This is a genomic window from Maribacter spongiicola (assembly GCF_004364165.1).
In the GTDB taxonomy this organism is placed as follows: domain Bacteria; phylum Bacteroidota; class Bacteroidia; order Flavobacteriales; family Flavobacteriaceae; genus Maribacter; species Maribacter spongiicola.
The window spans coordinates 288358-460902 of record NZ_SOAY01000010.1 but is presented as its reverse complement, the minus strand read 5'-3'; the positions used below and the strand labels follow the sequence as shown (position 1 = coordinate 460902).

Here is a 172545-nt window from a genome sequence, read left to right as displayed (position 1 = left end):
CCGACAATTTTACAGTAGTACTCGGTTTGCAACCAGCTACCGACGTGGTTATCGACCTCGCTTCAAATAATACAGCAGAAGCCGTCACAACACCCACTTTCCTAACATTTACCAACGCAAACTGGAATATTCCACAGACCGTTACCGTCACTGGGCAGGATGATACCGTTTTAGATGGAACACAGAACTACCTGATTAACCTCTCCATTAACGATGCTGTAAGTGATGATGCGTATGATACCGTTGCAGACCAGACCGTAACGGGTACCAATACCGATGATGACAACCCAATTACAAGTCCAAACCTAAATCAAGAAGATATAAGTATCATAATAACAAATGCTACTTGCGCAGATGTTAATAATGGAGAAATTTTATTAGAAACTTCATCGGATTTTGTTTTTCGAGTTAGTTTAAATAGTGTAGGTCAAAATAACACAATTTCATTAAATACACCATTAAGAATAAGTCAATTATCGAAAGGAGCTTATACTGTATGTTTAACATTAGATGAATTTCCTAATTGGGAACAATGTTATAGCACATCTATTACAAATTTTGAAGATTTAATAGCGGAAGTTTTAGAAATAGACTCAACTAATCAATTTGCTCAAATTTCTTTACAAGGAAGCCTTTCCTATGAGGTTAATGTTAATGAAAATAATTATGACTATCAATTTTCTAGCACCTCTAAAAACACGGTAAAGGTACCTCTAGCTTCAGGTGAAAATACCATAATAATTAAAGGTGATTCTGATTGTCAAGGAATTTTTAGTCAAGAATTAATTGTAGGTGAAATTAAATATTATCCGAACCCTGTTAAAAGTGTAATATCAATTAACGGGATATCAGGAGAGAATGCGACCTATTCAATTTTCGATAGTAGTGGAAGCTTGGTTTTAAGTGATAATAGTAAGAATCAGGAATTTCTAATTCGTATCAACTTAGAAAGTCTAAGCAAAGGATGGTACTTTTTAATAATTACAAATGAAATTGGACAATATAATTTTAAAATTTTAAAAGAATAATAATGAAAAAATTAATTCTGATTTTAAAAATGTTCATCTTACTTATGATTTCATGCAAAGGTGAATTTAAAGAAACTGAAGAACAGGGCCAAGTAGATTTAACGTTTCCAGCAAATGCTCAAGTATGCCCTGATGGTGAACAAGTAGGCAATGATAAGATAGAACTAAAATTATTATGGGATTCTGATACAAATTTTTCTAAATATAGAATTACTATAGATAGGGATCCTAGTTTTAAAAGTACAAATAAATTAACTGGTTTAGTTAGCGCAAAAAAAGACACTATCATGAGATTAGATAGAGGAACCCTTTATTATTGGTTCGTTTCTGGCCTAAGAGGGAAAGAAGTTATTCCAAGTAAAGAGGTATGGTCATTTTATACTCTAGGAAATGCTACAAATAATCATATTCCTTATCCTGCAGAAATTCAAATTAACGCTTCGAATGAAAATATTACTATATCTTGGATAGGAAGAGATGAAGATAGTGATGATACTTTAATCTATGATGTCTTACTTTCTACAGAAAATCCTCCTTTAACTATAGTTTTAGAAAATTCTGAACTAACAGAGATAACAGAAAATTTTACGACCGGGGTAACTTACTATGTTCAGGTAATAACCAAAGATCAAGAAGGAAGTTCTTCAAGTTCACAAATTATAAGTTTTATTCCTTAAAATTAATTAAGGATGAAAATTTATAAAAAGTACATAAAACCATTATCGCTCTTGTTCTTAGTGTTTTATCAAACAGTGAAATCGCAAAATTTATTTAATAAAAAAACGATTTTAGAGTTAAAACTAGAATACAACAACAAACAAGTAAAAAAAAATACTGACAAAAAAAGCCTAGTATATTCAGATCTTATTTTTCAACAAGAATCTAATTGGGATACCATTCCTATTTTCTTAAACGCTCGTGGAAATTTCAGAAGAGCAAATTGTTATTTCCCACCTCTGAAACTGAATATTAAAAAATCATTTTCGAACAATACTCTTTTTGAAGGGCATAAAAAATTAAAAATTGTTCTTCCTTGCTTATTACAATGTAGAGCAAATGATGATGTTTTAAAAGAATATTTAGCATATAAAATATATGAACTTGTTTCAAACGAACATTTTAGAACCCGCTTAGCCAATATTGAATATTTAGATACTCGTGGAGAAAAGGCAGAAATTCACCCTTTAGCAGTCTTTGTACCTGAAAATTTACGTAAGGCAACTATTTACGAAGGTGAAGAAGCTTTTGCTGCTAAAAAACCTAAAACACATTTCTTAAAAGCAATTTTAATTGAGGATGATAAAGTAGTAGCCAAAAGAAACAATGCAAAAGTCTTAGACCGCTTTGTACACCCATTAAATCAGGCTGAAATACCCTCTATCACCAATGCTTTTTTTCAATTTATGATTGGTAACACCGATTTTTCCACCGCATATCAACATAATCAAAAATTAATTTTTCAAGCTGGCAGAACTATTCCTTTACCATACGACTTTGATATGTCTGGCTTTGTAAATTCTAGCTATGCTGTTGTGTCTAACATTCAAAATACAACATTAGATATTACTGATGTAAAGCAACGATTGTACAGAGGTTTTAAAAGAGATGAAGAACTATTGCAAAAGGTTAGACAGTCATTCATAGAAAAAGAATCTTCAATTCTTGAACTTTTTGAAGAACATCAATTATTATTTGAAGATAAAAAGACCTGTATTGAGGCAAAAAAATACATTCAAAGCTTTTTCATAATTCTAAAAAACGATACTAAATTCAAACAAGAGATAATAGCCAAATCACGAGAAAAATAAAGTAGGCTTAATTTAAATATGACTTAAATTTAGTTTTAGTGTTTAGCCAACGTACCAAGTGTTTATAGAATTTAATAAACCCGGCACTAAAGACCGTAACAACAATAATTGGAGTAGAATTTAAAACAATCCCTGCTTTGAACAGCAGTAAAGTTACCCAAACTAATAGTATAGTAAACACAAATAAAACTGTTTTTCTAACCGTTCGATAACTAATTTTTAGCTTTTTATTTAACCAAATAAAATAAATACTCGCTAAAAAACTAAATAGAAACGTAAGTATTAAAATCCAAAAGGTTTGTATTTTATGCATAAAACTATTTGAAATTATCATAGCAATAATATTTGCATGAATTACTACCCCAAACATATCGGGAATACTTTTACCCGATGTTATTGAATTTAATGGCGTAAAATGTTTGTCTTCTATATCATAGACATTACCTGTAGGAGCTCCTAAATAACCAAATAAAACGATTTTTTCTTTTACAATACTCTTATCATTAAGTGCCATAAAATCATCTATTGACATATTTAAAAAATGATTGAGATTACCTTGATAATTTATAACTCTAGAACCTTCTAATTTTTTATCTAATTTATATGTATCCCATAATCTCTCCGGTAAGTATTCTCTAGCCAGTATAACCGAAAAAGATTCGTGTTTCCCTTTAAAAACATATTTCTCACTATCAAAATCACGTATGACAGAGTTTTGGTTCTCGAAATTAAAATTTACAAACCCTGGTTTATTTTTAAAAGTAAAAAAAGGGTGGTTTGATATTAAGTTTTGTTCTGTAATAACTAATGAGTTTATAACCCTTTTATCGTTTAAATTAAAAGCTAGTAAAGTATCTTCAGCAGTCTTTTTAAAGTCTTTCAAAATAATATCAAAACCGACTACTTTAGGTTTAGCTTTTAACAGTTCTTTTAGAGCCACGCCTATTTCCTCACGACTTTTATGTTCAACATTTATGAGTACTATATTTGGATTTACTTTTTGGTTTTCATTTAAACGTTCGGAGTAGTATACATCTAAAAAACTAAAGTCTTGAAGTGCCTTAGTTAAAGGATTAAAAAAGGAAATATTTAAAAACAAAAAAGACAATAAATAACATACTATTAAAGACAGTATCGTATTTATCAATCCATCCCTGAACAATATCCATTTCCTTAACTTCTTTTTCTTTTTCCTTTTTTTATTTTTTGCCATTAATAGAAGTATTAGTTCTCACAGAATTTATAATCTAAACAAATGGCAGTCTTTATATCCTCATCAGAAAAACCCAGTAACTGCAATGCAAGCGTTAATGTCTCCATTTCTTTTTTTAAAGCCAAATAAGAATCTTTATTCAAAAGCTCAAAGTTGTTAAACTTAACTTCACTAAAATTAGGGTATGGTTCTTTAGTAACAGCCCACTTATAGTCACGACCATTTTTCAAAATAAAATTATCTCTATATAACTTAATCTCATTTCCAGTAAGACCTATTTTAAAAATATGGTTTGTTTCAACTTCTTGTAAATGAAAATACACCTTGGTGCTATCTGTATTATTTTTCCATTTAAAGAATATTTCAGGCACATATTTTTTAATACTATCCTTTGGTGATAACAATTTGATATTGCGGTCTTCCCTATAAACTACTCCTGGTCGCTGCCTTGTTTTTTGTTGATTTGTAAATTGTTTCCACACATAAGAAAAATATTTCTTTGTAAACGAATCTGCTTCCTCTTGCTTCTTATAATTTTTTAAAGAATTATAAGCATATGAATTTGCTTGTTTTAGCTCAAATAGCTCCCCTACCTCATTGATTAAAAATACAGTGTCCTTTTTATGTAGTAACAGGACATCAGAAGTACCAATTACACTACCCCGTAAAACCGGAGCATCTATATTTAAAAATGGTTTTCCCGATTTTTTAAATACATAATAACTATTCTGTGCCATGCAAATATTAAATCCTAAAAAGAATAAAAGAATGCAGGTTACTAATTGTGATAAAAAAATCCTTCCCATTTAAACCTTTTAAATAAATAATGTGCTAGTTTTTTATAATACCCTATTAAACCCATACTAAAAACAACTACTGCTGTTATGGAGGTTATTTTAAATAAAATTCCCTTCTTAAAGAACAGCAACGATATCCATATAAATAAAGTGGCAAACATTAATTGAACTAAATTTAGCCTTAATACGTAGCTAGCCAACATTTTCTTACTTATGTAAATGAAATAAGCTAAAGATATAAACGTAAGCATAACAGTCAATATAGTCAAAACCCAATTGGGCACAACTTGTATATATGTATTACTGATAAGCATTTGCACAATATTCGCATGTATTACAAGACCGAAAGCATCTGGAGGAGACTTACCTACAAATTTTGCATTCATTGGTGTGTAATGTTTGTCTTCTATATCAAATGTGTAGGTCATTTCATTTCCTAAATATCCTACCAGAACAATTTTGTCTTGTATAAATGGAATTAACCTTTCTCCAATTATATCTTTACTTTCCAATATTAAAAACTCTTCTCTTTTTCCAGAATAATTTATAGGTCTCTCCTTTTCAAAATAACTCTCTTTTTCTATAAACCAATTATTACCCTTATATTTTTTAGCAACCATAACAGGAAAAGAAACCAATGTTTTGGTATCTGATTTTTTAACGCCTTGAAAATCCCTAATTACGACAGCATCCGTATCAAAATTAAAATTAGCATACCCTTTATTATTATTAATTGTATGAATAGAACTATCTGTATAAACTTCACTTTTATTAACTATGGAATACGCAAAGATTAAAGACTCATCATCTAATTTACTGGCTAAATAATTATCCCAAATTGGATCCTCAGTTTCTTTAAAAATTACGTCTAAACCTATAACCTTTGGTCCAGATTTTTTGAGGGCATCTATAACCTCCGCAATTTGCTTTCTATTAAGTCTATCAATATTAACTAATATTATATCGTCATTTAATGCAAAATGATCTTCATTTAGTCTTTCGGAATAGTATAAATCCAAATAACTGAAATCTTTAAAGGCATTTTTAAAGGGACTAAAAAAACTTAAATTAAGTCCAATGAGTAATACAATACCTAACACTATAAATGAAAAAAGCATGCAAAAGAAAGTTTCTTTCAAAAGTGGTATCTGTTGCCAAATTTTTGACTTAATTAAAGGACGGGTGGCTAATTTATACAAACCTTAGTTTAGATTGACGTTAAAAAGCGCTTCATCAATTTTAGGATTCAATAAAATTTCCGATATTACACGCGTCTGACTAATTAATTTAGGAGTTTGCCCATCCTTGGTAATCTTTGTGTTGGTTTTAAATTCATGTGGAAACAAATAGTTATTTACCATGCTATAATTCTTTACGGAGGTTTCAGTTTCTAAAATAATAGTTGATAATATTTTTTGCTTTTTTAATTTTCTCTCAATTGTTTTATTGGAAATAAAATAAAGTAACCCTGAGTCTACATTATAATAATATTTTTCATTTGTTAAAATTTCAACAGTTTTACTTGACTTTGAATTTTCAATTAGTTTAGAGTTTATCTCTAATTCAAAACAAGGAATTCCATCTATTGTTCTTATAGTATTAAAACTAATAGTATCGCTATGCTTCACTTTCACTAATTCTTGAATTAAATTAGCAAAAGGTGATTTAATATTTGGAAGAATCTCTATTTTAGAATGATTCACATATGGACTGTTCATGTAAGGGTATATACCTTGTTCCCATTTAGACTTTTGAGCCTTACTTTTTTTATAAAAGTTTGTATTATTCTTAATTAAGTATTGAGTTCCGTCGGTTAAGCTAGTTTTTAAAAAGCCTTTACTTCCTACACCTATACATTTGAAAGTTCCATATCCGTAAATAATATCAATGAATTCCTTTCCAATATTTTTTGCGTCAATTTCCTCATCCAAAATAAGTTGCTCAGTATAACTGTAAGTATGAATTTTAGTATTACTACTAAACCCTACTGATTTTATGAATTTATCCTGAACCTGACCAGCAGTTATTTCTTCTTCTTTAGTAAACTTATCTAAACCTTTTTGTCCACTTCTCCAGCCTCTTTCAATACTAGCTAGACGCTCATTTTTTGGCGGATGAGTTTTACTACGAGTCTTAGGATCTTTCAATGTTTGTATTGCACTTTGTGCATCTAATAAACTGGCGCCCATTTTTCTTAGAACAAATCCAGACCAATTATCTGCTAATAATTCATATTCATATTTGCTACCATCATTATTTAAAGAATGATTATTTAAATGGTGACCTATTTCATGCGCTAAAATAGATATCGCAGCCCACTTATTTTTAGCTGAAAAATTAATATTATCAAAAAACTTTGGGTCATAAACCACATATCTTCTTACTCTACCGTCATCACCTGTTTTCATTTTGGCAACCGCATTGTTTTTATATTCAGAACTAGCTTGTAAAACAAAATTCTGAGGTAATCCAATCTGTGCAACAATGTCTTTTGCCGCCTTCTCGATTTCTAAATTCTGCCTATTTATTTCAATGGTTTTTGTGCCTCCCGTATCTTCAACCACCACATCTTGGTAACTTTGAGAAAATGAGAAATTAACGTATAATATCACTAAATAAAACAACAAAAGTCTATGCATCTATTCTATAGTTTTTTCATGAATTCTGACATCTCTCTAGTAAGATGTACTATTTTCTGTCCTTCTAAATTAATAAACCCTATTCTTTCAAAATTACTGTCAATTAATAAGGTAAGTCTTCCTGTATCACTTTTTAATAAATACTGTTTTTTAGGTTCGAAGTTTTTATCCTTTGGTAACGAATTCCAGTCATAAGAAGCATCGCTTTTTAAGCGTATTAATAGCTTATTCCTTTTAGATTGACTAAGAGTATCACTTAGAAATAGCTTATTAGAATACTCATCTTTTGTGCCTTCTATTAATTGTTGTTTTATGTCATAGGCAATAATCATATTCGTATTTAAAAGAGTATTGAAATTTTTATCTTCAAGTACTGACGATATGTAATCACTTTCAATTTTTGCTTCAACCTGTCCAGCTCCCTTTTTTAGCTTTTTCTGGCAATTACAGGAGATAATAAACAAAAAACTGATAATAATTACTTTAAATTTTGGCATATTTAAGACCTTTTAATATCTAAAATCATCATGGCCATAGAACCTTTTTCAAACTCCGCTTTAAATCCCATCTTTTCCTCATTCATTTCTATATTGTCTTTAGAAATTAGCTTATCATTAAAAATAAGGTAGAGTTTGTCTAGCATTTCTCCATCCATATCCTCCATTTGTTTTTTAACAGCTGCTAAGTCTATTTTGTCTAATGAGAAGATAACAATAGTAAAATCTGAATCAACTTCCTTATTAAGACGAAAAAATTGCCTTTTTCCAGATTTTAATGAGGGAATGATAACTTCCTCTTTATTAGAATTTATATAAGGACTTATACCATCCTTAATACCATTCTCATCAGGAAATAATAATGACCCCTCATTATCAGAATCCCAACCTAATACATAAACGTAAGCAGGTTGGTCTACTTTAGTATTAATCCTATACCAAGTCTCAATTGGATAACTCTCTTTAGTGGAATAGTCTCCAATACTTTCCTCATCCTCCTCCACAACAACATCTTGAAAACCAAATACAGAACCTTCATAAGTACCGGTTCCTTTACTAACTTCCATTAAACTACCATCTTTTAATATTAATTCAAGTTCTCCTGCAAGCATCTTTTTCTCTGCAGGCTTGGCTGTAAACGGAATCATTTCAAAAGCATAACGTGTATAATTTGGAAAATCACTATATCTAATCCACATATATCCATTATTTCCCCAAGAAGGACCCCAACTATTAATTACCTCAAAAGAACCGCCGTACTTGTCATCATCGAACCCAACAACACACATAGCATGACCACCATCTGAGCCTAAATTATCTGGCTCAAAAACATTTTTAGCACTAAAAAATGAATCTTCCACCATAAAACCAATGATAACAGGATTACCATTAATCAAAGATCGCTTTACATTATCAACTTTTTCTGCTTCTGGCTCATCAGCCCCAAAAAGTCTTGTAAAATCTTTAATTTTATGTTTTTCAGCTAATTTTAATAAATCATCAGAAATATCAGTTTCGCACATGACATTAAAATCCTTATAATATGGCACACCTTTTTCTACCATAGTTTCCATCGCTTTTCCTATAAAAGCACCTCCCTGACAATTATAATCGCCTTCTACATTTGCATTTAAATACGTAAAAACTGGTGAAAATGAATTTTCGTTAATTTTAACTGAGTCCAATTCATTATTTAATCTCGCATTAATTATTGTTCGACCATAATAAGCACTTGCCCAACCAACACAAGTTCCATAAGTACCTTGGTTTTTAATCATAGGCGCAAATTGTTTTATCGATGCATTAGTTGTTTCGGTTACAACATCTTGAAAAGCGACATTCTGTGCTTTTATTGGAGTTTTCATATAAGCGTCATCATCAAATAACAACCCTGTTCTTGGTTTGTCTTGACTGATTGCTACGTAACTTACTAGAATTGAAATAAAAAGAAGTATTCTCATATTTTTAAGTTGTTGTGTTCAATGAACAATTTAACATTTTATATGAAAACCTAACATACCTAATACTAGGTATTTATCAAAAAAATAAGGAAATAACCTAATTAAACGATAATAAAGCAACTAAACATAATAAAAATCCAAATCTAAGGGTTAAATCACCAACGTTTTATTGATCTCTTTTCTCAAGTAATAGCCAGTAACAATGGTCGCAAGTACATCTGCAATGGGGAAGGAAATCCACACGCCTAATTCGCCAAGGTAATTAGGTAGTATTAAAATTAAAGGAATAAAGAAAAAGCCTTGTCGACATAAGGTCAATAACAATGCTGGTACAGCTTTACCTATTGCTTGAAAGTAAGCGGCACCAATAAGCTGAAGTGCAATAATGGGAGTAGCAGCAAATACCCAACGCATGGCAGATGGTGTATTCTCTAAAACAAAAGCATTAGTGGCAAGTTCCAATGCACTCATGTCTGGCTTATTACTCAAAAAGAGTCCTGCTATTTCTGCCGGAAAAATCATGAGTCCCGCGAAAACAATCGTCGCCAAAATTGCAGCAAATTTTATAGCGGTATATATAGACTCCTTTACCCTATGATATTTTTGGGCACCGTAATTAAAACCTGCAATTGGCAAGAAGCCTTGCGTAACGCCGAATACAGGAAAAAGGGCAAACATCAACATCCTACCAATTATGGCATATACGGCCACCATAGCTTCGCCTCCTAAATCAAAAAGAATATTGTTCATCAGTAAATAAATGATACTTACTACCGCCTGACGAGATAGTGTTACTACACCTAGCGAGCTAATTTCTTTTATAATCGAAAAGTCTATTCTGAAATACTGGGCACTCAGTTTTAATTCAGAATTTTTAGACCGAAAAAAGTATAAGATATAACTAAAACAAAGAAAATAACTGATTGTAGTTGCCCAGGCAGCACCTGCCATTCCATAGTCTAAAACGTTGATCAGCACATAATCTAAAACCAGATTACCAATTGACGGAATAATCATCGCTATCATAGCAAACTTAGGCTTGCCTTCTGCTCTAATTACCGTATTACCCATCATATTAAGTGCCAAAAACGGCACACCATACAAAACGATAACATAGTAGATTTTAGCGAGCTCGAATATAGAGCCTTTTCCACCAAAAGCTGGTATTAGAGTATCTACGAAAGTTAACCCCACTGCCACCATAATGACAGTAATCAATATGGTAAATGAAATTTGATTACCAAATGTCCGCAGTGCTTTTTCTTTAGTATTAGCTCCTAAAGCACGAGAAATAATACTCGCACCACCAATACCGATTGCCATACCTAAAGCACCAATAAAAAAGGAAATGGGCAGCACAACATTAATTGCGGCAATGGCAATAGAACCGATCCAATTACCCACAAAAATAGAATCTACCAGAACATTCAAAGACATTACCAGTATGCCTATACTAGCAGGTAGCGCTTGTTTTATAAGCAAACTCGAAATTGATTCCGTGCCCAGTTGTTCTGCGGAAACGTTTGCCATTAGTGTGGTTTTGAATTAGTATACCATCTTAGATGATAATGTTAAACTGTAATTTCTTTATTTTGCTGAATTGCCTTTGCAATATGGTCCCATAGGTTAATGCGCTGTTGCAATGCTTTTTCCGAGCATTCCAAAACTTCATGCCATTTAGAATCACTTTCTCCGCACAATTCTTGTATCATTTTCAGCGAAAGCGGACCGTGTTCATCCCCATCCAATTCAATATGCCTTCTTAAATAATATTCCAATTTAGGGTATGCATCTTCCCCAGCCTGTTCTACAATTTTCAAGAACATATCTGGTATTAAATCTTCCCTGCCAAAAGTAAATGCAGCAGCAATTTTATGAGGCTCTTGTGTTTGTATCGTTTCAAAAGTGAATGTTAAGAAGGACCTTACAGCTTCGTTCAAATCAGAATTTTCAATAGTTTGTAAAACACTATCCAAATCACCAATTCCGTTCAAAAACTTCTTTATTTTACTAGTATCTGCACCAACTTCGACCATGGCATCTAAATACATTTCGTAATGACTTTTTAAAACTCCGAGCTCATTAACATCTGTTTCTTCTTCCAAAACAATCTCATTAATAAACCGAGCGGTATTTGTGTTCTTCACCGGCTTCCAAGGCAATGAAGTAGAAGTTAAGTTAATCTGCAGGGCTTTTAAAAGCGACATAAAATCCCATACGGCATACACATGACTTTCCATGAATATTTGAATATCAGATACTGATTTCAGTTCCGAATAAAGTGCATGATTTCTTAATTTCTCTCTTAACGGTTGTAATATAATTTCTATTTCTTCGATTTTCATAGCAGTGATTTTCTAAGAATTTTGATATTATTAGGTACTAGGTACTACATCTAGTTTATCTGTAGCATGCCAATCATTGACCCACTTCGCCATTACGTTTACCCAAGTGTCGTTATCGTTCATACATGGAATATGCTTGTATTCTTCACCACCGGCTTCCATAAACTGCTCTTTACCTTCCATTGCAATTTCTTCCAATGTTTCTAAACAATCACTTACAAATGCAGGGGTAATAACAGCCAACTTTTTCTTGCCTTCTTTAGCTAGCCTTTCAAACTCATAATCAGTATACGGTTTTAACCATGGATCACCTGCCAAACGCGATTGAAACGAAGAACTCACTTGCTCTTCTTTTAATCCTAAATACGCCTTAACCATTTCGGTAGTATCATATACTTGATGTCTGTAACATGTATTATGCGCAACAGAATTTACTTTACAACAAGTGCCGTCAATTTTACAATGAAAACTGGTAGGATCACTTTTACGAATATGACGCTCAGGAATACCGTGGTATGAAAATAGAATATGATCATAATCAAAACCTTCTAATCCGTCTTTTATACTTTCCGAAAGTGCTTTAATAAACTCCGGATGCTTATAAAAAGCAGGTAACGTCGTTATTTTCATTTCAGGAAAGCCTGCTTTTTGCTCTTCCAACACTTTTACAACTACCGTCTCAAAACTAGACATCGCATAATGTGGATATAACGGAACTAAAAGTACATCGTCAACACCTTTATCTTTTAACTCTTGCATTGCCTTTTTAATAGACATGGTGCCGTAACGCATACCTAAAGCCACTGGCATTTCGGTCTGTGTTTTCAATTTATTGGAGAAACGCTCAGAGATAACAATTAACGGAGAACCTTCTTCCCACCAAATTTTAGCATACGCCTTCGCAGATTTCTTTGGTCTAGTCTGCAAAATTATTCCTCTTACTAGAATAGTTCTTAACCATTTAGGAGCATCAATTACACGCTCATCCATTAAAAATTCATCTAAATAGGGCTTAACATCTTTTGCGGTAGGACTCTCTGGCGAACCCAAATTGACCAATAATACTCCTTTCATAGCGTATGTGTTTGTTATTCGATTGCAAAAATAACACATGCAAATCGATGATAATTTAATTTCGGGCAATAGTTTTTCTATACTCTCATAAAGCAATCTAATAACTAGTCAATAAATTTTTAGTCCTATTAAATTTTAGTAAGTTGTATTTAATTAAAAACCACTAAACATTTGAAAATGAATACATTTTTTGATACTATACCTAGAAGTGAACTTTATTTATTTTTAGTATCTATTGCAGCCATTCTTTTCGCTTATTGGTTAATATCCTATTTTCTTCGAAAATTTGGTAAAGATCCTAAATACCTCTTGCCCGAAGGTACTTTTAGAAAACTAAGTTGGCCTATCTTTTTTATTTTCATATCAATACTCATTCGTTCAGAAGCGCTACGAAAATTATTGCATTTAAACGAACATGAATATTTCTTCAAAAAAACAAGCACCATTTTATTTATTTTCTCGGTTACTTGGCTACTGTTAAATCTTTTAAAAATCATTAAAAAAATTATCGTTAGTAACTATGATGTTCATGTAGAAAATAATTTAAGAGCCCGTAAAATCTACACCCAGTTCAATATTTTAGAACGCATTTTTATGTTCACTATTATTTTATTGGCAATTGGGGCAGTTTTAATGAGTTTTGAAAGTATACGAGAATTAGGCGTAAGTATCTTTGCCTCGGCCGGTGTTGCTGGAATTATTATTGGTTTCTCAGCTCAAAAAATGATTGGTACCGTATTGGCAGGTATTCAAATTGCCATTGCGCAACCTATTAAAATAGACGATGTTGTTATCGTTGAAGGAGAATGGGGCCGCATTGAAGAAATTACATTGACCTATGTTGTGGTGAAAATTTGGGATAAAAGAAGACTGATTGTACCTACGCCCTACTTTATTGAAAAACCTTTTCAAAACTGGACCAAAACATCATCTGATATTCTAGGAACCGTGTTTTTATATACCGATTACAATGTCTCTTTTGATGCACTACGAGAAGAGTTGACCAAAATACTAGAAAGCACAGACCTTTGGGATAAAGAGGTTAATGTACTACAAGTAACGGAGAGCAAGCAAAACAGTGTAGAAATAAGAGCATTAATGAGCGCGAAAGATTCACCAACAGCTTGGGATTTACGTGTGCTTGTTCGCGAAAAACTAATTACATTCTTACAGCAAAATTACCCAGAAAGCATTGCGAGGAATAGAGTTCTGTTGGAAAAATCTACTGATGAGAAGAACAATACCTAATTTAGCTTTATGAAACATACATTTCTATTTCTTTTTCTCTTTGGATGCATTACAGTTCAAGCCCAACAAATCACCTGTTCTCCAAAAGACAAGAGCGCTGTTGAGAGTAAACTAGTTGAAATAGTCGGCATGTATAATGGTGATATCGGGGAAACTATGGTGAGCGTTGGTAAAACGTTTATGAAGACTCCATATGTTGCTAAAACATTAGAAATTGGTGATACCGAAACATTGGTCGTAAATCTTCAAGGGTTAGATTGTACCACATTTGTTGAAAATGTATTGGACCTTTCTAAACTTTTAAGAGAAAATGACCTTTCATTTGATGCTTTCGTTAAAAACCTAGAGGTAATTAGATATAAAGACGGTAAACTAAATGGTTACGCATCGCGATTACATTACTTTTCTGAGTGGATTGCGAACAATGCAGAGAAAGGACTTCTTAAAGATATTACCGGTGAAATTGGTGGTACAGAAATTACAAAAGATATTGATTTCATGAGTACTCATAGAGATTTGTATCCTTTTCTTTCCGATGATGCTAATTTCTCAAAAATTAAAGCTTCTGAAAACTATTTAAACAATCAGGCTATTTGTGTACTTGCTCAAGATAAGATTGCCGAAAACGAACATTTAATCCAATCTGGAGACATCATAGCATTGGCCACTTCTATAAACGGATTAGATGTTACCCATACCGGTATCGCTACACGAGAAAAAGATGGTAGAATCCATTTACTACATGCTTCGACCGGATCAATGGAAGTTGAAATTTCTAAAAAACCGCTCGCAGAATATTTAAAAGGCATAAAGAGCAACACAGGTATAATGGTTGCAAGACCATTATAATTTTCTAACTACCTGCTAACGCCAAAAGGTATTTTTTAGGTGTGGTATTATACTTCTTCTTAAAAGCCGCAATAAAATGACTAGAGGTACTATACCCTACTTTGAGTCCAATTTCATTGACATTATACTGACCGGTTTCTAAAAGACGCTTAGCATATTCCATTTTATGGTCAAATAAAAAGCTATAGACCGAATCGCCATAAATTTGCTTAAAACCTTCTTTCAGGCGTTTTAAACTCAGGCCTATTTCTCTTGATAAATCAGCCAATGTTGGCGGCTCTGCCATATTCGCCAAAATAATTTCCTTAGCTTTTTTAATCTTTTTTACATTTTCCTCATCTGCTAAATACGGGCATTGTTCAATATCTGCATTCGGACTCCTATTAAAATACAAGGCTATTAATTCGTAAATTTTACCTTTTACATAAAGAGATTTTATAGAGGGATGTAGATTATAGTTCACGATCTGACTCAAAATAACTGCTATTGAAGGTGAAAACGGTTCTTGAGAATAATACTTCTTTTCTTTATTATCTGAACTTAAAAACGGAATATAATCTGCTTCTGCAGTAAATAAGGAATGAAACTTTCTTAAGGTCATTACTACAGACACTAAAGAAGATTTTGGATCTAACTTTAAATTCAACGGTAGGTCTAACTGCGTATTATACAGCAACAAAGAATTCTCTTCGCGAACATCTAAACTATAATTGCCTTGATTGAAGTTATACGTACCACTTCCCTTTAAACAAAAGTGAAATTGGATAAATCGTTTATTAATTTCGCGGGTATAGTGTACTGCTACATCTTCTTCATTCTGAAATTTAAGCACATAAAATCCGTCTTCAATTAAAACTTCGTCGTACGACCCTTGAGCGTTACTTTCTATCTCCATATTCTTAAATTATTTTTATATCTATTTAGAAAGCATCTAAATAAAATAGGCTTAATTCGTTGAAACCATCATAAAATTATGGTTAATAAACTGATATTTATCATATTTTGACCAAAAATTCGGCAGGCGACATTAATTGTACCTCTAGCGTTGTTTTTATTGAATAGATGCTCCTACTTTTGTATCCGCTTTATGAAGGACTATCACATTTCTAAACACAACTCCTTTTACACTATTGGCCTTAATTACAAAAAGGCTGATGCTGAAGCCCGTGGTAAATTTAGCTTAGACGAAGTTGCTGTAAAAGCACTTTTAATAGAAGCCAAAAACCAGGGGATAGATGGGTTGTTAGCGACATCGACCTGTAACCGTACCGAGTTACATGGTTTTGCACAACATCCTTTTCAACTTATAAAATTATTATGTGACCACTCAAACGGAACCGTTGAGGCTTTTCAAGAGGTGGCGTATGTATACAAAAATAAAGAAGCTATCAATCACCTATTCAGAGTAGGTACAGGGTTAGATAGCCAAATATTAGGCGATTTTGAAATCATCAGTCAGTTAAAGCAAAGTTTTAAGCGTTCTAAAGAATTGGGTATTGCCAATCCGTTTATCGAAAGACTTTGTAACAGCATTATACAGGCGAGCAAGCGTATTAAAAATGAAACTGAAATTTCATCTGGTGCCACTTCGGTAGCATTTGCGTCTGTACAATACATTTTGCGTAATGTTGAAAATGTATCCGAGAAGAATATTCTTTTATTCGGAACCGGAAAAATTGGTCGCAATACGTGCGAGAATTTAATAAAGCACACTAAAAATCCGCATATCACCCTAATCAACAGAACTAAAGGTAAAGCTGAGCAAATAGCAGGCAAGTTCAACCTAAAGGTGAAAGATTATGGCGATTTACAATCAGAAATAAGAACTTCTGATATATTGGTAGTTGCAACAGGTGCACAAAAACCTACGATTACCAAAGAATTAATCTATACGAACAAACCATTATTGATATTAGATCTTTCCGTACCAAAAAACGTCGATGATTCTATTTCAGAAATGGATAATGTTACGGTAATTCATTTAGATCATTTATCTCAAATGACCGATGAAACCTTAGAGCGCAGAAAGCAATTTATTCCAGATGCAGAGGCTATAAACGAAGAGGTGAAAAATGATTTTAACCAATGGTTAGAAACTAGAAAATTTGCCCCAGTAATTAAGGCTCTAAAGCAGAAATTGAAAACTATTAAGGACGAAGAGTTAGACTACCAATCTAAAAAAACGGTCGATTTTAATTCGCACCAAGCTGATGTGGTTACCAATCGCATCATTCAAAAAATAACCAAACAATTTGCAAATCATCTAAAAGATGACACGGTAGATTCCAATTCAAGTTTAGAATTTATCCAAAAAGTATTTCAATTAGAATTGGACGAAAAATGAGTAAAGTAATACGATTAGGCACACGCGATAGCGAATTAGCCCTATGGCAAGCAAATACCGTAAAAAAACAACTTCAAGCATTAGGTCATAAAGTAAAATTAGTCCCTGTAAAATCTACAGGAGACTTAATACTTGACAAACCCCTATACGAATTAGGAATTACGGGTGTGTTTACCAAAACACTAGATGTTGCCATGATCAATGGTGATATTGATATTGCCGTACATTCTATGAAAGATGTACCTACTGCCTTGCCAGAAGGTATTGTAAAAGCTGCGGTTTTAAAACGCGGTAATTACATGGACATTATGGCGTTTAAAGACAATGAAGAGTTTTTAGGATCTCGCGAAGGTGTAATTGCTACCGGTAGTTTACGCAGACAGGCACAATGGCTAAATAGATACCCAACACATACGGTTGTCGATTTAAGAGGAAATGTCAATAGACGTTTAGAAAAACTGTACGAAAATGACTGGAATGGTGCCATTTTCGCCGCTGCCGGATTAGAACGTATTGGTTTAGAACCAGAAAACACCATCGGACTTACCTGGATGTTACCTGCACCTGCACAAGGTGCTATTATGGTAGTTGCTATGGAAGATGATGAAGAAATTCGTGAAGCATGTGCGCAACTTAACCATGAAGAAACGGATACCTGTGTTACTCTTGAAAGAGAATTTCTTAGGGAATTAGAAGGTGGGTGTAGTGCACCTATCGGAGCATTATCTTATATCAACAAAGAAAATATTGTTACCTTAAAAGGTGTTTTATTGAATGTTGACGGAAGCAAAAAACTGGAAGCAGAATTGACCGCACCACTTGGTAAGCATCAAAATTTAGGTATTGACTGCGCTAAAAGTATTTTAGCACGAGGTGGCAAACGATTAATGACCGAACTGGCAAATGCCGGATTAGAGGTCAACGTTTTTTCAACCAAAAAATTGACTCCGCCACAACAGTTATTATTAAACATATCTGTGAATGCCGATTCAGATGATTTTATAAAAATTAATCCGAATCGTATTTCTCCCATTATCTTAAAACAGCCACATAAAAATGTTGTTTTCACCAGTAAAAATGCTGTAGAAGCAGTATTGGCAAGTAGAGATGTTGCTGAGTTAGACTTTGAAAACATCTATTGTGTTGGTAGAAAAACACGTAGATTAATAAAAAACACATTTGGTAAGGTGACACATTATGAAAATAATGCAAAAGATTTAGCCAACCATTTAGTGGAGTTTATTGATGGTACCGAGGTTACCTATTTTCATGGTAATTTAAGTTTAGAAGAGCTACCAAGCATCTTAGAGGAAAATAACATTGAGGTAAACGCTGTAGAAGCTTACAGAACCAAACTTTCAGGTAAAGCAATACCAAAAAGTGCAAAAGGGATTATGTTTTTTAGTCCGTCGAACGTAGAAAGCTATTTAAAAGAGAATTCTACAGACAGAGTTGCGTATTGCATTGGCGAAACCACTGCAAAAGCTGCCAGAGAACATTTCAAGGAAGTAAAAGTTGCCAAAATACCTACTGTAGAAAGTGTTATTGAGTTGGTGAATGCGGATTATAGAGACTAGCTGTTGGCTGTTGGCTGTTGGCTGTTGGCTAAAAAATTAAAAATTAACGTCTTTGCGAGCATAGCGAAGCAATCTGTTTCTTAGGAACACCAAACAAACAGATTGCTTCGGAGCGAAAAGGCTCCTCGCAATGACGAACAATAAAAAATATGGGTTTAAAAAACGACTTATTTCTAAAAGCCTTAAAAGGTGAAACGGTAGAAAGACCACCAGTGTGGATGATGCGTCAAGCAGGTAGATATTTACCTGAATTTATGGCCATCAAAGAAAAGTATGACTTCTTTACTAGATGTCAGACTCCAGAATTGGCATCAGAAATTACGGTTCAACCAATTCGTAGATATGGTATGGATGCCGCTATATTATTCAGTGATATTTTGGTGATCCCACAGGCTATGAATATTCATGTGGAAATGAAGCCGAATTTTGGTCCGTATTTACCGAACCCTATTCGTAATCAGAAAGATTTAGATAGCGTAATTGTACCAGATGTTCACGAAACATTAGGGTACGTAATGGAAGCTATAAAAGCAACTAAAGAAAAATTGAACGATGAAGTTCCGTTAATCGGTTTTGCAGGTTCTCCTTGGACCATTTTATGCTACTGTGTACAAGGTCAAGGTAGCAAAACGTTCGATAAGGCTAAAGAATTATGCTTTACACAACCGGTTGTTGCACACGAATTACTTCAGAAAATTACAGATACTACCATTGCATACTTAAAAGCAAAAGTTGCTGCAGGTGTAAATGCCGTACAAGTTTTTGATTCTTGGGGCGGTATGTTATCGCCTACCGATTATCAAGAATTCTCATGGCAATACATTCAGCAAATTATCGATGCTTTAAAAGACGAAGCTCCGGTTATTGTTTTTGGAAAAGGTTGTTGGTTCGCTTTAGGTGATATGGCAAAATCTGGCGCTTCTGCCTTAGGTGTCGACTGGACATGCTCTGCTAGGAACGCACGCTATTTAAGTGGTGGTAAAATTACGTTACAAGGTAACTTTGACCCATCTCGTTTGTTGTCTCCACCATCTGAAATCAAGAAGATGGTACACCAAATGATCAATGAATTTGGTAAAGATAGCTACGTGGTCAATTTAGGTCACGGTATACTACCAAATGTACCAGTTGAAAATGCCAAAGCATTTATTGATGCAGTAAAAGAATACAAACAAGACTAACCCTAACAGGTTTGAACGAATTAAAATAGCCGATATAATAATCGCATAATGAATTCATTTCAACTACCAGATTTCGAAATAAATCCGATTTCAGAGAGCGATGGATGGCGTTTATGCGATTTTATATCTGCCAATGCAGACCATATAAAAAGATACTTCCCCAAAACGGTAGCTGCAAATCTTAATCCGACCCTATCCACTATTTTTGTACTTGAAAAAGTATCAGATTTTCTATCTGGTAAAGAGTATCTCTTCACACTTAAAGAACCAGAAAAAAGAAAAATTATAGGGCTGGTTTATTTAAAAGAACTCAAACGAGCAGCAGAAGAAGCTGAAATTGCCTATTGCATATCCTACGACCTCAACAATAAAGGTTTTGCCACACATGCAGTTAAAACCATTTCAGAATGGGGCTTTAATCATCAACACTTACAGCAACTTAGAATCATTGCTCATAAATCTAACCTTGGTAGTATTAAGGTAGCTGAAAATTGTGGCTATATTTGGAAAGAGACACTATTGAAAGAACACACTCCGCCTAACGAAGACCCGTTAGATATGGAACTTTATGTTTTAAAAAAATAGCTTACCATTATTTCTTATCGAATGAATTTTTAATCAATTGACAACTAACTTCTTACACTACAAGTTTTATCTTATTTTTTTGTAATATTGAACTTACACTAAATAATTCAAAATGATTAAAAAACTATTCATTGGCTATCTATTCATAGCTTGTTCTGCGATTTCATTTGCCCAAATGTCTAAAGTAACATCTGTTGAAGGTATTACCGAATACAAAATGGACAATGGTCTAAAAGTGTTATTATTTCCAGATAATTCCGCTCAAACCATTACAGTTAACATCACTTATTTGGTGGGTTCTAGACACGAAGGCTATGGCGAAAAAGGTATGGCTCATCTCTTAGAACATATGGTTTTTAAAGGTACTCCTAACCACCCAGACATTCCAAAAGAGTTATCTTCTCATGGAGCAAGACCAAATGGTACCACATGGTATGATCGCACTAATTACTTTGAAACTTTTAATGCGACCGACGAAAATCTAGATTGGGCCTTAGATTTGGAAGCCGATCGTATGATGAATTCGTACGTCGCTAAAAAAGATTTAGAATCTGAATTTTCTGTAGTTCGAAATGAATTTGAAAGCGGTGAGAATGATCCAACTGGTGTTTTACTTGAAAAAGTAATCAATGCAGCTTACCTATGGCATAATTACGGAAACTCAACTATAGGAAACCGCAGTGATATAGAGAGAGTACCTATTGAAAATTTAAAAGCATTTTATTCAAAATTTTACAGACCTGACAATGCCGTATTAATGGTGACCGGTAAATTTGAAGTAGACAAAACATTGGATAAGATATCAGAAAAATTTGGCGATCTTAAAAACCCTAGTACTGCTATTTTAATGTCATACACTGAAGAACCTGCTCAAGATGGAGAAAAAAATGTAAGCGTAAGTCGTGTAGGCGATTTACAATTGGTAAGTGCTTTATATCATACACCTGCAGGATCTGACCCTGATTTCGCAGCAAAGTCAGTAGTAGAAAACATATTGACTGATGAACCTTCAGGAAGAATCTACAAAGCATTAGTAGAAACTCAAAAAGCATCCTCTTTATGGTCATTTTCCCCATTTACAAAAGAACCAGGTTTCTTATACATAAATGTTGATGTACCCTCTGAAAAAAATGCAGATGAAGTAGAAACTATTTTACGATCCACATTGGACAATTTAAAGGATAATCCAATTACAGCAGAGGAATTAGAAAGAGCTAAATCTAATATCTTAAAACAAATTGACGAAGTCTTTAGAAATTCGGCGTATTTAGGCACTTATATGAGCGAATTTATTGGTGCTGGTGACTGGAGATTGGCATTTTTACAACGAGATAGAGTAGAAAATATGACTCTGGAAGAAGCTAATGCTGCAATGACCAAGTACCTTATCCCTACCAATAGAACTACGGGAAGATTCTATCCTACGAAAAATCCTGAAAGAGTTACTTTACCTCATAATACAGACATAAATGCACTGGTAAAGGATTATAAGGGTAAGGAAGCTATGAGCACTGGAGAAGCTTTTGATGTAGCTTATGATGCCATTCAAAATAGTATAATTGGTGGTAGCCTTTCTAATGGTGTAAACTATGCATTCATCGAAAAGAATAATAGAGGTAACACTGTTACATTGAGCTTTAGTGGAAGAAATGGTGATGTAAAATCTTTAATGAATAAAGGTATGATTCCGCGTTTTACTGCCAATATGTTGAACAAGGGTACAACAACAAAATCACGCCAACAAATTGAAGATGAATTAAGCAAACTTAAGAGTTCCATAAATTTTAGAGGTGTTAATGGAAATATTTATGCAAATATTTCATCTACAGAGAAAGATTTAATGCCGACTCTAGTTCTAATGGAAGATATATTGATGAATCCAATATTTGATACGGCAGAACTCGAAAAACTGAAAACTGAAGAACTAGCATACCTAGAGAGTAATAAAACTGAACCACAGTTTTTAGCATCCCAAAAATTAGCACAAATCAATAATACATACCCTGTAGGCCATCCATTGTACGCAATGAGTATTGAGGAGCAAGAAGCTGCAATTAAAAAATTGACAGTTGATGATTTAAAATCTTTTTATGCTGATTATTATGGTTTAGGATATTCCATTTTAGTTGGTATAGGAAATGTACCATCTGAAGAAGTAAAGACTTTTATGGAAGAAAAATTCGGAAGCTTTAAAAGCAAAAATGCTTACTCATATATTTCAAATCCTTACAAACCAGTTAAGGAGATCAATGAAAGCCTAATAACACCAGATAAGCAGAATGCAATGACATTAGGTGGTTTCAGCATTAAAATCAGTGATAGTCATGAAGATTATGCTGCCTTGGAAATTGCTTCTTCGATCCTAGGTGGTGGATTTTTAAATTCACGTATTGCAGATCGTTTACGACAAAAAGATGGTGTAAGTTATGGTGCTGGCGCAGGTTTTCAAGCTGATGGCAACAAAGATGACCAGAATTCTCAGATGTATTTATATGCAATTTATGCACCCGAAAATTTTGACAAAGTACAATTAGGTTTTAAGGAAGAAATTGCAAGATTTATTAAAGATGGTATTACAGAAGAAGAATTAGGAAATGCCATCAATGGCTGGATCCAATCTCAAAATGTTTCGAGGGCAAAAGATAATGAGCTAAGCAGTTTAATAAACAATAACATATTTTATAATCGCACATTAGATTTTCAAAAATCTATAGAAGATAATGTAAGTAAATTAACAGTTGCCAAAGTTAATGCAGCAATTAAAAAATATATAGGTCCGTACGAAAAATGGTCTGTAGTAAATGCAGGAGATTTTAAAAATTAAATTTCTTTTTAAATAGATTACAAAGCGGGCAACTTTCTAAGTGCCCGCTTTTTTATTGCCCTATACTAATTCAATACCTTCTTAATAAATCGTAATTTTGTAATCCATTATGATTATGATATTTCTAATCTCATGAAAGATAAATTTTACGCTTACATAGAACAACTTCAAGATACGATTACTTCTAAATTAGAAGAAGTAGACGGTACAGCCACTTTTAAAGAAGATATTTGGGTACGCCCAGAAGGTGGTGGCGGTCGTACTAGAGTAATTGAAAACGGAGCTGTTTTTGAAAAAGGTGGCGTAAATATATCTGGTGTACATGGCGAGCTTCCGGATAGTATGAAGGCATATTTTGGAGTAGAAGATGCTAATTTTTTCGCCTGCGGATTAAGTTTGGTACTGCATCCAAAGAATCCTATGGTGCCAACAGTTCACGCAAACTGGCGTTATTTTGAAATGTATGGTAAAGACGGCGAAATTGTAGATCAATGGTTTGGTGGCGGTCAAGATTTGACTCCCTATTATTTATTTGACGAAGATGCCGTTCATTTTCATGAAGTTTGTAAAACTGCCTGCGACAAACACAATGCTATATTCTACGACACCTACAAAAAACGTTGCGACGAATATTTCTGGAATACCCATAGAAACGAAGCACGCGGACTAGGCGGTCTATTTTTTGACTATTGCAAAGCAACTCCGGAGATGGATATGCAAGACTGGTACAACTTTGTAACCGAAGTAGGCAATAGCTTTTTAGATTGTTATGTACCAATCGTTATAAAAAGAAAAGACCTGGAATACACTAAGGAACAAAGAGATTGGCAAGAGATTAGAAGAGGCAGATATGTTGAGTTCAACTTAGTTCATGATAAAGGAACCCTGTTCGGTTTAAAGACTAACGGAAGAATAGAAAGTATATTAATGAGCTTGCCACCACATGTACAATGGGTCTATGACCATCACCCAGAAAAGGGCAGTGAAGAAGAGCGTTTAATTGATGTATTGACGAAACCGAAAGAATGGGTGTAAGAATCATTCTATTTTGGATTGTGCTATGCCATACGCAAGTAAGTATTGCTCAAAATTCACTTTACAAAGAAGCTTTTCCTGATAAGGTAACTGTTCGGCTGTCTTTACAGACCACCTCCAATAGTTTTACGCTTAGAGACAAGATAACTCGTGCTAAAACAGAGTTTATACCCAATGATAAAAGTTACTTAGGGCTGTCGGTGCTATTTCGTTTTTTAGAGGTTGATTTTGGCTACGCACCTAACTTTCTCGCCGAGAATAAAGATAACGGAGATTCTAAATTGATCACCTTCAATATTCGAACATTTTTCGGTCAATACATGCAGACCTTGGATATCTACAAGCAAAAGGGATTTTTCACTAGAACCTCTGAATTTACCTTACCAGTAGATGATTTAAAAACCTTTAAAATAGGAGGTACCTCTAGTTATATTTTTAATCCTGATTTCTCGTTTCGTGCTATCGGATTTCAGAACGAATGGCAGAAACAAAGTGTCGGTAGTTTTATTCCTAGCATATCGTACTACTATACCAAGTTTAAACTAGAAGATCCTATAATCGATAATCAATTAGAGAAATCTTTAAAGGTTGCTATTGGTCCGGGCTATTATTACAACTGGGTTTTTGATGAAAATTACCTCGTTTCTGCTGGTGCCACTGGCGGATTGGGTTTCAACTATTCTAGCACAGATGGAAATTCTTCGTTTAATGGTTTGGCACAACTAATTTTTAGAATGACCGGCGGCTATAATTCAGAAAATTTCTTTAGTGGCGTAAATATCAACACGCACCTATTGAGTCACACATCTGATGAAAATTTCATTTTAGACGACTCTATCAGTTTTCTTGAGTTCTATGTAGGATACCGATTTGATGCGCCCAAGAAATGGATTCAAAAAGCTGACGAGATTAGTCGTAAATTCGGACTAGAATAACCAACGTCAGAGCAATCAATTGATGCATTCATTTTATAATAACTATAATTTTATAGTTAAGACTCGCATCTTTATCATCTAGATTATCGAATAAATCTCAATTCTATGAAGCAAAAAATATTTCAAATAGACGCCTTCACCTCTAAGCTATTTGGCGGCAATCCAGCAGCAGTTTGTATTTTAGAATCTTGGTTAGAAAACGATTTAATGCAACAGATAGCTGCGGAAAATAATTTGGCAGAAACGGCTTTTGCAGTGCAGCATAATGATCATTATGAACTTCGTTGGTTTACCCCTGAAATAGAAGTAGACCTTTGCGGTCATGCTACCCTTGCTACTGCCTTCGTGCTCTATAAACACTACGGTTACAATGAAAATACGCTTCGGTTTATTTCACCAAAAAGTGGAGAGTTATTAGTTCAAAAAAGTGAGTCGGGATTATTAACCATGGATTTCCCTACGGATGACGTAATACCAGTTTCAGAACAAATCAACTTATCAAAAGCCATAGGAAAACAACCGTTGGAAACGTTTAAAGGCAAGACCGACTATATGCTTATTTATGAATCTCAGGAGGAAATCGAGAACATAAAACCTAATTTCCATTTATTGAATGAATTGGATTGTAGAGGTGTCATTGTTTCTGCAAAAGGCAACGATGTAGATTTTGTCTCGCGATTTTTTGCTCCGCAATGTGGCATTCCAGAAGATCCGGTTACGGGTTCTGCGCACACTACTTTGACTCCGTATTGGTCAAAAAAGTTGAATAAGAAAATATTGACCGCCAAGCAACTATCTGAACGTGGTGGCGATATACAATGCGAATATCTTGGGGACCGTGTAAAAATATCGGGTAATGGCGTTTGCTATTTGATAGGTGAGATAGCAATATAGCTCATTGATCACCTTTTTACTTCCACGTTATCGCTTTTTTCGAAACCTCTTCAAATTGATATTTTAAGTGCGAAAATCGTGCTTTAAGTAATTCTTTTCTACCCTTTACTGTTCTGGTGAATAAAATTTTAGAACCATCCACATGTTTGTTCCAATATTCTTTGAACCTTAATGCTTCGGTTTTATTCTTTCCGATATCCTTTGGTACCACATAATAATTTTTAATACCGAGTTTTCTCTTTATAAAATTAACATTGACCAACAAATATCTAGGGTTGTCAATGGGCGCAATAACTTCCTCCAACAAAGAAATAAATATATTACAATCATGCTGGCTTGCATCTTGTAAATAAATAGAAAAAGTTCCCTTCAAATTCTGTTCGGCAACAATTTTTGCATTATTAGATTCAAAATTCAAGTTCTTTTCATCTATCAGATAGTGTAATATTGCGGTTCCTATTTTCTTAGTTTTCTTGTATTGATTACCGAATAAAAAATAAAGTTTTAAAGCTTTAAACGTTTTAGGTCCAAAGCCCAGAATAAGGGCGGCACAGAATATATAAATAACCTGCACTACCCCTTTATTTAAAACCGCACCAAAATTCTTAAGTAAAAATTCAGGAATAAAAAAGGAAACACCTAAGACGACCTCAAGCATTACATACTTACCGGCATTTAGGGCATTTAATTTTTTTGTTCTGGCAAATGACGTTTCATTGGTATAAGGAATCTTCAGTTCACGTACCAAAACATTTCCTTTAGCAATAGCTGCTGCCCATCTATCCCTAAAAACATTTTTCTGTTGAGCACTAGAGAGCATATCTTTGTTAATCGTTGCTAAATCTAAGGTTTCAGACCACTCTTCAGGTAATACCAATCGGTCTATTCCATTAGAAATATATATCTCGTCACGCATAGAAACACCGTTAAAAGCCTCAAACCGTTGCTGAAGTTTTTCCATATCCTTACCTCCGTTAATAGCGGTAGGGTCTAAACAGGCAAGATGCCAAATGGCACCTGTTTTATCTGGGTTATCTGCATCTACCCTAATAGCGCGACCCCTCATTTGGTTAGAAGAAACAAAAGAACCCACATAAGATGCAAGTATCAATGTATTAATACAAGGAGCATCCCAACCTTCACCTAAAAAAGCTTTTGTACCAATAAGTGTTGTCATTATACCTATTTTAAAAAGCTGGGTAATAGCTTCCGCAATTTTATTCTTTAAAGCATCTGGAACTGGAATGAATATATATCCTGCCGAACCCTCTATAGGTTCTACACCCAATTGGACTATTGCCAGTATTTCCTTTAAATGTGATAATGCATTCTCATGTACAATTACCAAAGAACCCGTTAACACAGCTAATGAGCTATTAGTAGGTTGCTTGGCAAGTATATATTTAAAAATAGGCACAACCCCTAATTTGTTTATAGTTTTAGTATCATTCCCTTCAAAATTTAAAAACTCCTTTCGAATAAAATCGGTTAAAATAACGGTTCTGGCACCTTCTTGTAAACTAACATTGGTATGCTCAACAATTTTAAAAATACTTTCTAACTTACTTGGGCTATTAGACAGGTTACGGTACAAGCCTTCATCTCCTACACAATTGACCCGCTTGTTATCTAGCACCCCAATTCGTTTCAATTCTTTTTCCAAAGGCAGTAGAATATCCTCAAAAGCAATAAAATATTCCCGTTGATCTACTAATAAATGCTGTAACAAAACTTCTGACCATTCATAGGTAAAACTTGGAAAGGTTACATCGTTATTGACAAAGCCTAGTATTTTTAGATTATTTTCATTAACCGCATAGCCGCAAGAATTCAAATAAATAATTATTGAAGAAAAGAAGCTTGGGTACTGATAAATGTAATCCAAAGATTTTTTAGGGTTTACATAGAAATCTTGGGTAATCAATTTTTCTTGCAAGGCTGTATTTGCAAGAAGCTTATTGGTAAAATTCAATATCTGTTCGCGATAACTAACGATATATTTAATTTGTGCCGCTTCTGGTTTAGAGAAGTATATAAAATCTTGATGCGGACAAAGATTTCCGTTTTTAATAAGATCAGGCACGGCGATTTCGTCATCGATTGGACCACACAGACTAAAATAGCGATTGATTTCTGTTCCCGTACTGTCGTATGGCGGTGTTGCCGTTAGCGAAACCACGGTCAACCCTTCTATTGCCTTTAAGTGAAACAAACAATACCACCATTCATTTTTTAAATGATGTGCCTCATCCAATACCAACGTTTCAATTTGATGTTCTTTTATATACGCTAACAGCTGCTCTTTAGCATTCTCACCAAATGATTTGGAAAATGAAAATAACGATTGGTATGTAGAAAAAGTAATCTGGTCAGGAGATTTAATATCTAATGAATAAGCGTCAAATTCACCATTGACCGTAAAAAACTCTAATAATCTAGAACGCCATTGATTTCTAATGGTCAATGTTGGTGACAACACCAAAGTCGGCTTACCTATTCGTTTTAAAATTTCTAGACCCAATATCGTTTTTCCCGAACCAGGTGGTGCAATAACATGTAAATGTTCATCTTTTATATGCTCTTGAAAACCATCTAAAAATTTCTGCTGATAGATTCGCCAGGTATATTTAAATTTTAGATTATCACTTAATTTTTGCAATACAACATGGATGATTTGATACTTGTATTAAACATGAAAACGACGAAAATAGTACAATAAAAAAGTAAAAACCTGTCCGCTTTATGACAATTGCCATTAACGAACAGGTATAATATAAAAAATTACTCTTCTACCGTTTCTAGATTATCATCAGAATTACGATCGATCAACTTGTTATATGGATCAATACCCGCTTTTAAAGGTTTTTCGTCAGTGATGATAGTAAATGTATTATCACCTGCAGAAAGCCACTTTAATTCAAAGTAAAACGGGTTCTTAATAGTTACCCCATCGTCACCAGTAATATCTTCGCCAAAGAGTCCAATATCTACTAGGTTCTTCTTATCATCAATCAGTTTTTCTTTACCGGTATCATCATAATAAATCTTCTTAGAATTGACTGTGAATGTGGTTTCCCATTTGCCATTATCTAGCTTTTTGGTTTTAGCATCCATCACACGATTTTCATAAAGAACAATCTCTTTAAAACCATCATCAACCTTATATTTCAAAGAATCTGGAGTAACATTATAAATAGCTTTGTAAAAATCTTCAGAAGTAGCATATACTCCTTTTTCAAAATACTTGTATTCATTCAAAAATGTTTTCAATCCTGCATTTATAACATCTTCACCGATAACATCTTGCAAATCATACATAATCATGGATCCTTTTTGATACCAAATATGCTGACCGGTTTCAACATCCATTAACGAACGTTCTGGTTTAAAACTGAATGATCTTCTAGATAAGTAGGTATCTAAAGAAGGCTTTAAAAATCCTTTGATTCCATTTTCACCATATTCGTGCTTTAAAGCCATTAATGATACATATTCTGCCAAAGTTTCCGAAACAATATTTGCTCCTCTTGTTTTACTTGGCGTAACGACATGAGCCCACCATTGGTGAGCAACTTCATGTGCTGTTACTCTAAAAGCATAATTAAAGTCTTGTTCGTTAGAAAAATCTGCTACGAAGCCAAAATCTTCTGAATACGGAATTGTAGTAGCAAAAGATTGTGCAAATGTCGTGTGCGCCGGAAACTCAATTATTCTGATTACAGAATATGGATACTCATAAAAGTTCTTAGAATTATAATCTAACGATACTTTAACACCTTTAATAAAAGAAGCTAAATTTCTCTTATGTTTCGGTGAATGATACACTTCTATAGTCACTTTCTTTCCACTCGGTGCAGTCCAAACATCCTTTTCAATATCGTAGGATGCAGATACAAAATTGAAAAAGTAATCAGATTTATCTTCCATTTTATAATTAAAATAGCTTCTATCATCTTTATCCCATTTTTTAACCAAAACCCCTGGTGCGACAGCTGTTTGCCCTTTTGAAGTACTAATAGTTGCTTCAAAATCCATATAATTACTATCCTCATTAAATAAATTCTTTTTTAAAGCAATGCTATCTGTTCTTGGCGGATAAAGAAAGTCTAATTTCTCCAACCCATATTTCTCACGAGCACCATTTTCTGTCAAAGCAATATCATAATGAAAGCTTGGAAAAATACCATCATTAAAGAAAGAACCATTATTTAATACTGCAGTTTCCATACCCATAGAAAACCCATGTGTTCTTGCCTTAGTTTCAATAACAAGATTAGCGGTGTCTTTTGGCTGCAAAGGTTTTGGTAGTTTGTAAATAAACAAACGATACAATGAGTCGCTTAAAAACGGATTTAACTCCTGGTCATTGTAAACCACCTTGGTAATCTTGCTATCATATGTAGGAAACTTTATTTCCATTAGCACTGTATCAATTGGTTGATCTGAAGGATTAACAACTGTAAACAATCCTTTTGCATCTACACCACGTGTATCTGTAAAAATATTTATTTCAGCTTTTAAATCAATTACTTGAATATGGGGCTTATCAATATACTTGCCATAAGCCTTTTCAGCATCAGCAGAAAGCTTTTCACTAAAATCACTGTCTTCCATATGGTTCAGCACTTTTATATTATAAAAGCTGTAGGCACCTACAGAAATAAAAGCAAATAAAAAGAATAAGGTATAGGCAACAGTTTTACCCTTAAACCTATTCTTAGCCAATTTTAAACGCTCTTTTGCCGAAGAATAAAAACCTCTACTCCAAAATATTTTACCAATAGCAGCCAATGTGCACGTAAAAAGAATCCAATACAAGTTCAACCAAAACTTACCGGTTAAATAATGTCCGAATCCATTTAAATCACTTATAAAACCGGGGGTAGTCTCTCCAAAAGCTAAAAGTGGGTTATTGGTTTTTAAGACTAAACTCACTAAAAGTGGTAAACCTACATATATGATAATTACAATAAAGTGACCTAGAAATTTATTATTTACCAACACATGAATAAAAAAGGCCAGAAGTAAAGTAGCCACATAAGAAGGAAAAAGAGACGTGAAATTATAAGTAAGGTACATCCCCAATTCATAATCAAAATAACCATTACCTGTTTGATATAGAATACCAACTAGTATATTAATTAAGGTTAGTAACACGGAAACCCCGATTAATGAAATTATTTTTGAAAGATATAATGTAGAATTACTTACCGGTAACGCATCATAAAATTCAAAAGTCTTATTACTTCGTGTACGATGTACCGCTTCACCAGAATAAATTATTAGAATAATTATGGAAAATAAAGCTATCCCTCCAGAAATATAAGAAACCATATACCTTGTAAGCGGTAATGATGGTGTACCATTATACTGATTAGATTGATAGGTAATAAAACCAGCTACTATAACCCCTAAAACAATTAGCACAAGAAATACAGGTTCTTTAACGATAGACAAGAATTCTATTTTACTTAAAGACCATAAATTTTGTCGTTGTGCCTTTTTACTGAATTCTTGAACAACACTAATTGTTTCTGAAGATGCTATGATATCATTGTCTTCTTTTACATTCTTCTTTTTCTTAGAGGATAAAAATCCTTTATACGAAAATTTAAAAAGCGTGAAGACAAATAATAATATCCCCAAAGTCAACCATAACAAACGATTAAGCATAAACTTACCGGCTAATGCCAGTTGAGTAGTATTTAACTCGTCTACAGACCAGTACTTTGTTAAAAAACTATAAGCAGATTGCCCAAAAGGGTCAACATAAATACTAAGCCATTCGGTATCTAGGCTAGATAGTAATTGCCCCGATATCGTTGTACCGATAAATATTAAAATACCTCCTAAATATAAGATGGGCATTCTTTTAAAAAATGTCATCAGGCAGAAGAAAAGACTGCCTATGAAAAAGGAATTAAAAACTAATAGATATAAAAATGGAAAAAAGTAAGACCAAAAGTTAAAATCGGTATAGGTACCATAATCAGGTCTATCTAACAAAGCGCCAAGGACATACCCAAACATGGCACCAAACATAGCACCAATGTTCATTATGGTGACTATAGCGAAGCTACCCAAAAAACGACCCAATATGTAGTTCTTTTCAGAAACAGGAAAAGTAAAATAAGTCTGTGCAGTTTTATGTTCTTCATCTCTATACACGGGTACACCCATAATAGCAGCATAAAAGAACAAGGCAATTATACTTAACACCGCCAAAAGACCTGCTATATTATTCGGACTATTCGTGAATTCTGCAGTTACAGATTCATCAAATACTGCAAGTAAGCAAGGTATTAGAAACATGATAAATATGTAGATATAAGTGACCGGTCGTCGAAGCCTATATTTTAGCTCAAATAAGAATATTTCTTTCATATTAAACAGTTTGAGGTTGGTTAATACTATAGAAATAAAAGTCTTCTAAGTTATTGGCAACTTTCTCAAATCCTTCACCAGGCACACCTTCCGCGAAAACATTTACATAGAGGTTACCACTACGTAAATAAGTGGATAACACGTTATATTTTGATTGGTACAGTTCTGTTTCATCTTTGGCAATACTTTTACGGTATACTTTGCCATTCAATGTGTTAGACAACTCTAACGGATGCCCCTGAACCACAACACTACCTTCATTAAAAACTGCCATGTTGGTGCATAAATTAATAACATCATCTACAATATGTGTTGATAGTATTACTACGGCATCTTCACCAAGCTCACTTAATAGATTATGAAAACGATTACGTTCTAAAGGATCAAGACCAGCAGTTGGCTCATCTACAATAATTAGTTTAGGGTTGCCGATCAATGCCTGCGCTATACCAAAACGTTGTCTCATACCACCTGAGTAATCACCCAAGTTTCGTTTACGAAATTTGTACAAATTTACCTTATTCAATAAATCGGCTACATATGCTTTACGATCTGTTTTACTTTGTATCCCTTTTATTTTTGCAATATGATTTAGCATCATTTCTGCAGATACTTTTGGGTAAACTCCAAAATCTTGTGGTAAATACCCTAAAACCTTTCTAAGTTCATCGGGCTCGGTAAAAACGTTAATATCATTGAATTCAATATCACCGCTATCTGCCTGTTGTAATGTGGCAATAGTTCTCATTAAAGAGGATTTGCCTGCCCCATTTGGACCAAGTAAGCCGAACATACCGGTACCAATTTCTAGATTAACATTGTTTAAGGCTTTTGTACCATTTGGGTACGTTTTATTCAAATTTGTAATCGAAAGCATATTCTTTAAGGTTTGATGGTTAGCATTCAGTTTATTTATAAGTATTCAAAATTTTAGAAAAGTTACATTTTTTGTAGTTTCTTCCGCAAACAAAGTGTAATTAATAACTTACAAGCAAGTAAAAGCATTCCATATTTATAAAAACCAGGAAGCCAAAATAAATACAACAACTTAGCTATTAGATAATTAAAAAATATAAACATAGCGCTAGCTTAAAATGTGAGGTTTTATGGAAAGTTTTTCTTATTAGTTAGAGCTATTCAGATAATTTATTGATCTGAATAGCTCTATTAGATGACTTGTTTAGAAGTTTACAAGCTGTTTAAATACCCAACTACTTCTGTTGCTCCAGAGACTTTAGCATAATCTAAGGCTGTTGCACCAATTTTAGATTCTTTTGAGGTACTTGCACCCTCTGCTACTAGTATTTTTACAATATCTAATTGGTTGTATCGAGCGGCATACATTAAAGCTGTCATTTTAGCTCCGGTTTTAGATTCTTGCTCAATATCTACGCCGTAGGCGATAAAATTTTTGACAACCGCTACATCATCTTCAACAATGGCCAATACCATTGGCGATACATTGGTAATACTTGTTCTGTTAATTTTTGCGATTCTATTTCCAGAATCTGTATTGGCACTTACGGTGCTGAATACTGAACTAACTAAAATTGCGAATGCGATAACTGATTTTCTCATGATTTAAATTTTAAAGGTTAAAATGTTTGTTTTACTGAATTCAAAAATGCCCGAACTGCTATTAAATTGTCAGCTAAATACGATCGTAAAATTTTAAAAGCTGAACGGATATCTTTTCGTAAAGAAAGGGCTGTTTCTCACTTTAAAACAAGTCATGCCGCCCTAAATTTATAAAAATAGGGTGCTTGAACAGTTTATGATTATTTGATTATCAGTTATTTATTTTAAATGAAGCGGTAAAACATGAATTTCTATCAACCCTGTTTGAAAAGTGGCATTTAACCCTTTTTATTGATATTTTTTATAAAAGTAGAAGGTGACAAACCGGTGCTCTGCTTAAAGTATTTGGAGAATGAATCGGCACTTTTGTATCCTATTTCTTCTGCTATAGCTTTTACCGAATATGAACGTAATTGCTTATTTGTTTTCAACTCATTAATGATATAATCAATTCTTATATCATTCACAAAAGCAGAAAATGTAGTATCCAAATTATTGTTAATGATCGTAGAAAGGTAAGAAGTATTGGTTTTTAATTTCTTTGCTGTATTATGCAAGGTTGTCTTTTGTTTTAGAAAAAAGCCTTGTTCTTCTAGTTCTTTAATTTGATGAATTAATGCCTCGACCTTTTCATCTTTTATTTCAGTAGTATTCGTGCATGGTTCAAGTGAAGTTTTAAGCGGTGTTTTGTTCTCTGTTCTTTGCATTAATGCATCAAACTTTTTCTTTTCCCTTTTTTGTTTCCATAGCACAAAACCTATGAAGCACATAACTATTGCCCCCAAGGCAATCCATAGGTAATTTAATGTACTCTTATAATCGTTGGCTGCATTGGCGTTCTCTATTTGAATACGCTGCTTGTCAATATCGTAAAGATTATCTAGCGTATTAAATTTAAACGAATTATAGGTTTCTAACGCTTGGTAATATTTTTGCTCATATTCTTTTCTTAAATCATCTTCGCCCTTCTTTTTATAAATATCTATATATAATTTATAGAAGTCTGGAGAAATATATTTTTGTTCCTTTAAAAACATTGGTCGACTCTTAATCAAATTTAAATTGTTCAATGCGCTATCTACTTCGCCCAAGGCTATATGGGCTTTACTTTTATTGATAATCGTCGGAGAGTCATAATCTTTGAGCCTGGCAAAATACCAATTATTAAAAGCTCTATACTTATCAATAGCCTTAGAGTAATCTCTTTCATTAAAACTTATATTAGCTTCATTTTTTATAAGAAAATAATGTTCCGCAGAAGTTTCAGGATAATCTTTAATAGTTTGTTTGTAAAAGTCTCTGTAATAATATGTGGAGTCTTTAATTCCCAGTTCATTATATAAATTTGACATATCTAAAAACTGATTATAGTACACTGGATCCCATCTTTTTTTTAAAAAATCTCCCTTTGTTTTTACAATCTTGAGTTTTATGTCTAGTGCATCTCGGTACTTGCCAATTATCTCATAAAACCATGCCATTTCAATTTCAGATAGAATAGCCAAATACTCATAATTACTATCATTAATTAATTGAGCTAAAGATTTAAATAGTTCAAAAGATTTATCGTATTCATAATTCTGTCCATATGCACTAGCCAAATAATAATTAGAAAGTACTGTTTCATAAGCAAAACCATTTTCTTTAGCCATATTATGTGAGATATGGCAGTTTATGATAGCTTCATCATATAAACCTTCAGCAATTTGAAAATCAATTAAAACAAGATATATAGCTACTTGCTCTTTTACATTATAGGTATCAATATTCTTATGTATTTTATATATGCCCGATAATGTTTGCTCACTTGTCTCATAAATTTCACTATAGAATTTTTGAAGATTAGTTAATAAACTATCTGATATACCCTCTAAATCTTGTTCAGTTTGTGCTTTCCCTAAAAAACAAAAGAGCATTAAAAAAATGGAGATGAACTTTAAGTTCTTTCTTAACATAAGATATTTACAGCTTTGGAAACTCATTTAACTATCCTTATTCAATTTTTAAATGTTTTTAGAAGCACCTTATACTCAAATAAGAATTCGGCTACAAATTATAGCTTTAATTTGAAAACAACGCCTTTTAACAAGCTTCTCTTATTTACACAAAAGAACTTAATATAATTTTCTAATGAGCGCCGAAATCTGAGACAACTTATTTCTCCTTTACCTTCTAATGGAGAAAGCAAGTGAAAGAACCCATATATACTTTCATTAGGCATTAAGTATCTTTTAACCGTTGCCCCATAAAAATAAGTACTAACCACTGTAGCTATTATTCAAATTCACGTATTTTTGTACAACTACAAGATACATATGCTTTGACGACGTAACGTCTACACTTTACAGCGGAAAAGCACTAAAGCGTTTGCATAAAAATATTCAGTTATGGCAAAAAAGGGCAAGGCTAAAAATACGGTGAACAAAGCAAAGCATGCCAAGCTAATGGATAGGAAGAAGAACAAATTAAAAAAAGAAGCGGCTCTGAGAAAAGAACGTTTAAAAAGCATTATCAAAAAAAGTCAGGAATCTGAATAAATATTGAAATAAAATTAGCATTATGTACCCACTTATTAGAAATAGAAGACTTAGAAGTTCAGAAGCCATACGTAGTTTGGTGAGGGAAACCATTATTACACCAAGCGATTTTTTAGTTCCGCTTTTTGTAGTGGAGGGTAAAGGCATTAAAGAAGAAATACCTTCTATGCCCAATTATTACCGTCTAAGTCTAGATAATCTTGAAAAAGAAGTGAAAGAACTTTGGCGTATGGGTCTATGCTCGGTTCTTTTATTTGTTAAAGTGCCAGACAACTTAAAGGATAATATCGGTTCTGAGGCATTGAATGAAAACGGATTAATGCAATTGGCGATTAAAACGGTTAAAAATGCTTGCCCGGAAATGTTGGTGATGACAGATGTTGCCCTTGACCCTTATTCTTCTTATGGGCATGATGGCATTGTTGCTGACGGACAAATTCTGAATGATGAAAGTGTAGAAGTTCTGGCAGAAATGAGCGTTTCTCATGCCAAAGCCGGTGCCGATTTTGTTGCACCAAGTGATATGATGGACGGGCGTATTCTCAGCATTCGCGAAGCTCTAGAAGATGAAGGCTATACCAATACCGGTATTATGGCATACAGCGCTAAATATGCAAGCGCACTTTATGGACCATTTAGAGATGCACTTGATTCTGCCCCTGTTGACATTAAAAACGTACCTAAGGATAAAAAAACCTATCAAATGGATTCTGCCAATAGGTCTGAAGCTATTAAAGAAACATTAATGGATATTGAAGAAGGCGCAGATATCGTTATGGTAAAACCAGGATTGTGCTACCTTGATATTGTTCGTGATATTAAGAATGAAGTCGATGTGCCCGTTGCCGTTTACCAAGTTTCTGGCGAGTACGCAATGATAAAAGCTGCTGCCGAAAAAGGATGGCTAGACCATGATGCCGTAATGATGGAGCAGTTATTGGCAATCAAAAGAGCAGGAGCCAATATTATTGCAAGCTACTTTGCAAAAGATGCCGTAAAATTAATGGGTTAAAAGCAGGATTGAATTCAGTGAATGAATAAATTATTTTTTATACTATTTGGTTTATTAAGTGGTATTCTTGCTTCGCAAGAACGGGCGACCAAAACTTTACTGCTTCCGGTTGGTTCTAGTTTGCAGGCATCTTCATTGGCTGCTTATGAGCTGGATTCTACTTTTGTATATCGTAAAGTAGATAGTATTGTAACAACTGGTATAAAAAATAATGCATTCCCAGGTGCTCAGGTATTAATCGCAAAAGAAGGGAATATCATTTTTCATGAAGCATACGGATTTCACACCTATGATAGCATTCAAAATGTTGCCCTAAATGACATTTATGACCTGGCATCGGTAACCAAAATTTTAGGTCCGCTGCCTGCTATTATGAAATTAGTCGATGAAGAAAAGCTAGATTTAGATGTTCCGTTCAGTACGTATTGGAAACCTTGGCGAAGTCAGAAAGATAAAGCAACTATTACGCTTCGCGAGATATTGACGCATCAAGCCGGTCTAGAACCTTACATTGTATTTCTCAGCAAAACTTTAAAAAATAACGGTCGGTTTAAAAAGAGATTCATCCGCAGTAAACCAAATAACAGATTTAGTAACGAAGCTTTTGAAGGTATCTATGTTAAAAATAGATTTAACCGAAAAATGTACCGCATTATAAATCGTTCTGAAGTATCCGCAGAGAAAAAATACAAATATTCGGGACTCACATTTCTCATTTTTCCGGAGCTGATTACTCAAATAACCGGTGTTCCGTATGCAGAATATATGGAAAAAGAATTTTACAAACCACTTGGTATGAAAACCTTCGGTTTTCTGCCGAGCACCAAAAAATTCCCTAACAAAATTGTTCCTACAGAAGTCGATACTATTTACAGACATACGCTAACCCAAGGTTGGGTGCATGACGAAAATGCTTCTTTATTAGGTGGCATTTCTGGTAACGCAGGTTTGTTCGGTACTGCAGATGATTTGGCGATCATCATGCAAATGTTCATGCAAAATGGGCTTTATGCCGGCAAACAATACATCGCTAAAAATACTATTAAAGAATTTACTAAAGTTCAATATCCCGATAACGATAATAGAAGAGGTTTAGGTTTTGACAAACCCTATTTAAAGAACAACACCTTTAAAATTGCCGATGCCTACCCTGCTCCAGAAGTTGGTGCATCAAGTTTTGGTCATAGTGGTTTTACGGGCACATTTCTTTGGGCAGATCCAGAGCATCAAATGGTGTATATTTTTCTATCGAATAGAGTGTATCCTACGAGAGAAAATCGCAATATTTACGAGCTGAATATCCGCTCATCCATCCAACAAATATTTTATCAGGCATTTGATAATGTAAAAGAGCACAAACCTTAGCATTATTATTAATATCTTCGATTTATAAAACAACCCCATGGGACTACTACTTTTTTACGCGTTCATTTCTATTTTCTTCTCCTTTCTGTGTTCTATACTAGAAGCAGTACTGTTGAGTATTACCCCTACTTTCATCAATGTAAAATTGAAAGAAGGCCATGCGTATGCAAAAACATTAGAAGCACTTAAAAAAGATGTCGATCAACCTTTAATTGCCATTTTAACTATCAATACCATTGCCCACACGGTTGGTGCAATTTTGGTAGGTGTGCAAGCAAAAGTTGCCTATGCCGAATTATACGGTAGCGAAACCAAATCATTTTTAGGCATAACCTTTACAGAAGATTTAATGGTTGGTGTGGTTTCTACCATTATGACCATTCTTATTTTGGTAGCGTCAGAGATTATACCAAAAACTATTGGTGCTACGTACTGGAAACAATTGGCTAATTTCTCTACCAAGGCTTTGAACATTATGGTTTTGGGCTTAAAATATACGGGCTTGTTATGGTTGCTACGTTTGTTTACCAAAATGGTAGGCGGTGGCAAACACCATGGTAGCGTATTAAGTCGCGAAGATTTTCATGCTATGACCGATATGGCACATGAAGAAGGTGTTTTTGAGAAGTCTGAATCTACCATCATTAAAAACTTGTTGAAGTTCGATGAAGTATTGGTGAAAGATATTATGACGCCAAGAGCGGTTATGAAAGTAGCGTCTGACGAGAAAACGATAGCCGATTTCTTTGCTGACAACCCTAAATTGCGTTTTTCTAGAATACCTGTGTATACTGATAATATGGATAATGTTACCGGTTTTGTTTTAAAGGATAATGTGCTAGAAGAAATGATCAACCAGAACGGAGATATTCCGTTGAAAGATATAAAACGTGAAATTCTAGTAACACGTAGAAGTACGCCGATCCCAACCTTATTCGAAATATTCATTGAAAAACGTGAGGCAATTGCCCTTGTAGTTGACGAATATGGTTCTGTAAGTGGTATTGTAACGATGGAAGATGTTATTGAGACCCTTCTTGGGCTCGAAATTATGGATGAGAGCGACAATGTTGCCGATTTACAGAGTCTTGCTCGTAAAAACTGGGAAAAACGCGCTCAGGCAACGGGAGTAATCGAAAAGCCTACGTCACCAGACGAATAATTATTATGTAATACTATGGAGGAGGATATAGCATATATAAGTACGCCATTAGGGGTTGCTAAAATTATTGGTGATGTTGATGGTCTTACCGCTATAACCGTATTGAATTCTGATGAGCCACTTACCGATGTTATACCGGAATCTTTAGAAGATGCCGTTTATCAATTGAATGAATATTTTGAAGGGATAAGAACCGAGTTCAATTTAAAACTAAACCCACATGGAACCGACTTTCAGAAGAAGGTTTGGGTAGAATTACAAAACATACCCTACGGAAAATCTAGATCCTATTTAGAGCTTGCAAAGTTATTGGGCGATCCCAATGCAACTAGAGCAGCCGCTTCTGCAAATGCCCGAAATCCGTTATGGATCGTAGTGCCTTGCCATAGAGTTATTGGTACCGATGGTTCACTTACTGGTTACGCTGGCGGGTTGCACAGAAAACAATGGTTATTGAACCATGAAAGCCCCGTAAAACAGCAAAGTTTGTTCTAAAACAGCTCGTTTATTTCACCAAAAAACAAACTACTTGGTTTGTTAACTGCTCAAAACAACCCCTCAACTTCTTACACCTTGTATTTTATCGATAAAATTGCGATTGCTGTCGTTACTTTCCAGAACTCTCAACTCTTTTTACAAGTAAAAAACAGACTGGTTGGTTCCATTATTTATTTTACAAGAATTAATAATGAACTACGATTTGATTCTATAACATTATGATTATGTAAAATTTCATCTTTTGGGAATAAAATTTCAGCCTGTTCATAAGAATTTTTGTATTTTAAAATCCTAAAAATCAACCGTCCATGAAATATCTTCTAGTTTTTTATTTAATTGCTAATTTAGTTTTTATTCAAACGACGGAAGCTCAAAGAGGAACACAAAGAAATCAATCAAGTGCCATTTCCCAATTCCATCCAGTTTCTCAATCTAAATTAGAAAAAACCATAAATAAATTAGGAATTGAATTGGGGCTAACATTAGACCAAGCTAAAAAGTTAATAGAAAAAGATGGTGGCGAAGTAGTTTGGTTAGGTAGTCCAGACCCTAATTTTACAAGAACAAAAAAAGAACTTCAACGTGGAATTAGCTCTTATTTTAGATATGCTGCGCACTCTACAAAAGGTAAACAAAAAAGCACTACTTCTCTTCAAACTAAACCCTATTCAAATGAAGATATTGTAATATTTATAGATGTCTATCCAATTTCAAAAGAAGATTTTAAAGACCCTAATAATCTTATAATTCAGCGTTTAGAAACTGCCGTCACTTTTCAGCCAACTTATCACCAAATGACTCGATTTAATATAAAACCTGTTCAAATATCATATAATGATTTTAATGAAATAATGGAAAAACAAGGTCACTCACTCTTACAGGTAGGTCCATCACTTGTTTACAAAAAAGGAGGGATAAGCATAGATGCTGGGGATATGACAGCTTCTCGTTCAACATGGAAAAATAATACCTCTAAGCAATCACCCTGCAGTAAATTAAGTAGTATGTCCAATAAATTTGCTGAAACTACTGCAGATATGTTAAGTGGAATGAAAGAATCTGGCCCAGATGGCTATGCGGTAATCAATTATGAACCAATGAGTGTATATGTGGATAAATATCAAGGCGAAGGAACTTTTGAAGGTTTGAAAGATTGTGGTAGTGTAACCGTTTTAGAAATTACTCAGATTGCAAATCCTGAAAATATTGATAAACCGTTATTAAATATGGTCAGTTTTAATTATCAAAGCGCTGACATTCTAGCTGATGCATTTGAAAGCTTTTATAATACTCTCTATATTGATTAAATAATTCTTTGTTTTCCAAAAAAAAGTGGTTATTGAACCATGAAAGCCCCGTGAAACAGCAAAGTTTGTTCTAAAACTGCCTATTTATTTGACCAAAAAACAAACTGCTTGGTTTGTTCAATGCTTAAAACATCCATTTAACTCCGTACACCTTGTATTTAATCGATACAATTGCGATTGATGTCGTTACTTTCCAGAACTCTCAACTCTTTTTCTAAGTAAAAAACAGACTAGTTGGTTGGTTCGCTGTTTATAGTCATTTCTTACGTAGTCTTAAATAATTTATAGTGATTATGGTTTACCGTAATGGAATCTGAGATGTTAATTGTAGGTTTATTCTTTAGTGGTATATTAGCTAGGTACCCTTTAATCGCCAAAACAGGAAGTTAACGTACCCTGGTAGGTTTACATGCACGTTATGCCTCACCAAAAACAAACCTTGTAGCCACATAAATAAAGAGAATGGATTTTGAAATACTTATAAATAACACTTTCACAGATATTAATACTGACGCTACTTTAAATCCAATTGCAAATAAGAGTGTGATAAGTATGATAAATAATTTTGAAGCAGCAGAATGGAGGTACAATCATTTTCAGAATTTCATTTGGGACAATATTGCTGAAACCTCATTATCACACAGAGAAAGAGAAAGTCTTGTTAATAATCATCATTCATTATTGACCTATGCAGCAAAAAACTTAAGACTTTCTGACAAATCAGGTGACATAAGTAAAGGAAGTGAAATTGCGGAAATTGTTCTATATGCTATAATGAAGCATCATTTCAAAGCGTTACCAGTTGTTCCAAAAATATTTTACAAGCAAAATGCACAAGACAATGCTAAAGGAGCTGATAGCGTTCATATAATTATCGAAAACGATACAGATTTTTCAATATGGTTTGGTGAAGCCAAATTTTATAACAGTATTGAGGATGCAAGAATTCCTGAAATAATTACATCTGTAGCAAATTCATTATTAACTGGAAAACTAAAAAAAGAAAACAGCATTATTACGAATCTACCAGATATTGATTCCTTAATTGGTGATGAGACATTAAGAAATTCGATTAAATCAGCACTATCCCCAAGAGAATCTATCGATTTGATAAAACCAAAATTACATATTCCAATATTACTATTACACGAATGTGAAATAACAAAAAATCAAAGTGCAATTTCTGATGAATATAAAAATGAATTGATTGATTACCATAAAAACAGAGCTGAATCATTTTTTAAAAAGCAATTGAATAAAATTGGAGGTATACCACACTATTCGCAAATCAAGTTCCATTTGATTTTATTTCCTGTCCCACTCAAAAAAACCATTGTAGATAAGTTTGTTTCAATGGCTGACTTTTATAAAAATTCTTAAGCAATGGAAATATTTGATACTTGCCATATAATTAATGAATACTTAATTGGAAATAAAGATGTTCAAGCAAGAAATGAATTGATTAAACTTTTGGATTACCACGAAAGAAACGAAATTGTATATTCTCCATTAGTTAACCATTTAATTCGCGAAACAGGTTTATATCCTTATCTCAAAGCAGACACTGCCAATTGGGAAGATAGATTTGTATATGAAATATTCAAAGTTGATATAGGGGGTAAACAAGCTACATTACATAGAGAACAGTCATCATTATTAAAACGATTAGTTAATGGAGAAAACATTGCTGTAAGTGCTCCGACAAGCTTTGGGAAAAGCTTCGTTATTGATGCCTTTATTTCCATCAAAAATCCAGATAATGTAGTAATAATTGTGCCTACAATAGCTTTAACAGACGAAACACGTAGACGTTTGTACAAGAAATTCGCACATAGTTACAAAATTATTACAACCACTGAAGTTGAGCTTGCTGATAGAAACATTTTCATTTTTCCGCAAGAAAGGGCAATGAACTACGTGAATAAAATCGACAGTATAGATATATTAATAATTGATGAATTCTATAAAGCAAGTTCTTTTTACGATAAATCAAGGTCTCCATCTCTGTTAAAAGCAATTATTAAATTAGGGGTTAAATCAAAACAAAAATATTTTCTAGCTCCTAACATAACTTCGATCGGCGATAATATATTCACTCAAGATATGATTTTTGAGGATAAATTAGGATTTAGTACAGTTTATCTTGAACGATTTGAACCATACAAAGAAATTGAAGGAGACAAAATTGAAAAAGAACTTCAAAAAGGTGAAATACTCCTAAAAATTCTTGACGAAACTAAAACCAAATCACTTATTTATGCAGCGTCATATCCGCAAATCGACAAAGTTTCAAATCTCTTAAATGAAAACCTCCCAATTTCCGACAAACCCTTATTAATAGAATTTGCTAATTGGCTCACTAAAAATTATGGAGCTAATTGGAAATTAACCAATTTAGTTAAAAGGGGTGTTGGTATTCATAACGGACAATTGCACCGTTCTATAAGTCAAATTCAAGTAAAACTATTTGAGGAACAAGAAGGATTAAGCAATATTATTTCTACTTCATCAATAATAGAAGGTGTAAATACATCTGCTGAAAACGTTATAATTTGGCGAAATCGTAAAAGTGGAGGCAACAGTCTTTTAGACAGTTTTACCTATAAAAATATTATCGGTAGAGGTGGTAGAATGTTTAAGTATTTTATTGGTAAAATTTACTTGCTCGAACCACCACCACAAGAGGGAACAACACAACTTGATATTCCTTTTCCAGACACAATTTTAGGAGACTTAGACGAAAACATTTACAGTTCAAGTTTAGATAATGAGCAAATCGCCAAAATCGTAACTTTTAAAAACGAAATGTACGATATCCTTGGAAAGGCAACGTACGATAGACTTTTAAAAGAAAATATATTCCAATCTAATAATTCAGAGTTTATTAAGGAGACAGCAAGACAAATGAAATCCAATCCAGAAGATTGGAATGGACTTTCGTATCTAAATTCTAATGAACCTGAATCTTGGGGCAGACTACTATGGAAAATAATTAGTTTGCAACCAGGTGAATGGGGTGATGGACCTTATGGTATTCAACACAAAAAGTTTGTAGAGTTTGTTAAAGTATTAGTTGAGAATTGGGGAAGTACAATTCCTGAACTTTTAGATGAACTGGACGAGTTTGATATTGACATTGAGCAATTTTTCAAGTTGGAAAGAACAGCTGCATTTAATCTATCTTCCTTGATAAGTGATATAAACATCCTTCAAAAAGAAATAATTGATAACGGTACTGATGTTGCTCCTTTTGTTTCTAGGGTTTCTCACGCTTTCTTACCATCAGTTGTTTATCAACTTGAAGAATATGGTATGCCACGAATGATTTCAAGAAAACTACATCAGAAAAGTGTAATAAACTTCTTAGACGATAATTTGAATATTCATAACACCATTGAAATCTTTCATAAAATTGGTAAGGAAGAAATTAAGTCTTTTGAATATTTTGACAGTTTTGATAAATACATAATAGACTATTTTTATGATGGAATTACAATAAACAACGAGTGAAAAACGTAAAAGGTTAAGGCATAACAAATAACTAAGGTAAAAAACAAACAAATTCTTCTTTTGCCTAAACTTATAGCATACCAACTAAATGAAAAACCTCCTAATCCTATTAACCATTCTACCCTTTCTAGCCTTTTCGCAAGAAACTAACGACTGTGATGAAAAAACGATGCCTACTGGGCAAATTATATTAATAGCAGAATTGAAGGAGAAAACCCCAGGTAAGAACATTTTCCCTGCCTGCCGGCAGGCAGGTTTCGCTCAATAACTGCCGTATCTACATAATCATCCTTTTGGTTCTCTTGGGGCGTTACAATAATGCGATGTACTGAGCCTGCCGAAGTGTGCTTGCATACCCAGATGAATATGCCTTCGTATACGGTTCCTGCTTGGTTTATCCTGAGCATAGCCGAAGGGTCAGTACCGAGTTTTGTAGTCTCGCTTTCTTCAGATGTAACTTCTCAGTTACCACCCTTGCGACTTACTAATGCTTCCAGATGTTAACCCAGCGCATAAGGGACTTGCACCATTAAGTAAACATTTAAGTTGACTTTTTTTATAATTTGTAAACATTTAAGTTGACTTTTTTATAATTTTGTAAACATAAACATTTACATTATTGGTGTTTTGTAGACTTAATTATTTACAAAAAATGAGAAATAAGCGAAAACTTTTAATCGAACAATTGGACCAAAAGCTACAACCATTCTCTGAAAGCAGAAAAGTCCTGGTCCCAGAACGTGGATGGATAAATACTATTAGAACTGCCCTAAATATGACCATGGCCCAACTTGGTACCAAACTAAATATTACAAGACAAGGCGTAAAAAGAATTGAGGATAGTGAGGCCAATGGCACGATAACACTTAATTCCTTAAAAGATGTCGCCAAGGCTCTGGATTTAAAATTGGTATATGCACTGATCCCAAAAAATGAGACCATAGACGATTTAATACAGAAAAAAGCAGATAAACTGGCCCAAAAAATAGTAATACGGGCCAATCAAAATATGAAATTAGAGGATCAAGGAATTGGAGATGACAAGATAGCCAAAACTATAAAGGAACTTGCTAGTGAAATTAAACGAGAAATGAGAAAGTCATTATGGGATTAGAATTCGTTTACAAAGATGGACAAACACCTTTAGAAGAAGAAGAAGAAGAAGAAGAAGAAAAGGATGGTCATAAAATAAAATTGATTACAACTCAAGGAGAGTTAGATGAATTTGAGCAACTGAACATAGAAAAAGCTGTCGAATGGACTATTCGCACAAATTTGAAACCTGAAAATATTTTGACAGAAAAGTTTATTAAAGACTTACATAAAAAAATGTATGCTGATGTATGGAAATGGGCTGGTGAATTTAGAAGAACTGAAAAAAACATCGGAATTCCATGGACAAAAATTAGGCTTGAATTAAAAAATTTACTGGACGACACCGAATATTGGACGGAAAACAAAACCTTTTCACCAGAAGAAATAGCAATTAGATTCAAACATCGAATAGTATCTATTCATTGTTTCCCAAATGGAAATGGAAGACATTCAAGAATGATGGCGGACATAATTATGGAATCAATATTTAGAAATGAAATATTTTCGTGGCATCAGTCTAATATGGTAAAAGCTAACGAAATTAGAAAAGAGTATATTAATGCATTGCAAGAAGCTGACAATGGAAATGTTAAACCATTAATTGAATTTGCAAAAAATTGAAGCCAACAAAGAACTGAGGTATAAACAAACAAATTCTTCTTCAGCCAACAAAATACTTTATCTTTCTAATCAAATGAAAAACCTCCTACTCCTACTAACCATTCTACCCTTTCTAGCATTTTCGCAAATAGCTGAAATACCAAAAATTGACTTTAAATTGAATGCAGAAGAAGTAAACAAGTATGTTGAATTATTTGGCTTGAATGATGCAGACGCATTGGTGGTTCGCCTAGCCTACTCTAGACTGCCACATATAGAACCAGAATCATATTATATCGTTTACTTCAACAACGGTAAGGTAAGGCGCTACGAAATTAATGAGTCCGCCCAATCAATGGCTTCCCCTAAAATAAAGAGGATACGTCTTAAGAAAAAAAAGTATTCAGAGTATTGGGCGTTTTTGAATCTCTGTACTACCGAAGGAAAATTTGATATAGATCAAAATCAATTAGCGACCTTAGGAGAAAAAGCGAACTCATGGAGAAATGCCATAAGTGGTGGACAAACCTATACTTTCGGTTTATACCAAGGCGAAAATTATACAAAATATAAGAGCTTTTTACCATCAATGTTCACGGATGAAGAATATCCGGGATATGAAGATAAACGTAAGTTAATCTATGTAATGGAAGGCTTTAGAATCCTCTCTGAAGACTAATGCATGTTTGTTCCTTTTTAAAACTATGAAGTTATCTAATTCGTTGCATAAAACTGCTCTGCAAACAGTGTTCATTAAACCATGAGAGCCCGTCTAAACAGCAAAGTTTGTTCTAAAACAGCTACTTTTTCAACTAAAAAACAAACCACTTGGTTTGTTAAGTGCTCAAAACACCCATTTACCCTAACACTCCTTGCATTTTGTCGATACAATTGCGATTGCCGACGCTATTCTCAGTGATTTACTGCGTATTTCATCAGTAAAAAAAGACTAGTTGGTTGGTTTGTTGTTTTCAACCATTTCTATTGAATTAGATTTTTATGATTGTGATTTTCCTGCGGAAAGCGATACTTAATTGTAGGTTTATTCTTTAGTGGTATATTAGTGATTCGATCAAATGAACAATTACATATACTTATAGATATTTGGGTATATGTGTAATTGTGCAGAAATACGATTGTTGCATGCCATTAAAAAATGATAGATATAATTTCTAAATACACAAGTTTTCCCTTGGGTTTAATTAAGTCTGACTTGTCGACAATAAAAGAAGACATTCATAGACTCTATGAATTGAATAAAGCAAATGCAGACTGGGAGATCAAATCCGAAAAACTGGACATAGAAATTGTTGCTTCTCCACCCGAGATTCCAGCTGGAGGTGCTCACTTCCCTAAGTTTGTAATTTGGACACCAAATAATCTTGACGGATGGGTTGCTTTCTTTGCTAATTATCAAGACGGACTTCATACTACAAAATGGAATTTGGCAAAGAGATATGATAGATTAGTAATAGATTTAACATTCTCAAATAAGAATTTAGCAGTATATCCTGCCTACTTATTCCAATACTACGGAGGATCAGATATTGAACGTATCATTTATTCAATGAATGATGGTGGACCTTGGAAATTCTATGAAACAGGTCAAGTCCAAGATTTTGAGAACTTAGAGCATTACTCTAAAAGAATTAAAAACAAACGAATGAATAATGACATCATTCTTGAATATCTATCGAAAATTGGTATTTCTATTGACAATAGTTTTTTTCATAGTGAAATGGATGCTATCTATTTTGAAAGAACAAAATGGTAAAACGGGATACAACACGGTATATAGCAAATAGGGCGTTCGGAAGTTTACGAAAGTTCAGTACTATTTAACACCGCAAATCGTTGATTTGGCTTATAAGAATAAATAAATTAAAAATAAAATACAACACTTTGGCTCAGTGCAAACTTGAAAATTTATCGCTTTCTACCGCCCTACTTGCCATCAACAAAACCGTAATAGAACACTTAAGAAAAGCCATGAAATTAATAGAAAAAGACATAGAAGATTGGATTAAACCTTATGCAACTATTGTAGGTGGACAAAAGGAATATGATTTAAAATTGCGTGAACAAAATCCATCTAAATTTTTCCTTCAATTAACCTTGCCAAATAATTTTCAAGAATATGCAATTGCTTTTCACTCATTTTGGATAAATAATAAAATTCCAAACGATAAAATTGTAGTTAGGGAATTGTCTGACGAAGAATTTCCTGAAGATAACTTTTCTCGCGTGACTTGGAAAGATTTTCACGATAGAAAATATCAAGAATTTGATTTGAATAAAGCTATTATGGACAGTATTAAACATACTCATTCTTATGATAAGCAATTTAACAACGAATTGTATCCTGTCGAAGGATTAATGGATAAAGAACATTTAATTAGTTTAGTAGAAGTAGTATTAGAATTATATGGAAATCAAGAAATTGAACTGTTCTATACTTTTCTAGCAACAAAAAACTGGGAAAAGGATTTGATTTACAGTGGTAGAATAAATGAACTTCCGAAAATATTTGAAATAGATAATTTGAGACTAACACCAAGTTTGATTTACCCAAAAGAGAAAAATTGGGTTGTGAATACCGATCTTGACTTAGCATTCACTACAATGGGAGGAGAAACCAAATTTATAACAGAACTAGTGAATAGAAATATTCATGAAATTGTCAAAATAGCACTATAAAAATGTGAGACAATAACATCAATGAGTAATGCGGATTTTAGTTTTAAAGCCAATGGTTTGTTTATATTTATGTGTCCGAAAATCTTTAGGCTTTTGCTCTGATGAAAAAATTAAAGCAAAACAATAAGGTTTAGTTACGTCGGCAGACCTGCCTGCCGGCAGGCAGGCGGAAACGAAAAGTCTCCTTATACTAAATACTAGGACTATCTAAACCGATTGCAACAAGCTAAACAATTTATAATTTATTAATTCATCTTAATGAATACAAACAATTTAAACTCAATTAAAGCATTTAAATATGGGATGCTTGAAATCGGATTATTATTAATTGTAATAGCTCTTATTTTCATTTTAAATCCATCTAAATTTTATGCAGTTTCAATTGTCATTGGTTTTCTTTTATTTATAATTGGCTTTATAAGTATTGTAGGGTGCATCATATCACTTAAAGGGATTAAAGAGCCAAACACCGCTAAAAAAATTATCGGAATTATTATTAATTTCGGAGCCTTAGCACTATTTCTATCATTAATATTCGCTAATATTTATGATCTATATCGAGTGTTAATAATGTAAACTTAAAAAGCTATTTAGTAACTAAGCCTAAAACAAATACAGACTTTACTGACACTACCGAAAGGTCTGTGTGTACCTGCCGGCAGGTTTATTAAGTCACTAATCTCGATAGTTATTGGGAATGGATATAGCTTTAAAACAAGAAAAAGCAAAACAATAAGCTTTAGCTACAATTCGCCAAAATAAAAATGATAATAAAACAGTTAATTTTAGGTTTCACATTTGGAATATCAATGTCGTTTATTTCTTGGATAGTTGGAATGGTACTTAATGGGCTACTTATGAAAACTGAATACTATGAAAAAGTATCGAATCTGAATTTTATAAAAAATAAAGGACTGAATAAAAAAATTGGAATTAAGAACTTTAAATGGGTTGTGAAAAACACTTTTTTCAAGTTTTTCAATCAGAAAATAAAGTTGGAACATAAAAACGCTGATTTAACTGAAATCAGAAGTGAAATGACGCTATCTGAAATTAGTCATTTAATTGGTTTTTTATTTGTTTCAATTGTTGCTTCTTACAAAAGCATAACGACTGGTATATTATTTGGACTGGCAATGATGATACCAAATATTTTAATGAATCTTTATCCTTCATTACTACAACAAGAAAATAAAAGGCGAATTAACAAAATATTAAACAGAAAGATAAAAACTGTAGCTAACAAAGGCATGGGGAAATAAAAAGTTTGGGTTTACAGAAATACCTCATCTTGAATTTTATATGGAGAAACTTAACCCAAATGTATATAACGTAATAAAATAAGTATTATAAAGATTTGTGTTTAAATAAAATGCCAGCGCATATTAATTCATTACTGTTTATACCTTTTGGTATAAAAATATAATAAGGATATATTCACTGCCAATTTATAGAGCTTCTAATTAATGAGTACCAAACCACCGACCAAAAACATCCTAAAAATGCCCTGGCAAAACTTTAGCAGTAGTTCTGCATGGCGTTGGTTTAAAAAAGTTGTCATATTTATTATTTTCTCTTTAATCATAAATCATTTATCTACACCAGAAAGTTTTCCTGGTAGTGATGTATATAGATTCCCAATTGAAGGTTTTTTGGCTTCTATTATTTTATGCATTTTTATTGGCATCATAACCGAGCTTAATTTTCAATATTACAAGAAAAAGCATTTCTATAAAAAAATTGAAATGACAACTATTGTTTGGTTTATGGCTTCAACCTTAGGCTATATAACTCTCATGTACATTCCTATAAATTTTATTTTTAGTCTAGTAGTAGACGGTGAGATTGAGTTCTATTATTTATTAATTGGTTTACTGATTACCTTACTATTGAGCTTTATTCTCATAGGGTTGTCATATGCCCAAGATGTATACAATTTATATAAGACATCATTAAAAGATGCTGTTGTAACTATAGAAAGCGGTGCAAAAACTACAAAACTAGCTTATGAGAATATTGCATGCTTTTATAGTCAAAACAAAATTGTATTTGCCGTTAAAAATGATGGCACAACTATTAGTACCGATTTTATATTGAATGAGTTGGAAGAGAAAATAAACAATCAATTGTTTTATAGAGCCAATAGACAAATTATCGTTCACAAAGATGCTGTAGAAGAAATAGAAAAAATTGAGAATGGTAAACTACGTATTAAATTAAAAGCTGCTATTGAAAACGATGCTATTAAAGAAATAAATATCAGTAGGTACAAACGAAAAGAATTTATGAATTGGTTTCAATAATAAAAACCGACTATTCAGGTATTAATCTACTACCATTCAGTAAGAACATTAGTAAATAAAGGGAGTTTCAGCGTTTTTGTTCATTAATTCGTTTAGAATTTAAAACCTAAAATAATGAACAAAGTTACCTTACGACAAACTTTAATTCCATTAATTACCGTTGCAGTCATCTGCTTTATATGGTTTGGACCACTCCATTTAAGTTATATAGAAAACCTCGTTGTTTCACTATTAATCATCTTATCAAATTATATAGAATACAATGGAAAACCATTCTCAACGCTAGGCTTTCAACGTGAAAAATTCACGGTCAAAAACATCTTCGTATTAGCACCCTTAGTCGCACTAGGTCTCTTTGCTTTTTATGTCCTTTTATTGGTTCCTGGCATTACAAAACTTACAGGAGTTCCGATAGATTATTCAAGTTTTAAAGAATTGGAAGGAAATCTTTCCGCTTGCTTAATTGCCTTATTAGTCGTGTGGGCTACTGCCGGGTTTGGAGAAGAAATTATCTTTCGTGGTTATTTCATGAGACAATTTGTAAAATTCTTCGGAGAAAGTAAATTAAGTATTGTTCTTAATATCGTCCTGTTAGCTTGCTTTTTCGGATTTATGCACAGTTATCAAGGCATTACCGGACAAATTGTTGCAGGTACCGTTGGAGGGCTTATAGCTTTAATATTCTACCTACGCAAATACGACTTGTGGTTTGTAATTGCCGTACATGGTTTTTTTGATACCATTTCTTTGATTTGCATTTACTACGGCTTGGCTTAATGATAACTGGAAACAAATTATACATAGCGAACTCCCCTGATTTAATATACGCCTTGTATTTTATTTCATTAAAATCGAATAGTGAACGCAGTACTAACTCAGAAAAGCTAACAACAAAACAGATGTAGGTTTTAAATGATAGGTTTACATTTTACGTGTCTGCGGGCATAAACGTAAAACGTAAACCTCCCTAAGTTCATAGCGGAAAGCAGAAATTGTTGTTCTAACCTTACTTTTATAATACCAAAAAACAAACCACTAAGTTTGTTTAGTGCCTAAAACACCTATTTAACTTCGTATGCTTTGCATTTTATCGATCCAATTGCGATTGCCGTCGTTAGTTTCAAGAATTCTCAATTCCTTTTACCAGTAAAAAACAGACCGTTTGGTTGGTTTGTTAGTTTTATTGCTCTTTCGCTACTCATCACAACATTTCTTTCAAAATACTCCCTTGTTATCAAAAAAACATCTAAAACCTTCTCACATTTTAAATGGGATGTAATAATAAATTGGATTTTTCAAATTAGTGAAATTGTGTTAATTTCCTACTTATTAGTATCTTACCTTTCTATGCCTGATAAAATACATCTCGAAAATATCTTGTTTTTAGATATAGAAACCGTACCTGAAAAAAGTTCTTTTGACCAGTTAGATGAAACTACACAAGAACTGTGGGCGCACAAATCTAAATACCAAAGAAAAGATAATGTAACTGCAGAAGAGTTCTACGAGCGTGCCGGAATATGGGCAGAGTTCGGTAAAATTATTTGCATATCTGTAGGTTATTTTACGTTTCAAAAAGAGGTGCGTAATTTTAGAATCACCACGTTTTACGGAGAAGAAGCTAAGCTATTACAGGACTTTAAAGATTTATTAGACGAGCATTTTAACCATGTTAAAAATGTACTCTGTGCGCACAATGGCAAAGAATTCGACTTTCCGTATATCGCTCGCAGAATGATCATTCACGGTATATCGCTACCTCAAAAACTAGATTTGTTCGGTAAAAAACCATGGGAAGTTCCGCATATCGATACGATGGAGCTTTGGAAATTTGGCGACTACAAACATTATACTTCGCTAAAGCTAATGGCACATGTGTTGGGTATTCCTTCCCCTAAAGAAGATATCGATGGCAGCATGGTAAGGGTTGTATATTACGAAGAAAACGATTTAAACCGAATCGTTACCTATTGTGAACTAGACGTCTTGACTACTGCCCAGGTATATTTAAGATTAAGAAATCAGGATCTTTTAACCGATAATGAAGTAAAGAAAGTGGCTAATTCATAGAATCGAGTTAAAATTACCATCCACCGATATAAAAACAGCACTAATGATGTAATTTTGTTAGTAACGACATTTATTCAAAACGAGCCATACCTATGAAAAAAATCATCTTATTATTATCTGTAGTCATAGTACTGGCAAGCTGTTTACAAGAAAAGGAAATAAGCTCTATACACCCAGAAAACTGGTCAAAGAGAAAAATTACCATGAAGGTTCAAGATTCTTTAGAATACGGTAAATCTTATCTATCTATCTATTCTCAAATTTATAGCAGCTCAGAACATAAGACCCACAATTTAACGGCTATGGTAAGCTTACGAAATACAAGCGATGTAGATACTATTTACCTTTCTAAGGCCGAGTATTTTGATACCCATGGGGTATCGTTACGTAATTACTTTAGTCATCCTATTTATTTAGCCCCTTTAGAAACGGCTGAAATTATTATTGACGAGATGGATGTTGAAGGCGGTACCGGTTCTAACTTTATTTTTGAATGGCAAGCACCTAAAGATTGCCCCGAACCTCTATTTGAAGGTATCATGAATTCTACCGTTGGTCAACAAGGTCTTTCCTTTACTACTCAATCAAGAAGAATAAAGTAGTTTCTAATACTTATAGAATTTCGTGCTTTTGTTGATATTCCAATCTTGAATTTGTAATATATACAAACCTGAAGGTAGGTCTGAAACATTGATTCTAGCATCTGATGCTTTATCCATTTTCAATGCTACACCACCTGTACTCATTATTCTATACGTAGCAGTATCAGACGTTTTTACACTCAATTGAATTTCATCTACTGCAGGGTTAGGGTAAACGCTAAACGGTATATCAGAATCTGCACTTAACGCATGTAAAGTTTCTAACTCGGTATCTTCACCGCTAAAAGTAAACGTTGCTACTTCACTAAATTCAGAAGCGATGTTCTGTGAGCAGAATGTTCTTAATCTAAAAGAATAGGTAGTATCGATCAACAATCCCTTCCAGCTGAAGTTATTTACAGAAATATACTCTGTAGTCCATTCTTGTTGGTGAACTTCTTTATACTGAATTTCATAAAGTGCATCTTCCGAAGCATTCCAAGCTAATTTTACAGTAGACATTTCAGCTTCATCAAGATGAACTTCTGGGGCATTTATAGAACATGTCGTCATAGCAACACCTGAAACGATCAATGAAAAATCTTGCATAGCATTTACAAGTTCACCTTTATGGGTAACGGTAATAGTATAGGTACCATTTGCATTAGGTATTTCAACTCTTTCAAAAGGATCCACTAAATTATCTCCTTTAGTTGCTGGGCTAGCTGCCTGAGCAGGATTCAATTTCCAAGGTAAAAATGTTTGTCCATTTTTAGTAATTCTGATATCAAGATCATTTACCAAAGCGGCAGTAGTATTATTTAACTGACCTGAATTAATAAAACTAGATTGTACATCTGTCCAAGAAATTGAAGCAATCAATGTTTCGTTACCTTCTGCAGTTACATCAAATGAAAATGAATTTCCGTTTTCTAAAGTCTCTTCGGCAATGTGGCTAGAGAAATCTTTATTATTTAAAACCTCGGCCGCTTTTTTCGCATTCATAACGCCCCAGCCCATTTTATAATCAGGACCTTCTGTATCAATATCATCGGCAGTATGTAATGCCAACCCTTTTAAGGTCGCAGCTTTCATATACTCACCATATAATTCTTTGTTATACTGTTGTAACAATAATAAAGACCCGGTAACACCTGGTGTCGCCATTGAGGTACCAGAAGAAGTGTTGTAGCTAGTATTACTAATTGCATCAGTTGACAAAACAGCACTACCGTTACCGGCAAGGTCTGGCTTAATTCTACCATCATCAACAGGACCAAAGCTACTATATGCAGAAACATCTGCACTTTTTAAATTTCCGTTTCCGTCAATCTTAGAATTGGCAGCTGCAACGGTAATATTGTTTTTAGAAATGGTAAAACCTAACAGAACATCAAAACCATCTGCTGTTTTACCATAAGAAGGTGTTTCGTTATCTCTGCTCTTTTGTGCATTACCTGCAGCGGTTACCATTAAATAATAAGGAGCGTTGTACATGATTTTATCCCAATCTTGAGAAACTTTAGTATAAGCGCCAAAATACCAGTCTGGCACACGATCAGCTTTAATACCGTAAGAGTGGTTAGAAATTAGGAGTCCGTCAGCAGCAGCTTCGGTTACTTCAATTTTATCTCTAGTCCAATCATGAGATATTACATTGGCCATATTAGCCACACCTCTAGCGTCTTTTTTAATTCCCGTTGAAATTATACTTCCAGAAACTCTAGTTGCGTGTGCATCAACCTCAGCATTACCATCAGCAATAGTAACCCTAGATGCATATTCAATATGGTTCTCTAAGGCAACACCAGCATCCCACACACCAACATTCATTCCGTCACCATCTAAATTCAGTCCCAGTAAACCATCTGTGTTCAATGTACTTGCTCTAGAAACCATACCAGCTTCATCAGAATACGTTTCATAATATAAAGGACTACCATCTACCCCTATACCTTGCAATTCTATTTTTTTACCGTTCGCTAAAGTTTCCTTTATTTTCCAATTGTTCATTTTTGCTACCTCTTTAAGATGAGTTCTTTCAAGAGCATACTCAGAAACCAAATTAGATTTGAAATTTGCCAATTCGGTTCTCTTATTGTTTTCAGCAATTTTTAATCGTTGTTGAGAATTTTGTGCAGAAGCAATATGTATTGACGAAAACACAAAAAATAGCAGTATTAAAATACTACTTGTACGGTAAGTTGAATTGTAGGTAGTCAACATAGGTTTAAAATTGTAAGATTTGGACTACAAATATATAAACCTATTCCTGTGTTCGGTGAATGACAAGTTTTATTCGATGAATTGCACGAACATTGTGTTCAACCTGTTGTGAAAACGTCAATTTATGATGTGTAAGATTTTTCCTTCGATTAATTGTGCTTTAAGAATTAAAAGTAAAAACTGCGTAAACAGGAAAATGGTCGCTATAACCACCCATATACCGATCAGACACAAAGGTTCTGTAGGGCGTACCTTTATATTTACCTTCTTTTTCTCTTAAAGATTGATGATCATAGATGGCGGCAGTATCAAAACTGTGGGTATTCTTTTGAAATTTAAAAAAAGAATTCGAGATCAAAATTTGGTCGAACATATTCCATTTGTTACCATAAACAGATGACCCTTTACTATTAGGTATATGAATCTTCTCAAAAGGATTAAATAGACCGGCCCCTTCTGTCATCGTTTGAAGACTAATTGAAGACGGATCATCATTAAAATCGCCCATAACTATAATATTGGGCTCTAGTTCGGTTTTCTTTATAATTTCAATTTTTTCAACGATTTCATTTGCAGCAATAATCCGTTTGTATTCCGTTTCTACCCCACCATCTCTTCTAGATGGCCAATGATTTACAAACACATGTACCAACTCTTTATTAAGTTCACCCTTTACATATAGTATATCTCTGGTTGTATCTCTAACTCCGCCGGCATTATCGACCAATAAGGTCAATGGTTCTGAATATAAAACCTTAAAAAAACGTTTTCGGTAAATAAGACCCGTATCAATACCTCGCTCATCGGGCGAATCGTAATGAATAAATCCATAATCCAAATCGTCCATAGCATCGGTATCCAACAAGGCTTTAAAAACACTATTATTCTCAGCTTCGGCAACCCCTATTAATGCAGGTGGATAAGGGTGGTCTGCTGCACCTATCTTAACTATCGTCTTTGAGAGTTTCTCTAATTTACGCTGATAGCGCTCTACAGTCCACTTTTTTGCACCATCAGGTGTATAATCTTTGTCTAGAATCTTAGAATTACGCTCTGGATCAAATAGATTCTCTAAATTGTAGAACGCAATCGTGTAACGCTGTTTTTTTGTCTTTTTCTTAAAGAATGGAAATCGCATGTATTATTTTAAGGAGATAACTCTAGAAAAGCAAAGAGACATTCGAGGAAAATTAATTTAAAATTCATCGGAAAGGCTCAGAGCACAAAATCTAGATTATCGAGTCAATAAAAATACGAAATAGCTTATCGGTAAATGCTTAATTTTACACTTTACGGAATTTTATGATAGAAAAGAAGAGTATAGATTATGAAAAAGCGGTTCTTATTGGTATCATCAATAAAGACCAAAATGAAGAAAAGGTAAAGGAATACCTAGATGAACTAGAGTTTCTTACCTATACTGCCGGCGGTGAAGTTTTCAAACGTTTTACGCAACGTATGGATATCCCTAATCCGAAGACCTTAATAGGTACCGGAAAAATGGAAGAAATAGAAAAATATGTTGAAGAGAACGAAATTGGCTCGGTAATTTTTGATGATGAGCTAACACCAGGTCAACAACGTAATATTGAAAAACAATTACGTTGTAAGATTATTGATCGTACCAGTTTGATCTTAGACATTTTTGCGCAGCGTGCACAAACAAGTTATGCGAGAACACAGGTAGAACTTGCACAATATGAATACCTGTTACCAAGACTAACCGGATTATGGACGCACCTTGAGCGCCAAAAAGGGGGTATTGGTATGCGCGGACCTGGAGAAACAGAAATTGAAACGGATAGACGTATTGTACGTGACCGTATTACCTTATTAAAAAAGAAGCTTCTCAAAATAGACCGCCAAATGGAAACCCAAAGAGGTAACCGCGGTGCTTTGGTGCGTGTTGCTTTAGTTGGCTATACTAATGTTGGTAAGTCTACTTTAATGAATGTTATTAGTAAGAGCGAAGTATTTGCGGAGAACAAGCTGTTCGCTACCCTAGACACCACAGTTAGAAAGGTTGTTATAGGAAACCTACCTTTTCTCTTAAGCGATACAGTAGGGTTTATTAGAAAACTGCCAACACAGTTAGTAGAAAGCTTTAAAAGTACTTTAGACGAGGTTCGCGAGGCAGATTTACTATTACATATAGTAGACATCTCTCACCCGCAGTTTGAAGAGCATATAGAATCTGTAAATCAGATATTATCTGAAATCAAAAGTTCAGACAAGAAAATTATAATGGTCTTCAATAAAATTGACCAGTACGAGCACGAAACCATTGACGATGATGATTTAATTACAGAACGTACCGGAAGACATTTTACCATTAATGATTGGAAACAAACTTGGATGGAAAAAGTGGGCGACCGTGCCATTTTTATATCAGCTTTGAACAAAGAAAATCTAGATGAATTTAGAAAACGTGTTTATGATGAGGTTAGAGACATCCATATTACTCGTTTTCCATATAACAATTTCCTTTATCCGGAACATTTAGACGAGTATTAAATGTCAATTATAAACGAAATGATGTAGTTCATCGATGAAATTAAACCGATGGTAAATCTCACCACATTATGAGATCAGTTCACAACATAAATTGTTTGCAACAAGACCATATGAGTTAATTTTACAGTGTACTTAAGATAAGTCTTGACCCCAAATCGATATTTAACTTTTGAAAACTAAAAAGTAAAATCCCAAATTTTACGATAATTACTTAACCGAAAAAAGCCCTCTATATAGAGGGCTTTTTTATTATACACTATTTTCTAAAATACTATCTAAGACTATAAAGAGTAGTTAAGACCAACTAAGAAATACGTTTGTAATTTGTTATCAACCGTATCAAAAGTAGTAGCGGTTTCGCCCAATGTACCAACTGCATAATTTAGAGCTTCTTGCTTATTATCACGTAAACCGAATTCAAAACCTAAACCTATACCGTTCCATAAGGTGTAACCAAAAGAGTTGATCCAAGTTAAGTTAGAAAGGTCTCCGCTTTTATAGCTTTGAAACATAGAAAGGTTAGACTTGAAGTTAACCGCACCAATTTGTCTCGTGTAATCAGCAACGATTTTAGCACCTAAAGAAGATTCAAACACTGCGTCGTTATCACTAAATACAAAGTTGTAGTTTAATGGGTGAATTACAACAACTAAATCAGCGATAGGCGTCCAAGTAGCACCAACACCTAAATCAAGGTATCCCGGATCATTAAAGTTGTTCAATATTGTAGTTCTATATTCTGCTAAACCAGATATAGCCCACTTTTCGCTAAGCTTTCTACCGTAAAGAGATGTGATGTTAAATACATCAGTACCTTGTTTGAAACTGTCATCATCAGTATCATCGTTCTTATCATCAAACTTTACCCATCCTAAATTGATGTTACCAGAGTTTCTCCAGAAGAATTTCTCTTCGTTCAAATTTGCAAAAGCATTTACAGTTACACCAATGTTACCAGAAGATAAATCTGGAGTACCTTGACCGTACCAGTTATTAAAGCTACTAAGGTTTGCACCAATAGTACCGAATGCACCTTTTTTCCATCCTGGCAATGCATCTATAGCACCTTGAATAGCGTCAGCTCTTCCTTGAATAGCTGCGATAGAATCTTTCGCTGCACCTAATTGACCTTTTAGTTCTTCTTCTGTCTGAGAAAAACCAACAGTTGCAACAAATGCAAGAGCCAGAGTTAATACAATTTTCTTCATAATAATTAATGTTTATAATTTATAGTGGCGCAAAGGTAATAATACTTCGCAACATCTTTAAGTAGGAATATGTTATTTTCTTTTGTATAATGGCACAGAAGAGCAAGCCTCACCATACATAATAGACTTAGCCACAGGCTTTAAACGCTCTGCTAGAAACAGATAAGCGTTTGCCGGAACAGGTTTTTTACTACACCCTTTTACTATAATCAACTTATCTTGATATTGAGAAACATCGATATTTTCAATAACGGACTGATAGATACTAGTTTCCAAATCTACTAAAGAACCTTGAATTGCCTTTTTGGCGATACCACTAAGTTTTACACTTAATAGTAAATATGCCCAACCGGGTACAATAGCATCGGTAGAACAGTGCATAGCAACATAAGCGCCCTCGTATTGAGACCAATCATGTGCTTCAACAAAACTTCTAAAATCTTTCTCCTTTAAGATAAATCCTTCAAAAAGCCAGTCTTTGATATCTAGCACTACCCTATTACCTTTCGGGTAGTAATCTTCTAGGTTAAAAGTAATGAGTTTGCTCTGGGCAACTTTATTTACGATTTCTTCTTGCATAAAGGCATCTTTTAAATTGAAGAAACAATCTAATTAAAGAAGTCCTAATTCTAATTTTGCTTCTTCGCTCATTAAATCTTGTGTCCAAGGTGGATCAAAAGTAATTTCAACCTCGGCATCTTTAATAGCATCTAATGATTTTACTTTCTCCTCTACTTCTGCAGGTAAACTCTCCGCTACAGGGCAGTTAGGTGATGTAAGTGTCATTAATATTTTTACTTCATTATCTTCATTCACCAAAACATCATATATCAATCCTAATTCATAGATATCTACAGGAATTTCTGGATCATAAATGGTCTTTAAAATCTTAACGATTTTCTCCCCTAACTCTGCGCTGTCTTCAGCTATATTTTCATCACTCATAATCTACTAGTCTTCAATTTGTGTTTGATACGCTACTGCATATAACTTTAGTTGTTTGATCATACTTACCAAACCGTTTGCCCTTGTAGGCGACAAATGCTCTTTTAAACCAATTTCATCAATAAACTGCGTATCGGCATCTAAAATATCTTGTGGTTTTTGGTTGCTAAATGCACGTATTAGAATGGCAATAATGCCTTTAGTAATAATAGCATCGCTATCTGCTGTGAATACCAATTTATTATCTTCTAATTCGGCATGTACCCAAACTTTACTTTGACAACCTTTAATAATGTTATCTTCAGTCTTAAACTCTTCGTTAATTAGTGGAAGTGATTTGCCAAGATCAATCATGTACTCATAGCGCTGCATCCAATCATCGAACATAGAAAATTCATCTATAATCTCTTCCTGTATCTCTTTAATTTCCATTGCTTTATTTTATGCAAAAATACGATAACAATTGAAGGATTTCAAACCTTCACATTACCTGTTAAACTTTGTATTACAACAACATACTATTCGCTTTCAAAACACCTGCAACAAGTACATCTACTTCTTCTTTGGTATTATAGAAAGCAAAACTAGCACGTACGGTACCCGGTATTTTATAGAAATCCATAATTGGTTGTGCACAATGGTGCCCAGTACGTACTGCAATACCCAACTTATCTAGAATACTACCTATATCATAGGGGTGAATACCTTCTATATTGAATGATATAACAGAAGTCTTGTTTTTAGCCGTACCATAAATTTTGAGTCCCTCTATCTTCTGTAATTCCTCCGTAGCATATTTTAGTAACTCATGCTCGTATTTGGCAATATCATCAAAGCCAATGGAATTCATATAATCTAATGCAGCACCGAAAGCGATACCACCACAAATATTAGGAGTGCCAGCTTCAAATTTATGAGGTAAATCGGCATAGGTTGTTTTCTCGAAAGTAACCTCTGCAATCATTTCACCACCACCTTGGTAAGGCGGCAATTTATTTAACCACTCTTCTTTACCATATAACATACCTTCACCTGTTGGTCCACATATTTTATGTGCAGAACAGGTATAAAAATCAACATCTAAAGCTTGAACATCTGCGACTAAATGTGGAGCAGCCTGTGCGCCATCAATTAATACTGCAGCACCTACTATATGCGCCTTTTTAATTATTTCATCTACGGGATTAATAGTACCTAACGCGTTTGAAATATGGTTACAAAAAACCAGTTTTGTCTTATCGTTTAAAAGTTCTTCATAAACATCCATTCGTAATTCCCCTTCTAGATTCATAGGGATTACTTTTAAAACAGCACCCGTACGTTCACATAACATTTGCCACGGCACAATATTAGAATGATGCTCCATTGCAGAAACTAAAACCTCATCTCCTTTTTTAATCAAAGAAGCGAATCCGTTGGCTACAAGATTGATACTGTGGGTAGTACCTGACGTAAATATGATTTCATAAGGCTTTGCGGCATTAAAATGCTTCTGAATCTTTATTCTTGCCTGTTCGTATTTATCGGTCGCTTCTTGAGAAAGCGTATGTACACCACGGTGAATATTAGCATTGTAGTTTTGATAATAATCTACAATGACATCGATAACCTGTTGCGGAGTTTGCGAAGTAGCGGCATTGTCTAAATAGGCTAATGGCTTACCGTTCACCTGGCGCTTAAGAATTGGAAAATCTTCTCTTATTTTTTTAATATCTAGCATAGTCAATCTTCTTATATACAAAGATACCCGATAATGAAAACATATCGGGTATAGTACATTATCCTTTTGTGATAATCTATGTTTAATAAAAGTTAAAAACGGAATCCAACACCAGCTTTTAAGAAGCCTGTTTTCTCTTTAAAGTCATAATTACTTGTTTGACCATTAATTTCAGATTCTCCTTTGAATTTTATAGTAAGATAATCGTATTGCACCTGAACGAAAAAACGTTTAGATATATCATAAGACAATCCCACATTCAAGTTTAAACCACCTTCGGTATTGGTATCATCAACAATAAATTGATCCCCGTTATCATAATTTATATCTACTGAACTAAACGTATAGCCTAGACCAATTTGAGGTCTAAGAGCAGATAGACCTGGAATAGGCAACTCTGCAAATAGTTTAGGCTGCAATAAAAACTGTTTTGCTTTGTAATCAGACTCTAAATCCTGCACATTTGCTGATCCGTAGGTAAAATTGTCAAAGTTTTTCAAATAAGCTGCATTGAATCCTGCACCCAATATAACAGGACCCACATTTGCAAACCTGTATTTGATACCCAAATCCAAAACTCCGTTAAAATCATTTTGCAGATTACTATTAGCAACTAAGGGGTAATTAGCCTCAATGCTCCATTTCTGGTCTTGAGCCTGCATTATTAAAGAAGCGAAAACTAAAAAAGAGGCAAGAATAACTTTTTTCATATTTATTTTAGTCAGGAATTAACCGCGCTAAAATAGATTATACTGGTGTAAGAAAATACAACGGTTCGTTAAGAATAACCTAACGAACCGTTAATTATAAAAAATAAAATAATAAATATCTCTACAAATCGAACCCAAGGTTCACCCCTAGTTTCTTAGCAATCAATTTATTTATTCTGGTCTTTAGTTCAGGAATACGAACAGAAGACAATACGTTATTTGCAAAGGCATACATTAATAATGCTCTTGCTTCTTTCTGCGGAATACCTCTAGATTGTAGGTAGAACAAAGCATCTTCATCTAATTGACCAATGGTACAACCGTGAGAGCATTTTACATCATCGGCAAAAATTTCTAATTGCGGTTTTGTATTGATGCTAGCCTTGTCACTAATCAAAATATTGTTATTCTGCTGAAAAGCATTCGTTTTCTGAGCAATTTTATCTACAATAATCTTACCGTTAAAAACACCTGTAGAAGCATCACCATAAATACCTTTGTAATCTTGATGACTTTCACAATTTGGCTCAATATGATGCACTAAAGTATGGTGATCGACATGTTGTTTTTCTCCTAAAATAGTAACCCCTTTCATGGTAGAATCTATATACTCGCCATTCTGATAAAAGTTAAGATTGTTACGAATTAACTTACCACCAAAAGAGAAGGTATGAACCTTAACAAGACTCTTATCTTTTTGATCGATATATGTATTATCGATTAAAGATGCCGTTTCATTATCGTTCTGAATTTTATAAAAATCAACAATAGCACTTTTTGCAGCGAATATTTCAGTTACCGCATTCGTAAGTATGTCGTTAGAAGTTAAACTTTGGTGACGCTCAATAATTTGAACCTCAGCATTTTCTTCTACTATAATTAAATTTCTAGGCTGTAACAAAAGTGAAGCCTCATTACCAGTAGAGAAATGTAATATCTCAATAGGTTTTTTAGGCATTTTATTTTTTGGAATATAGATGTACGCCCCTTCTCTACTGAACGCCGTATTCAATGAAGTTAACGACTCATCCTTTGATGCTATTTTATTAAAATACACATCAATTACCTGCTTGTACATTGGCTTTGTAAGCGCTGCACTCATTAAACAGATATCTACTCCGTCATGTGTAGTTTCAGAAAGGTAAGAGCTATAAATGCCATCTACGAAAACAATCTTATACGTATCAATTTCGTGAATGAAATAGCGTTTTACATCTTTATACTCCAACGCATTCTCTTCTTTTGGGAATATGCTGAAATCTATTTTTTGTAAACTATTTAATGAAGTATATTTCCAAGCTTCTTCCTTTTTAGAAGGAAATCCTTTTTCCTCAAAGTTTTTTATAGCTGCCATACGAACATCGTGTACCGGATGCTCAACATCCACGTTGTTCTCAAACGCCATAAAAGAGGAAATCAATTTATCTTTTAAATCCATATATCTTTAGTATTAAGTCCTTAGTACAAAGTAATAAGTACTCTATACTAAGTACTTTGTACTTAGTACTAATTTTACACCGCTGTTTCTTGCTTTAACCAGTCGTATCCTTTTTCTTCAAGCTCTAGAGCAAGTTCTTTACCTCCAGATTTTACAATTTTACCATTGTGTAAAACGTGAACAAAATCAGGTACGATATATTCCAATAAACGTTGGTAGTGTGTAATTAAGATAACTGCGTTATCCTTACTTTTTAGTTTATTAACTCCACTAGCAACAATACGTAAAGCATCGATATCCAATCCAGAATCGGTTTCATCTAATATAGCCACCTTCGGCTCTAACATTGCCATTTGAAAAATCTCATTTCTCTTCTTCTCACCACCGGAAAAACCTTCGTTCAATGATCTAGATAAGAACTTACGGTCAATTTCTAATAACTCAGATTTTTCACGAATCAGCTTCAACATATCCTTTGCAGGCATATCTTCAAGACCTTTAGCCTTACGAGATTCGTTGATTGCAGTTTTCATAAAGTTGGTAACAGAAACACCTGGAATCTCAACTGGATATTGAAAAGAAAGAAAAACACCTTTGTGTGCTCTTTCTTCTGGAGAAACTTCTTCTAAATCTTCACCACTTAATTCAATTGAACCTTGAGTAACCTCAAAACGCTCGTTTCCGGCAATTACAGAAGCCAATGTACTTTTACCAGAACCGTTAGGTCCCATTATAGCATGTACTTCACCTGCTTTAACTTCTAGGTTTATTCCCCTTAATATCTCCTTATCGTCTACGCTAGCATGTAGATCTTTAATTTTCAACATAATATGTTACTTTAAATATTGTGGCGCCTACGGCGTTTTACTAAAATCTTAATTACTTTTTATCCTACAGAACCTTCTAAACTAATTTCCAATAATTTTTGTGCTTCTACAGCAAACTCCATTGGTAGTTTGTTAAGTACCTCTTTACTGAAACCGTTTACAATCAATGCAATTGCTTTTTCGGTATCAATACCCCTTTGATTACAGTAGAAAATTTGATCTTCACCAATTTTACTTGTTGTAGCCTCGTGCTCAATCATTGCCGATTTATTTTTTGCTTCGATATATGGGAAGGTATGTGCACCGCATTCGTTACCCATTAACAAAGAATCGCATTGAGAGAAGTTACGTGCATTATCTGCACGACTATTTATTTGAACTAAACCACGGTAGCTATTCTGCGATTTACCTGCAGAAATACCTTTAGATATAATGGTGCTCTTAGTATTCTTACCAAGGTGTATCATTTTAGTACCTGTATCTGCTTGTTGGTAATTGTTCGTTACAGCAATAGAATAAAATTCACCAATGGAGTTGTCTCCTTTTAAAATACAAGAAGGATATTTCCATGTTACTGCGGATCCTGTTTCAACTTGTGTCCAAGATACTTTAGCATTTTTCTCACAGATAGCTCTTTTAGTAACGAAGTTGTAAACACCCCCTTTACCTTCCTTATTTCCAGGGAACCAGTTTTGAACGGTTGAATACTTTATTTCAGCACCATCTAAAGCTATAAGCTCTACTACGGCCGCGTGTAATTGATTTTCATCTCTTGATGGAGCAGTACAACCTTCAAGGTAACTTACATAACTATCTTCATCAGCAATTAGCAACGTACGCTCAAATTGACCTGTACCTGCTTGATTAATTCTAAAGTATGTAGAAAGCTCCATTGGGCATCTTACCCCTTTTGGAATATAACAAAAAGAACCATCTGTAAATACTGCGGAATTTAGAGCAGCATAAAAATTATCTTTTTGTGGTACAACAGTACCCATATATTTCTTCACCAACTCTGGGTGCTCTTTTATAGCCTCTGAAATTGGCATAAAAATAATTCCTTTTTCAGCCAACGTCTTTTTAAAAGTTGTTGCTACAGAAACAGAATCTACAACAATATCGACAGCTACATTCTGTAATTTCTTTTGTTCATCAACAGAGATACCAAGCTTACGATACATTTCTAACAAATCTGGATCTACATCATCCAAGGTTTTATTAGGGTCAGCAGATTTTGGCGCAGAATAATAACTAATATTCTGAAAATCTGGTTTATCATAGTGTACATTAGCCCAGTTAGGCTCTTCCATACTTTCCCAAACTCGAAAAGCTTCTAAACGCCACTGTGTCATCCACTCCGGTTCTTCCTTTTTCTTTGAAATGGCAATAACAATTTCTTCGTTTAAGCCAATAGGGAATGTATCAGATTCAATATCTGTGTAGAAACCGTACTCATACTCTTTGGTTTCCAATTCTTTCTTTAATTCTTCTTCTGTATATGCCATAAGCCGCATTTAATCCCCCAAATGGGGAATATAATTCTTTTAAATAATTTTACTCTTCAATTCAACCAACTGTATTTCAATAGCAATTTTCCCTTAACTTTTTTTAATTGTTCCCCCTTTGGGGGCTAGGGGGCTTTTTACAATGAAAAGCTCTCGCCACAACCACACGTTCTTTGAGCGTTAGGATTGTTAAAAACAAAACCTTTTCCGTTTAATCCGCCAGAGTATTCCAACACCGTTCCTACTAAATATAAAAAGCTTTTTTTATCTACGATAATACGTACATTATTGTCTTCGAACACTTTATCAGCATCATCTTTTTTATTATCGAAGTTTAACTCGTATGACAATCCACTGCATCCGCCACTCTTTACCCCAACACGTACATAATCTGTCGTAGCATCAAAACCCTCTTCTGTCATAAGGTTGATTACTTTCTGTTTAGCCGTTTCTGATACTTGAATCATAATTAACTAGATTTAATCTAAATAGTTTACAAATATACGTTATAAGTCCGTTTTTCCCATAGAACCTAACATTATTATAACGTATATATTAATAGAGAAATACTATATACAAAAGAGTGCGCCTATTTAATTCTTAAAAGAATTAGGTCAGATTTTCCTTTAGAGGTTAAGGAATTGAAATCTGTACTTGAAGATTCTCCTATTATTAAGATGCTTCCGTCTTTATTTTCAACTAAATCAAAGCCGAAATCTAAACCTGAACCACCAAAAGATTCTTGCCAAACCAAGCTGCCAAATGCATTTGTTTTTACGACCCAAATGTCATTTTCTCCATTATTTGCAGTACTATGTTTATCGTCACTTTTAGTATTACCCGTTATTATAAAACCACCATCCTTACTTTGAATTACAGCTTGTGCGAGATCGAACTGACTACCACCATAGGTTTGTTCCCAAATCATATTTCCTTCTTCATCTAGTTTAATCATCCACATATCAGACTCTCCGTTATTCAACAGAATATCCCCATCTGTACTGAAGGTATTACCTACTATTACAAAACCATTATCACTGGTTTTAGCAATATCATAAGCAACTTCTATACCCTCGCCACCATAAGAATGTTCCCAAACAAAATTTCCAAACTTATCTACTTTCACCACCCAGAAGTCATAACTACCGTTGGTATCACTAATATCATAATCTTCACTTTCAGTAAAACCTGCCATTACAAAGCCGCCATCGCTGGTTTGCACTGCACTATGTGCCCTATCATTATTTGTTCCTCCAAAATAACCGCGCCACTGCACGCTACCTTCATCGTCAATTTTAGTTCCCCAAAATTCTCCAACCCCATGACTAGTCAATGAATTTCCTTTCTCGGTATTACCGTCTGCCCTAGCCGAGGTAATATCTAAAAAACCCGTAAAAAAATAACCGCCTTGCGATGCCTCAAGAATATCGTACGAATGGTCATGACCAGAAAAACCATAACTACTCTCCCATTCTAAAACGCCTTGAGCATCTAATTTTATAATCCAATTATCATGAAAACCCTCATTATTAGAGGCATCGCCATCGCTGCTCATAGAATATCCTGTTAAAATATAACCGCCATCTTTTGTAAGCGCTAAACTTTGCCCAATATCATCTTTACTACCGCCATATGTCTTGTTCCACTGTAAATTATTGTTTTCATCAAACTTCATAAACCAATAATCATTCTCTTCTTGCGTTTTTGTAGAAATATCGCCATCAATACTTGATGTATACCCTACGATAGCATAGCCACCATCATTTGTTTTTACAATGGCTTGTGCACTTTCATTTCCACTGCCTCCAAAACTCTTTATCCAATCTAGCTCCCCCTTAAAACCAGTTGTCAAACCATCGATAGATACTTCCGCCTCTTCCTTAGCACAAGAAAAAAGAATAGAAAAAAGCAAGATCAGAAGTATATTTCGCATAATTAATTCGATTTCTGAATGATAAAAAATCCGTTATTAATATCACTAACAATTATTTTACCACTCTCGAAATAAGGGTAAACACTCCACACTCCAGCAAATTGAGTGTTATCATTTGAAGGATATGTATCAAAAAAAGCCTTTTCGGTTACATTCTTATTCGCTATGTCTGTGATATCTAAAACTCGAACCCCAGCAGTATAATTAGCTAAGAAAAACTCATCTCCTATAACATAGCCATTGTGATCAATTGCCGCTGTAGAACCTGAATAAGTGTGATGGAGGACTGGATTCTCCAAATCTTCCATATCAAAAATAAATGTACGTGTCTTGAATCCTACATTCACCTCATCCAATTCATCTCCTAAAATAAAATAGCGATGATCCTCGGTAAACCAGCCTTGGTGCGTATAACTAACATTTGGATAAGACAATGTAGCTAAGGTAACCGGTGCATTTTTATCTGAAACATCTACTACAACTACCAAATCCTCATTGGCACCAACAAAAATTTCTGAGCCCACATACCTCGTATCAGCACCATTATAAGTAATTACCTGAGCATCGTGTGTATAACCATTTAACCCCCAGCCCCCTGAAAGTGTTGGTGCTATAGGATTTTGAAGATTTAAAAAATGTACCCCGCCATTAAATTGATCATTTCTAGCTGTACCAACAGGATAGGCAAAACCAGAATCTTCATTAATAACAATATTATGGGCATTACCCAAATTGGTATACCTACCATCTGAGGTAAATGTTTGAGGACCATTATTCAGGTTTCTTAGTTTCTTTAAATTAAAAATCTGAACACCATGATTATTGGCTTCAGAAACCACATAAGCATAATTTTCAAAAACCTTTACATCTCGCCAAGAACTAGAAGCTGTAGCGGTTGGCAATTTTCCTAGATATATAGGATTTTCGGCATCAGAAATATCTATAAAGGCTGTTCCGTTCGCTAAACCCAAAATAGCATATTCCTTACCTGTTTCAGTATCTGTCCACCCCCAAATATCATTGGCCTCATTGGTAGAAAAAACATCTAAAGCAAAATGTGCCACTAAATCATACCCGCTACATGGGTATATACCTGCAAATCCGTTTTCACATGGAATCACACTATTTTGCACAGGAGTCTCTTTAGGAGTTTGCTCTTCACCACCAGCATCTATTATCTCGGTAGCAACATCATCAGATGAGCATCCAAAAATTATAATAAATGTTAAAAACCAAATGCCTTTATTCATGTAATCGATTTATTTTCAATACCTAAAGATAGTAATTGCTTATTTTGAAAAATAACAAATCTATAAATACCTTAAAGTTATTGATTGAAATAAATTACCTTCAATACCAAATCAAACAACAACAACTTATTATGTCACACGACAAAAACAACACTCGCCGAAAATTTATGAAGAATACCGGTATGGCGGCAGCCGGTTTTATGATCGTACCTAGACACGTTTTAGGTGGAACAGGGTTTGTCGCACCAAGCGATAAATTAAATATTGCCGGTATTGGCGTTGGTGGTAAAGGTCAAAGCGATATTTCTTCGTTTGCCGAAAGCCCCAATGTAAATATCGTATCTCTTGCCGATGTCGATGATAGACAAGCAATTGGATCTAGAGAAGCATTCCCGAAGGCAAGTTATTTCAATGACTTTAGAGAAATGTTAGATAAAGAAGGCAAAAATATTGATGCCGTATCTGTATCTACACCAGATCACAACCATGCCGTCGCAGCTTACCAGGCAATGTCTATGGGCAAACATGTATACGTTCAAAAACCTCTGACGCATGACATTTGGGAAGCAAGAATGTTGACCGAAGCGGCGAAAAAATTCAAAGTAGTTACACAAATGGGTAACCAAGGTGGCTCTGGCGACGGAGTACGTACCATGAAAGAAATTTATGATACGGGCATTATTGGTGAAGTACATACCGTAAAATGCTGGACAAATAGAGCTATTTGGCCACAAGCATTACAAACACCTACCAAAAAAGACAAAATTCCGAAAGGTCTAAACTGGGATCTTTGGTTAGGAACCGCAGCAGCAAGAGATTATAACAATGCCTACCTGCCTTTTGACTGGAGAGGTTGGTCAGATTTCGGAACAGGTGCACTTGGCGATATGGCATGTCATATTATGGATCCTGTTTATAGAATATTACCAATTTTATATCCTGATACCGTAGAATGTAGCGTTTCTGATTCTTTTAGTGGTAATTTTCAATATAAAGACTACCCAAAGAGTTTCCCGAACTCTAGTAAAATACATTTAAGCTACCCAAGAACAGATGGTAAAGGAAAAATAAAAGTTACTTGGATGGATGGCGGATTGCTACCTGAAAGACCAGAGGAATTAGGCGATGACGAAGCTTTGGGAAACTGGGATGGTGGCGTATTATTCATTGGTACAAAAGGAAAATTAATGGCAGATTGCTACGGTGCAAACCCGAGGTTATTACCATTAACCCTTAATGAACAATTTGAAGTAGAACAAACCATTGCACGTGTACCAGAAGGTCACTATTTACAATGGGTAAATGCTTGTATGGCAGGCTACGGAAATGCAGAAACAAGTTCTTCTTTTGATTATGCCGGTCCGTTTACAGAAAGTATCCTTATTGGTAACTTGGCATTAAAATCATACTTTGAAGTAGACCCAACTGTTGAAAATCAAAGCTTCTGGGGTGGCGGGAAACAATATCACGGAAGAAAACGTTTACAGTGGGATGCAGCAAATATGAAGGTTACCAACTTCGAACCTGCAAATAAATATGTAAAACGTACCTACAGAGATGGGTATTCGGTAGGATAAGACCAAAACATTAATACAATTACAATAGTAAATCCGAAGTTTTTCAGCTTCGGATTTTTTTATACCATTCATCTTGTTTTACTTCTTATTTTTGCAACATGCTAGAAGATAAAGAACAAGAAAGGACGTCATTAGAGAAACTAGGTGAATTCGGACTCATAGAACACCTGACTAAAGATTTTAAAATTAAACAGGAATCTACCGTAAAAGGTATTGGTGATGATGCTGCAGTTTTAGATTTTAAAAACAATAAAACGGTTATCAGTACAGACCTTTTAATAGAAGGGGTACATTTCGACCTTGCCTATATGCCACTAAAGCATTTAGGTTACAAATCTATTATGGTCAATCTTTCTGATATTTACGCCATGAACGCAACAGCAACTCAGGTAACTGTTTCTTTAGCTGTTTCAAACAGATTTCCATTAGAAGCGCTTGAAGAATTTTATGCAGGTGTAGCAACAGCATGCAAAACATACAATGTTGATTTGGTAGGTGGTGACACCACCTCATCTAAAACAGGATTAATGATCAGTGTTACCGCAATTGGTATCGCTAATGAAGAAGATATCGCTTACCGCTCAGGTGCAAAACCAAACGATCTTTTGGTAGTCACTGGAGATTTAGGTGCCGCATACATGGGACTACAGGTATTGGAACGTGAAAAAGAGGTTTTTAAGGTAAACCCTAATAGTCAGCCCGATTTAGAACCATATTCTTACATTGTAGAGCGACAGTTGAAGCCCGAAGCTAGAAAAGACATTACTGAACTATTGAAAAAATTAGATGTTCACCCAACATCGATGATTGATATTAGTGACGGACTCTCATCTGAAATTTTACATTTAAGTAAGAGTAGCGGACTGGGAATTGATTTGTACGAAGACAAAATTCCTTTAGACCCTACCGTAATTTCAGCTTGTGAAGAGTTTAAAATGGATAGCACCCTTGTAGCGCTTAGCGGCGGTGAGGACTATGAATTATTGTTTACAATAGACCAAAAAGAATTCCCAAAAATTAAGGGTAATCCAAACTTGACCGTCATAGGGCATACCACGGGAAAAGACGAAGGTGCTTTCTTAATTTCTAGGAATAATACGAAGATTCCATTAACCGCGCAGGGCTGGAATTCATTTAACTAAAACAAGACGAATTATGCTACTTGCTGTTGTTGTTGGGTAGCTGTAGTATGTCTTCTTTGGTAAATATGCTCTAAAGTTCTGTTGATATCTTGTAACTCAGGTGTTAAATTAGAAAGATTACCACTTACATCTGTAGTTACCTGTTTTTGACAGTGAATACACTTGTACTCTTTAATATGAGAGGTCACTTTTTTAGATATTGAATAGTGGTGACCGAAAATGTTGCAGAATAATTTTTTCATGCTGTAGGCTTTTATGCAAAGATTTCGATTTGGGTTATCGAGAAAATGCGATTAATATATTAGGTTGAATTTCAAGGAAATTAGCATACACTTTGTTTCCTTTGGTTAAAGTACGGCATATTAAAGGCCTGTACCAGTAATTGTTGTGAGTTTTACCTAACCTGTTGTCAACACCCTTTTTTTTGCTGTTTCAGAAAATGAAAAATCTCGCCTTGCCTGTTATTTAATAATCTTTCACTTAATTTGCATTCATGTTCAAAAAGAAGGAAACCCTCGTTACGGCTTTTGCATTGTTCTCCCTTTTTTTTGGAGCGGGCAATCTAATTTTACCTCCATTATTAGGTTTTAATTCTGGTGACCAATGGCTCATTGTCACCATCGGTTTCGGACTATCAGCAGTTGCAATTCCTGTACTTGGTATTTTGGCACATGCAAAACTGCAAGGCACGCTTATAGATTTTGGCAATAAAGTATCGCCAACGTTCAGTTTGATCTATGCGTTTTTCATTTATGCCATTGCTATTGCATTACCTAGCCCAAGAACTGCTTCGGTAACCCACGAAATAGCCATACAGCCCTACTGGGATATCTCCTCTTGGTTTACAAGTAGTATCTACTTTGCTTTAGTATTGTTATTCGCTTTAAACCGATCTAAAATTCTGAATATTTTAGGTAAAATATTAACGCCTGCCATAATTCTGATTTTGCTTTTAGTAATTGGGATAACCATTTTCTCTTTCCCATTCGATTTCGGAAGCATTTCATTTGCGAGTCCGTTTACAAACGGTATACTAGAAGGCTACCAAACCTTTGATGCCATTGGTGCTGTCGTTGTTGGCGGGGTAATTATTATATCGATCAATTTAAAATATACCCATGCCTCATATGAAGATAAAAAACTACTGATACGCAACGCCGCTTGGTTTGCAGGCTTATCGCTGTTTTTAATTTATATGGGATTAATTCTTTCTGGATCGTTAGTACATTCGATTTTTGATGCCGATACCACGAGAACAGAAATATTATCTGGCTTGGCTATACAAAGTCTAGGAAACATCGGTAACTTGTTTCTGAGCATTTTGGTAGGGCTAGCTTGCTTTACTACTGCAGTTGGTATTGTTACTGGAACAGCAGATTTTGCAGCATCTAGATTCAATGATTCAAAAACGGTCTATACAATAACTGCAATTCTTGGTAGTGTGCTTGGTGTTTTAGTAGGTCAATTCAATGTCGCCTATATTATTGCCGTGGCTATACCATCTTTAATGTTTATTTATCCGATAACCATTATTCTTATTCTATTGAATGTAGTGCCAGATAAATTTGCATCTGTTTTTGTTTTTAGAGCGGTTACGATTACCACCATCATATTTAGTATTCCAGATTTCTTAGGTAGTATAAGCTCATTATCGCCCGCAGCAGATACCTTCTCTTGGATTCCGCTGCAAAAATATAGTTTGGGGTGGGTATTACCTGCTTTAGTGGTGTTTGTACTTTCAAATTTGTATAGCAAATCCATCAAAAAATAACTTCCTGTAAATTTATTTTATCTAATTCATACCCAAAAACCAAACCTTCGCTATTTGGTTTCCGTAAGTGGGGTATACTAAAAAATTAGATGATGAAAATTTCAAACACGATTAAACTTGCAACGCTTGCCTTAACTATAGGACTTACCACTTCAACTTTCGCTCAAGATGGCGGTATGGAAATGAAAAAGGACAAGAAAATGATGAAAAAGGAAAAAATGATGATGGAGACCAAGATGGTCGGTGGTGCAGAAATGTATCCTAATAAAAACATCATTGAAAATGCAGTAAACTCAAAAGACCACACCACACTTGTTGCGGCAGTAAAAGCAGCCGAATTAGTTGAAACTTTACAAGGCGAAGGTCCGTTTACTGTTTTCGCACCAACAAATGAAGCTTTTGCGAAATTACCAAAAGGGACTGTCGAGTCTTTATTAATGCCTGAAAACAAAGCAAAATTACAAGCTGTACTTACGTATCACGTAGTTGCGGGTAACTTAAGCGCTATGGACTTAATAAAGATGATTAAAGATGGTAAAGGAAAAGCAGACTTGACTACTGTAAACGGTGGTACATTAACAGCTATGCTAAAAGGTAAAAAAGTACAGTTAAAAGACGCTGCCGGTACTATTTCTAGTGTTACAATTGCTGATGTAAACCAATCTAATGGTGTTATACATGTTGTAGATACTGTTGTGCTACCAGGCATGTAATTTCTTGCCCCAAGTTAAAAGAACGGCCCACTAATAGCGGGCCGTTTTATTTTTAAAAAACTATTTCTAAACTAATAGGGCAATGATCACTACCCATTATCTGATCGTGTATCTCTGCAGACTTTACTTTGTCCCAAATAGATTCACTAACCAAAAAGTAATCTAAACGCCAACCTACATTTCTACCTCGTGCACCACCTCGTGCACTCCAAAATGTATATTTATCGAACGTAGTCGGGTGTAACTTTCTGAAGCTATCTACCAGGTTCAATTCCTTTAGCATATGGTCAAAACCATCAATCTCGACTTGTGTAAATCCTGATGTTTTATTGTAATTACTTTTTGGGTTTGCCAAATCATTCTCGGTATGCGCTACGTTAAAATCACCCGTGATTATTAAAGGCTTCGACTTAGACAGTTCTTTTAAGTAGTTGGTGAAATCTTTATCCCATCCGGCACGGTAATCCAATCTTTTTAATCCGCTTCCACTATTAGGAATATAAACATTGATCAAATGAAAATGTTCAAATTCAGAATGTGTAATTCTTCCTTCTAAATCATGTTTTTCGATACCCATGTCCTTATCGAACTTCACAGGTGCCTTTTTAGATAAAATTCCGGTACCAGAATAGCCTTTTCGTTCTGCACTATTACTAAACAGCTCGTAATCGGTAATATCTTTCAATGCTTCGGCAACCTGATCATCTTGCGCCTTTGTTTCTTGAACGCAAAAAACATCTGCATCAAATTCCTTTACAATATCTTCAAAACCCTTTTTTACGGAAGCTCTTATTCCGTTAACGTTCCATGATACTAATTTCATATTCCGTTTTTATTTGTTCATTAATTCTTCAATCTCATCTGCTATGATCGGAATATTAGCCATCAAGTTAAAAGGTTCTCCCTTTTCTTGAATTACCACATCATCTTCTAAACGAATGCCCATATTCTCTGCCGGTATGTAAATTCCCGGTTCCACTGTAAATACCATATTCGCTTGCATAGGTGTTTTCAATGCGCCGTAATCATGCGTATTTAAACCAATATGGTGACTAGTACCATGCATGAAGTACTTTTTGTATGCTGGCCATTCAGGATTCTCATTTTGTACATCAGCCTTATCCAATAAACCGAGGCCCAGTAATTCTGAAGTCATTAATTTACCACATTCCTTATGGTATTCTGCCCAAAGCGTACCTGGCACTAACATTTTAGTAGCATCGTCCTTAACACGCAATACAGCATTATATACCTCTTTTTGGCGTTTGGTGAATTTTCCGCTTACAGGTATAGTTCTGGTTAAATCACTAGAATAATTAGCATACTCCGCAGCAACATCCATCAGAATTAAATCGCCATCGTTACAAGGCTTATTATTCTCTAAATAGTGCAATACATTTGCATTATTACCAGAAGCAATAATTGGTTGGTAAGCAAATCCTTTGGATCTATTTCGTACGAATTCATGCAATAGTTCTGCTTCAATCTCATATTCCATCACGCCCGGTTTCACAAAACTAAGAAGTCTACGAAATCCTTTTTCGGTGATATTACATGCGGTTTGCATAATATCGATTTCCTCTGGCTCTTTAATTCCTCTAATTTCTTGAAGAATAGGGTTACTCTTGGCAACCATATGAGCTGGATATTGTTGCTTATATTTTTCTATAAATCGGTCTTCGCGCGTTTGCGTTTCTACCGCTTGTCTGTAATGCTCGTTAGTATTGAAATAAATAGTTTCAGCCTCGGTCATTAAATCGAAGAATATTTTCTCGAAATCCTGTAACCAACATACGGTTTCTATTCCCGAAACTTCCGTGGCTTTCTCCTTAGTAAGTTTTTCACCTTCCCAAATAGCAATATGCTCGTTTGTTTCACGAACAAATAATATTTCACGATGCTTTTTATTGATAGCATCTGGGAATAACACTAAAATAGTTTCTTCTTGATCAGCCCCAGATAGGTAAAAGATATCTCTATGTTGCTCAAAAGGCAACACACTATCTGCACCTATGGGGTAAATATCATTAGAGTTAAAAACGGCAATACTTTTGGGCTGCATGCGGTCCATAAATTTCTTACGGTTCTTTATAAATAGGGAGTTAGGTATTTGATCGTATTTCATGAATTCTTATTTTGATATAAAATTACGCATTATGTGTTGTTTCCTTAAAAAATAGGGCATAGAATTATAAGATTTACAAGAACCCCATCTCATATTCTTAGCTACAAATTAGCTAACTTGTATACCTAAACCAAACACAAACAACTCATGAAAAAAATCGCTTACCTATTAATAGGCGCTTTGTGCCTACAGGCATGCTCAGAAACTAAAAAAGAAGAAACTCGATCTGAACTTTTTGCGCGTATTGACACCGAAATCAAAGCAAATTCTAAAGGCTACAGTGCTTTAAAAGAAGCTACCGAAACTATTGGACACCGACTGACAGGTTCTACTAACGGGGCAAAAGCAGAAGAATACACTTTTAATAAATTTAAGGAATACGGCTTTGAAGATGTTTCCTACCAAACTTTTGAAGTGGAAGCTTGGGCAAGAGGCGAGGTTTCTTTACAAATTAATGATGAGGATGTTAAAGTAGTTACCCTTGGTCATGCTCCTATCAAGGCAAAAGTTATAGGAGAAATAGTAGATATGGGCAATGGACTAGATGCTGATTATGCCGCAAACCCAGATGCCGTTAAAGGAAAAATTTCCTTAGTATACATTAATATTTTACCAGATAGCGAAGAAGGATTGAGCAACTTACACCGTAGCGAAAAAACAGCTTTAGCCATAAAATATGGTGCTATTGGTATCATCATTATTAACCAAGTTGACAACGAAGTCCTATTGACAGGTACTGCCTCTGTAACCGGAGAGTTGATTCCGATCCCTGCTGTGTGTATTGGTAAAGAAGATGGTATGGCGTTGAAGGAAACGTTGAAAACTAAAAAAGCAACAGCTAAAATTGACATGACCAATACGAGTGATGTTATCAAAGCAAGAAATGTTGTTGCGACATTGCCAGGAACTGAAATTCCGCAAGAAGAAATTATTATTGGCGGACATTTAGACTCTTGGGATTTAGCGACTGGTGCTATTGATAATGGTATTGGATCATTTGCTGTTTTAGATATTGCAAGAGCTTTTAAGGCAAATAACCTTAACCCAAAACGTACGGTGAAATTCGTAATGTTTATGGGCGAAGAGCAAGGGCTACTTGGATCAAAATATTTAGTAGCACAAGCTATTAAAAACAACACTATTGAGAACATTAAATACATGATGAATTTAGACATGTCTGGTAACCCAATTGGTATGAATGCTGGTGGAAAGTTAGATGATGAAAAATTCTTTACAGATTTAGGTGCTGCTATTCAACAACAAGATACCATCTACCAAAATACATTTTCTAATAAATCTGGTTTGCATAGTGATCACCAACCGTTTATGTTAGAAGGTGTACCAATTTTATCTGTAAACAGTAATTTAGACCGTTCTATTTACGGCTGCTACCATTCTGACTGTGATGATTTTAATTTGGTTAATGAAGACCATATGAAAAATACCGCTCGTTTTGGTACTATGATGCTTTATGCTGTAGCAAATGCCAATAAATTACCTGCAACAAAAATGGATAGTGAAACAACAAAAGAGTTCATGATAAAGAATGATTTAAAAGAGAAATTGATCATTGGCAACGATTGGAAATGGGAAGAATAAATTCACTTAAAAAAATTATAATGAAGCAGGGTATTGTTCCCGCACTACTCTGCCTTTCTTTTTTAACAGGATGCTCTCAGCATACCGAAGAAAAACCAGTGAACTATTTTGATATTGTTCGTCCAGAATTTACGGGTCAGCTGGCATACAAGACCACCGATTTTGTTGAAGATTATTGGCGCGTTGTTGGCAATACCGGTTTTAATAAAACAATATACCTTATTGCAGATAGCTTACAAGCTGCAGGTTATGTTTTAGAGGAAAAAGCGAAAGAAAGCGACCGACTAACTTATCGTATTGAAAAGCGAGAATTGACCCAACAAACATGGGAGCCTGTATCTGCTTCATTACAAATTGTAGGAGAAGAAAAGCCACTGCTACTTTCAGAAACGAATAGAAATATGACCTATTTAAATTCAGTTTCTACTCCAAAAGAAGGTGTAAAGACACAAATTATTTGGATAAAATCTATGGATGATTTAGAGAACATTTCATTAGAAAATAAAGTTGTTTTTGCCGAAATGAGTGTTCGAAGATTGTATAAACTAGCGGTTGAAAAAGGCGCTGTTGGCATTCTTACTTATGATAATCCGGATTATTTACAACCAGAGAAAAACAAGACCTCTATTCAGTTTAGAAGTCTTCCTTCTCAAGATGATGGTAATTTCTGGGGCATTGCACTATCCTACGAAGCAAAAGAGAAATTAGTAGCGCAACTTAAAAAAGGAAAAACTGAAGTTCTGGTGAATATTCAGACCAAAAGATACCCATCCGAAGAACTAACCATTGTTGCGAATATAAAGGGAAGCGAATTGCCCAACGAAAGTTTGGTTTACAGTGCCCATATTCAGGAACCTGGCGCAAATGACAATGCTACAGGCGTAGGCACGCAGTTAGAAATGGCTAAAACTGCCGCTAAATTGTTTGCTGAAGGTAAAATCAATTTTAAAAGAACAATGACCTTTTTATGGGGAGATGAAATAATCTCCACTAGAAGATATATTGAAGAAAATACCGAACGTGCAAAAGGCATTAAATGGGGAATTAGCCTAGATATGGTAGGCGAAAACACTGTAGTAACAGGTGGTACATTTCTAATTGAAAAAATGCCAGACCCTAGCGCCATTTGGACTCGTGGAAAAGATAAACACAGCGAATGGGGCGGTGAGGTTTTGAAATTAGAGGATATGAAACCACATTACCTTAACGATTTTATAATTTCCACATTTAAAGAACAAGGCGATTATGCCAATTGGGTAGTGGAAACCAACCCTTTCGAAGGTGGAAGTGATCATACGCCGTTTTTAGAAGCCGATATTCCAGGACTTTTACTTTGGCACTTTACAGACCAATTTTACCATACCGATAATGACCGCATTGACAAGGTATCTCAAGAAACCTTGAGAAATGTAGGTACCGCAGCGCTAGTTAGCGGATTACAATTGGTAAATGCATCAGATACTTTTATGCATGAACAGATTATAAATCTAAAGAAACAAGCTTTGCTCCGCTTAGAAAACGAATCAAAATTAAGTTTATTAGCACTTAAAAACGGCAGTACAATCGACGAGGAAAAGCAAATTATTTCTGCTTGGGAAGATTGGTATGTTAAATCTCTCAACTCTATAAACGATATAAATACCAATAAAAATTCAGCCCTTAAAACTGCTATTTCAGATGCCCAAAACGAAATACAGTTAAAATCGAATGAATTAAAAGAAGCGCTTCAATAAAAATCTATTTAGCATCACAGTACAATTTGCCAAGGGTATAAGTAATCAGTAACTTACCATCAGTATGATCAAAAAAATGAAAATGAAAAACTCTTTCCTGTTACTTCTAGCCAGTATTACTATTGCATCGGCACAAATTCAACCCACTTCTTCACAAAAAGTTGATGAATCTTTAGTTGCAAAAAAAGTAATGGAAACCAATTCTCTGGTTAAAAATATTCCATTAAAAAATATTGGTCCGTCTGTAATGAGCGGTCGTGTTGTTGATTTAGCAGTCAATGAAAATAATCCTACAGAATACTATGTCGCATATGCGTCTGGCGGTTTATGGTATACCAATAACAACGGTAATACTTTTACTCCCGTGATGGATGAAACTCAAACACAAAATCTTGGTGATATAGCCGTTCACTGGCAAAGTGGAACTATTTGGGTAGGAACCGGAGAGAATAATTCTTCTAGATCATCGTATGCAGGTATCGGTGTTTTAAAATCTACCGATAAAGGTAAAACTTGGCAACATGTGGGTTTATCAGATTCGCACCATATTGGGCGTATCGTGGTGAATCCAGATAATGCAAACGAAGTTACCGTTGGTGTAACAGGGCATTTATATTCTAACAATAAAGAACGTGGTATCTATAAAACCACAGACGGTGGTAAAACTTGGAAAAACACCTTATTCATAAATGACAAAACTGGTATAATTGACGTAGCCGTTTCCCCTAATAATTATAACATTCAATATGCTGCGGCTTGGCAAAAAGATAGAAAAGCGTGGGATTTTATTGGCAATGGCGAAGGATCTGGTATTTACAAGAGTACAGATGCAGGTAGTACTTGGACTAAAATTTCAACCCCAACGAGTGGTTTCCCCACCGGTGACGGTGTAGGCAGAATAGGTTTGGCTGTTTTCGATGATAATACCGTTTATGCTGTTCATGACAGTCAGTTTAGAAGAGAGAATTCTAATAAAAAGGAAGAGAAACAAGCCGGCTTATCAAAAGATGACTTTAAAACGCTGTCAAAAGAACAATTCTTAGACCTCAATGATAAAGACCTCAACGAGTTTTTAAAGACCAATAATTTTCATGAAAAATATAGAGCTGCCAATGTAAAACAGATGGTACGTAGCAATGCTGTAAAACCAACAGACCTTGCTTTGTATTTAGAAGATGCCAATTCCATGCTTTTTGATACTCCAGTAATAGGTGCAGAAGTGTACCGCAGTGATGATGGTGGTACATCATGGACAAAGCAAAATGAAGATTATATAGATGATTTGTTTTATAGCTACGGATATTATTTTGCACAAATTACTGTAGACCCAACTAATGTAGATGCCATCTATTTATCTGGCGTTCCTATTATTTCGTCAAAAGATGGTGGTAAAACATACACTTCTATAAATGGTGATAATGTTCACTCTGATCATCATGCTGTGTGGGTAAATCCGAATTTACCAGGACATTTAATCAACGGAAATGATGGCGGTGTAAATACCAGTTATGATGATGGTAAAAATTGGTTCAAAAACAACTCACCAATCGTAGGTCAGTTTTATGCTATTGCCGTAGATAATGAAAAACCGTACAATGTTTATGGTGGTCTTCAAGATAACGGCGTTTGGATGGGACCACATAACGCAGAAGAAAATACTGAGTGGCAACAAACTGGTCAATATCCATGGAAATCTATAATGGGTGGAGATGGAATGCAAGTACAAGTAGATAATCGCAATGCCAATATCGTTTACACGGGATATCAATTCGGGAACTATTTCAGAATAGATTTAGAAAATGAAACTCGCAACTATATTCAACCTAAGCATGAATTAGGCGAGACTCCCTATCGTTTTAATTGGCAATCTCCAATTCTATTATCACCCCATAATCAAGACATTTTATATATGGGTAGCAATAAGCTGCATCGTTCTTTAAATAAGGGCGATACTTGGGAAACCATTTCGGGCGATTTAACCCAAGGCGGTAAAAAAGGTAACGTAGCATTCGGAACTTTAGCAACCATATCAGAATCTCCTTTCAAATTCGGATTGTTATATACCGGTAGTGATGACGGAATAATTCAACGCACAGAAAATGGTGGTGGTACTTGGAATATTATTTCTAAAAACCTACCTCAGAATTTATGGGTAAGTCGGGTAATTGCCTCAAAGCATCAAAAAAACAGAGTGTATGCTACTTTAAATGGCTACCGATCAGATGATTTTACACCCTATATATATGTTAGTGAAGATAAAGGTGCCACTTGGAAAAACATTTCGGCAAACATTCCAACTTCTGCCGTCAATGTAATTATTGAAGATACCGAAAATGAGAAGGTATTATTTGTGGGTACAGACAATGGTTTATATGTAAGCTTAAATGGTGGTACATCATGGGAATCTTTTCAAAATGGAATGCCGAATGTTGCGGTACATGATTTGGTAATTCAAAAAGAAACGAAGCATTTGTTAGTAGGTACACATGGCAGAAGTATTTACAAGGCAGATATTTCAGCGTTACAAAATATGACAACTGAAGTACTGGAGAAAGCATTACATACTTATCCGTTAGAGAACATAAAGCACTCTAGCCGTTGGGGAAATTCATGGAGCTCATGGTCGAAGGCAAGTACACCTGGTTTAGACATCACTTTCTATTCTGATAGCGATGACGTGTACCAAGCAAAAATAAAATCTTCGGATGATATTGTGGTGAGCGAAACCGAAATCATCGCCGACAAAGGCTTGAATATATTATCATATGACCTAGCATTTTCTAAAATTGGAAAGCTGAATTACCTTAAAAAGCACAAAACCGAATTGAAGCAAGCTGATAATGGAAGCACCTATCTACCGAAAGGATCATACGTTGTTGAAATTAAAGGAAACGGTACCAGTGAAAATATCACCTTCGAAATAGAGTAACAAATGAAGATAGTAGATTGGAATATACTGCCAGATTTAGGAGTTAGTCATAATGCGGATATTAAAAAAAGAACATTAATCAACCGTGGCGAAATTCCGCAATTAATGATGTACGGCACTGCCGTTTTCAAACCCGGCCAACAAGTAGAATTACACAAACATGATACGATGTTTGAAGTATTTCATATACAAACTGGCAAAGCTGTTTTTACTATCTCAGGTAAAGAGTATGAAGTAGGTCCAGGAAACTGTATAACCATAGAACCAGGTGAAGTTCACGGTCAGAGTAACCCTTTTGATACAGATGTTACTTGGACCTATTTTGGAATTGCAACAGATTAAGAAAAACCAATTATGGAATTAACCTTAGGGATACCAGCACTACTTTTCCCAGCTATTTCATTGACTATGCTAGCCTATAATGCTCGTTATTTAGCTATTGCAGCCTTAATTCGACAATTACATCAAAAATATCAAGAAACGGAATCAGTCTCTATTGGTTTACAAGTTCAAAAACTACGAAGGCGACTTACAATTATTAAAAATATGCAGGCAACAGCCATTGTAAGTTTTTTGTTAGCCGTAATAACAATGACTTTAATCTATGCTGAATTTACATTTTGGGCCAACTTAATTTTTAGTATCAGCTTATTTGCACTTATGATTTCTTTAGTACTTTCATTGATCGAAGTACAATTATCGACCAAAGCCTTAGAAATTCAGTTAAAGGATATGGAAAAATAATTGCCTTAGATCAATGAAAGTACTAAAAACCTTACCGTTCGTCGATGTTTATATAAGCTATTCGGTTAATATCTAGTATATTTGTCGCCTGATAAAAATTGGCATGAAAAGAGTTCGAGAACTCGAATTATTTAATCAAATTAGAGAGATTAGGGAGTTTGAATTTGGGGTGTTTTATTTCTTCAAAGGTGGCATCGTAATATCTGAAATGCATCAAGGTGCAAAATTTAAATGGGAAAGTGCAAAAAAGACAGTTTACGCAGCACAAGAAATCTACGAAAAAGGTATTCCCCTAATTTACATTGCCAATAGAATCAATAAATATCATGTACCACCTTTTGAATGGTTCAAGTTTCATAAAAATCGCTTCGACATGCAATATATTGCATCAGTTGGCGGATTAAAAAACAACGTATTAAGTCTATTGATTAAGAAATTAATTTTTCCAAAAAGAATAAAAACATTCACAGATTTAGACCAAGCTGTACATTGGGCGCAACATATTTCTAAAAATTCCAATCATTCTTCTATTTCTTAATTATTTTTTTGTTTAAAGATTAAGTATTTACAAGCCTAAACAGATGGTAAATCTTAAACATCATAATAATTCATTTTAAAATCAGTCTAAATTGAGATACTAAAACTGCTTAATTCTTGTTAATAACTAGCTTGTGATGTAAATTCGCATATAAAATTAACAACTAATGAGCGGATTTTTTAAATCTTCGATTGGTAGAAAGTACGCAATGGCGCTTTCTGCTTTCTTTTTAATGTTTTTTCTACTTCAGCATTTTGCAATTAACATCTTATCGGTTTTCAGTCCCGATGCGTTCAATGAAGCTTCGCATTTTATGGGTACTTTTTGGGCCGTGCAATATGTTTTGCAACCTGTCTTAATTTTCGGGGTAATTTATCACTTCGTAATGGGTTTCATATTAGAAGCCAGAAACAGAAGCGCTAGAGTGAAAACATATGCCAAGAACAATGGTGCTGCCAATTCATCTTGGATGAGCCGTAATATGATTTACAGCGGATTAGCTATTTTAGCTTTCCTAGTACTTCACTTTATTGATTTCTGGATACCAGAAATCAATACAAAGTTTATTGACGGAGACATGACCGGTTTACTATCGAACGGTGAAGGATTTAGATATTATGAAGAACTTGTTCATAAATTTGAAAACCCATTACGTGTAGGTGCTTATGTTATTGCCTTCATTTTCTTATCGCTACACCTTATGCATGGTTTTAGTTCTGCATTTCAGTCTGCCGGTGCATCGAGCATGAGAAAAGAAAAACTACAATTGTTTGCTAAAGTGTATTCGATATCTATTCCGTTAGGATTTATATTCATTGCTCTTTTTCATCATTTTAATCATTAATACCTATTACTTATGTCTGTATTAGACTCAAAAGTACCTAAAGGTCCGTTGAAAACGAAGTGGACCGATTATAAGAACCATATAGATTTAGTTAACCCTGCCAACAAACGTAATATTGATATTATCGTAGTTGGAACAGGATTGGCAGGTGGTTCTGCTGCTGCAACTTTAGCGGAATTAGGCTATAATGTAAAAACATTTTGCTACCAAGATTCTCCAAGAAGAGCACACTCTATTGCTGCACAAGGTGGTATTAACGCTGCAAAAAACTATCAAGGAGATGGTGATTCTACCTACCGTTTATTTTACGATACGGTAAAAGGTGGTGATTACCGTTCTAGAGAAGCGAACGTATATAGATTAGCAGAAGTATCTGCAAATATTATTGACCAGTGTGTTGCCCAAGGTGTACCATTTGCACGTGATTATGGCGGTCTATTAGACAACCGTTCATTCGGTGGTGTATTGGTTTCCCGTACTTTCTATGCTAAAGGACAAACAGGACAACAATTATTGTTAGGAGCTTATTCTGCAATGAACCGACAAATTGCGCGTGGTAAAATTACCCCGTTCAACCGTCATGAAATGTTAGATGTAGTTAAGATAGATGGCAAAGCTCGTGGTATTATTGCCCGCAACTTGGTTACTGGCGAAATAGAACGCCACTCTGCACATGCTGTAGTTATTGCTTCTGGCGGATATGGAAATGTTTATTTCCTTTCCACCAACGCAATGGGATCGAACGTTACTGCATCTTGGAAAATTCATAAAAAAGGAGCGTTTTTTGCAAATCCTTGCTATACTCAAATTCACCCAACGTGTATTCCTCGTTCAGGAGATTATCAGTCTAAACTTACATTAATGTCTGAGTCTTTGCGTAATGATGGACGTATTTGGGTACCTAAAAATTTGGATGATGTAAAGGCTATTCGTGAAGGCAAGAAAAAGCCAACAGATTTGTCTGAAGACGAAAGAGATTATTACTTAGAAAGAAGATACCCTGCATTTGGTAACTTAGTACCACGTGATGTTGCCTCGAGAGCTGCAAAAGAACGCTGTGATGCTGGTTACGGAGTAAATGCAACCGGTGAAGCAGTATATTTAGATTTTGCCGCAGCAATTAAACGCTACGGTATTGAGCAAGCTAAAATCCACAATATTACAAACGCATCAGCAGATAAGATATATGATTTAGGTGCAGCTATCGTTAAAGCGAAATACGGAAACCTATTTCAAATGTATGAGAAGATTGTTGATCAAGATCCATACAAAACACCTATGATGATCTACCCAGCGGTACATTATACAATGGGTGGTGTTTGGGTAGATTATAATTTGATGACAACCATACCTGGCTGTTACGCTATTGGTGAAGCAAATTTCTCTGATCACGGCGCAAATAGACTTGGAGCCTCTGCTTTAATGCAAGGTTTGGCTGATGGTTATTTTGTACTTCCTTATACAATTGGCGATTATTTATCACACGACATTAGAACTGGAAAAATACCAACAGATACACCTGAGTTCGATGCTGCTGAAAAAGAAGTAACCGATAGAATTAATTTCTTTATCAATAATAAAGGAGAGCATTCTGTAGATTACTACCATAAGAAATTAGGTAAGATTATGTGGGATGAGTGTGGTATGTCACGTAATGCAGAAGGTCTTAAAAAAGCAATTGAAGACATATCTGCGCTTAGAAAAGATTTTTGGAAAAACGTAAATGTACCGGGAACAGCTACAGAATACAACGAACAATTAGCTAAGGCCGGCAGAGTTGCAGATTTCCTAGAATTGGGAGAATTATTCGCTAAAGATGCATTGGTAAGAGAAGAATCTGCTGGTGGTCACTTTAGAGAAGAACACCAAACTGAAGATGGTGAGGCAAAAAGACTTACAGAGTTTCAATTTGTTTCGGCATGGGAATATAAAGGAGAACCAAAAGATGCAGTTTTGCATAAAGAAGAATTGGTTTACGAGAATATAGAAGTTAAAGAAAGAAGTTATAAATAAAGAAGGTATCATGAACTTAACACTTAAAATTTGGCGTCAAACAGATGCGAACGACAAGGGTAAAATGGTCGATTATAAAGTGACAGAAATATCTGAACACATGTCCTTTTTAGAAATGATGGATGTTCTTAACGAGCAATTAATTAATAAAGGTATAGAACCTGTAGCTTTCGATCATGATTGTCGTGAAGGTATTTGCGGTATGTGCTCTATGTATATTAATGGTGAGGCTCACGGTCCAGACAGAGGTGTTACCACTTGTCAATTACACATGAGAATGTTCAAAGATGGTGACACTATAACTATTGAACCTTTTAGAGCCAAAGCATTTCCGGTAATTAAAGATTTAGTTGTTGACAGAAGCGCTTTTGATCGTATTCAACATGCTGGTGGTTACATTTCTGTAAACACTTCAGGTAATACTCAAGACGCAAACGCTACACTGATTTCAAAACATGCAGCAGATGAGGCTATGGATGCCGCTACATGTATTGGTTGTGGTGCTTGTGTTGCAAGTTGTAAAAATGCTTCAGCAATGCTATTCGTAGGTGCTAAAGTATCTCAATACGCATTATTACCACAAGGTCAAGTAGAAGCTGTTGATCGTGTTAAAAACATGGTAGCACAAATGGACCTTGAAGGTTTTGGAAACTGTACCAATACTGGAGCATGTGAGGTAGAATGTCCGAAAGGAATTTCTTTAGAAAACATCGCAAGAATGAACCGCGAATTCTTAAGTGCTAACATTAAAAGTTAAGCTTAACAATCATAAAGTTTTTAAAAATCCCGACCGTAGAGGTTCGGGATTTTTTATTTTTAAGATATGTCAGAAGACTATACTAAAGAACGAATAAAAGTACCTAGGTTCAATGAAGAATCTGGCTTCTACACTACCCCACAGCGCTCAAAAATAATGAGCAAAATAAAAGGGAAAAATACCAAGCCTGAACTTGCCTTTAGAAAAGCATTGTATGCTGCTGGATATCGCTATCGCATAGATTACAAAAAGCTGATCGGTAAACCTGACATTGCCCTACCCAAATACAAAACGGTCATATTCATTGATGGGGAATATTGGCATGGCAAAAATTGGGCAGAACGTAAACCAAAGGTGAAAACCAATCGCGAATTTTGGATTGCTAAAATAGAACGTAATATGCAGCGCGATGATGAAGTAAACACAGAACTTAGTCATTTAGGATATACAGTATTCAGGTATTGGGAATCTGAAATCAAAAAGAATCTAGATAACTGCTTAGCAACTACCCTTGATCATTTAAATACCGTGCAAATGAGCACAAAATGAGTTTTATAAAGTTCATTTAATAAATGTTTAACCCTTGTAAACCCTTATTTAATATAGCCTTAACGGATATCAGTATATATGATTAGTAACTTAGTGATGAACATAATTATTAATCTAAAAAACTATATAATATGAAGAGGATAGCAATATTAGCTACAAATGGATTTGAAGAAAGTGAATTAAAATCTCCAAAAGAAGCCATGGAAAAAGAAGGCTTTAATGTGGAAATTGTAAGTTTAGAAAAAGGAGAAATAAAAGGTTGGGCAGACGGAAATTGGTCTAATAGCTATAAGGTTGACAAAACACTAAATGAAGTAAAGGCGGAAGATTATAATGCATTGGTTTTACCTGGCGGCGTAATCAATCCAGATTTATTGAGAAGAGAAGAAACCGCATTAGATTTTGTACGCGATTTCTTTAAATTGAAGAAACCGGTAGCAGCAATTTGCCATGCACCATGGACACTAATTAGTGCAGGAGTAGTAAAAGGAAGAAAAATGACATCATTTAATTCCATTAAAGATGATTTAGTAAATGCAGGAGCCAATTGGGTTGACCAAGAGGTAGTAGTTGATGAAGGATTTGTTACCAGTAGAAATCCAGATGATTTACCAGCTTTTAATTCCAAATTAATTGAGGAAATAAAAGAAGGAAAACATGAAATGCAACACGCATAATTCATTCTAATGGAATTGATAAGCCCAACCAATTGGTTGGGCTTTTTTTATGCCCGTATTTAAAATTCATACATTTACTATTATGGACCATACACTACATACAAAAGCATCTAAATTACCTGATGTAAAGACAACCATTTTTACAACGGTTGGTAATCTTGCACGGAAACATAAAGCAATTGATTTATCACAAGGGTTCCCAAATTTTCAAGCAGATAAAAAATTGAAGTCATTGGTAAGCGAGGCTATTAACATCGGTTATAATCAATATGCACCAATGCAAGGGTATTATGGGCTAAGGGAAGTCATTTCAGAGAAAATAGCATCGCTACATAATCACAATTATTCTCCCGTCGATGAAATAACCATAACCGTGGGTGCCACTCAAGCCATTTTTACGGCGATTACAGCCTTCGTTAATAAAGGTGACGAGGTAATTGTCATAAAACCAGCTTACGACTGTTATGAGCCCGCAATTACTTTAAACGGCGGAATATCAGTCTATGTTCAATTAAATGCTCCAAATTATAAGATAGATTGGACAGCCTTTCAAAATAAGATTACCGATAAAACCAAAATGGTCATCATAAATACGCCTCATAACCCCAGCGGAACCATTCTTACCAAATGGGATATGGAGCAGTTAGAGAAGATATTAAAACCTACCAATATTATTCTTTTGAGCGACGAGGTTTATGAGCATATTATTTTCGACGGACAAGTGCATGAAAGTGCATCGCGATTTCCTGATTTAGCCAACAGAAGTTTTGTCTGTGCATCTTTTGGAAAAACATTTCATGTAACCGGTTGGAAAATGGGCTATTGTGTGGCACCAGCCGAACTGATGGCTGAATTTAGAAAGGTGCATCAATTTGCAGTTTTTTGTGTAAACCATCCGGTACAACGCGCATTGGCTATCTATTTGAAAAATGAGTCACACTATCTAGATTTGAACAATTTTTACCAACAAAAACGAGATTTCTTTCTTGAAGGAATAAAATCGTCTAAATTCAAGTTTAAACCATCCCAAGGAACATATTTTCAATTATTAAATTATACCAATATTTCAAATGAAGAAGATGAAGTAATAGGGAAGCGATTAATCACCGAAAACGGAATAGCTTCTATACCGATTTCCTCTTTCAATGTCGATAATAGAAATGATCATATGTTGAGATTCTGCTTTGCCAAAAAACAGGAAACTTTAGAAAAAGCAGTTGAAATTCTATGCAAGCTCTAATACCTAATTACTAAAAAGCAGCATTTACTTTAGACATAAATTCGCCAATTTTACTAGGTTCTAACCAGCGTGTTACTACCACCAAATCATTCTCTTTATCTATTACGATAAAGTTACCGCCAAAACCGGCAGCATAGTAGATGTTTTCTGATAGACCTTCCCAATGTCTAGCACCCTTTTTATTTAACCACCACATGTAGCCATAATTTGCATTAGGTGCGGAAGGGGTAGTAGCTTTTTTAATCCAATTATCTGAAATCAATTGGTCATTCTTCCATTTACCATTATTCAAGAACAACATACCAAAGCGAGCCATATCTTCTGCGCTAATGAATATTCCTGCTCCTGAATGTCCGCCGCCAGTAACCGACTTCATTTGAAGTCCATCAATCTCTGTCCATGCATCATCATAACCAAACCAACGCCATGTAGAAGATGCGTCGATTTTGTCCATAATTTTTTCTTTTAAAACCAAAGGCATTGGTTTACGCCATACATGTGTAAGTGAATATGCCAATACGTTTACACGCACATCATTATATTCCATAACAGTACCCGGTTCTTTAGGTGTTGCAAACTTCCAATCATCAATACCGCCTTCACTTGGAGGTCTATCTGCCCAATCTTTTCCTCCCCAAAGTTCACCAGCCCAAGCGGAATTTTGTTGCAGTAAATGTTCCCAAGTAATTTTAGAATTATGGGCACCATCAAAAGTGCCGTCCCAGATGTAGTCACCTACCAAATTCTTAGTATCGAAAATTAGCTTTTCGTCTTCGGCAAGACCAGCCATGGTGCTCAAAAAACTCTTGGTAACACTGAAAGTCATGTCAACTCTTTTGGTATCTCCCCATTGGGCAACTATATATCCATTTTTAAGAATCATACCTGCCGGACCACCACGTTTCTTCGTCGGACCTAATATTTTATGAAACGGTTCATTTTCAAAGCCTTTTACGATAGCAATACGCAAATCTCTAGAACCAGAATACTCATTTGCCTCTGCAAAATCTACCGCTTCATTTAGCTTGGTATCTTTAATTTTAAAGTCTTTTGGTGATTTTACTTCCCAGTCTGCATTTCGTTCTGGAAAGTAATATTCTTGCGCTTGTAGGTTCAAAAAGCCTAGGAAAGCAACTAGGGTGATACAGTATAATTTCATGAAAGTTAGTATGAGACTACAAGGTACTTAATTTGAAACGCATTAACCAATCCGTTTGCTCATCTGTACCTATGAAATAAGGATGGGTATCAAATTTTTTAAACCCGTGGCGCTCATAGAACTTTACGGCACGCTCATTTTCTTGCCAAACACCCAACCATAACATCGCCTTGTTTCGTTCTTGAGCAATAGTTTTAATATAATGCAAAATTTGTTCCCCTATACCAACACCTTGATATTCAGCTAAAACATAAATACGTTCTAATTCAATACTATCATCATGTTTAAGTTCTGACTGAGCATCATTCACATTTAGCTTAAAGTAACCCACGACTTGTTTCTTGTAATACACAAAATAGAAATCACTATTTGGGTTAAGCACTTCTTCTTTCACCTTTTCTAAGGCAAAAGCCTTTTCAATGTACTTCTTAAAATCTTCGGGATGATTATCTTTTTCGAAAGCAGTGACAAAAGTGTGCTCAGAAATTTGTCTTAATTGATGTAGTTCTTCAAGAGAACATAATCTATATATAAGTTTCATTTCACTAAAATAAAAAAAGGAGCAAATTACTTTGCTCCTTACCGGGGGAAATTTTATAAAATGGTTGATTTGGTAACTTTTCTGTTTCTACTATTGCATACTTATAACATACAATAGTTCGTGGGCATTTTTCAATTGCGAACTTTTATTCTTTTTCGGCAAATAATTTACCTTCTGTTCTCATAAGAATTAATCCGTCATCAGTCTCTTGCATTTTTACAAAATCGTCAGGAAAATCTGTTCCTGGGTAGCTAACGATATACACATCGCCGTTTACACTCCAGCTAAAATCTGTCAGATATACAACCTGACCACCTTTATAGCCGTGAAACCGACCTAAATAAACATCATTAAAGATATATTCTTCATTATCTATGACCATTTTATTCGTATTGGTAGCGGTTTTGACCGTATGACTCCATATACCAATAATAGGATCATTATTTTCTTCAATTTTTGAACACGAGGTAACAAGTACCAATAAGATTAGGCAACTAAATACATACTTCATTTTAGGTTAAGTTTTACAAAGCGATTTGGGATACACTTTATTTACACTTCAAATATATGTAGTCTTTTTCTTACAAAAAAGAATTTGTGGTAAAACTTATTAAAATTGTGGTGAACCAAGACAAGTTAGTCTATCAACCTTAAAACTAAAAGTTTAATTATAGGTTATTAAAATTCTCGTCGTTTAAAAAAGGCAAAAAAAAAGAGCGACTTAATAAGTCGCTCTTTTTTAATCTCTTTAAAGTAATTTATAACATAAATAACTTTTTAGTAAGTCTTAGAAATCCTGTAAAGAAATCATTTCTATAAACTTGAATTTTGTTTTCGCTAGCAGTGTGGTTAATTTGTGAATTCATGACGGCTAAGTAATTTATAGGTTAAGGGGTTAATTGAGATTGAAAGATACATCTGTTCTACTGAATTTTGATAATAATTGTTGTGTACAGATTATAACCTGTTGTGAAAAATATAAAAAGCTTATTTCATCGATAATCTACCTAACCTTACTAAACACTCATCTCTGCAACTTTTCCTCTAATAATTAGATTACCTTCAGTAGCAACTTTAATATCTTCTACAGAAACACCAGGCGCTCTTTCTAACAGCAAAAAGCCATCATCTATAACCTCGAGTACTGCCAGATTAGTTACTATCTTCTTAACACAACCTACCCCTGTTAAAGGAAGACTACACTTCTTTAATAGTTTAGATTCACCTGCTCTATTGGTATGCATCATAGCAACAATAATATTCTCTGCCGATGCTACAAGATCCATAGCACCACCCATACCCTTAACCATTTTACCAGGAATTTTCCAGTTGGCTATATCGCCGTTCTCAGCAACCTCCATAGCGCCAAGTATAGTAAGGTCTACATGCTTACCTCTAATCATGGCAAAACTAGTAGCAGAATCAAAATAAGATGCCCCTGGCAATGCTGTTATGGTTTGCTTACCTGCATTTATTAAATCTGCATCTTCTTGGCCATCAATTGGAAAAGGACCCATACCTAGAATTCCGTTTTCACTTTGAAATTCTACACTAATATCATCACGAACATAATTTGCTACCAAGGTCGGTATACCTATACCAAGGTTTACATAATAGCCGTCTTCCACTTCTTGTGCAATTCTTTTTGCAATTCCGTTTTTGTCTAACATGTTTTTATTTTTGACGTACCGTTCTTTGTTCTATTCTTTTCTCGTAATCTTTTCCTTGAAAAATGCGTTGCACGAATATTCCCGGAATATGTATTTGGTTTGGATCTAGTTCTCCTTCAGGCACCAACTCTTCAACCTCAGCTACAGTAATGGTAGCGGCACCACACATACACGGATTAAAATTTCGTGCAGTTCCTTTAAATATTAAATTACCAGCGGCATCACCTTTCCAAGCTTTTACAAAAGCAAAATCTGCCTTAAATGCTTCTTCTAATATGTACATTTTCCCATCAAATTCACGTACTTCTTTTCCTTCTGCCACCTCTGTGCCATAACCAGCCGGAGTGAAAAAAGCGGGGAAACCAGCTTGTGCAGCTCTACATTTTTCGGCAAGTGTACCCTGTGGTGTTAATTCAACCTCTAACTCGCCACTAAGCATTTGTCGTTCAAATTCATCGTTCTCACCTACATAAGATGAAATCATTTTTTTAATTTGATGTTGCTGCAACAATAATCCCAAGCCAAAATCATCAACACCCGCGTTATTCGAAATACAAGTGATGTCCTTTACACCTAATCTTACTAATTCACTAATCGCATTTTCAGGAATACCACAAAGTCCGAATCCACCTAACATAAAGGTCATTCCGTCTTTTACACCTGCTAATGCATCGGTTACGTTTGCTACTGTTTTACGTATCATTTATTATTAAATTATCTAGTGTCTAAAATACCGATTTAAAATGGAATAAATAAAAAAAGGTCTTGGTGTATACCAAGACCTTTTCTAAAAATTATGGTCGATCAATTAAAAATCAAGATCTTCTAAATCATCTTCCACATCATTATCTTGTTTAATACCGGCTGAGAATTTGTCGCAATCTATTTCGATAGACATGTTTTCTGGTCGCTCAAAATCTTCTTTAGAAATGCCCAATTCTTCATTTGCATAATTTTTGGTCATATACAAGCCCCATATAGGCAATGCCATTGAAGCACCCTGACCATAAGTAATACTTTTAAAATGCACCGCTCTTTCTTCACCACCTACCCATACACCGGTAACTAAATTAGGTACCATACCCATAAACCAACCATCACTATTGTTTTGTGTAGTACCTGTCTTACCGGCAATAGGGTTTGTCAATTGATATGGATAACCTGTAATAATTTCGTCATATTCCGGTCTCCATTTATTATAACCCGTTGTACGTAAACGTGTACCCGAACCACCTTGGGTAACGCCTTTCATCAGGTCTAAAATAGCATACGAAACATCTTTACTCAATACATCTTTTGTCTCTGGTACATATTCATAAAGAACCGTACCGTCTTTATTTTCGATACGAGTAACCATAACCGGTTTTACATACACCCCTTGGTTAGCAAAAGCACCGTATGCACCTACCATCTCATATACATTAACATCTAAGGTACCTAAGGCGATTGAAGGCACTTCTAGAATTTCTCCTGAAAGTCCTAAATTACGAACCATACTCACAACAGATTTAGGACCCACCTCATCTATTAATTGTGCGGTAACGGTGTTTACAGAATTTGCCAAAGCTCTTTTTAGCGAATAGCTAGTACCAGAGTACTTCATGTCAGAATTTCTAGGACACCAAGGCTCTACATTACCATGCTTACCTGCTTCAATACAATATTGGGTATCTGGGCGGGTTTCACAAGGCGATAATCTTAATTGATCTATAGCGGCAGCATATACAAAAGGTTTAAAAGTAGAACCTGCCTGTCTTGCACCTTGTATAACGTTATCATATTGAAAATGCTTATAATTAATACCACCAACCCAAGCTTTAACATGACCTGTTTGCGGTTCCATAGACATCATTGCCGTTCTTAAAAATGTTTTATAGTAACGGATGGAATCCATCGGGGTTAAAATAGTATCTTTTTCTTTAGTCTGACTTTTCCAATCGAAAACTGTCATCTCGGTCTTTTTATCGAAAGACTCGCGAATCTGCTTTTCAGATTTCCCCTCGCTTTTCATGATTTTCCATCTTTCAGAATTTTTCATGGCGCGCTCCATAATACTCTTCGTCTCTTCTGGTGTAATGTCTAAGAAAGGAGCGGTTTTATTTCTATCCGGTGTATTTTGATGAAAGAACTCAGCTTGCAATTTAGTCATGTGCTCATTTACTGCTTCTTCGGCATTAGCTTGCATTTTAGAATCAATAGTCGTGTAGATTTTGAGTCCGTCTAAATACAGATTATAACGATCAGATTCGTCACCGATAGCAGGCTTCGGGTTTTTATCAATCCAATCTTTCATAAAACGTTGCAAATACATTCTAAAATAAGTTGCCAAACCAACACTATGCGTTTCTGGATTGTAGTTGATATCCATTTTGGTAGCCTGTAGCGAATCTTTCTCTACATCGGTAATGAAATCATATTTTGCCATTTGAGCCAAAACAACATCTCTACGATCTTTCACCATTTCTTCTCTACGCATAGGGTTAAACAGGGATGAATTTTTGAACATACCCACCAGCATTGCTGATTCCTCCGTTTTTAAATCTTTTGGCTCTTTTCCAAAATAAATACGTGAAGCAGAACGAATACCATCGGCATTATTACCAAAATCATAAATATTAAAATACATACTGATGATTTCTTCTTTGGTATAGCTTCGCTCTAATCGAATAGCCAATACCCATTCTTTAATTTTTTGCTGTATAGTCTCAAACTTATTTCTAGAACGAACCCCTACGAATAACTGCCTTGCCAATTGCTGAGAGATAGTACTTGCCCCACCTTTACTACCCAAATACACAAAGGCTCTTAAAGTACCCCAAGCATCAATTCCTGAATGAGAATTAAACCTAACATCTTCAGTTGCAATCAAAGCATTTACCAAGTTATCAGGCAATTCGTCAAACTTAACATCGGTACGGTTATCATCTAAATAAAACTTCCCCAATAAATTACCATCAGAAGATATGATTTGTGATGCCAGGTTTGTCTGCGGATTTTCTAAATATTCATAAGGCGGCAATTCACCGAAAAGTCCCCATGAAGCAGATAAGAAAATTAATGCTACAATAGCAATACCTGACCCAAACAAGATCCAAAACCATAATATGAATTTCGAAAAACTATTCGTTGTTTTTTTCTTTACCTCTTTTGCCATTGTTTACGGGGTGCTTTTTGTTACTTCTATGCCAACATCTGTAATGCCTTCGAGACCAATTATACCAGAAACATTACCATTTTTACGCATCGCTTGCGATACCTCTATAGTATATACGCCCGAAGATGAAAAAACGATGTTTTCTTTATACCATAATTTATTTTCCTTGATGCTGCCACTACCCTTGCCTAGCCAAGTGCCATCTGGTAAGGACATTGCATACTCTAAAGTGTCTTTTGTTACTTCGCCCTCAGGCGTAGTCAATGCTGCAATAATAAATAGATTACTATATGGGAAAGTATTGTCATTACGAACATTAATAAAGATATCGTGCTCGGCAATAGTATCCATTTTTGAAAGTGAAAATTCAAGAACATTATCTTTGTTCCAAACCCCGTCTTCTAAAGTTCGGTATTCGGTTTTGATAATATTGCTGTCACAAGAAGCAAAAAGCACAAGTGCTAAAAAACAACAAGATATACTACGCATCCTTCTTTTGGTTTCTATTACGATTTCTGTTCTTGTTCTTATTTCGGTTGCGATTTTTGTTCTTGTTTCTGTTTTTATTATTGTTTCCGCCACCTTTTGGTTTATCGAAGCGTGTAAGGCTATCTTGCCCTACTACATTTTCGAAAACAACTTTTTCTTCAACGGCAATTTCCATTGCGTACATCTCTAAACTAGCTACTTTCTCTTTCTTTTTATTCTTCTCTAAGATTTCGTTTACCTGATCTTTAGAAAGCACATGCCAATTAGCAGGATCATCTCTATATGAAAACCACAGCATCTCTTTAAAAATATCAGTTTTTTGACAAAAAGCGAGTCCTTTTTCTGTAAACAATTTTGTGTCTTGAGCAGGAAAATCTTTAAGAGCGTCTACATAAACATCTAGCTCATAATTTAAACAACACTTTAGTTTACCACATTGACCAGCAAGCTTTTGCGGATTCAACGATAGTTGTTGATAACGTGCTGCAGAAGTACTTACAGACCTAAAATCTGTTAACCATGTTGAACAACACAACTCTCTACCACAAGAGCCAATACCGCCAAGTCTTTGTGCTTCTTGACGATACCCAATTTGACGCATTTCGATACGAATACCGAAGGCCTTTGCCATATCTTTTATCAACTGACGAAAATCTACACGTTCATCTGCCGTGTAATAAAAAGTAGCTTTTGATCCATCACCTTGAAACTCCACATCAGAAATCTTCATTTGAAGTTTTAAGATAATAGCAATTTCACGCGCTCTTTTCTTAATTTCTTCTTCTCGATCTCTACATTTTTGCCAAATATCTATGTCTTTCTGACTCGCTTTTCTGTAAACTTTCGGAGCTTCTTCATCAGTAAAAGATACCTTCTTTCGCTTCATCTGAACACGAACAAGCTCACCTGTTAAGGTAACCATACCAATGTCATGACCTGATTGTGCTTGTGTGGCAACTATATCGCCAATGGAAAGTGAAAGTTTTTCTGTGTTTTGAAAAAATTCTTTTCTACTATTTTTAAATCGTACTTCAACAAAATCGAATGGTCGTTCCCCATTAGGGAGCGACATATTTGAAAGCCAATCAAAGACTGTCAGTTTATTGCAACCATCTGTACCGCAAGTACCGTTATTCTTGCATCCCTTTGGTTGTCCATCCTTACCGGTAGAACAACTACTACAACTCATATTATATATATTGGTTTGGTCGAATCATATAAAATTCACCAAAAAAGGTTCATAAAAAACTTATAGGTAAAGATACAGTTTTTTTAATGTGAAATAAAAGTGAAATTAGCGGTGAAGGTTTTAAATAGCGACTTTACCAATAACCTAAGACTATTTCAAAAACATAAAAAGGCAGCGAAAAACGCTGCCTTTTTATACTATATCGTATAGTTTAATGACTTAAATCTTATGGAATCATAAAGCCTACTTTTTAAACTTCAGTACTTCTGATCGGCCTTTCTTAAATATCTTATTACTTACAACCTTACCTTTTCTCAACGCTTTTTGTTCTTCAAAAGGTAATTCATGCACTTCTTTACAAGTGTCTGAACAACAATTATTCATTTTTTCAGCACAAGATGGGCATTGAATAAATAATAAATGGCAAGCTTCATTAGCACAATTTACATGTTCATCGCAAGGCTCGCCGCACTGGTGGCAATTGGCAATAACGTCATCACTAATACGCTCTCCCCTTCTATGATCAAAAACGAAATTTTTTCCCTTGAATTTATTTTCAAGATTGTTCTTCTCTACTTGTCTTGTGTATTCAATGATTCCGCCTTCTAGCTGATATACCTGTTCAAAACCTTTGTGTTTGTAATAAGCACTCGCTTTTTCACAACGTATACCACCAGTACAATACATCACCAGTTTCTTATCCTTTTTATGATCTGCTAAATCGCGTTCTATAATATCAAGTGAATCTCTAAACGTATCTACATCTGGTGTAACGGCATTTTTAAAATGGCCTATTTCACTCTCATAATGGTTTCGCATATCTACCAAAACCGTATCTGGGTCTTCAATAAGTTCATTAAACTGTTCTGCACCTACGTGAATACCTTTATTGGTCACATCAAAAGAATTATCTTCTAATCCGTCAGCTACAATCTTATTTCTGACTTTCACCTTTAACTTTAAAAAAGAAAGGTTGTCTTGCTCAATAGCAATATTGAGTCGCACATTCTCTAGAAAAGAAATACTATCTAAATGTTCTTTAAAAACATTGAAATTTTCCGCTGGAACAGAAAGTTGGGCATTTATACCTTCATGAGCAACATAAATTCGCCCAAGAACATCCATATCGTTCCAGTTGATAAAAAGGTGATTTCTAAAAATGTGGGTATTACCAATGTGTGCATAGGTATAGAAAGAGATAGTAAGGCGCTCCTTACCCGCTTCTTCAATTAAAGCTGCTCTTTCTATTGCACTTAACGTATTGTACAGTTGCATGCTATACTAATAATTTAAGTCTGCCAATAGGCAGAAGGTTTATAGAAAAATTTTAAATGACAAAAATAGCTATAATATTGAAAAATGCACCTATTTTATTGCCGTTAACCATTTTAGTTCATAAAAAAAGAGCCTTGATTATAACAAGACTCTTTATCGGCTATTCCATTTTTTTCTTTTTCATAGCATTCTTAAAAGAATAAAAAAGGATATAGCCACCTATAACCGCTTATACTAAAAAAAGCGATTGATTACCAATGAAGTAACTTCTCTTTTATATAAAGATAGTAATTGACCAAAATGGTTGCGTAATACTATTTAACATTATTCAAATCAAAAAAGATTTGGTAATTTAGCTTTCCAAAAAAAATAGAGAATGAGTTCTGAAAAAGAAGCAAAATTAAAAGCATTAAAGTTGACCCTTGACAAGATGGATAAGACCTACGGTAAGGGCGCTGTAATGAAAATGGGCGATAGTGTTGTTGCAGATGTTGAAGTGATACCTTCTGGCTCATTAGGATTGGATATAGCATTAGGCGTAGGCGGTTACCCAAGAGGTCGAGTAATTGAAATATACGGACCAGAATCTTCAGGTAAAACAACCTTGACATTACACGCTATTGCAGAAGCACAAAAAAATGGTGGTATTGCAGCATTTATTGATGCAGAGCATGCTTTTGACCGTTTTTACGCTCAAAAACTAGGTGTAGATATAGACAACTTGATTATTTCTCAACCAGATAATGGTGAGCAAGGTTTAGAGATTGCAGATAACTTAATTCGTTCTGGAGCAATCGATATTGTAGTAATAGATTCAGTTGCGGCATTGACACCTAAAAGTGAAATTGAAGGAGAAATGGGAGATTCTAAAATGGGTCTTCACGCTCGTTTAATGTCCCAAGCACTTAGAAAATTAACCGGTTCTATCAGCAAAACAAACTGTACCGTAATATTCATTAACCAATTGCGTGAAAAGATTGGTGTAATGTTCGGTAACCCAGAAACTACTACTGGTGGTAACGCACTTAAATTTTACGCGTCTGTTCGTTTAGATATTAGAAGATCTACACAAATAAAAGATACAGATGGCAATGTTCAAGGTAACAAGACCAGAGTTAAGGTTGTAAAGAATAAAGTAGCACCACCTTTCCGTACCACTGAATTTGATATTATGTATGGTGAAGGTATTTCTAAGGTTGGTGAAGTAATCGACTTAGGTGTTGAATACGAAATAGTAAAAAAGAGTGGTTCATGGTTTAGCTATGGCGACACAAAATTAGGTCAAGGTCGTGATGCGGTTAAAAACCTACTTTTAGATAACCCTGAATTATTTGAGGAATTAGATGGTAAAATTAGAGAAGCCATTGCTGCCTTAAATGCTTAAATTCAGTTTAATTTAAGTAAACATAAATGAATTAACGCAACCATTGTACTTGATTTTCATCCTATATACAAAACAGTTATATGATGAGAAATAAGATGATGCTGTTGACCCTGGTCATAGCATTTATATGCAATGGTTGTTCTATTGATGATGATGACGCCAATTTCCATTTTACAGCATTGGAGATTGTCAATGCAGAAGTACCAGAATCTTTTATTCTTAATGAGACTTATAAGATTTCTGTAAATTATTTAAAACCGGATAGTTGTACATACTATGAAGGTTTTGACGTTGTTAAAGATTCCCTGACCGTTAGAAGTGTTGTTGCCATTGGCGCAGTAAGAACTGATATTGATGATTGTATGGTAGAATTAATTCAAGAAACGGCGTCTTTCAACTTCCAGGTAATTTATACCGAACCCTATACATTTAAATTTTACAAAGGCGATAATAGTGATGGAGAGGCAGAATATATGGAAATTGTCGTTCCAGTAAACAAACCTTAAAACAACCAACCATTTGTGAGTCTAGAAGAACTCATACATAATTGCAAAAAAGGAGACCGTAAAGCACAGGAACTATTATATAGAGCCTATGCCACAACCCTCTATGGTATATGCTTAAAATATTCCAAATCTAAATCGCAGGCAGAAGATACCCTACATGATAGTTTTATGACCATTTATGATAAAATAGGTCAGTTTAAAAACAAAGGTTCTTTTGAAGGTTGGATGAAAAGAATTACTGTAAATACTGCGCTGCAAAAATATAGAAAGCAAGAATACCTTAATGTAGTTACAGATAATACCGAAGAAGAAGTTACCGTAGATAATGTTTATGATGACATCAGCTTGCAAACGTTGTTAAGCTACATTCAAGAATTACCTAATAAATACCGCGCTACATTCAATTTATATGTAATGGATGGCTATACGCATAAAGAAATTAGTGAATTGTTAGGCACTACCATTGGTACCTCAAAATCTAATCTTGCTAGGGCACGCGCATTATTAAAAGAAAAAATAGAAACTAAGATCACACAATCAATTGTAAGTATCTTAATTATTATATCAACACACTTTTTATAATCCTGGTGATTATAGATAGAAACAGTAATAGATGCAGAAGAAAAATATAGACGAACTTTTCCGAGATAAGCTTTCGGACTTCAAGCAAACACCGGACAATAAAGTTTGGCGTGCGATTGATGCGTCATTGGACAAGAGAAAAAAGAAAAGGATTATACCTTTATGGTGGTCATTTGGGGTTGTTGCTGCCGCTATAATGATTGGTTTATTAGTATTTAATCCGTTTACAGAAGAACAAACTACCAATGAAATTCTGGTGGACACCGACAATGAATCAGAAATACTAAATGATATTGAACCGAATACTGAAACTGAAGTTTTTATTGATTCCATAAATACTACTACCAATGCTGTGGTTGAACAAAATATAGTTAGTGACAGCGAAGCGAATAGTGCTAAAAATAAGGCATTAAACAAACAGCAAGAATCTATTAAGGTTGCAGCGCCAAAGACTAAAAATAGTTACAACAGGAATATTGAACCTAAGAAAGATGCTATAGCTGAAAACAATAAAAATGTTTCAGAAAAAAGTAATTCTACTATGGAGACCTTAATTGCTGAACATATTCCTTCAAAAGCTGTTGATACTAGTGATTCAGAAAACTTAGCAAATAACATTCTAAACAAAGACGAATCAATTACTACCACAAATAAGGATTCTGATACTCATTTAAATATTAATCTTTCAGAATCAGAAAGTACAGTGGCTGAAAATAGCACTATTGAAGAAGTTCCCGAAGAACTTGAATCGAACAAGAAATCAATTTTTGAGGAGATTGAAGATCAAGAAGAGCTGAAAAAGAAAAAAGTAGCTAGTAACAGATGGTCTGCCGGACCAAATGTTGCACCCGTATATTTTAATGCCATTGGCGAAGGCTCTCCGGTAAATTCAATTTTTAGTCCTAATGCAAAATCAGGAAATGTAAATATGAGTTACGGAGTTTCGCTAGCATATGCAGTCACCAAAAAATTGACAATACGTTCAGGAATTAATAAAGTAGATTACGGTTACGATACAGAAGATGTTGCTTTTTCATCTTCATCAACTTTAGAATCCAAAAGCGGGCAATTATCTAGTATAGATTATGCTGAAACTTCTAGTACCCTGAAAATTTCTAGCAATAGGGTTGCCTCAGAAAAATTCAATACTATGAACTCTGTACAAGATATTACCGCAAAAAGTCCTACTAGAGAAGGCTACATGTCGCAACAGTTCGGCTATCTTGAATTACCCGTTGAGTTAAATTACGCGCTTATAGATAAGAAATTTGGCATTAACCTTATTGGCGGAGTCAGTTCTCTATTTCTAATTGACAATGCAGTATCATTAACTTCTGGTGAACTAACAACTGAAATAGGAGAGGCTAATAATATTAACGACCTAAATTTTAGTGCAAATATGGGTCTTGGTCTTAATTACAATTTTTCTCAAAAGGTACGATTTAACGTGGAACCAATATTTAAATATCAATTGAACACCTTTTCTGATGTAAACGGTACTTTTAGACCCTATTCGGTTGGGGTTTATAGCGGACTCACCTTTCAGTTTTAAAAATTTAAATATGAAGAATTACATCTTGTGTTGCCTTTGCTTAATGAGCATTTCTATCTACTCTCAAGATACAGATGAAGCGTATATAACTTCAGAAGAGCATCAAGAATTAAAAATTAATGGCCTCTTTTTAATTTTAGGCGCCATTGAGTTGGATTATCAATATTTACTAAACGAAGAATCTGCTATCGGTATTGACGTCTTATATGCTTATGATGACGAGAATATTGATGTCAACTATTATATAGCACCCTACTACCGTCAATATTTCGGCAAAAAATACGCTTCTGGTTTCTTCGTAGAAGCTTTTGGTATGTTGAATTCTGTTGATGATTACACCTACGGCTCTTATTACGATGAACCAACAGATTCGTATTATTCTAGTTCTGGTTATGAAGAAAACATTGTCGATTTTGCCCTAGGAATTGGTACAGGTGTTAAACTACTCACTAAAAGAGGTTTTATCGTAGAAATAGACTTAGGCATAGGCCGCAATTTATTTAAAAACGATAGAGACTTTACCATTATTGGTAAAGGCGGGATAAATTTAGGTTACAGATTCTAACTATTTTTAGTTAAATCGTTAAGTATTGTTTCCCTAACACTTGTTCTGAGCTCTGCCGTATCTTCTGGGCGTATAGAATGTGTTTCTACGAATGAATGCACCCTAGCCCTACATTTACCAGGACCTCCACTAAAAAAGGCAAAGGAAAAACGTTCTTTATTGTCATAAAAGGTCATAGGTACTACTGGTATTTTATGAGCTATGGCCATTTTAAAAGCTCCATCTTTAAATTTATCTAACAATATATGTTCTTCGGGCACACCACCCTCAGGAAAAATACAGATGCTTAAACCCTGTTGCAATCTTCTTTGCGCCCTTCTGTAGACGGCGGTTCTGCTTTGGGTATTATCTCTATCTACCATGATACACACACGTTTATAGAAGAATCCGAATAAAGGAATTTTAACCAATTCTTTCTTACCAACGAACACAAACGGATTTCTACTAACGATTAACATCAACATAATATCTAGCATACTCGTATGGTTCGCCACCAACATATAACTCTTTCTTTTCACTAAGCGCTGCTTATATTTCACTTTTGGAAAGCAAAACATACCATACAGTATAAATCTAGCCCATAAGTTTCTGGCCATCCAGAAAAACTGTGGATACCAGGTTTCACGCGAAGCAAAAATTACCAGCAAGGGAAAAAAGAGTAGAATAGGAATAGCGACTAGAACATAAAACCAAATTCGGTATATAGTTTGACCGGCGTGTTTAACCAATTTAAGCATAAATCAAAAGTAGTTATTTACGATAGTTTTTTTGTATTTGTTTTACCTTTGCTTTCTTAGAATTAAGAAAATGGCAAGAATTTTAACAGGCATACAAAGTACAGGAACTCCGCATTTAGGAAATATTCTAGGAGCGATTAAGCCAGCAATAGAAATGGCAAATAATCCGGCTAACGAATCTTTTCTTTTTATTGCAGATATGCATTCATTGACTCAGATTAAAAATGGCGCAGAGTTACGTCATAACACCTATGCTGTTGCCGCAACTTGGCTTGCTTTTGGGTTGGATATAGAAAATACCGTTTTTTATAGACAGAGCGATGTACCACAAACGGCAGAACTAGCTTGGTACCTAAGCTGTTTTTTTCCGTATCAACGATTAACCCTTGCACATTCTTTTAAAGATAAAGCTGATAGGTTAGAGGATGTAAACGCAGGGCTCTTTACCTACCCCATGTTAATGGCTGCAGATATTTTACTTTATGATGCCAATATTGTACCCGTTGGTAAAGATCAGATGCAACACATAGAAATGACACGCGATGTAGCTTCTCGTTTTCATGCACAATTAGGTGAGACTTTTGTTTTACCAGAGGGCAAGGTTCAAGAAGAAACAATGTACATACCAGGTACAGATGGTGCTAAAATGAGTAAGAGTAAGGGTAATTTGATCAGTCTTTTTCAGACGGATAAACAATTACGCAAGCAGGTTATGGGTATACAGACAGATAGTACACCAATGGAAGATCCAAAAGACCCTACCAATGATAATGTATTCGGTTTATATAAATTGTTAGCTAGCCAGCCTCAAATTGAAGAAATGAGCGCCAACTACCTAGCCGGAAATTATGGATACGGTCATGCCAAACAAGCACTTTATGAAGTAATTGTAAATAAGTTTGAAGAACCTCGAGAGAAGTTTGAATACTACATGAACAACCTAAACGAGATTGATGATGCATTAGCTTTAGGCGCAGAAAAAGCAAGAAAAGTAGCGGACGGCGTATTAGAAAGAGTTCGTGAAAAGTTGGGATACTAATTAGTAGTCTAAAAAACCACATATATTTAAAACCGACCACTAGGTCGGTTTTTTGTTTTTATTACTACAGTGTCCGCAGTAAATTTCCCGATTTGGAATAGCATATTATCGATAAAGGGATTACTTAATTCATTCTAGACTTCGAAAAGTCAGAAAACAAACCGAGTGGTTTGTAAAATATCAGATTGCCTCAAACAATTTTCCTGGTAAAGGTCTGATTACACCTTTCATTTCCATACTCAATAAGGTAGAAGATGTTCTATAAATTGGCAGTTTACAGTCTAAGGCGATACTGTCTAGAATTTGCTTCCCGTTATTCTGCAGATAGGTGTAAATATTTTGTTCGACCTCATCCAATTCAATGAACAATTGTTTCTGAATGGTTTTATTCTGTTTTTCAGCTATATCCCAGTCTAGAAGATAAATTAAATCTGCAGCCGATGTCATTACATGAGCTTTTTGCTGCTTGATCAGGTTATTACAACCCAAACTATATTTATCAGTTGTTCTACCGGGTACGGCAAAAACATCTCTATTATAACTATTCGCAATATCTGCGGTTACTAGGCTTCCGCCCTTTTCAGCAGATTCTACCACCACAGTAGCTTCACTTACACCGGCAATAATTCGATTTCGTTTTAGAAAATTTTCCCTTTCGGGGTTACTCGTACTCCAGAATTCGGTGTAAAACCCTCCGTTCTTTAGAACATCCGCTTGATATTTGGCATGAACCTTTGGGTAAATCTGATTTAAGCCGTGTGCTAAGCACCCTACGGTTTGCAAACCATGTTTTACAGCTTCCCTCTGAATACAAATATCTACTCCGTATGCGAAACCACTAATGATGACCGGATCCAAAGGCGCAATCTCTTCAATAAACTGTTCACAAAAAGACATTCCGTAGCTCGTAATATTTCGAGTACCGACTACGCTGATCAATTTACGATTCTGCAAATCGATATTTCCTTTCTGAAATAAAAGAATAGGTCCGTCAATACAATGCTTTAAAAATTTAGGATAATCTTCATCTAAAAAATAGGTACAACTGATATCATTTTTGAGTACATAATCATATTCTGATTCCGCCACTTCTAAATGTTCTAAATCAAATAAATGTTTGATGGTATGAGTACCGATACCATCGATTTTTAGAAGATGTTGCTTTTTATCTTCGAAAATTGCAGATGGACTCCCACAATGAGAAATTAATTTCTTCGCGAGGATATCTCCAATATTTGGAACATGTTGTAACCGTAGTATTGCAACAAGTTCATCAGCAGTATGTTGTGTAGTTTTCATTTCTAGTTCGCAAATAAGCGAAAAAAATATGTTAATAAAAAGTTACGAAAGGAGTTTTTATACCTCTTTATTTTCTTCATATTTGTGATCAGATGGTTTTAGAACACTATATAAGCGATTTACTTTATAGGTACAACTGTGTTGTTGTCCCAGGATTTGGAGCATTCCTTACCCAAAAAAATTCTGCCAAAATAAACGTGGTTACCAATACGTTTAGCGCACCAAATAAATCTATTGTTTTCAATAGACAGCTAGTCTCTAATGATGGGCTTTTGGTTTCTTATGTATCAAATGCAGAGAAGGTTTCTTATGAAACGGCATTGGTCAAAATAGAAAAACAAGTAAAAACTTGGCAAGAAATCTTGATTCAAGAAACTTCTTTACACCTTAAAAATATTGGTTCTTTAGCTAGAAACCATGAAGATAAAATATTGTTTCAACCTGCAAATGAAACAAACTATTTAACCTCTTCATTCGGACTTTCAAATTTCAACTCTATACCTGTTACTAGAGAGGTATTAAAAGAAGAGATCATAGAAATTGAAGAAAAAATACCGTTCGTTATTAGCCCTGAACGTAGAGAAAATAGAGGGTTTAGACCTTATTTAAAATATGCTGCTATTCTAATGCTAGCATTTTCTACAGGCGTGACCGGTTATCGTGCATACCAACAAAAAAATACAAACGAGCAAGTTGCAAGACAAAATGCTGAAGAGTTTGTAAATAAGCAAATACAAGAAGCTACCTTCTTTGACCTATCGCCATTAGAATTACCAACGGTTACTGTCGAAGCCACTACAAAATCTACAGCAAAAGTAAATGCCGAAAAAGATGCTGCAACTCATTTTATTGTTGCGGGTGCTTTTAGAGTTAAGGGTAATGCCGATAGAAAAATCGAGGAGCTAAAGGCTAACGGATTTAATGCCGGTTATTATGGCACTAATGCTTATGGTCTGCATATGGTAACCTTCGATAGTTATACCAATGCAAACGATGCTTTAAATGCATTACGTGAAATTAAACGTACGCAGTCTAAAGATGCTTGGTTATTAACCGAAAAATAAACCTACACACATTTTATAAGTACCCTTGTTGCCCGTATCTTTGCGGAAAATTTCTAATTAATGGAAGCAAAGACTCCTGCAGCATCTCGTACCACAATGACCGATTTGGTTCTCCCAAGTGAGACCAACGCACTACAAAATTTATTTGGTGGCGAATTATTGGCCCGTATGGATCGTGCAGCTAGTATTGCTGCCGGTAGACATAGCCGCAGAATTACCGTTACCGCTTCTGTAAACCACGTAGCTTTTAATTTAGCCATTCCGCTTGGTAGCGTTGTTACTGTCGAAGCAGCCGTTTCTAGAGCCTATAACACCTCTATGGAGGTCTACATAGATGTTTGGATAGAAGATCGCTACAGTGGCAAGAGTACTAAGGCAAATGAAGCTATTTATACCTTTGTTGCCGTTGATGAAACAGGAAAGCCAACTGAAGTACCAGAATTAACACCTGAAACTCCACTAGAGATTACTCGTTTTGAAGGTGCATTACGTAGAAAACAATTGAGTTTAGTATTAGCAGGTAAAATGACGCCTGATAATGCTACAGAGCTTAAAGCTTTGTTTACGAAGTAATTTGGTTAAAATATTATAATCGTTTTCTAGTTTTTTTTTGTGCTAAAATATGGCAACCAGAGTTCTGTCTATATTTTAGTACAAATACATTGTAATTCTATTAAGCTAATTCTCGGTATAAGTCTTTTTCTAGCTCCGACTGCTCTAAATCAACCTTAAAAGAAAGGTCCATTTTCATTTCGTTTGCATTATTCCAAATATAAAGTGCAGCTAAACCAATACTACCTATAATGAAAAAGGCGATGGAATAAACTACTAATCCGCCGTAGGCCAAAGTCAAACACGTAGCTAAAAATGCAACATAAACGACTATTGGTTTAAGAGACCATTTTAAATTAAAACTTGGTGATTTATGAGTAGTATTCTTCTCTAATTGATTTTGAGTAGAATCTGAATTTAAAGTGATTGTGCTGTTCATAATAGTTCCCTTTTACTGATTAATACAGTAAAATTCGGAAAAATTCGTCAACCCACACCTACATAATACTATGAATATCAATATGATAACTCAGAATTAAAGATATCATATTATTTAAATAACAGAAAAATAGTATTGATAATATTGCCTACTAAAAATTGAAGTTATCGGGATCAGGTCCAATACGTTCTCCTGTTTCCAATCCGTCTAAAAAGGCAATATCGGCATCAGACAACTCAAAATCAAAAATATCGGCATTAGATGCAATTCGGTTTGCATGTACAGATTTCGGAATCGCAACAATACCTTTTTGTAGATTGTAACGTAGAATAATCTGTGCCACACTCTTGTTATACTTTTTGGCTAAGTCGGCACAAATATCCAACTCAAAAACCTTGCCCTGCATAAACGGAGACCAAGACTCGTATTGGATTCCGTTATCGGCACAAAAATCGATCAGGTCTTGCTGAACTAAATGCGGATGAAACTCCATTTGGTTCACCATAGGCACCACGGTACAATCGCTCATAACATCTTCTAAATGATGTTTCAGAAAATTACTTACTCCGATTGCTCTAATTTTCTTTTGAGCGTACAAATGCTCTAAAGCCCTCCAAGTATCTTTGTATTTACCTTCAACCGGCCAATGAATTAAGTATAAATCCAGATAGTCGACATCCAAACGTTCTAAACTCGCATTAAAAGCTTTTAATGTCTCTTCATACCCTTGATCGGCATTCCAAACTTTGGTCACCAAAAAAATGTCACTTCTATCTACTCCGCTTTCCCGAATACCTTTACCTACACCAACTTCATTTTTATAAGCCGCAGCGGTGTCGATATGACGATACCCCAATTGAAGTGCGCTCTTAATCGCTTTAACAACTTCTTCATCATTATCTGATTGATAAGTTCCTAAACCTAAATAAGGCATCTTTACCCCATTACGTAGTTCAAAACTTCCTTTAATATCAGTAATAACAGGTGGATTTTTCATAGGATTATGTTTTAAAGTCGATACACCCATTCTTCTGGGTTAAGACGAGAGGTATCTTGGTATAGGTAAAATTTTAATCTGGTCTGACCATTATTTTTATTGGTATAAACAACACCAAGTTCTTCTTTACTAGATACTTTATCTCCTTTTTTTACATAAAGTTCAGAAAGGTTGTAGTATGTACTAATAAAATTACCATGTTTAATTTGAACACCTTTATTACCCCCTGGTACAGCCAATATAGCAATGACTTCTCCTTCAAAAATGGCGCGAGCTTTAGAACCCTCATCGGTGGCAATGATAACTCCGTTACTTTGGTGCTTTATTCCCGGATAAACTGGATCGGCATATACTCCGAATCCCTGACTCTTTATTCCCTTTTCTACAGGCCAAATCAGTTTTCCTTTATTGGCTGAAAAGTTATTGGCAATAACCGTTGCTTCTGGCGTTAAAACAAACTTACTTGAGTTTTTAGTAGTACTACCCGTTTTTTTATTTGATGCGGCAATAGCACTTCTAATCAACTTCTCTATCTGTTGATCAATCTTTCTAGCTTCCTTCTTTTTCGCATCAATTGCACTGGCATACTTACTCTCGTTCTTACGAATAGTACCTAATAATGCTTTTTGAGTCTGTATTTCACCAAATAATTGATCTTTCGCCTTTTTATTCTGAGCCAATAAAACCTCTTTTACCTTTCGTTCTTCGTTCAAATCTGAATTTAAACGTGAAAGCTCTTCAGTTTTGGTCAATATTTGTGCTCCCTGCTCTTTTCTATAGTCCGTATATTGCTTCATATATTGAAGCCTTTTAAATGCCTGAAAGAAGCTTTCTGAAGACAACAAGAACATTAACCTGTTTTGCTTGGATTTGTTCTGATATGACTTCTGAATCATTTTAGCATACTCGTCCTTTACCTCTTGCAGCTCGGTCTTTAGCTTACCTATGTTTCTGATGTTGGTATTGATCTGCCTGTTCAACAAATTTGATTGTTGATTGGTAACACGAATTAACTGTTGACGAACGGTAATTTTTTTATCTAACGCCTCCATTTGATCTAAAACATTACCTTTCTCTTTTTTCTCGGCGAAAAGCAGGCGGTTAATGTTACGTATTTCTGACTGAAGTTGCTCACGCTTTTCCTCTAAAGCTTTTTGCTCACTAGTTTGCGCTAAGGCGAATACCGTAGTGAACAGCATAAATAGAAAAAAACCATATTTAAATTTGAACAACATCTGTTTACAACTCTATTTCATTAAACCCTTTTGGTATTGAATAGGGAAAGTTAACTTTTCCGTTCAATTCTAAATTTTTAAACTCCAGGTCAATCGTATTCATCTTATCCTTACTTATAGCCTTTACCATAATCTCATTAGGCAAAACTTCTTTATCAATGCTTTGATAATTTTTGTACGCAATTTCTAACAAACGTTTGTCTGCAGGTTGGGATAACTGCTGCAAAGCCATTTTAAAATTTTTAGGCTCTATTTGAAACAAGGTTTTATACAAAGTCCCCTGTTGCTTCGGAGTTAGTCTATAGGTGTCTTCAGAAATACCAATATCATACTTCTCATCTCTTAAATCTACGATTGCTTGGCCGGTCAGTAAATTTTGCAAAATTGAAAAGTCTACCTCGGTCCCTAACAAATCACTTAAATAAGAAAAATCGCCATCAAAATATTCATTTTCTAATTTGTTGTAAAACGACACTCGATCCGGAGTTATATAAGCTTTAACAATGCCCAATGGAGCACTCATCCAAATGGCTTTATCTTTTTCCATTCGTAGGCTGACGGAAACACCCTGAGAAGATTCGCCGTCTGAATAGTTAATTTTTACCCTACCTGCCAATGTTTTAAAACCTGCTTCATTTTGATAATGGGCTTTTATAACCGATTTAGACGATAATTTTGCATCTACAGTACCACCAGAAATCACCTTTGTACCTTTACAAGATGCCATAAAAACTATCGCAACCATTAGTAAAGCATACTTAATCTTCATCATATTCAAAAACTTCGTCATTTAAAATCCTGATTTAATTTTGCTAAGGTACATATTTGCTTTAGCCGTATTATTGGTTGCAGTATATGCATTTGCCAATTCTTTATAAATGGCATTTTCTAAAGGGGTATCATCAATGAGATAATCTAACGCTGTTTCTAAAATATTTATAGCACCTTTATATTTCAGCGCTTTATTTAAAGCGGCTCCGTTGGCATAATAGAAATAAGGCTGAGAAGGGAATCGCTCCATTGCCTCTTCGGTTGTTTCAAGTAAAACATTGTTGTCAGAACCAGAACTTAGCAAGGTTTCAATTTTTGATTTATAACCTTCTACACTATTTAAATCTTCAGAAGATTCTGTTCTCTTTACATCTGCTACAGGCACTGATATTTTTTCTTGTTTCGCAATCGAGTCATTAATTTTCTGCTCTAAATACTTTTGTTGTTTAGACGTTTTAATTCCCTTTAAAACAGCCTTAGCAGTAACGTAATCTGCGTTTAAAAAATAGATTTCAGCCAAATTACCTCTTAGCTCGACGTTGCTCCACGGCAAATCTCCTTTTACTTCTTCTAGCACAGATTTTTTTGCATCAAGAACGTCAACCAATGTTTCTGCATACCAATAATTTTCTGGTTCTCCGTTCAATGCTTCTAATGCATATTCTTGAGCGAGTATAAATTGTTTATCATACAAATGAAACTTGGCAAGTTCAAAAGTAACAACCGTATTTTGTGGTTGTAGACGTTTACATTCTAAGAAGTAAGTTATAGCTCGGTCATAATTTCTGATTCCCTTTTGCTTTAACCCTTCGAAAAAATTCTCTTGAAAAGTATCGGAATATTCCTCTAGAAAAACTTCAGCGCTTTGCTCTACCTCTAATTCTTGATTTTCTTGCGCATAAGACTGCATTAGCGTATTAAAAACACCGAAAAGCAAGACCAAAAAAATCAATTTCTTCATCTTTAGTATATAAAACTACTTTACGCCGGTACTCCCAAATCCGCCTTCGCCTCTTGCAGTTTCCGACAGGCTATCGACAAGATTCCACTCTGCACGCTCATGCTTGGCAATGACCATTTGTGCAATTCGCTCTCCGTTTTCTACCACAAAATCTTCGCTACCAAGGTTTATCAATATTACCCCGACCTCACCTCTATAATCAGCATCTATCGTACCAGGAGCATTAAGAACGGTAACCCCTTTTTTAGCTGCAAGTCCACTTCTAGGTCTTACCTGCGCTTCAATACCTACAGGCAACTCAATGAAAAGACCAGTTGGTATTATAGCTCTCCCTAAAGGTTGTAAAGTAACAGCTTCGGTAAGGTTAGCTCTTAAGTCCATACCTGCAGATGAGTTTGTCTCGTAATGCGGTAAGTCGTGATTCGACTTATTAATTATTTTTATGTTCATCTATTTAAATATAATTTTTTAAGATTCTGAAACTCCAATTTATACACCAAGCCTAAGAACAACAATAATAGCGGTATGCCCACAAAGAGGTTTCTATCAAATATGTAAAATGAAAGAATAGAAAACAAGATTGATATTCCTAAATAAAAGATAATTTTTCTGAAGTTATACGGAATAGGATAATACATCTGTCCGAAATAAAACGAAAGCAACATCATGGTTCCATAAGCCAATAAAGTTGCTACGGCAGATGCCATATACCCAAAATGGGGAATAAAAATCAAGTTTACGATTATGGTCAAAACTGCACCGATCATTGAAATATATGCTCCGAATTTTGTTCGGTCGGTCACCTTATACCAAACGGAAAGGTTGTGGTAGATACCTAAGAAAAAAGCCGCTAATAAAATTAATGGCACTACGGGCATCGCTTCCCAATACGCTTCATCACGCACAAAAAGAACCTTCAACAAATCAGAAAAAACGACTACTGCCAACAATATAATACTCCCTAATACTACAAAGTAATTTGTTATCTGAGCATATGCTTTCTGAGGGTGTTTTGTATCTGAATGGCTAAAAAAGAAGGGTTCAATTCCCATTCTAAATGCAGTGGCAAATAGCGTCATAAACACAGCTAATTTTACACAAGCCCCATACTTACCCACTTCATCACTAGCGATTTCTATAGGTAATATCTTCTCTAGCAAAATCTTATCTAATACTTCATTTACGGTAAATGCTATACCCGCTATCATTACTGGCATGGCATACTTTATCATTCTCTTCCAAATATCCATATCAAAAACATATGGTCTTCGTAGATAAACCCTTAACATTAAACCTAATGTGACAGCACTTGAAACCAAGTTAGAAATTAAGATGTATGAAATCTCAAAATCTGGTTTGTAGATAGAACCTAAGAAACCTGAACTATCTGTAGCTGCAATTTTGGGTAGAAAAATTAAGAAAAAGGAATTCAACCCTAAGTTCAAGACAACATTAATCAATTTTACTATGGCATAACGCATAGGTCTTTCATTTGCCCTTAACCAAGCAAACGGAATTATAACTAACGCATCTAAAGCTAATATCCAAAAGACATAGCCTATATACTCATCTGATATTTCAAGAACATCGGATAACGAAGATTTAAACAGAAACCCAATAAGCATAAATAGCAAAGTTGATCCCAAAATGGACAACAATGATGTCGAAACCACTCTTTTTCTATTTTCTGTATCCTTATAGAATCTAAAAAAGGCAGTCTCCATACCATATGCTAAGAAGACATTGAAAATAGCAAAATAGGCAAAAATCACCACGACTTCACCATATGAACCTGGCTTCATTACACCAGTATAAATGGGAACCAATATAACATTAAGCATCCTTGGCAAGACAGTTGCCAAGCCATAGATTGCAGTTTGTTTAAAAAGTTTTTTGAGTGGATTCAAGCACTATACATTCAGGCGATAAAAGTACCTATTAAAAGCCTAGTTACAAAGTTAGTTTTTGGGGACACCATTATAAATCAACGGTTGCTTTTGTTTTATACCTGAAATCTTGGTAAATTTTGCTTCACCATTTTCAATATAACTAATAACCGCCTCATCTGAATTTAAATTCAAACTCTTCGTTTCAGATGAATCTGACATTTCATTAGAAATTCTAACCACAATCATCTTTTGATGATCTACAGTGTTTACAAGTGCTTTTACCTGCTTACCACGAAAATAAACTTCATTTAATTCAACATCAGAATTCTCAAGTAGTGAAATCGGAATACGTAATTCGGTACCAGAACCGCTTTCTTCTCGACCGCCAGCATACTGCTGACATGTAGCATTACCAATCTCAAACGGAGTTTCTACTTGTAGTTTTTTCTGCGAGGTACAACTGGTTAAACAAAGACAAAAAATTAAAAAGCAACTAAGTACGTATTTCATTAGACCCATATTATTCTTATAAAGATAATAAGTAATATGTGTTTAATAAGTCATTTAACATGGTGATCACAAATTAATGGCTTCGTCATCTAATTGTAATTGTTTCAGTTTATTAAGTTCAATCTTTATCTGTTTGTATAAAAACACAGAGAAAACTACTAAAAACACTACTGATGAGCATAGAATATAGATATAAAAACCATGTGACAAACTAGCCTCAAATAAGGGTAATAAAACAATAAACCCAACGGTATAAACTACAAGAGCTAAAGGTGTAATTATGAAATGCGTGTATTTTCTAAAACTATAGTAACTGGTTAGATCGTTGCGAAAAGTATTTGATTCTTTGCTGAAATTAATAGATCTTAACCTCTTTAAACTATACAATTCTATAGCTATTCTAACCACTAAACTACCGATCATTAAACCTATACCTAGTAAGAACGTAGTGCTTTTATAACCGGAAACATATAGTAGAAACGCAACCAAAATGATAATCGTAATGGTTAAAACCACGTTACCTGTTTGTTGTTTTTGTTCTATGGCTTTTACACTTTTTAAAAGCGATTTAAATCCGTAATCGGTAGCAGAAACTGTAGTTTGGTTCTGCCATTTATTCTGTAAATCTTCAAAATTATTCATTGTGGACACATTTTGTAAGTTGTTGTTTTATTCTATGTATTCTAGTACGGATGGCTTCATGCTTGATTCCCATTATCTCTGAAATCTCTAGCTGCGGTAATCCCTCTAATTCCAATAATATTATGGCTTTATTAGTACTAGTTAATTTATTGATGCATTCGTAAAGCCGAACCAACATATCTTCCTTTTCTGTTGCGTTGTCAACAGAATCGCTTACCTGAAGATTATCAATTTGCAGGTTTTTATCCTTTTTGCGCGCTCTTCGTATTTCTGCCAAGCATGTATTTACACAAATTCGGTATATCCAAGTTGAGAGTCCGCTTTCATTTCTAAATCCGTCTAAATTCTGCCAAACCTTAATAAAAGTTTCTTGAGTTAAATCTTTGGCAAGAGACTCGTCACCTACCGTATACCCCATGCACAATCGCATAACTTTCGAGTAGTTTTCTTCGTAGATTTTTTGATATGTAATTTCTTTGGACCCCATTAGTCGTTCAACGCATTTTTAAGATTCTCTATAAACCACTGTGGCTGGTCATACATGATAAAGTGAGATGACCCATTAGCAAATTCAATGGTGTATTCTGTAAGCGCTTTATATTGTTGATCATAAGTAGATTTCGCCATTTCTAAGCCATAAGGTTCTGTAGCGGCAAGTATGGTAACCGGTGTATTGATATTAGCCAAATCTTCGCGTAAATCTAACTTTAATAAATCGGTATAACCATACACATAGGTTTCTCGATCTGCCTGGATCATCCAATCTTTTATTCTTTCTTGATTTGATTGTTCTTTAGTCATACTATTCGCCATTTGTTGTACCATAGCTTCAAAATCGGTATCGTTCATAGCTAATAGTTGTTTGTTATATGGAGAATCATAGACCATATATTCACTTTTAAAATCAGGCATCATTAAAGCACCTGTTGAAGGTAAAGCATCGACAATTATTAGTTCCTTATATGAATTGCCATCTGCTACCATCCACAATGCTAATGCCCCACCTAGACTATGCCCTACTAAAACAGCGTTGTCTAATTCTTTTTCAGAAATATAGTTAACGACTCCTTCTTTAATTTTGGGTAACCATGGTTTTTCAATAGCAGGTACATCACCGAAGCCAGCAAAGGTAAATACATGACATTGGTAATCTTTTGATAGCTCTGCAACTGTAGCTTCCCAAACTTCACCAGTACACGCAAAGCCAGGAAATAAAAGTATTGGTTCTCCTTCACCTGTAACTTCAACTTCAAAAGTATTGTCTTGTGCAGTTATTGAAAGAGAGGAAATAATAAGTAATCCGAATAATAAAAATTTAATTGTTTTCATCTAAAGAGTTTTTGTTTTGTTCACCCTTTAGATTCAAAAATTAAAAAATGTTACATCTGAAATTGAAAAAATATTATTCCGACTCTAAATCCATCCTTTTCATGGCTGTAGATGCTAAAATAAAAGCCACTAAGAGAAATATAGCGGCCAAAGCATATGGTGCGCCAGGAAAGTAAATGGATGCCTCTGGTCGTATAAAATAATAAAATACAGGAGCAAAGATTAATTGACCGAGTATGGCAGTAATACTAACCAGACCGGTAATAGATCCTTGCAAAATACCCTGTTCCTTTTCAGACACCTGATTAGAAATTAAACCCTGTACAGTAGGACCAGCAATGCCACCTAATGCATACGGTATTAAGAATGCATACAGCATCCAAGGTTCTTTGGCGAATGAAAAAAGAAACATACCAACCGTCCAAAGTAGAAATCCGAATATGATGACTTTACGCTTTCCAAATTTCGTTACAATTTTTCCGACTAGATATCCTTGTACAATAGCCACAAAAAGACCAACTACCATTAGCGACAATCCTATTTGTTTCGGATTCCAATCATATCGCTCAATACCGTAATACGACCATGTTGATGGCAATGCCTGACCAGCAAGATTCGCTAAAAAGAAAGCAGATATCAATAATAAGATGCCTTTATAGTTTCGTAAGGCGAATAAAGAAACCCCGGGAATCATTTTTGAAAAATTGATTTGCCTTCTATTCTCTGGAGTCAAAGATTCAGGCACAAAGAAATAGCCAAAAAGGAAATTGGCAAACGTTAAACCAGCAGCAATGTAAAATGGAAGTCGAATATTAATCTCTCCGAAAAATCCGCCAATACCCGGCCCGATTATAAATCCGATTCCGAATGCCGCACCTATCAATCCGAAATTCTTTGCCTTATTTTCTTTGGTACTTACATCAGCAATATAGGCAGAAGCAACAGTAAAACTAGCGCCTGTAATACCTGCTAAAAATCGCCCCAAAAACAACCAGGTAATTGTTGGCGCCCAAGCATGAATCAAATAATCTATACTTAAACCTAAAAGGGCTATAAGCAATATGGGTCTTCTTCCAAATCTATCGGATATTTCACCCAATACGGGTGAAAACAAGAACTGCATACCTGCAAAAGCAGTAGTCAACCACATGCCATAGATAATAGCCATATGATTACCCTCTCCCGTTAACTCCATAATCAAATCAGGAATAATAGGAAGGATAATACCAATACCTATTACATCTACAAGGATAGTTATGAAAATAAAAAGTAATGCGGTTTTTTTAGATTTCATGGTCAAGACAAAAGTCGGGTAAAAAAAGTAATCTTAAAGCTATAAAAGCAAAAACCCCACTTTTAGGTGGGGTTTAAAAATATTAATTACCTAGTTGCAATGAATCAACTGGAACAAATCCATATGTAGCTGTACCCAATTTTTTGCCTGCAAAACATTTTTCTGCTTCGTCTTGTAGGTATAAACAGAAACTACCTCCGTCTCTAGCTTTTTTCAACATACCTGTTTTTGCTTCAATATATTGTTCGAAACGAAAATATTCACCTAACTTTTTACCATCAATACGGTCTCCGAACATTCTTCCTTCTTCTAAATCTTCAACACCTTCTGGCAATGGAATGGTCTTATTATATAAAGTAATATAGCCTCCTATTTTTTTTCCTTTTTTACTTGACATAATAACATAGCCCGGCGCTCGCCTTAAATTTCCAGCTGCTTTTGACTGAAATTCGAAATCATCAATAATTTTTTGTTTAGCCTCAAGTGCTATTCTCTCATCTCTTATCATTGCCTGTTCTACGCCATTATCTAGAGCAAAATCATAACCATATTCGATTAAAACCTTAGAAAGATTGCGATAAAAAGTCTGCTTACTAAACTGCATATCTCCTTCTAGGTTAACTATATGCATATTAGAATCGTACCCTTTTAGAATATACTCATTCTTATCAGAATCTGGCAAAGAAATAATATTTGCAACTAACCTCTTATCTGTATCGTAAATTTTTACATAAAACTCAGCCGAATTAGCATTAACTCCTTTTAAAGACTCTACAGTTCCAAGAATCTTATCGTCTTCCTTATTATAAATAATACCCTTCTCAATACTACTTAAGGCACTTCTTTCCCTAATGCCTTCTTCTATAATTTTATATTTAATACTATTTTCTGCTAGAATATATGATTCTTTTGCTTCATTAAACATTGTCCTATATTCTTCTGTTAAGTTTTTACGATCTACTTTAAAGAATTCATCTACGTTTTCGATCCCATTTAAAGTGATTAAATTATATTTTTTAGACAACAATTGGGTTATTGCATTTTCATCTCTAGCACTACCAGATAAATATTCCATTTTAATTTCACTCCGCCTTTTATTTTCAGAAACCGCAAGCCACTTTAATGTTTCATCTGTACCTGCAAGCTCTGCTACATAAAAATCTACTTTTAGTTTCTTATTATCCTTAAGAGAAGTATACGTATATACTCCATTATTGATTTTTACTATAGCAACAGGCACTTTATCAAATAATACCTGGTTATCCTTTACTTTTATTTTACCACCAAAACCTTCATCTAATCCTGAAATATCTGAACCTCCATTTCCAGTAGCATCTTCTTTATACTTACTGGTTCTTGGTTGAGAGAAAAATTGGTCTATTTTATCTTGTCTAAAACCATTACCATCATACAACCCATATGTTTTTATAAGAATTTCTGCGATAATCTTAGGATGACTAAGCGACATCGAGAGCATACTATAATCAACAGTATTAACTTGAGAATAATTATTAGATGTTATCGTCATCCAATTAAATTCAAACGGCCTTGTAGACCCGTTTGCTATATCTACATCTGCTTTTAATAGTTCATTACCAGATAAATCTTTAAATGAATAAACAATTTCTGATTTGTTAATTGCTTCTATAACCCCAACTTCGATATTATCTAATAAGATTTTACCTTTTTTAATCTTAACCTTTTGAGCAAATGAATTAAAACAAAAAAACATAATCAACAATATAATAATAGTCCTATTCATAAAATATCAATTTTTTTAGATAATATATGAATATAATACTAAATAACTTTCGTTCCTATAATTATTAAAAACTAAAAAACCCTCGAATAAATACGAGGGTTCTTATTTTATAAATGTAAAATAAACTTTACATCAGAATATTAGTTATTCAATGCTTCTGCACCACCAACGATTTCTAAAATCTCGTTAGTAATAGCTGCTTGTCTTGCTTTGTTGTATGTTAATTTCAATTGATCACGCATTTCTGTTGCGTTATCTGTTGCTTTGTGCATGGCAGTCATACGAGCACCGTGCTCACTAGCGAATGAATCTCTAATGCCTTTATACAATTGTGTCTTTAAAGATTTAGGAATCAATTGTTCAATGATTTCTAATTTCGTAGGCTCAAAAGTATAATCTGCACTTGCAGTTACTTCAACTTCCTCTAATGGAACAATAGGTAAAAATTGCTCTGTCATTACAATTTGAGTTGCCGCGTTTTTGAATTTGTTATACACAATTTCAATACGGTCATATGTACCAGCAGTAAAAAGTTCCATTAAACTCTCAGCAATTTCAGCGACATTATCAAAAGTTAAGTCATCATAAACACCACTGTGATTAGCGATAACATTAAAACGTTTTCCTAAAAAGTCATTCGCTTTTTTACCAATAGCAATAAAATCAACTGATTTACCAGCGTAAACATTATCTGCTAGATGAACCGATTGCTTTAAAATATTGGTATTAAAAGCTCCACAAAGACCTCTATTAGAAGTAACTGAAACCACTAAAACCTTGTTTACGGCACGATTATCGGCATAAACACTACCAGAATCACCTTCTAAACTAGCACTTAAGTTTTGTAGTAGCTCCGTTAGTTTATCTGCATAAGGTCTCATTGCTGTAATAGCATCTTGCGCCTTTTTCAATTTAGCAGCAGATACCATTTTCATAGCACTGGTAATCTGCATCGTTGAAGAAACCGATGAAATCCTATTACGTATCTCCTTTAAATTTGCCATTTTATTCGGTATTTAGTATAAAGTCCAAAGTATTAAGTAATTATAACACTTTGTACTTCATACTCAGTACTCAGTACTTTTTTAGTTCTTATATTTCGCAGAAAGCTCTTTACATACAGAAGTCAATGTATCTGTAACCTCATCGGTTAATTTACCAGACTTTAATGTATCAAGAACACCTCTGTGTTTAGCGTTCAAAAACTCTAAGTAATCACGTTCAAATTCTTTTACTTTCTCAACAGGAACATCTCTTAACAAGTTCTTAGAACCTGCATAGATAATTGCAACTTGATCTTCTACAGTATAAGGATCGTTCTGTGCTTGCTTTAATATCTCAACGTTTCTACGTCCTTTTTCAATAACGTTCAACGTAGCTGCATCTAAATCAGAACCGAATTTAGCAAACGCTTCCAATTCACGGAATTGTGCTTGATCCAATTTCAATGTACCTGCAACTTTCTTCATTGATTTAATCTGAGCGTTACCACCAACACGAGATACAGAAATACCTACGTTAATTGCCGGTCTTACACCTTGATTGAATAAATCTTGCTCTAAGAATATCTGTCCGTCAGTAATAGAAATTACGTTTGTTGGGATATAGGCAGAAACGTCACCCGCTTGTGTTTCAATAATAGGCAAAGCCGTTAAAGAACCACCACCTTTTACCATTGGCTTTAATACCTCTGGCAAATCGTTCATTTCTTTTGCGATATCATCGTCATTGATAACTTTTGCTGCACGCTCCAATAATCTAGAGTGTAGGTAGAAAACGTCACCTGGGTAAGCCTCTCGTCCCGGAGGTCTTCTTAACAAAAGAGAAACCTCACGGTAAGCTACCGCTTGTTTAGATAAATCATCATATATAATCAATGCAGGACGACCTGTATCACGGAAGTATTCTCCAATAGACGCTCCAGTAAATGGTGCATATACTTGCATTGGTGCAGGATCAGATGCATTAGCAGCTACTATAGTAGTATAAGCCATTGCTCCTTTATCTTCCAATACTTGAGCGATACCGGCAACAGTAGATGCTTTCTGACCTATGGCAACATAGATACAGTAAACAGGCTCACCAGCATCATAAAATTCTTTTTGGTTTAGAATGGTATCGATACAAACTGTAGTCTTACCAGTTTGACGGTCACCAATAACAAGCTCTCTTTGACCTCTACCAACTGGGATCATCGCATCAATTGCTTTAATACCAGATTGCATTGGCTCGGTTACAGGCTCTCTGTAAATTACCCCTGGAGCTTTACGCTCTAATGGCATCTCATAAGTATCACCGGCAATAGGTCCTTTACCATCGATAGGGTTACCTAAAGTATCCACTACACGACCAACAATACCTTCACCTACTTTTACAGAAGCAATACGTTGTGTACGTTTTACGGTATCACCTTCACCAACTGATTTAGAAGGCCCTAAAAGAACCACCCCAACGTTGTCTTCTTCAAGGTTAAGAACGATACCTTCAAGTCCGCCTTCGAACTCAACCAATTCTCCGTATTGCGCGTTCGCTAATCCGTAGATTCTTGCGATACCATCACCAACTTGTAATACAGTACCTACTTCGTCTAAGGTAGCGGTAGCATCAAATCCAGATAATTGTTTCTTTAAAATTGCTGATACTTCAGCGGCTTTTACTCCTGCCATTTTTAATTAGATATAAGATATTAGGCATTGAATGTAACCATTCTTAGCCTTATATAGTTATTATAGACTATTTGAAAATTCTCTTTTTAAATTACTAAGCTTGTTGCTTACGCTAGCATCATACTGTAAATCTCCAACCCTTAAGATGAAACCTCCAATGATACTTTCGTCAACTTTACTTTCTAGGGTAACTTCATTACCTGTAAGTTCAGCGACCTTCTTTAATATTTTTTTCTCCATTACGGCATCTAAAGGTACCGCAGTTGTAACGTAAGCTACATCTTTACCTTTTAATTGCTCATTAAGGATAATGTATTTTAAGGCAACTTCGTTTAGCATTCCTAAACGCTTGTTGTCTACCAACATATTTATAGTACCTTCTGTAATTGAATGACTACCCTTGAAAATTTCAAGCAAGGCATTCTTTTTCATAGTACCAGAAACAACCGGACTAGCCAATACATCTTTTAGTTCTTTACTATCTGAAATAGTAGCGGCGATTGAACGCATATCTTTCTCAACAGCATCCAAGGCTTTATTTTCCTTGGCCATATCCAATATTGCCTTTGCGTAACGTAATGCAGCTCTAGATTCGCTCATTATTTCTTTTAGTTAAGTTTTATATCGCTCAACATTGAATCAACCAATTTCAATTGCTTGTCATTGCTAGATAAATCCTCTTTCAATACTTTTTCTGCTATAGCTACAGACAATTCTGCAACTTGACTTTTAATGTCAGCAACTGCAGCTTTTTTCTCGCTTTCGATTGCACTCTGCGCTTGCTTCAACATTTTATCGCCTTCTATCTTCGCTTGCTCTTTAGAGTCAGCTATCATTTTTTCTTTGATCTCACGCGCTTCTTTTAACATCCCCTCACGTTCAGCGCGAGCTTCTTGAAGCATCTTTTCATTATCAGCCTGTAAGTTCTGCATATCTGTACGTGCTTTATCAGCAGCAGCTAATGCCTCTTCTATACCAGCTTCTCTTTCGTTCAAAGAGTTCAATATTGGTTTCCAGGCAAATTTTACCATTAAGAAAATCAATCCTAATAATAATATTGTTTGAACTATAAACAAACCTGGTGAAAAATCGTTCAATAAAACTTCCATATCCTAATCTTTAAAATCTAAATCAATAATTAAAAAACATTTCCTGTAACCAACCGTTACAGGAAGATGTCTTTGGGTTTTAGTGTTCTTATTTTCCTAAGAACAAAGCACCGAATGCTAAACCTTCTAAAAGTGCCGCAACGATAATCATCGCAGTTTGAATTTTTCCTGCCGCTTCTGGTTGACGAGCAATACCTTCCATTGCTTTACCACCGATTTGACCAAGACCTAGACCTGCTCCGATAACGATTAAACCTGCTCCAATTAAATTGTAAGTTACCATACTAATTGATTTATATAATTAAATTAAAAAACTCTTCTTAAATGAAGTCTGCTCTTACATCTTCTGTATCGGCTACTTCGTGACCAGAGTCATCATGTTCATGATCATGGTCGTGCTCCGCAACTGCCATACCTATAAACAAGGCAGAAAGCGCAGTAAATATATATGCTTGCAAAAAGGCTACTAAAACCTCAATAAGCGTAATAAAAAATGATAATACCAATGATAGACCTGTAGCACCTGCTACACCTAAACTCTCTTTCAATGTAAACATAATTGCAATTAAGCTCATTACTACAATGTGCCCTGCAGATATGTTTGCGAACAAACGAACTAACAATGAAAATGGTTTAATAATAAATGCACCAGCTAATTCTATAATTGCCAAAATAGGTTTTACGAAAACAGGAACTCCTGGCATCCATAAAATGTGCATCCAGTAATCTTTATTTCCACTAACCGTGTATATGATCAATGTGAATATAGCCAAACAAGCTGTTACCGCTATTTGTCCTGTTACGTTAAATCCGAATGGAGTAAGTCCTAATAAATTCAATACCCAAATAAAGAAGAAAACCGTTAATAGATATCCCGTAAATTTTCTGTAATGCTTTTCACCAATATTAGGTCTTGCAATCTCATCTCTAACATAAAGTACTAAAGGCTCTAACACTCTACCAAAACCGGTAGGTATTTTTTTCTTTCCGTATTGTTTCGCCAGTGATGAAAAGGCCAATAACATAAGTAATCCTACCAACAACACCCCAACAACACTTTTGGTAATAGAAAAATCTAAAACTTTATGTGCATTAGTAGCATGGTGCTCTTCATCAAAATTCACTGAAGACGCTCCAGCATCCAATTCATATATTTTGCTATGAAGTTTAACGAATTTAGAACCGTTTTTTTCAACAATTACACGTCCGTTATCATCATGATGAAATTCTGATGACATAAAAGTTGCCAATCCGTTGCTTGACCAAAGAATTACCGGTAATGGAAAACCAACATGCTTTCTTTCACCTGAATCAGCAGTATATGAGAACAAATGAAAATCATGAGAGTCTTTAAGGTGATGTAAAATATACTCATCTACCTGCTCCTTAGAGCTAACCGCACCTTCTGGCACTGTATCTGATACCGCAAAACTTTGTAACGAAAAACAAAGTATTAGAAGTTGTAATAAGGTTTTAATCGTATTTGAAACTTGCATCATTAGTTCTATGTCAAAAAAATTAGCTCCTAGAAATTTTGCGCAAAAGTAGTTAATTATTGCATAAACTACCCAATTTTAAAGCTTTAAAATTTAGAGTCTTTTTTTGCGCATTATTTTGGAAATAAAAAACACTTCTAGAAACAAAAAAATAATCACCGGTATAAGCAGCGCGCCCCTATATATTTGAGGCATAATCAGTTCACCCAACATGTAGGGATAAAACAACGCGGCAAAAATTGTAATCTTAAAAACCAACACACCCATATACATAAAACCCAACTGATCAAAAAATGAATTGTTTTTTGAGGCAATTAAGAAAATGATCACCAATGCAAGAGAAAACAAGAAATGAAAAGTGTATGCTTTGATTAAAAGCGGACCAAAATAAGTTGGCGGATCTAACAAAGCGAGATTTTGCAGAAAATAAGAAGTCGCGCCCACAATAGTGAACACGACTATATATAAAATGATATTTTTTAGCAACGTTTATTTATTTAACGCCATAACTTTTTTTATGACTAAATAGATAGACAAAAATACGGCAAGTAATGTAAATGTGTCCTCTAAAAACGTTTTTTCAAATTTTTGATCTAACCACTCCCCTAAAAGATTGCCCAAGAAAATAGTGACACCCATTTGTATGGCAACACCCGATAAGCTTGCGGCATTTCTTAAAAGTTCAGAATTATCATTACGAGGCTTTTGCGGCTCCATTATTAGATGATTTAAAACCTGCACCACTAGCGCCTTTACTACCGCCCATTGTACAAGAAGCATTAAATGTAGCACCTGGCTCAACAGCCAATTTATTTACCGATACCGTGCCCTCTATTACTGCAGATGATTTTAACGATAATAAGTCAGACACTAAAAGTTCACCATTAAAGCTACCTTCTATATCTGCATTTACACATTCTACTTTACCATGAATGTAACCATCTTTACCAATAACAACTTTTCCGGAGGTTTTTACATTGCCATCTAGCTTACCATCTATACGAAAATCTGCTTCAGATATGATATCTCCTTTAATTTTTGTATTCTTTTCTATTCTGTTAGGTTGACCTCCTACTTCATTCATAGTTCTAGGTTTTTGTTTGTCTGAAAACATTGTTCACGGTTTTGGGGTTAAAAGCGTATTTCTATAATCGATTATATTCTTGTGTACTTGTATGATCTTATAGTTCTCCGATAAAACTACAAAATTCTCATCAGCAACTCGGTAATCCTTATTGTTTTTTAGTAGCTCGGCATACCCAAGTGCAAAATCCTTAGATTTAAATCCGTGTACCACTACAAATTGGTCTTCTAGATTATAAATATCTCTAGAAACTATATTTTTATATCTAAGGTCTACGATAGATTGCTCTAACAATTCCATCAACTTTAATGCTTGTTCGGTATTACTTCTTCTAAATGGGAAAACTACTTTCCAGTTCGATGTTCCTTTAGAATCTGTCTCTGGTGAAAACTCTTTTTGTTCTAACTTCGGAAGCTGCTCTGCAATCATCTGTTCCGCCTTTTTACCTTCCGGATTATTAGGATACGTCAGTGCCACATAATTCAATGCTTCTTTAAAAGGTTCAAAACCTTGAAGCCTGCCTATTGCATTTGCCTTCAGCATTTCAAATTTTGGAACTATAGGATCACCTGTAAATCTGTTGATATTTTCTTCAGACCCTGTAATTACCTGTAAATACTTTTGGTCTTTATACTGTTTGAACAAATTCTCATAGCGCTTTTCTGGACTATCAGAATTATCTGCCAATACCGCTTGCGGATTCAATAGTATCTCTGCATATCTAGAATCTGCATGGTTGGCAATAATATCTGCCTTCATAGTCTCTTTCAACGGACTATCAACTTCTTCGTATATTTTATACAAATTATATTTTGAAGGAAGAATCAATCGTTCTTCTGCATTAGATGCCAATACATCTTCTAATTTACCAGCTGCCAACAAGTTCTCGTTGAACTTCTCTTTATATATTAATCCTAATTGATAGTTGGCAAAATTACGCTCTGTCTTTAAGCTATCTATTACGGCAACATCTGTAGGTAAACGATCCATGTAATAGTCTAACGAGAATAACTCATCTTCACTTATGACACTTAAACTATCGTTAACACCTGATGCATCTTGTAATGCAACATTTTCAGTATTAATTACTGATTTATCTGACCAACGCCAATCATCGGTTAATTCTCTATTGCCCCAGCGATTTTTAAAATCATTTTGACCGTAACCTAAACTGGTAATGTTATAGAAATAGAACTTTCCTTTGTTCTCTTTACCACCTTTACTATTAGCAAATGCAGCGAAACCATCGGTAATCCTTTCTTTTTCTTTTTTCTGTGCAGCTTCTTTTGCTTTTTGTAATTCTTCAATATGCTTTCCGAAATAAGCCAATTGCTCATCTTTAGGCATTTGATATATTGTAATTACACTGTCAGAATATTGAACGATGTCTTCGTATTTAATAACGTCTTCTAAATTGTCGCGCTTCTTTTTAATGGAACGAAATTTTTTGGTGTTTTCATTAAGGTTGGTCAATACACTATCATAATATGCACCAGCCGGTTTATACACACTTTCATCAAAATTATATTCCGCCAAATTCTCATAATTAAGCGCATTTAATTTTGGCTTGTTTTGCGAAGCACGTAAAGATTTATTGAAATATAACAACGCCAGACTATCAGATTCTTGCTTTAAATGAAACTCTGCCAATTGTCTGTAAATGCCATCTAAAAATGGTCTATTCTCCCTATTCAATTCTAATTTGGTCAAATACTCCAACACCTCTTCTTTGTTTTCAGCAGTAACCTCGGTATTCTTTAATTTTTCAATTTTTGCATTGATCATGTAGACACGCGGCGACTTTCTGTTTAATTCAATCACCTTGTCAAATGCGTTATTAGCACTGTCTTTAAAGCCCAATTGATTATACAACTGACCTATAATATAGTAATACCTACCTCTTTCTGGATTTTTTGTAGTGTAGTGCGATGCTATTTTAAGATTTTGAACAGCCGTATCTGGTGCATTCAAATTAATGAACGCCTGTGCCATCATTGCTCTTGCATCGGCATATTCTTGGTCTTTTAAACGCTCGTATTTCATTAAGCGCTTTAAGTTCTTAATGGCTAGATCATCATTTTCTAATCTTATGTTTACTTTCTCTCTCCAAATACTAGCTTCGTTCAGCTTATCGCTTTCAGAGTATTTATTTAAAATATAGTTGAAAGACTCTAATGCCGGAATATAACGCTCATCAAAATACCTAGCTTTTCCTAAAAGAAGAAAAGCTTCATCTATTTGTGGGTTTCGTTCTTCATCCTTAATATCCATACTATGGCGCTGAACAGCTTTGGTCGCTTTTTCTTCCGCAATAAGAAAATTAGGATTGTTGTCTTCTGAGTCGAGTTTAATTTCGCCGCTAACTTCTAAACGTTCCACAGGTAAGACTTCAAAATAATCATCTTGATAGGTTTCGTTTAAAGTTTCCCGACCTTTTTCAAAAGCAATATTACCATTATACAAGGTATTGTATTTGGTATTGAGCGCATGCCAGTTACGGTTTACGAACTTGTCTTTCTTAACAGAACATGCACTAAAAAGCATACTCGCCAAAAGACCCGATAAAATAAGTTTGTTTTTAAGATTCAAAATAGTTGATCTACGTATGTATGTTTAACTTAAAAACAGCCATATTATTATACCGTTCATCGGTAAACCGCATATTTATTTTTAAGCATTCGTAACATTTATAGACCACTACAACAAATTTTTACCGACTATGTAGTTTGTTTTGAATTATAATGAACAGGTATTTATCTAAAAACCGCACATAATCTGATCAAATACATCTTCATCGGATTTTAGTTAGGTCTCCTCAAAATATAGAAATGAAAAACCGACCTAGTGGTCGGTTTTATACATTTTAATGCTATTTGCATAAAGTGTAATTCGTCTGATCGAAAAAATATTGAAAAATCTTTAAATTTTTAAACATATGTAGATCTCGACTTCAATCGGACGGACATATATCTATTTATTATTCCACTACCGGAAGAGCACTTTCTGCACCAAAGAACACCTCTAGCTCTTTCAATGTTTCTGTAGATGTTTTAATGTCTTTTACCACCTCACCTTTGTTCAATACCACAATACGTTCGCAAACTTCGGTTACGTGAATTAAATCGTGACTAGATACTAAAACGGTAACATCTTCTTTTGCGGCAAGTTCTTTAATGATTTGCTTTAAGCGAATTTGCGTTGTTGGATCTAAATTTGCAAAGGGCTCATCTAGAATCACAACTTTAGGATTTCCTATAAAAGAAGCTACTATACCCGCTTTTTTCTGGTTTCCTTTAGATAAATCTCTCAAGTATTTCTTTTGACCTAAAATTTCACCGTGAAAGAAATCTTGATACTGTGCTAAAAGCGCATCTACATCTGCTTTATTTTGCCCGCGAAGGTCACCAATGAAGTAGAAATACTCTTCAGCAGTCAAATACCCGATCAAAAAGGTTTCATCTATAAAAGATGATGTAAACGGTTTCCAATTTTCACTGGTGTTTACTTGCAGCTCATTATTAATGATATGACCTGTACTTGGTTGAATTAAATCTAGTAACAAACTAAATAAGGTGGTTTTACCTGCCCCGTTATTACCCACCAAACCGAAGCTTTGTCCCGTTGGAATGTTTAAGGATTCTATATTTAGTACTTGTTGTGAACCGTATTTCTTTGATAAATTTCCTATTGTAATCATAATCTTGTTATTTACTTCGGCTACGCTCAGCAACCGCTTTGTTCGTTATTGGTTATTGGTTATTGGTTATTGGTTAAAAGAAATCAAAATCGACTATATCTGTCTGAATAACTTATTATCAATTCGCAAACATTCAATTTACTTATCCCTTCAACTTTATACTCTTTACTGAATTCTTTAAGTTTTCCAAAATATTCTCCCTAAGTCTAAAAATGTTCAAAATGAAAGTGAAGTTCTATAACTCACAACTCCAAAAAAAACCTTTTTTACTTTGTACTTGTTACTTAATACTCAGTACTTAATTAATCAACTCGCCTTCTCTTTAAAACCTGCAATCATTCCGTATTTCTTTTTCTTGTATTGTTCCGTTATCAACCCTAGTAAATAATTCTTCATCGCAAAACCGATGATACCTAGAACAGATAATACTCCCACTGCCACTTCTAAACTAAAGATGTAATAGAAGATGGAAAATATAATTATAGGAACTATCAAAACCGGAAGCATTACCAAAAACTGAGTAGCACTTGCACCTTGCATATTACCAAACGGACTCTGATCTAATTCGATTCTTTTTTTGTTGAAGGACCCAAAATATAAAATGACCGGTATATTTACTCCTAGATTATACAATGCACAACCAAAATTGATAGCTAAGGCATCCCAACCGAAGTAAACATAGGGTAAGGTCAATAAAAACATAAATACTACACTTACCGTAATTAAAGATACTTTAGATTCTAAATACTTACGCATAGGAATATTTTGCGACATCATCATGCTATAATAACTACTATCCCAAGCAGGAATAAACTGACCGAAATTACTTAAGAAAATACCTGTCATAAAAACGCCAACAAAAGCTTTCATCGGCATCATACTACTATACACATCTTGAGTGTAAAATATCAATCCGTAGAACACCATAAGTAAGGAAATATAAACTTGAGACTTCGTTCTTTTATTTCTCCAAATCATTTTTAGATCAAGCTGCAAGAAAGAACCCATCTCTCCAAAACGCTTTGTCCAAGACATATCTGAGGTATTTGCCTCTACTGCCTTTGTTTTAAGCTTTGCATCTAGATAAATCTTATCTCGCAAAAACTTATAGTTCACATAATATATAAGAGCTGCCAAAGCAATAGGAATCAATACCGTAATTGGGTATGCATAAAGCGCATGAAAAACAGGAGCAAAAAACTCTTTTATAGAGAACACCCCAAAATAATCTAATCCGTAACCTAAAGCAAGAATACTCCCTATGCCAATAAGAACTTTATCATTCTTATTAACAAGCAAATTCATATAGTTAATACTTAATACAATGCCCATAATACCAACTATCCATAGTAAAACATTTAAAAAAGGGTAGTCATTAAATAATAATACAATTGCAAAGGGCACAACAAAGAATAACGTCAATAAATTATAGATAGAGGCCGCTGATCTACCTAATATATAATGTGCAATGGTACTTTTCTTAACAGGCGTGGTCAAAAATGGTTTTATATCCATCACTGGAAGTTTCTGCATGAAATACCTTAAAAATAATTCAATTAAAATCCAGTAAATGAAATATTGGCTAATGCTCCACATTGGGCTCTGATCTGGGAATATTTCTTTTAAAAGAAAGTACATTCCGCCACCGGTAACTGCTAGCGATAAAAGCAGGTATACACCCATAAAGCCCATAAAAATTTTTATTCCCAGGCTTTTACCAAGGTTAGAGGACCTAAAAAAGGATTTCCATTGTAAGGAAGAAAAACGTTTAAACATTCGGTTGGTTTTAGTATTCAGAATATAAGTAAGAAAAATCTTGAGTTTGTTACAAGATAATTGAAGATTATATTTCTAAGCTACTTACAATAGACCGTAATTAATTTATCGTTTTAAAGTAAAATGCCCTGTAATTATTTGATTATCAGAATATAAATATTTAAACCAATAATCTGATTCGGGAAGTAAAAATCCGTTCGAAGTTCCATCCCATCCTTTTGAATTTGGGCTAATCTGTTTCAATAGTTTACCATATCTATCGTAAATAAATACTTGAGAATCTGGATACAGTTCACCACCTATGATATTCCAAAATTCATTTTTTCCATCTCCATTGGGAGTAAAAAATCGCTGATAACCAATGGCAATAACATCTTCCGATATAACCCTGCACTCCAATAAATCTCTTACATATATCGTATGCTCACCGGGAAAGACCACAAATTCATTACTAGCTTGATAGTTATCACCATCTACCGAATACTCAAAAGGTCCCGTTCCTGTCGCGTTAATTGTAATATCTATCTGATCTGAAAATCCGTTAACCTCAACTTCCATAGTTTCTGGTGCTCCAGATGATAAAACCTCAAATGATTGGGAGTTTTCACAACGGACTCCGTTTGTAGTTTGGCTTACGGTTAATTGATATGCACCTAAATCAGACACATTTAAATTTCTTATGGTACTTAGTTCTACACCATTAGAATTTTGCCAAGACCAAGACTCAAAATCTCCGCCATCAATTACTAAAGCTGGACTATCGGGACAAATAACATAGCGTTCTTCTAAAATGGGCTGTGGTAAAGAGTTGATGATTATTTCAAAGGATGTAATTGCAAAACAACTTTGTAAATCGGTTCGTTCTACCCGTGCATATATGGTTTCTTGTGCTTGTGAAGTAGAATACACTTCCCCATTAACAGCATTTGAATCGTTTTCGGCATCTGCTTGTGATGTATAATAGCGAACATTAAACTCAGCTGCTGCCTGACCATCTAAAATCTCAACATCTTTTTGGGTAAAATTTATTGACTGATTACTAGTTTCATCATCACAAAGAATTATTGATAATGGAGTTTGTGCAAAAGGAGTGTCATATACCGAAATATTAAAACTATCGGTAACCCTGCAAGTTGTGTTACTATGGTTTTCGATACTATAATATATAGTTTGAGGATTTGAGGTGTTTTGATACAAACCATTAATTTCATTTTGAGCTAAATTCGCATCCGCTAAATTCTCATAATAATGAACGGTAAAATCGTTTGCATTTTGGTTTCCCAGTATTTCTGCTCTCTTTTGATTAAAATCAAATGATGATAATTCATCATTATCATCATCACAAACATTCCAATCTGTGACTATCTGTATTTGCGGGGAATCAAAAACTTGCAACTCAAAACTAGTTGTTGCATAACAATTCATATCCGTTGCATTTTGTGACCGTACATAAATACTTTGGTTATATGCTATGGTATTGGTAAACGAGTCTGAAACAGCATTTATACCTGCTTCTGCATTAGCTAAAGTAGTATGGTATGTTAGTGTTAAACTACTTGAGTTTTGCGTGCCTATGATTTCTGTTTCCGTATCACTTAAAGTAAAAGTTGCAAAACCATCATTGTCATCATCGCACAACTCTAAATTATTTGGCGTATTCGCTACGACTCCTGCACTTACTTCTATGGTAAAACTCTCAGTTTTATAACAATCGGTATGTGTGGTGTTTTGTAGACGAGCAAATATTTCTTCAACAGCTAAAGAATTGGTATAGTTAAGCGGCAGAGGGTTGGTGCCAGAATCAGCATCGGCCTGAGAAGCAAAATAAGCTACATCAAAAACAGCTTCATCTTGACCATTAAAAATCTCAGTGTTCTTTTCAGTTAAATCAAAAGTGTAAAATCCATCAAGGTTATCATCACAAATGGTCCAATTGGTAATTGTTCCTAAAGTAGGTTCTAGCTGGGCAATAACATTAAACTGGGTTATGTTAAAACATACTGGATTATTACTATTGGAAACTCTCGCATATACTGCGGTACTACCCAAAGGAAAATCATAATTCAATGCTAACGGATTACTATTTGCATCTGCATCAGCCTGAGATAGATAAAAGTTAACTACAAAATTAGTCGGGTTTTGAGTTCCTAAAATTAAAACATCCAAAGTAGATAAATCTAAAGTATAGATATTTTGTTCAATGCAACTTTCTATATCATTTATTGTTGAAGCTAAGGGAGTTTCAAAAATGGTAATATCCTTAGTTTCTGTTTGTGTCTCTTTGGGTGTTGTTACGGTAACTGACACCGTGTAATCCCCTGCCGAAGCATATGTATGACTTGGGTTTTCTAAACTAGAGGTATTACCGTCACCAAAATCCCATGTAGTGGAAACTGGATTGGCACTGATAGCACTTTCAAAAGTTGTAGGGCTACCTTCACAAAAGTCTTCTGCTTCAATATCAACCTGAAAATAACTACTAATAAATGGTGGTAAACCGTTTACACTTAATCTACCACCTAAATCAACTGCATTATAATTTAGGTTACAGGCTAAACCCTGCAAATTTGGATTTTCGATTACACTAAGTGTTGGTTTTAAATAGTCTCCTATATAGATTTTACCATCTATCCCCAATTGAATTGCATGTCCGCCATTATCTTCGGTATCAATTGAAACCCTAGACGCCCTAATATCGGCAGCAGCTGTATCATACTGAAGCAAATCCCATTGACTTCGATTTGCAACATATAAAAATCTACTGTTAGGGGAAAATTCTACACCGTAAAATAGCTTATACGCTTCGCTAAGGTCAAAGAGGTTTAGCGCATTACTTAGTACGCCAGTGGCTGAGTCAAAATCTAACAGTTCTGTAGTAAGGCCCATATGCGCAACTGCCACTTTTGTTCCATCGGGAGATGCTTTGATATAACCTGGCGCATGAAATCTAGATTGAAAAAAATAGGTGCTTAAATTAATACCTACGTTAGATATTACCGGGTTGATATCTAAACCTGCTGGAGAAACCCTATAAGCAAAAAAAGCATCCGTATAAGCATCGTGTGTCAATACCCAAATATCGGTGCCATTAGCATGACTTACAGCCGTAAGTTTTTCTGTAGCAGGGGTTACCAATTGTATGTTCTTTTGAATTACATCTCCAAAACCACCTGCCAAAGAAATATCTACCAAAGAATAGTTGATACCATTCTCACCCTTTAATTGATCAGCTGTAAAAATATAAAACTGTGTTGCAATACCAGGATGAGGAACTATAATTGCAGATTGTGCCGCAGAAGGATCACCAAATAATCCCGTTCCGTTGGGCATAGGTATGTGGTTGCGGTTCCAAACGGTTATACCATCGGTGTAAAATAATAAAGCACCATTAAAATCTGAAATGACTGCACAGCCTTCATGGGTATTTATCTGCCCATCTAACAACGCTACCGGTGCACCACTATTAAAATCAAGCCCCGCATTTTCGCCAAAGTACCAAATCGCGGCTTCTTTTTGGGCTTGTAAAGCATACGTAGAAAATAAAAGAATGAAAATCGAGAGAAACTTTTTCAAGTATAAGTAGGTTTATTGGTCTTGCGCTAATATAAGAATTACAACATATAACGTAAGTAAAATACTTCATAGTGTTTATAATGTCGGTAATTTGTTCATTTTACTAAACCTATCATATAATTAATTTAGAAATCATTCATACGACCTATCCTTTCCTTAAATAATACTTCGTATAACAACCATAAAATAAACACGCTCTTTCTCTTAAATGAGATACTTCAATACTATTTGATAGTACAAAAAGTTAAACAAAACGCAGTAAAACTGACTTTTTTGACAAATGTCATATTTTATCGCAAAAGCATGCTTAATTTTGTAAATCGATTTAAAGAAACGAATATATGTCGCATTTTCACCCATTAACGGTTAAACATATTAAGAAATTAACGCCAACCTCTGTTGCCGTTACGTTTTCAATTCCGAAAGAATTGGCACAGACTTTCACCTTTACGGCGGGTCAGTATATCACGATTAAAAAAGAGATCAAAGGAAAAGAACTTAGAAGAGCATACTCTATAAGTTCATCACCTGAAAAAGATGGCATCACTATCGGTATTAAAAAAGTAGATAATGGCGGATTCTCTAACTACGCCAATTCAGAATTAAAAGTTGGTGATACCTTAGAAGTAATGGAGCCAGAAGGTCGTTTCGTATTCAATACGACCAATGACGTTCAGAATATTGCTGCTTTTGCTGCAGGTAGTGGTATTACACCAATTATGAGTATTGTAAAGTCTGTTTTAGATAGTAACCCTAAGAACAAATTTGTTTTGGTTTACGGTAACAAATCGTACGAAGAGACCATGTTCTATACAGATTTGGTAAAATTAGAATTAGAATATGCCAATCGGTTTTTTGTGTACTTCACTAATAGCCAAACCCGTGAAGACAAGGCTTTATTTGGTAGAATAGATACCTCAACAGTAAACTATGCACTATTGAACAAGCATAAAGATGTTGATTTTGATGGATACTATCTATGTGGTCCAGAAGAGATGATCCGTTTAGTTCAAGACACTTTAATAGAAAATGAAGTGGATAAGGATAAAATCCATTTTGAGCTTTTTACTCCTACAGAGATAAAAGAAGAATTACCTGTACAGGCAGATGGTCAAACATCGGTTACCGTTCTTGTTGACGATGAGGAATTTCAATTCACGATGGATAAAAAGACGGTTATTCTTGACGCCGTTTTAAAAGAAAATATAGATGCACCATACTCTTGCCAAGGCGGAGTTTGCAGTAGCTGTATTGCCAAAGTAACTGAAGGAAAAGCAGAAATGGTGATGAACCAAATTTTAACGGATAAGGAAATAGCAGACGGATTTATTCTTACCTGCCAAGCACACCCAACTACATCTACTATCAAGGTAGATTATGATGATGTCTAATCTCCTTAATCCCCGAAGGGGAAACTTATAAGAAGTAAAAATTACTTCTAAAACGTCATTACTTCACTACGTTGGTAATGACGTTTTTTGCATTATTTTCTTACTCCAAGTCAAAATAAAATTTGATTGAGTTATCCTTACTAGGGCGTTGAAATATCTTTGATAGCTTTTTCAATTCTCACAAACTATGACCATCGAAATCATTGGAGTTTTTATCATCATCGCTGCGGTAATTATTCTGTTTGCGTTTGAGATTTTTCCGATGGATAAAATATCCTTCTGCATCATTGCTGCCTTATTATTAACAGGCTTGGTATCACCAGAAGAGGCTGTTAGCGGATTTTCTAACAAAGCGGTCATCACCATTTTATGCTTAATGATTTTAGCGATCGGATTAGAAGAGAACGGCGCAATTTCTTACTTAGCGAAAGGATTAAAAATTTTAAAGAACTGGCCCGTTGTTTTAGCAACGGTTGCCATTATGCTAATTGCAGGTAGTATTTCTGCCTTTGTAAGTTCAACCGCTGTAGTAATTGTTTTTATAAAGATAGTTGCCGAGTTACGAGAAAAGTATCAACTACCACCAGGAAAATTATTATTACCCATATCATTCGCAAGTATTCTAGGAGGAAGCTGTACTCTTATGGGAACTTCAACCAACTTATTGGTCAGTAATATAGCCGCAAGGTACACAGGCGAAAAACTCGGTTTTTTTGAATTTTCACTCATAGGAGGCACTTTTTTGATCATTTCTATAGGAATTATAGCCGTTTTCTATCGTTTTTTACCAAAAGATAATGGCGACCTTTCAGACAATTATGACCTTGACCGCTATCTTTTGACATTGACTATTGAAAAAGATTCCCCGTTAGTTGATACGCCCATTGGGGAAAGCTTTATGTATAAAGAAGCTGACATAACGGTGTTACGCTTGTCTAGATATGGCTACGATCAAAATCTTGATAATCATGATTTACTGATTAAACCAAACGATGTCATTCTTTTACATTGCAGTTTAGAAAATCTTCAAAAAATGCGTGGTGAAGGGTATTTTGAGGTCGATTTAGCCGAAAAAGACCATTTTACATCTACAAAAAGCACTCAAATTAAGAAAGTAGCAAATTCTAAAAACGATAATGAGGAATCAAAAGAAGAAAAAGATGAAAGCTTATTATTAGAACTTCTTCTATTACCCGGTTCACGTTTTTTGGGTAGAAATTTGTCTGAGTTGAAAACTATGTTGATACCAAGAGCTATTCCACTTGGTGTCAATAAAAGAAAGAAGTTACGTATTCTACAAAATAGATTACACCAAAGTAATCATGAGTTTACAAAACTTCATGTCGGGGATCGATTATTGATACAAACTAAGCCAGAATACGTTTCTAACTTTGAAAACAGCAACAATCTGGCTGTATTGAACCAATATGAAGGTCGCACACCTGCTACTCCATTTAAAAGAAATCTATCGATCTTAATCCTTGTAGCAACCATTGCCATGGCAGCAACTGGGGTTTTTGAAGTAATGACAAGTGTAATTACTGGAACCTTGGCTATGCTTCTTTTTAAGTGTGTAGAATTGAATCGTATTTACGAGAAAATAAACTGGCAAATTATATTCTTATTGGCAGGTATGATCCCGCTAGGTATCGCCATGAGCAATGCCAAAGCAGACACGTGGATCACCGAAGAACTATTGGCATTAATGTCTGGTCAGCAACCTATATTTATTATTGGCTTGTTATTTTTGACTACCATGGTTTTAAGTAGTGTCGTGTCAAATAATGCTACCGCTATTATAATGGCACCTATAGGAATTTCACTTGCTGGAGGATTAAGTCTTGATCCAAAACCATTTATTCTTTGTGTAATGTTCGCTGCGAATTTTAGCTTCTTTACTCCCTTAGGTTATCAAACCAATGCCCTAATTTATAGTATGGGAATCTACAAGTTTAAACACTTTCTAGTGATTGGAGGAACAATATCTTTGGTACTGTGGATTGTTGGCACACTACTGTTGAGTTCCATGCTTTAGAAAACGAATTATTCCGAGAATACGGCTTCAAATTTTCTAACTGCAGCTTCATAACCAATGGCATAAGCTTTTTCAATACCTCTTCTATCCAAAAGTCCAATATGCTCCAATTCTTTAGATTCGAGAACAAGGTGGCAGTTGTTTATTTTTTGTCGATTGATGGCATAAATCATTAATCCTGTTACTCTTCCTGTTAATTGAAATGAGTTGTTTAAGTGTTTTTTCTCTAGTTGGGAAACTACAGATACATTACTACCAATTACATAATCCACTTTTGGCAGAACCGCTTCAGACGGAAAGTTATTCATGATTCCTCCATCGGCATATAATTCACCCTTATACTCAACGGGACTAAAAACGGGTGGTAATGCGGCCGATGCCAATAAAGGTTTTATCAATTCACCTTGATTAATAAAAAGCTCTTCACCTTTCTGCAAATTGGTTGCTACTACGTGAAGCTCTCTATTTAAAGCCTCAAAACTATCATCTGGAAAATACTGTTTAAAGGAAGCTATATAACTCTCGCTATTCAATAAACCCGGTTTGGCGACCGCGAAATAATTATATTTAAAAAGTGGTGTTTCCTTAAAAAACTTGAGCATATCAACAACTGGTTTATCCGCCGCATACAACGCTCCTACCAAAGCTCCAATACTACTACCGGAAACTACCTTGGCTTCAATACCAAATTCTTGCATTGCCTTTATAACACCTATATGCGCCATACCTCTAATGCCTCCACCGGAAAGCACCAAACCAATGGACTTAGAACCTAATTGCATCTAACTAGAATTAATTTCAAAAAAAATGCCGAACGGATACTATTATCCGCTCGGCATAAAATTAGTCATTAAAGCGGACTATGAATCCAATCCGAAGGCATAATAATTTTTAGTGCCATCTTCATAAACTCCTTCTAACATCACTCCGCCTTTCTTGTTCTCTAAAATAGCAGCAACATCATCAACATCCTTTACTCGTTTACCATCAATATGGGTAATGATAAAACCAGCTCGCATTTGAGTTTCACTCTTAATCTTACCAGGGTATAATTTAGAAACTTGTACCCCGCCATCGATATCTAATTTTTTGGCAATGTCTTTATCCACATTCTCAAAATCTGCTCCTAAAAGATTAAATACTTCTTTTTTCTCTTTTTTGATAAAATCTGTACCACCTTGAGAATTATGAAGCTCTACCTCAAGTTCTTTTTCCTTTCCATTTCTATTCACAATAATGGCAACCTTATCGCCTGGTCTTTTACCCGCAATAATTTCTTGAAGTCTTGGTGATGTAGCGGTTTCTTTTCCGTTAACGCTAAGTATAATATCACCAGATTCCATACCTGCCAAATCAGCACCACTATCTTCACCTACTTGCTCTACCCAAACGCCTTTGGTAAAGTCAACATCTTTTTCTTTCGCTAAGTTGCTATCCATTGTTCTAATGGTAACTCCTAACATACCACGTTGCACATTCCCAAATTTCAACAAATCTTCAACTACTTTGGTAACGATGTTGCTAGGTACTGCAAATCCGTATCCTGTATAAGTACCTGTTGTACTAGCGATTGCAGTGTTGATACCTACAAGGTTTCCGTCTAAATTAACCAATGCACCACCACTATTACCTGGGTTGATAGCTGCATCTGTTTGAATAAAACTTTCTACCGCAAATTTATCGGTATTAATATGAATGCTTCTTGCCTTGGCACTTACGATACCTGCAGTAACTGTAGAATTTAACCCTAACGGATTACCAACTGCCAATACCCACTCACCTACTTCTACATCATCAGAATTCACCAAAGACATCGTTTTTAAATTATCGGCTTTGATCTGTAGCAATGCCAAATCTGTAGTTGGATCTGTGCCAATAACCGTCGCTTTATATGATTGGTTATTATATAAGGTAACTTCAACCTCATCGGCATTATCAATAACATGGTTATTCGTTACAATATACCCTTTATCATTGATGATAACACCAGAGCCAGTTCCAACACGAGGTTGTGATTGCATACCATGCGGAGATTGACCTTTAAACATATCACCAAAAAACTCTTTAAAAGGGTCTGGTAATTCACGTGCTCCTTGACTTTGATTCGATGAACCAGTTTGGGTAGATTTAATATGCACCACGGCATCTAAAACTTTTTCAGATGTTTCGGTAAAATCTAAAGGCTTAATGTTTCCTTCATTGTCCTTCGTGTATAAAGCCTGTGCACCCGGCACAGATTCTACGACGGTTACTCCGGTAGATTCTTTCACCTCTTGTTTGTTAAAATGTAGTACTCCGTAACTTACTGCAAGAGCAATAATCGCAGAGAAGAAGTAAACCTTCCAAGCGCTTCTGGTATTTGTGTCTGATTTCATATGTATTTAAATTTTTATAATTCTTCTGATGTCCTATTCGCAATAGCTATGCCATGCATATTACTGTCAATGCTAAAAAAAAATTAAAACTAACTGAAATTTTAAGGCTTTTTTTAGACTAACTAGTCTGTAACCTTAAAATTTTGTCAAAATCGGCATTAAAATAGGTCACTTATCTGATTTTTGGGTTTGTTGATAGTCGAATTTAAAAGATAGGATAATAAATAGCGAGTATAAAACCGACCAAGTGGTCTAAAACTGTCATTTTGACTTAAAGTAAGGTATTTCATATGTTTTAATTTAGCTATTATGCATACTTAAAAAACCTTTGCCATATTTTTACGTAAGTTTATCAACAAGAAATAACATTTAATTGAATTCACTGAGTACAACTGCAATTCTGGTTTTTGCCAATTCCGCTAAAGAAGATTTAGCGAACAAGCAAATTCCCCATGGTGAACAGTTATTCGATGTTTTAACTCAAACTACCCTCAAGAAAGCAAAAAAAACAGGTTTACCTGTTTTTCACTTTTCAGATAAAGATCAAGTTGGCGCAACTTTTGGCGAGCGTTTTACTAATGCCATTGCCAGCGTTTTTGAAAGAGGCTTTTCTAACATTATTACCATTGGTAATGACACTCCGCATTTAAAGACACAGCATCTTAAGCATACTGCCCAACAATTGGCAATGGGTAAGACTGTAATTGGTCCTTCAAATGATGGTGGTTTCTATTTGTTAGGTCTTCAAAAATCTAACTTTCAGGCTGCAGAATTTCAAAATCTACCATGGCAACGCTTCAGCTTATATCACCAAATTTCATTGTGGTTACAAGAAGAATCGTCTGAATTAATAAAATTACCTGTTTTACAAGATTTAGATAACGAAAGAGATTTAGAATCTATTCTATCGTTTTCTTCTGGTTTATCATCAACCATATTATTGTTGATCATCGGTTTATTAAAAAGAAGCAGAAGTCTTTACTACACTAAACAGAACTTCTCTAAACTATTACCTAATTACTTTCTATATAACAAAGGCTCTCCAACAGTTTCATTTATCTAATTCTCCTTTTACCCAATAGTTGGGTAAATGAAACCTCAGTCCAAAGCTATATATGAAACACTTATTACTAGTGTTGACCTTGTTTATAATGAATATGGTCAATGCTCAAGAAACAATTACAGGTATTGTTACCGATACCGATGGCAATACCATACCGTACGTAAACATTGTATTGTCTGGGACCATAACCGGATCAACCACCAATGAAAGTGGTTTTTATACCATTGATGTTCCCATTCTTACGGGCAATGTTGAATTTTCTGCTTTAGGATACCAAACACAACTTGTTCCTATCAATGATCGCCGTACCATTAATATCACACTTAAAGATTCTTCTGAAGTTTTAGACGAAGTAGTTTTGACCGCATTAGGGTTAAAACGAGAAACCAAAGAATTGGGATATGTCGTTCAAAGTTTAGATGCCAAAGGAGTTACCGAAGTAAAATCGGTTAACTTTCTTGATAATTTATCCGGTAAACTGGCAGGTGTAACCATAAATCAAGGAGCTACCGGTGTAGGTTCCTCTTCTAAAATAACCATTCGTGGAGAAGCCTCTTTTTCCAATAACAATCCGTTGTTTATAGTAGACGGAGTACCGATAAATAATAACTCGGTCTTCAACTTTACCAATGAAGCCGCTGCCGGATTTCAAGAAATAGATTTTGGAAACGGCGCAATGGATGTGAATCCTGATGATATTGCCGAAGTATCTGTTTTAAAAGGACCAAGTGCGGCAGCTCTTTATGGTACAAGAGCATCTAACGGTGTTATTATCATAGAAACCAAAAGCGGGAAGAATACGAAAGGATTAGGTGTGAGCTACAACACCAGTTTCTTTGTAGACTCAGCATTTCAGTTACCCGATTTTCAAAATGAATACGGACAAGGGAATTCTGGTGAATTTGCTTTTGTTGACGGATTAGGTGGAGGCACAAATGACCTGATTACTTATAGTTGGGGACCACGTTTAGATGTTGGTAATCTTATTCCACAATATGACAGCCCCGTGACATTGGCTGATGGAACCGTAGTGCGAGGTGGTGATACTGCACTTTATAATGGGAATACGATTACACCGACGGAGTTTAAATCGAACCCCGATAACTTGAAGGATTTCTATGAAACCGGAACAACGTTAATTAATAATATCGCTATTTCTAACGGATTTGAAAAAGGTAACTATCGTCTTTCGTTTACGGATTTAAGAAGTGAATCTATAATACCGGGAGTTAATTTAGACCGACAAACCGTAAGTGCACGTTTAAATTTTCAACCTATTGAAAATTTACGCATCAATTCATCTATAAGTTATATTAATTCTAATAGTGACAACAGACCCTCTAACGGTTATGGTTCTGAGAATGCCAATTATTCTTTAGTTGCTTGGGGTCCGCGCTCTTTAAACATTGAAAATTTAAAAAACTACTGGCAACCCGGTTTAGAAGGCATACAACAGTACTCCTATAATTATACGTTTTTCGATAATCCGTATTTTATTCTTAATGAAAATACCAATTCGTTCAATAGAGATAGGGTATTCGGAAACATCTCAGCCAGCTATGATATTACAGCGCACATAACGGCATCTATACGAACAGGTATGGATTATTCAAGTGAATTACGCCAATTGAAAAGAGCCTATAGTTCTAATCGTTTTTCTAATGGCGCTTATGCCGAGCATGATGTTTTTTATAGAGAAGTAAATACCGATTTTTTGTTGAACTATACAAATCAATTCAATGACTTTAAGGTAGATGTATCGCTCGGCGGAAATCGATTAGATCAAAAGGCATTTACCTCACAAGCACAAACTACAAGTTTAGCACAACCAGGTATTTTTAGATTATCTAATGCAGCTTCCCCAATTGAGGTATTCGAGTTTGAATCAAATAAGAGAATCAATAGTTTTTACGGTCTAGCCAAATTTGGATATAAAGACTACCTATTCTTAGATGTAACCGGAAGAAACGATTGGTCCAGTGCTTTAGCCACTCCGTTTTCAGTAGATAATACCTCGTTCTTTTATCCATCGGTATCTAGTAGTTTTATACTATCGGAGGTAGTTGATTTACCTAAATCAATTTCTTTTGCAAAACTAAGGGCAAGTTGGGCGCAGGTTGGTAATGATACAAATCCGTATCAGACTACAGGTGCTTTTGTAGCGCAAACTCCTTTTAATGGTCAACCTACTTTCAGTAATTCAAACACGATTGCAAATGCGAATCTACAACCAGAACTAACCTCTTCTTTTGAAGTAGGTGCAGATGTACGATTATTTGGCGATCAGGTTCGTTTTGATGTTTCTTACTACAATGCATTGACCAAAGATCAAATCATTTCTTTGCCTATTGGTATCTCCTCCGGTTATACACAACAAGTAGTTAATGGTGGTGAAGTACGTTCTAAAGGTGTGGAGATTATTTTAGGCATATCGCCGGTTATAAGTCAGAATTTAAAATGGAACAGCACCTTAAATTTTAGCACCAACAGGTCTACAGTAGAAAGCCTACCACAAGATGAAGGGCGATTAACACTGGCGTACTCAAGAATTTACGACAGTCAAAACCAAACGGTATTTTTACAGGCAGAAGAAGGTGGTCGCGTTGGTGATCTATACGGAACTGGCTATTTGAAAAATGAAAATGGCGATTTTATCCTTACGGATGAGGGTAGATACATACCTGATAACGAGCTCCAAAAATTAGGGAATTACAATCCTGATTTTATGTTAGGTTTTAATAATCAATTCAATTATAAAAACTGGAATATGGGTTTCCTTTTCGATTGGCGACAAGGCGGTATCATTGTTTCTAGAACTAGAGCTTTGGGTAATGTTGGGGGTCAGTTGGCAGAAACAGCAAACAGACCAGAAGAAGGAATTGTTCCCGAAGGCGTTGTAAATACAGGCGCTGCAGATAATCCTGTTTATACTGAAAATACAGTGGCAGTATCGGCAGAAAGTTACTACCGCCAGTTCTATGACAGAAACCATGAAGAAAATAACACCTATGATGCTTCCTTTTTAAAGCTGCGTCAAGTATCCATTGGTTATACGTTTGACAATCTTAGTCTTTTCAATCAAGATGCAACATTGAGTCTATCACTTATTGGAAAAAACCTATTTGCCATTACAGAGAATCCGCATTTTGATCCAGAGCAATTAGCTGTTCAGGGACAAGGATTTATTAGCGGTGTAGAAGACATGTCATACGCCACCACCAGAAGCATTGGTTTCAAAGCCGGATTTAATTTTTAAGAAAAAGAAAATGAAATATATATATACCATTCTAATCTTGTTGTTGGTCGTTGGCTGCACAAAAGATTTTGAAGAAATTAATACGAACACCAACGATCCGGTTACGGTACAACCAAGCCTACTGTTAAGACAGGTTATCTATGACTACGGTGAGCAAATGTCTTATGAAGGTTTTACGGCAGGCAATCTCTTGGGTCAATACAGTACGGCATTAGATTTTAACCTTTTCGATCGTCATGATTTAAAGTCGCCGCAATTGGGGGGGAATCCATGGCCTATATTCTATCAGAATTTAAGGGATAATGAAATTATACTGAATCTATCTCAAGAGAATGTTGCATATACTGTTTATGAAGGTCCCGCAAGAATTATGAAAGCGTATATGGCGGCTGGCTTAACAGATTTATTTGGTGACGTTCCTTATTCCGAAGCATTTAAAGGAGATACAGAAACCGTAACTCCCGTTTATGATTCTCAAGAATCTATTTATATGGATGAAGATGGTGTATTCGATAATTTAAATAAAGGAATTTTAGCCATTCAGAACTATACGGGAACCATAGCGTTAGAAGGTGATATTTTATTTAATGGCGATTTAGACGGATGGATTCGTTTTGCAAATTCATTGAAGATTAAATATTTAATGCGTGTTTCAAGTAAAATTGATGTTGCTTCTCAATTGCAGACGATAGTTACTGATGGTAATTTTATTGATGATAACAGCGAAAATGCAATTTTCAACTTTACCGATGGTGAGCCGAATAGTTTTAGACTGGCACAACTTAGGGTTGGTGATTTTAATAATTACGTGCTTTCTGAAACGATGGATGAAATTTTGACAGATTTAAACGACCCACGTATCGCACAATTTTATCAACCATTCGCCAATAGTACAGATGACGGTTACAACGGGCTGTTAAATGGGATTGATGCATCTGCCGGAGTATCCTTAGCTGATTATTCTTTATTAGGCACTATTTTCAGAGAGAATACAGGGCAATTAGACGCCAACTTCATGACTAGCATGGAAACTCACTTTCTGTTAGCAGAAGCCGCTCAAAAAGGTCTTATTGCTGACGATACCGAAACGCTTTATAATACCGGAGTAACACAAGCCTTTGAATATTGGCAAGTGGAGCTACCTACTGATTATTTAACCGTTGACGCAGCTTTAAATAATGGCGACCCTTTAGAGAATATCATTACTCAAAAATGGATTGCAAATTCAATAAACGGTTATGAAGGATGGATTGAATATAGAAGAACAGGTTTTCCACAATTGAAAACAATCTCGGCTAGTTTAAACAATGATTTAATACCGATTCGCATGCCTTATCCCGCTGAAGAAGAAGCTTTAAATAATGCCAATTATACCGAAGCTTCAAATAAAACGGAAGGCAATAGTATAAATGTGGCTGTTTGGTGGGATGAGTAAACGAGTTAGGAGTTAGGAATAATTATAATTTATGACTGAAGTAAAAATTTGGCAATGGGGATTAATAATAGCATCAAGTTTGGTGTTGTTTTTCCTTTCCCCATGGGCAAAAGATACCAATCAGTTTTTTAAAGCAGTTCAAAAGAAGAAAGCACCCAATACATTCATGTTAATGGGTAGTTTGATCATCTCTTGGATATTTGCCAAGAGTATAACCAACGCCGCAAACTTAGGGTTAGACTTTGGTATTGTTGGTGGTGTTGCCTATGCTGGATATTATTTGTCATTTGCTGTAGCAGGTATCGTCATTTACAAAATGAGGCTACATGGAAAGTATACTAGTATTCACCATTTCTTATCTTCTAAATTTGGCAAAACCGCTGTAACGATATTCTCTATATTGATCGCATTCCGCTTATTTAATGAGGTATGGAGCAACACCATGGTTATAGGGTCTTACTTTGGTGATATGGGTACCAGTGCTTATTATTGGTCCATTTTAATATTTACGGCACTTACTTTGTCCTATGTATTGAAAGGTGGCATGAGTAGCTCCATTTTTACCGATGTTGTTCAAATGGGGTTATTTTCTATCCTTTTAGCGGTAATATTGTTCACTATTTTTGGAAATGATAATGCAATCACCACTACCGAAGTGGTTAATTCAGGTATTTGGTCTTTTGAAACAGGGCTTAATTTACTATTCGCAGCATTATTACAATCTTTCAGCTATCCCTTTCATGACCCCGTATTAACAGACAGAGGTTTTATCAGTAGTCCGAATGTAACATTGAAAAGTTTTTTATGGGCAAGTGTTCTTGGTGCTCTTTGCATTATTCTGTTTAGCATCATTGGTGTATATGCTCAATCTCAAGGTATGCAAGGTCAGGCAGCGGTACAAGTTGGTAAAGCATTTGGAACCGTAATATTATTGGTCATCAATTTCATCATGATAACTTCAGCAGCATCTACCTTAGACTCTACTTTTTCATCATTTTCAAAATTATTGGCATTAGATTTAAATCTAGGAAATACATTAAAATTTGGTCGTTGGTCTATGGTAGCAATCGCAGTTTTGGGAACCATACCCGTTTTTTTAGATGCAGAAATATTATCTGCTACGACAATTAGTGGAACTATGGTAATAGGGCTAACTCCCGTTTTTATATTTTGGAAGGATAAAGCACCCAAAATCAGTTTTCTCCTAAGCGTTTTTATAGGACTGCTATTTGGGTTCCTTTTAATTTTTAAATGGTTTCCAGACGATTTGATTTTCACCACCGGCAAGTATGCCGATTTACTTTGGATTAATTTTTGGGGCATTTTATGTTGCCTAATCGTTTACATAATACCTACATGGATAAAGAAATAAAACATATTGGTACCAAGAACGGAAAGCTATTGCTTTTTGGTGGCGTGTATAGTAATCTGCAGGCTTTGGAGCAACTGATTTCGATAGCTGAAGAAGCAGGAATTCAACCTGAGAACTGCATAAGTACTGGTGACATTACCGGTTACTGTGCGCAACCTGAAGAAACGGTACAACTATTTCAAAAATGGGGAGCAATTAGTATTGCTGGTAATGTAGAATTGCAACTAGCTAGTGATAGCGAAGATTGTGGTTGCGATTTTAAAAGTGGTAGCCGTTGTGACGATTTCTCGAAAATGTGGTTTCCGTATACTAAAGGGCACTTATCGCAACAGTCTTTAGATTGGATGAAGCAAATACCAGAATACATCAGTTTTGACTATGGCAGCAAAAAAGTTACGGTAGTCCATGGAAACTATGGTAATACTTCAGAATTTGTATTCAAATCAAACGCCACAGAAAGTAAAGAACGCTGTTTTACAGCCACCAATAGTGATATAATTATTGCGGGACATTGTGGTTTACCTTTTCATCAAACTATAAAGGAAAATTTATGGTTGAATCCTGGTGTTATTGGTATGCCGGCAAATGATGGCACTACCCGAGTTTGGTATTTGATTCTGGATATTGAAGATGGTGAAGTAACCTATAAACATCATTCATTTGATTATGATGCCGAAACCACACAGAAATTAATGTACAAAAATCATTTACCTGAAGCCTATGGTGATACCCTAACCTCTGGCATTTGGGACAATATGGAAATACTCCCTGAAATCGAAAAAATGGGGCAAGGAATTCCGATTCATTTTAACCAAGAACAAAAAGATTCAATAAAACCTAAAACACAAAAAAAGATGGCAAATACGTACTATGATCCAGCAGATTTAAGAAAATTCGGAAAAATAACAGAGTGGAGCGAAGAGCTTGGAACTAAATTTTTCGATTATTATGGTAAGGTTTTCGAAGAAGGCGCACTAAGTGCAAGAGAAAAGTCCCTAATTGCATTAGCAGTTTCGCACGTAGTTAAGTGTCCGTATTGTATTGATGCCTATACCAAAGACGGATTGCAAAAAGGGATTACCAAAGAAGAGATGATGGAAGCAGTACACGTTGGTGCTGCCATAGAAAGTGGAGCAACATTAGTGCATGGTGTACAGATGATGAATAAGTATAATAAATTGTCCATGTAAATTTCGTTGTTGGTTGTTCGTTGATGGTTGTTCGTAGCAGCTTTCTTAAATAATCAATACATTGAAATTAAAGCTAGTTTATAAAAATATTACAAATGGAATATTGATTATGAATATCCAAGGTTAAGAATAAGAAATTAATTGTTGTGATATTAGTTGATAGTTGTTTGTTGTCGGTTGTTAGTTTTACTCAACATTCGCCAATGATTACTAATCCAAAATATTAAAAATAGAAATTGCTATCTATTAAGAAAAGAATTTAAAATAGGTTGAATTGTTTAACGCTCGTAACTAAAAATTAACGAACAACAGACAACCATCAACCAACAACAAAAAAAGAATGGCTACAAAATCATTAAAGGCTAAAGGGAACGAATTAGCAGTTTCCAACAAGCAATTAGAAATATTGAACGGAGGAATTTTTGCTGATGGAGAGCTTCCTTATTTTAAAGATAAGATTGCCGAAATTGGTCACTTCCCGTTACGCCCTAAAAAGCTGGAAATTTTGCAAATCAATGTGGGTTACATGTGTAATCAGGTTTGTGAGCACTGCCACGTAGATGCTGGTCCGGATCGTAAAGAGATTATGACGCGTGAAACGATGCAGCAGTGTTTAGAGGTTATCAAAAATACAGGAGCACATACTTTAGATTTAACAGGTGGTGCACCAGAAATGAATCCTGATTTTGAGTGGTTCGTAGAAGAAGCTGCAAAAGCCGGAATCAAAGACTTTATTGTTCGTTCTAACCTGACCATAATTAGAGCTAATAAAAAGTATTATCACCTACCAGATTTCTTTAAAAAGCATAACGTACACGTTATTTCTTCAATGCCCCACTATACCCGTGGTAAAACGGATAAGCAAAGAGGGGACGGAGTTTTTGACAAGTCGATAAAGGCATTGCAAGAATTGAACGAAAGAGGCTATGGTATGCCTGGTAGCGATTTACGATTGGATTTAGTCTATAATCCATCAGGTGCATATTTACCAGGAGATCAAGCAGCTATGGAAAAGGATTTCAAAAAAGCCTTAAAAGAAGATTTTGATATTCAGTTTCACAATCTTTTCGCCATTACCAATCTACCAATTGCGCGTTTCTTGGATTATTTAATCGCATCAGAAAATTACGAAGATTATATGTATGCCCTGGTAGAAGCTTACAATCCGTCTGCAGTAGCCAACGTAATGTGCACCAATACCATTTCTATTAGTTGGGATGGTTGGTTATATGATTGTGATTTTAACCAAATGCTAGACTTAAAAGTAGCTAGTAAGGTAAAACATATTAAAGATTATAACGAAGACTTATTGAATGACAGAAACATCATTATATCTCAACATTGTTACGGTTGTACGGCTGGTGCGGGTAGTAGCTGTCAAGGGACTGTAGCATAAAATACAAAAAACTATGAGTTATTTAGAAGCAACAAACAATCTTTATAAAGAAGCAGCACTTAAGCCAGACGTAGGTTTATGTTGTACTACAAATCCTATATGGGAATTACCAGGTTTAAAGATTCCTAAAATAATGCAGGAGATGAATTATGGTTGTGGGAGCACGGTTCATGCAAGAGATCTTTCTAATAATCCGAAAATGTTATATGTAGGTGTTGGTGGCGGAATGGAGTTACTACAATTCTCATATTTCAATCGTAAAAAAGGGGGCGTTGTGGGTGTTGATGTGGTTGATGAAATGCTAGAAGCCAGCAGAAAGAACTTTAAGGTCGCTGAAGAAGAGAACGCTTGGTTTAAATCTGATTTTGTTGAGCTAAAGAAGGGTGATGCCCTTAACTTACCGGTTGAAGACAATACTATTGATGTAGCAGCTCAAAATTGTTTGTTCAATATCTTCAAAGCAGAAGATTTAAAACGTGCAATTGAAGAGATGTATCGGGTTTTAAAGCCGCATGGTAAATTGGTAATGAGCGATCCAACGTGTGAACAACCGATGAACGATGAATTACGTGAAGATGATAGATTGAGAGCCCTTTGTCTTAGCGGAAGTATTCCTATTGACCAGTATATAAAAGCATTAACCGATGTAGGTTTTGGAACAATAGAAATTAGAGCAAGAAAACCATACAGAGTTTTAGCTCCAAATGCTTATCCAACAAATGAATTAATTTATATTGAATCTATAGAAGTAGCAGCTATTAAAGATCCAATGCCCTTAGATGGTCCATGTATATTTACTGGAAAAGCTGCAATATATTATGGGGATGAGGATTTTTTTGATGATAATAATGGTCATGTTCTAATTAAAAACCAACCTTTATCAATTTGTGATAAAACGGCCAATGCATTAGCTTCTTTAAATACAAATGATATTTTTATCAGTAAATCTACCTACCATTACGATGGTGGAGGATGCTGTTAAAATATTCTTCATTTAGTAACCGTTTGATATAAAATATCAAACGGTTTTTGTTTTAAACCAACTCATTCTACTATAAATGAACCAAATACATCACATACAGAACTGACCACTTAGTTTGTTTAAAAGTGTAAAAAGGATGTTATACAGCGATTAAATGGTCGTTTATCGAAAAAAGATGCATCTAATCTATAAATCCTGATAATTTATACCAACCTGCCGTTCTATAAAGAGACCACATGGTCGGATTTACCCAAATCTAAATATTATGAACAAGAGCCTTAAGCGCATGGCAACCATGCAACGTTTACAGAACACAGGATTAGAGTTGTTTTATGCCCAAGGGTACTACGATACTAGTATAGATGATATTCTAAAAAAGTTAGACCTTTCTAAGGGGGCGTTTTATTATCATTTCGATTCTAAAGAAGACTACTTTATACAAATCATTCAAAATTTATTGGCACGTAAAATCTATAGTACTTTAATAGAACCAATAGAGGGTCACGATAACCCGTTAACATTAATAACGAAGTGTTTTGATGATGCTATGGAAACTGCTGTACATAACGAAATGGATTACGGCTGTATTTTAAGTAATTTCTTAACTGAATTCAACGGAAAGAATGAGGTAATAATGCGTCACTTAAATGAGATTGTTACCGTCTGGGAAGTAAATTTAGTAACAACATTACAAAAAGGTAAATTCAATGGCTATTTAGATCGTCACGTAGATTGCGAAGCTGCAGCTACTTTTTTAATGAGTTCTTATTTCGGAGTAAGAACTTTAATGACCAGTGCAGCACCATCAGCCAAAAAATACAGATTTATGTCTCAGTTACGTCAATACTTTAAAAGTATAGAAGCTAAGTCCGTTAATTCTTAATCCTGAGTTTTTAAAATTTCATTTATTTTCTGAACTATTGTTTCTGGTAATATGGTTTCCATGACCTTATCATAACCGTCAGGATATTTATTACCATAAATTGAAGTTGGTATTGCAGGATATTTTTTTCTGTCGGATAAAAGTGCGTGATGCTTCGGCTGATTAAAAGGTGAGAAACCTGCATACGGATGCGTTACACCCCAAATTGTAACGGTTGGTACTCCGAACATTGCGGCTAAATGAGCATTTCCGCTATCCATCGCCAGCATTAATTTCAAATTAGAAATTAAACTCAATTCATCTGAGAATGACAACTTACCTGCTGCATTAGCACAATTTTTAAACTGCGTTTCCCATTTTGCCAAAACTTCAATTTCCTTTTTCCCTCCACCAAATAATACAATTTGATACTTATTCGTGGAATTCAATGCGGCTATTACCTTTTCCATCATTGGTAATGGATACATTTTTCCGCTAAAAGCTGCAAACGGAGCAACCCCAATCAGCTTCTTTCCTTTAGGGTTGATCAAGCTTTTTGCTGAATCAGTAATTGGTCTTTTAGATAAGGTTCCCATCTCACTTATAGTAATAGGATACCCAAGCTTATTAAAAACCTCAGAATAGCGCTCAAAAGTAGTCGGTAAGGGAATAAATGATGTTCGTTCAGGATTTACCAAAGCTTTCTTAGCTGCCCTTCCCTTATCCACTTGTATAAAAGGAATTTTTGATAGTTTAAAAAACTGTTTTAGAATAGAACTACGTAGCACATTATGCAAATCTGCAACTGCATCAATCTGTAACGCCTTTAATTCTTTGTATAATTTCCAAAGTCCTAAAAAACCTTTATGTCTTCCTTTTACATCAGCCTTAAAAACTGAGACATTTGGTATATTTTCAAATATAGGTGCTGTAAATCCTTTAGTTAGAACTGTTATGTTTACCTGAGGATATTTTTTTACAACCCCCAAAAGAACCGGAACAGTCATAGCGACATCTCCCATTGCGGAAAGTCGTACTGCCAGTATGTGATTTGTTTTATTTGTTACCACGAAGGATGGGATTTAGTTCCTCATCATTATACATTTTCATTTGCTTATATACCTTCATATACTTGTCGCCACTTTCAATATCCGCAAGTAATTGGTCAATCGCTAAAGAAAGGTCGTTTTTTTGCTCAAGTAAAATTTCGAGTTTAACTTGGCATTTTTCTCTATGCTCTAAAGAGGCATCTGCTCTAGTAGCTTCCTCTTTCATATGATAGATTTTAAGCGCTAAAATAGATAGGCGGTCTATTGCCCAAGCAGGGCTCTCGGTATTAATAGTAGCATCTGTCTTAACATCTACCGATTGGTATTTATTAAGAAAATAACTATCTATAAACTCCACCAAGTCAGTTCTATCTTGATTACTGGCATCAATTTTACGTTTTAAAACTAAAGCATCGTCAGGGTTTATCTCCGGATTTCTAATAATATCTTCATAGTGCCATTGCACGGTATCAATCCAGTTTTTTCGATATAGCAAGTGCTCTATATCTTCTTTCGAATATGGATTATGAAAACTTTGATAGACATCATCTTCTACGTGATATTTATCAATACTCGTACTAAATATATTAAATGCGAATTCGCTAAACATATGAGCCTTTTTTACAAAGATAAAGTTTACAGGATAAACCTAAAGTTTCACAACAAAAACTATAATCGGCACCAAAATACTAGAAACAAGAATTAATTCTAGCAACTTAGGTTTCTTAATAGATTCTAGATAATTGACAATAAAAATTACCGAAGGAAAAAAGGTAATCATCACTGCATTGTTATTTTCAGAAGTAACCAACACATTTACTACCAACCCTATTACAAATGAAAATGCAATAAGTCTCATAACAACAACCTTACCTACTCCCGACTTACTCAAATGAACAAAAGCAGAGAAAGCAAGAGCCATGTTAAATAAGGCATATAATGTCATTTTTAAGCTAGTCCACCATTTAATGGGGAATATAGCGTCATAGTTAATTGCAAAATCATAATGCTCTAGAATAAAATCAGGCTCGTTAAGCAATACTAATATACCGTACAGTATCATGAAAAAACAAAAGCCTACAGATATAATTACCAACCAGTTTCTTATATTTTTTGGTTCATAAATGAATATTGCCGCAAAAACTAAAAGCAAATAAAGCAAGGCCCATTCATAGAAAACACTTGAAATGCAGATCCACAATGCAGCATCAAAAATCTTAAGTTTAATATTCTTTAGAGACTTAATACTTAGTAACCGCCTCATCGCAAGCAATAGAAAAAAACTGGTTAAAATGGCATTATTATCACCCAGTGTCTCTGGAAAAACTACAAAAAGTAGGGTGAAGAACAAAATTGCAAAAGAATTTGTACTGGTAAGTTTGTTACGTTTAACAACAAAATCAACAATAAAAACACTAAATAATAAAATTGTCAAAATACCGATTGACGGAACAATTTCTACATTGCTCATCGATACATCAAAGAGGTAAAATTGGACTGACCAGTAGAAAAGAAACAAAAAAACCAGAAGAATGATGAAATTGACCGGTTTTGTTTTCTCAAAAATGCTTGAAATCATCTAAGCTTTTTATATTTTTGCTGGTAAATATAGTAATAAGATGAAATCATTTTTTGAAGGTATCGCAGATTTGTTCGTAAATGTACTTTTTGCACCGTTAGATTTTTTACGTTTTACAGATAGTTGGGCTTTATCAAATATCTTAAACTGGATATTTATGTTGATAGGATCTGTAGCATTTGTGTATTGGATGCTTGAATTAAAGAAATACAATGATAAGGGAGAAGAAGACAAATCAAGCACTTCCCACTCTTACTTATAATATCGAATTTAATCTCTTATCGGTTTTTAAAGATTAAAAACCGATAAGAGATTATTTATTAAAGATCGAAACCTAGGTCTTTTCTATAATTCATTCCTTCAAAGGAAAGTTTCTCTACATTTTTATACGATTGCGCTAGTGCCGATTTAAAATCGGTACCAAAAGAAGTAATCGCCATTACCCTACCACCGTTAGTAACTACTTTACCATCTTTAAGCGTAGTACCTGCGTGAAATACCAGAGATTCAGTAATAGCATCAATACCGGTGATTTCTTTTCCTTTTTCGTATGAACCAGGGTAGCCACCAGAAACAGTCATAACTGTAGTAGCCGTTCTATCATCTAACTGCAAATCTATTTCAGACAATTTCTGATCGGCAACAGCTTTTAGCAATTCCACCATATCGTTTTGAATTCGCGGTAAAACCACTTCAGTTTCAGGATCACCCATTCTAACGTTGTATTCAATAACCTTAGGATCATCACCAACTTTTATGAGTCCAATGAAGATAAAACCTTTGTAAGGCATATTATCCTTTTTAAGCCCTTCTACCGTAGGCTTTACAATTCGCTGCTCAATCTTTTCCATAAAGTCCTTACTCGCGAAAGGAACCGGCGAAATAGCACCCATACCTCCCGTATTGAGTCCGGTATCACCCTCGCCAATTCTTTTATAGTCTTTAGCAGTAGGAAGCACTTTGTAGCTATCACCATCTGTTAGTACAAAAACGCTTAATTCGATACCATCGAGAAACTCTTCTATAACCACAGTTGAGCTGGCAGCACCAAACTTCTGATCAACCAACATTGATTTTAATTCAACCTTGGCATCGTTTAAGTCATTAAGAATAACAACACCTTTACCAGCAGCCAATCCGTCAGCTTTTAATACAAACGGAGGAATTAGTTCTTCCAAAAATTTAAATCCGTCTTCCACAGTCTCAGCAGTAAAACTTTTATACTGAGCGGTAGGTATTTCATGACGCATCATAAACTCCTTCGCAAACTCTTTACTACCCTCTAAAGTTGCTGCCAATTTTTCAGGACCGATAACTGCCACATTATTTAATTCTTTATCACCAAGAAAAAAATCGTGAATACCGTTTACCAAAGGATCTTCAGGCCCCACCATAACAAGTTGAATACTCTCCTTTAAAACTAACTTTTTAATAGCTTCAAAATCATTTACACCGATTGGTATGTTTGTTGCGATTTTTTCTGTACCAGCATTTCCTGGTGCTACAAATAGTTTTGATAGTTTATTACTCTGTGCCAATTTCCAAGCAAAAGTATGCTCACGACCACCTGATCCTAGAATTAAAATATTCATTTTGTCAATTTTTGCAAAACCACCGTTTGCTCTTTAATAATATTATTTTGTAGAGAAATCTCTATGCTCTTTCTTCTGTAATTCTTCTGGAGACAAGGATTTGAAATAATCGTATACGATTTTTAAACCTTCCGCTCGATGAACTTTTGGTTCCCATCCCAAAATTTCCTTCGCTTTTGTAATATCTGGCTGACGTTGAGTTGGATCATCTTGAGGAAGCGGTTTGTAAATTACTTTTTGTTTGGTTCCAGTTAAAGCAATGATCTCTTCTGCAAATTCTTTAATAGTAGTTTCATGCGGATTACCAATATTAACAGGATCCGTATAATCACTAAATAACAATCGGTATATACCCTCTACTTGATCATCGATATAACAAAAAGACCTGCTCTGAGAACCATCTCCGAATACGGTTAAATCTTCTCCTCGTAGTGCTTGCCCCATAAATGCTGGCACCACCCTACCGTCATTTAACCGCATTCTAGACCCATAGGTATTAAATATACGAACGATGCGAGTATCTAGTCCATGATGTCTATGATAAGCCATTGTGATGGACTCCATAAAGCGCTTAGCCTCATCATATACTCCTCGTGGACCTATTGGGTTAACATTACCAAAATACTCCTCATTTTGTGGGTGAACCAATGGATCACCATAAACTTCGGAGGTAGAAGCAACCAAAATTCTAGCACCTTTCTCCTTTGCCAAACCCAATAAGTTTAGCGTTCCTAGCGAACCCACTTTTAACGTTTTTATCGGAATCTTTAAATAATCTATAGGACTCGCAGGTGAGGCAAAGTGAAGAATGTAATCAAGTTTTCCAGAAACATGCACAAACTTCGTTACATCGTGATGATGAAATTCGAAATTCGAAAGCGGGAATAAATGAGAGATGTTATTAAGATCTCCGGTAATAAGATTGTCCATTCCAACAACATCGAAACCTTCGGCAATAAAACGATCGCACAAGTGAGAACCTAAAAAACCAGCAGCACCTGTAATTAATATTTTTTTCATGTTCCTGATTATATGCCTCTTGAAAAAAGAACTGTTGTTACCGTTTTAAATATTATTCGCAAATCTAAAGTAATAGAACGGTTTTTGATATAATATAAATCGTATTCTAGCTTCTTAATCGAATCTTCTAAATTTTCACCATATTTATATTTTACTTGGGCCCAGCCAGTAATACCCGGTTTTATCAAATGACGTGTGCCATAAAAAGGTACTAAAGAGTTTAATTGGTTAACAAATACCTTTCGTTCAGGTCTTGGTCCTATGAACTGCATATCGCCTTTAACAACAGTAATGATTTGCGGCAATTCATCGATACGAAAAACTCTAAGTATTTTTCCAAAAGGAGTAATTCTTACATCGTTTTTAACAGCCATTTTGGCACCATCGTTTTCGGCATTAACTACCATTGACCGAAATTTATATATTTTAAACTCCTTTCCATGAAGACCAACGCGCTTTTGGGTATAAAAAAGAGGACCTCTGTTAAAAAATAAATTTAAAATAAAAACAAATGGTGTGCATAAAATAAAAATACAGCCTAACATAAAGGCTAAAATAAAATTGACGACAAAACTAAATAAGGTATGTAGATATCTAATTTTTCTATTTCTTAGTTGCAAAATTTCATAAAAACTATCATTATGAGATTGTATAGGTAAAGCTTCATATACGTTTTCATAAAATGAAGTGTATGAAATAACCTCTTTACCTTTTAATATTGAACGCAAGAGCAATTTTTCTAAATCTTTAGGGAATTCATTATAATTTTTAATATTAATAATCCAACAATCAACCTTTTCACTTGCTTGCAAAAATGTCTTTTTTATTTCACTATGCTGATTTAAATTATAGGATAATTTTAACCTATAAAAAGTTTCTTCTTCATCACCATCAATAGCAGAATTTATTTTTCTAAAATCCTTTTCCGTTTCTTGATCATAAATTAAAAGCACATTTTTAACTGTAGGTATAACTCTAAAAACATTCGCAAAAAACAGCCTCCATAATGCTACTTCAATTGGCGTTAACAATAAAAAAACTAATAAGGGTATTCTCCAAAAGCTAGCATCGAAAAAAATTACCGCAAATATAAATACTATAAAAACAAATAACGATGTAATATACAATGCTTGAGTAACAACATATTTACGTCGCAATCTTTTTTGAATATTATATAAATCTAAAATATAAGAAAGAATAAAAAAGGAGGTTATTCCAAAAGTAAAAAGTGTAAATTTTAATTTAAATGAAATAAACTGACTATCAATAGCATTATGGATAAATACATTTAAACTAGCTATTATAATAAGAAAATCTCCTATTAATAAAATAAATTTACGTTCTAAAGAATTTAAAATTGATGGTCTTGGCATACTTATAAATAAATACAAATTTCTTTAATAATAACACACAGCAAATTATAAAATCTTTCTTAAACAGTTTCGTTAAGACTTTCTAAGAATATTTCTTTGAGCCAACCCTCTAAAGAATATTTAAAATAAATGTGCTCCTTTAAATCAAGATATTTACATTCAAAAAATGACGCACTTAATTTGGGTTTATCCCTGTTTATGATTAATATATTATTCGAATTATAAAAATCATAATTAGCTATATCTTTATTTGTAGTAATTAATTTTTTCTTAGCCCCTATCATCTCTATAGCTCTCATTGTTAAACCACTTTGTGAAGGGTGTTGGATATCTAAAACAGAATTACTTACTTTTAACTTTTCAATTAGTTCTTTTTGAGAAAGAGATTTAAAAGCAAAATCCTGAATGTTTGATTTTCGAAAATGTTTATCTGTAAGTTTGCGGTAATAATAAATTATTTTACTCTGTAAAAACATAAAGTAAAATGAACTCTTAGCAAGTTTCTTGCACTCGTTTTCAATTTCCTTTAATAACCTAAGCCTATCACTATGCACAGTACCAACAAAAAACATATCAATAGTCGACTTAGTATAAGTGACATTTTTATATATATCTAAATAAAAAAGAGGTCTAAAATTAAAGTTATTTGCTAATTGACTACAATCTTGTTTGTCAAAAGAAAATTTATGATCGAAAAATGGAAGAAGATCTAAAACGTTTTGTCTATTCTTTAAAGAATCCCACATATAAAGAACAAATTTTGCATTAGGCTGAGTACTCTTCAAGTATTTTAAACTTTTAACGGAGATACTCTCTGGAGTTAAAAAAAAGACAATATCATAAATATCTTTGTCTAAATCTATAAAAATTAATGAGTAGTAATCATAGATTTTTCTTGATAAAATTTTCTTATTTACTCTTACCAAAGCTTTAGTGATAAAATCATTATTAGGTTTTTCATCAAAATAATCCACATCGCAACCTAAAATTTCCAATTTCTTAGCAATCTCTACCCCATACCCAAAAAACTTAGGAGAAAAAAATAAAACCTTCTTTCCCTTAAAAATATTTGTAGTCTGCATAATACTTTTAGTTAAACTTGGTAGATAATTCTGTTGAAAAAATCCTTAACAATAAATTTGCCTTAAAGGTAAGCATATAGAACGAGTATATAATTTTCTGGTGTTTAGGTAAAATACAATCGGTTAACCTAATTATCTAATATACTCGCCGACTTCTCTTTCTACAAAACCATCTATAATGATATCTGGCTTAAGCTGATCAACAAATTCTTCTTTAAACCCCCATATATAATATACTTCTCTAAAATGTAATGAAAAAAAAGGAATAAGATTAGTAGTAAAAGAATCTCTAAACACTAAGACTCTCAAGTTGTTATTTGCCAAATAGTTTTTTGTAATAACGGTTAATTTAGGGTAACCTTCGGTAGTCAAATATTCTATCTGATTTGGATTTTCCTTCAAATTAAAAACAGGGTTTTTTTCTACAAAAAATCCTCCGTTGTTAATTCCTAACATTGAAATAAGCTCGCCTTGATAATAATCTTGCCACTGAACATTAAACTCATCTAAACCCATGGCCGTTATTCCTAAATCATTCTTGTTTTGTTTAAAGAACTCTTGATAAGCAACGAAGGCCCCATAACTATTCCAATGAGTATCATACTTATGGTAAAGTAAATTCTTCTTTTTTTCTTTAAGTAAGCTTTTACGTACATCTGTTAATTTAACTGTAGCGTTTGTTCGGTCAATATAATCTACAATTTGATCTATTCTAGAAATTGTATCTTTAATCTGCATATTTGCAGAATTGGATAAATACTCTGGATAAATAGTATGTTTATTTGGCCAAAACCCTAGAACATATTTTATCCCTTTCGATTCAAATTTCTTTTTGTTGCTTTCCCATTTATTAACAATCAATTTTAATGTATCTTTTTGCAAAAGATTAGTTCGGGAATAACTACGATAAATTCTACCTTTTACTCTAGTATAATACAGCCACTTTTCTTTACCAAAAATAACCAATTCCGGGTATGTTGAAGACCTAAAAAATTTTGTCTTTAAGTTACTTCCCCAATTAACCAAATGATTTCTAAAACCAAAATTGTCACTTAAATATGTTTCATAATCTCTAGCAAATTCTGTGGAAAAACTAAACTTAGGTTTTTTAGCGAGCTCTCTTTTTTCTAAACTTTTTAATGGGTCTATTATTTTGTATTTAATTTGTACTGAAGGCAAAATTAATAATACAAAGAACACTGCTAGAAATAACGTGTTAATCTTAACTTTAGTCGTTTGAACATTTACAATAAAAAAACAAGAAACTACTAAAAAAATAAAAGCAGAAATAGTAAAAGGATAATTAGTAAAACGTTTTATTTTAAGTTTTTCAAACCCAGCTGAATCTAAATTTACATAAAATCCTGGGTCATAAATTTTTCTATTACCTGCCAAAACAGCCTCTTTTCCTGTAAAAGTAGATTCGTTATTAATCTCAATATATTTATTTGGTGAAAATAGCATATTAAATTCATCGATATTGTAAAACAATTCTCTGCCTTCAATAATAAATTTAATAGAGTAAATTTCTATCTGTTCCTGTTTAAAATTTTCACCAATATCTAATCGAAGATTTTTTAAGTTGTCTATTTTAGGTAATTTAAAAATAACATCTTGAATATCTACACTTCCTATAATATCAGTTTTAACAGAATTAGCAATTGTAAATTCGTTAGTACTGCCTTGCTGATAAAAAAGTTGAAAAGTATCATTTTTTGGAATTTTTGCCTTAAAAATTACATCAATTTGACCAAGAAAAGTATCATTCAAATTAGTTAAATAATTACCAGCAATAAATGTTGCTATACATGCAAGAGTGATAATCCAAATATTACGATATCGATTATATTTATCCATAAATTAAAATCTAAAATATATAAATGGATTATAGCCAGATTGCGCCAATTCAACGATTGAAAAAAGCAATAGTGCTAAATAAAATAATTTAGTACCTGTTAGGTAAAAGACCTTTATTAAACCGTAATCTGTATTCATTATTTTTTCATTAAATATCCTTCTAATTGGTGTAGAAAATATAAACGCGAGCAAAATTATTAATACTGAATAATTGTTGATGTAAAGAAATATGATACTATTATCACCATTACTAACACCTAACATGGTTTTTAGATAGCTAAACCCGTCAAGCATTGTTTCTGCTCTAAAAAACACCCAACCTATTATAACTATTAAAATTACATAGAGGTGTTGTAGAAAAATTGGCCAATTTTGTGTTTTTAAAATCTTACTACGTTCTAAAATCAGAAAAAACCCATGAAAAAGACCCCAAAAGATAAAATTCCAACTTGCTCCATGCCATAAACCAGTAACAAAAAAAACCAAAAACAAATTAAAGTAAGTTCTCCAACTACTTTTACGATTACCACCTAAAGGAATATATAAATAATCACGAAACCAAGTAGAAAGTGAAATATGCCATCGTCTCCAAAAATCTTGAATTGACTTTGAAATATATGGATAATTAAAATTTTCTTTAAAATTAAACCCTAGCATTTTACCAAGTCCTATTGCCATATCTGAATAACCAGAAAAATCAAAATAAATTTGAATTGAATAACATATGATCCCTATCCATGCAGAGGATTGCGAAATACTATCCATTGGTATTGAAAATGCTTGATCTGCAATTAGAGCAGCATTATTTGCAATTATAACTTTTTTAGCAAGACCCCTTATAAATCTAATTACCCCACTAGTAAAAAGGTCAATATTAGTTGTTCTTTCTTTTATCTCAAGAGCAACATCATGATATCTAATAATTGGTCCTGCAATTAATTGTGGAAAAAAAGATATATATAGTCCTAAATGAAAAACATTTTTTTGAACAGAAGTTTCTTGTCTTGCTACATCTACTAGATAAGAAATACCTTGGAAAGTAAAAAAGGATATACCTATTGGCAATAAAATATTTTGATGATCATATTCTAAATAAAATCCAAAATCTTGTAAGATTTCGACTATAAAATTAGCGTATTTATAATAAAGTAATAAACCTAAGTTAATTGCTATAGCCAATCCTAAAAAGACTTTAGAACCTAAAATACTTTTGTTAATAAAGTAATTAATACCTAAACCAGAAATATAATTAATTGCAATAGAAAAAAGCATTAATAATAGTAAAATACCTTCTCCCCAAGCATAAAACCCTAAACTCGCAATTAGAAGAAAGAAATTACGATATTCTTGTTTCAATAAGAAGTTTATAATAAGAACTGATGGCAAAAAAATAAAAAGGAAGACAAAAGAACTAAAAACCATAAATGTTTTCTCTATTATTTAAAACTTCTAAAGATTAAACCTACCACTAGATCTATTCTAATTTTAATTTTCTTTGCTAAAGAAAAAGAACTCTTGTTTCCTGTAGCTGAAGCTACATTTTCATGCCTTCTATAAAATATTAAAGGGTTCTCGATATAAAAAGTATCTCCCATAGTTTCTGCGATAAGACCAATCCAAATATCATGCATTGGTATATTTTTTGGAAAAGGTAAAGCCTTTTCTAAAACTTTACGTTGAAAAGCCAAAGTACAACCCAAGAAATTAACTTTAATTAAATTGTTAAATATCCCCGTTCTTTTTCTTTTTGAATTGAAAAAAAGTTTTGCTGATTCTAAATTGTTATTTTGAAAAATAGATGCATTAGAAAAAACTAGCAAATTATCTTTTAATAACTCCTTATATTTTTGAACCTTTCCCTCTTTCCAAATATCATCTTGGTCAGACAAAAAAATTATGTCTCCCGAAGCTTTATTTAGCGCATTTTCAAAATTCAATATTAAATTTTTTTCAGTAAAATGCACTAGTTTTATTCTAGGGTCTTTATAGTTTTCAATTATACTTATCGTATTGTCTGTAGAACCGTTATCCGAAATAATTATTTCATCCTCTAAAGATAATTGCCCTAAAATTGAATCTAATTGCTCTTCTAAAAATAGATTGCCATTGTAAGTGGCCATACAAACGGAAACTCTCATTTAATTATTTTTTAAAAAAATATTAGCTATAAAATAATTAAAATAAATAAATATAAATGCCATTTTTTTATATCTCCACGCTAAATTTACAGCCCTTATAAATACAATAGCTACATATTGCAGCCAATCCATAATTCCTTCCTTAGATATATTTAAAGCACCTTCACAGTAAAATTTAAATCTATTCAATTGGCTAGAAAAAGAGGCTTCATTATCAGAAAAATCTTGAATGCATTCTAAATTCATTAAACAAAATGTTGACCTAACCTTTCTAAATCTTTCTATAAACTGAAAATCGCTAAAGTCTAATTTTACTGCATTATTATAACCACCTGAAGCAAAGAACGAATCTAAATTTAAAAACATACCACTATTAACAGGTGCTATTTTAAAAAGAGAATACTCCCCTGGAGTTATGGATTTTAAATGAAACCCTCTTTTAAAGCTATATTTAAAAGGAGAAAAAATTCGCCCATCATCCAATCTTAATAATGGTGCTATCATTTTAACATTTGGAAATTCTTGCAATGAGTTTTTATAAGCTTCAAAAATATTTATAGGAAGAGCAGTATCTTGATCTAAGATAAGCATCCATGATTTTTTAAGTTGTCTTGCCCAGTCTGCGCCAGTATTATATGCTTTACTAACTCCAGAGTTGTCTGGGTCATGGTGATAAATAATATCCAAACCTTTAACATTTATAATGTTTTGAGGTTTTGGAGAATTATCATAAAGGAATATATTTAACAATTCTTCACCTCTGTTTGCTGCCAAAATACTTTGGAAAGAGATAGCGTCTTGATATCTAACTTTGTACAATACAATTACTACGGAAACTTTCTCTATAAATTCATTCATCTATTACTTGTACATACCCTTTTTCTTCATCTCTGCAATAGATTTATCGTAATTATCCTCCTTTACTTCTTGTGTATCTACCCAGGAAGTAAAATTACTAATACCTCTCTCAAAATCGACCTTAGGACTAAAGCCAAGTGTTTTTTCAATTTTCTTCAAACAAGCATAATTATGCCTTATATCACCAATTCTATAATTACCTGTAACTGTTAAAGGAACCTCTATTCCATAACTTGCGATTAAAGTTTTAGCAACAGTAATTACATCTATAGCAACTCCAGTACCAACATTAAAAACCTCTCCATTAGCCTCTTCTTTTTCCAAACCTAAAATAGTTGCGTCAACAATATCGTCTATATAAACAAAATCTCTAGTTTCATTTCCGTCTTCAAAAATATTAATACCGTTTCCGTTCTTAATTTGTGTTGAGAATATGGAAAGTATTCCTGTATATGGATTTGATAACGACTGTCCTGGACCGTAAACATTTTGGTATCTAAAAGCAACAGGTGCGATACCTACTGTTGGGCAAACCGTCATTACCATTTGCTCTTGATTCTGTTTGGTAATACCATAAACAGAGGATGGATGTATTTTTGAATCTTCATCTGTAGCAACTAATTCTAAAACATCTGTATTAGGGTATTTTACATCAAAATCACCCTTCTGCATATCTGACTCTTTTCTATGCTTTGGATAAACATCACCCAATGTTTTGCTTAAGTATTTTCCTTCTCCATAAATAGATCTTGAAGATGCCACAATTACCTTCTTAACATTGGTTTTATTGTTTATAAGAAAATCTAACATTAAAGCTGTTCCTTGTATATTTACTTTTACATACTTCTCTACTTCATACATTGATTGCCCAGTACCTGTTTCCGCGGCAAAATGCACAATAGCATCTTGATTACTTATTGCCTTTTTCCAATCATCAATAACAGTAACATCTCCTTTTATAAAATTGACTTTGTCTTTTATAGAATTATACAATGGGGATGTTTCTTCTGGGTTTTCTCCATGAATCTGAGTTGAAAGGTTATCCAAAACAGTAATAACATATCCTTTTTGCAATAATTTTAAAGCCAAATTAGAGCCAATAAAGCCCGCTCCACCTGTTATTAAAATATTTTTCATAGACTCGTTTAGTATTTATGTTTTATTATACTATAATCAAAAATAGGTAATTTTTAAATTTTGAATTGAATAATCAAAAATAACCTGACAGAAAAAACTTATGGTTTTTTTTGGTGAACTTCTTTTTTATAGGAAAAGACGGATAATATAAAGCAAATTATATATGTTGGTGTTGCCGTTTTAAAAGGAGATTCTATAATTGACAAAATCATGGTAGCAAACATTACTAAGGTTAAAGTTTTATTATTTTGCTTTCCATATAAGTATAATAATGAAAGTGAAATAACCATTATTATTATACTCCCAATTAGACCATTTTCCAACAAATAGCTAAGATATTGATTATGAGAATGATTGATTTCCATAATTGTAGTAATTCCTGATTTTTGTATTGGAAGATTTATGGGCAAGATTTCACTAGAATTTCCTGTACCAAAACCAAACCACAAATTCTCTTTCGCTTTTGAAACAGATATTTCCCATAATTTTGCCCTAAAAGGGTCAATACTTTTAATGAAGCCAATAGTAAAACCAAATATTATTATATATAAGGGAATCAATATTAGTTTCAATATTCTTATTGAAAAATAGTTAAGAAACATGATCATAATACCTAATAACAGGGCAAATCTAGAGCCTAACAGTAGTAAACTAGTTACCGCTAAAATTGAATAAAGAACAAAATACTGTATAGAAACTAATTTTTCCTTTTTAAGATTTAATACAAATATTTGACCAATTAGGATGAAAAATGAAATGAACGTAGTATGGTCGTAGAACACCCAATATAACAGATGATGTCTATTAGTTCTTAAATCTAAAAAGAAATTAGAAAACTTTATGTTATAGTAGTAACCATCAAAACAAAAAAACAAAACAGAATAGACTATAAGTATTGAACCAAATACTATAAAAACTTTTGTGTATATTTTTTTTATTTCATCTAAACTATCCGAAAAATCAATTGTCATTGAAATAAGCAAAAAAATAACAAATGTCATAGGAATTGCCAATTTAGAGAACTGACCATTACCCAATATAAGACAAGGTACAAGAAAGAAAATTACCAACAAATAATTGGCTTTATTATAGTATAAAGATTTGTACTTTAAAAGAGTAATTATCCCAAGAGTCAACATAAATATAGAAGCTAATGTTAGCCATGCGGTTTTTAATAGTATAACAGAAATAAATAGTGCTGCAAATAGCACTTCAAAATCGTTTAAATTTACTTTTATCCATTTATAAACTGGGATAAAAAATAAGATAACCCAAGATATAACAAGTAATAATATACGTTGCCATAATGGAAGTATTAACTCATAAATTGGTTTTAAAACAATATAAGGATCAAAAGGTTTTACAGAAGTTTCTAAATTCAACACCCCAATATTTTGATCTATAGAACTTATATTTTTGGCAAACCCTATACTTTTTAAAATATTCTTTTCATTAAGTTTAAATAGAACGTCTTTATCCCCTAATAGTTGAAGTTCATCTATTCTAACTTTTGACAGTTTAGTATTTTCTCCAAAATCCAATCTTATAAACTTTAAATGCTCGCCATCTTTTAAAGTAAAAGGTATTTTTATAGAATTTGCACCTTGATTAACATTAACCCTCTTTTTATTTATTTGGCTAAAATTATTCCCAGTGTCAAAGTATAAATCTAAGCTACTGTTTATGCTATAATTTAATTTAATTTGCAACTCAAAATTAGATTGTTGGAGCATACTGGTTACGTAAAAACTAAATATAAAATTTAGTGTCAACGAGAATATCATGCTTAAGCAAATTCTATACACAAATGAATTTTGAGATAAACTTTTCAGCATGCTTCTTTTTATAACCTATTTACTGATTCAGCATTTGTTTTATTTAAAACCTTTAATGAGGCAAGTCCAATCATAAACATAGATATGCCGAGGGGGTTATTAAAATATGGGTTTGTTGAAGAAAGTAATATCACGAAAAGAAATCCTAGTAAAAATGGTTTTCTAAGATAATTATCATTATCACTCTTTCTATACGTTATATATAAGTACGCGAATAAAGTACCCCAAATACACAACCCTAAAATACCTTGTTTATGAAACACTTCTAAATAACCTATTTCCATATGAACAGGCCTTATAGGTACTCCAATACCAAAACCATGTCCTATAAAAAATGAAGTGAAGTTTACATCATCAAAAACTTGAGCTAATTGTTCTATTCTTGTTGAATCACTTAGCTTCTTATCTCCTATATCATTTTTTGCGAAGAAAAATATACTTCCAAAGACAAGAACTGAAGCCAAAACAAGCATTTTAATATTGAGCCTTAATAACAAAGGAATACCATAAAAAAGAGCATATAGCAGTCCAAACATTAAAATCAAGCCTCTTGTACCCGTAAGTATCATCGCCATTGTAAGAATTAAAATAGCTAAAGATTTACTATTTGATTTTGGACTATGAATCCAAAAAATTAATCCCAATACCATATACATAAAACCTTTATAAAAAAACAGGCCTTCTGTACCTCTAAACATAAAATCAGAAGAAGATATACCAATGTTTACAAAACTATAAAACCAAACAAAATTTAATTTTCCAGAAAAAAATAAAATCTGAATTATTAAATATAAAATAGCCATAAAAAAGCTAGATTTTTTTATTAATGAAACGACAACACCAACATCTTTATATTCCCTGATATAATAACTTATGAATATAATACTAAGAAAATAGGACAATGGTTTGACATCTTCAATTATCAAAAATAACGAGGCCCCATTAAATAAGCCTAAAAAACCATAAAATATAGAAATAAGTATAAATGTTATTGAAATTACCAATACGTAACCTTCTATTCTGCCACGCTTAATATAAAGAATAGTCGTTAAAATGATGTTGATAACAAACAGTGCTATTCTAAGAGTAATTGTCCCAAATTCAAAAACCCTACCGCCACCTCCTATAAATAATTCTAAAAGTGTTAATGAAAAGAGTATTGAAATTAATACGCGCATATATTATTTAAAATTAAATCTTTTTCTTAAAAGAACTACAAGAATACGGCTTACAATACATTGTTTACATTATAAACATAAAAAATATAAAACTGAACGTAATAAATTTACGTTTACTTATATACCTACAATAAATATAATTAAATTCTAGACCGTTTTCCATTGACAGTTTGTGTTTAGATTTAAGTTCTAGATAGAAAACACCTAAATTTGATTAAAAAAATAGCAGAAAAAAATTAAATTT

Annotated in this window: 154 protein-coding genes and 1 pseudogene; 70 read left to right on the top strand and 85 right to left on the bottom strand. The window is 34.4% G+C overall.

Annotated elements, in window-relative coordinates:
• From CLV90_RS19170 to CLV90_RS02650, 3 genes are all read left to right on the top strand, one after another.
• A partial coding sequence (locus CLV90_RS19170) for a T9SS type A sorting domain-containing protein (RefSeq protein WP_166638522.1) occupies positions 1 to 1028 on the top strand: 1028 nt, incomplete at its 5' end.
• 2 nt (positions 1029 to 1030) lie between these two features.
• Complete coding sequence (locus tag CLV90_RS02655; RefSeq protein ID WP_133685971.1) at positions 1031 to 1705, top strand: hypothetical protein; 675 nt, start codon at positions 1031 to 1033, stop codon at positions 1703 to 1705.
• A gap of 12 nt (positions 1706 to 1717) precedes the next feature.
• Complete coding sequence (locus CLV90_RS02650; protein WP_243835249.1) at positions 1718 to 2836, top strand: hypothetical protein; 1119 nt, start codon at positions 1718 to 1720, stop codon at positions 2834 to 2836.
• Between the two features lie 7 nt (positions 2837 to 2843).
• Here the strand turns inward: CLV90_RS02650 and CLV90_RS02645 are convergent, their stop codons facing one another.
• The 9 genes from CLV90_RS02645 to hemH all read right to left on the bottom strand — a co-directional run bounded on the left by CLV90_RS02645 (position 2844) and on the right by hemH (position 12861).
• Complete coding sequence (locus CLV90_RS02645; RefSeq protein WP_133685970.1) at positions 2844 to 4049, bottom strand: CHASE2 domain-containing protein; 1206 nt, start codon at positions 4047 to 4049, stop codon at positions 2844 to 2846.
• An 11-nt stretch (positions 4050 to 4060) separates the two neighbouring features.
• Complete coding sequence (locus tag CLV90_RS02640) at positions 4061 to 4855, bottom strand: hypothetical protein (protein ID WP_133685969.1); 795 nt, start codon at positions 4853 to 4855, stop codon at positions 4061 to 4063.
• Positions 4828 to 6045 (bottom strand): CHASE2 domain-containing protein, encoded by a 1218-nt coding sequence (locus CLV90_RS02635; RefSeq protein WP_133685968.1) that lies wholly within the window; start codon positions 6043 to 6045, stop codon positions 4828 to 4830. Before CLV90_RS02635 ends, CLV90_RS02640 begins: the two co-directional genes overlap by 28 nt.
• Before the next feature lie 3 nt (positions 6046 to 6048).
• Positions 6049 to 7485, bottom strand: a complete 1437-nt coding sequence (locus tag CLV90_RS02630) for a M48 family metalloprotease (protein ID WP_133685967.1) — start codon at positions 7483 to 7485, stop codon at positions 6049 to 6051.
• A 5-nt stretch (positions 7486 to 7490) separates the two neighbouring features.
• On the bottom strand, positions 7491 to 7982 hold the full coding sequence (locus tag CLV90_RS02625; protein WP_133685966.1) for a hypothetical protein: 492 nt from the start codon (positions 7980 to 7982) through the stop codon (positions 7491 to 7493).
• 2 nt (positions 7983 to 7984) lie between these two features.
• Positions 7985 to 9442, bottom strand: a complete 1458-nt coding sequence (locus tag CLV90_RS02620; RefSeq protein ID WP_133685965.1) for a C1 family peptidase — start codon at positions 9440 to 9442, stop codon at positions 7985 to 7987.
• A 150-nt stretch (positions 9443 to 9592) separates the two neighbouring features.
• Complete coding sequence (locus tag CLV90_RS02615; RefSeq protein WP_133685964.1) at positions 9593 to 10972, bottom strand: MATE family efflux transporter; 1380 nt, start codon at positions 10970 to 10972, stop codon at positions 9593 to 9595.
• Positions 10973 to 11013: 41 nt separating this feature from the next.
• Positions 11014 to 11787: a DUF3050 domain-containing protein gene (locus tag CLV90_RS02610; protein ID WP_133685963.1), complete on the bottom strand. Its 774-nt coding sequence runs from the start codon at positions 11785 to 11787 to the stop codon at positions 11014 to 11016.
• Between the two features lie 30 nt (positions 11788 to 11817).
• Positions 11818 to 12861 (bottom strand): ferrochelatase, encoded by a 1044-nt coding sequence (hemH, locus tag CLV90_RS02605; RefSeq protein WP_133685962.1) that lies wholly within the window; start codon positions 12859 to 12861, stop codon positions 11818 to 11820.
• A 177-nt stretch (positions 12862 to 13038) separates the two neighbouring features.
• Between hemH and CLV90_RS02600 the strand changes: the two genes are divergently transcribed.
• Both CLV90_RS02600 and CLV90_RS02595 read left to right on the top strand, forming a co-directional pair.
• Complete coding sequence (locus CLV90_RS02600; RefSeq protein WP_133685961.1) at positions 13039 to 14109, top strand: mechanosensitive ion channel family protein; 1071 nt, start codon at positions 13039 to 13041, stop codon at positions 14107 to 14109.
• Between the two features lie 9 nt (positions 14110 to 14118).
• Positions 14119 to 14958: an N-acetylmuramoyl-L-alanine amidase-like domain-containing protein gene (locus CLV90_RS02595; protein WP_133685960.1), complete on the top strand. Its 840-nt coding sequence runs from the start codon at positions 14119 to 14121 to the stop codon at positions 14956 to 14958.
• 4 nt (positions 14959 to 14962) lie between these two features.
• On the opposite strand, the gene CLV90_RS02590 is transcribed toward CLV90_RS02595, so the two are convergent.
• Positions 14963 to 15853: a helix-turn-helix transcriptional regulator gene (locus CLV90_RS02590; RefSeq protein WP_133685959.1), complete on the bottom strand. Its 891-nt coding sequence runs from the start codon at positions 15851 to 15853 to the stop codon at positions 14963 to 14965.
• A 192-nt stretch (positions 15854 to 16045) separates the two neighbouring features.
• On the opposite strand from CLV90_RS02590, the gene hemA reads away from it, so the two are divergent.
• From hemA to CLV90_RS02550, 8 genes are all read left to right on the top strand, one after another.
• Entirely contained in the window at positions 16046 to 17302 is a 1257-nt protein-coding gene (gene hemA, locus CLV90_RS02585; RefSeq protein ID WP_133685958.1) for a glutamyl-tRNA reductase, read from the top strand.
• On the top strand, positions 17299 to 18879 hold the full coding sequence (hemC, locus tag CLV90_RS02580) for a hydroxymethylbilane synthase (protein WP_133685957.1): 1581 nt from the start codon (positions 17299 to 17301) through the stop codon (positions 18877 to 18879). Before hemA ends, hemC begins: the two co-directional genes overlap by 4 nt.
• A gap of 149 nt (positions 18880 to 19028) precedes the next feature.
• The gene (gene hemE, locus CLV90_RS02575; RefSeq protein ID WP_133685956.1) at positions 19029 to 20060 is read left to right on the top strand and encodes a uroporphyrinogen decarboxylase; all 1032 of its coding nucleotides are present in this window, start codon (positions 19029 to 19031) and stop codon (positions 20058 to 20060) included.
• Between the two features lie 48 nt (positions 20061 to 20108).
• Positions 20109 to 20645 (top strand): GNAT family N-acetyltransferase, encoded by a 537-nt coding sequence (locus CLV90_RS02570; RefSeq protein WP_133685955.1) that lies wholly within the window; start codon positions 20109 to 20111, stop codon positions 20643 to 20645.
• A gap of 112 nt (positions 20646 to 20757) precedes the next feature.
• Entirely contained in the window at positions 20758 to 23469 is a 2712-nt protein-coding gene (locus tag CLV90_RS02565) for a M16 family metallopeptidase (RefSeq protein WP_133685954.1), read from the top strand.
• Positions 23470 to 23601: 132 nt separating this feature from the next.
• Positions 23602 to 24504 (top strand): oxygen-dependent coproporphyrinogen oxidase, encoded by a 903-nt coding sequence (gene hemF, locus CLV90_RS02560; protein ID WP_133685953.1) that lies wholly within the window; start codon positions 23602 to 23604, stop codon positions 24502 to 24504.
• Positions 24495 to 25439 carry a DUF4421 family protein gene (locus CLV90_RS02555; RefSeq protein WP_133685952.1) on the top strand — a complete coding sequence of 315 codons (945 nt, stop codon included), beginning with the start codon at positions 24495 to 24497 and terminating at the stop codon, positions 25437 to 25439. The genes hemF and CLV90_RS02555 overlap by 10 nt, the downstream gene beginning before the upstream one ends.
• A 105-nt stretch (positions 25440 to 25544) precedes the next feature.
• The gene (locus CLV90_RS02550) at positions 25545 to 26333 is read left to right on the top strand and encodes a PhzF family phenazine biosynthesis protein (protein WP_133685951.1); all 789 of its coding nucleotides are present in this window, start codon (positions 25545 to 25547) and stop codon (positions 26331 to 26333) included.
• Positions 26334 to 26349: 16 nt separating this feature from the next.
• Here the strand turns inward: CLV90_RS02550 and CLV90_RS02545 are convergent, their stop codons facing one another.
• The 5 genes from CLV90_RS02545 to CLV90_RS02525 form a co-directional block, all read right to left on the bottom strand.
• Positions 26350 to 28992: a DEAD/DEAH box helicase family protein gene (locus CLV90_RS02545; protein ID WP_133685950.1), complete on the bottom strand. Its 2643-nt coding sequence runs from the start codon at positions 28990 to 28992 to the stop codon at positions 26350 to 26352.
• Between the two features lie 122 nt (positions 28993 to 29114).
• Positions 29115 to 32717, bottom strand: a complete 3603-nt coding sequence (locus CLV90_RS02540; protein ID WP_133685949.1) for an ABC transporter permease/M1 family aminopeptidase — start codon at positions 32715 to 32717, stop codon at positions 29115 to 29117.
• Between the two features lies 1 nt (position 32718).
• Positions 32719 to 33594 carry an ABC transporter ATP-binding protein gene (locus tag CLV90_RS02535; RefSeq protein WP_133685948.1) on the bottom strand — a complete coding sequence of 292 codons (876 nt, stop codon included), beginning with the start codon at positions 33592 to 33594 and terminating at the stop codon, positions 32719 to 32721.
• A gap of 311 nt (positions 33595 to 33905) precedes the next feature.
• Entirely contained in the window at positions 33906 to 34295 is a 390-nt protein-coding gene (locus CLV90_RS02530) for an ankyrin repeat domain-containing protein (protein ID WP_133685947.1), read from the bottom strand.
• A 278-nt stretch (positions 34296 to 34573) separates the two neighbouring features.
• The gene (locus CLV90_RS02525; RefSeq protein WP_166638521.1) at positions 34574 to 36250 is read right to left on the bottom strand and encodes a helix-turn-helix domain-containing protein; all 1677 of its coding nucleotides are present in this window, start codon (positions 36248 to 36250) and stop codon (positions 34574 to 34576) included.
• A 432-nt stretch (positions 36251 to 36682) separates the two neighbouring features.
• Between CLV90_RS02525 and CLV90_RS19165 the strand changes: the two genes are divergently transcribed.
• The 20 genes from CLV90_RS19165 to CLV90_RS02425 all read left to right on the top strand — a co-directional run bounded on the left by CLV90_RS19165 (position 36683) and on the right by CLV90_RS02425 (position 55053).
• Positions 36683 to 36832, top strand: a complete 150-nt coding sequence (locus tag CLV90_RS19165) for a hypothetical protein (RefSeq protein ID WP_166638520.1) — start codon at positions 36683 to 36685, stop codon at positions 36830 to 36832.
• Between the two features lie 22 nt (positions 36833 to 36854).
• Entirely contained in the window at positions 36855 to 37844 is a 990-nt protein-coding gene (gene hemB, locus CLV90_RS02520) for a porphobilinogen synthase (protein WP_133685945.1), read from the top strand.
• A gap of 21 nt (positions 37845 to 37865) precedes the next feature.
• The gene (locus CLV90_RS02515; RefSeq protein WP_133685944.1) at positions 37866 to 39209 is read left to right on the top strand and encodes a serine hydrolase domain-containing protein; all 1344 of its coding nucleotides are present in this window, start codon (positions 37866 to 37868) and stop codon (positions 39207 to 39209) included.
• A 37-nt stretch (positions 39210 to 39246) separates the two neighbouring features.
• On the top strand, positions 39247 to 40371 hold the full coding sequence (locus CLV90_RS02510; RefSeq protein ID WP_133685943.1) for a CNNM domain-containing protein: 1125 nt from the start codon (positions 39247 to 39249) through the stop codon (positions 40369 to 40371).
• Between the two features lie 15 nt (positions 40372 to 40386).
• On the top strand, positions 40387 to 40866 hold the full coding sequence (locus CLV90_RS02505) for a methylated-DNA--[protein]-cysteine S-methyltransferase (RefSeq protein ID WP_133685942.1): 480 nt from the start codon (positions 40387 to 40389) through the stop codon (positions 40864 to 40866).
• A 311-nt stretch (positions 40867 to 41177) separates the two neighbouring features.
• Positions 41178 to 42176, top strand: coding sequence for a hypothetical protein (locus CLV90_RS02500; protein WP_133685941.1), 999 nt, complete (start codon positions 41178 to 41180; stop codon positions 42174 to 42176).
• 462 nt (positions 42177 to 42638) lie between these two features.
• Positions 42639 to 43556, top strand: a complete 918-nt coding sequence (locus CLV90_RS02495; RefSeq protein ID WP_133685940.1) for a HamA C-terminal domain-containing protein — start codon at positions 42639 to 42641, stop codon at positions 43554 to 43556.
• A 3-nt stretch (positions 43557 to 43559) separates the two neighbouring features.
• A complete protein-coding gene (locus tag CLV90_RS02490) occupies positions 43560 to 45686 on the top strand; it encodes a DEAD/DEAH box helicase (RefSeq protein ID WP_133685939.1) in 2127 nt (708 codons plus the stop codon).
• A gap of 88 nt (positions 45687 to 45774) precedes the next feature.
• Positions 45775 to 45954 carry a hypothetical protein gene (locus tag CLV90_RS02485; RefSeq protein ID WP_133685938.1) on the top strand — a complete coding sequence of 60 codons (180 nt, stop codon included), beginning with the start codon at positions 45775 to 45777 and terminating at the stop codon, positions 45952 to 45954.
• A gap of 384 nt (positions 45955 to 46338) precedes the next feature.
• Entirely contained in the window at positions 46339 to 46800 is a 462-nt protein-coding gene (locus tag CLV90_RS02480; RefSeq protein WP_133685937.1) for a mobile mystery protein A, read from the top strand.
• Positions 46791 to 47402, top strand: coding sequence for a mobile mystery protein B (locus CLV90_RS02475; protein WP_133685936.1), 612 nt, complete (start codon positions 46791 to 46793; stop codon positions 47400 to 47402). Before CLV90_RS02480 ends, CLV90_RS02475 begins: the two co-directional genes overlap by 10 nt.
• Positions 47403 to 47475: 73 nt before the next feature.
• The gene (locus tag CLV90_RS02470; protein WP_133685935.1) at positions 47476 to 48060 is read left to right on the top strand and encodes a hypothetical protein; all 585 of its coding nucleotides are present in this window, start codon (positions 47476 to 47478) and stop codon (positions 48058 to 48060) included.
• Positions 48061 to 48537: 477 nt separating this feature from the next.
• The gene (locus CLV90_RS02465) at positions 48538 to 49155 is read left to right on the top strand and encodes a hypothetical protein (protein ID WP_133685934.1); all 618 of its coding nucleotides are present in this window, start codon (positions 48538 to 48540) and stop codon (positions 49153 to 49155) included.
• 80 nt (positions 49156 to 49235) lie between these two features.
• Entirely contained in the window at positions 49236 to 50078 is an 843-nt protein-coding gene (locus CLV90_RS02460) for a hypothetical protein (RefSeq protein ID WP_133685933.1), read from the top strand.
• A 258-nt stretch (positions 50079 to 50336) separates the two neighbouring features.
• Positions 50337 to 50654: a hypothetical protein gene (locus CLV90_RS02455; RefSeq protein WP_133685932.1), complete on the top strand. Its 318-nt coding sequence runs from the start codon at positions 50337 to 50339 to the stop codon at positions 50652 to 50654.
• Between the two features lie 281 nt (positions 50655 to 50935).
• Positions 50936 to 51340 carry a glycosyl-4,4'-diaponeurosporenoate acyltransferase CrtO family protein gene (locus CLV90_RS02450; RefSeq protein WP_243835248.1) on the top strand — a complete coding sequence of 135 codons (405 nt, stop codon included), beginning with the start codon at positions 50936 to 50938 and terminating at the stop codon, positions 51338 to 51340.
• 240 nt (positions 51341 to 51580) lie between these two features.
• The gene (locus tag CLV90_RS02440) at positions 51581 to 52381 is read left to right on the top strand and encodes a LytR/AlgR family response regulator transcription factor (protein ID WP_243835247.1); all 801 of its coding nucleotides are present in this window, start codon (positions 51581 to 51583) and stop codon (positions 52379 to 52381) included.
• 114 nt (positions 52382 to 52495) lie between these two features.
• Positions 52496 to 53158, top strand: coding sequence for a CPBP family intramembrane glutamic endopeptidase (locus CLV90_RS02435; protein ID WP_133685929.1), 663 nt, complete (start codon positions 52496 to 52498; stop codon positions 53156 to 53158).
• 570 nt (positions 53159 to 53728) lie between these two features.
• Positions 53729 to 54451 carry a 3'-5' exonuclease gene (locus tag CLV90_RS02430; protein ID WP_133685928.1) on the top strand — a complete coding sequence of 241 codons (723 nt, stop codon included), beginning with the start codon at positions 53729 to 53731 and terminating at the stop codon, positions 54449 to 54451.
• Between the two features lie 92 nt (positions 54452 to 54543).
• On the top strand, positions 54544 to 55053 hold the full coding sequence (locus tag CLV90_RS02425; protein ID WP_133685927.1) for a DUF3124 domain-containing protein: 510 nt from the start codon (positions 54544 to 54546) through the stop codon (positions 55051 to 55053).
• Positions 55054 to 55056: 3 nt separating this feature from the next.
• On the opposite strand, the gene CLV90_RS02420 is transcribed toward CLV90_RS02425, so the two are convergent.
• Complete coding sequence (locus tag CLV90_RS02420; protein WP_133685926.1) at positions 55057 to 57258, bottom strand: S8 family serine peptidase; 2202 nt, start codon at positions 57256 to 57258, stop codon at positions 55057 to 55059.
• Between the two features lie 160 nt (positions 57259 to 57418).
• Entirely contained in the window at positions 57419 to 58396 is a 978-nt protein-coding gene (locus CLV90_RS02415; protein WP_133685925.1) for an endonuclease/exonuclease/phosphatase family protein, read from the bottom strand.
• Positions 58397 to 58560: 164 nt separating this feature from the next.
• On the opposite strand from CLV90_RS02415, the gene hflX reads away from it, so the two are divergent.
• Positions 58561 to 59772: a GTPase HflX gene (gene hflX / locus CLV90_RS02410; protein WP_133685924.1), complete on the top strand. Its 1212-nt coding sequence runs from the start codon at positions 58561 to 58563 to the stop codon at positions 59770 to 59772.
• Between the two features lie 281 nt (positions 59773 to 60053).
• Here hflX and CLV90_RS02405 read toward each other — a convergent pair whose 3' ends face one another.
• The 12 genes from CLV90_RS02405 to CLV90_RS02350 all read right to left on the bottom strand — a co-directional run bounded on the left by CLV90_RS02405 (position 60054) and on the right by CLV90_RS02350 (position 71308).
• Positions 60054 to 60980 carry a DUF3078 domain-containing protein gene (locus tag CLV90_RS02405; protein WP_133685923.1) on the bottom strand — a complete coding sequence of 309 codons (927 nt, stop codon included), beginning with the start codon at positions 60978 to 60980 and terminating at the stop codon, positions 60054 to 60056.
• 72 nt (positions 60981 to 61052) lie between these two features.
• The gene (locus CLV90_RS02400) at positions 61053 to 61559 is read right to left on the bottom strand and encodes a DUF2480 family protein (protein WP_133685922.1); all 507 of its coding nucleotides are present in this window, start codon (positions 61557 to 61559) and stop codon (positions 61053 to 61055) included.
• A 33-nt stretch (positions 61560 to 61592) separates the two neighbouring features.
• On the bottom strand, positions 61593 to 61925 hold the full coding sequence (locus tag CLV90_RS02395; RefSeq protein ID WP_036151130.1) for an SUF system Fe-S cluster assembly protein: 333 nt from the start codon (positions 61923 to 61925) through the stop codon (positions 61593 to 61595).
• A 6-nt stretch (positions 61926 to 61931) separates the two neighbouring features.
• The gene (locus tag CLV90_RS02390; protein WP_133685921.1) at positions 61932 to 62357 is read right to left on the bottom strand and encodes a SufE family protein; all 426 of its coding nucleotides are present in this window, start codon (positions 62355 to 62357) and stop codon (positions 61932 to 61934) included.
• Positions 62358 to 62430: 73 nt separating this feature from the next.
• Complete coding sequence (locus tag CLV90_RS02385; RefSeq protein ID WP_133685920.1) at positions 62431 to 63645, bottom strand: aminotransferase class V-fold PLP-dependent enzyme; 1215 nt, start codon at positions 63643 to 63645, stop codon at positions 62431 to 62433.
• 92 nt (positions 63646 to 63737) lie between these two features.
• Positions 63738 to 64355 carry an outer membrane protein gene (locus tag CLV90_RS02380; protein WP_133685919.1) on the bottom strand — a complete coding sequence of 206 codons (618 nt, stop codon included), beginning with the start codon at positions 64353 to 64355 and terminating at the stop codon, positions 63738 to 63740.
• A 121-nt stretch (positions 64356 to 64476) separates the two neighbouring features.
• Positions 64477 to 65793: a Fe-S cluster assembly protein SufD gene (sufD, locus tag CLV90_RS02375; protein ID WP_133685918.1), complete on the bottom strand. Its 1317-nt coding sequence runs from the start codon at positions 65791 to 65793 to the stop codon at positions 64477 to 64479.
• 74 nt (positions 65794 to 65867) lie between these two features.
• Positions 65868 to 66620, bottom strand: a complete 753-nt coding sequence (gene sufC / locus CLV90_RS02370) for a Fe-S cluster assembly ATPase SufC (RefSeq protein WP_133685917.1) — start codon at positions 66618 to 66620, stop codon at positions 65868 to 65870.
• A gap of 59 nt (positions 66621 to 66679) precedes the next feature.
• On the bottom strand, positions 66680 to 68125 hold the full coding sequence (gene sufB / locus CLV90_RS02365) for a Fe-S cluster assembly protein SufB (protein ID WP_133685916.1): 1446 nt from the start codon (positions 68123 to 68125) through the stop codon (positions 66680 to 66682).
• Between the two features lie 137 nt (positions 68126 to 68262).
• Positions 68263 to 68592 (bottom strand): HesB/IscA family protein, encoded by a 330-nt coding sequence (locus CLV90_RS02360; RefSeq protein WP_068480363.1) that lies wholly within the window; start codon positions 68590 to 68592, stop codon positions 68263 to 68265.
• Positions 68593 to 68714: 122 nt separating this feature from the next.
• The gene (locus CLV90_RS02355; RefSeq protein ID WP_133685915.1) at positions 68715 to 70058 is read right to left on the bottom strand and encodes a hypothetical protein; all 1344 of its coding nucleotides are present in this window, start codon (positions 70056 to 70058) and stop codon (positions 68715 to 68717) included.
• Positions 70059 to 70060: 2 nt separating this feature from the next.
• Entirely contained in the window at positions 70061 to 71308 is a 1248-nt protein-coding gene (locus tag CLV90_RS02350) for a choice-of-anchor B family protein (protein ID WP_133685914.1), read from the bottom strand.
• Positions 71309 to 71439: 131 nt separating this feature from the next.
• Between CLV90_RS02350 and CLV90_RS02345 the strand changes: the two genes are divergently transcribed.
• Complete coding sequence (locus tag CLV90_RS02345; protein ID WP_133685913.1) at positions 71440 to 72885, top strand: Gfo/Idh/MocA family protein; 1446 nt, start codon at positions 71440 to 71442, stop codon at positions 72883 to 72885.
• Between the two features lie 98 nt (positions 72886 to 72983).
• The gene (gene thiL, locus CLV90_RS02340; protein ID WP_133685912.1) at positions 72984 to 74027 is read left to right on the top strand and encodes a thiamine-phosphate kinase; all 1044 of its coding nucleotides are present in this window, start codon (positions 72984 to 72986) and stop codon (positions 74025 to 74027) included.
• 11 nt (positions 74028 to 74038) lie between these two features.
• On the opposite strand, the gene CLV90_RS02335 is transcribed toward thiL, so the two are convergent.
• The gene (locus CLV90_RS02335) at positions 74039 to 74269 is read right to left on the bottom strand and encodes a hypothetical protein (protein ID WP_133685911.1); all 231 of its coding nucleotides are present in this window, start codon (positions 74267 to 74269) and stop codon (positions 74039 to 74041) included.
• A 251-nt stretch (positions 74270 to 74520) separates the two neighbouring features.
• Between CLV90_RS02335 and CLV90_RS02330 the strand changes: the two genes are divergently transcribed.
• Together CLV90_RS02330 and CLV90_RS02325 are read left to right on the top strand one after the other, a co-directional pair.
• Complete coding sequence (locus CLV90_RS02330; RefSeq protein ID WP_133685910.1) at positions 74521 to 75798, top strand: branched-chain amino acid transport system II carrier protein; 1278 nt, start codon at positions 74521 to 74523, stop codon at positions 75796 to 75798.
• A 92-nt stretch (positions 75799 to 75890) separates the two neighbouring features.
• A complete protein-coding gene (locus CLV90_RS02325) occupies positions 75891 to 76511 on the top strand; it encodes a fasciclin domain-containing protein (protein ID WP_133686998.1) in 621 nt (206 codons plus the stop codon).
• A gap of 52 nt (positions 76512 to 76563) precedes the next feature.
• Here the strand turns inward: CLV90_RS02325 and CLV90_RS02320 are convergent, their stop codons facing one another.
• Together CLV90_RS02320 and CLV90_RS02315 are read right to left on the bottom strand one after the other, a co-directional pair.
• On the bottom strand, positions 76564 to 77334 hold the full coding sequence (locus CLV90_RS02320; RefSeq protein WP_133685909.1) for an exodeoxyribonuclease III: 771 nt from the start codon (positions 77332 to 77334) through the stop codon (positions 76564 to 76566).
• A 9-nt stretch (positions 77335 to 77343) separates the two neighbouring features.
• Positions 77344 to 78636, bottom strand: a complete 1293-nt coding sequence (locus CLV90_RS02315) for an aminopeptidase P family protein (protein ID WP_133685908.1) — start codon at positions 78634 to 78636, stop codon at positions 77344 to 77346.
• A 147-nt stretch (positions 78637 to 78783) separates the two neighbouring features.
• On the opposite strand from CLV90_RS02315, the gene CLV90_RS02310 reads away from it, so the two are divergent.
• From CLV90_RS02310 to CLV90_RS02255, 12 genes are all read left to right on the top strand, one after another.
• Positions 78784 to 80235, top strand: a complete 1452-nt coding sequence (locus tag CLV90_RS02310; protein WP_133685907.1) for a M20/M25/M40 family metallo-hydrolase — start codon at positions 78784 to 78786, stop codon at positions 80233 to 80235.
• A gap of 20 nt (positions 80236 to 80255) precedes the next feature.
• Positions 80256 to 81968: a M28 family peptidase gene (locus tag CLV90_RS02305; RefSeq protein ID WP_133685906.1), complete on the top strand. Its 1713-nt coding sequence runs from the start codon at positions 80256 to 80258 to the stop codon at positions 81966 to 81968.
• Between the two features lie 76 nt (positions 81969 to 82044).
• Entirely contained in the window at positions 82045 to 84897 is a 2853-nt protein-coding gene (locus CLV90_RS02300; protein ID WP_407943367.1) for a VPS10 domain-containing protein, read from the top strand.
• Between the two features lie 3 nt (positions 84898 to 84900).
• The gene (locus tag CLV90_RS02295; protein ID WP_133685904.1) at positions 84901 to 85239 is read left to right on the top strand and encodes a cupin domain-containing protein; all 339 of its coding nucleotides are present in this window, start codon (positions 84901 to 84903) and stop codon (positions 85237 to 85239) included.
• 12 nt (positions 85240 to 85251) lie between these two features.
• Positions 85252 to 85641, top strand: a complete 390-nt coding sequence (locus tag CLV90_RS02290; protein ID WP_133685903.1) for a DUF2721 domain-containing protein — start codon at positions 85252 to 85254, stop codon at positions 85639 to 85641.
• 103 nt (positions 85642 to 85744) lie between these two features.
• Positions 85745 to 86179: a hypothetical protein gene (locus CLV90_RS02285; RefSeq protein WP_133685902.1), complete on the top strand. Its 435-nt coding sequence runs from the start codon at positions 85745 to 85747 to the stop codon at positions 86177 to 86179.
• A gap of 166 nt (positions 86180 to 86345) precedes the next feature.
• Positions 86346 to 87023: a succinate dehydrogenase cytochrome b subunit gene (locus tag CLV90_RS02280; protein ID WP_133685901.1), complete on the top strand. Its 678-nt coding sequence runs from the start codon at positions 86346 to 86348 to the stop codon at positions 87021 to 87023.
• Positions 87024 to 87035: 12 nt separating this feature from the next.
• Positions 87036 to 89036: a fumarate reductase/succinate dehydrogenase flavoprotein subunit gene (locus tag CLV90_RS02275; protein WP_133685900.1), complete on the top strand. Its 2001-nt coding sequence runs from the start codon at positions 87036 to 87038 to the stop codon at positions 89034 to 89036.
• 10 nt (positions 89037 to 89046) lie between these two features.
• Positions 89047 to 89793 carry a succinate dehydrogenase/fumarate reductase iron-sulfur subunit gene (locus CLV90_RS02270; RefSeq protein ID WP_133685899.1) on the top strand — a complete coding sequence of 249 codons (747 nt, stop codon included), beginning with the start codon at positions 89047 to 89049 and terminating at the stop codon, positions 89791 to 89793.
• A 66-nt stretch (positions 89794 to 89859) separates the two neighbouring features.
• A complete protein-coding gene (locus CLV90_RS02265) occupies positions 89860 to 90342 on the top strand; it encodes a very short patch repair endonuclease (RefSeq protein WP_133685898.1) in 483 nt (160 codons plus the stop codon).
• A 131-nt stretch (positions 90343 to 90473) separates the two neighbouring features.
• Positions 90474 to 91019, top strand: a complete 546-nt coding sequence (locus tag CLV90_RS02260; protein WP_133685897.1) for a type 1 glutamine amidotransferase domain-containing protein — start codon at positions 90474 to 90476, stop codon at positions 91017 to 91019.
• Between the two features lie 82 nt (positions 91020 to 91101).
• Positions 91102 to 92259 carry a methionine aminotransferase gene (locus tag CLV90_RS02255; RefSeq protein WP_133685896.1) on the top strand — a complete coding sequence of 386 codons (1158 nt, stop codon included), beginning with the start codon at positions 91102 to 91104 and terminating at the stop codon, positions 92257 to 92259.
• Between the two features lie 10 nt (positions 92260 to 92269).
• Here the strand turns inward: CLV90_RS02255 and CLV90_RS02250 are convergent, their stop codons facing one another.
• From CLV90_RS02250 to trhO, 9 genes are all read right to left on the bottom strand, one after another.
• Complete coding sequence (locus CLV90_RS02250) at positions 92270 to 93418, bottom strand: serine hydrolase domain-containing protein (protein WP_133685895.1); 1149 nt, start codon at positions 93416 to 93418, stop codon at positions 92270 to 92272.
• A gap of 16 nt (positions 93419 to 93434) precedes the next feature.
• Positions 93435 to 93959, bottom strand: coding sequence for a GNAT family N-acetyltransferase (locus tag CLV90_RS02245; protein WP_133685894.1), 525 nt, complete (start codon positions 93957 to 93959; stop codon positions 93435 to 93437).
• 145 nt (positions 93960 to 94104) lie between these two features.
• Complete coding sequence (locus CLV90_RS02240; protein ID WP_133685893.1) at positions 94105 to 94470, bottom strand: hypothetical protein; 366 nt, start codon at positions 94468 to 94470, stop codon at positions 94105 to 94107.
• Positions 94471 to 94975: 505 nt separating this feature from the next.
• Entirely contained in the window at positions 94976 to 95629 is a 654-nt protein-coding gene (locus CLV90_RS02235; RefSeq protein WP_133685892.1) for a CoA transferase subunit B, read from the bottom strand.
• A gap of 4 nt (positions 95630 to 95633) precedes the next feature.
• Positions 95634 to 96332 (bottom strand): CoA transferase subunit A, encoded by a 699-nt coding sequence (locus CLV90_RS02230; RefSeq protein WP_133685891.1) that lies wholly within the window; start codon positions 96330 to 96332, stop codon positions 95634 to 95636.
• A gap of 105 nt (positions 96333 to 96437) precedes the next feature.
• Positions 96438 to 98783, bottom strand: a complete 2346-nt coding sequence (locus CLV90_RS02225) for a transglycosylase domain-containing protein (RefSeq protein WP_133685890.1) — start codon at positions 98781 to 98783, stop codon at positions 96438 to 96440.
• Positions 98784 to 98786: 3 nt separating this feature from the next.
• Positions 98787 to 99272, bottom strand: coding sequence for a gliding motility lipoprotein GldH (locus CLV90_RS02220; RefSeq protein ID WP_133685889.1), 486 nt, complete (start codon positions 99270 to 99272; stop codon positions 98787 to 98789).
• Positions 99265 to 100461, bottom strand: coding sequence for a PSP1 domain-containing protein (locus CLV90_RS02215; protein ID WP_133685888.1), 1197 nt, complete (start codon positions 100459 to 100461; stop codon positions 99265 to 99267). Before CLV90_RS02215 ends, CLV90_RS02220 begins: the two co-directional genes overlap by 8 nt.
• Before the next feature lie 243 nt (positions 100462 to 100704).
• The gene (gene trhO, locus CLV90_RS02210) at positions 100705 to 101736 is read right to left on the bottom strand and encodes an oxygen-dependent tRNA uridine(34) hydroxylase TrhO (protein WP_133685887.1); all 1032 of its coding nucleotides are present in this window, start codon (positions 101734 to 101736) and stop codon (positions 100705 to 100707) included.
• A gap of 376 nt (positions 101737 to 102112) precedes the next feature.
• On the opposite strand from trhO, the gene recA reads away from it, so the two are divergent.
• The 5 genes from recA to CLV90_RS02185 all read left to right on the top strand — a co-directional run bounded on the left by recA (position 102113) and on the right by CLV90_RS02185 (position 106325).
• Positions 102113 to 103120, top strand: coding sequence for a recombinase RecA (gene recA / locus CLV90_RS02205; RefSeq protein WP_027065412.1), 1008 nt, complete (start codon positions 102113 to 102115; stop codon positions 103118 to 103120).
• Positions 103121 to 103200: 80 nt separating this feature from the next.
• Positions 103201 to 103626, top strand: coding sequence for a hypothetical protein (locus tag CLV90_RS02200; protein ID WP_243835246.1), 426 nt, complete (start codon positions 103201 to 103203; stop codon positions 103624 to 103626).
• Positions 103627 to 103641: 15 nt separating this feature from the next.
• Positions 103642 to 104208 carry an RNA polymerase sigma factor gene (locus CLV90_RS02195; protein ID WP_133685886.1) on the top strand — a complete coding sequence of 189 codons (567 nt, stop codon included), beginning with the start codon at positions 103642 to 103644 and terminating at the stop codon, positions 104206 to 104208.
• 31 nt (positions 104209 to 104239) lie between these two features.
• On the top strand, positions 104240 to 105760 hold the full coding sequence (locus CLV90_RS02190; RefSeq protein WP_133685885.1) for a porin family protein: 1521 nt from the start codon (positions 104240 to 104242) through the stop codon (positions 105758 to 105760).
• A 10-nt stretch (positions 105761 to 105770) separates the two neighbouring features.
• A complete protein-coding gene (locus CLV90_RS02185; protein ID WP_133685884.1) occupies positions 105771 to 106325 on the top strand; it encodes a DUF3575 domain-containing protein in 555 nt (184 codons plus the stop codon).
• Here the strand turns inward: CLV90_RS02185 and CLV90_RS02180 are convergent.
• On the bottom strand, positions 106322 to 107062 hold the full coding sequence (locus CLV90_RS02180; protein ID WP_133685883.1) for a lysophospholipid acyltransferase family protein: 741 nt from the start codon (positions 107060 to 107062) through the stop codon (positions 106322 to 106324). The two genes, CLV90_RS02185 and CLV90_RS02180, sit on opposite strands and share 4 nt — an antisense overlap.
• A gap of 70 nt (positions 107063 to 107132) precedes the next feature.
• On the opposite strand from CLV90_RS02180, the gene trpS reads away from it, so the two are divergent.
• Positions 107133 to 108101 (top strand): tryptophan--tRNA ligase, encoded by a 969-nt coding sequence (gene trpS / locus CLV90_RS02175; RefSeq protein ID WP_133685882.1) that lies wholly within the window; start codon positions 107133 to 107135, stop codon positions 108099 to 108101.
• Positions 108102 to 108281: 180 nt separating this feature from the next.
• On the opposite strand, the gene dprA is transcribed toward trpS, so the two are convergent.
• The gene (gene dprA, locus CLV90_RS02170; protein WP_133685881.1) at positions 108282 to 109400 is read right to left on the bottom strand and encodes a DNA-processing protein DprA; all 1119 of its coding nucleotides are present in this window, start codon (positions 109398 to 109400) and stop codon (positions 108282 to 108284) included.
• A 92-nt stretch (positions 109401 to 109492) separates the two neighbouring features.
• Between dprA and CLV90_RS02165 the strand changes: the two genes are divergently transcribed.
• Positions 109493 to 110464 carry an HU domain-containing protein gene (locus tag CLV90_RS02165; RefSeq protein WP_133685880.1) on the top strand — a complete coding sequence of 324 codons (972 nt, stop codon included), beginning with the start codon at positions 109493 to 109495 and terminating at the stop codon, positions 110462 to 110464.
• A 60-nt stretch (positions 110465 to 110524) separates the two neighbouring features.
• On the top strand, positions 110525 to 111037 hold the full coding sequence (locus tag CLV90_RS02160) for an acyl-CoA thioesterase (protein ID WP_133685879.1): 513 nt from the start codon (positions 110525 to 110527) through the stop codon (positions 111035 to 111037).
• A gap of 100 nt (positions 111038 to 111137) precedes the next feature.
• Here CLV90_RS02160 and CLV90_RS02155 read toward each other — a convergent pair whose 3' ends face one another.
• The 26 genes from CLV90_RS02155 to CLV90_RS02035 all read right to left on the bottom strand — a co-directional run bounded on the left by CLV90_RS02155 (position 111138) and on the right by CLV90_RS02035 (position 138246).
• Positions 111138 to 111455, bottom strand: a complete 318-nt coding sequence (locus CLV90_RS02155; RefSeq protein ID WP_133685878.1) for a hypothetical protein — start codon at positions 111453 to 111455, stop codon at positions 111138 to 111140.
• A gap of 151 nt (positions 111456 to 111606) precedes the next feature.
• Positions 111607 to 112452 (bottom strand): aldo/keto reductase, encoded by an 846-nt coding sequence (locus CLV90_RS02150; protein ID WP_133685877.1) that lies wholly within the window; start codon positions 112450 to 112452, stop codon positions 111607 to 111609.
• A gap of 11 nt (positions 112453 to 112463) precedes the next feature.
• Positions 112464 to 113687 carry a murein hydrolase activator EnvC family protein gene (locus tag CLV90_RS02145; protein ID WP_133685876.1) on the bottom strand — a complete coding sequence of 408 codons (1224 nt, stop codon included), beginning with the start codon at positions 113685 to 113687 and terminating at the stop codon, positions 112464 to 112466.
• A gap of 4 nt (positions 113688 to 113691) precedes the next feature.
• Positions 113692 to 114477 carry a DUF4292 domain-containing protein gene (locus CLV90_RS02140; protein WP_133685875.1) on the bottom strand — a complete coding sequence of 262 codons (786 nt, stop codon included), beginning with the start codon at positions 114475 to 114477 and terminating at the stop codon, positions 113692 to 113694.
• Positions 114478 to 115419, bottom strand: a complete 942-nt coding sequence (locus CLV90_RS02135; protein ID WP_133685874.1) for a tetratricopeptide repeat protein — start codon at positions 115417 to 115419, stop codon at positions 114478 to 114480.
• A 15-nt stretch (positions 115420 to 115434) separates the two neighbouring features.
• On the bottom strand, positions 115435 to 115869 hold the full coding sequence (gene dut, locus CLV90_RS02130; RefSeq protein WP_133685873.1) for a dUTP diphosphatase: 435 nt from the start codon (positions 115867 to 115869) through the stop codon (positions 115435 to 115437).
• A complete protein-coding gene (locus CLV90_RS02125) occupies positions 115866 to 117326 on the bottom strand; it encodes a lipopolysaccharide biosynthesis protein (protein WP_133685872.1) in 1461 nt (486 codons plus the stop codon). The genes dut and CLV90_RS02125 overlap by 4 nt, the downstream gene beginning before the upstream one ends.
• A gap of 51 nt (positions 117327 to 117377) precedes the next feature.
• Entirely contained in the window at positions 117378 to 117818 is a 441-nt protein-coding gene (locus tag CLV90_RS02120) for a hypothetical protein (RefSeq protein WP_133685871.1), read from the bottom strand.
• 66 nt (positions 117819 to 117884) lie between these two features.
• Entirely contained in the window at positions 117885 to 118460 is a 576-nt protein-coding gene (locus CLV90_RS02115) for a hypothetical protein (RefSeq protein ID WP_133685870.1), read from the bottom strand.
• On the bottom strand, positions 118453 to 118947 hold the full coding sequence (locus CLV90_RS02110) for an RNA polymerase sigma factor (protein WP_133685869.1): 495 nt from the start codon (positions 118945 to 118947) through the stop codon (positions 118453 to 118455). The genes CLV90_RS02115 and CLV90_RS02110 overlap by 8 nt, the downstream gene beginning before the upstream one ends.
• Positions 118947 to 119789 (bottom strand): alpha/beta fold hydrolase, encoded by an 843-nt coding sequence (locus CLV90_RS02105; protein WP_133685868.1) that lies wholly within the window; start codon positions 119787 to 119789, stop codon positions 118947 to 118949. The genes CLV90_RS02110 and CLV90_RS02105 overlap by 1 nt, the downstream gene beginning before the upstream one ends.
• A gap of 73 nt (positions 119790 to 119862) precedes the next feature.
• Complete coding sequence (locus tag CLV90_RS02100; protein ID WP_133685867.1) at positions 119863 to 121083, bottom strand: TCR/Tet family MFS transporter; 1221 nt, start codon at positions 121081 to 121083, stop codon at positions 119863 to 119865.
• 82 nt (positions 121084 to 121165) lie between these two features.
• The gene (locus CLV90_RS02095; protein ID WP_133685866.1) at positions 121166 to 122845 is read right to left on the bottom strand and encodes a hypothetical protein; all 1680 of its coding nucleotides are present in this window, start codon (positions 122843 to 122845) and stop codon (positions 121166 to 121168) included.
• A gap of 140 nt (positions 122846 to 122985) precedes the next feature.
• A complete protein-coding gene (atpG, locus tag CLV90_RS02090) occupies positions 122986 to 123849 on the bottom strand; it encodes an ATP synthase F1 subunit gamma (protein ID WP_133685865.1) in 864 nt (287 codons plus the stop codon).
• An 81-nt stretch (positions 123850 to 123930) separates the two neighbouring features.
• Positions 123931 to 125511: a F0F1 ATP synthase subunit alpha gene (gene atpA, locus CLV90_RS02085; RefSeq protein ID WP_133685864.1), complete on the bottom strand. Its 1581-nt coding sequence runs from the start codon at positions 125509 to 125511 to the stop codon at positions 123931 to 123933.
• A gap of 60 nt (positions 125512 to 125571) precedes the next feature.
• Positions 125572 to 126111 carry an ATP synthase F1 subunit delta gene (atpH, locus tag CLV90_RS02080; RefSeq protein ID WP_133685863.1) on the bottom strand — a complete coding sequence of 180 codons (540 nt, stop codon included), beginning with the start codon at positions 126109 to 126111 and terminating at the stop codon, positions 125572 to 125574.
• Between the two features lie 8 nt (positions 126112 to 126119).
• Complete coding sequence (locus CLV90_RS02075; protein WP_133685862.1) at positions 126120 to 126620, bottom strand: F0F1 ATP synthase subunit B; 501 nt, start codon at positions 126618 to 126620, stop codon at positions 126120 to 126122.
• A gap of 88 nt (positions 126621 to 126708) precedes the next feature.
• Positions 126709 to 126903 carry an ATP synthase F0 subunit C gene (gene atpE / locus CLV90_RS02070; RefSeq protein WP_027065438.1) on the bottom strand — a complete coding sequence of 65 codons (195 nt, stop codon included), beginning with the start codon at positions 126901 to 126903 and terminating at the stop codon, positions 126709 to 126711.
• Positions 126904 to 126940: 37 nt separating this feature from the next.
• The gene (atpB, locus tag CLV90_RS02065) at positions 126941 to 128116 is read right to left on the bottom strand and encodes a F0F1 ATP synthase subunit A (protein WP_133686996.1); all 1176 of its coding nucleotides are present in this window, start codon (positions 128114 to 128116) and stop codon (positions 126941 to 126943) included.
• 93 nt (positions 128117 to 128209) lie between these two features.
• A complete protein-coding gene (locus tag CLV90_RS19595) occupies positions 128210 to 128602 on the bottom strand; it encodes a DUF6168 family protein (RefSeq protein WP_407943366.1) in 393 nt (130 codons plus the stop codon).
• Between the two features lie 3 nt (positions 128603 to 128605).
• Entirely contained in the window at positions 128606 to 128833 is a 228-nt protein-coding gene (locus tag CLV90_RS02060) for an AtpZ/AtpI family protein (protein ID WP_036150997.1), read from the bottom strand.
• Positions 128811 to 129230, bottom strand: a complete 420-nt coding sequence (locus tag CLV90_RS02055) for a bactofilin family protein (RefSeq protein ID WP_133685861.1) — start codon at positions 129228 to 129230, stop codon at positions 128811 to 128813. Before CLV90_RS02055 ends, CLV90_RS02060 begins: the two co-directional genes overlap by 23 nt.
• Positions 129231 to 129233: 3 nt before the next feature.
• Positions 129234 to 131744, bottom strand: coding sequence for a type IX secretion system periplasmic lipoprotein PorW/SprE (porW, locus tag CLV90_RS02050; protein ID WP_407943376.1), 2511 nt, complete (start codon positions 131742 to 131744; stop codon positions 129234 to 129236).
• A 433-nt stretch (positions 131745 to 132177) separates the two neighbouring features.
• On the bottom strand, positions 132178 to 132897 hold the full coding sequence (locus CLV90_RS02045; protein WP_133685859.1) for an ABC transporter ATP-binding protein: 720 nt from the start codon (positions 132895 to 132897) through the stop codon (positions 132178 to 132180).
• A gap of 306 nt (positions 132898 to 133203) precedes the next feature.
• Positions 133204 to 134673 (bottom strand): DUF5687 family protein, encoded by a 1470-nt coding sequence (locus tag CLV90_RS02040; protein WP_133685858.1) that lies wholly within the window; start codon positions 134671 to 134673, stop codon positions 133204 to 133206.
• Positions 134674 to 134778: 105 nt separating this feature from the next.
• Positions 134779 to 138246 (bottom strand): T9SS type B sorting domain-containing protein, encoded by a 3468-nt coding sequence (locus tag CLV90_RS02035; protein ID WP_133685857.1) that lies wholly within the window; start codon positions 138244 to 138246, stop codon positions 134779 to 134781.
• 341 nt (positions 138247 to 138587) lie between these two features.
• Here CLV90_RS02035 and CLV90_RS02030 point away from each other — a divergent pair, with 341 nt between their 5' ends.
• Together CLV90_RS02030 and CLV90_RS02025 are read left to right on the top strand one after the other, a co-directional pair.
• Positions 138588 to 139637 (top strand): ferredoxin--NADP reductase, encoded by a 1050-nt coding sequence (locus CLV90_RS02030; protein WP_133685856.1) that lies wholly within the window; start codon positions 138588 to 138590, stop codon positions 139635 to 139637.
• A gap of 187 nt (positions 139638 to 139824) precedes the next feature.
• Positions 139825 to 141672, top strand: coding sequence for an SLC13 family permease (locus CLV90_RS02025; RefSeq protein ID WP_133685855.1), 1848 nt, complete (start codon positions 139825 to 139827; stop codon positions 141670 to 141672).
• An 8-nt stretch (positions 141673 to 141680) separates the two neighbouring features.
• On the opposite strand, the gene CLV90_RS02020 is transcribed toward CLV90_RS02025, so the two are convergent.
• Both CLV90_RS02020 and CLV90_RS02015 read right to left on the bottom strand, forming a co-directional pair.
• Positions 141681 to 142454, bottom strand: coding sequence for a patatin-like phospholipase family protein (locus CLV90_RS02020; protein WP_133685854.1), 774 nt, complete (start codon positions 142452 to 142454; stop codon positions 141681 to 141683).
• 78 nt (positions 142455 to 142532) lie between these two features.
• Positions 142533 to 144047 (bottom strand): Do family serine endopeptidase, encoded by a 1515-nt coding sequence (locus CLV90_RS02015; protein ID WP_133685853.1) that lies wholly within the window; start codon positions 144045 to 144047, stop codon positions 142533 to 142535.
• Between the two features lie 373 nt (positions 144048 to 144420).
• Here CLV90_RS02015 and CLV90_RS02010 point away from each other — a divergent pair, with 373 nt between their 5' ends.
• The 9 genes and pseudogenes from CLV90_RS02010 to CLV90_RS01970 all read left to right on the top strand — a co-directional run bounded on the left by CLV90_RS02010 (position 144421) and on the right by CLV90_RS01970 (position 155624).
• Positions 144421 to 145110: a TIGR04282 family arsenosugar biosynthesis glycosyltransferase gene (locus CLV90_RS02010; RefSeq protein WP_133685852.1), complete on the top strand. Its 690-nt coding sequence runs from the start codon at positions 144421 to 144423 to the stop codon at positions 145108 to 145110.
• Positions 145111 to 145162: 52 nt separating this feature from the next.
• Positions 145163 to 148366 carry a SusC/RagA family TonB-linked outer membrane protein gene (locus CLV90_RS02005; RefSeq protein ID WP_133685851.1) on the top strand — a complete coding sequence of 1068 codons (3204 nt, stop codon included), beginning with the start codon at positions 145163 to 145165 and terminating at the stop codon, positions 148364 to 148366.
• A 10-nt stretch (positions 148367 to 148376) separates the two neighbouring features.
• Positions 148377 to 149801 carry a SusD/RagB family nutrient-binding outer membrane lipoprotein gene (locus tag CLV90_RS02000; protein WP_133685850.1) on the top strand — a complete coding sequence of 475 codons (1425 nt, stop codon included), beginning with the start codon at positions 148377 to 148379 and terminating at the stop codon, positions 149799 to 149801.
• Positions 149802 to 149832: 31 nt separating this feature from the next.
• Complete coding sequence (locus CLV90_RS01995; protein WP_133685849.1) at positions 149833 to 151173, top strand: SLC5/6 family protein; 1341 nt, start codon at positions 149833 to 149835, stop codon at positions 151171 to 151173.
• A pseudogene (locus CLV90_RS01990) lies at positions 151128 to 151793 on the top strand (metallophosphoesterase family protein); the annotation flags it as partial. The gene CLV90_RS01995 and the pseudogene CLV90_RS01990, both read left to right, overlap by 46 nt.
• A 234-nt stretch (positions 151794 to 152027) precedes the next feature.
• Positions 152028 to 152363 (top strand): arsenosugar biosynthesis-associated peroxidase-like protein, encoded by a 336-nt coding sequence (locus tag CLV90_RS01985; protein ID WP_081819435.1) that lies wholly within the window; start codon positions 152028 to 152030, stop codon positions 152361 to 152363.
• Positions 152364 to 152703: 340 nt separating this feature from the next.
• A complete protein-coding gene (gene arsS, locus CLV90_RS01980; RefSeq protein ID WP_133685848.1) occupies positions 152704 to 153759 on the top strand; it encodes an arsenosugar biosynthesis radical SAM (seleno)protein ArsS in 1056 nt (351 codons plus the stop codon).
• A 13-nt stretch (positions 153760 to 153772) separates the two neighbouring features.
• The gene (gene arsM, locus CLV90_RS01975; protein WP_133685847.1) at positions 153773 to 154741 is read left to right on the top strand and encodes an arsenosugar biosynthesis arsenite methyltransferase ArsM; all 969 of its coding nucleotides are present in this window, start codon (positions 153773 to 153775) and stop codon (positions 154739 to 154741) included.
• Between the two features lie 265 nt (positions 154742 to 155006).
• Positions 155007 to 155624, top strand: coding sequence for a TetR/AcrR family transcriptional regulator (locus tag CLV90_RS01970; protein ID WP_133685846.1), 618 nt, complete (start codon positions 155007 to 155009; stop codon positions 155622 to 155624).
• On the opposite strand, the gene CLV90_RS01965 is transcribed toward CLV90_RS01970, so the two are convergent.
• Genes CLV90_RS01965 through CLV90_RS01955 form a run of 3 tightly spaced genes read right to left on the bottom strand, consistent with a single transcriptional unit; the run spans position 155621 to position 158123 of the window.
• Positions 155621 to 156673 (bottom strand): glycosyltransferase family 9 protein, encoded by a 1053-nt coding sequence (locus CLV90_RS01965; protein ID WP_341777668.1) that lies wholly within the window; start codon positions 156671 to 156673, stop codon positions 155621 to 155623. The genes CLV90_RS01970 and CLV90_RS01965 overlap by 4 nt on opposite strands.
• Positions 156660 to 157262 carry a DUF4254 domain-containing protein gene (locus tag CLV90_RS01960; protein WP_133685845.1) on the bottom strand — a complete coding sequence of 201 codons (603 nt, stop codon included), beginning with the start codon at positions 157260 to 157262 and terminating at the stop codon, positions 156660 to 156662. Before CLV90_RS01960 ends, CLV90_RS01965 begins: the two co-directional genes overlap by 14 nt.
• A 39-nt stretch (positions 157263 to 157301) precedes the next feature.
• The gene (locus CLV90_RS01955; protein WP_407943365.1) at positions 157302 to 158123 is read right to left on the bottom strand and encodes a hypothetical protein; all 822 of its coding nucleotides are present in this window, start codon (positions 158121 to 158123) and stop codon (positions 157302 to 157304) included.
• A gap of 148 nt (positions 158124 to 158271) precedes the next feature.
• Between CLV90_RS01955 and CLV90_RS01950 the strand changes: the two genes are divergently transcribed.
• Positions 158272 to 158493 (top strand): DUF6341 family protein, encoded by a 222-nt coding sequence (locus CLV90_RS01950; protein ID WP_133685843.1) that lies wholly within the window; start codon positions 158272 to 158274, stop codon positions 158491 to 158493.
• A gap of 58 nt (positions 158494 to 158551) precedes the next feature.
• On the opposite strand, the gene purD is transcribed toward CLV90_RS01950, so the two are convergent.
• The 11 genes from purD to CLV90_RS01895 form a co-directional block, all read right to left on the bottom strand.
• Entirely contained in the window at positions 158552 to 159823 is a 1272-nt protein-coding gene (purD, locus tag CLV90_RS01945; RefSeq protein WP_133685842.1) for a phosphoribosylamine--glycine ligase, read from the bottom strand.
• A 42-nt stretch (positions 159824 to 159865) separates the two neighbouring features.
• Positions 159866 to 160843 (bottom strand): UDP-glucuronic acid decarboxylase family protein, encoded by a 978-nt coding sequence (locus CLV90_RS01940; RefSeq protein WP_133685841.1) that lies wholly within the window; start codon positions 160841 to 160843, stop codon positions 159866 to 159868.
• A gap of 8 nt (positions 160844 to 160851) precedes the next feature.
• The gene (locus tag CLV90_RS01935; RefSeq protein ID WP_133685840.1) at positions 160852 to 162216 is read right to left on the bottom strand and encodes a sugar transferase; all 1365 of its coding nucleotides are present in this window, start codon (positions 162214 to 162216) and stop codon (positions 160852 to 160854) included.
• Between the two features lie 59 nt (positions 162217 to 162275).
• Positions 162276 to 163298, bottom strand: coding sequence for a CgeB family protein (locus tag CLV90_RS01930; protein ID WP_133685839.1), 1023 nt, complete (start codon positions 163296 to 163298; stop codon positions 162276 to 162278).
• Between the two features lie 132 nt (positions 163299 to 163430).
• Positions 163431 to 165155, bottom strand: a complete 1725-nt coding sequence (locus CLV90_RS01925; protein WP_133685838.1) for an alginate O-acetyltransferase AlgX-related protein — start codon at positions 165153 to 165155, stop codon at positions 163431 to 163433.
• 3 nt (positions 165156 to 165158) lie between these two features.
• Positions 165159 to 166511 carry an MBOAT family O-acyltransferase gene (locus tag CLV90_RS01920; protein ID WP_243835245.1) on the bottom strand — a complete coding sequence of 451 codons (1353 nt, stop codon included), beginning with the start codon at positions 166509 to 166511 and terminating at the stop codon, positions 165159 to 165161.
• A gap of 80 nt (positions 166512 to 166591) precedes the next feature.
• Complete coding sequence (locus CLV90_RS01915) at positions 166592 to 167293, bottom strand: glycosyltransferase family 2 protein (RefSeq protein ID WP_133685836.1); 702 nt, start codon at positions 167291 to 167293, stop codon at positions 166592 to 166594.
• Entirely contained in the window at positions 167294 to 168151 is an 858-nt protein-coding gene (locus CLV90_RS01910) for a glycosyltransferase family protein (protein ID WP_133685835.1), read from the bottom strand.
• A gap of 3 nt (positions 168152 to 168154) precedes the next feature.
• Positions 168155 to 169288 carry an NAD-dependent epimerase/dehydratase family protein gene (locus tag CLV90_RS01905; protein ID WP_133685834.1) on the bottom strand — a complete coding sequence of 378 codons (1134 nt, stop codon included), beginning with the start codon at positions 169286 to 169288 and terminating at the stop codon, positions 168155 to 168157.
• Between the two features lie 98 nt (positions 169289 to 169386).
• Positions 169387 to 171021, bottom strand: a complete 1635-nt coding sequence (locus tag CLV90_RS01900) for an O-antigen ligase family protein (protein WP_133685833.1) — start codon at positions 171019 to 171021, stop codon at positions 169387 to 169389.
• Between the two features lie 110 nt (positions 171022 to 171131).
• Complete coding sequence (locus CLV90_RS01895) at positions 171132 to 172301, bottom strand: cation-translocating P-type ATPase (protein ID WP_133685832.1); 1170 nt, start codon at positions 172299 to 172301, stop codon at positions 171132 to 171134.
• Positions 172302 to 172545 lie beyond the last annotated feature (244 nt).

What these genes read in the sequence shown, in the direction of transcription:
- CLV90_RS02655 (WP_133685971.1), top strand. Translation starts at nt 1,031, where the DNA reads ATGAAAAAATTAATTCTGATTTTAAAAATGTTCATCTTACTTATGATT.
- CLV90_RS02650 (WP_243835249.1), top strand. Translation starts at nt 1,718, where the DNA reads ATGAAAATTTATAAAAAGTACATAAAACCATTATCGCTCTTGTTCTTA.
- CLV90_RS02645 (WP_133685970.1), bottom strand. Translation starts at nt 4,049, where the DNA reads ATGGCAAAAAATAAAAAAAGGAAAAAGAAAAAGAAGTTAAGGAAATGG.
- CLV90_RS02640 (WP_133685969.1), bottom strand. Translation starts at nt 4,855, where the DNA reads ATGGGAAGGATTTTTTTATCACAATTAGTAACCTGCATTCTTTTATTC.
- CLV90_RS02630 (WP_133685967.1), bottom strand. Translation starts at nt 7,485, where the DNA reads ATGCATAGACTTTTGTTGTTTTATTTAGTGATATTATACGTTAATTTC.
- CLV90_RS02625 (WP_133685966.1), bottom strand. Translation starts at nt 7,982, where the DNA reads ATGCCAAAATTTAAAGTAATTATTATCAGTTTTTTGTTTATTATCTCC.
- CLV90_RS02620 (WP_133685965.1), bottom strand. Translation starts at nt 9,442, where the DNA reads ATGAGAATACTTCTTTTTATTTCAATTCTAGTAAGTTACGTAGCAATC.
- CLV90_RS02615 (WP_133685964.1), bottom strand. Translation starts at nt 10,972, where the DNA reads ATGGCAAACGTTTCCGCAGAACAACTGGGCACGGAATCAATTTCGAGT.
- CLV90_RS02610 (WP_133685963.1), bottom strand. Translation starts at nt 11,787, where the DNA reads ATGAAAATCGAAGAAATAGAAATTATATTACAACCGTTAAGAGAGAAA.
- hemH (WP_133685962.1), bottom strand. Translation starts at nt 12,861, where the DNA reads ATGAAAGGAGTATTATTGGTCAATTTGGGTTCGCCAGAGAGTCCTACC.
- CLV90_RS02600 (WP_133685961.1), top strand. Translation starts at nt 13,039, where the DNA reads ATGAATACATTTTTTGATACTATACCTAGAAGTGAACTTTATTTATTT.
- CLV90_RS02595 (WP_133685960.1), top strand. Translation starts at nt 14,119, where the DNA reads ATGAAACATACATTTCTATTTCTTTTTCTCTTTGGATGCATTACAGTT.
- CLV90_RS02590 (WP_133685959.1), bottom strand. Translation starts at nt 15,853, where the DNA reads ATGGAGATAGAAAGTAACGCTCAAGGGTCGTACGACGAAGTTTTAATT.
- hemA (WP_133685958.1), top strand. Translation starts at nt 16,046, where the DNA reads ATGAAGGACTATCACATTTCTAAACACAACTCCTTTTACACTATTGGC.
- hemC (WP_133685957.1), top strand. Translation starts at nt 17,299, where the DNA reads ATGAGTAAAGTAATACGATTAGGCACACGCGATAGCGAATTAGCCCTA.
- hemE (WP_133685956.1), top strand. Translation starts at nt 19,029, where the DNA reads ATGGGTTTAAAAAACGACTTATTTCTAAAAGCCTTAAAAGGTGAAACG.
- CLV90_RS02570 (WP_133685955.1), top strand. Translation starts at nt 20,109, where the DNA reads ATGAATTCATTTCAACTACCAGATTTCGAAATAAATCCGATTTCAGAG.
- CLV90_RS02565 (WP_133685954.1), top strand. Translation starts at nt 20,758, where the DNA reads ATGATTAAAAAACTATTCATTGGCTATCTATTCATAGCTTGTTCTGCG.
- hemF (WP_133685953.1), top strand. Translation starts at nt 23,602, where the DNA reads ATGAAAGATAAATTTTACGCTTACATAGAACAACTTCAAGATACGATT.
- CLV90_RS02555 (WP_133685952.1), top strand. Translation starts at nt 24,495, where the DNA reads ATGGGTGTAAGAATCATTCTATTTTGGATTGTGCTATGCCATACGCAA.
- CLV90_RS02550 (WP_133685951.1), top strand. Translation starts at nt 25,545, where the DNA reads ATGAAGCAAAAAATATTTCAAATAGACGCCTTCACCTCTAAGCTATTT.
- CLV90_RS02540 (WP_133685949.1), bottom strand. Translation starts at nt 32,717, where the DNA reads ATGAAAGAAATATTCTTATTTGAGCTAAAATATAGGCTTCGACGACCG.
- CLV90_RS02535 (WP_133685948.1), bottom strand. Translation starts at nt 33,594, where the DNA reads ATGCTTTCGATTACAAATTTGAATAAAACGTACCCAAATGGTACAAAA.
- CLV90_RS02530 (WP_133685947.1), bottom strand. Translation starts at nt 34,295, where the DNA reads ATGAGAAAATCAGTTATCGCATTCGCAATTTTAGTTAGTTCAGTATTC.
- CLV90_RS02525 (WP_166638521.1), bottom strand. Translation starts at nt 36,250, where the DNA reads ATGTTAAGAAAGAACTTAAAGTTCATCTCCATTTTTTTAATGCTCTTT.
- CLV90_RS19165 (WP_166638520.1), top strand. Translation starts at nt 36,683, where the DNA reads ATGGCAAAAAAGGGCAAGGCTAAAAATACGGTGAACAAAGCAAAGCAT.
- hemB (WP_133685945.1), top strand. Translation starts at nt 36,855, where the DNA reads ATGTACCCACTTATTAGAAATAGAAGACTTAGAAGTTCAGAAGCCATA.
- CLV90_RS02515 (WP_133685944.1), top strand. Translation starts at nt 37,866, where the DNA reads ATGAATAAATTATTTTTTATACTATTTGGTTTATTAAGTGGTATTCTT.
- CLV90_RS02510 (WP_133685943.1), top strand. Translation starts at nt 39,247, where the DNA reads ATGGGACTACTACTTTTTTACGCGTTCATTTCTATTTTCTTCTCCTTT.
- CLV90_RS02505 (WP_133685942.1), top strand. Translation starts at nt 40,387, where the DNA reads ATGGAGGAGGATATAGCATATATAAGTACGCCATTAGGGGTTGCTAAA.
- CLV90_RS02500 (WP_133685941.1), top strand. Translation starts at nt 41,178, where the DNA reads ATGAAATATCTTCTAGTTTTTTATTTAATTGCTAATTTAGTTTTTATT.
- CLV90_RS02495 (WP_133685940.1), top strand. Translation starts at nt 42,639, where the DNA reads ATGGATTTTGAAATACTTATAAATAACACTTTCACAGATATTAATACT.
- CLV90_RS02490 (WP_133685939.1), top strand. Translation starts at nt 43,560, where the DNA reads ATGGAAATATTTGATACTTGCCATATAATTAATGAATACTTAATTGGA.
- CLV90_RS02485 (WP_133685938.1), top strand. Translation starts at nt 45,775, where the DNA reads ATGAAAAACCTCCTAATCCTATTAACCATTCTACCCTTTCTAGCCTTT.
- CLV90_RS02480 (WP_133685937.1), top strand. Translation starts at nt 46,339, where the DNA reads ATGAGAAATAAGCGAAAACTTTTAATCGAACAATTGGACCAAAAGCTA.
- CLV90_RS02475 (WP_133685936.1), top strand. Translation starts at nt 46,791, where the DNA reads ATGGGATTAGAATTCGTTTACAAAGATGGACAAACACCTTTAGAAGAA.
- CLV90_RS02470 (WP_133685935.1), top strand. Translation starts at nt 47,476, where the DNA reads ATGAAAAACCTCCTACTCCTACTAACCATTCTACCCTTTCTAGCATTT.
- CLV90_RS02465 (WP_133685934.1), top strand. Translation starts at nt 48,538, where the DNA reads ATGATAGATATAATTTCTAAATACACAAGTTTTCCCTTGGGTTTAATT.
- CLV90_RS02455 (WP_133685932.1), top strand. Translation starts at nt 50,337, where the DNA reads ATGAATACAAACAATTTAAACTCAATTAAAGCATTTAAATATGGGATG.
- CLV90_RS02450 (WP_243835248.1), top strand. Translation starts at nt 50,936, where the DNA reads ATGAAAACTGAATACTATGAAAAAGTATCGAATCTGAATTTTATAAAA.
- CLV90_RS02440 (WP_243835247.1), top strand. Translation starts at nt 51,581, where the DNA reads ATGCCCTGGCAAAACTTTAGCAGTAGTTCTGCATGGCGTTGGTTTAAA.
- CLV90_RS02435 (WP_133685929.1), top strand. Translation starts at nt 52,496, where the DNA reads ATGAACAAAGTTACCTTACGACAAACTTTAATTCCATTAATTACCGTT.
- CLV90_RS02430 (WP_133685928.1), top strand. Translation starts at nt 53,729, where the DNA reads ATGCCTGATAAAATACATCTCGAAAATATCTTGTTTTTAGATATAGAA.
- CLV90_RS02425 (WP_133685927.1), top strand. Translation starts at nt 54,544, where the DNA reads ATGAAAAAAATCATCTTATTATTATCTGTAGTCATAGTACTGGCAAGC.
- CLV90_RS02420 (WP_133685926.1), bottom strand. Translation starts at nt 57,258, where the DNA reads ATGTTGACTACCTACAATTCAACTTACCGTACAAGTAGTATTTTAATA.
- CLV90_RS02415 (WP_133685925.1), bottom strand. Translation starts at nt 58,396, where the DNA reads ATGCGATTTCCATTCTTTAAGAAAAAGACAAAAAAACAGCGTTACACG.
- hflX (WP_133685924.1), top strand. Translation starts at nt 58,561, where the DNA reads ATGATAGAAAAGAAGAGTATAGATTATGAAAAAGCGGTTCTTATTGGT.
- CLV90_RS02405 (WP_133685923.1), bottom strand. Translation starts at nt 60,980, where the DNA reads ATGAAGAAAATTGTATTAACTCTGGCTCTTGCATTTGTTGCAACTGTT.
- CLV90_RS02400 (WP_133685922.1), bottom strand. Translation starts at nt 61,559, where the DNA reads ATGCAAGAAGAAATCGTAAATAAAGTTGCCCAGAGCAAACTCATTACT.
- CLV90_RS02395 (WP_036151130.1), bottom strand. Translation starts at nt 61,925, where the DNA reads ATGAGTGATGAAAATATAGCTGAAGACAGCGCAGAGTTAGGGGAGAAA.
- CLV90_RS02390 (WP_133685921.1), bottom strand. Translation starts at nt 62,357, where the DNA reads ATGGAAATTAAAGAGATACAGGAAGAGATTATAGATGAATTTTCTATG.
- CLV90_RS02385 (WP_133685920.1), bottom strand. Translation starts at nt 63,645, where the DNA reads ATGCTAGATATTAAAAAAATAAGAGAAGATTTTCCAATTCTTAAGCGC.
- CLV90_RS02380 (WP_133685919.1), bottom strand. Translation starts at nt 64,355, where the DNA reads ATGAAAAAAGTTATTCTTGCCTCTTTTTTAGTTTTCGCTTCTTTAATA.
- sufD (WP_133685918.1), bottom strand. Translation starts at nt 65,793, where the DNA reads ATGGATTTAAAAGATAAATTGATTTCCTCTTTTATGGCGTTTGAGAAC.
- sufC (WP_133685917.1), bottom strand. Translation starts at nt 66,620, where the DNA reads ATGTTGAAAATTAAAGATCTACATGCTAGCGTAGACGATAAGGAGATA.
- sufB (WP_133685916.1), bottom strand. Translation starts at nt 68,125, where the DNA reads ATGGCATATACAGAAGAAGAATTAAAGAAAGAATTGGAAACCAAAGAG.
- CLV90_RS02360 (WP_068480363.1), bottom strand. Translation starts at nt 68,592, where the DNA reads ATGATTCAAGTATCAGAAACGGCTAAACAGAAAGTAATCAACCTTATG.
- CLV90_RS02355 (WP_133685915.1), bottom strand. Translation starts at nt 70,058, where the DNA reads ATGCGAAATATACTTCTGATCTTGCTTTTTTCTATTCTTTTTTCTTGT.
- CLV90_RS02350 (WP_133685914.1), bottom strand. Translation starts at nt 71,308, where the DNA reads ATGAATAAAGGCATTTGGTTTTTAACATTTATTATAATTTTTGGATGC.
- CLV90_RS02345 (WP_133685913.1), top strand. Translation starts at nt 71,440, where the DNA reads ATGTCACACGACAAAAACAACACTCGCCGAAAATTTATGAAGAATACC.
- thiL (WP_133685912.1), top strand. Translation starts at nt 72,984, where the DNA reads ATGCTAGAAGATAAAGAACAAGAAAGGACGTCATTAGAGAAACTAGGT.
- CLV90_RS02335 (WP_133685911.1), bottom strand. Translation starts at nt 74,269, where the DNA reads ATGAAAAAATTATTCTGCAACATTTTCGGTCACCACTATTCAATATCT.
- CLV90_RS02330 (WP_133685910.1), top strand. Translation starts at nt 74,521, where the DNA reads ATGTTCAAAAAGAAGGAAACCCTCGTTACGGCTTTTGCATTGTTCTCC.
- CLV90_RS02325 (WP_133686998.1), top strand. Translation starts at nt 75,891, where the DNA reads ATGAAAATTTCAAACACGATTAAACTTGCAACGCTTGCCTTAACTATA.
- CLV90_RS02320 (WP_133685909.1), bottom strand. Translation starts at nt 77,334, where the DNA reads ATGAAATTAGTATCATGGAACGTTAACGGAATAAGAGCTTCCGTAAAA.
- CLV90_RS02315 (WP_133685908.1), bottom strand. Translation starts at nt 78,636, where the DNA reads ATGAAATACGATCAAATACCTAACTCCCTATTTATAAAGAACCGTAAG.
- CLV90_RS02310 (WP_133685907.1), top strand. Translation starts at nt 78,784, where the DNA reads ATGAAAAAAATCGCTTACCTATTAATAGGCGCTTTGTGCCTACAGGCA.
- CLV90_RS02305 (WP_133685906.1), top strand. Translation starts at nt 80,256, where the DNA reads ATGAAGCAGGGTATTGTTCCCGCACTACTCTGCCTTTCTTTTTTAACA.
- CLV90_RS02300 (WP_407943367.1), top strand. Translation starts at nt 82,045, where the DNA reads ATGAAAATGAAAAACTCTTTCCTGTTACTTCTAGCCAGTATTACTATT.
- CLV90_RS02295 (WP_133685904.1), top strand. Translation starts at nt 84,901, where the DNA reads ATGAAGATAGTAGATTGGAATATACTGCCAGATTTAGGAGTTAGTCAT.
- CLV90_RS02290 (WP_133685903.1), top strand. Translation starts at nt 85,252, where the DNA reads ATGGAATTAACCTTAGGGATACCAGCACTACTTTTCCCAGCTATTTCA.
- CLV90_RS02285 (WP_133685902.1), top strand. Translation starts at nt 85,745, where the DNA reads ATGAAAAGAGTTCGAGAACTCGAATTATTTAATCAAATTAGAGAGATT.
- CLV90_RS02280 (WP_133685901.1), top strand. Translation starts at nt 86,346, where the DNA reads ATGAGCGGATTTTTTAAATCTTCGATTGGTAGAAAGTACGCAATGGCG.
- CLV90_RS02275 (WP_133685900.1), top strand. Translation starts at nt 87,036, where the DNA reads ATGTCTGTATTAGACTCAAAAGTACCTAAAGGTCCGTTGAAAACGAAG.
- CLV90_RS02270 (WP_133685899.1), top strand. Translation starts at nt 89,047, where the DNA reads ATGAACTTAACACTTAAAATTTGGCGTCAAACAGATGCGAACGACAAG.
- CLV90_RS02265 (WP_133685898.1), top strand. Translation starts at nt 89,860, where the DNA reads ATGTCAGAAGACTATACTAAAGAACGAATAAAAGTACCTAGGTTCAAT.
- CLV90_RS02260 (WP_133685897.1), top strand. Translation starts at nt 90,474, where the DNA reads ATGAAGAGGATAGCAATATTAGCTACAAATGGATTTGAAGAAAGTGAA.
- CLV90_RS02255 (WP_133685896.1), top strand. Translation starts at nt 91,102, where the DNA reads ATGGACCATACACTACATACAAAAGCATCTAAATTACCTGATGTAAAG.
- CLV90_RS02250 (WP_133685895.1), bottom strand. Translation starts at nt 93,418, where the DNA reads ATGAAATTATACTGTATCACCCTAGTTGCTTTCCTAGGCTTTTTGAAC.
- CLV90_RS02245 (WP_133685894.1), bottom strand. Translation starts at nt 93,959, where the DNA reads ATGAAACTTATATATAGATTATGTTCTCTTGAAGAACTACATCAATTA.
- CLV90_RS02240 (WP_133685893.1), bottom strand. Translation starts at nt 94,470, where the DNA reads ATGAAGTATGTATTTAGTTGCCTAATCTTATTGGTACTTGTTACCTCG.
- CLV90_RS02235 (WP_133685892.1), bottom strand. Translation starts at nt 95,629, where the DNA reads ATGTTAGACAAAAACGGAATTGCAAAAAGAATTGCACAAGAAGTGGAA.
- CLV90_RS02230 (WP_133685891.1), bottom strand. Translation starts at nt 96,332, where the DNA reads ATGATACGTAAAACAGTAGCAAACGTAACCGATGCATTAGCAGGTGTA.
- CLV90_RS02225 (WP_133685890.1), bottom strand. Translation starts at nt 98,783, where the DNA reads ATGGCAAAAGAGGTAAAGAAAAAAACAACGAATAGTTTTTCGAAATTC.
- CLV90_RS02220 (WP_133685889.1), bottom strand. Translation starts at nt 99,272, where the DNA reads ATGCGTAGTATATCTTGTTGTTTTTTAGCACTTGTGCTTTTTGCTTCT.
- CLV90_RS02215 (WP_133685888.1), bottom strand. Translation starts at nt 100,461, where the DNA reads ATGAGTTGTAGTAGTTGTTCTACCGGTAAGGATGGACAACCAAAGGGA.
- trhO (WP_133685887.1), bottom strand. Translation starts at nt 101,736, where the DNA reads ATGCAACTGTACAATACGTTAAGTGCAATAGAAAGAGCAGCTTTAATT.
- recA (WP_027065412.1), top strand. Translation starts at nt 102,113, where the DNA reads ATGAGTTCTGAAAAAGAAGCAAAATTAAAAGCATTAAAGTTGACCCTT.
- CLV90_RS02200 (WP_243835246.1), top strand. Translation starts at nt 103,201, where the DNA reads ATGATGAGAAATAAGATGATGCTGTTGACCCTGGTCATAGCATTTATA.
- CLV90_RS02190 (WP_133685885.1), top strand. Translation starts at nt 104,240, where the DNA reads ATGCAGAAGAAAAATATAGACGAACTTTTCCGAGATAAGCTTTCGGAC.
- CLV90_RS02185 (WP_133685884.1), top strand. Translation starts at nt 105,771, where the DNA reads ATGAAGAATTACATCTTGTGTTGCCTTTGCTTAATGAGCATTTCTATC.
- CLV90_RS02180 (WP_133685883.1), bottom strand. Translation starts at nt 107,062, where the DNA reads ATGCTTAAATTGGTTAAACACGCCGGTCAAACTATATACCGAATTTGG.
- trpS (WP_133685882.1), top strand. Translation starts at nt 107,133, where the DNA reads ATGGCAAGAATTTTAACAGGCATACAAAGTACAGGAACTCCGCATTTA.
- dprA (WP_133685881.1), bottom strand. Translation starts at nt 109,400, where the DNA reads ATGAAAACTACACAACATACTGCTGATGAACTTGTTGCAATACTACGG.
- CLV90_RS02165 (WP_133685880.1), top strand. Translation starts at nt 109,493, where the DNA reads ATGGTTTTAGAACACTATATAAGCGATTTACTTTATAGGTACAACTGT.
- CLV90_RS02160 (WP_133685879.1), top strand. Translation starts at nt 110,525, where the DNA reads ATGGAAGCAAAGACTCCTGCAGCATCTCGTACCACAATGACCGATTTG.
- CLV90_RS02155 (WP_133685878.1), bottom strand. Translation starts at nt 111,455, where the DNA reads ATGAACAGCACAATCACTTTAAATTCAGATTCTACTCAAAATCAATTA.
- CLV90_RS02150 (WP_133685877.1), bottom strand. Translation starts at nt 112,452, where the DNA reads ATGAAAAATCCACCTGTTATTACTGATATTAAAGGAAGTTTTGAACTA.
- CLV90_RS02145 (WP_133685876.1), bottom strand. Translation starts at nt 113,687, where the DNA reads ATGTTGTTCAAATTTAAATATGGTTTTTTTCTATTTATGCTGTTCACT.
- CLV90_RS02140 (WP_133685875.1), bottom strand. Translation starts at nt 114,477, where the DNA reads ATGACGAAGTTTTTGAATATGATGAAGATTAAGTATGCTTTACTAATG.
- CLV90_RS02135 (WP_133685874.1), bottom strand. Translation starts at nt 115,419, where the DNA reads ATGAAGAAATTGATTTTTTTGGTCTTGCTTTTCGGTGTTTTTAATACG.
- dut (WP_133685873.1), bottom strand. Translation starts at nt 115,869, where the DNA reads ATGAACATAAAAATAATTAATAAGTCGAATCACGACTTACCGCATTAC.
- CLV90_RS02120 (WP_133685871.1), bottom strand. Translation starts at nt 117,818, where the DNA reads ATGAAATACGTACTTAGTTGCTTTTTAATTTTTTGTCTTTGTTTAACC.
- CLV90_RS02115 (WP_133685870.1), bottom strand. Translation starts at nt 118,460, where the DNA reads ATGAATAATTTTGAAGATTTACAGAATAAATGGCAGAACCAAACTACA.
- CLV90_RS02110 (WP_133685869.1), bottom strand. Translation starts at nt 118,947, where the DNA reads ATGGGGTCCAAAGAAATTACATATCAAAAAATCTACGAAGAAAACTAC.
- CLV90_RS02105 (WP_133685868.1), bottom strand. Translation starts at nt 119,789, where the DNA reads ATGAAAACAATTAAATTTTTATTATTCGGATTACTTATTATTTCCTCT.
- CLV90_RS02100 (WP_133685867.1), bottom strand. Translation starts at nt 121,083, where the DNA reads ATGAAATCTAAAAAAACCGCATTACTTTTTATTTTCATAACTATCCTT.
- CLV90_RS02095 (WP_133685866.1), bottom strand. Translation starts at nt 122,845, where the DNA reads ATGAATAGGACTATTATTATATTGTTGATTATGTTTTTTTGTTTTAAT.
- atpG (WP_133685865.1), bottom strand. Translation starts at nt 123,849, where the DNA reads ATGGCAAATTTAAAGGAGATACGTAATAGGATTTCATCGGTTTCTTCA.
- atpA (WP_133685864.1), bottom strand. Translation starts at nt 125,511, where the DNA reads ATGGCAGGAGTAAAAGCCGCTGAAGTATCAGCAATTTTAAAGAAACAA.
- atpH (WP_133685863.1), bottom strand. Translation starts at nt 126,111, where the DNA reads ATGAGCGAATCTAGAGCTGCATTACGTTACGCAAAGGCAATATTGGAT.
- CLV90_RS02075 (WP_133685862.1), bottom strand. Translation starts at nt 126,620, where the DNA reads ATGGAAGTTTTATTGAACGATTTTTCACCAGGTTTGTTTATAGTTCAA.
- atpE (WP_027065438.1), bottom strand. Translation starts at nt 126,903, where the DNA reads ATGGTAACTTACAATTTAATTGGAGCAGGTTTAATCGTTATCGGAGCA.
- atpB (WP_133686996.1), bottom strand. Translation starts at nt 128,116, where the DNA reads ATGCAAGTTTCAAATACGATTAAAACCTTATTACAACTTCTAATACTT.
- CLV90_RS02060 (WP_036150997.1), bottom strand. Translation starts at nt 128,833, where the DNA reads ATGGAGCCGCAAAAGCCTCGTAATGATAATTCTGAACTTTTAAGAAAT.
- CLV90_RS02055 (WP_133685861.1), bottom strand. Translation starts at nt 129,230, where the DNA reads ATGTTTTCAGACAAACAAAAACCTAGAACTATGAATGAAGTAGGAGGT.
- porW (WP_407943376.1), bottom strand. Translation starts at nt 131,744, where the DNA reads ATGCTTTTTAGTGCATGTTCTGTTAAGAAAGACAAGTTCGTAAACCGT.
- CLV90_RS02045 (WP_133685859.1), bottom strand. Translation starts at nt 132,897, where the DNA reads ATGATTACAATAGGAAATTTATCAAAGAAATACGGTTCACAACAAGTA.
- CLV90_RS02040 (WP_133685858.1), bottom strand. Translation starts at nt 134,673, where the DNA reads ATGTTTAAACGTTTTTCTTCCTTACAATGGAAATCCTTTTTTAGGTCC.
- CLV90_RS02030 (WP_133685856.1), top strand. Translation starts at nt 138,588, where the DNA reads ATGTCGCATTTTCACCCATTAACGGTTAAACATATTAAGAAATTAACG.
- CLV90_RS02025 (WP_133685855.1), top strand. Translation starts at nt 139,825, where the DNA reads ATGACCATCGAAATCATTGGAGTTTTTATCATCATCGCTGCGGTAATT.
- CLV90_RS02020 (WP_133685854.1), bottom strand. Translation starts at nt 142,454, where the DNA reads ATGCAATTAGGTTCTAAGTCCATTGGTTTGGTGCTTTCCGGTGGAGGC.
- CLV90_RS02015 (WP_133685853.1), bottom strand. Translation starts at nt 144,047, where the DNA reads ATGAAATCAGACACAAATACCAGAAGCGCTTGGAAGGTTTACTTCTTC.
- CLV90_RS02005 (WP_133685851.1), top strand. Translation starts at nt 145,163, where the DNA reads ATGAAACACTTATTACTAGTGTTGACCTTGTTTATAATGAATATGGTC.
- CLV90_RS02000 (WP_133685850.1), top strand. Translation starts at nt 148,377, where the DNA reads ATGAAATATATATATACCATTCTAATCTTGTTGTTGGTCGTTGGCTGC.
- CLV90_RS01995 (WP_133685849.1), top strand. Translation starts at nt 149,833, where the DNA reads ATGACTGAAGTAAAAATTTGGCAATGGGGATTAATAATAGCATCAAGT.
- CLV90_RS01985 (WP_081819435.1), top strand. Translation starts at nt 152,028, where the DNA reads ATGGCAAATACGTACTATGATCCAGCAGATTTAAGAAAATTCGGAAAA.
- arsS (WP_133685848.1), top strand. Translation starts at nt 152,704, where the DNA reads ATGGCTACAAAATCATTAAAGGCTAAAGGGAACGAATTAGCAGTTTCC.
- arsM (WP_133685847.1), top strand. Translation starts at nt 153,773, where the DNA reads ATGAGTTATTTAGAAGCAACAAACAATCTTTATAAAGAAGCAGCACTT.
- CLV90_RS01970 (WP_133685846.1), top strand. Translation starts at nt 155,007, where the DNA reads ATGAACAAGAGCCTTAAGCGCATGGCAACCATGCAACGTTTACAGAAC.
- CLV90_RS01960 (WP_133685845.1), bottom strand. Translation starts at nt 157,262, where the DNA reads ATGTTTAGCGAATTCGCATTTAATATATTTAGTACGAGTATTGATAAA.
- CLV90_RS01955 (WP_407943365.1), bottom strand. Translation starts at nt 158,123, where the DNA reads ATGAGCAATGTAGAAATTGTTCCGTCAATCGGTATTTTGACAATTTTA.
- CLV90_RS01950 (WP_133685843.1), top strand. Translation starts at nt 158,272, where the DNA reads ATGAAATCATTTTTTGAAGGTATCGCAGATTTGTTCGTAAATGTACTT.
- purD (WP_133685842.1), bottom strand. Translation starts at nt 159,823, where the DNA reads ATGAATATTTTAATTCTAGGATCAGGTGGTCGTGAGCATACTTTTGCT.
- CLV90_RS01940 (WP_133685841.1), bottom strand. Translation starts at nt 160,843, where the DNA reads ATGAAAAAAATATTAATTACAGGTGCTGCTGGTTTTTTAGGTTCTCAC.
- CLV90_RS01935 (WP_133685840.1), bottom strand. Translation starts at nt 162,216, where the DNA reads ATGCCAAGACCATCAATTTTAAATTCTTTAGAACGTAAATTTATTTTA.
- CLV90_RS01930 (WP_133685839.1), bottom strand. Translation starts at nt 163,298, where the DNA reads ATGCAGACTACAAATATTTTTAAGGGAAAGAAGGTTTTATTTTTTTCT.
- CLV90_RS01925 (WP_133685838.1), bottom strand. Translation starts at nt 165,155, where the DNA reads ATGGATAAATATAATCGATATCGTAATATTTGGATTATCACTCTTGCA.
- CLV90_RS01915 (WP_133685836.1), bottom strand. Translation starts at nt 167,293, where the DNA reads ATGAGAGTTTCCGTTTGTATGGCCACTTACAATGGCAATCTATTTTTA.
- CLV90_RS01910 (WP_133685835.1), bottom strand. Translation starts at nt 168,151, where the DNA reads ATGAATGAATTTATAGAGAAAGTTTCCGTAGTAATTGTATTGTACAAA.
- CLV90_RS01905 (WP_133685834.1), bottom strand. Translation starts at nt 169,288, where the DNA reads ATGAAAAATATTTTAATAACAGGTGGAGCGGGCTTTATTGGCTCTAAT.
- CLV90_RS01900 (WP_133685833.1), bottom strand. Translation starts at nt 171,021, where the DNA reads ATGCTCCAACAATCTAATTTTGAGTTGCAAATTAAATTAAATTATAGC.
- CLV90_RS01895 (WP_133685832.1), bottom strand. Translation starts at nt 172,301, where the DNA reads ATGCGCGTATTAATTTCAATACTCTTTTCATTAACACTTTTAGAATTA.